Here is a 224,959-nt window from a genome sequence, read left to right as displayed (position 1 = left end):
CAACGATCCCGGGATGGGCGTCATCCGGCATGCGGATGCAGGATACGACCACGCCATCGACACGGCAGCCACCCGCGGCGTCCGCATCCCGATGACCGAGAACTGAAACAGCTCCACCACCTCACCCTGAGTTAGGAATTACATTGACCACGAATGGTTCTCGAACCACCGTTCTGACCAACATCGGAACCCTCGTCACCAATGACCCGACTCTGGGTGAGGGCAAGCTCGGCGTACGACACGACGCGGCAATCGTTTTCGACGACGGCGTTGTTGCTTGGGTCGGTGATTCCGCCGACGCCCCGGCTGCCGATATCGGTCAGGATATCGGCGGTCGGGCCCTGCTCCCCGGTTTCGTGGAGAGTCACTCGCACCTGGTGTTCGGTGGCGAGCGGGCCGAGGAATTCGCAGCTCGCATGGCGGGCGAGAAGTACGCCGCCGGCGGCATTCGCAACACCATCGAAGCGACGCGCTCGGCCACCGACGAACAATTGCAGGCCAATGTTCGACGCCTACTCGACGAATCCCTGCGCTCGGGCAGCACAACCGTCGAATGCAAGACCGGATACGGGCAGAACACCGAGAGCGAACTACGCAGCGCACTGATCGCCGGACAGTTCACCGACGAGGTCACACTGCTGGCCGCCCACGTTCCACCACCCGAATATGCCGGTCGCGTCGATGACTACGTCGCCATGGCGTGCGACGAGATGATCCCTGCCTGTGCGCCACACGCGAAGTGGATCGATGTCTTCTGCGAGCGAGGCGCGTTCAACCGCGAACAGGCACATGCAGTCCTGAGCGCAGGCGTCGCCGCTGGACTGATCCCCCGCGTCCACGGCAATCAACTCGGCGAAGGGCCAGGAGTTCAGCTCGCCGTCGAGATGGGAGCCGCGTCCGTCGATCACGTCACCTACGTCACCGCCGAGGACATCGACGCCCTGGCTCAGAGTTCCACCGTCGCAACACTGTTGCCAGGTGCCGACTTCTCCACCCGCAACAAGTACCCCGACGCCCGCGCACTGCTGGACGCCGGCGTCACAGTAGCTCTCGGCGCCGACTGCAATCCCGGCACCTGCTACACCACCAGCCTCCCGTTCTGCATAGCAATTGCGGTGCGAGACATGCACATGACACCCGCCGAGGCAGTCTGGGCAGCCACTGCAGGAGGCGCCCGGGCGCTGCAGCGCACCGACGTCGGAACCCTTTCTCTCGGAACACGTGCCGACGCCATCGCGCTCGATGCACCGTCGTACCTCCACCTCGCCTACCGCCCGGGCGTCCCCCTGGTGCGCGAGGTCTGGAAAAACGGCGCACTCGCCACAAGCTACTGAAATACTCACCGGGAGGCCGTCGTGGCACATCAGATCGCAGTCGACATCGAACCCAAGCCGTGGACCGGGCGCTCCGACGGCACCACTGCCAAGCATCTGCGGTGGCATCATGCCGTGCAACCGTATTCAGCCGAAACAGCTCCCGGCGACTGTGTTCTGATCGGATTCTCCAGCGACGAAGGAGTCCGCCGCAACAAGGGCCGCCGCGGTGCCGCGGATGGCCCCGACGCTTTGCGAGCCGGGTTGGCTTCCATGGCGCTGGCCGAACCACTGCAGATTCAGGACGCGGGAACCGTTGCCGTGTCGGGTGAAGAACTCGAGGCCGGTCAGGCCGCACTCGGGAACGCCGTCAGCGCTGCGCTTGATTCGGGACACTTCCCCGTGGTTCTCGGGGGAGGACACGAAATCGCCTACGGCACATACCTCGGCGTCGCGGGCTCCGAGTTGCGAACCGCTGGAGCCAAACTCGGAATCCTCAACTTGGATGCGCACTTCGACCTGCGGGGCGATCCGATACCCAGCTCCGGCACACCCTTTCGTCAGATCGCCGAGGACGAAGCCGCGGCAGGCACCTCGCATCAGTACAGCGTGATCGGAATCAGCCAACCGAGCAACACCACGGCACTGTTCGACACGGCTCACCGCCTCGGTGTTCGCTATCTGCTCGACGAAGAATGCGGAGCGATCGGCCGAGGCGTCGTGGATCAGTTCCTCGCAGACTTCCTCGACGACGTCGATCTGGTCTACCTGACCATCGACCTCGATGTCCTGCCTGCAGCTGTGGCGCCGGGCGTCAGCGCACCTGCGGCCTACGGAGTCAGCCTCGAAACCATCCAATACGTATGTGACCGAGTCACGTCCAGCGGAAAACTCGCGGTTCTCGATGTCGCCGAACTGAACCCGAGCCTCGACGTCGACAATCGCACTGCCCGAACGGCTGCTCGTCTGATCCACCGGATAGTCACGAAGCACGTGCCGGTTCAGCGCTAGCCTCGGCGCGCCTCCAGCAGATCTACGGGACTGCCTGAAAACTGATTCCACGAGTTCTGTCCGAGCACTCCAAACTATGTCCTTTGCCACCTCACAAGTGATGCCGCCTTGCAGATTGCCGATGGCGGCGACAACGCCTGTCTCGGGGTACGTGATCGTTCCGCACCCCTCGGATGTGGATGCCGTCGGCAATCGTGAAGTCGAAGTCGACGAATTGCCCGAGCAGTACTCGAAGCCGGGGACACCACCGATCACAGGAGGCCCGACCGTACCGTCGTGAATCGAAAAGCCGATCAACCCTCCGGGGTCGCCATTACCGACTTGCCTTGGATCACCGGTGGTGACGAAGATCGATTGGCCTGACTCAGTCTGAATCGTCCGTGTCGAATGATCGTTGCCGTAAACCGATTCGATCTGAGCGACGGTGGAGCCGTCACCGACGCCGCGGTCGGTCAGCGTTCCCGGCGGTGATTCGATGACGGTGACGCCCTCGCTGGTGAGAATTGCCCGTCCGGTGCCACTAGGCGTCGTGAGCGGAACTACAGCGCAACTCGGAAACTGCATGGGCGTTCCAGCCTGATGCCAGACACAGGCCGGCCACTACAACCGTGGTTGTAGTGGCTGCGCCGTTCCGAACTCGTCCAATGGGTGTGCGCGGTCGGCTTCTCGGCATGTCGGCATCCTTGGTCGGAACGGCTCGCCGCGAGGTCGAGGCATGCCTGACTTCGCGACGTTACCCCGAGCGGGGTCGTATCGATATCGTCTGTTCGACCGACGACAAGGACGCCACCCCGGCCTTCGATCATGGCACCAGGGAGTTCTCCTGCAACCAGTCCTGAGCGATGTCACTCATGTCGTCGAGATCGGCAACGCGCTGGTTCATCTCGATGAGATCTTCGGTGGTCAGCGCCGCCGAAACCCCCGCGAGCACGGATCGGACGTCATCGCGAGCCTTCAACTCGTTGATGATCGGCGTGATGTTCTCCGCGAGGAAGAGGTGCTTCGTATCCTCGAGTGCAACCAAGTTCTCCGAGCGCATCGCAGGATCGGTACTGAAGACATCGGCAACCTGTATCTGCCCGCTCAGAAGCGCATTGAGCGTGAGGGGTCCACCTGCATCGAGTGCCAGGAACTCCCGGAATGTCAGGCCGTATTTGGTCTTCAAGCCGGCGACGCCGTTTTCGCGCGTCTTCCATTCCGGCGGTCCGCCGAGAGTCAACTCGTCGGCATGCTGCACCAGATCCTCGACGGTCTCCAGCGAATACTTTTCCGCCGTCTCCTGTTTGACGGCAAGTACATCCTTGTCCTCTGCGGGCGAGGGCTCGAGAGCCACCAGACCCTTGGGCAATTTCGCATCGATTTCAGCGGATACTTCATCTGAAGCCGTCGCCGTTGTCTTGCTGTCCAGATATTGCAACAAGGCGCCGGAATACTCGGGGATCAGATCGATGGAACCGTCGCGCAGTGCCGGTACATAGAGTTCTCGGCTACCGATGTTCAACTTCTCGGTAACGTCGATACCGTTGGCACGAAGCGCTTCGGCGTAAATGGTCGCAATCAGTTGGCTCTCGGGAAAATCGGCGGAACCGATCACGATGGCGCCCTCAGCGCTACCGCCGCCGTCCGTAGCCAAGGGGTCCTTGCCGATTCCGCAGCTGGACAACGCAACCGCTGTCACGCCGACCAACGCGGCGATCAATACCTTCTTCATGTCGAACGTCCTCAGATCGGTGCGGGCTCAGGCACAGCAGTGCGCTGTGAGGTGGCGGCAGGCTTCTCTGTCTTCTTCTTCCGATCGCGCCTGGTCAGGCCAGGCGAAACGACCCGCGCAGTCAGTGCGCCGATTCCGAGATCGAAAACCAGGGCAATCAGCGATACCAGTACGGCTCCGGCCGCCATCTGGCCGTAGTCGCTCTGAGCTTTTCCGTCGATCAGCAACCGGCCGAGCCCGCCCAACGAAATGTAAGCGGCCACAGTCGCAGTGGAGACGATCTGAAGAACGGCACTTCTGATGCCGGACAACATGAGTGGCAGGGCACATGGAATCTCGACCTCGGTCAAGATCCGCATCGACCGAAATCCCATCCCCCGCGCTGCGTCGACCGCAGCCTGATCGACCGCTCGAACTCCGGCATACGTGTTGGTGAGAATGGGAGGGATCGCGAGAAGCACCAGGACGATGAGGCTGGGGATCAGATACGCGAGTTTGTTCGGGAATGACGGCGCGATGATGAGAACCAGTAGGATCAGCAGACCGATGGTCGGCAGCGCTCGTAGCGAGTTGGCTAGTCCAGCAACAACAACGGAGCCTCGGCCCGTATGTCCGATGTAGAGACCGAGCGGGGTCGCGATAACCGCAGCCACCGCCAGCGCGGCGAATGTGTACATCAAATGCTGAACGAGAAGGGTGGGGATGCCGTCCGGCCCGGTCCAGTGGGATCCGTCGAGAAGGAAGCTGATCATGATGTAGTCACTTTCGGGGTCCACGGCGTCAACAACCGATTCGCCAACATGATGAGGAGATCAAGGATCAACGCCAGCACCAGACACAGAGCGATACCCGCGATGATGGGCGTGTAGAAACGCAACTGAAATCCCTGGGTGAACAAGGAACCTATCTGCGGAATACCCAGGAGTGCGCCCAGTGAGACAAGACTGACGTTCGAGACGACTGCGACGCGCAAACCTGCACAGATCACCGGAACTCCTACTGGCAACTGTACTTTCAACAGCGTCTGATACGGCCGGTAGCCCATCGCCGTCGCTGCCAGAACCGTCTCCGGCGGAACCGAATCGAGCGCGTCGGCCACTACCCGCACGAGCAGAGCAACGGTGTACACGGTGAGCGCCACGATGATGTTCATCGGATCCAGAATCTTGGTACCCAGAATTGGAGGCAGGAGCACGAAGAGCGCGAGCGAAGGGATCGTGTAGAGCAATCCGGCCGTCCCCACCACGTAGGGATGCAACCGACGACTGCGATAGGCGACCCAGCCGATCGGCAACGCGACCACCAAGCCGATCACCAAGGGAATCAACGACAGCAGAACATGCCATCCCACCAAGTCCATGATCCGGTCGGACTGACGTCCGAGCCATTCGAAGTTCATCGGAGTGCCCTCCCCGCGTCAGCCAGATCGGCAGCCTCGATGGCTTCCACTGCAGCATGCGCAGTGACGGTTCCCACCAGGCGTCCGGCGTCGTCCACGACAACGCCCCGCTTGCTCGGCGCTGACAGCGCCGCATCCAGCAGAGCGCGCATCGTCCCGGTGGAATCCGCAAGTGTTCCACTGAGATTCAAGTCATCCGGGCGGATACAATCCGTGAGCGCGTCCGGCCTCACCCATCCGAGCGGCTTGTTCGCGGGATCCACTACCAACAGCCACGTATCGCCGGTGAGTGCGCGGGCCGCCGCAGCGGAATCGCCCAGATGCGCAACGGGTTCTGACACCGTCGGTAGGTCGCCGTCCAATGTCGTGAACCCCAACGATCGGTACCCACGGTCACGTCCGACGAAGTCGGCAACAAATTCGTCGGCAGGTTGAGTCAGCAATTCGAGGGGCGTCGCCGCCTGCGCAAGAATGCCGCCGGTACGCAGAACCACCACTTGATCCCCGAGTTTCAGCGCTTCGTCGATGTCGTGGGTGACGATGATGATCGTTTTTCCGATTTCCTTCTGCAGACGGAGAAACTCGTCTTGCAGCTGGCCGCGAACAACCGGATCAACGGCGCTGAACGGTTCGTCCATCAGCATGAATGACGGATCCGCAGCCAATGCTCGCGCAACACCGACTCGTTGCTGCTGCCCTCCGGAGAGCTGCCACGGATAGCGGTCGGCGAAGTTGGTCGTCAGACCAACCGTTTCGAGCAATTCCATAGCGCGAGTGCGAGATTCCTTTTTACTCGCACCGAGCAATCGAGGCATGGTCGCTATGTTGTCGACGATGGTGCGATGGGGAAAGAGACCCGCGTGCTGGATCACGTACCCGATGCGTCGACGCAGAAGGGCCGGATCCATTCCCGCCGTGGACTCGCCGTCGAGCGAAATCGTGCCTGACGTCGGTTCGATCAGCCTGTTGATCATGCGGAGTGAGGTCGTCTTGCCGCAGCCGGAAGGACCCACCAACGCGGTGATCTTTCCCGTCGGGCATTCCAGATCGAGAGCATCGACGGCAATGGTTCCGTCTGGGTACGCCTTGGTGACCTTGTCGAATTTGATCATCTACGAACTACTTTCGTGTCGACCTGAGTCCGGACGCACCCAGGAGAAATGGTCGAGTTCCGTTCGAGCACACACCTACTTGTGATTCGGTCCACCTGCTTACTGGTCGAGCGGTTGAGAAAGAAAGTTCACGGCGGCACTCAGATCTGCACTGAGTGGCCGGTCTTCGGTCCTCGTGTCCAGCACCAAACGCGCACGCGCGAGGTACGCGCCGAGCTCGGTCGCCGGATCCAGCTCACGCTGTTGTTGCGAGAGTGCGCGAACTGCCGAGATCAGTTCACACGCCAGCACCAATCGAGATTGGGCAAGAATGTCCGCCAATTGAGTTGCAGCTTGGGATGCGAAACTTGCGTGATCCTCGGTGCCGCGCGAAATTACCGTGTGGCCCAACGACCCCGGTGCCGCCGACGAGCGGATCTCGGCAATGGCAGCAGAAGTCGTGTATTCGAGAAGCATGGTTCCGCTGCTGCCGTCGGGACCGTCTGCAAGGAACGCACGAAGGCCGGTGACTGCGGGGTCGGAGAGGTTGGCGAGCCGACATTGCGAGAGCAGGGCAGCACTGGCGACCGCCAACTTCGCCTCGTCGACTGCAAGGGCTATTGGCATTGCGTGGAAATTTCCGTTGTGGAACACCATGTCGTCTTCGACCGACACCAGCGGATTCTCCGAAGACGAATTCATCTCGATACTCAGCGTGTTCTGCAGTCGATGCACCGCTTGCCAGGTGGCACCCAAGATTTGCGGTAGGGCGCGAAACCCGAACGAGTCCTGAACTCTCACGGGTGTGATGTCGTGTGGTGCCAGCAGATCGCGAACCCGCTCTGCGACTTCCGCTTGACCGAAGTGCATTCTTGCCGACTGTACTTGTGCAGCAAACGGTTCGACAGAACTACGCGACGCAAGCACGGAAAGAACACTGACAACCAAGCAGTGCTGAAGCCACCCCGCGACTTCGATACTGGTGTCGCCGGCGATCGCCACCGTCATCGCATTGGTGGAAATGAACGGAAGTGCATCACCGTGGTGCGGAGTCCAACCGATTCCGGTGCGTCCGTCGCGAAGCGGGCTCTCGCCGATCAGCCCCATGGCGATTTCGGAGAACGCACTCAGGTCACCCGTTCCGATCGCACCGCGTGCGTGCACTGTCGGCAGGTTCTGTGAAGCAACAGCAGCAACCAGACCGTCGATGATGTCGGGATGCATACCTGAGCCGCCGTTGAGGATCTGGTTGGTGCGGATGACGATCGCGGCGCGCACCAACCGGTCAGGGAGCCTGGGGCCCGATCCCGTTGCGTGACTTCTCAGAAGCCTCAGATCCTGCTGCACACCGTCGGAGACGGATGTTTCGCGATTCCCGCCTACCCCGGTAGTGCGCCCGTACACCGCTTGACGGGAGGAAACCCGAACCGCGGTCTCCCATGACCGCCGTGTGAGCTCGAGAGCCGCGTCGGCAGGTCGAATCACGGCCGGCTCTCGCGCGATTTCGTTCACCCGGTGAACCGACAACCCTTTCCCGTCGAGCAGGACATTGTCGTCTTCCGTCCGGTCTTCTCCAGGAAGACGTTCAGTCATCAGAACTCCATCGATCGAAGGACTCGGCCACCGCGGGCGTGCATCACATCATCTACGCAATGTGCCTTGGGTCACTTTTACTGAATGTATAGTCCTGTATATACAGCCACCTGTCAATAGGGACACTGCAGCTCACCCGCGTGCACATAACCTTGCGTCACCTCAGTAAGGGTGAGCAACTGGACACGAATCGTCGCTATTCGAGGACCGGTGCCGCCGATGCGCGACGCGCCTCGAGCGCATCGAGGATGAGATCGAGACCGTAGGCGAACTCACTCGTGTGGTCGTAAGCCGGACTCAGACCGTGATCGACGATCATCTCGTGAAGGAAGGGCAACTCTTCAGCCGGAAGGCGCTCGAGGATGTCACTCGCAACTTCTTGGACGTCGACGGGCCCGCTGATCGGCAGATTCGCCTCCTGGAGAACATATCCGCCGATGTAGCTGTCGATCAGCGAGGCTCCGTGGGCGGCCATCGGGAGTGTGAACCCGGCCTTCCGGAGCACTCCGAGCACAGCGTCGAGATGACGCAGGGTCGCCGAGCCAGGGCTGCGTCGCGAATCCAGCAGACCGAGAGCCCAACGGTGCTGCGACAGGACTGTGCGAGCGGAAAAGGCGCGTCCACGGATTGCATCTCGCCAATCCGCACACTCACTGTCGGGCAGGTCGATCGCCTCGAAGACCGCATCGACGAGGCCGTCGAGAATCGCATCTTTGTTGGGCACGTGGTAGTAGAGCGACATCGCCTCGATGCCCAGCTCCTGGGCCACCCGTCGCATCGTGACGGCCTCGACACCACCCGCGTCGGCAACGCGGATCGCACCCTCGATTACGCGAGTCCTGTTCAGCGACTGTCGCGGTTGCCGTGACACACAGACTCCCCTCGGCGGAACGAATACGTTGACAACCTTACATGCGTAAGTCACCCTTACAGGTGTAAGCCAGCCTTACGTTCGTAAGGCGCTCGCGAAGGGAGATCGCAATGCCGATGCCGAGATGGTGGGGACATGTCAACAAGCGAGTGTTCAACCCGCGTGCAATTTCGAGCGGTAAATGGCCGGTACTGACTCACGTCGGACGCACATCCGGCACGACCTACCGGACGCCCCTCGACGCCTATCCGGTCGAGGGTGGCTACGTCTTCATTCTGGTGTACGGATCAGGCTCGGACTGGGTGCAGAACGTCTTGAGAGCGGGAAGCGCTCGACTGTCGGTCGACGAGACGGAGGTGAGCCTCGGCACCCCACGCCTCGTCGCGAAAGACGAAGCATTTCAAGCACTTTCCTCAGACGTGTCCGAGCCTCCGAGGCTGCTCCGCATCACCGAGTACCTTCGGATGGATCTGATTACGGCCTGAGGGTGCCCGTCACGCGAGGACCTCACGCACGGCGGACCTGACTTCCTCCATGCTGCAACCGGATTCGATCAGTTCGGTACCCGTATGCACCAGCGAGTTGATCAACTTGGCGGTGAGCTTCGGGTCCGACACGCCACGGAGGCGAAGGGCCTCGACCAGCGGAAGCACAAGACTGTCGTGCATTTCCATGATCCGCGAATCTCGAAACGTTTGTGGGGTCAGCGTCGCCAGCGCTCCGACTATCGCATGCTCCCCGTCGGCAACCAGTTGGAGGTTTGCCTCGACGTACGCCCATACCGGATCGTCTGCGCCTGCCATCGCCTCGACGATCTTGTCGTTCCAGCGCGGGAACATGTCTTCGACGACGGCACTGAGGAGATCTTCCCGGGACCGGAAGTAGTGGTAGGCACTCGACCTGGCGAGCCCTGCCTTCGCTGCCACCTCACCGAGCCCCGGCGGCCGGTCCGGGGCCTCGGACAGAAGAGCGTGTGCAGCGTCGAGGAGGGCACGGCGCTGAGCAGCACGATGCTCGACCACAGTGGGCGCATCGATCCTCGGCACCGAATCTCCTCCAGTCCCCTCGCGGGCTTACTCGCTCTGACGCAACCGACCGTCAACCATTTCGAGGATGCGGTCGCAGTGCCCGAGCACGTCGTGATCGTGGGTCACCATGATCGTAGCGACGCCTGCCTCGTGAGTTTCGCGCGAGAGCAGTTCGACCACCTCATGGCTGCGTTTGCGGTCGAGAGCAGCCGTCGGCTCGTCGACGAGCAGTAGCGAGGGATTGCTCATCAATGCCCGAGCGATACCGACGCGCTGGCGTTCACCGCCGGAGAGTTGACCGGGTCGACGATCTGCACGGTGACTCATACCGACCGAGTCGAGCAACTCCTCGGGATCGCGACCCGGCCGCCCCGTGAGCTTGGGAATCAGCCGAAGCTGATCGCGCGCCGTCAGCGCTGGAATCAGGTTGCCGGACTGAAAGACGAAGCCGACCTTGTCTCGTCGAAGTTTGGCGAGAGCACGGGCCGGCATCGCCGACACGTCCACGCCGTCGATGACAATCGTTCCACTCGACGGCCGACCGAGTCCGCCGGCCACAGCGAGCAAGCTCGACTTTCCAGCGCCTGACGGTCCGACGATCGCGACAAGTTCGCCGCACGAGACCTCCAGGTTCACGTTGTCGAGGGCGAGCACGGTGGAGTCACCGTCACCGAATCGAAGACTGACAGCGGTCAATACCAATCCGGTTGTGGTCTTTTCGACTGTGGTCATCGGTTTTCTCCCAATGCGGTGAGCGGGTTGACACGGGTAACACGGACGATGGCAACGGCTGCGCCGACCAGCCCGAGTACCGCCAAGAGCACTGCGCCGTTGACGACTGGGCCGGACTCGAGGGCGAACGGCATCCCCCCGCCTTCGAGCCCCGAACCGAGCCCCAAGCCCAGCAACACACCGAGGCCGATGGAACCAAGCAGCACTACCAGTGCCTGCGCCATGCCGTCACGAAGCAGGAAGCCGGTAGAGGCTCCCATCGCGCGCAACACTGCGAGTTCACGACCGCGCTGAACCGTCCAGATACTGAAGAATGCACCGACCACCAGGGCCGAAATCGCGTACAGAAACGCCTTGATCATCGACATAGTCATCATTTCCGCGGAGAACCCTGGTGAGGAGTCGAAAGATTCCTCGAGCGTCTTTGCGGACGTTCCCGCCGCCGCATCGCCCGACACGAGATCCGGTAACGCGCCACCAATGCCCCGAATCGCAACAACACTTGCTTCGGAATAGGCACTGGCATTGGCGGTTTCGCCGATCTTGGCACCGGCGTGAACCTCCTGCCAAGTACGCAGGGGCAGGTAGGCGACGTCGACGTGACCGAAAGTGCGCTTGTCTTCGGTGAATCCGACAACTGTCAGCTCCGTACCGAGTCGATCGAGTATCACGGTGTCACCGATCGCAACACCGTCGTCACGGAAGGTAGAGCTGACGATGATGTCCGTGTCGGCTTGCAGCCCCCTCCCGTCGGCGGAGACGGGCTCGAGGAAGGAGCCAGGTTCGATGCCGAAGAGCGTGAGATCGACAGGCGTGCCACTGCGAGTTTTTGCATTGACGATCATGTTGCCGAAGAGCTCGGCGTCTTGGACATCGGGTTGCATACGCCATGCCTGCGCCTGCTCCTCGGTGACGACCGAGCGCGAAAACGCCGAGTCGGCTTTGGTGTCCGGCGCGAAGGCAAACGCCTGAATCGGCGTCCGCTGCAAAGCGGAGACACCGTCGTTTACCAGGCCGGACGAGAGGCCGGACAGAATCACCATCAGGATCGAGATGAGGGCAACCACGGCACCCATCAAGAGGAATCGATTTCGCGCAAACCACAGTTCACGCAGGGCGAGGAACATTCGGGAAGCTCCAAAGTCGTCGATACGAGTCACGCCGACTTTTATCGACGCCTTGTCGAAATCATATCGACAAGGCGTCGAAAAACTATGTGAGGTGCGTTACTACTTCCCGTAGTAGACACTCGAGGCGCTGAGCGTCGTATCAGCCCCCGACGCCCACCGGTCGATCCCCGACAATCGAGATTCGATCCATCACACGACGAGCCGGGAAGTAGTCACTGGCCGCGTAGTGCTGGCAGGTCCGATTGTCCCAGAAGGCAACAGTATTCGGCTCCCACTTCAAACGGACCTGAAATTCCGGACGATTGACGTGGCGATACAGCATCGTGAGAAGTTCGTTCGATTCTTCTTCTGACACACCCAAGATCCGTTGCGTGAAGGTCATGTTGACGAACAACACCCGCCTGCCACTTTCCGGAATGATCCGAACCACCGGATGCTGCACAGCGGGGAACTTCGGACGCAACATCTCGACCGCATCCACCGGCATCGACCTGCCGAACGAGTTGATCCAATCGTGTTCTGCAACAAGCGGGTCGATACGCTTCTTGATGTCTTCAGGAAGCAGATCGTAGGCAGCTGCAGTATCGGCCCACAAAGTGTCACCACCCACCTCCGGCACCTCGACCGCACGAAGAACTGCTGCGAACGAAGGAAACTCGTGCCACGTAACGTCGTTGTGCCAGTTGTTCTCGACTCCGCCGACCATCGCATCCTTCGCCAGTGTCGTGACATCGACGTCCGTCTGCCCGGGCTGCGTGTACTTGAAGAACGGATGCTGTTCGAGATCGCCCCAACGCTCGGCAAAAGCTCGATGTTCCGCTCGGTCGAGGTCCTGATCGCGGAAGAAGAGGACTTTCCATTCGAGGAGAGCTCGGCGGAGTTCCGCAATCACGGCATCAGACAGACCCCCGCCGAGTCGAATACCGGAGATTTCCGCTCCGATCGTCGGCGCGACCGCCTTGACCGCAAGGTGTTCGTACGGTGCCGGAACTACCGACTCGGGATTCCGGCGAGCAACGAGTGGACCGTACGCAGCAAGCGGGTCGGTGGGGATCGGAAAGATTGTTGCCGCAGGAAAAAGGGTAGCCATCAGGGCACTTCCTCGAAATCGACGATGTCGTAAAGGACAAAAGTCAGATTAAGTCCGCCTCCTTAAAGTGTCAACGGTCACGTTCTCCGGCGCGAATCTTGACCCTGACGCCGCGTCAAGGTTGGAGAATGGTTTTCACAGACGGAATCCGATTCGATCACGGGAGGGCAGGGCGATGATGACCATCGGCGAGCTGGCCAAATTGGCCGGCACCACCGTCAGATCCGTGCGCTACTACCACTCGAACGGCCTTCTCGAAGAACCACAACGCCAACCCAACGGCTACCGCACGTACCGGGCGGTGGACCTGGCACGACTGAGTCGCATCCGCCGCCTGCGCGATCTGGGGATTCCTGTTGCCAAGATCGCCGAACTACTCGACGGCGACGCTCACGACACTCGGTCTGCACTCGATGCCCTCGACAAGGAATTGGCGACGAAGGCCGAACAGATCGCTGTTCAGCGTGCGCACATCGAGTCGCTACGCCGCAATGCCGATCCTGAACTACCCGACGCGTTTTCGGAAGTGCTCGCACAGTACGTCGTTGCCGGTGCGCCGACAGCGTGGATCGACAACGAGCGTGAACTTCTGATCCTCGCACTCACGGTCTCCGGGGGCGATCCCGAGGTCTGCGATTCACTCCTGTCCGCCCATCGCCGGGTATTGGCCGAGCCGAACCGCGAGCAGGCCATCGAATTGATAACTCGCATGTATGCCCTCGCCGACGCACCGGCTGACGCGGACACGATTGCGGCCCTTGCCATTCAGTTCTGCGACTTCACCGAGAGCGTGCTACCCGAACAGGCTGCACCGGAGGACGCTTCCCCCACCCGGCTGGTAGCGGTACTGCGCGAACACCAAGCGGATCGACGAACCGTCACCCAGGAAAGATTCGCGAAGGCTGTGGCCGCGGAGTTCGCCGCCCGTCAATCCCACCTCTGAAAAACCCTGATCAACCCCCACATTCGAAGTGGGGTGACCAACACTGCCCGAAAATGGGCTCAACACAAGGACACGACAATGACTGGATTCACCATGCCCAGATCACGCATGCCTCGACCACGAAGGTGGCTGGCTACCACAATCGCCGCTGCCGCGCTCGCCGTACCTGCATTGGCGGCGTGCTCGGATCCTGCTACTCCGCAGGAAGATCCACAATCGAATCTCAGCGCGTTCTACGAACAGGATCTCGAGTGGGGGCCATGCGCCACAGATACCGGAACGTCGACCGCAAGTGAATGCGCCATGGTCACAGTACCTTTGGACTATTCCGTCCCTGACGGCAAAACGATCGAAGTGGCGATCTCGCGGGTCGCGTCCACCGACCCCGCACAGCGACGCGGGATCCTGCTCACCAACCCTGGTGGGCCGGGTGGCCGAGGACTGGGATTGCCCGAGATTCTGAATGCGGGAATGACACCGGAAGTCGCAGCGGCATACGACGTCATCGGCATGGATACCCGAGGACTCGGCAAGAGCACACCGATCGACTGCGGCGTCGAACAGATGACATGGATGCGGTCGCCGGGCACCACGGACGAGGGATGGAACGAGAGTGTTGCGCTCGCACGCAAGGCCGCTGACACATGCTGGGACAAGTACCCGGACTATCTGCCGCACATCAATACTCAAAACATCGCCCGCGACCTCGACGTGATTCGTGGCGCCCTCGACCAGGAGAAGGCGTCGTACTTCGGGTGGTCGTACGGCACATACCTCGGTGCAACCTATGCTCAAATGTTCCCGGACAGGATCGACCGTGTGGTTCTCGACAGTGCACCGGATCCGAAGAAATACGGATACGAGATGTTCCAGGACATGGGCCCGGCCAACGAGAAAGCGATCGACGGATTCTCGCAGTGGGCAGCAGAACACAACTCCACCTATGCACTCGGATCGACGCCCGCCGAAGTTCGCGCCCTCATCGAGAAGCTGATCTCGGACGCGGCCACCACTCCGATACAGATCGGTGACCATGCCGTCGACGATCACGTCCTTCCATTCCTGATGTACGTCAACGGAACCGGCGACACCGAGAAGGAAAGTGAGGCATTCGCACAGGTATTGGTTCAGTTGCGCGATCTCGCCGCAGGCAAGACCGTCGAGAACATCCATCCCCAGCTGACGGGATTGATGCAGGCATGGTTCCAGACCGAACTGGGAACCGGTCCTGACTATGCCGGGACAATCGCCATCGTCTGCGGAGACGTATCGATGCCGAGCGATCCCCAGTGGTACCGCAACAAGTTGGAGGAGCACCGTGATGATCAGCCGATCTTTGCCGGCACACACAACACGATCATGCCGTGCGCGTTCTGGCGCAGTGAGGCCCCTACGCGGATCGACATCGACAACAACGTTCCGACCTTGCAGATCCAGGCAACCGGTGACACCCGCACGACGTACGACGAAGGCCTCGGCATGCATGAAGCGATGAAAGGCTCACGGCTCGTGACAGTTCCAGGCCGCACTCATGCGGTGTTCCCCGGCTACGCGAATACTTGCGCGAACGCCGCCGTCAACTCGTACCTGCTCGACGGCTCACTGCCGGCCGAAGACGTGGTGTGCGAGTCGTGACCTCAGCCCGTCAGCTCGCTCTTGATCTCGTTCTTGAGAACTTTGCCGACCTTGGAGCGAGGTAGATCGTCCCAGACGATGACTTGCTTCGGAGTCTTCACACTTCCGATGCGAGCCTTCACGAAAGCCATCACCTCGGCGCCGTCGATGTCGGCGCCGAGGTGCGGTTGCACCACTGCCACAACGCGTTCGCCCCACTTGTCGTCCGGCAACCCGATCACTCCGCAGTCCTGAATCCCCGGATACGCCATGAGTGCCTGCTCCACCTCGACCGAATAGACGTTGAAACCGCCGGTGATGATCATGTCCTTCGCACGGTCGACGATGAACAGGAAATTGTCCTCGTCCAGGTACCCGATATCGCCGGTGTGATGCCAGCCGTGGGCTGACGCTTCCGCGGTTGCGTCGGGGTTCTTGTAATAACCCGCCATCACCAACGAACTGCGAATCACCACCTCACCACGCTCGCCATGTCCGAGCAGCGCGCCTTTGTCATCCATGATCCCGACGGTCACCAGCGGCGACGGTCGACCCGCCGACGAAAGTCGTGACGTTGCGACAGTGCCGTCCGAGCCGAAGTGCTCCTTCGGTGACATCGTCGAGATCATCATGGGGGCTTCACTCTGCCCGAACAGCTGAGCCATGACCGGGCCGATCTTGTCGATCGCCTCCGCGAGTCTGGTCGGGGAGATCGGCGCCGCTCCGTACCAGAAGCATTGCAGCGAGCTGAGATCCGTGGCAGACAGGGCCTCGTGCTCGAGCAGCATGTAGATGAGCGTCGGCGGCAGGAAGGTGTGAGTCACCTTGTGCTTCTGAACGTTCGCGAGGAAGTACCCGAGATCGGGCTTCGGCATGATCACCACTTCGCCGCCGAGGGCCATGATCGGGAAGCACAGAACACCGGCGGCGTGAGTCAACGGTGCCAGCGCCAGATACACCGGGCGCCCCTCGAACGGATAACTCATCAAAGTGATTGCGGTCATCGTCTCGATGTTGTGCCCGGTCAACATCACTCCCTTTGGCCGTCCAGTTGTACCACCGGTGCCGACCAGCATGGTGACGTCGTCGGGCGCCGCGGCGTCGAGTTCTTCTTCCCCGAGCCAGATTTCGAGGGACTGTGCCGAGTCCCATTCGCCGTCGATGCAGACGAGCGTCACCAACTGGGGAAGCGCATCCTTGATCTGGTCGACTAGCGGCGCATAGGACTTCTGGAAGAACAGAGCGCGACAATCGAACAAATCCAACAGGTCTCGGTTTTCCGCAGCTTCGTTGCGAGGGTTGATCGGGCACCAGACGCCGCCGGCCCGGCTTATTCCGAATACGCACGAGAACGAGATCGGATCATTGCCGGACAGAATCGCGACCTTTTCGCCCGGCGCGATGCCCGAAGCCGCGAGCGAAGCTGCGAAGCGTCGGCTGAACTGTTGCACCTCGCCGTAGGAGAGAGTGCGCTCCCCCATCGTCAAACACGGTGCGGTGGAACCAAGAGAGGCTCCCTTGTCGAGATAGTCGGTCAAACGCATGGGGAGCCTCCAGGGCGGGGCTCCCGGCGCGCTACACGCCGGGAGCCGTGAACATGATGACGAGGGCGACGAGTTAGGCGTTGATGGTTACTTCCGGCTCCAGAGCCAGCCCGAAACTACGTAGCGCGCCGAGCAGTTCGCGATGGCCGAACGCCTGGCAAGCCGAGGCAAGCCCGGTCCGCTTCGGCGCCTGCTGGAGCAGAGAATGCGCTGCATAGGCGTGCAGGAGGCCCGTCTGCTTGTAGTTACAGTTTCCGTGGATCACGACGTGCGAGCGACCCAGCGGGCCCGACGCGTAGACGGAGTCGAGTGAGGTGTTGATGCGCGGATTCTCACGAGGGGGCATACCGGCCTGAACCGATCCGGCGATCTCGGCCAAGGCGGCTTCCTGCTCGTCGGCGGGCAGGGTCTTGATCTGCTCCTCCACGATCTTCTGCGTCGCGACAACGCCTTCCATCACGGTGCGGTCGAACACTCCGCCCGCAGCCTTGACGTTGGAAACTCGCGGATCGTTCTTGAACCACACCGGGTGGCATGTTCCGCCCCACGGCAATGCAAGCGCAGTTTCGTGCTGGCCGGGAACGACGACGTCGAAAGTCTGGCCGGGCGCCCACTGCACGTACTTGTTCTGCTCGAGGTAGTACCAGTTTGCCTTGAGGATGGTGAAGATCGTCTGAGTGGACGCGTAGGTGGGAAATCCCTTCCACAGCACGAGGATGTCGAGCGTATCGAGCCCCGGCGTTTCCAGTGCGATATTGGCCGCGATCTCACCGGTGGTGTACATCTGCGCGATACCGGGCGAGAGAAGCAGGCCCTTCTCCTGATACTTGTCGCTGAACTTCTCCTGGACGTCGAGTACCCAGTCCTGCTCACCGGTGGTATCCATGTAGTGGCAACCGGCATTCAACGCGGCCTCGACGACGGTGCCGCCGAGCTTGATGAACGGGCCGACCATATTACTGACAACCTGTGCGCCGGTGAACAATTCGGTGAGAGCCTCGACCGTGTGCTCGACCTCGACGACTTCGTGATCGACGGTGTCCAAACCAGGGATCTTGTCGAGGACCTCTTGGATGCGAGCGGCGTCGCGGCCGGCTGCGATGAACGGGATGTTGAACTCGCGCAGGTATTCACACACCAGACGGCCGGTGTACCCGGAGACGCCGTAGACGATGACGGGCTTCTTTTCGGACATGTTCGTGGAACCTTTCGAAGACGTGAGAAGGGTGTACGTACGAATGAAGGGCGAGTTACATGCCCATGCCACCGTCGACCGGTAGGCCGATTCCGGTGATGAATCGCGCGGCGTCGGAGGACAAGAACACAACGGCGTCAGCCATGTCGTTCACTTCACCGAGGCGGCCGAGCGGGGTGAGGCCGATGACGTCTCCGACTGCTGCTTCGGCGCTGGGCCAGAGACCGAGCTTCTCCATGTCCGCCGCGAGTCCGAGACCCATCTCCGTGGCGACAAGACCCGGGTAGATGCAGTTGACGCGGACTCCGTAGCCGAGCTTGCCCGACTCGGCGGCGGCAACTCTGGTGAAGCGATCGACCGCGGACTTGGTCGCGGAGTATCCACTGATCCCGGGAAACGGAATGGTTGCGGCCACTGAAGAGATGTTGATGACGGAACCGCCGGTTCCGGCTACGCCACCCGGACGCATGCTGCGCAGTCCGTGTTTGGTTCCGAGCGCTGTTCCGAGGATGTTGACCTCACACATACGGCGGATGTCGTTCGGATCGAGGTCGACCACCAGCGAGGAAATCTCGATGCCTGCGTTGTTGACGAGGATGTCGAAGCCGCCGAGGGTCTCCGCGGTGGCGGCGACTGCCTCTTCCCAGTTGGCATCGTCGGTGACGTCCAGCTTTACGAAGCCGGTTTTGACTCCGCCCGAACCAACAGCCTCTGCGGTGGCACGACCCTCGTCTTCGAGAACGTCGCCGATCATCACTGACGCCCCCGCCCTCGCCAACGCCTCAGCCATTCCGGCTCCGAGCCCCTTGGCACCACCTGTGACCAGTGCTTTTCGTCCCTCGAGATCAAACACGCTCATTTTCGACTGCCTCCATGACTGAAACGACTCTCGCGATGCCACCGTTCACAGCGACGCTGCCAAGTGGTGTGAGTCACAGAGTATTCAACTTTGGACGAGTGTCAAGAGAAATCTTGACGACTGTCAAGATTTTGTTACACGCTCGTCAAAGACCAGGGGTTACACTGATTCGGACGCGGTGATCGTGCCGCTGTGGAAACCGCAGGGAACAGGACGTGCCATCGTGACCACGACAGTCGAGAAGCCTAGTGAGGCAGGGAAAAAGGCTGCACCTAGCTCACCGGGCCAGCAGTCCGACTCCGCGAAGCGGTCCGACTCCGCCAAGCGGTCCAACGCAGACAAGGTGTCGCGTCGCCAGGTCGACAAATTCTCCGAGCGACGTGATCAACTCGCCGAGGCCGCACTGCAAACCCTGGCCGAATTGGGCTACGCACGCACGAGCCTGCGCGAAATCGCCCAGAATTCGGAGTTCTCCCACGGCGTCCTGCACTACTACTTCAGCGACAAGGTCGATCTCATCACCCACTGCGTGCGCCACTACAAGGCACGCTGCGTCACCCGCTACGACGGCATCGTCGCCACCGCGAAGACACCGGAGGAACTGAAAACCGGTTTCGGCGCACTGCTCGCCGAGACCATGATCGAAGAACCCACGATGCACCGCCTCTGGTACGACCTGCGCGCGCAGTCGATGTTCGAGGAGTCGTTCCGAGCCGACGTCGCCGCGATCGACGAGAGTCTCGAAAACATGATCTGGCGCATCGTTTCTCGCTACGCCGAGCTTCTCGACGTAGAGGCATCGGTCACCTCGGCGGCGATGTACGCAATCTTCGACGGCCTGTTCCAGCAGAGCCTGCTGCGCCATCTGTCCGGCGATCAGACTGCCGCAAACTATCTTTCGGAGAGCGTCCAGCAGATGCTGCCTCTGGTAGTGCCCACTCCCTGATCAGCGAGCAGCGATGCCTTCCGCGACGTACCTGGCTCCGCGATCGAATTCTCCGACCACGTCGTAATCGGCGTCTTGCCGCCAGAAGCGGACCAACGCTCCGTACGTACCACCGATCATCTGTGCGAGAAAGAGCGGCGGGTAGTCCGATCTCACTTCGCCGGCTTCGATACCGGCAGTGACGATCCGCAGAAGTTCCACGTGGAACCGATGATCGTGGGCCGCCCCCGCTCCGGAGGAGGCGAAGTCGCGCTCGAGTTCTGCAGTCACCATGCGCAGATAGCGCGGGTGCATGATCGCTTGCTGCGCAAAGTCCTGAAAAATCCGGGAGATCCGATCAGAAGTCGGCATCGGCGATTCCATGAGCTGATCCACCAGTGCCGCAAGCTGATCGAGATGATCACTGTGCAACGCCTCGAGAACCGAGTCCTTGCCCTGGAAGTAATTGAAGAAGGTGGCTCGCGACACCTCGGCTCGCTCGGCGATGTCGTCGACGGTCGTGCTGGCGAAACCCTGCGCCGAGAACAGAATTCGAGCAGCCGAGAGCAACCTGTCGTTGGTGTCGCGCTTGTTCTGTTCTCGTTTGGAAATCACGTCGACCTGCCCTTCTCCGCCTCAGAACACAGTCTTCGCCACAGTCCGGAATGTGTCCAATGTCCGTCCCGTCAGGTGACGCACCTCCGCCTCCGATAGGTGGACTACAGTCCAATTATGTCGACTGTTTCCACCGAACGCCATGACCGCGTTCTCATCGTCAGGATCGAACGCGAAGAACGCCGTAACGCGATCAACCGTGAGACTGCCGAGGGAATCGAAGCCGCGCTGAATCTTCTCGACGACGACCCTGATCTGTGGGTCGGCATCATCACCGGAACCCCCAATATCTTTTGCGCCGGAACCGATATCCGAGAGCGGGCCGACCTTCGCATGCCTCGCGGCGGTGAGTACGGCGTCATTCGGCGCCGGCGGAACAAGCCCCTGATCGCTGCAGTCGAGGGCTACGCGCTTGGTGGCGGTTTCGAAATCGCACTGGCCTGCGATCTGATCGTCGCCTCTGCCACAGCGCAATTCGGCCTTCCCGAAACCAAACGCGGTCTGGTTGCGACGTCCGGCGCACTCTTTCGGGCTCCTCGCGCGCTTCCGATCAACGTCGCCCGTGAACTCTTGATCACCGGCCGCACACTCGATCCCGAACGGGCAAAGGACCTCGGCGTCGTCAATGCAGTCACTGCCCCTGGTAAGGCACTCGACGAGGCACTGGTGATGGCAGCGGAGATCTGCGAGTCCTCCCCCACCTCCGTGAGTCTGAGTCTGAAGGCCATCGAGGCTCTCTACGCCGACGCCGACGCCGACGGATGGAAGGTCACCGACGACGCCAAGGACGCAGTGTTGCGCTCTCCGGACATCGCCGAAGGACTCGACGCTTTCGCCAATCGTCGGACACCCCGGTGGAGCGGACTGCCACCCGCATGACAGACCACAATCCGAGACAGATTTCCTATACGTCTGGTCGGAAAGGGTATGAACCGGTTACAGTCTCTCCTGTGACGGGAATCGGCGCATACGAGACGGGCACGCTGCTGACGCGGCGGCGCCATGTCGACTTTGCGCATGTCTGTACATCCGGGTGTCCGATCTACTGATCGGACCTACGACGTGAGCGCCGCTCACGTCGATACTCGTATGTACACCCAGATCAGGGGACATTTCTGTCATGACCACCGCCTCCATCTCACACCTGAGTTCCGTCGTAGCAGCCAACGCCGACGCCATCGACAAAGACGCGAGCAAAGCGCACGTCGTCTTCAAGGCTTCCGCCCAGGCGCACGACGCCGTTGCCAGCACCATTTCTCTCGGTAAGTACAGCGTCGAGGTCGACGAGCCGCCGGCCCTCGGCGGCGAGAACACCGCAGCCAATCCTGTCGAGTACTACCTTGCTTCCCTGCTCTCCTGCCAGGTGGTCACCTACCGCGTCTGGGCGGACAAACTCGGTATCGCTCTCGACGACATCTCGGCCAGAGCCGAAGGTGACCTCGACGTTCGTGGATTCTTCGGCTTCGACGACGCCGTCCGTCCGGGATTCTCCGAGGTCCGCGTGGTCGTCACCCTGACCGGCCCCGAAACCCGCGAGCGCTACCTGGAACTGCAGGAAACGGTCGACGCCCACTGCCCCGTACTCGATCTCACCCGCAATCCCGTCCCAGTGCATACAGTCGTCGAAACCGCCTGACCCGCACCAACCCACCTTCACCACGGAGTATGAATTCATGAGCGAGAACACCCCCGTCGATACCGATCCGACCGCCGATTGGTCGTTCGAAACCAAGCAGGTCCACGCCGGACAGGGCCCGGACAGCGCTACCAACGCTCGGGCGCTTCCGATCTACCAGACCACCAGCTACGTCTTCGACAACACCGACCATGCGGCGGCGCTCTTCGGCCTCGCCGAGCCGGGCAACATCTACACCCGCATCATGAACCCGACGCAGGACGCCGTCGAGCAGCGCATCGCCGCCCTCGAAGGCGGAGTCGCGGCTCTGCTGGTTGCGTCCGGTCAGGCCGCCGAATCCTTCGCGATCCTCAACCTCGCCGAGGCCGGGGACCACATCGTCTCAAGCCCTCGCCTGTACGGCGGCACGTACAACCTCTTCCACTACACGCTGCCCAAGCTCGGTATCACCGTCGACTTCGTCGAGGACCCGGACAACCTCGATCACTGGCGTGAGGCAATCCGTCCGAACACCAAGGCGTTCTACGGCGAAACCATCTCCAACCCCAAGAACGACGTGTTCGACATCCCCGGCATCAGCGCAGTCGCCCATGAGCACGGCATCCCACTGATCGTGGACAACACGGTCGCAACTCCGTATCTCATTCAGCCGCTGAAGCACGGCGCCGACATCGTCGTCCACTCCGCCACCAAATACCTCGGCGGACACGGCACCGCGATCGCCGGCGTCATCGTCGACGGTGGCACCTTCGACTGGACCCAGGGACGCCACACCAACTTCACGACCCCCGACCCCAGCTACCACGGCGTCACCTTCGCCGATCTCGGTGCACCCGCCTACGCCCTCAAGGCACGCGTTCAGCTTCTGCGCGACCTCGGCTCGGCCATCGCACCGTTCAACGCCTTCCTCATCTCGCAGGGTATCGAGACACTGAGCCTGCGCATCGAGCGCCACGTGTCCAACGCCCAGAAGGTCGCGGAATTCCTCGAGGGCCGCGCCGAGGTCACGTCGGTCGCGTACGCCGGACTGGAATCCTCGCCCTGGCACGAGCGCGGAAAGCAGCTGGCTCCCAAGGGAACCGGCGCCATCGTCGCGTTCGAGCTCGCCGGTGGAGTCGACGCAGGCAAGAAGTTCGTCAACGCACTGACGTTGCACAGCCACGTCGCCAACATCGGTGACGTTCGCTCACTCGTCATCCACCCCGCGTCGACGACGCACTCGCAGCTCACCCCCGAGGAGCAGCTCGCTTCGGGCGTCACCCCGGGGCTCGTCCGCCTTGCGGTCGGCATCGAAGGGATCGACGACATTCTCGCCGACCTCGAAACCGGTTTGGCCGCAGCAGCTTCCTGATCTATCGCACGAAAAAGCTCGGCCCCGATATGCATTGGGACCGAGCTTTTTCGTTGCGTAAGAGCTAGCTCTTGGGAGTGAACGCGGCCAGCGGTTCACTGTCGGACCAGTCGTGGCCCCAGTAGCTGTCGGCCGTGATTTCCTCAGCGGTGTAGAAGGCTTCGTCGACAAGCATGCCTTCGCAACCGAACTCCAGATCCCATCCACCCGGTGCGCGCACGTAGAACGACACCATCTTGTCGTTCGTGTGGCGACCCAACGTCGAGGAGATCGAGAAGCCGAGCTTGGCAACACGATCGAGAGCCTGACCGACGGCGTCGAGAGTCTCGGCTTCCATCATCAGGTGCACGAGACCGGGCTCGTCAACCGGCGGCGCCGGGCACAACGCCAGGCTGTGGTGGCGCTGGTTGACACCCATGAAGCGAACGCGGCGAGCCGGCGGCGGCGCATCGATACCGCCGAGACGGATGGAACCGCGCGGGAGGAATCCGAGCACCTCGGTGTAGAAGGTGTATGCCTCGTCGAAACGCGTAACCGGAAGCACCACATGGCCGAGGCCCTGATCGCCGGTGACGAAACGGCCGCCGTGCGGGGTGACCAACGGGCTGTGGTCGAGTACCGGTCCGAAGAAGACCTCGACTCGGTTGCCGTTGGGATCGCCGAATGCGATGACCTGCTCGGCATCGCGGTAGCTGGCGTCGACCTCGGAAAGAACCTCGACCTCGACTCCGGCCTTCTCCACTGCTTCACGAACACGCTGGAGCGCGAACTGATCTCGCACTTCCCAGCCCACTGCGAGAGCCTTGTCCGTCTCACCGGGCAGGACGATCAGTCGCGCACGACGCTCGTCCAGGCGCAAGTAGAGGCCGTCGGCTTCCGGGCCACTACCGACCGCGAGGCCGAGTCCGTCGACCACGAGCTCGCGCCAGCGAGCCACGTCCTGCGTTTGGATCCTGAGATACCCCAGGCCCCGAATTTCAGTCATGCCTAACCGTCCTTGCTTCGAAAGTATTTGTGGGACTAGATCATCGAGCGGTGGATACCCTGCGGTTCGCCGCCGAGCTGCGAGAGCGTCGACGCATGGAAGATGGAACCGGGTACATGGATCGCGTGCGCCAAACCGGCATGAGCGTCACGCCAGAACCGCTGCATCGGCGTGTTCAACTGCAAAGCCCCACCACCGGAACGAGCAAAGATCTCGTCCACCGCCCGCACCGCCCGCCACGCCGCAGCAGTCTGCGTACGGCGACCGATCGCACGAAGCTCGAACGAAACTTCCTGCCCCTTCTCCGTCATGTCCCAGAAACGATCCACCGTCTCCAAGATCGCAGCCCGAGAAGCAGCGATCTCGGCCGCAGCCTCACCGATCGCGAACAGCACGTACGGATCTTCCTTGATCGGAACACCACTGACCGTCACACGCTCACGCTGCGCCGCCATGTTGCACGCCAACGCACCTTCGGCGATACCGATCAACGACGAGGTGATCCCCAACGGGAAAATGCACGAGAACGGGAACTTGTACAACGTCTCCGTACGACCCGCTTCCTTCCACGCCGTCCCGTCGTACACCTTTCCGGCGTCGATCGTGCGGTAGGTGGGCAGGAACGCGTCCTTGACGATCAGGTCCTTCGACCCGGTTCCGCGCAGGCCCACGACATTCCAGCTGTCCTGGTCGATGTCGTAATCGGAGCGCGGCAGCAGTACGTGCAGGTGCTTCGGCGGCATCAACGGCTTGCCGGACTCGTCACCGACCATCGCGCCGATCATGATCCAGTCACAGTGATCGGTGCCGGACGAGAACGACCAACGACCGTTGAGGATGTACCCACCCTCGACCGGCCTCGCCACGCCCATCGGCGCATACGGTGACGCCATCCACGTATCGGGATCGGTTCCCCACACCTCTTCCTGAGCCTTGCGGTCGAAGAACGCAAGCTCCCACGGATGAACACCGACGATGCCGCTGACCCAGCCCGTGGCACCGTCCATCGCGCCGATAGCCATTGCCGTCTCGGCGAATTCACGCGGATGCGCCTCGAGGCCTCCGAACTCCTTCGGCTGGAACATCCGGATGACGCCGGAGTCGCGCAAGCGCTTCGCGCTGCCGTCCGTCAAGCGCATCAGCTTGTCGCCCTCGACCCCGTCGGCGCGGATCTCGTCGGCGAACTGTGAGATGTTGTCCAGAACCTGACCCATGATTTTTCCGGCTTTCTGGTTTCGCTACCCGGCGAGTGCCTGGGCAGAATGAAAATCTGTTGGTGAAACGGTGGCAGGTAGCCCACCGAAGTGCAGAAACGCTTCCCGGTGAGTGGGAGCACCCCTGTGCGCCTTTTTGGTAGTGGGGGCTACCAAAAAGGCGCACCGTCCTTACTTGCCTTCTGGACGCGTCAGAAATGCCAGAACGGACGCGACCCAGGCGTCGCGAGCTTCGATCATCGTCCAGTGTCCGCAGTTGGGGAAGATGTGAACTTCGCCGTTGGGGATGTCGCGCATCGGCAGAATCGCCATGTCCACGGGGCTGACGCGGTCGTCGCGTCCCCAGGTCAACAGCGTCGGCGCCTTGATCTTGTTCAGCTGCGCCCAGTACGGCACGGCGGTCGACGCAGCGGCAGCCGCGCCCATGGCGGCCATGGCCTTGCTGCTGTACATACGACGGGCGATCTCGAGCGTCGTCGGCTCGGTGGCCAGGGCCCAACGCTCTTCGATGAGCTGCTCGGTGACGACGGCACGGTCGAAGACCATCGAATGCAACCAGCGGACCAGGGCTTCGCGGGTGGGGTTGTCGGTGAACTCCATGAGGAGTTTGATGCCTTCACCGGGCCCCGGCGAGAAGGTGTTCTTTCCCATGCCGCCGATGGTGACGAGCTTGCTCACCCGGTGCGGCTCGTCGATCGCGACCTTGGTGGCGACGATGCCGCCCATGGAGTTACCGATCATGTGGACCGGGCCGAGGCCGAGGCCGTCGAGGAACATCCCGACCGACGCCTGCGCCATCATCATCGGATGGTCGGGGCCGGGATCGCTGACGCCGAATCCGGGAAACTCGAGAACGTAGCAGTGGAAGTGCTTCGCGAAGTCCGCGAGAACGCCGCGGTAGTTACGCCAACCGGTGACGCCGGGGCCCGATCCGTGCAGCAGCAGGAGCGGCGGGCCGTCGCCGGCTTCGTGGTACCGGAGCACACCGAGATCGGTCTGCAGTTCCTTCAGAGTTCCCTCGTAGCTCAGTTCAGTCGTCATGGTCCGAACGGTGCCATCAGTACCGCTGAGCTGCTATGACTCGTCCCGATCAGCGAGACAAGTCGATCAAAATACGTCAGATCCAGTGGTCGGACGACGCTGCCAGCAGGCGATCCATCGTCTCCGCCGAGAACGTATTGGTCGGAACGGGAGGCGTTTTGCGGCCGCGGCGAGGAGCACCCAGTTCGGGGTACAGCGTCCGTGAGACCTCGCGAGCCGCGTCGACGACCAGCGGAGCAACTCGCTCGAGCTGAGCGGTCCGCATGTCACCACACAACGCGATGCTGCCGACGGGACCCTCGTGTCCGCGAATTGCCGAAGCCACACAAGCGACTCCACGCGCCGACTCCCCGCGTTCGAAGGCCAGTCCCCGACGCTGACGGATGCGGTTCAGTTCCTGGTGGAGCACAGCGACGTCGGTGATCGTGTTCTCGGTACAGCGGGGAAGAGAAGCCCCGAACAGAGCGTCGACGCGCTCAGGGTCGATCCACGCCAGCATCGCCTTGCCACCAGCCGTCGAATGAGCGAGCACTCTGCCGCCGACGCGGGACGGGAGCGCCGCGGCGAATCGTCCGCCGACCTTGTCGAGATAGACGCTCTCGCGTCCGTCGAGCACCGACAGGTGAACGACCATGCCGGTCTGCAGGTGCAGTTCGTGCAGAAGCGGTGCAGCGGCTTCGCGGATCTGGCTGTGGCCGCCGTCGCCACCACCGAGGCCGAGCGCGCGACGCCCGAGGCAGTAGCCGAACGATGCGTGATCGACCCAGTCCAGCTTGACCAGCTGATCGAGAATGCGGTGGACCGTGGAGCGCGGCAACTGAGTACGGCACGCGACCTCTTCCAGCGTCAGCCGCGCGGCGCGGCCGTCGAAGGCGTCGAGAATCAGTGTCATCCGCTCGACCATCGACGGCGGCAGATCCTTCTTGGGTTGCCCACCGGCAGTCTGGACGGTGGACAGTGTGTCGTTCATGTCAACAATGGTCATGGACGCCTCCCGAAAACTGGAATTGATTCTACCGACTATAACCCAGGTCACAGTTTCTGGAAAGTGAATCGATCTTTTCGATCCCGATCAGCGGTAATTCACCTGCCACCGGGCGAGTGGGGACGCTATAAACGCCCGATGCACCTGGGAATCGTCACACCGGTCCTGATTCAGCACCCGAGCACGCGCTCGGAGTGGGAGGCAAGTGCTGACATCGGCGAGATCGCCACAGTGGCCGCCACGGCGGATCGACTCGGTTTCCATCATCTGACCTGCAGTGAACACGTGGCGGTCCCCGAGGAGATTGCCGCCGAGCGCGGCGGAACCTACTGGGATCCGCTCGCCACCCTTGGTTTTCTCGCCGCGCGTACATCAAGAATCCTGCTGGCGACCCAGGTGCTGGTGTTGGGCTACCACCACCCCCTCGAGATCGCCAAGCGTTACGGAACGCTTGATCGCGTCAGCAATGGACGCCTGATACTCGGCCTCGGGGTGGGGACTCTGAAACAAGAATTCGATCTCATAAATGCTCCATTTGCCGACCGAGGAGCGCGCGCTGACGATGCCTTGGCCGCACTTCGGGCATCACTGTCGACGCCGACTCCGGAGTATCACGGCGAGTTCTACGACTACTCCGGATTTGTCGTCGAACCCCACGCCGTCCAGAAACGGGTGCCGCTGTGGATCGGCGGCCGGACCAAGAGATCGCTGCGCCGGGCCACCACACACGGCGACGGGTGGGTGCCGTTCGGGCTGCGATTCTCCGAACTGAAGGAAATGCTCGATGCCACGACGCTCCCCGACGGATTCGACGTGGTGCTTCCCGCCGGTGCGCCGCTCGATCCTCTCGGCAATCGCGAATCCACCCTTCGCGCCTTGACTCGCGTCCGTGACGCCGGGGCGACCATCGCCAGCTGCTCGGTCGGCGCTCGAAGCGTCGAGCACTACTGCGAACAACTCGAAGAACTTCACCGAATCGCCCTCGCCGAGGGCTTTTCTTTCACCACTTCCTGATTCCCCGACAATTCAATGCAAAGGACGTACCGATGACCGACTCGACCGCCCTGATCGAATCCCTGCTCGCCCGAGTGGAATTGCTCGAGGACAAGCTCGCGATCACCGAACTGCTGACCACATACAGCCCTGCCGTCGACAGCGGATCAGCCGACGAGGTCGCGAACCTGTGGCTCGAGGACGGCGTCTACGACGTCGATACCGGTGCGATGCACGGCCGCGGCGAACTGCGCGCGATGGTTCACAGCGCCTCACACCAGAACTGGATCATGAACGGCGCGGCCCACATGATGACACCCGCCCACATCCGCATCGACGGCAACAAGGCCGTCGCGACCTGCCATTCGCAGTTGGTCATCAAAGATCCCGAGAACCCGACGGGATTCAAGGTCCTCCGCATCACCGCAAACCGTTGGGAACTGATCAAGACGGACGGCGAGTGGAAGGTCGAACTGCGTACCAACGCCCTCCTCGACGGCCGACCCGAGGCTCGCGCTCTCCTGGCTGCCGGCGTGACGGCCTAACCGGCCTGTGCGCGGTTAGGGACCCTCTGCGGTCGCTGACCGCGCACAGCTGTTGAAAGTTCGGCTCCCCGAACTCTATAGTTCACTTATTCGAACCAACAGGTCCGAGTACGTGTGACCAGGAGACCGATGAGCACCAGTACGCAAGAGCCGACGACTCCGCGCCGACGACCCACGGGGAGATCCATCGCCCTGCTCGGTCCGGCGTTCGTCGCGGCAATCGCGTACGTCGATCCGGGCAACGTCGCCGCCAACCTCACCGCCGGCGCCAAGTACGGCTACCTCCTCATCTGGGTACTCGTACTCGCCAACGCGATGGCCGTCCTCGTGCAGTATCTGTCCGCGAAACTCGGTCTCGTCTCCGGCAGATCCCTGCCCGAAATGCTGGGTCAGCGCCTGCGTAAGAACAACCGCCGCGCCTTCTGGCTCCAGGCCGAGATGATGGCGATCGCGACCGACGTCGCCGAAGTCATCGGCGGCGCCATCGCACTCAACCTGCTCTTCAACATCCCGCTCTTCCTCGGCGGACTGATCACCGGATGCGTGTCGATGGTCATCCTGACGATCCAAAGTCGGCGCGGACAGCGCACTTTCGAGTTCGTGGTCATGGGATTGCTGGCCATCATCACCATCGGCTTCCTGACCGGGCTCGCCTTCACCGACGTCTCCGGCAGCGAGGCCGTCGCCGGACTGGTCCCCCGCTTCGAAGGAACCGAGACCGTACTGCTCGCCGCCAGCATGCTCGGAGCAACGGTCATGCCCCACGCGATCTACCTTCACTCCGCATTGGCACGTGATCGCCACGGCCACATCAAACCCGGCCCACGGTTGCAGCGACTACTCAAAGTCACCCGTTGGGATGTCGTCGTCGCGTTGATCATCGCCGGTGGCGTGAACATCGGCATGCTGCTTCTGGCCGCTTCGGCGCTGCGCGGAGTACCCGGCACCGACACCATCGACGGTGCGCATGCCGCGATCGAGAATTCGCTCGGCCCGGGCATAGCCGTGGTGTTCGCGATCGGCCTCCTCGCCTCCGGACTCGCGTCAACCTCCGTGGGATGCGCGGCCGGCGCCGAGATCATGCATGGTCTTCTGGCCATTCGCATTCCGGTGATCACACGCCGGATCGTCACGCTCATCCCGGCGCTGATCGTGCTCGGACTCGGCGTCGACCCGACGCTGGCGCTCGTGCTCAGCCAAGTGGTCTTGAGCCTGTGCATCCCCTTCGCGATCATCCCACTGGTGCGAATGACCTCGGACCCCGAACTCATGGGCGACGCTCGCAATGCCCCGCTCACGACCGTCGCGGCGTGGATTGCGGCGGGCTTGATCGTTGCACTCAACGTCGCTCTGCTGGTTCTGACGGTGACAGGCTAGAGCACCGGCGCCACCCAACGCGTCCCTCACAAACGCGCTGGACGGCTCCGGCCGGACTAGGAGACTTGCTCGGCGAGAGTGGCCTTGGCCCAGCGATAGTCGGCCTTTCCGCTGGGAGAACGCCTGATCGACGGAACGTTCATGACGGTGCGCGGCACTTTGTACCGAGCGACCTGCGACGCGCAATGCTCACCGATCTCGGCAGCGTCCGGGACGTCGAAGCCTTCGCGGGTCGTGATGACCGCAGCGACGCGCTCACCGAACTTCGCATCCGGAATTCCCGCGACCAGAGCGTCGAGCACCGCCGGGTGACTCTTGAGCGCCTGCTCGACCTCTTCCGGATACACCTTCTCCCCGCCGGTGTTGATGCACTGAGAACCACGCCCCAGCAGGACGATCGAGCCGTCGGCTTCCACGCGCCCGACGTCGCCGAGCACCGACATCCGCACCCCGTCGATCACCGGGAACGTAGCCGCGGTCTTGACCGGATCATTGAAGTAGCCGACCGGCACGTGACCGCTGCGAGCGATGTAGCCGGTCTCGGGCGATCCCGGCTCCAGCGGCCGCATCCTTTCGTCCACGACGCGGGTCTCGTCGCGAGCGGCGATGCGCATCAGGCCGTCTTCGCCGATCTCCAGATTGCCGTCGACGCCCGACTCCGAGGAGCCGAATCCGTCGCGGATCACCAGGTTCGGAAGCATCGACTTGAGCTGCTCCCGCAGTGAGAGCGAGAACAAGGCTCCACCCGACGAGACCATTCCGACCGTGCTGAGGTCGTAATCTGCTGCGTTTGCTGCCAATTCGTCTGCGAGCGGACGTGCCATCGCGTCTCCGACGACGGTGATGGAGACGGCCTTCTCACTTCCGGCGAGCTGCAGCGTCGTCTTCGCGTCGAACCGCGCCATGAGAATTGCGTTGGCGCCCATGAAGAATCCGGTGAACAGCGAGTATGACGCCGCACCGTGCATCAGAGGCGCGGTACTGAGCATGTTCATCGCGGGGACGTTCGGCACCGCGGCGAACAGAGCCTCGGCGGTCGTGTGCGGCGGACCGAACGGATTTCCGCCGGTGAGCGCCGCGAAGTAGAAGTCTTCATGACGCCACATGACACCCTTGGGCATCCCCGTCGTGCCGCCGGTGTAGATGACAAAGAGGTCGTCGTTGCTGCGGGGCGCGAAGTCACGAGTAGCGGGCTGCTCCGCGGCAGCGTCGGCGTATCCAACGACGTCGACACCTTCGATATCGCGGACCACGGACTTGCCGACGACAACGACGTGTTTGATGCCGGGCGCGGCCGGGAGAACCGTCTCCACGACGGAAACGAACTCCTCGTCCACGATCAGTGCCACCGACTGCGAATCGTTGTACAGATAGGTCAGTTCGGCGTCGACGTAGCGATAGTTGACGTTGATCGGGACCGCACGAATCTTGAGGCAGCCGAGCAAACTCTCGACGAACTCGATGCTGTTGCGCATGTGCAGAGCAACGTGATCGCCGGGCCCGACACCGACGCTCGCCAGGTGGCGGGCGATGCGATTCGAGCCCTCGTCCAGCTCGACGTAGGTGCGACGACGACCATCGCACACGAGCGCCGTGCGGTCCGGAATCAGATCCGAGATGCCCTCGTACAGATCTGCCAAATTCAGTGACACTGCTGGTGCCTTCCTTGATGTCCGGCCCGGTGAATTCGGGGCCGACCGTACTGCGTTTTCGGTGGGAACTATCCGACCCTGGAGCCGACGAATGCGGCCGAGAACTGAGCGGATCGGTGGTGACGCAAACGCGTACGCGGTGGGATCGCCGCGTCGCCCCAAGGTGGCATGCAGCGCTCGTGACCCAGATCACCGCTCCCGCTGAGTGAGACTCCTCCTCAGTCGGCCAAACTTCTGTTCAAAACTAGAACTAATTCTGATTTCGCTCGAATGATTTTTCGGAACCGACTACCGAACTCTCGACTTCAAATTAGAATGAATACTAATTCTGCAAGACGTACCCGACCGCCCGGATCGAAGGAGCACGACATGACGCAATCACTGAGCTTGGAAGGCAAAGTTGCCGCCGTCACCGGCGCCGGCGCCGGCCTGGGTCGCGCCGAAGCACTCGGACTCGCGGCTGCCGGTGCAGCCGTCATCGTCAACGACATGGGTGCAGCGGCCAACGACGTGGTCGACGAGATCAAGGCCGCAGGTGGACAGGCACTCGCCATCACCGGCGACGTCTCCGACTGGTCGCTCGGCGGGCGCATCATCGAAGAGGCTGTCAAGAACTTCGGATCCTTCGACATCCTCGTCAACAATGCAGGCATCCTGCGCGACAAGATGATCTTCAACCTGACCGAATCCGATTGGGACGACGTCATCCGTGTGCACCTCAAGGGCCACGCCGCCACCTCGCACGCAGCCGCAGTCCACTGGCGCGCAGCCAGCAAGGCAGCCGACGCACCGGTCTACGGCCGCATCATCAACACCTCTTCCGAGGCCTTCCTCTTCGGCAGCGCCGGACAGCCCAACTACTCGGCAGCCAAGGCCGGCATCACCGCTCTGACGCTCTCGAGCGCAGCAGGTCTCTCCCGCTACGGCGTCCGCACCAACGCGATCTGCCCCCGCGCGCGCACCGCCATGACGGCAGAAGCCTTCGGCGAGAACAACACCGGCGTCGTCGGCCTCGATCCGCTTGCACCCGAGCGCGTCGCGACCCTGGTCAGCTACCTCGCATCCCCCGATTCCGACGAGATCAACGGACAGGTCTTCGTCGTCTACGGCAAGATGGTGGCGTTGATGGAAGCACCCAAGGTCGAGAACCGTTTCGACGCAGCCGGATCCGCGTTCACCGTCGAAGAGCTCGGTGGCCAGCTCTCGTCTTACTTCTCCGGCCGTGGGCCGTACGAGACCTACGCCGCCTACAGCATCGCCGGCCTCGAAAAGATTGCACTTGCAGTCGACGAGACCGCAACAGTTTGAGCAGCACTTACGAAGAGGAGCGTTTTCATGAGGTTGAACGGCAAGGTAGCGATCGTCACCGGCGGCGCCGGTGGAATCGGTCGCGCTATCACCCGAGTCTTCGCCCGTGAAGGCGCGAAGGTCCTGTTCGTCGATATCAACGACGAGCAGGGCCAGGCCCTCGAACAAGAACTGGCCGGCTCCGGCAAGTTCCTGAACGTCGACCTTGCTGCCGCCGGTTCGGCCGAGCAGATCCGTGACGCCGCACTCGAGGCTTTCGGCAAGCTCGACATCCTGGTGAACAACGCTCACGCGTCCCGTCAGGCTCCGTTGCTCGAAACCACGCAGGACATGTTCGACCTGTCCTTCAACACCGGTTTCTACCCCGTTGTCCACCTCATGCAGGCGTGCCACGACGAACTCGCGAAGACCAAGGGTTCGGTCGTCAACTTCGCATCGGGTTCAGGTTTGGACGGAATGCCCACCCAGACGTCCTACGCTGCGGCCAAGGAAGCTGTGCGAGGCCTGACGCGCGTCGTCGCCAACGAGTGGGCGCCGGAAGGCATTCGGGTCAACGTGGTCTGCCCGTTCGCCGCCACCGAAGGCGTCGTCAAGTGGCAGGAAGCCTTCCCCGAGCGCGCAGCCGCATCGGTTGCCAAGGTGCCTCTCGGACGCATCGGTGATCCCGAAACCGACATCGCTCCCGTCGTGGTGTTCCTGGCGAGCGACGATTCCAAGTACATGACGGGTCAGACGTTGATGGCCGACGGCGGCAGCATCAAACTGCGCTGAGTCGAAGTTCTTCTCGGTGAGCTCAGCTCACCGAGAAGAGCTTGGCGGCGTTGTCGTGCACGACGGCTCGCAGCCATTCGTCTCCGAGATCGAAGCGCGTAACCGCTTGCAAGGCTGTGAGATACGGGTACGGAATGTTCGGGAAGTCGCTACCGAACAGAATCCGGTCCTGCATGTCGACGAGCCGTGATACGTCTACCTTCGGGAAGGCACACTGCTCTTCCGTGAAGTCGGTGAACGCCATGGTCGTATCCAGGCGGACGTTGCCGTAAGCCTCTGCCAGATCGAGGAATTCGCTGTACTCGGGCATCCCCATGTGGGCGACGATCAACGACAGGCGCGGGTACCGTGCGAGCAGCGAAGCAATGCGATCAGGTCCCGTGTACTCCCCCGGCGCCGGTCCCGATCCACAGTGGATCACGATGGGCGTCTCGGAGTCCTCGAGTTGCCCCCAGACCTTGTCGAGCAGAGGGTCGTTCGGGTCGTAGTTTCCGACCTGGATGTGGGACTTGAAGATTCGCGCGCCCGACTCCAATGCCTTGCCGACGTACGACGCCGCCGACTCCTCGGGATAGAACGTGGCCGTGTGCAGGCAATCGGGCGTTTGCGCGGCAAATTCGACGGCCCACTGATTGAGCCACTCGGCCATCGCGTGCTTGTGCGGGTAGATCATCGACGTGAAAGCCCGGACACCGAACTCGCGGAGACGGTGTACCCGCTCCTCCTCGGCAAGTCGGTACGCGATCGGCCATGGTCGACCGATCATCGGTCCCGCCGAATCGAAGTAGCCCCACACCTTGTCCATGACGCTCTTCGGCATGAAATGGGTATGGACGTCGATCACGCCAGGAACACCCAACTCGCGCCAAAAAGCCCGAACCTCGGCGATCTCCTCCGGTCCAGTCGATGGGACCTCTTCGGTACACACGTCTGACACCCCTTTCGTTCGCTCGACCATACCGAGTGCCGTCGCGCTCACCGGGACAGGTCGTTGACGGCCCGCCCGGAGCACCCGAATGTGAACCCATCTTGCCGATCACCGTTGGAGGTTGAATGTCTCAGGCCGAGTCCGAAGTGGGGTCGATCAGTGCCGTCGAGGAACTGCTCGCAATCGAGGAAATCAAGCGTGTGTTCGCCGCGCGCCTACGCTGCATGGACACCAAGCAGTGGCACGTCTACCCAACCCTGCACACCGCAGACGTCGTCAGCGAGACGTGGGGCGGACTCCCGACAGACAAGCAACCCAAGACCGGCGACACCTCGAACCAGGTAGTGGGCATCGACAAACTCACCGCGGCAATTCGGAACATGCTCGACGGCGACATCCCCCTCACCACGGCGCACCACGCACACACTCCCGAAATCGTGCTGACCTCGCCCACCACCGCAACCGGCATCTGGGCGATGGAGGACATGCTGTGGTGGAACGACGGCGAGAAAGAACTGCACCTACACGGCTACGGCCACTACCACGAGAAATACCGCAAAGAAGACGGCAAGTGGCTGATCAGCTACCGAACCCTCACCCGGCTCCGTGTCGACCAGGACCCCGGATTCTTCCGATTCATGAAAGCGCTGTGACGAAGTGACCAACCCGCTGTTCCAACCGCTCCGTATCCGTTCGCTCGAATTGTCCAACCGCATAGTCATGTCGCCGATGACGCGCACGTACTCCATCGAGGGCGTGCCCGGCCGGGACGTCGCCGAGTACTACCGCCGACGAGCTGAGGGCGGCACCGGACTGATCGTCACCGAAGGCGTCGCGATCGATCACGAGACTGCTGTCGACCACGCCAACGTCCCCAACCTCCACACTCCCGCTGCTCAGGCCGGATGGCGGAAGGTAGTCGACGACGTGCACGCTGCGGGCGGCAAGATCGTGCCTCAGCTCTGGCACGTCGGACCTTTGTGGGGCGCGATGACGCAGATGGACCCCTCACTCAAGCCGATGCGCCCCTCTGGCGAATGGGGCCCGCTCGGCGTCACCTCGTACTCCGCTGCCTACGTCGAACGCGCACAGGCGAGCACCGAAGCGATGACCGAGCAGGACATCCAGGACGTCATCGACGCGTACGTCCGTAGCGCGAAGCACGCCGTCGAACTCGGCTTCGACGGCATCGCGATCCACGGCGGTCACGGCTACCTCCTCGATTCCTTCTTCTGGGAGGGCACCAACCAGCGCGACGACGCGTGGGGAGGCGACCTGGAGCGTCGTACCAGGTTCCCGGCCGCCGTCGTCGCCGCGATCCGCGCAGCCATCGGACCGGATCTGCCGATCATCTACCGTTTCTCACAGCACAAGCAGCAGGATTTCACCGCGAAGATCGCGGAAACCCCCGAAGAGTTGGGCGTCATCCTGGGCGCGCTGGTCGACGCCGGAGTCGACGTTCTCGACGCCAGCATCAGGCGTTTCGACGTGCCGGCCTTCGAAGGCAGCGATCTCTCGTTGGCGGGTTGGGCGAAGAAGCTGACCGGCGCCGTCACGATGGCCGTCGGCAGCGTCGGTATCGGAAAGTCGCTGCGGGACAGCCGCATCGAAGGCGTCGCACCTGTAGTCGACAACATCCCACAGCTCGAGGAGCGCATCGGCAGCGGAGAGTTCGATCTGATCGCGATCGGCCGTCTCCATCTCGCCGATCCTGCATTGGCAACTACCCTGCGCGCCGGTGGCCCGCTACCGGCGTTCGATCGAGCGGTGCATGAGGGCAGCTTGATCTAGGGGCTCCGCCCCTGTGCGCCTTTCGGGTAGTTCGCACTACCAAAAAGGCGCACAGGGCCGAAGGCCTTTATGTTCGACCCATGACTACTTTCAACGCCTGGGTCGCCCGCGACAGCGACGGCACCATCGACTTCGCCCCCGAAACCGTCGACGAATCCTTCCTCCCGGCAGGTGAGGTCACCATTCGCGTCGAGTATTCGAGCGTCAACTACAAGGACGCGCTCGCGGTCACGCCGAAAGGCGGGGTGGTTCGCGAGTACCCGATCGTCCCCGGCATCGACGTCGCCGGCGAGGTCATTGCCTCCGAGTCCGACGCATTCGCCCCGGGAGACAAGGTCGTCGCACATGGCTACGAGATCGGGACCGCCCGCAACGGCGGCTACGCCGAGATCGCCCGTTTGCCTGCCGAGTGGGTCGTGAAGCTCGACGGCATTTCCACCGCCGACGCTGCCGCGATCGGCACGGCAGGATTCACCGCAGCCATGAGTGTCCAAGCCATTCTGGCCAGCGGAGTGAAGCCCGCCGACGGTCCCGTCCTGGTGACTGGCGCGAGCGGCGGCGTCGGCACCGTCAGCGTCGACCTTCTGGCAAGCGCAGGCTTCGACGTGGTCGCCTCCAGCGGTAAGCCCGGCGCGGCAGACCTTCTGACGTCACTCGGTGCGTCTTCGGTGATCGGCCGGCTTCCCGAGGATCCCGACGCCAAGCCTCGCCCGCTCGGAAAATCTCAGTGGGCGGCGGCCGTCGACTGCGTCGGTGGAAAGACCCTCGCTCACGTTCTGAGCACGATCAACTACGGCGGTGTTGTGGCCGCCAGCGGATTGACCGGTGGCGCCGCGCTGCCTACGACCGTGCTGCCGTTCATTCTCCGCGGAGTCTCACTGCTGGGCATGGACTCGGTATTGATGCCGATCGAGCCCCGTCGCGCGCTGTGGACCCGGCTGGGCTCAGACTTGGCGCCACGTCATCTGAAGGAGATCACGAACCTCGTTGCCGTCCGCGACGTCGTCTCGGTGATCGATCAGGTCCGCGAAGGCAAGTACACCGGCCGGGCGCTGGTTCAGGTTGCCGACGGGTTCTGAACCGCTCAGAAAAGTGTGAACAAATCTGCCGGTTCTTCGGCCGTCGTGGACTTCTCCTTGTAGGGGGAGTTCACGGCGGTCGGTTCCTTCTTCACCGGGGCAGCAAGCGGCACCGATGCGATGTCCCCCGAGACGATGGCGCGTGCGGCTTCGCCGGCCAGCTTGTCTGCCATTTCGTTGTAGTGGTTGCCGACGTGCCCGCGCACCCAGCGAAATCGCACCGGTCCGACACGATCGGTGATGGCTCGATCGATACTCTGCACCAGTTCGAGGTTCTTGACCGCCCCGCCGCTCGCGGTCTTCCAGCCCTTGCGCTTCCAACTCGGCAGCCATTCCGACGCGCACTTGATGGCGTACTGCGAGTCGGATTCGATGAGCAGAGGATCAGCACCGGGATGGGCGACGACGGCCTCGAAGAGCGCACGCAACTCGGCAATCTGATTGGTACCGGACGCTTCTCCGCCGGACATGCTCGGACCCTCGTGATTGACCCACGCCCAGCCGATAGCCCCACCGGGGTTTCGCAGACAGGATCCGTCGGTGCTCACGATGATCATGGCTCGGACAATACGTTGCGCCACCGACACACGCCTTAACGGAGGATGGACGGTGGCGATACGCTGACCTCGATGACGCCGCTATCTCCGGTCGACGAAGTCACGGTGACTTCTCAGCGACCACTCGATGCCGCGCTGACGCTCAGCCCGCATCAGCGCGGACCCGGCGACCCCGCACATCGACGGTCAGCCGACGGAGCGATCTGGCGAGTTTCCCGCCAACTTTCGGGTCCTGTGACCTACCGCATCACCCAGTCGGATCGCCATACGGTCCGGGTACAGGCCTGGGGTCCCGGCGCCACGGAATTCCTGAACGGCGCCGAAGCGCTGCTCGGTCTCGACGACGAAGCCGAAGATTTTGCCCCCGAACATCCCAAGCTCGCCGAAGCTCATCGACGCTTCCCTCATCTGCGCATCGGCCGCACCGGCCGCGTCATGGAAGCTCTCGTTCCCGCGATCCTCGAGCAACGAGTCCACGGCATCGACGCATTCGCCGCGTGGCGCCGCCTGCTGACCAAGTTCGGGGAGCGCCCACCCGGCCCCGCGCCCGACGGAATGCGGGTTCCACTCACCGCGGACCAATGGCGTCGAATGCCGTCATGGGAATTCCATCGCGCGAACGTCGATCCAGCGAGGTCCAAGACGATCGTTCAGTGCGCTCGCGTCGCCGACCGCCTCGAGCAGGCATCCGCGTTCCCCAGGACCGAGGCGACCAAACGGTTGCGAGCGGTACCCGGCGTCGGGATCTGGACTGCCGCCGAAGTGGCTCAGCGTGCATTCGGCGATTCAGATGCACTCTCGGTCGGCGACTACCACCTCGCTGCCGTCGTCGGGTGGTCACTGCTGGGTGAACCGATCGACGACGCCGAGATGGTGCAGTACCTCGCTCCCCTTCAACCGCATCGATACCGCGCCGTGAGGCTCCTGCAGGTCAGCGGGCAAGCCGTCAAACCCAAGTTCGGTCCGCGAACTGCCGTTGCCGACCACCGTTGGCACTGAGCATCAGGAGTTGGAAAATGTCGACCCGATACGCACACATCGCCTTCTCCCCCGCTGCGGTGGAGCGTCAGCGGTCGACCGGAAGTTTCACCGTGTACGGTTCGAAACTCGATCAGCCCGACGAAGGCCCGATGGAATTCGATTTCCGCGCGCAGGGATTCGTGAAATCCGTGGATTCCTTCTTCATGTCCACGGTGACGCCCGACGGTTGGCCGTACGTCCAACATCGCGGCGGCCCGCGCGGATTCCTGCATGTGTTGGGCCCGAATCGAATCGGATTCGCCGATCTCCCCGGCAATCAGCAATTCGTGACGCTCGGCAATCTGGAAGAGAACAATCGCATCTCGCTGTTCGTCATCGATTACCCGACGCGAACGAGATTGAAGATCTACGGGCGCGCGCAGGTGATCGAAGCGGACGAGGACCCTGCACTACTGCAACAGCTCTTGCAAGTCCCCGGCGGCACCATGACGGCAAAAGCCCAGCGTTCCATCGTCATCGACGTCGAAGCGTTCGACTGGAACTGCAGTCGAAACATCACGCCACGCTTCGACAAGGAGCGCATGGACGAATCCCTCGCTCTGGCACGCCAACCCCTGCAAGCCGAGGTAGATCGGCTTACTGCCGAGGTCGAAGAATTGCGTGCGCGGTTATCGAAAAACGAATGAGACTAGGCGGTTTCAGGGCACTCGGAGTCGGGTAGCCACCAAACACGGCCCGTCGCGCGGAGACGACGGGTCCCGTTGTGCCCGAGGAGGTCCGCACGATCGATCCAGACGGTGGAGTTCTGGTTAACGAACTGCACCGCCACCATTCACGACTGGTTCCACACAGACAGATTGGCCGTCCCCATGAAACTGTCCCGAACTCTCACCATGTCCGTTCTCGTCGTCGCCGCAGTCGGCGCTGGAGCCGGCACCGCGGTCGCAGCGCCCCCGAATGCGGGCTTCGATCCGTCCCAACCCCTACTGACACCGACCGCAGAGTCGAACAGCCAGGCGGCGTTGATGCTCTTCCCCGGTAACGATCCGAAGCAGGCCGCGTTCGACACGATGGCCAACGAGGTCAATATCGGCTGGAACAACGGTGGTCTGCAATCGACCCTGATCGGAGCTAACCTCGGCGTCGGAATCGGCTGCCTGTCGATCTTCCCGAACTTCATCGCCGGCTGCATCGTCGGTGGAGTCATCGGCACGGTTGCCGGAGTCGGCGCAGGAATCACCAACGGAAACCCGAACGCTGCGCCGGCCGTCGAGAAGTTCTTCGCGACTCCTTGAGTAGCGCTCAGCTGTGCGTGTGCCCGGGGGTGGGTGTCTCGTCGTGAAAATGTGTGGCGCCGATCGAATGCAGCAGCTGGTGAACGGTGTCGTCCGCCAGTTGGTATCGCATCGATCGGCCGTCGCGGGTCGCGCTCACCCACCCCTGGCTACGCAGTAGCCGCAGCGCATGTGAGACGGCTGTGCCGCTCATCCCCAGTGCCACGGACAGATCCGTGACGCAGATACCCGGTGCGTGATGAAGGCAGAGCAACAGACGCAGACGGTTGGTGTCGGAGAGAAGCTCGAAGCGACCGGACCAACTGGTGACATCGAGCCCCTCGAGTGCGGCCCTGGCGCGACGAACATCCTCGACGCTCAGCGCGCCACTGGTGTCTGCTGCGCCTGCATTCGTCAACCGACTGCCTCCGTAGAACTTCCGATCCCCCGCCGCAAGTGTACCCAGAAGCGAACCTCGTCAGGCAGACTCCACCACGGCCGCCATACCCTGGCCACCGCCGATACACATGGTCAACAGCGCTTTTCCGCCGCCGCGTCGGCCGAGTTCGTGAAGCGCGGTTGTTGCCATACGCGCGCCCGTCGCTCCCACAGGATGCCCGAGCGAGATGCCGGAACCGTTGACGTTCAGGCGATCGAGGTCCTCGAATCCCCATTCCTTCACGACGCCGAGAACCTGGCACGCAAACGCCTCGTTCAGCTCGACCAGATCGAAATCGGCAAAGCCTGCCCCGGTGCGAGCAAACAGTTTCGAGACGGCGGCAACCGGCCCGAGGCCCATCAGCGCCGGTTCACAACCGGCCGCGGCCCAGCTGTCGAGGAACCCGATGGGTTCCAGCCCCAGCTCGTCCAGACGATCCTCGGCGACCACCAACATCGCTGCCGCAGCGTCATTCTGTTGGCTGGCGTTACCGGCGGTCACGACGCCTCCCTCGGTCACCGCACGCAGCCGTGCCAGGGTTTCGAGTGAGGTATCCGGACGGATCCCCTCGTCAGCACGAAACTGTGTGACGTTCCCTTTTCTATCCGTCTGTTCGACGGCGACGATTTCGGCATCGAATCGGCCGGATTCTCTTGCCAGTGTTGCCTTTCGGTGACTGTCGACGGCGAAGGCGTCCGACTCTTCCCGCGTGATCCCGCAGCGTGTCGCGACGTTCTCGGCCGTTTCGATCATTCCGCTGATCCGACCGAATCGCCACTCGGGTTGCGAGCGCTCGCGGCCACGATCGAGGCGGTCGAACAGTTGCAGCCCACCGGATCTGGTGCCCCACCGCGCCCCGGTGGTGTAGTGCTCGATCCCGCTCATCGATTCGACGCCGCCCGCGAGAACCACGTCGGCCGCACCCGTCTGGACCATCATGGCTGCGGTAACGATGGCCTGCAGACCCGTTCCGCATCGGCGATCCGTCTGGAAGCCGGCTACCGAAATCGGCAACCCGGCCTCGAGCGCCGCCCACCTTCCGATGCACGGTGCCTCCGAATTGGCATACGACTGCCCCATCGCGACGTCGTCGATGCGGGACGGATCGATTCCGCTACGACGCACGGTCTCCTTGACGACGGTGGCAGCCAGACTTTCCGCAGGCACGTCACGAAGTGCCCCTCCGAAACGGCCCACCGCGGTTCTGACCGGCGCGACCAATGCTGCTCGTTTCACAACTGACCTCGAATCTCGTTCTGGAAGAATGGAAAAGGGTTCAGGAGACCAACAGGCGCACGGTATCCGCTACCAGCGCAGGTTTACCCGCTCCTTCGATTTCGATCGTGTACCGCACGACTATCGTCGCGCCCTTCGCGGTGCGCTCGAAGGAAAGAATCTCCGCACCTGCCCGCACCGAAGAACCGACCTTGACCGGTTCGGGGAATCGCACCTTGTTGCTTCCGTAGTTCACGGTCATGGAGATTCCGTCGACACGCATCACCTGAGCGCCGAGCACCGGCAACAACGAGAGAGTCAGATAGCCGTGGGCGATGGTGCCGCCGTACGGACCCTGCGCTGCGCGCTCGGGATCCACGTGAATCCACTGGTGATCCTCGGTGGCGTCGGCGAACTTGTCGATCCGATCCTGTGTGACCGGGAACCACGCACTGTAGCCCAAGTGCTCACCGACAGCCGTCTCTACTTCGTCGATTCCGTTGAAAATTCGCATAGTTCTCTCCTGAAAGGTGTTGAACAGCAAAGAAAAGTGCAGCGCTAATGTGCGCCGCGGCGCAGCGTCAATGTGCGCCGCGGCGCAGCGTGACCCGATACGTGTACTGCTCCGGCAAGAAATAGCTCACCGACAACTCGTTGGCAACGCCCTGCGCGTTGGAGTACAAACGGTCCACCCGCAACATGGCGTGGCCGATTTCGCAATCGACGTCCCTGGCAACGTCCGCCGTGGCCGGGGACACCGTGATCGATTGTGCTGCTTCGACAATCGGACTGTCGATCAGCGGTTCCAGCAAGCCGATCACCGTATTGGCGCTCACCGCACCGGCCGCCATGGCGGGCAGGTCGATGATCTGCCGCGCGATCGCCTCCGGCAGATGCGCCGTCGTCTGCACGAACGGAACTCCCTCGTGTATCCGCCGGAAGACCACGGTGTACACGACGTCGGTGTCGAGCCGAAGCCGACTGGCCGCCTCGATGTCCACGCGCCGTTGCAGCGGTGACACAACTTCCATCGTCGTGTCCCGCGAAAGGTTCATGAGATCTTCGATGGATCCGAGATGACGGAGATAGCGGCCGCTGTTCTCGGTCACGAACGTTCCGCGCCCGGGTACTCGGTACACGATGCCCTCGGCAACCAGATCGTGAAAGGCTCGGCGGACCGTCTGCCGACTCACGCCGTGATGCTGCGCCAGTTCGGATTCGGTGGGCAGTTGAATGCCGTCGCGGTAGGTACCGGCAGAGATCTGCTGACGAAGCTCACGAGAGAGGCGTTGGTACGCCGGCTCCGTCTCTCTTTCCTTACCGCTCATAGCGACATGATCCTACTTGCTCACCGGTCCGTCACAGACCGCCGCGGGCAACCAGCTGCGAAACGATCACGTTGCGCTGAATTTCGTTGGTTCCCTCCCCGACGATCATCAGTGGTGCATCACGGAAATACCGCTCGACGTCGTACTCCGTCGAGTAGCCGTAACCGCCGTGGATGCGGACGGCGGACAAAGCGATTTCCATCGCCACCTCGGAGGCGTACAGCTTGGCCATGCCTGCCTCCATGTCGCACCGCTCGCCGCTGTCGTACATCTGCGCCGCGTGCCACGTCAGCTGCCGTGCGGCCGTCAGCTTCGTTGCCATGTCGGCGAGGTAATTGCCGATCGACTGGTGCTTCCAGATCGGCTGGCCGAAGCTCTCGCGCTGCTGCGCGTAGGCAAGTGAATCCTCGAGTGCGGCCGTGGCGACGCCCAGTGCGCGGCAAGCCACCTGTATACGGCCGGTCTCGAGCCCCTTCATCATCTGCCCGAAACCCTTTCCGGGAGTACCGCCCAGAATGGCCGACTCGGAGATGCGGTAATTGTCGAAGGACAGTTCACAACTCTCGACGCCCTTGTATCCGAGCTTCGGGAGGTCGCGGGAGACGGTCAGCCCTTCGCCGTGCTCGACGAGAACGATCGAGATGCCCGCATGACGAGGGCTTGCGCTTGGATCGGTCTTGCACAGCAAGGCGATCACGCCGGATCGGCGGGCATTGGTGATCCATGTCTTGGCGCCGTTGACGACCAGATCCGTGCCGTCGCTCTTGGCGTTGGTTGTCATGGCCTGCAGATCGGAACCTCCGCCGGGCTCGGTGAGGGCCATCGTTGCCCGGATCTCGCCGGTTGCCATTCGCGGCAGGTACTTCACCTTCTGTTCTTCGGTACCGAACAGCGAGATGAGCTTGGCGACCACAGTGTGCCCGCCCATCGCTCCCGCCAGGGACATCCATCCGCGCGACAGTTCTTGCGTCACCTGCGCATAACAGGGCATGGACACCGGCGATCCGCCGTACTCCTCGGGAATCGCGAGCCCGTAGATCCCGATCTGCTTCATCTGATCGATCCACTTCTCGGGATACTCGTTCGCGTGCTCCACCTCCTGGACCGTGGGCTTGACCTCTCGGTCGACGAACCGGCGCACGGTTTCGATCAGGAATGTCTCTTCGTCGTTGAGCTTGAGCATGAATCCGCCTCGACTTGAAATAAGTTTGTACGGCCATATTTCGATATTGTTCGCGCAATGTCAATACCGCGCCTTGACATCGATACGCAGCAACTGCCAGCATCGAGGCAGTTCGGTGCACATCAACGCCGTTCACGGCAGCTCATCCACTTCACAACTGGCCGTACATTTGATTTCCAGATCGAGGTAATCGACACACTATGGACGAGAACCACTACCGCGCCACCAGACGTCGCGCGTCCCTGGTCGCGCCGGGTTCAGACGAGCGCAAGGCACGCAAAGCACTCTTCTCGAACGCAGACGAGGTGATTCTCGACCTCGAAGATGCCGTCACTTCGGCGAACAAGGACCTGGCGCGAACCCTCGTGAGCACCTTGGTGCACGAGTTCGGTAGGGCGCGCACCATCTCGGTCCGAATCAACGGCCTGACCACACCATGGGCCCGCGACGACCTGATCGCCTGTGGCGCCCTCGGAGAATCGCTGACGAGCGTGATCGTCCCGAAGGTCGAGTCCGCCGACGAACTACTCGAGGCCGAGCACATCCTCTTCACTGCCGGTGGGCACCACACCACCCTGCAAGCCCTGATCGAAACTCCGCTCGGCGTCCAGAATGCCGACTCCATCGCCCGCGCGACTCCTCGTCTCCAAGCCGCGATCATCGGATACGCCGATCTCGGTGCAGCGCTCGGCCGTTCACGCTCGGCACTGCCTGAACACTGGCTTGCCGTCCAGGACAGAATCCTGATCGCCTGCCGCGCAGCCGGCGTCGCAGCCATCGACGGGCCCTTTCTCGGCATCACCGACGACGACGCTTTCCGCCGCGCCGCGCACTGGACCAGCGCTCTCGGGTTCGACGGCAAATGGGTCATCCACCCGGCGCAGATCGACTCGGCCACTACCGCATTCACTCCTTCGGACGACGCCGTCAATGACGCCCGACGGGTACTGACCGCACTCGAAGAAGCCGAAACCCTGGGTTCGGGTGCCGCCCAACTCGACGGCCAGATGCTCGACGAAGCTGTGGCCGTGGCAGCGCGTCGTACGCTTGCCCGAGCCGAAGGAGTCACCGTATGAGCGAGCACTACGTGGGAGGCCCGTACTTCGACGAGCTCACCCATGGTCAGATCTTCGACGAAGCCCCCGCGGTGACGTTGACCAGTGGACTCGCCGCCTCCCATCAGGCGATCCTCGGTGACCGCATGCGCTTGCCTCTCGACGCACACTTGTCGTCGAGCGTCACGGGTTCCGTTGCACCAGTGGCGAATCCAGGACTGGTCACCGACATCGCCATCGGTCAGTCAACCGTGGTCACACACCACGTCAAGGCGAACCTCTTCTACCGTGGACTGCGATTCCACCGTTTCCCGGTACTCGGCGACACCCTGTACACGCGCACCGAGGTTGTCGGTCTACGCGAGAACTCGGCCAAGCCGGGACGCGGCGCCACCGGACTTGCCGCGCTACGGATGACGTCTGCTGATCAGAACGGCAACACGGTCCTCGACTTCTACCGCTGCGCCATGCTCCCCCTGAGCCCCGACCCGATCGAGGCGAGAACTCGCCACGCCGACGACCTCGGGGCGATCGGTCCGTCCGAACCGGCTCCGTACGTATCACCTGACGGTTGGGACCTCGACACGTATCGAGAGCGGGTACCCGGCAGGCACTTCGATTCCGATTTGGTGGGCTCCGTCTTCCACAGCAGCGGCGACGTCGTCTCCAGCGCACCCGAACTTGCCCGGCTGAGCTTGAACATCGCAGCGACGCACCACGACGATCGCGTCGGCGCCCACGGTCGCCTCGTCTACGGCGGCCACACCATCGGGATCGCACTCGCCCAGGCGACTCGCGCTCTGCCCAACGTGGTGACGGTTCTCGGGTGGCACTCGTGCGATCACACCGGACCCGTTCACGAGGGCGATACCCTCACGAGCGAACTGCACGTCGAAAACTCGTCGCCCCTCGAACACGGAACCGCAGTGCAACTGCGTTCGCTCGTGTTCTCCCACAATGCTTCTGCAACACAAACTCCGGTTCTCGACTGGCGTTTCACCGTGTTGATGGCATGAGCACACACTCTTCTATCACGGAGGACCACACATGACTCAGAGCCCAGGCCCGCTGTCCGGGCTTCGCATCGTCGAGGTCTCGAGCTTTGTCGCCGCGCCGCTGTGCGGACTGACGCTCTCCCAACTCGGCGCCGAGGTGATCCGGATCGACCCGATCGGAGGTGCCTCCGATTACAACCGCTGGCCCGTCACAGACAAGGGCGAGAGCATCTACTGGACCGGACTCAACAAAGGCAAACGGTCATTGTCAGTGGACATGCGCGCCGAACGCGGCCAAGAACTGATTCGCCAACTGGTCACGGCGCCGGGACCTGGCGGCGGAATCCTGGTCACCAACGCCGGCGGCCGTAAGTGGATGAGCCACGACTCCCTGGCCCAGTTGCGTAGCGACGTCATCACCCTCGAGATCCTCGGACGCCGCGACGGCAGCCCCGGAGTCGACTACACGGTCAACGCCGCCTTGGGATTTCCACAGATCACCGGCCCCGCCGACTACGCCGGAGTTGTCAACCACGCACTGCCCGCCTGGGACGTCGCATGCGGGCTCTACGCCGCCCTGTCGATCACTGCCGCAGTGCGCCAACGTGACTCGACCGGACATGGATCTCGGATCACGCTCCCACTCGAAGACGTCGCATTGGCCACCGCGGGAACCCTCGGTTACCTCACCGAAGTACAAGTGAACGGTCGCAGTCGCGAGTCCGGCGGAAACGCCGTCTACGGCACGTACGGAATCGATTTCGTCTCCAGCGACAACGATCGGTTCATGATCGTTGCACTCACTACCCGCCATTTCCGCGACCTTGCGTCGGTCACCGGCACCACGGCGGCTGTCGACGCTGTCGAAGCTGCACTCGGAGCCGACTTCTCCACCGAAGCGGATCGCTACCGTCATCGAGAGGTACTCACTGCTCTGTTCTCACATTGGTTCCGGGAACACAGCGGCGCCGAGATCGCTGCAGCGCTGGACACATCGTCGGTTCTGTTCGAGAGGTACCGCAGTTTCGAGGAAGTGGTGAAATCTGGCGAACTGGAGAACAACCCGATGTTCTCCGCACTCGATCAACCTCGAATCGGAAGCTACCTGGCTGCCGCCAATCCTGCCTCGTTCGACGGCGCACACCTGGGTACCGGACCCGCCTCCGAGGTCGGCGGCGATTCGATCGCGGTGCTCGCCGACATCCTCGGAACCAACGCCGATCACGCATCGACGCTGATCGCGGACGGCGTGGTCGGGGTTCCGGCGAACTGACCTACCCGGAAGATGTTTTCGGCCTCGGAACATTTGTTCCGAGGCCGAAAACATGTCGAGAGTGCGTCAGAGACCAAGATCCTTCGCGATGATGGTCTTCATGACTTCACTTGTGCCACCGTAGATTCGTGTGACACGCGTGTCTGCGTAAAGACGCGCGATGGGATACTCGGTGATGTAGCCGTACCCGCCGTGCAATTGGAGGCACTTGTCGATCACTCGACCTGCCGCCTCGGTGCAGAACAGTTTCGCCTTCGCTGCGTCGGGAATCGTCAGAGTGCCGCGGTCATGACATTCGAGTGCGTTGTCGGACACCAGCTGGATGGCATCAACCTCGGTAGCGCATTCGGCCAGAACGAATTTGGTGTTCTGGAAGGCCGCGACCGGCTTGCCGAACACCTTGCGGTCCTTGACGTAGTCGATGGCAAAGCGAAGCGCTGCACTGGCAGTGGCGGCCGCTCCGAACGCGATGGTCAACCGCTCCTGAGCCAGGTTGTGGGTCAGATAGCTGAAGCCGTCGCCCTCTTCTCCGAGTCGGTCCTCGACGGGCACCTTGACGTCGACAAACGAAAGCTCCGCAGTGTCGGAGGTCTTGAGCCCGATCTTGTTGATCTTGCGCCCCACCGAGTATCCGGGCGACGACGTATCGATCACCAGAATCGACAACCCCGTGCGCCGGTTCTCCGCTGTGCTGGGCGCGGTACGGCACACCACCAGGACGCGGTCGGCAAGTACTCCACCGGTGATGAACGTCTTGGAACCATTGACCACGTAGTGCGTACCGTCCTCCGACAGCTTGGCCGTGGTCGCGATGTTCGCCAGATCCGATCCTGTTCCCGGTTCGGTCATCGCAATCGCGAACATCAGATCTCCGGAAGCGAAGCCCGGCAACCAGCGGCTCTTCTGTTCTTCGTTCGCGTACTCGAGCAGGTAGGGCAGGATCAGGTTCGTATGCACCGACTGCGAGCCGAATGACGCCCCGGCGGCAGCAACTTCCTCGGCGACGACGACGTTGAACTTGAGCGACTTCTCGCCGCCTCCGCCGTATTCCTCCGGCACCTGAATTCCGAGTACGCCCAGCTCTCCGAGTCGTCGGTAGAAGTCACGGGGCGGGTGACCGTCCTCTTCCCACTTCTCGTGGACCGGGGTTACTTCCTTCGCGATGAAATCGCGAACGGTTGCCCGGAATGCCTCGTGATCCTCGTTGAACACGGTGCGCTGCATGTATGAACTCCAGTCGGTCAAGGGGACAGGGTGATCCTGATCTCACCTTGCCTCAATGTTCCGCATTCGATCCAACACTCATCGGCTATGCGTCCGATAGGGCGTACCAATATGGCCTGACCTGCGATACATAGGCAACCGCTATCGTTCCGATCATCGACGCGACATTGCTCAAAGTGATCCAGAACACGTTGAATGAGTCAGCCGGCAAACACACCACCATCGATCGCTTCGAGGCCGCGCTTCGAGCACGATCGCATCCGCCCACCAGTCTCGAAGGGACGCCACGTGACCCCCATCGCGCCACAGCGTAACGACGTCCAGCCCGAAGCAACAGCAACGCCAGATTCGTCAGCAGTTCCCGTCTTCGGTACCCGCAAGCGTGCGTGGACGATGACCGGGCTCGTCGTTTTCCTCTACATCGTCAACTACGCGGACAAGGCAGTCCTCGGAATCATCGCTCAGCCCCTCGCTCGTGAGCTCGGACTGAAGTCTTCGCAAATCGGCATGGTCGGCTCGCTCTTCTTCCTGATGTTCTGCATCGGTGGATTCCTCGCCGGACCGCTCAACAAGTACCTGACCCTGCGTTGGGCGCTGTTGATCCTGGCCGCAATCTGGTCCGTGGTCATGCTCCCCCTCGTTCTCGGCGCCAGCCTCGCGATGTTGATCGTCTCGCGCATGCTCCTCGGATTTGCCGAAGGCCCCAGTTCGGCGCTGATGCACACCGCGGCGTACTCGTGGCACCCGCCGGCCAAGCGCGGCCTTCCCGGCGCAATGCTCGCCGGATCCGCCTCTGTCGCAAAGATCGCCCTCGCGCCGGTACTGACCTTCATCGCCGTTCATTACGGCTGGCGCGCAGCGGTTCTCTCGCTCTCCGTTCTCGGTCTCGTGTGGATGGGTTGCTGGCTGGCCGGTTGGTCCGAGGGCCCGTACACGAGCAAGGCCGTCAAGGCGACCAAGACTGCAGATACAGAAGCAACCGAGGCAGCCGGGACAGCCACGAAGGCGGTCACCGAGCCCAACGTTCCGTGGCGCAAGATCCTGCTCTCCCGCACCTTCGTCAGCTGCTGCTTCCTCATCGCGACCATCTACGCGCTGACCACCGTCGTTCTCACCTGGTTGCCGTCGTACTTCGAGGTCGGCCTCGGATACAGTGCGATGCAAGCCGGTTCGATGTTCGCGCTGCCCTCGATCGTCGGTCTCGTCCTCATGATCACCTCCGGTTCCGTCACGGACAAGTTGATCGGCCGCGGCTTCACCTCTCGTACGGTTCGCGTCATCGTTCCCTGTGTCGGCGTTCTGATCTGCGGATCGATTCTCCTGTTCCTACCACAGATCTCCACTCCCATCGTCGCTGTAGCCATGGTCTCGATCGGCTACGGGTTCTCGGCAATCACCTTCCCGCTCATCAACGCTGCGATCTCGGAGCTGTGCCCGCCGCAGCAGACTGCCGGAACGATGGGATTCTTCCTCGCCATCATGTCGATCGGTGGCCTGATTGCTCCTTACGCAACGGGAGTCATCGTGGACAACGCTGCAACCCCGGCCGACGGTTACGCCCAGTCCTTCCAGGCAATCGGCGTCATCGGAGTGATCGCCGCGGTTCTGGTCCTCGTCTTCGCCAATCCCGAGCGCGATCGCAAGCTCATCCGAGGCTGAGTACTCCACGTATAGCCATTCGCTAACAAAGCCATTCACCGAAAGACATTGCCGGGTCGACCCGCTCGTGATCGACTCGAGACACGCCCCGACCGCACAGTCGCAGAACCGGGCACGAACAGCAGGAGAGATACATGCGAGATGCCGTCATCGTCGACGCAGTACGTACACCGATCGGCCGTCGCGGCCGCGCCCTCTCGGAGATCCATCCGGCCGAGTTGTCCGCCCATGTACTGCGTGCGCTCGCTGAACGGACCGGACTCGACGCGGCGACGGTCGACGACGTGATCTGGGGTTGCGTCAGTCAGGTCGGCGAGCAGGCCGGAAGCATCGCCCGCACAGCGGCACTCGCTGCAGGCTGGCCCGACAGCGTTCCCGGCGTCACACTGACCCGGGCCTGCGGATCGAGCCAGCAGGCAGTTTCCTTTGCTGCGGCCACCGTCATCTCCGGTCAGAACGACGTGGTCGTAGCCGGAGGCGTCGAATCGATGTCACGAGTACCGATGGGTACCGCCAGCAAGAACGGTGAGCATTTTCCGGCTTCGGTACTCGAACGCTACGGGGTGGACGGTTTCAGCCAGGGGACCGGCGCCGAGATGATGGCCCGGAAATGGGCACTCACACGAAGAGCTCTGGACGAATACTCCCTCCGCTCACACGAACTCGCGGCCCGTGCCACCGATGAAGGGGCATTCACCGGGCAGATCACTCCGATCGCGGGCTTGTCCCAGGACGAAGGTATTCGGCGAGGCGGAAGTGTGGAGTCGCTCGCGAAGTTGCCCCCGGCCTTCGACACCGACGGTGCCATCCACGCCGGCAACTCTTCTCAGATCTCCGACGGGGCGGGCGCCACACTCGTCACGACCAGCGAGTACGCCCGGGCACGCGGGTGGAAGCCGCTCGTTCGTATTCACACCGCAGTGGTCGCAGCCGACGACCCGGTCATCATGCTCACCGGTCCGATTGCCGCCACCGCAAAGGCATTGGACCGCTCCGGATTGTCCATCGACGACATCGGCGCCTTCGAGATCAACGAGGCATTCGCCCCCGTCCCGCTTGCCTGGCAGGCTGAAACCGGCGCAGCCATCGATCGTGTGAATCCGCTCGGCGGCGCTATCGCGGTCGGCCACCCACTCGGCGGATCAGGTGCGATCTTGATGACTCGCCTGGCACATCACATGCGCGACAACGGAATTCGCTACGGTCTCCAGTCGATGTGCGAGGCCGGCGGCATGGCCAATGCGACCATTCTCGAATTGATCTGACCCGACAACGCTTTCGGGCCGACACGTCATCCAGCAGGAAAGAAGAATTGATCCATGAAACTCGAGGGACTTTCCACCGCGATCACCGGCGGCGCTTCAGGCCTCGGCCTGGCAACCGCTCGACGGCTGCTCGACGCCGGAGCGCAGGTCACGTTGATCGATCTGCCTTCGTCCGACGGTAAGCAGGTGGCGGCCGATCTCGGTGCTGCCGCACAATTCGCCCCGGCCGACGTCACCGACAGCGAACAATTCGCCGAAGCACTCGACGCGGCGCACGAGCGCGGCGGCCTCCGCGGCGTCGTCCACTGCGCGGGCGCCGGGCGTCGTATGCGCATTCTCGACAAGGACGGAAAAGCCGGATCGGTCGAAGATTTCGAGTTCGTCGTCAAGCTGAATCTTGTCGGTTCGTTCAACGCACTCCGTCTCGGCGCCGAGCGGATGGCGGAACTCGACGCCGTGGACGGTGAGCGAGGTGCCATCGTCATGACGGCGTCGGTCGCAGCATTCGAAGGTCAGATCGGTCAGATCAACTACACAGCGTCCAAAGCCGGCATCGTCGGTATGACGGTCACCGCTGCCCGCGATCTCGCCAGCCGCGGAATCCGCGTCAACACCATTGCTCCCGGCATCATGGACACTCCCCTCCTGGCGCGCCTACGCGAAGACGTGCGCACGGCCCTCGAAGCCTCTGTTCCCAATCCCTCACGACTGGGTCGTCCGGACGAGTTCGGCCAGCTCGCCGTCTCGATGCTCGAGAACGGCTACCTCAACGGCGAGACCATCAGACTCGACGGCGCTATCCGAATGGCTCCCCGGTGACGGGCACCAGCGTGATCGCCAATCCACAACTGCGGCACAACATGCAATACCCGGATACCACCATGGCGTACTGGGCGCCCAGCATGGCGGCGCTCTACGGTGACCGCCTCGCCGTCGTGGACGGCGAGCGTACGTGCACCTTCCGCGAACTCGGTCAGCGCAGTGCGCAATTCGCCGGCGCACTGCGGCAAGCCGGGGTGGGCGTCGGCGACGTGGTGTTGATGCACCTCGGGAACTGCGTCGAGTTCCTCCAGGCTTACTACGGATGCCTACAGGCCGGGGCGACAGTCACATTGGTCAACCCACTGCAGCCAGAGCTCGGCCTGCGCAAGCAGATCGAAGAGACGTCCGCCGTTGCTGCAGTGACTCAGAGTTCGCAGCTGCACGTACTGCTCGCGGCCGCTTCAGGAACCTCCGTGCGTACGATCGTGATGGTCCAGGACACCGAGGGCGCGCTCGACACACCGGAGTCGGTCGTCGCATTCGACTCCTTCATCGCCGATCTACCCACCGAATTCACCCCTGCCTCGGTTCGTAGCGACGACATCGCACACATCGCGTTCACCGGCGGAACCACCGGAGTCTCCAAAGGTGTTCGTGTTCTTCACCGCAACGTCGTCGGCAACATCACGCAGATGTGTGGGTGGAGAACCGGTCACGAGTTGGAAGCAGGTCCTGACGGTCTCGTCACGCCTCGACGCATCGACGGCCTCGACGTGCTCGGTCCGACGCCCGGGACCGGGGCGACCATCGTGGTCTCCCCTCTCTTCCACGCACATTCGTTGCTCAACACGTCGTTCCTGTTGATTTCCGGTCTCACCCAGGTGTTCGCCGGTCGGTTCGAACCCGGCCGGATGCTCGAGCTGATCGAAAAGCACGAGGCCACCTATCTCACCGGGTCTCCCGCCATGTGGCACGCACTGTCGGTTCATCCCGACGCTACGGTGCGCAACACCGACAGCGTGTGCGTCGTGTCTTCGGGTGCCGCCCCGATCGACAGTGTCACGCTCGCCGCACTCCGCCGGGCATTTCCCAAAGCGCTCGTCGTCGAAGGGTACGGGCTGACCGAGGCCACCTGTGTGGTCACGGCCGCTCCGCTGATCAACGGCTCGGAATATCGGCAGAGCAGCGTCGGCCTCCCGATCTTCGACACCGAAATCCAGATTCGCGATCAGCTCGACCGGAAGACCGTTCTAGGCGAGAACGAACGCGGCGAACTCTGGGTGCGTGGACCTCAGGTCACCGACGGCTATCTCGGACACCCGGAAACCACCGCAGAACAGTTCGTCGACGGCTGGTTGGATACGGGAGACATCGCGTACCTGGACTCGGACGGATACCTCTTCATCTGTGACCGGGCCAAGGACATGCTCATCTACAAGGGGTACAACGTCTATCCGCGTGAACTCGAAGAGATTCTGGTCTCGCACCCGGCGATCTCGACTGCCGCGGTTGTCGGCCGCGAAGTGGGGAGCAACGGCCAGGAGCCCGTAGCCTTCGTCGTGATGATTCCGGGCGCCGAGTTCGACGCCGAGCAGATCAAGGCGTTCGTCGCCGAGCAGGTGCTGCCGTACAAGAAGATTCGCGAAGTCGTCGAGGTAGAACTCCTTCCGACATCGGCTGCCGGTAAGGTCCTCAAGACCGACCTCCGCTCGAGACTTCTCGAATCCGTCGATCAGAAAGGCGGTTCCAGGTGACAACCTTCGCAGACCTGACGTCGCAACTGCGTGTCCCGGTTCTCGCTTCACCGATGTTCATCATCTCGACCCCTGACCTCGTCATCGCGCAGTGCACCTCTGGCATCATCGGGTCCTTCCCGGCACTGAATGCTCGTCCGCAGTCAGCACTTCGGGATTGGCTCAAACTGATCACCGTGGCTCGTGAGGAACATGATCGTGAGCACCCGGAGAATCCGTCGGCGCCATTTGCCGTCAACCTCATCGTCCACCGGTCCAACAACCGCCTGGAAGAGGATCTGGCGACCATCGCCGAGTTCGAGGTTCCGATCGTCATCACGTCCCTCGGCGCTCGCACCGACATCAACGACGCAGTCCACGCATACGGCGGAATCGTTCTCCATGACGTCATCGACAATCGCTTTGCACGCAAGGCGATCGAGAAGGGCGCCGACGGACTGATCGCGGTAGCTGCCGGGGCCGGTGGTCATGCCGGTAGGCAGTCGCCGTTTGCCCTGATTCGGGAGATTCGTGAGTGGTTCGCCGGTCCACTGCTGTTGTCAGGTGCCATCGCTCATGGTGATTCGATTCTCGCTGCGCTCGCGGCCGGGGCCGATTTGGCATACGTCGGATCAGCTTTCATCGCAACCGAAGAGGCTAACGCGGATCCTGCGTACAAGGAGATGATCGTGGATTCAGGGGCCTCCGACATCGTCTATTCCAACCTGTTCACCGGAGTACACGGAAACTACCTGCGGGGCAGCATCGTTGCCGCCGGCTTGGACCCCGACAACCTGGCCGAATCCGATCCATCCGCAATGAGTTTCGCGACCAACGACACCGATACCAAGGCGTGGCGAGACATCTGGGGCGCCGGACAGGGCATCGGAGCGATCGACGCAGTCCTTCCGACGCATGCAGTAGTAGAACGTCTCGCCGCCGAGTACTCTGCCGCGCGAGAACGTATCTGCCGACTCTAGTGCTGTGACCGGCGTTCGTCGGACAGGTACTCGTGGATCAGGTTCACGAATACCTGTCCCACCGGCGACAACGTCGAGGGGTCGAAGGCGAGACCGTACGCACGCAGAAATCTCGGCTCGCAGGCCCGTTCCACCACCTGACCAGGCATCGATTTCGCCACCGAGCGCTCGACCAACGAACCGCCGAGTCCGGCGATGACCATCGGGAGCCGCGACTCCCGTTGCTCGGTCACCACCGCGAGTTCCGTTCTGGTACCGGCCTTTCGGATCGAGTCTTCGATCGCGTCACCCATCGCTGCCCCGCGAGGAACGAATACCATGGGAATGTCCGGCATTTCCGAAAGGCGTACCGGCCCCTCGGGTAGTTCCGTTCCCGCCGGGTAGACCAGGCGGTATTCCTGCTCCCCCAATTCGACGATTTCGAGCCCTTCGCCCGCCTCGAGCGGCAGATGAGCCACCGCGAATTCGCAGTGGCCGTCCCGGATGAGACTTTCCAGATTGTCCTCACGCTCGAGTTCCGAGAATCTGACTCGTGCTTGCGGATACCGTCGACAGAACTCCGCAATCAGATCGACGATCGTCCCCGAGGTCAGTGCAGGGAAAGCCATGATGTCGAGGCGACCGACGATGGCGCCATCGGATGCCGTCAACTGTTCAGCCGCCGCAGCTACGTCTCGCAAAACCTGTCGACTCGGGCCGACCAGACTGCGACCGGCAGCACTGAGCACCATGCCGCGCCCGATGCGGTGGAACAGCCTCACTCCCAGTTCACGTTCGAGCCCGCGCAACGCTTGTGACACGGTCGGCTGAGCAACGCCGAGAGCCGCTGCGGCGCCGTTGATCCCCTTGTTCTCGACCACTGCGAGGAAGTACTCCATCTGCCGGAACTCCACAGTTCACTCCTCTTCCGTGGACGGAACGGCGGAGGTGGCCATTTCCGCAGCCGTCGCGATGAATGCAGCGGCCGCCGGGGATTGCTCGCCCGAGCGATAGACGATACCGACGTCGCGTGTCAGCGGCGGATCGAAGGAGAAGGCGCAGACGTCTGTCATCTGCTGTTGTGCAACCCTTCTCGGCACTACAGTGGCGCCGATTCCTCGACGCACGAGTTCCCACGTGGTCACAGGGTGGACACAGTCCACGACTACGTTCTCGGCGCCTTCGCTCAGTAGACCCCGGAACTGATTCGATTGATCACCGAGATCGACCACAAGCGGCAAACTGTGCAAGAGCGCTCGCGGAACCGGATCCGCCAACGGCGTTGCAAGTCGGCCGGACAACGACGCATGGGTGGCGAGCACCAACTCCTGAGTGGCAATCGGAGCCGTGACCAAACCTTCGTACCCGATACTCAGATCGGTGACGCCGACCTCGGCCGACCCTCGCCGCAACGCATTGTCGACCCCGGCCGGGCCGTACGTGTCGAGAACACGCACGACGATCTTCGGGAAGTTGGCCCGGAATCGCCGGACCAACTCGACCATCGGATCGATCGAGAACGCCGAGTACGAGACGACGTCGACACGACCGAACTCGAGTTCGCGAACGGCGGTCACTTTCGCCTTCGCGCGCTCGACGTCGGCAAGGATTCTCCTGGCCGCGAGATCGAACGTGCGGCCCGCGTCGGTAAGAACCAACCGCCTGCCCGTCCGGTCGAACAGCGTGGCGCCGAGCCGACGCTCGAGCGTACGAATTGCCTGTGACAGCGAGGGCTGCGAAATGTAGAGAGCCTGAGCGGCCTTCGTTATCCCACCGTGGTCGACAACAGCGACGAAGTAGGTGACGAAGTGCAGATCCACTCATCCATCATACGACCAGCGATCCGTCGCTCAGTCCACCCGAGTTGCCCCTGGTACGGCCCACTCTCCGGTGAAGATCGGCTCCCGCTTTTCCACGAAGGCACGAACCGCGTCGGTGGCATCCGTCGCAAAATTGACCGCTTGCGCCCTCGCCTCGTTGTCCAAGGCCTCCCGCAACGAGAGGGAGGTGTGATGTTCGAGCATGGCGGCAGACTGACTCAGTGCGGCCGGCGGGCCGGCGGCGAGCCGCTGCGCCAGTGTTGACGTGTGTTCGTCCAGCTCGGCCGGTTCGACCAGATAAGTCACCAACCCGAGCTCGTAGGCTTCCTGTGCGTCGATCGTCTCGGCAAGCATCACCAGTCGCTTGGCTTGTTGGAGGCCGACCAGTCTCGGCAGGATCCACGAACCACCGAAGTCGACAGACAACCCCCGTTTGGCAAAGATCTGGCTGAACTTCGCACCCTTGGCCGCCACGACGAAGTCGCAGAGCAACGCCATGTTCCATCCGGCTCCGACGGCAAACCCGTCGACCTTCGCCACCAGAGGTTTGGGAAACTCACTCAGTGCGATTGCCGTTGCGTTGATGACACGCATGCGATCGAGCGGGTGCGACGAGCCACGCTTGTCCAGATCGGAGCCCGCGCAGAAGGTCCCATCCGCGCCGGTCAGGATCACCGAGCGAATCTGCGCGTCCTCTTGAAGTTCGAGGACTGCTTCACGTAGAGCGATCCAGGCGTCGAGATCGAGAGCGTTGCGGCGGTGCGGCCGACAGAGAACAATCGTCGCGACAGCACCGTCTCGTTCGATGCTTACGGCCGCACGCTCGATCGTCTCGGCACTCATGAACCACTCCACACGGGAGAGCGCTTCTCGGCAAATGCCGTGGCGCCCTCCTTGGCATCACGAGAGGTGAAGACCGGATCGATGAATTCGCGTTGCGCGACAAAGGCATCCGGATCGGTGTACTTGGCGGACATTGCCAGTACCTGCTTGGTCGCGCGAACAGCCAGTGGACCGTTAGCCGCTACTCGGGCCGCAAGCTCGCGTGCGACGGTCAGCGCGTGTCCCGGTTCGGCGAGCCGATTGACCAAGCCGTGATGATGCGCCACGGTGGCACTGAGTGGATCCCCCGTGATCGCGATTTCCATGGCCAACTGATACGGAAGAATTTTCGGCAGACGTAGGAGTCCGCCGGCGGCCGCGGCAAGTCCCCGCTTCACTTCGGGCAGGCCGAATTTCGCGTCCGTGGACGCCACGATCAAGTCGGCCGCCAAGGCCAGTTCGCAACCGCCGGCGAGTGCCCAACCTTCGACGGCTGCGATCAGCGGCTTCGACGGCGGTGCCTCGGTCAGACCGGCAAAACCACGACCCGGTAGCGATGGCCGCTCTCCGCGCGCAAATCCCTTCAGATCCATACCGGCGCAGAAGGTTCCACCAGATCCGGTCAGAATGCCGATGGTGAGATCGGCCCGTTCCTCGAACTCGTCGATGGCCGCAGCCAAGGCTTCGGCAAGTTCGAGATTGACCGCGTTCTTGGCCTCGGGACGATTGAGGGTGATGACGGCAACGCCGTCGGCGAAGTCGGTGAGCACGACGCTCATGTTCGGTTCCTACTTCCGTGATGAGATTCTTGAAAGGTCACTGCGCGCGAATGCTCCAGCGCACGGGTGTGCCGCCGGACGGTGTCACGATCTCCCGCTTGGCCAAAACAACAAGATGAGCATGGGTTTCGCGGACTGCCAAGCGAAGTAGTCGCGGCGACATCTGTTCGAACGGGCGAGACCAGGAGATCGTGCGTGAGAGTTCCCAGGCCGTGGATTCAGGCTCATCCTGCACCGCAGCCACGATCTCCGCCAATCGCTCCTCGTGGTGCCCCATCAATTGACGTGCACGATCGGCGATCCCACGGAATCGATATTCATGTGCCGGAAGCACTTCGCACTCGCCCAGTGTTGTCGTCGCCTCGAGCGAGAGAAGATAACGATGAAGTGGGTTCTCGAGTTCACCGGGAATCGTGGAGATGTTCGGGCTGATCCTCGGCAGCATGTGATCGCCGCTGAACAACAAGCCTCTGTCCTCTTCCACGAAACAGAGATGTCCGGGAGTGTGCCCCGGTGTCCATTGGGCGCGGAGATTCCAACCGGGTAGGTCGAGTGAATCCCCTTCTCCCAGAATAATGTCGATGGTTTCGTGCTCGGCGAACCGCACCAGGTCGACCCGAGACGCGTCGAGCACTTCGGCCGGTGCGCCGAGTTCGGACAACTGCAGGTTCCAGCCACTGATGTCGTCGCGGGTCTGTTCGGGCCCGTGGTACCCGAGGAGCGTCGCGTCGGCCACGTGCATCGCAAGCGTTGCGCCGCTGACCTGCCGAAGACGCGGCGCCAGGCCGAAGTGATCGGGATGCAGGTGCGTGATTGCCGCATAGCGCACTTCGGAAACGTGGTATCCGATCGATGCTATGCCGTCGACGAGAGCCTGCCAGGACTGTTCGTGATCCCAACCGACGTCGATGAGGGCAAGTCCGTCGTCGAGCGCGAGTGCGTAGACGAGTACGTAGCGCAAAGGGTTGTCCGGCATGGGAACAGGGATCGACCACAATCCGTCCCGCACCTGTTCGACCGGTGGAAGGACTTTGTTCGCCCATGCCTCACGTTGTGCGACACCGACGTCTTCGGTCACGATCATGATGCTTCTCCGCTCGCGTTCAGCATGGTCCGCAGGCTCGACTTGAGCAGTTTTCCGCTCGCGTTGCGAGGTAGGGAGTCCACGAAATGGATCTGGCGAGGTTTCTTGTACGACGCCAACTTCGCTGTGCTGAAAGCGATCAACTCGTCGACGCTCGGCACGTCGGCACCGTCGACCAGTTTGACCACTGCGGTCACGGATTCACCCCAGCGCTTGTCGGGAACCCCGACCACCGCGACCTCGGCGACCGAGGGGTGCTCGGCCAGAATGGATTCCACCTCGATCGGATAGACGTTCTCTCCGCCGGTGATGATCATGTCCTTGAGTCGATCGGTGACGAACAGATACCCCTCGTCGTCCAGATGGCCGGCGTCCCCCGTTCGGAGGAAACCGTCGTGGGTGAACAATTCGGCGGTCTCACGGTCACGTCGCCAGTATCCGCGAGTGTTGTTTCTACTGCGCGCGACGATCTCACCGGAACTATTGGGCGGCAATTCCTCACCAGTGGTGACGTCTCGAATCGAGATCTCGACGCCGATCATCGGCTTGCCCGCAGAGCGAAGCAACTCCGAACGCGGCCCGCTCACATGATGGTCGTAAGCACGAAGGACGGATACCGAACCCGTCGTCTCGGTCATCCCGTATCGCTGAACGAATTTGCAGTTCAAGACAGTCATCGCGTGGGCGAGGAGCGCCGGAGTGATCGGTGACGCCCCATAGGCGACCACCTCCAGGCTGGTCAGATCGAAACTGTCGAGAGTCGGCAGATCTACCAGCGTCTGAATGACCGCAGGCACCAGAAATGCGTGGGTGACGCGGTGGGTCGCGATGGCATCAGCGACCCGAGCAGGCGCCATGTCTCCGAGCAGCACCAAAGGCACTCCGGCCGACAAGCATGTACTCATCCAGCCGGCACCGGCGATGTGAAAGAGGGGAAGTGCATCGAGTGCGACTGCATTCGAACCGAATTCGTAGACATCGAACCCCTCGGGCTCGTTGTACAGATTCCGGTGCGTGGCCACGACGCCCTTGGGCCGGCCGGTTGTCCCGGACGTGTACAGCTGCAGAACTGCTGCGTCCGGATCGTGCCCGTGTCCGGGGTCGACACCGGTCCCTGATGCCACGAACTCCGCCCAGGTTCGCGAATCCGGCAGGACCCCTGCAGCTCCCACGGTTATGACCTCGATGTCCGGCAACGCTGCGGACATCGCCGCCGCCCCCGCGGCGAACTCGTCATCGACGATCAAGACGTCGAGCTCCGCGTCCTCGGCGATGTCGACGAGTTCGAGTGGGTTGAGCCGCCAGTTCAACGGTATGAACACAGCGCCTGCCTTCGCACATGCGATGAAGGTTTCCGCACCTTCGAGCCCCATACGCAGTAGCGCACCGACACGAGCACCCGTTGTGGTCACTTCTGCCAGCGCACTCGCCAAGGTGCTGGTCTCGCCATCCAGCTCAGCCCAAGTCAGCGTTCGGTCGCCGCACGTGATTGCCGGATCGGACGGCCGTGTCGACGCCGAGTGGCGTATCCGGTTGGGTAGGTGAAGCTCGCTCACATCACGCTCCTGTGTTCCAGGTACTCACCGAGCACGAACCGCGGTCGGTGGTACTGGAACAGTCGACCATCGCTATGGCCTGCGCCACAAAGACGAGAAGGCGCACAGAGCCATAGCTCAGACCTATGTCCGCAGGTCGCAGCAAGTCACCGCCGCCAAGGCTCCGTCATCTGGGAGAATTCGTCAGATGCAGGCACCCGGCATGGACATACGCAGCGCGCAGTATCTCGTCGCGGTCGTCGATCACGGCAGCGTCACTGCCGCCGCGGACGTCCTGCGTATCTCGCAACCGTCCCTCTCGCAGGCCGTGCGCAACCTCGAACGAGCTCTCGGAGCCACACTCTTCGAGCGCACCACTCGCGGTCTGGCTCCCACCACGGTCGGACTGGCAGTTGCCGATTCTGCCCGTACGTTGCTCGCCGACGTTGCTCGGGCCGAGGCCGCGGTGGCTGCGGTAACCGCTTTGCGCGCCGGGGAACTCGCCATAGCAGTTCAGTCCGATCTCGCCATCGACCCTGTTGCAGAGGTCGCCGGACGCCTCCATCTGACGGCACCCGGAATTCGGTTCTCCACGAACGCCTCCGCCAACGCACAGGACGTGCGCGCGCTCGTCAGAGCAGGTACGTGTGAACTCGGGTTTCTCGAGACCCACCCGGGTACCGAAGTCTCCGACGGGCTTCGAGAAATTGCCGTGAGCACCCAGGAAACGGTCTTGTCGATCCCCATTCGCCTGGCCACAGACCTCCCCGATCCGGTTCCGCGCACCGTGGTCGCGCGCCTGCCGATGGTGGTCGAGGCATCCGCAGTTCGGCGCGGGCACTCGATCGACGACGATCTGGAACTCACCGACGTCGTCGTGGAAGTGCCAGATCGCCTTGCTGTCCGGGAAATGGTCGGGCAAGGTGTAGGCGCCGCGCTGCTGCCCAGATCGATCGCCGAACAAGACTCACCGGCATCTGAGGTTCGCTCGCTTTTCCCACCGATCACCCGGCAGACGATCTTGGTCTACCGCGACGGCCCGCTCTCACCGGCCGGGTCTGCGTACATCGAGAACATCTCCCCACGTCACAAGCCCTCCACGAACAGCCTGCCCAACGGCGAGAGCGTCTCCGGATCGAACTCGACGCCGTAATTCAGTGAGATCGGCGGCTCCACCGGAAATATCTCCGCGCCGGACGCGACCGATCTCTCGGCCAACGAACGCTCCATGAATGCCATGCCCAAACCAGCAAAGACGAACGCGCCGACGGTCTCCCGCTGCGCCAACTCCGTCGACATCCGAGTCCGGGCCCCGGCGGCCTGCAGAGACGACTCGATGGCAAGGCGAGCCCGCGAGTGTTTGAGCACACCCACCACGGGGAGATCGGGCAATGCCGTCAATGACACCGGCTCTCCCGCAGCGGGTTTCACACCATTCGGCCAGACGTCAGGATGAACCCCCGACGGCACTGCCAGCCAGTACTCGTTCACCCCCAACACTTTCGTGGACAGCGCCGACATGTCGGGTGGCCAGTAACTGAAGACCACCTCGCACGCGCCGTCTGCCAACACCTGCTCAGACGTTGCACCCTGCGGCAACTCACCGACCCGAACGGTCACAGCAGGCCACCGCTCACGAAAGTCTGCCACGATGCGTGCGATCGGACCTTCGAGACCATGTGCCGCGGAGCAGATGTCGAGCCGGCCACGAGGCTCGTCGGCCGTACCGATCGCGACGTCGAACGCGGCCGCGCTGCTGCGAGTCATCTGCCTCGCCGGCCCTACCAATGCCCGACCTGCTGCCGTCAGCACCAAACCGCGACCGACGCGGTGAAACAGTTCGACTCCGAGTTCACGCTCGAGGCCACGAATACCCTGCGACAGCGACGGCTTGGTGACCGACAGATTCTGCGCAGCCGTCGACAAGGACTCACCACCGGCAACGGCAAGGAAGTACTCGATCTGACGTAGGTCCACTCCATCGACTTTGCCATAAACGCAGCCGGGTATACCGGTACCAAGCACTGCAGGGTGTTCACACACGCTTCATTAATCGGACATTCAGGACACACCTTCTTCTACCCGGCGCCACCTACCGTAATTGGTCCAGACCAATTACGGATAGGTCTGAACCACCGCGTCGAAGACAAGGAATCCTCGTGAGACGTACGACCATCGCGATAGCAGCCGTGACAGCGGCTCTCGCCGTTCCCGGCATCGCCCCCGCCGAATCCCACGCCGAACCCGGCTGGGGCAGTTCGTCCTTCGAATGGGGCAGCTCTTCGGGCGAGAACAACACGCCGCCCGCAGCGCCCGGCGTCAGCGTCCCCGGCGGACGGTACGAGCACCCCGTCGACCTGACCTTCACCGCCGAGCGCGGCGCCACCGTCCGCTACACCGTGGACGGAACGACACCCACCACCGACAGCCAAGCTGCCACGCCGGGACGTCCGCTGCACATCGCACAGGACACCAACGTCACTGTCGCAGCTTTCCGCGGCGATCACGCGAGCGCGGCCGTCTCGTTCGGCTACCTGATCAAGACCTCGGAAAAGCCGCTGGCTCAGGTCGTCGTGATGTCCGACGTCCACGTCGGCGATCACGCGAACAACGACAAGAAGTACGAAAGCTTCTTCGACACAATCGGTTCCATCTTCCCGAAACCCGACGCTATCCTCTCCAACGGGGACATGATCAACGACAACGGAGACGGCAAGGGGCCCGACCACAAGATCGTCGCAGAAATCTTCCAGGCAAACCTCGCCCGAAAGGGCATGAACGACACACAACTCCTGATCTCCAACGGCAATCACGATGCAAGTCTCGCGGCGATCAGAGCCGGATACCCGGCGGAGTGGTTCCCGGATTCCGGTGGCGGATACTACGAATCCGACGTCAATGGTGTCCATCTCTTCACGGTCAACACCGAAACCTACAACAATGATTCAGCGCAACGCAATTGGCTGAAGTCCCGCCTGACCGAAATCACCGCGGAGTCCGGGAACCTGACCAAGCCGATCCTGGTCCAGGGACACCGGCCGGCAAGCAACACAGCCATGGACGGGCAGCAGGCGTCGAACCCTCGATTGACCGAAGACCTGAGTGCCTTCCCTCAGGCAATCTTCTTCTCCGGGCACTCACATCTGAACAACAACGACGACCGGTCGATCCATCAGCGTGACTTCACGTCGGTCAACGACGGCTCGATGTCGTACATCGAAATCGATCACGGCTACCAGATGGTGACCGAGTCCGGTCTCGCGAACCGTTTCGAATCACCCACTGCCCAAGCGCTCTTCGTCGAGGTCTACCAGGACCGCACGGAAATCAACCGAATCAACATGGCGGCAGACAAGCACGACATCTACGCCGGTGGCGCGTGGTCAGCCAACTGGCAGCCGCCGTACTCGAGCGCGGGCACGCTGAGCGGTTCGGGGTGGACGGTCGAACTCGACGGGTCGACCAACCAGCAGATCAAGGACAACTTCCGCTACACCTCGGGCGCACGGAACACGCACGCGCCGGAGTTCACCTCGAGCACTCCGCTCTCGGTGACGACCGGCGAAAACGGTGCGACCGCACTGAGGATCGCGCAGGCCAAGGACGATCAGATGGTGCACCACTACGCCGTCGAGGTCACGGACACAGCCACCGGAGCGAAGGTGGTCTCGTCGAAGGTGCTCTCGGACTTCTACTTCATGCCGCGGCCGAACAGCCTCGACATTCCGATTCCCGATGCCGCAGCGGGCACCGCATACGAAGCCCGCGTCGAAGCCGTTGACGCATACGGCAACCGGTCACCGGTGACAACCCTGGCCTTCACCCGCTGACCCGACACGACTAAGCGGCACCGCGCATATTCGCGGTGCCGCTTCTCGGCTCAGTTGTACGTGCGAAGCAGGCCCTTGCTGATGATCTGCTTCTGGATGTCGCTGGTGCCTTCACCGATCAGAAGGAACGGCGCCTCACGCATCAACCGCTCGATCTCGTATTCCTTGGAATAGCCGTATCCGCCGTGGATACGGAAGCTGTCCTGGGTGACCTCCGAGCAGAATTCACTCGCCAGATACTTCGCCATACCCGCGGCGACATCGTTGCGCTCACCCGAGTCCTTGAGCCTGGCAGCGTTGACCATCATCAGATGTGCCGCTTCGACTTTGGTGCCCATCTCGGCGATCCGGAACGCGATGGCCTGATGCTCGGCGATCGGCTTGCCGAAAGTCTCTCGTTGCTTGGCGTAGGTGACAGCCAGTTCGAAAGCGCGCTGGGCAATTCCGCAGGCACGCGCGGCGACGTTGACCCGGCCGACCTCGACGCCGTCCATCATGTGCCGAAATCCCGAGCCAGGGGTGCCACCGAGAACCTCCTCGGCTCCGATCTCGAAACCGTCGAAGATCATCTCCGTGGTGTCGATTCCCTTGTACCCCATCTTCTCGAGCTTGCCCGGAATGGTCAGGCCCGGGAGTACCTCGCCGAAACCTGCGGGTTTCTCGATCAATATCGTCGTCAGATTGTTGTGCGGCTTCTCCGCGCCCTCGTCCGTCTTGACCAGGACTGCCACCAAGGTCGAGGAACCCCCGTTGGTCAGCCACATCTTCTGGCCGGTGATCACGTAATCGCCGGAGTCCGTCCGCTTCGCCTTGGTCGATATGGCAGCAACATCGGAACCGAGGGCAGGCTCCGACATGGAAAATGCACCGGTGAGTTCCCCGGAAGCCAAACGCGGCAGGTACTTCGCCTTCTGTTCCGGCGTCCCGTGCGCCGAAATCATGTGAGCCACGATGAAATGCGTGTTGATGACACCGGACACGCTCATCCATCCACGGGCCAATTCTTCGACGCACAGCGCGTAGGTGAGCAATGATTCGCCGATACCCCCGTACTCGGGGTCGATGGTCAGTCCGAACAGACCCATGTCCTTCATCTGCTTGACGATGTCGGTCGGGTACGTATCCGAGTGTTCGAGTTCCTGCGCCGCGGGGATGACCACACGATCGACGAACTCGCGTACCGCCCCGACGATATCGGTCTGAGTTTCGGTCAATCCCGCCGTCTGCGCCAAACGAGTCACTGTTCCACCTGTCAGTCGGTACTTCGTGCCCTCCCGGTCGACGAAATTGATTCGACTCCAGGAACTTTCATCCCGCCGCGACGTATGTGCGGCAGAGACGCTGTATCCATTCAATCCCCGAACGGTATATGTGTCAAAGTCGATTTCGCATACGAACCGTATGGCGGAAACTATGTCCGAACAGGTCGTTCCTGCTGTTGACAACCGCGCCACGCGTGCTGGATATTCGAGTGGCCAGGTCGCGACGGGCCCTTCGATCGGCCCGTTCACGCGACGCATTCCCCACCTCTTCTCGAGACAGGCGCATTCCATGCACGACGCAGTCATCTGTGAACCCGTTCGCACCCCGGTGGGCGGATTCGGCGGAGTCTTCAAGGACGTTCCCGTCACCACACTCGCCGGCACTGTTGTGCGTGGCCTCGTCGAACGAACCGGCATTGCGTCCACCGATGTCGACGACGTCATCTTCGGTCAGGGGTACGCCAACGGAGAGGCCGCGGCCATCGGACGAATCGCGGCACTCGACGCCGGTCTCGACGTGTCCGTTCCCGGAATACAACTCGATCGCCGTTGCGGTTCGGGATTGCAGGCGATCATCTACGCCGCGATGCAGGTACAGACCGGGATGAGTGATCTGGTCATCGCCGGCGGCGCCGAGAGCATGAGCGGAACCGAGTTCTACTCCACCGACATGCGTTGGGGCACAAAGCGCCCTTCCGTCGAGTTCCACGACCGATTGGCCAAACCGCGCACGAACTCCGGCGGAGTCAACTTTCCGGTGGAAGGCGGCATGATCGAGACCGCCGAGAACTTGCGCCGGGAGTACTCGATCACCCGCGACGAGCAGGACCGATACGCGGTGCGATCGCACGAACGGGCCGTTCACGCCCAAGACAGTGGGTACTTCGACGACGAGACCATTCCCGTTTCGGTGCCCGGACGCCGTGGTGAGCAGACAGTCGTCACCCAAGACGAGCATCCGCGCCGAGGGATACAACTGTCCGATCTTGCTGCACTGCGCCCCATTCGAGGTCGCGTCGACCCTGAAGCAACAGTCACCGCCGGAAACGCCTGCGGCCAGAACGACGCCGGAGCCGCGGCCATCGTCACCACTGCGGCCAACGCCGAACGGCTGGGCCTGCGGCCGTTCGCGAAACTGGTCAGCTGGGGTGTGGCCGGTGTGGAGCCGAACCGGATGGGCATCGGACCGGTGCCTGCCGTGGCGAAGGCTCTCTCCCGTGTCGATCTGTCGCTGGACGACATCGACCTCATCGAAGTCAACGAGGCCTTCGCCGCCCAGGTTCTCGCGTGCGCCAAAGCCTGGGGATTGAGCGCGCAGGACATCGAAGAACGCTTCAACGTCAACGGTTCCGGAATCTCGCTCGGACATCCTGTCGGCGCTACCGGTGGGCGGATCCTCGCCAATCTGCTGCGCGAACTCGACCGGCGCCAGACACGGTACGGGATCGAGACCATGTGTATCGGTGGCGGACAAGGGATTGCCGCGGTGTTCGAGAACCTGCGACGCTAGAAGCGTTAACCGATCGATCCGTCGCGGCGAAGTTCCGCGATCCGGTCTCCCGTAAGTCCCAACTCGGCCAGCAGAGAATCCGTCTGCTGGCCGAGTGCCGGAACGTCACCCATGCGCATTTCGACATCCGAATACGTCATCGGAGGCAGCACGGCATCGATCGCACCGTTCTCGGTGCCCACGGACCGCCACCTGGCACGCTTCTCCAGCTGCGGATGTTCCAGCAGACCGGCCATGTCGTTGAGTGCCGCGGCCGGAACACCAGCGGCGGCCAGACGCTGATCCAGATCTGTCGTCGAGAACAGACGCGTCAGAGAGCCTACCAATTCGTCCACCTCGCCACGGTTTTCGACGCGCACGATGTTGGTGCGGTAACGCGGATGATCGACCAGATCCTCTCGCTCGAACACGTCCACCATCAGCGCTCGCCATCCACGATCGTTCTGGACGCCGATCAGGATTTCGCCGTCGGCCGTGGGATACGAATCGTAGGGAACGATCGCGGCATGGCCGAGACCGACACGTGGAATCTGCTTGTCCGCATACATTTTCATGTACATCGGATGGCCCAGCCACTCGACGGTGGAATCGAACATCGAGACCTCGACGAGCGCTCCCTTGCCCGTTCGCTCTCTACGGAACAGGGCGCTCAGAATCGAAGTCAGCGCGTACATTCCTGCCGCGATGTCGGAGACCGGGATGCCGGTCTTGGTGGCCGTCTCCGGTGTGCCTGTCACGGAGATCATTCCGGTCTCGGCTTGGACCAACATGTCGTAGGCCTTACGCTCGCGCCGCGGGCCGGCACTGCCGTAGCCGGACATGTCGATCACGATGAGCCGTGGGTATTTATCGCGCAGTTCCTCCGCGCCGAACCCCAGTCTCGCGGCTGCGTCGGGAGCCAGGTTCTGCAGGAACACATCGGCTCGCGCGACCAGATCGAGAAGGATCTGCCGGCCGGGGTCCGACTTCACGTCGACGGCGATCGATTCCTTGGAACGGTTGAGCCACACGAAGTGTGATGCCTGACCGTGAACCGCCTGGTCGTAGTGACGCGCGAAGTCACCCTCGCCGACGCGTTCTATCTTGATCACCCGCGCACCCATGTCCGCGAGATGCCTGGTGGCGAGCGGTGCCGCCACCGCCTGTTCGAGTGCAACTACGGTGATTCCGTCGAGCGGAAGATCCGAGTTCGGCTGTCCCATGTCAGTAGTCACCCCAGAAGTTTTACACCCAGAATTCTCACACTCTGAATTCTTGCACTCGAACAGGACGGATCAGATGTGGCGGCCGCCGGTGATCTCGAGAACCGTGCCGGTCATGTAGCTCGAGAGGTCGCTCGCGAGGAACAGCACAACCGAAGCAACTTCCGAAGGCTCGGCTGCGCGCCCCATCGGAATCTCGGCAAGCTTCTCGTTCCAGATCCGTTCGGGCATCGCCTCGGTCATCGCCGTGCGGACCAGTCCGGGCTGAACGGCGTTGACGCGAACGTTCTTGAACGCGACCTCTTTTGCCGCGGCCTTCGTCAGACCGACGATCCCGGCCTTCGCGGCCGAGTAGTTGGTCTGCCCGAGCATGCCCACCTTGCCGGAGATCGACGAGATGTTCACGATCGCGCCCGTCTCACGCTCGCGCATGCGGGCGGCGGCAGCGCGTGTTCCGTTCCAGGCGCCCTTGAGGTGAACTGCGATCACGTCGTCGAAGTCCTGCTCGGTCATCTTCCGCATCGTGGCGTCGCGCGTCATGCCGGCGTTGTTGACCATGACATCGACTGGACCGAAAGCGCTTTCGGCCAGATCGAGCATGGCCTCGACCTGTCCGGAGTCACGCACGTCGCAGGAAGCGAAACGGGCGACCGACTCTCCACCGAGTTCGGCGACCGCAGCCGTTCCCACGGTTTCGTTGATGTCGCCGAGAACGACGGTCGCGCCTTCCTTGATGAAGGTGCGCGCAATTTCGAGCCCGATGCCCTGGGCTCCGCCGGTCACTACCGCAACCTTGCCGTCCAACAATCCCATGTCCACTCCGTTCGTGAGGTTAAAGCTCGTCTGGAAAATGTGTCAGCGTTGGTTTTGCTTTTTCGCTTGCGCCACGAGCCCACCACCGAGAATCAGACGCTGGATCTCGCTGGTTCCCTCGTACAGGCGCAACAGGCGAACTTCACGGTAGATGCGTTCGACCGGAACACCGCGCATGTACCCGTTGCCCCCGTGGATCTGCACGGCGAGATCTGCGACCTTGCCCACCATCTCGGTGCAGAAAAGCTTTGCCGCCGAAGGCCCGAGACGGCGATCCTCACCGCTGACGTACCGCGCGGCCACCTCGCGCACCATCGCGCGCCCTGCCATCACACCGGCTTGCTGGTCTGCCAGCATCGCTTGAACCAGCTGGAAGTCGCCGATCGCGGTGCCGCCCTGTTCCGTGACCACGGAGAACGCGACAGATTCGTCGAGCGCTCGCTGTGCTGCTCCCACCGAGAGCGCCGCGATATGGACTCGTCCGCGCGCGAGAGACGTCATCGCTGCGCGGTATCCGGTGTCCTGGTCGCCACCGACGAGGGCCGACTCGGGAACTCGGACGTTGTCGAAGGTGACCTCGGAGGTCCAAGCACCTTCTTGACCCATCTTCTTGTCCTTGGGACCGACCGTGACACCTGGCGTGTCAGCCGGAACCAGGAACACTGCAATTCCCGGACCATCGGAATCCGCCGGGCGAGTGCGCGCGAACACCACGAACAGCTGCGCCAGTGGAGCATTGGTGATGAACCGCTTGTTGCCGTCGATCACCCAGTCGGATCCGTCCAGCACTGCCTTGGTCCGAAGGCCGGCCGGGTTGGAGCCCGCGCCCGGTTCGGTGAGAGCAAAGGAAGCCACGACATCACCGGAGGCGATGCGCTCGAGCCACTGAGCCTTCTGCTCGTCGGTACCGAAGCCGACCAGCACCTGTCCGGCAATTCCGTTGTTGGTACCGAACATCGAACGCAGCGCCAGAGACGTGTAGCCGAATTCCATTGCCAGTTCGACGTCTTGGGTGAGGTCGAGTCCGAGCCCACCCCATTCCTGAGGGATCGCGTAACCGAAGAGCCCGATAGCTGCGGCCTTCTTGCGTATGTCCTCAGGAATGGCGTCGGTGTCGGCTATCTCCTGCTCACGCGGAACTACTTCCTTACGGATGAACTCCCGCGCAGTCGCCAAGATATCTGCGAAGTCATCTGCGTCGACCTGCATTCCCACCACTCACCTTGCTGTTTCCGAAGTCCATGCCGTCCCCCGAAGTCAATACCGTGAGGCAATCGGAGTCAAAGACCTGAAAACGAACCGAAGGTAAGGCAGAACCTATAGCAAGCTTCAGACGGTGCGCAGTTCCCGCTTCAGTAGCTTGCCGCTCTGGTTGCGCGGAAGCTCGGCCACGAAACGGACATGCTTGGGCACCTTGAACGGAGCGATTCGCTCCTTGACGTGGGCAATCAACGCCTCGGGCGTCAACGCGCCGTTGCCGTCCTTGAGCACGACGATCGCGGTGACGGCCTCGATCCACTTCTCGTCGGGCGTACCGATCACGGCAACTTCTGCCACGGCGGGGTGCGTGTAGACCGCATCTTCGACCTCGCGTGACGCCACCAGGATGCCGCCGGTGTTGATGACGTCCTTGATCCGGTCGACGACCGTGATGAACCCTTCTTCGTCCCGCACGACCAGATCGCCCGAATGGAACCAGCCGTCACGGAAGGCCTCGGCGGTGGCTTCCGGATTCTCCCAGTAGCCGTTGCACAGCTGCGGTGAGCGGTAGAGAACCTCGCCGGACTCACCGTCGGCAACATCGTTTCCGTCGGCGTCGACGACGCGGGTTTCGACGAAGAACACCGCGCGACCACAGGAAGACGGGCGATCAGCATGCTCGCTGGGCTGGAGAACTGTTGCCAGTGGGCCGATTTCGGACTGGCCGAAGCAGTTGTAGAAACCGATGTCCGGGTAGCGCTCGCGCAGACGATTGAGCACGGTGACCGGCATGATCGAGGCGCCGTACTGCGCCTTCTTCAGCGACGACAGATCGCGGGTCTCGAGGTCCGGATGGTTGGCCAGCGGTACCCACACGGTCGGCGCCAGGAACAGCGATCCGATCTTTTCGGCTTCGACACGGCGCAGGATTTCCGGGATGTCCGGCGCCTGCATCAGACTGACCGTCGCGCCGACGGACAGGTACGGCAGCATGAAGACGTGCATGCCCGCGGAGTGGTACATCGGCATGCAGATCAGCGGGTTGTCGTTCTTGTCGAGGCCGAGCGCGATCACCGAGGACACGTACTCGTGAACCAGTGCACCGTGAGACATCATGGCGCCCTTGGGCTTCGAGGTGGTGCCCGAGGTGTACAGGAGTTGCGCCAGATCGGTCGACGTCGCACGCGGTTCGAAGACCGGCACCTCGCCTGCCTCACCGATCGTGACGACGGACAGTTCCGCGTCCCGCAGTGCGATCACGTGATCGAGATCGAGGTCGGAGCGTACCGAGTCGAGCGTCGGCGCCAATGCCGGATCCACCAACACCGAGCGGGCGCCTGACTGCGCCACGAGGTACCGGAGTTCCTCCCCCTTCAGTGCGTAATTGACCGGAACATGCACCAAACCTGCTCGTGCACAGGCAAGAAATCCGATTGCATAGGCGTCGGAGTTGGTTCCGTATGCCGCGACGCGGTCGCCGTGTTCGAGCCCCAGACCGAGCAAGTAGGCGGCGACCCGCGTCACCGCGTCGTCGAGTTCGCGGTAGGTGCGAGTGCGATCTTCGAATGCGACGGCTACACGGTCGGGGTACTTGGCTGCCGAGCGCCGAAGCACTCCGTCGACAGTGTTGGTGCGTGGATCCAGGCTCATGCGCCTCAGGTTATAGGACGTCCAACTAAACCGGAAGAGCGATCGTTACTTATTGCGCCATTCGGGCTTTCGCTTGTCCACAAAGGCCTGCATACCTTCCTGAGCGTCGCAGGTCACGGCGTTGGTTGCCATAGTTTCCGCCATCGCCTCGTACGCCTGCGCTTGCGGCAGATCGATCTGGCGATAGAACGCCTGCTTACCGATCTTCACCGTCAAGGGGCTGGCCGTCGTGATCTTGGCGGCCAGTTCGCGCACCTCTCGGTCCAGGTCTTCGGGCGCGACGACGAAGTTCACCAGACCCCAGTCCGCAGCGGTGTCGGCGTCGATCGTCTGCCCGGTGAGCAACATCTGCATCGAGCGCTTGCGCCCTACTGCCCTGCTCAGCGCCACCATGGGCGTCGAGCAGAACAGTCCGATCTTGACGCCCGGCGTGCCGAAGACAGCATTCGACGCAGCAACAACCAGATCACACGACGCGGCCAGTTGGCAGCCCGCCGCGATAGCCGGGCCCTGTACTGCGGCAATCACCGGCTGCGGAATCCGCTGTACGGTCTCCATCATCTCGGTACAGCCGTCGAAGATCGCCCGCTCGTCCTCGAGGGTTCTCCCGATCATCTCCGTCAGATCGTGTCCGGCGGAGAACACCGGGCCTTCGGCGCGCACGATCACGACCCGCACGCGCTCGTCTACAGACAATTCGACAAGGGCAGCCGTCACCTCACGCATGGTCTCCGCCGAGAGCGGATTGCGCCGCGCCGGCCGATCGAGCGTCAGGAAACCGAGTCCCACCGATTCCTCGACGGAAATCTTCACTGCAGTGTCTTCTACCTGTGTCTGCGACATGTGTTCTCTCTACCAATCGAATCCGTCCCGGTCAACGAGACGAAAAGGGCATCCACTCGCACCGCGTCGATACGGTCCGGTCAATACTTCGCCACTACGAGGAGTGCCCATGAGCACCGATGCCGCCGTCACCACTGATCTCGAAGAGATTCTGCGCGCTCAGCAGGAAGCAACTCGAGCCGCTGGTCTTCCGTCCGCGCAGACACGACGCGAGCGCATTCAACGCGTCGTCGATCTCCTGGTGGCAAACCACAAGGATCTGACCGAGGCGATCAACGAAGACTTCGGCGGCCGAATCCCGGCCTACTCGGTGATGAATGACGTTCTCGGGTCGATGGTTTCACTCAAGCACGTTCGTGATTCGCTCGAAGAGTGGATGATTCGCTCACCGAGAGCTACCGGAGCGATGCAGGACCAGTTGGGTGCCACGGCGTACGTGTCGTACCAGCCGAAGGGTTCGATCGGCATCATCGGAACCTGGAATGCTCCCCTGTTCACTCTCCTGAGCCCGCTTGCCTGCGCCCTCGGAGCAGGAAATCGCGCCGTTCTCAAACCGTCGGAGATCGTGCCCAATACTGCGGCCGTCCTGGCCGAGGCGGCGCGTCGAACTCTCGACCCCGTGGAGGTCGCGGTGGTGACCGGCGGCCCGGAAGTCGCTGATCGGCTGACGTCGCTGCCTTTCGACCACCTCGTCTTCACCGGCAGCACGACCGTCGGAAAGCTGGTCATGGCCAATGCTGCGAAGAACCTGGTGCCGGTCACCCTCGAACTCGGCGGCAAGTCACCGAGCGTCTTGAGCCGCAGTGCCGATATCAGCTCTGCTGCTTCGCGTTTGGCTATCGCGAAGTCCACCAACGCCGGTCAACTCTGTGTCTCTCCCGATCTGATCTACGTTCCGCGCGAGAACACGGAAGCATTCATCGACGCGTTCACCGACCAGTTCACGGGACTGTTTCCCACGATCGCCGACAACAAAGACATGGTCTCGATAGTCAGCGATCGTCACCTCGCACGCATCGAGGGGTACATCGCGGACGCCGAAGAACGTGGGGCACGAATCATCACCGTTCCCGACGAAGAACTCTCCGCAGACACTCGTCGTCGCCCACTGCGAATCGTGGTCGACCCTCCGACCGACGCGCAGATCATGAAGGAGGAGATCTTCGGGCCGGCCGTCGTCGTCTTGCCGTACGACCAACTCGACAACGTCGTCGCCGACATCAATTCACGACCGAAACCGTTGGCGCTGTACTACTTCGGAACCGATCTGGACGAGAAGGAATCCGTACTCGAACGGACCGTCTCGGGCGGCGTCACCATCAACGACGCGATGTCTCACCCCGGGCTGAGCGACGCACCCTTCGGCGGCGTCGGAGCTTCGGGCATCGGGCACTACCACGGCCGTGAGGGTTTCCTGGAGTTCAGTCACGCGCGAACGGTATTCGAAGCAGCGCAGCATGACCCACGCGGTGAATGGGGAATGCTCCCGCCGTACGGTGAGGGTTTCGAGCAGATGATGTTGGCTCAGGTAACGCCCTAGGGCCTCCGGCCCCGTGCGCCTTTTTGGTAGTTCGCGCTACCGGAAAGGCGCACCGGCAAGGCCGCGACTGAGGAACTCCACCAGCTGACCCGGTTCGGTATCCACCGACTCGATCAGTTGGATCAACTCCTTCTTGTCTTCTACCGCAAGCGGTTCGATGCCACCGAACGTGCGCATCGTGGACCCGGCGGGGAGAACACGAGCACACACGAGTGTGCCTGGCTCGAGGTTCAGCGAGCCCCACTCGTCCGTGACCTTCACCAGATGCCCGTTGCGGACGTCGCTGAGGGTCACCAACTGTCCCGGCTCCGTCGAGGCGACCTTGTACACCGACCGCGGAATCGACAACCACTGATCGGCCAGTTCGCGTTCGTCGGCAGGCAGCAGTTCTCCGCGGCGCTCGACAAAAGCCGCGAAGATGCCGGCGTCGAACAAAGCAGCGTCGACGGCCAAACCACCTTCGACGGCCAGCGTCAGTGCTTCTTCGCTGTTGAACTGCTCGGCACGGATGAGCGCAAGATCGAACACGGCGTCGAAGTACTCCGGCGTGCGCGAGAACAACTGAGCCTTGACGTAGAGCCAGCTGGCCCGGTCGTCGAACGTCACCTCGGACTTACCGAGATGGCAAACCTTGAACTTTCGCCCGGAACCGCACCAGCACTTGTCATTTCGTCCGAGTTCGGGGTGCTCGGCCGGGGCGTAGCGCTGAAGAACCTCGTGCAGAACCTCGGACTCGCCACCCTCGATTCGGCCCAGCAAAGCCAGCGCGCGCGTCACATCGCTTCGATCGGCGGCCAGTAGCGCCAGATCGAAGATCGCGGGAGTCCAGTCGGGATCGAGATCGTGCGCTGATTCGTACGACGCCTCAGCGGCCAGGATCTTGCCGAGACGATCCGAAGCCTTGCCCGCCAGCCAGTGCGCTGCCGGCTTGACACGACGCGACCCTTTCTCGGCGAGAGCAGTTGCAACAGAATGCAATACGGAATCATGATCGTCGAGTTCGGACAACAGCTCCAACGCTACCGCAGCCGCGGGCGGCTCGGCGAGGCCTGCGAAGGCCTGCGGATCCTCCTTGATCTGCTTGCGCGCCCAGTCCGAGACATCCTCGACGCCTTCAGCTTTCGCGGCCATGACCACATCGACGAAGGCGATCACCGACGCGGCTTCTTCGGGGTGCAGATTCTCGCGGACCTCGAGCATGCGGGCCCGGTTCGCCAGGTGGTATGCCTCGAAATCGAATCCATCGACCGCAACGTAGTCACCGTCGCGGACGTAACCTGACGCCTCGAGCATCTCGCCCAGCGGGGCGGTCGGCTGACGGAACAGCGACGGCTCGTCGAGCATCAACTGCCAGACAATGGCATCGAGGGTGTCAGCACCGATGTCGGCAAGGACCGTCGCCAGGTGCTCGCCGAATCCGGGTGCGGGATCCAGTACCTCGGGGATGGTGCAGAGCGTCAGCTCACGGTCAGCGACGAACAATCCGATCAAGTCACCTGCCGAGCACTCGGCAAGGGTGTCGGTGTCGAGTAGAAAGCCTTCGTCGTGTGGGAACTCCGGATCTTCGATCCCACGATCAGCCAACAGGTCGTCGTCTATCCCGCGGTGCACGACGCTGATGCCGTGAATCTCGTCGTCGTCACGATCGAGGAACACCCGCAGCATCATCAGATCGGGGTTCGCGTCGAGAACGCCGGACTTTATTTCGGCTTCGGTGAGCCGATGGGTCAGCACTCGATGCTCGAACAACGTGTCGAGTGCGGCGTACCGCTCCTCACTCAAGTAGCCGAGCAGTGGGTCCTCGACGTACTCTACGAATTCGGCCATGTCGTCGGCTGTACCGTGGCCGGCATCGGCCAACAGGGTGCCCCAGTCCGCCGCTGTCTGCGGGCCGTGCTCACGCAACAACTCCATCGCGGCTTCGGCGATCAAGTCATTGGCATCCATCGGTTCGTTCACCTATCCAACTTTAACGGGGTCGACTCGATACATCGTCACCGGTCATCGGTCGAGTGATCGGCGCCTCCACGCAACTCGCGCACCAGTTCTTCGGCCTCGAGATCTTCGGAAGCGAGAACCTCGAGTACCCTCGCAGCCTGCGATTCCGTTGCCATGACCACAACACCCACCGCAAACGCGCCAGTGGGGGCCGTCAGGACCCGAGCACTGATCACATCACTTGGCTTGCCTTCGACCGAGTGAGCAACCGTGACGGTCTCCTTGGACCCACGATCGAGCAGCACGACGCCGGTGTCGGACGTTTCGATCACCTCGTACACCGACCTCCGGATTCCGAGCCACTGTGCGGCTGTCACAACTTCCGCCTCCGGAAGTAGTTCGCTGCGTCTGGCCAAGAATTCGGCAAAGATTCCACCCTCGAACAGAGCGACGTCCAGTGCCGAGCCGTCGAAGATCGTGGCCGCGATCAGTTCGTCCTCGGAGAGATTTTCGTTTTCGAGATCGTCGAGCCCGGTCACGATGTCGACGAATTCGGAGGCGAACGCAAACAGGCATGCCTTCTTGTACAGCCACCGACCGTCCGCCTTGACGGATTCATCGGCCTTTCCGAGGTGGCAGACCTTGTACTTGCGGCCGGAACCGCACCAACACTTGTCGTTTCGACCGAGTTCCGGGTGATCGGATGGCACGAAGTCCTGCAGTACGGCGTAGAGATTCTCTTCGGTTCCGCCGTCGATCCGCCCGAGCAGTGACAGCGCCCGGGTCGCATCGCCGCGGTCCGACGCGAACTGAGCCAGCTCGAACAAAGCCGGACCCCAACCGGATTCGGCAAGGACCGCTTTCTCGTAGTGCGCCTCCGCTTCGAGGACGCGCCCCAGCCGATCGACGGCCTTACCGGCGAGCCAATGAGCCGCCGCCCTGACCGACCGTGGCCCTCGCTCGGCCAGTTCGGAGGCAAGCGCTTCGAGGATTGCGTCGGTCACCGGGTCCTGATTCCGAAATCCGAGATCGAACACGGCCACTGCAGCACCCGGATCTGCCAGTGAGACAAAAGAGTCCGGAGCAGCGCTCACATGACGGTGGGCCCAGTCCGCGATATCGAAGTCGGCGATGACCGCGTCGGTGTATCCGCGGTCCGCCAGATCGACAAACGCAACGGCAGAGACTGCCTCGTCGTGGGTCAGGTCGTAGGTACTGGCCACCAAGGCTGTCCGAATCTGCAGGTCGTAGGCGTCGAAGTCGAATCCCCGCCGAGCCAGTAGCTCACGCTCGTGCTCGTAACCTGCCACCTCGAAGATCTCACCCAGCGGCGCAACAGGAACCGTGAAGAGTGACGGATCCTCGATCAGGAGTTGCCAGCACACAGAATCCAGGGCCTCGACTCCGTCCTCCTCGAAGAGTTCGCCGAGCGCCGGAGCAAGATCGGGTTCGTCCTCGATCTCGACCAGACGAAACGCAAGTGTTCCGTCTTCGACAGCCAAGCCGACGAGATCACCGTCGGCGCACTCGCCGAGGGTTCCGGCCGGAAGTACCACAACTCGTCGACTCCGGAAGGGAGCAGCTCCGCGTTCGGAGGCTGCTTCTTCCGCCAGGGCCACCCGGATCGCCCCGTCGTCGTCGCCGAATGCCAAGATCGGTTCCAGGTCGGGGCTCGCGTCAAGGATGTCCGACGCAATTTCGACTTCGCTGAGCCGGTGAGTGAACACGAGCCCTTCGAGGACCGTGTCGAGAGCGACGTACTTTCCGTTGGGCAGGTACCCGAGCATCGGTTCGGACAGGTACTCGAGTACATCGGCCAACTCGGTCGCAGTTCCGTACTCCTCGAGATGGGTCGCCCACTCTTCGAGACTCAGCGGGCCTTGCTCGCGCAGAACAGCCAAAGCAGCGGAGGCAATGGAACCGGCAGCGTCGTCGTCGAAATCAGTCACCCGCCAATGGTAGGCGACCTATTGCAGTCCACTGAGCCCCTCGCCCAGCACGGTCGCACCGAGGATCGTCAGGATGACCGTCATCATCACCGCGTTGTTGGCGGTCATCCATGCCTTCGCGGACGCGAGGATCTCGTCGGCACGCTTGCCGGAGAACACCTTCACCAGGATCGGCAACGCGATGCCGACGCTCGCGATGACCGTGAAGATCACCGCGGCAACAATCTGTTGGGCAACGACATTCGTGGCGACCGCGATAGTGGCCGCACCGGATACCGCCAGCGCTGCATTCTTGGGATTGACCGCCGCGGACAAGAACGCCAACCCGAACGCCTTCCGCGGAGTCAACCCGTCGACGCTCTTCATCCACTTCGGAACTGTCGGCTCACTCCCGTTTCGCGGACGCGCGCGCCACTGCTTGTATGCCAAGCCGAACAGGACAAGACCCAACACGATTCGTACGACGCTCGACCACACGGAAGTCTGCGACGACTCCGACTCCGCAAACGAATAGTCCGCGATCACGATGGTCACCGCGACGACTGCCGAGATTCCGAGGACCCACCCGAGTAGAAAAGATGCCGCCCCTCGATGTGCTCCAGCGGTGATCATGACGAGCACGATCACCGCCATGGGCATCGAGACGAAAAGCAGGCCGAGGGCAATCGGAAGAGACAGACCGATCGCAGCTAGCACCGAAAACCTCCAGTTGAATGCACGATCGACGATCGATTCGAGGTCGAAATCACGACGTCGGAGGCAGCATGACCTCGATGAGATGCGGGCCGGGTTCCGCCAGCGCTGCGGCAAACTGTTCGGCCAACTCCTCCGCTGTGTTCGCCCGCGACGCGGGCACTCCCAACCCCTCGGAGATCTTGACGTAGTCCATGTTCGGAGATGACAGATCCAGCATCGACTGTGCGACGACGCCGCCACCTTCTGCGCCGACTCGTTGCAGTTCGCCACGCAGGATGGCGTATGCGCGATTGTTGAGCAGAATCGTCGTGACGTTCAACATCTCTCGCGCCTGCGTCCACAACGCCGTGATGGTGTACATCGCGCTTCCGTCGGCTTCGAGATTGATCACCGGTCGCTCCGGCGCTGCCACAGCGGCGCCCGTCGCCACCGGGATGCCCTGGCCGATGGCACCTCCGGTGAGCGTGAGCACGTCGTGGCGCGGCGCTCCGGCAAGGGCAATCGGGATCGCCCAACCGGAAGTCGCCGCCTCGTCGGAGATGATGGCGTCGCCTGGCAGCAGGGCGCCGATCACGTCGGCCCAATTTCGAACGTCCAGAGGCCCGCTCGGCAGCGCCGGCCGATTCGCTTCCTGCAAAACAGGTTCGACTCCCGGTGCCACGAGTTCGGCCACTGCTTCCAGTGCACCGGCAACATCGTCGCCGACGCTTGCCAGCGTTGTCACCGCAGCACCCTCCGGTGCCAGATCGCTCGGTTTTCCGGGATACGCAAAGAACGAGACCGGCGAAACCGCTCCGGCCAGAACCAGCTGAGTTGTTCCGCGAAGTTGTTCGGTGGCGTGCTCGGCGAAGTATCCCAAGCGCTCGAATGACGGTAGCCCCGCACCTCGTTGAAGCCTGGCTGGAAAAGTCTCGATCAGAATCTGTGCACCGGTCGCGACCGCAATTCGGGAAGCGGCGCGCAGCCCAGCTTCGGAACAGGCTGCGCCGCCCAGCAGTAGCGTGGCGCGCCCCTCGGCATTGAGCGCGCCTACCACCGAGTCGATCTGTGTTGCAGAAACTTCCGCCCGCGGCGGTATGTCCCGAGGACCCGCAAGAACTCCACCTTCGCCCCACGAGACGTCGGCAGGGAGGACAAGTGTGGCAATGCGTCCGGGCGGATTCATCGAGGCGGCAACGGCGTCGGCCGCGTCGCTACCGACGGTCGCGGTGGATTCGGAACGTCGACTCCACCCCTCCAACCATTCGGTCAGCGCATCGATGTTCGATTCGAGAGGAGCGTCGAAACCGTGGTGGTAGTTCGCGTGGTCCCCTACGATGTTCACGATCGGTGTGTGGGCGCGGCGCGCGTTGTGAAGGTTCGCCAGTCCGTTCGCCATACCGGGGCCCAGATGGAGCAGCGTCGCGGCAGGCTTTCCGGCGATCCGTGCGTAGCCGTCCGCGGCACCGGTCACGGCGCCCTCGAACAAGCCGAGTACCGCCCGCATCTGCGGAACGGAATCGAGTGCGGCGACAAAATGCATCTCGGACGTTCCTGGATTGCCGAAGCACACCTCGACGCCCGAGTCGACCAGGCTTTGGATGAGCGACTGTGCACCGTTCATTTCGATCACCTCTTCTTCATGAAAAGCTGCGAATGCTTCCTGCGCTTCATCGTGAGCAACCGAACTCCCGGTGCGTGCTCCTCGATCCGAACAGTCATCCGTACCTCCGTCGTGGCCGAGAGTCTCGATTCAAGCTACTCGGTCGGGAGTTCAGCGTTCGTAGCCCTTGCGCATATCGTCGACGATGCGTGGCCGGTCGAGCGTCGAGGGTTCCAACTCCCGCCTCGGGCGATCGCGAGGAAACACCGAGGCCGACGCCAGCGTCGGCTCGTCGAGGAACCGTAGTTCCGGCACATCAGCGGGCAGACGAAGCTCGGGCGGCGTGGAACCTCTTTGCGCGAGCACATATCCCCAGTCACCGAAGCTCGGCACGAAAACGTGATAGGGCGAGACGCTCAGTCCGACAGCCGATACCGTCGACACCGTTCTCCAGTACGCATCCGGTGTCGAGTACGGGCTGCCGGACTGGACGACCATCAGCCCGCCCGGATTCATCGCGGCAGCGGCAAGTCCGTAGAACTCCATCGAATACAAGCGGCCGAGTGCGGGGGTGTCGGGATCTGGGAGGTCGACGATCACCGCATCGAAACCCGGTTCCGGACGCTCTCGCAGCCACCGAAACGCGTCGTCGAGTACGACGTCCACCCGTGGATCCTCGAGCGCTCCCTCGTTCAGATCACGAAGACGCGTGTTGGCCAACTCGATGACTGCCGGATCGAGTTCCACTTGAACGATCTGCTCGACGCTGTTCATTCGCAGCACTTCCCGTGCAGCGAGGCCGTCACCGCCGCCCAGAATCAGCACGCGCCGGGGGTCGTTCACCAGGGCCGGATACACCAGCGACTCCGTGTACCGATGCTCGTCGACACTGGAGAACTGCAGGTCTCCGTCGAGGAACAGGCGCACGTCGTTCCCCCGCTCGGTGACGACGATTTCCTGGTACACCGATCGCTCGGCGGCCACCACGGGATCGGTGTAGAGCCGCTGCCTCGACGTGGTCTCGATGTCCGACGCTGCGATCAGCAACCATCCGATCAAACTTGCTGCCAACAGCATTGCGACGACGGCGATCGATCGTGCGCGCAGGCTGAGCTGCCACCGAAGGAGTATCAGCGCGACCACTGCCGCAGCCACGAGATTGATCATGCCGGTGAGTGCGGCACCGCGAATCATTCCCGCCCACGGCAACAGTACGAACGGCCACAGCAGACCACCGATCAATGCGCCGAGGTAGTCGGCGGCATTGAGGTTGGCCAGTACCTTTCCGGTGCTCTGTGCGTCGTTGTCGCTGCGACCGGACTGCAAGAGCGTCATCAGCAGAGGCACTTCGGCACCGACGAGGATGCCGATCAGCGCGGTCGCCGCCACCAGAACTGCTGCGCTGGAACCGAAGAACGTGAAGGTCACGTACAGCGTGACGGCACTGAATCCGCCGATCAGCCCGAGCAGTATCTCGACCGTCACGAACGAAACGGCAGCGTGTCCCAGCAGAGGTTTGGCGGCCAGCGCTCCGATACCCAGAGCCGCAACAAATCCCGCGACGATCAACGACGTCTGGGTGATGCCGCCGCCGGTCAGACTCACGCTGAGTGTCAACAGGGCCAGCTCGTAGATCAGGCCACACGCAGCGCACGCCGCAACAGCCGCAAGGAGAAGGACGCGTGCGCGCGGGCCGAGCATCGTCGAACGCTCGTCAACTGTCACATCGGGATCAGCGGCAACCATCAGGTGAGCGCTGCGGCGTTCACCAAACCGATGGACAGCAAGCTCACACCCACAGCCCACGCGGCGCCACACATCTTCGGATCCTGCACCAGCGCAACCAACTTGCCGGGAAGGAATGCGTTCATCAATCGCAGCGCGATCGCTTGCAACACGATCGCGAACAGTCCGTACACCGCGGAGTCGGCGAGTCCCTGAGCAAAGCCGTCCGAACTGGTCAGGATTGCCGTCACCACGATGATCGCCAGCGCAAGATGATTGGAGGCCAACAGAATCGCAGCGTTCGGGTTCTTGTCGACGTAAACCTGGTGGCGGAGATTTCCGGGTGTCATGAGGTCGAGGACCAGGAATCCCGTCGCCAGAACCGCTGCACCGACGACGAAGTAGGCGAGGGTGCCGAGAACGCCCCCGACGAGCAATGCCGGATCCACCGTCCCGATCTCGACGGAAGTGGATGCAAAGATGTTCGTCACGCCGTTCTCCTTCTCATTGAGCATTACCGTCATTTGGCACTACCCGAGCCGCCGCTGCCACTGCTTCCACCCGCCGGGGATCCCGGGTTGAAGCCCGGTCCCAGGTACGCGTATCCGCCGCTGCGATACGTGCCGTCGATGTCCTCTACCTTGATGGTGCTGCCACCGCCCGAAGCCGAACTGACAGTGACGATGTCGTCGTCGTAGCGCAGGTATTCGTTGCCGCCGTCAGCACTTCGCGCCGCTGGTTCGTCCGCGTCGACAATCCGTGAGACGGTCGTGCCCACTGGATCTTTCGACGAGTACAACACGACGTCGCCATCCTGGGACGTCTTGGAATAGTTGTCCGCGATGAAGTCTTTGGCTCCACCACCGCACGCCGACAAGACAATTGCGGCCGCCAGCATCACCGGAGCCAACCACGTCCGCCCCCTCACGGCTGCCACCTGCTGCGTGTCTTCACGATCACTCCTGTCCCCTCCCCCGGGTACAAATGCCAACTCTGCCAACTCCACCCCTGGCGGTCTCGCACGCCATACAAAGCGGTCAAAGCCGTGTCGTCACCGGGAAAGGATCCGCAGATCCAACCGTCCTGGCCGGCGGACTCTTTCAACGACGCAGCTTCCGAGTCGAATTCGACCCGGTCCATCACCAGTGAGGAAGACTCGAACCGGTAGTTTTGCGTGGACTCCACTGCGGGCAGTAGTTCACCGCCGACTGCAAGAGCATCGCACGAAACCTGTTCGGTCAGTTTCTTTCCCGACGCCCAGGCCGTCACCACGTGCGAAGCCCCCAGCACTCCGAGTGTCAGCGTCGCGTCGGAAGTTCCGATCACCAACTCGGCGAGGGTCGGTGGCGCGGGAGCTCCCAGTACCAACCCCAGTGCCGAGGCATCCACGTCGGTCGGCTCCACGTCGAGTAGATACAGGCTCATTCCGGGGGGCCCGAGTGGATGACAGTGAGTTCGCTGCGAGTGACCGCACGTCCCGTGGAAACCTCCCACGACTGTCCGCGCGCCCACTTCTCGAATGCAATCAGGCCGGTCTTGTCGGCGGTCGCATAGTCCGCGTATTCCATCGAGCCGGAAGGGGCCGTACCCGTCGTACCCTCGGCCGTGAACTTCGCCGTTCCACTTTCGATCTTGCGGTGAACCTTGTCGTCGAGAATGACGTCGCCGTTCGGGACCAGGTTGGTTCCTTCTCGACGCATCCAGAGAGTCATCTCCAATTCGCCCTCGTCGTCCTCGACCGTCAACCAACGACGACCGGTCGAACCGTCGAGAAGGTGCTCACGCCAGATGTACCCCTCTTCGTCGAGCGTGATGGTCCCTCGAACAACATGGTCGATACCCGCGTACGTGATGATGTCGCCGACCCCGATCTTGTGGGGGTCGTACACCTCGGGATAGTCGGCGAGCGGGTCGACGCGAGCATTCGGCTTGCCCTGGCGTCCACGCAGGACCACAAACACGACGGCAGCGATCACTACGAGTATCAGGACAACTATCAGCACGTTGGTCAACGGTTTCTCCGAAATCGTCTCGGCAGGGTTGCCGCGGGCCATACCCTACCGATCCGTTCTCAGCCTTTTCGGATGAGACTGCCGGCAATCCGGCCTGTCGCCGACCGGACAGGTCTCCAGCGCCGCGGGCAGATCGAAAGACTGCCCCGGCGCACCTTTGCGTTTACGCTCAGCCCGAGGAACTCCGCGCGAACGAAAGCCGGTCGACTGACGATGAGCAAGAACACGGAGCCGTCTGCCCGCACCGTCATGCACACACCACGATTCTGGTTGACACCATTGATAGTGGTCACCCTCTTGATGTCTGCGCTGGCAGCGTTGTACATGGGCGGAATACTCGACCCCAAGAAACACCTGGACCAGTTCCCGATCGCCCTGGTCAACCAGGACGAGGGCGACACCCTCCCCGGTGGCGACCCCGCCGACCGCAAGAACTTCGGAAACGACATCGTCGCCGGCCTCGAAAGCGGAATCGACCACCAGAAGATCGACCTGCAGCAGATCGGTATCGCCGAAGCCCAATCGCGGTTGAACTCCGGCACGCTGTACGGCGCGATCGTGATTCCCAGTGATTTCACGAAGAGGACGATCATCCTGGCGGAGGCCAGCGTCGTCGCCGGTGACGTAGAGCAACCGATCATCACGATCTACACCAATCCTCGCGCCGGTTCCGTCTCGGCATCGCTGGTCCAGTCGATCGGAACCACAGCCCTCGCCTCGGTCAACAAGAACATGGGCGAGCAACTCACCGCCCTTGTCACCGCGCAGTTGGAAGCGGGAGGCACCGGAGCCCAGATCTCCGGAGCGAGCCGCCTGCTGCTCGAAAACCCGGTGAACGTACTCACGGTTGCCCACGATCCACTTCCCGACGGAACCGGATTCGGTTTGGTGGCATTCTATTTCGCGCTGCTGTTGGTCCTTGCGGGATTCACCGGAGCAACCGTGGTCAATTCCTTGGTGGACGGCATGCTCGGATACGCGCCTACCGAATTCGGTCCACTCTTCGTTCAGAACGACGTTGTGGGTATCAACAGGTTTCGAACGCTGCTCGTCAAATGGGCATTCATGATCGTGTTGTCCGGCATAGTCTCCGCGTTGTTCCAGTGGATCAGTCGCGCCCTCGGAATGCCGGTCACTCACGGGCTTGCATTGTGGGAGTACGGCGCGCTGGTCATCACAGCGGTGGGCATCACGGCGATGTCGGTGATGGCCGCGTTCGGCTCGTTGGGCATGTTGATCAACCTGTTCGTGTTCGTCATTCTCGCGCTGCCCTCGTCCGGTGGCACCATCCCCCTCGAAGCCAGCCCCAGGTTGTATGCCTGGCTGGCGCAATTCGAGCCGATGCACCAGATCTACATGGGCACGCGATCGATCCTGTTCTTCGGCGCACGCGGTGAGGCAGGCCTGCTGCATGCCGTCTGGATGACGTTGGTGGGGCTACTGATCGGCGTCGTACTCGGCATCGTGACCACCCGTTTCTACGACCGCAAGGGCTACGAGCGCACCCATCGTCCCAAGGTGGCGTGACATGGTACCCAGCCGGGATTTGATCGAAACCTGTTGAGCCGATTCAATGTGATTGCGCGTTTCGGGAATCTTCGAGCCCCTTCCGCACGTTGTACAACTATGGCTAATTACAAAACAGTCAATCCCGCGACAGGTGAAACCGTCAGGGAATTCGATACTTTGGATGACGCCGGAGTTGAAGCCGCACTTGCGAACACGCATCGCGGCTACTTGACCTGGCGCAACAGTGCGCCACAGCAGCGTGCGGCAGTCCTGAGCAAGACCGCCGAACTGTACACAGAGCGCGCAGACGAACTGGCCCGAATGATCTCCTTGGAGATGGGTAAGCCGGTCCGCGAGGCCAAGGGCGAAGTACAACTCTCGGCCGCGATCTATCAGTGGTATGCAGACCACGGTCCGGCACTGCTCGAGGAAGAACGACTCGACGTTCCCGGGGCCGAGGAGTCGGTTGTGTACCGGCGACCGATCGGCGCTCTCATCGGCGTCATGCCGTGGAACTTCCCGTACTACCAAGTCGCCCGCTTCGCGGCACCGAATCTGATGCTCGGTAACACGATCATTCTCAAGCACGCATCGAACTGTCCGCAGTCGGCGCTGCTGATGGAAGAGATTCTGCGACAAGCCGGATTGCCGGACGACGCCTACGTCAACGTCTTCGCGACCAACGAGCAGATCGCGGACATGATCGCCGATCCCCGAGTTCAAGGTGTGTCACTGACCGGCAGCGAACGCGCCGGAACCAGCGTCGCCGAAACTGCCGGACGCAATCTCAAGAAGGTCGTCCTCGAACTCGGCGGATCAGACGTGTTCATCGTCCTCGATTCCGACGACATGGATGCCACCGTCAAGTCCGCAACCAAGGCACGTCTGTCCAATGCCGGCCAGGCCTGCAACGCGGCCAAGCGTTTCATCGTCACCGAAGATTTCTACGACGACTTCACCGACAAGTTGGCGACGTCCTTCGAATCCGTCACTGCCGGTGACCCGTTGGACGAATCCACAGTCTTGGGTCCGCTCTCTTCGCAGAGCGCGGCAGACACTCTGATCGAGCAGATCGACGACGCTGTGTCCAAGGGTGCCACGCTGCTGACCGGTGGAAAGAAGATCGACGGCCCGGGCGCCTACGTTCAACCGACATTGCTCGCAGACGTGACACCGGACATGCGGGCCTACAGCGAAGAACTGTTCGGACCTGCCGGAGTCGTCTACAAGGTCAAGTCGGCCAGCGAGGCTGTGGAACTTGCCAATTCGTCGGTCTACGGCCTGAGCGGATCCGTCTGGAGTAGCGATCTCGATTCCGCCCGGTCGGTCGCTGCAGATCTCGACGTGGGAATGGCGTTCGTCAACGAGCACGGAACGACGTTGCCCGGTCTGCCCTTCGGCGGAGTCAAGCGCTCCGGAGTCGGCCGCGAGCTGGGTCCGTGGGGAATGGACGAGTTCGTCAACAAGAAGCTGCTCCGCGTCTCGAAGAAGTAGTTCGACACAGAAGTAGCTCGGCGCAAAGGAAGGCCCTGACCTCGATGGAGGTCGGGGCCTTTCCTCATAACCCACGGACCAGCAAGCGGGTCCGTGGCCTGGTCACTCGCTTGCCGGCGTGGCACCCCCATGAGTGAGGCTCCACCCGAACCTCGTCGCGATGACAGCTGACACCCAGCCCAACAGTGCACCCACCAGTGGAGCAGCGACGGCGGTGTAGATCGCCTCGTTGGAAACACCAACCGACACGGCGGAGTCACCGACGAAGGCGAAATCGGTTCGGGAGGCGAAGGACGCCCACTCGATCAGGCCGGAGACAACAATAATCAGGAACCCCAGCAGGAAGCCGAAGCCGGCCAGCAGAACGTGAAGTGCGCGCATCCGGTCAGTCTGTCTGTAACACCCACCCAGATAAAACCGACCTGCTGGTATGACACTTTCACGTATCGCTCGCACTTCCGTGATCGCCGCCGCCCTCTGCGCGGGCGCAGCCATCTGTTCCGCGACGTCAGCTTCCGCGGACGTAGTCGACGTCACGATCCTTCCGGGTCTCAGCAGCGGACCGACGACGCCGTACGGAGCGGGCTGCACGTATCTGGTGGTTGCCAGGACAGCAGCGTTGAACGAGCCGAACGTCTCGATTGTCGACATGAACCGGGCGTCGACCATGTTCCCGCAGGAACTGATCTGGGACACCGTCAATCCCTACTTCACCTTGCCGGTCGTACTCGGCCACGCCGTCACGCTGTGGACTCCGACTGCACCGGGCGAACACTCTCTGATGGCCTACCAGACGTCCGCGGGCGGGCCGGTCACAACGGTCGATGTCAATCCGGCGACACCGATCGGTCCGGGGTGCGTCGTCGCACCCTGATCCGCTAGCCCTCCAAGAAGTCGACGAGCACCCGGTTGATTTCATCGGCGGGAACCATCGGAATGCTGTGATGCGAAGAAGCTTTCAGCACCTCGACACGCGCTGCGGGAACCCTCTCCCGCACTGACTTCGACACGGTTTCCGCATCATGCACCCGTCCGTCTTGTGCGAGGACCACCAGCAACTCGACATCCAGTGCGCTCAAGGCCTCCTTCGAAGGACGTCGAGGCACTACGAGATCGGGTCGCGGTAGATCCGAAGTGCCCACTTCCACAAGAGACAGCCAGTCGGAGTCGATACTCAACTCACCTGTCTCCCAATCCAACAGTCGCCGTCGGCGCGCTCGCGACGGGGAGAGCAACAGCGGAAGCGCACGCAGAAGGTAGCCCGCCTTCATGCCGGAGAAACTCGAATTAGGATCGAGCAGAACAAGTTTCCCGACACGATTCGGTCGATGCAGCGCAAAGGCCAACGCAATCATTGCGCCATAGGAATGTCCGATCACATCAACGGTGCCGGCCCCGGTGCAATCGACTATCGAGTCCATCCACTCGATCAGATCGTCGACGGACTTCATCGGATCACCATTCGGAACGCTCCGCCCGGCATCGCCCATGGTGTCGACAGCAAAGACACGCCGGGATTTCGACAGCGCCCCAACATTGTCGAACCACACCGTCGAAGTGGCACCTCCCCCGGACAGAAGGATCAACGGCCGCGAGTCTGCATGCCCACAGACGTTCACATGCGTGTTACCGAACCGCCCCGCGAGATCCACACCCAGCGGTTTCTGCGGCCATTTGGTCAGTACAGCGTCGTATGCGCGATTGAAGTCCATCCCCCACCCCCATTTCTCTCGATTATCGAGATAGTAGACAATCAAGAGACAACACACCAGGGCTGGAGGCATCCTTGAGCGTCGGCGATGCAGAAGACGAAGCGATGGCGATCGTCCACTCGCTTCGCGCACTTACCGTCGACTTGAACGTGGCGGTTTCCGGCTTTGCGAACAAGTACAAAATGCACTCCACCGACGTGCGCGCGTTGATCTGCCTTCTCGATGCCGAGCGCTCGGACGCACCGGCGACACCAGGCTGGCTCGGCGCACAGCTGGGTATCAACTCGGCGTCGGTGACCGCGCTCGTCGACCGGATGGTCAAAGCGGGCCACGTAGCTCGGGAGCGAGACTCAGCAGACCGCAGGCGGGTGCTCTTGCAGGTCACACCATCGGCGGTCACTCTGGGCGAGAGCTTCTTCGGCCCCCTCATTTCACGCGCTGCGAGCACCGTCGGGAATTACACCGCCACAGAGCGAGCCACCATCGCGAGTTTCATCGCCGCGATGCGAGCGGACGTGGAGCGGACTCGAGTCGATAGGGAGCCCTCCCTGTGACTCGCATACTTCCCGCGGGAGAACGCGCATTGCTCGTGGACTTCGATTCCGAAGCTGGCGTTCTCGCGTTCACCGAAGCACTGACGCGTAACACCCCGGTCGGGGTCGAAGACTTCCTCCCCGCAGCTCGCACGGTCCTGGTCACGTGCACCCCGGCGGCAGATCTCACGTACGTCCGGAAGCGCTTGAACGATCTCGAGCAGACCGATTCTGCCGCGACCACAGACGAGCATTTCGAGACGGATGCACTCACCATCGCCGTCAGGTACGACGGGCCCGACCTCGACGACGTCGCACAGTCACTTGGTATGAGCCGATCCGAGGTGGTTGCGGCCCACACCGGGGCAATGTGGCGTTGCGCCTTCATCGGATTCGCACCCGGCTTCGCCTACCTGACTTCAGGCGACACTCGGCTCGACGTTCCGCGTCGAACGCAATCACGAACCGCTGTGCCTGCCGGTTCCGTCGCCCTGGCCGCTGGATACAGCGCGGTCTACCCGCGTGCATCACCGGGTGGCTGGCAGATCATCGGGAGCACCGATGCCGTGATGTGGGATCTGAACGCCACACCACCGGCCACCGTTCAGCCCGGCAGACGCGTGCGCTTCGTGAACGAGGAACAACGATGAACGGTCTGGAGATACTCGACACCGGGCCGCTGAGCCTGATCCAGGACCTCGGACGGATAGGTCATCTTCGCTCGGGTGTCGGGGTTTCCGGTGCGGCAGACAGGCGATCTCTCAGGCTTGGCAATCGGCTCGTCGGCAACAACGAGGGCGCAGCCGGTGTCGAGGTCCTCCTGGGTGGGCTGAGTCTTCGGGCGCAGCAACCGACAACGATCGCGTTCACCGGTGCGCCTGCACAGGCCTACCGCGACGGCATTCCGGTCGGGCATTCGAGCGTGATCGATCTGCGGGCTGGGCAGACCGTCCGCCTGGACTACGCACCGAGTGGACTGCGGACGTATCTGACCGTCCGAGGCGGCATTGTGGTTCCCGAGATCCTGGGATCGCGCAGCACCGACACGATGTCCGGGATCGGTCCGGCGCCTCTCGAGCCTGGTGTTTTTCTCCCGATCGGGCCATCGCCGACCACGTTCTCAGCCGTCGACCTCGCACCGGTGCCGCCGATGGCAAACGAGACTCTCGCCATTCGAGTGGTGTTCGGTCCTCGCGCAGATCGATTCACCAACCCCGAAACACTCCTCCAGGGCCGATGGGCGATCTCGACCGACTCGGACCGAATCGGCGCACGCGTCGATCGCGTCGGCGCCGACGAACTACTTCGAAGAACAGACGACACCGAACTGCCCACCGAAGGCGTGGCACTCGGATCGATCCAGGTCCCACCCAGCGGCCAACCTGTCGTGTTCCTCGCCGATCACCCCATCACCGGCGGCTATCCGGTGGTGGGAGTGGTCGCGGACGCAGATATCGACCGACTCGGCCAAGCCCGCCCGGGTCAACACATCCGGTTCGTCAGGGCCTGAGCACGCCGAGCGATAGCGTGTCGGACCCAGCCGTCACACTGATGTCGTGCGAGTTGTCCTGGTCCCCGGTAGTACGACGTCCACGGGAGCTGTGACGGCAACTGTCCTACGGACCGATCCCGCTGGAACGCCGCTCGCCGATCCCGTCGAATACCCCGACCTGATCGCAGCGGTACGCACCATCGAGGAAGCCGAGCACCCGCGGTGGGTGTGGCCGAGTACGGCGACCGTGTACCCACCGCTACTGCGGGCAGGCGTACGGGTTCAACGGTGCCACGACATCTCCCTGACCCGCGCGATACTCGGAATGCGCGCCGGCAAACCGTCACCGCCCGCCGAGGAGTTCGACGACGATCGACTCGGACTCTTCGACACTGCACCCGTTCTCGATCCCCTCGCCGTCGTCACCGAATTCGCCGAGCAGCGCGCAACCATCGGCGCGGACGCTCGACTGGACTTGTTGATCGCAGCAGAATCGGCCGGCGCTCTCAGCGCCGCCGAGATGACGCACACGGGCCTTCCGTTCTCGACGCAGAAGCATCGCGAACTCCTCGAAGAACGGCTGGGGCCGCGGCCGACGGGATACGACCTCCCCGCTCGTATGCAGGAACTTGCCGCACAGATCAGTGAGGTCTTCGGGCGCACCGTCAATCCTTCGTCTTCGGTGGAGATCACCGAGGCGTTCGGGCGTCAGGGCATCGAACTTCCGTCGACGCGCAAGTGGTTTCTGCAGGAGATCGATCATCCGGCTGTGCCGCTACTCCTTCGTCATCGCGAACTCGCCAAGCTGTACAGCACCAACGGTTGGCAGTGGATGGACAGTTGGGTGCGGGGAGATCGATTCCGTCCGATCTACGTTCCTGGTGGTGTCGTGTCCGGCAGGTGGGCGAGTCGAGGCGGCGGGGCCCTCCAGATTCCGAAGACAATGCGCTCGAGCGTCGTCGCCGATCCGGGCCACGTGTTCGTCGTCGCCGACGCCGGTCAGCTCGAGCCCCGAATTCTGGCCGCCATGTCCGGCGACCGCCGCATGATGGCCGCCGCCGGGGACGACGACCTGTACGCACTTGTCGGTGCCGAAGCCTTCGGCGGTGATCGCGCAAAAGCCAAGGTCGCAATCCTCGGAGTCCTGTACGGGGCGACGGCGGGTGAAGCCAAAGCACTGCTCGTCTTGTTGCGGAAGCGATTCCCGGTCGCCGTCGAGTACGTCGAGCAAGCTGCCAAGGCAGGTGAGCGCGGCGAGGTGGTGAAGTCACTGCTCGGCCGGGCCTGTCCCCCACCGTCTCCCGACTTCTACTCCCACGGCGACGCTCACGCCCGCGGTCGTTTCACGCGCAACTTCGTCGTGCAGGCGACTGCGTCCGAGTGGGCGCTGTGCCTCCTGGCCGACCTCAGGCGCCGCCTCGCCGAAGATCCGGACGGCGAGTTGGTCTTCTTCCAGCACGACGAGGTAGTCGTGCATACCCGAAATCCTGAGTCAGGTACCGCCCACGTGCTGGCCGCCGCGGCTTCGGCAACTCGATTGTTGTTCGGCGACACAGTCGTCCGTTTTCCCATGGACGTCGCAGCCCGCGAGACTTACGGCAAAGGCACTTCGTAGCGTCGTCAATTCCACGCCAAGTGGTTCCACCGCGCCCGTATTGCGTGTTCTACTGGAAAATGTTGCTTTGTTGGTGCTGGTCGACTGCGTTCGAGGAGAACCATGACCAAGCTGGACACAACTGACGCAGAACGGAACGAGCGCGGAGCCGTGAAGCGCCTTCGCGTGCCGATCTTCACCGTGATCGCCCTTGCGATCTTCGCCTTCGTCGCAGGCGGATTCGGCGGTTCTTTCCAGGGCAAACTCGCCGAGGTTCAAAAGAACGACAACGCCTCGTACCTCCCGAGTTCCGCCGAATCGACAATCGTCAGCAACCAATCCGCGAACTTCCTCGCAGTCGAGACGATCCCTGGATTTGTTCTGTTCCATCGAGATTCGGCCCTCACCGAGCCGGACAAATCTGCAATCAACTCGGCCTACGGCGCCATTGCCGGCATCTCCGGGGTAGACGCCGACGGTATGCAGCCCACTCAGTACTCCGCCGACGGCACAACTGCGTCGATCTTCGTGCCACTCGTCGCCAAGGACGGAGACACATCCGTGGCAGGCGATGTCCTGGCGACCACCGAGCAGAACGTCATCGACGCAGCAAAACAAGCAGCTGGTGATGTCGAGGTACTCCCAGCCGGGCCAGGTGGGCTACTCGTTGCGTTCATCGACGCCTTTGCCGGTCTGGACGGAGCGCTCCTTGGCGCGGCACTCCTGGTCGTGATCCTCATCCTGCTTGTCGTGTACCGATCGCCGGTGTTGTGGTTCTTCCCGCTGTTCTCCGCGCTCCTCGCCATCGGTTTGTCGTCGATGGTGATCTATTTTCTCGCGAAAGCCGAATTACTCACTCTGACCGGACAATCTCAAGGCATCCTTTTCGTGTTGGTGATCGGTGCCGGTACCGACTACGCCCTACTCTTGATCTCTCGCTATCGCGAAGAATTGCACACGTATCCCAACCGCTTCGACGCGATGATCAAGGCCTGGCGCGAGTCTGCGCCGGCCATCACCGCTTCGGCTGTCACCGTGATTCTCGGTCTGCTTTGCCTGACGTTCTCTCAACTCAACTCCAACAAGAGCCTCGGACCCGTCGCCGCCATCGGGATCGCCTGCACCTATCTGGTGATGATGACGTTCATGCCGGTCGCTCTGGCCGCCACCGGACGGTGGGTCTTCTGGCCGCGCAAGCCCAAGGTCGATCACGCCGCAGACCTTACGACGCACGGGATGTGGGGCAAGATCGCCGAGGCCGTCGGTAGCAAGGACCGCCCACTGTGGATCGGCGCCACAGTGTTGTTGATCATCCTGTTCGCGGCCGGGATCGGCAGTCTCAAAACCGATGGCCTGACATCCACCGAAAGCTTCACCAATCGTCCCGACGCCGTTGTCGGACAAGAACTCTACGACTCGAAGTTCGATCCCGGAGCCGGCGCACCGGCCGTGATCACCGCAAACGCCGACCAGGCCGACGCCGTCATCAAAGCAGCCAGCGGCGTCGAAGGTATCTCGCAGGATCCCGGCGCCGTCTGCACCCAGGTGGACGTCGCGAAGGTCAGCGATTTGATCAAGACCAACCCCGCTGCCGTCGCACAAGCCGCCGCTGCGGGTTGCGCCCCTGCGGCTTTCACCGTTGCACCGATCGACGGCCGAACCATGATCAATGCAACCCTCGCCGACTCCTACGATTCGCCGCAGGCACTCGAAACTGTCAAGCGACTGCGGACTGCCGTCCACGACGTGCCCGGCGCCGACGCGCTCGTCGGGGGCAGCACGGCCACCACCCTTGATGTCCAGGCCGCCTCGGTCCGCGACAGAAACCTGATCATCCCGATCGTGTTGGTGGTGATCTTCCTGGTTCTGGCCGCTTTGCTCCGCGCTCTGCTGATCCCGGTGATTCTCATTGTCACCGTGGTGCTTTCCTTCGCGGCGACCCTCGGTGTGAGCGGATTCTTCTTCACACACGTATTCGGGTTCGCCGGGGCGGATCAATCGTTCCCGCTGTTCGCCTTCGTCTTCCTCGTCGCACTGGGTATCGACTACAACATCTTCCTGATGACCAGAGTCCGGGAGGAGACCGGAGAATTCGGCACCCGTGCAGGTGTACTGCGCGGTCTTGCGGTGACGGGCGGTGTGATCACGTCAGCCGGAATCGTCTTGGCCGCAACGTTTGCCGTACTGGGCATCCTGCCACTGGTCTTCCTCGCCGAGATCGGATTTGCCGTGGCCTTCGGCGTGCTGCTCGATACGATCATCGTGCGCAGCGTCCTGGTGCCGGCACTCTCTCACGACATCGGGAAACGTATTTGGTGGCCGTCCGAACTGGCGCGCGCGAAAGACTGACCGACTACAGAAACGCTTCCTTGGTCCACAGATGAAAGAGCGCGTAGGCTCGCCAGGGTCGCCAGCGCTCGGACAACGCTGCGGCTTCTTTGGCCGTCGAGACCCCCAGCGCACGTTTCAACACCAGATCATCGGGCACGAAGGCGTCGCGATCACCGAGAATTCGAACAGTGAAATAGTCAGCGGTCCACGGTCCGATTCCCGGTAGCGCCAACAACTCTCGCCGAAATTGGACAGGATCCGCATTCCAGGAGAGATCGAGACCGTTCGCTGCCGCAGTTGCCAACGTGTGCACTGTTCTTGCGCGCATTGTGGTCAATCCGACGGCTCTCTGTATGTCCTCCGGCGATTGCGCTGCAACCGCGTCCGGATCAGGGAAGGCAAGAAACTCCCCTTCCACCGGCGCTCCGAATGCGCTGACAAAACGACCACCGAACGTCCTCGCTGCGGCGAGCGAAACCTGTTGCCCCAGAACGGTGAGCACTGCGGTCTCGAAACCGTCCACCGAGCCGAGCACCCGCAATCCTGGACGGGCGGCAACGAGTGGGGCCAACAACTCATCACTACCGAACGCCGCTTCGACAGCAGTGTGATCGGCGTCGAGGTCGAGCCAACGGCGCACGATCACCTCCAGAACTGCGGAATCCGTTACCGGCACATCGGAATCCACGACGACACCGTCGTCGGTCCACGACACCGACACGACAACGGGTCCGGAAGGCAACGGTACGACTCTGGTGTGAACACCGTCGTCGTGACGCTCGAGGCCTGCGACGCAGTGAGCCCGCAGGGCACCGGTGAGCGGTTCGACTGCATAGGGCGCCTGAAAGCGCAGCGTCACTGCGCTCACCGGCCGGCTTCCAGATCCAGCAGAATCGCTTTCAGTTCGGGGCCACCCGCGTACTGCCCGAGGCTGCCGTCGCTGCGCACCACCCGGTGACACGGGACCACCAACGGCAGCGGGTTCTTTGCACATGCGGTCCCTACGGCACGCACCGCACGTGGGCTTCCCGACGCTGCCGCGACCACCGAATAGCTTGCAGTGTGGCCGTATTCGATCTCGGGAAGATGACGCAACACTTCGCGTCGAAACCCTTTCGCGAGTTGGAAATCCAAGCGCAGATCGAATTCTCGACGCGCACCGGCAAAGTACTCGTCCAACTCGCGAGCGACAGTGTCCAGCCTGCGCGGGTAATGAAGCACACGAGGGCTGACGGTGTCCGCCAATCGTTCCAGAACGAGGTCGTGCCCTTCGACGGCAAAGGCAACCCGCACCAGGCCGACATCAGTTGCCGCCAGCAGCAGCTTTCCGACCGGCGAATCGACGGTTCGATATGCCACGTCGATCAATTCGGCTTCGGACGCCTGCGCAGCCAGGCGCGCCCGTAGGCGGATCATGGCGTCGGCGTCAACGGCTGGAAGTGCCTCGAACACATCGTTACTCATGAGTGACTCCCTTCCGCAGCGGTAGCGGACAAGTAGGTTCTTCGTAGGGTGGCGATACCGTCCGCACCCGCGCGTCTGGCGGCTGCCGGCGTGTTGCCGAGGATGTCCGCGATCTCTGCGTACGGCAGCCCACCCAGAAAGTGATAGGCGACCGCCGCACGTTGTTTGAGTGGTAGTTGTTCGAGTGCGTCCCAGAGTTCGTGATCCCACGTGCCCGGCACGCCGATTCGCGTCGGCAACTCCGGAACGTCGTCTGTCGGCACCGCCACGCGGGCACGCACTCGGGTGATGTCGATCGCCTTGCGGTGCGCGATGGTGACCAGCCAGGCTTCGATGTTCGCGTCCGGGTTCAGATCCGGGTATGCCCGCATCGCCGCGATGAACGTCTCGGACCACGCGTCCTCGGCGTCGACGGGCCCGACCACCGCGCGGCAGACACGGAGGACCACTGCACCGTATTCGGTCACGACGTCTTCGAACGGTTTGAGTGTCACGACCGGTAGACGTTCCCGATCACCGAATTGTGAGCCGAGCGCATCAGAAGAGGACATCCGATTCGCCGCCGTGCTCGCGGTCGAGCAGGAACCGCTTACGTTCGAGGCCGCCGGCGAAACCGGTCAGACTTCCGTCGCTACCGACCACGCGATGACAGGGAACGATGATGCTGATCGGATTCTTGCCGTTTGCCGCGGCGGCAGCACGGATCGCAAGCGGGTTACCCAAAGTTTGCGCGAGCTCCATGTAGGTCCAGGTTTCGCCGTACGGGATCGTTCGCAAGGTGTCCCACACCCGCTTCTGGAACTCGGTACCCACGGGCGCCAGCGGCACGGAGAACTCCGTGCGATCACCCTCGAAGTACTCGGTGAGCTGCGATTCGACTTCACCGAAGACCGCCGAGGAACGATCACCGAACGTGGACTCGTCCGGCTTGTGGCGATGCTCCGCCATGTACAGACCGCAGAGGTCGTCACCTGCTGCTACCAGCGTCAACGCTCCGATCGGCGAGTCGATCACAGTGTGCGTACGGATAGCCGTCATGTCTCGATCCTTCCAGGTTGCGCGGTGCGGCAGGCAGCGGGTGAATTGATTGTCCGCGCCGGCACCGACACCTCGAAGACGCCGCGGGCCTCGTGAATGTGAGATTTACCTGTACTTTGACGTCACATCAGGCAGTATCGAGGGATGGCTCTAGTTTTGCCCGGCAGCTCCACCGTCGTCCGCTCCGTCGGCGACGTGGTGCACTGGTCCCTGTCCACGGTCGCTTTTGCGGTCACCCTGCCCACTCGACTCGAGGCGCTCCTCTTCTCGGTCGAGAGGTTGGTGGCGCGCATCAACCAGATCGCCGACAACGCCGACCGCGTCGTCATCGGAGCTGCCGCCGTGACCGTTCGCGCTGAGACACTGGTCGAGGCCGTCGAGCAGACGTCGGACATCGCGGGACAACTCCTCGAGATCTACGAGCCCATCGCCCTACAGCTCGCGCCGCTGGCCGCCAGGTTCGCCGACGACCTTTCCGAGGCAGAGGTCAGCGCCGCGATCAAGCTGATCGACCAACTACCGGAGCTCACCGACCGGGTGGCCGCGGTGTTGCCCATCCTCGGAACCTTGGACTCCGTCTCGCCCGAGATCCACGAACTCCTCGGAGTGGTCAAGGACCTGCGGCAGGCGATCGTCGGGGTGCCTGGCTTTCACTTCTTTCGCAAGCGGGGCGAAGCCAAGCTGGATTGAAATTTCAGGCGGAGTAGCCGTTGGTCCCGGCCCGCGCCATGACGACCTTCGGAACGACCGCTCGAGACGAGAGCTTGAGCAGACCATCCACCAACTCCACGATGTCGTCGACCTTGATCATGGTGTCCGGTGTGATCCGATCGTGTGTCCATGCCGACATGTCGGTGTCGACGTAACCGGGAGCGATGGCCGTCGCACTGACGCCGTTTCCGGATTCCTCGGCGTTGAGTGCCTCGACCATCGAAATCAGCGCAGCTTTGGTGGCTCCGTAGACGGCCAGGCCGCTCTCGGCATACACACCGGCCATCGAGGCGAGAGCGATCACCTTCGCTCCGCCGGCAAGGTCCGCGTCCGCCGCTGTACGCAGGAGCGGCAGCGACGCTTGCAATAGTGCAAACGGTGTTCGGAGATTGACGGCAACGGTCTTGTCGAAACGTCGCATCGGGTAATCCGCTACTCGCCCACTGGTTCCCACTCCGGCGTTGAGGACGAGAGCCCTCATGGAGCCGAATCGCTCATTGTGTGTGGCGACGAGTGCTGCGGCGAAGTTCTCGTCCGCCATGTCGCCGGCCGAGACGACGACGTCCGGCGATCCGGCGCGGGTAAGTTCTTCGGCGACAACGGCGAGCCGCTCGGTATCACGCGCCGTGATGGTCAGCCCGTACCCTTGCGAAGCCAAGCGTGTTGCGATGCCGAGCCCGATTCCCTTGGAGGCGCCGGTGACCAGTGCTGATCGAGTCATTCGAATTTCCCTTGCAGTGCGTTGAGTCCGGCCGAGATCAGTTCCGGCACAGAAGATCCAGCCTTGTCGAATCCCCCGCCGACGGTGGCTCCTGCCCGGAATCGGTGATCGATGCCCTGCGCCACGACGGCGAGTTTGAAGAACCCGAGCGCCATGTAGAAGTTCCAATGCGCCAGTTCACGACCCGAAACGGACGAATACCGTTGCGCCAGATCGACAACGGACGGTAGCGACGGGCTCGTCCACGCAGCAGGCTCACCCAGAACCAGATCCAGCGCGGGATGCCGATAGACGCACATCATCGCGATGTCCGCCAGCGGATCGCCCAGCGTCGACAGTTCCCAGTCCACCACTGCGGCAACCTTGGTGACGTCGTTCGCCGCGAGAATCGTGTTGTCGATCCGGTAGTCGCCGTGCACGATCGACGAGGCTGATTCCGCCGGAATCAATTCCGCGAGGCTCGACGCCAACCTGTCCACGTCGGCCGAGTCCTCGGTCTTGACGCGTGACCATTGACCGGCCCACAACTTCACCTGGCGGGCTACGTAACCGTCGGGTCTGCCGAGTTCGCCGAGACCCACTGCGGTGTAGTCGACGTCGTGCAGTGCAGCGAGAACACGCACCAACTCGTCGGTGCACTGCGTGACCTGCGCTGCCGGAACAGCTTCCAACTCGGTTTTGGTTCGGATCACTTGACCGGTGACGAACTCGACCACCGTGAACGACGCACCCATCACCGAGGCGTCCTCGCACAGCACGACGGTCGGCGCGACCGGCACGGCAGTGTTCTGCAACGCCGAGGTGATTCGGAACTCACGCGCAACGTCATGCGCCGACGGCGTGAGGCCGGCCGTGGGTGGACGACGCAGAATCCACTTCGAGTTGTCGTCGAAGATTCCGTAGGTGAGATTGGATTTGCCGCCTGAAATCAGTTCGGCTCGCAACTCACCGCTCACCTCGACGCCTGCGGCTTGCAGATACTTGTGGAGCGCCGCGAGATCGAGTCCTGGAAAGTCCGTCACTTCGACTCCTCCCGAGCAGCGCGCTTCGCAGCTCCCACAACACGTTTCGCAATTGCCCAGCGATGAACCTCGGACGGGCCGTCGTAGACGCGGAAGGGACGCACTTCGCGGGACAAGCGTGCCAGCGGCAGATCGCCGGACACGCCCATTCCGCCACACATCTGAATGGAGCGGTCCACGATCCGGAAGATCGCCTCGGCAGCGTAGGTCTTGGCGATGGACGTCGCGTTGCTCGCGTGCCCGCCCTGATCGAGTTCGAAGCAGGCCTGCACCAGAAGTGCGCGGCTGGCTGCGATGTCGATCTCGTTGTCGGCGACCATCTTCTGGATCATTCCGAGATCACCGAGTTTCGAGCCGAAGCCTTCTCGTTCGGCAACCCTGGCCACGGCGACGTCGTGGCCGCGGCGCGCTGCACCGAGCCAGCGCATCACGTGCGTCATGCGGGCGGGACCGAGGCGAACCTGCGCGTAGGCGAAACCTTGATCGACCTCACCGAGAACGGCCTCGTCGGGTACGAAGAGATCCTCGAACGTGACCTCGCAGTGCCCACCGATCATGGCCTTGTCGAGGGTGTCGATGTGTCGACCCACTACCAGGCCGGGAGTGTCCGTCGGCGCCAAGAACATGGTCGCTCCGCCGCGCTGCCCGGGCTCGCCGGACGTGCGCGCCATGATGATGAAGAACCCGGCGCCGTCGGCGCCGGTGATGAACCATTTCTTACCGTTGATCTTCCAGCCACCGGGGACTTTTTCGGCGCGGGTGTTCAAAGCCGAGGGATCGGATCCCGCTCCGGGCGCGGGTTCGGTCATGGCGAATGCCGACCGCATGTCCCCGCTTGCGAGCGGCGCGAGGAACTGCTGCTTCTGTGCTTCGTTCGCCACGTGGGCCAGCATGTGAACGTTGCCCTCGTCCGGCGCCGCGATGTTGAGCGCCGTCGGCCCGAATAGCGAGTAGCCGGCTTCCTCGAAGACCGGCGCGCGATCACTCATGTTGAGTCCGTGGCCGCCGTACTCGATCGGTGCATGCGGGGCGAAGACACCGGCTTCTTTTGCTGCCGACTGCATCTCGATGCGGATGGCATCGCCACCCGCTACAGCGATGTCACCGGCGTGTTCGTCTTCGATGGGGAGCACTACGTTGCGCGTGAAGTCGCGCGTCTTCTCGATCAGCGCCACCACCTCGGGCGCGTACGTCAGATCGATTGCCACCAGCCACCTCCGAAAGAACATCCCGACCGAGCGATCGCTCGGTAACAGCACTCTCGCACATGCCGATGCGCCGGGTCAACAATCTTCGAGCATCGCCTCGCCCTGATCGAGCCGGCCGGCAACCACCATGTCGCGGTACAGATCGTCCTTGTCCATGAGCTCGTCATGGTTGCCGATGTTGCGGATCCGACCGTCTTCCATGACCACGATCCAGTCGGCGTCACGCACCGTCGAGAGCCGGTGAGCGATAGTCACCACGGCCCCGGTGCGCGCACGTTCGTTGATCGCGTCGACAATCGCGGCTTCGGTGAGCGTGTCGACCTGGGCAGTGGCTTCGTCGAGCAGAAGCAAAGCACTCGGCCGCAGAACTGCGCGCGCCATCGCGATCCGCTGACGTTGGCCGCCCGACAGCGAGGTGGCCGTCAGAGCGGTGTCGAGTCCGTTGGGCAGGGCCTCGATCGCGTCGTCGAGCCGGAGCAAGCGCAGAACGGCCTGGACTTCTTCGTCCGTCGCATCGGGATGGCTGAAGACGACGTTCTCCCGAATCGTTCCGGGCACCACCGGTGTCTCCTGCTCCACGTACGCGAGACTCTCGCGCACAGCGCGGTGATCGAGCGCGTCGTAACCGACTCCATGCAGGAGAACCTCACCCGATCGAGGTTCGACAAATCGCAGCACGGTCGAGAGCAAGGTCGTCTTTCCTGCACCCGACGGGCCGACGATGGCCATGTGCCCACGCGTCGGAATGACCAGCGAGACATCGCGCAACGCCGGCTGGTTCGATCCGTGGTAGCTCACGGTGACGTCGCGCAACTCGATCAGCGGCGCGGCAGCGTTGGTTTTCGCGACCACGTCCACGACCTCGTCGTACTGCTCGGTGGGCAACGACTGCATCTCGCGAATCCGGATAGCTGCCGCGATTCCCGACTGAACGGAGGTCACGTTCTGCGCAAGCTCCGACACCGGCCCCATCAGGGTGAAGGCGTAGAGCAGAAACGCGATGAGCGTCGAGACTGCCATTTCGCCGTCGGCGACTCGCCAGGCACCGAAGCCGAGGATGGCAATGATCGATCCTTGAATGGCGGTCCACGCGACAGTCCACGCGGTTGCCGACACTCGAACTGCCGTGATCGCATGCTTTTTCGCATCGGACGCATTGTTCGTCACCAGAGCGCCGACGCGATCCTCGGCGAGGGAAACTTTGACCGTCCGGATCGCACGCAAGCCACCCTCGAGTACGCCGCCGAGCTGACCGAGCGATTCCTGGGTTCGCGCTTCGGCTGCGGAAATCCGAGGCATCAGAACGGCAAAGAGTATGGAGGCGAACACGATTGCCACCATGGTGACGCCCAACAACGGCAGATCCAGTACGCCCATCAGAACAATCGTTCCGATGGTCAACGCGGCTGCGTTCAGAATATTCACCGCGGCCGACGACGCAGCCTCCCGCAGCAGCAAGGTGTCAGACGTGACCCGGGTGACCAATTCACCCACGGATCGCGATTGCAGCGAAGGTACGGTCGCCGCCAGGAATCGCTTCACCAGCGACGACCTGGCGTCGAAGACAACCTTCTCGGCGGCGGTTCCGAGAACGATCCACTGAGCACAACCGAGCACGGCACCGACGATCAGAAGGACGACGAGCGTGAGGATAGGTCCTTTCAGCGACGCACCGGTATCGAGGGTGTCGAGAACCCACTTGGTGACCATGGGCGTTGCCAGCGTCGCCGCGGAGCCGCACAGCGCCAGTACCAATCCGAGAAGGAGCGACGGCAGATGCGGTCGAGCGAACTCCGAGAGGACGCGGAGATTGCTCCATTTCGGTGCGGGCTGAGAAGCGTCGGATTCAAGCATGAATTTATGGAACACGAATGTTCCATAAAGGGCAAGAGAAATTCCGATTCGGAAACACTGGATACCGAAACCGGACACGGCTACGCTTCGGATTCGTGACAACGATCCACAGCGCACCAGAACAAAGCGCGACCCGCGAGCGCACACGGAAGGCCATCCTCGATGCTGCCGTTTCGGTGTTCGCATCCAAGCCTGCTGCGACCCTCAGCGAGATCGCTTCGGCCGCAAAGGTCGGCCGGACCACTTTGCACCGCTACTTTCCCGAACGGTCAGACCTGGTCGACGCAGTCGCGGCCGAGGCCACCCGCGCCGTCGGAGAGGCAGCAGCAGCAGCTCGACTCGGCGAGGGTACCGGAGCCGAAGCACTGGTTCGCCTGTGCCATGAATACTTCGAACTGGCCGACCTCTTGACGGTCCTGTTCTTCACTCCCGGTGTGTATCAAGAAGATTCGTTTGCCGAGTCCGCGTCGAACGACGACTCAGTCACCGATGCCATCGAGCGCGGACACTCCGACGGTTCCATCGACCCCGACATGGGTTCGGACTGGGTGCAGAACCTGCTGTGGTCACTGCTCTACACGTCGATGGACTACGTGAACCGCGGTTCCGGGACGCGACTACAAGCCTTGGATCTGACGGTTCGCAGCCTCCGCCGCGGAATCGCCCCCGATCCCGCGGTCTAGGTTGTCGGCTGCTTGAACAGCGGCACGCCGTTTGGTCACGCCTAGTTTGCGGTAGATCGAGCGAATGTGAGTCTTCACAGTGGGATAGGCGATGCCGAGGTGCGCAGCGATCTCGTCTGCAGTCATCGTAGTTCGCAGAAAAGTGAGGATCTCTTTCTCACGTTCCGTCAGGACTCCGGCGAGCTTGGCAGAGAGCTGGCCCCGTTTTTCCAGAATCGTGCGCAGGAGCTCCTGGTGTCTCGACCCCTGTGTTGCGTGCGCGTTCAACAGATCGACGATTACCGGATCGCCGCTCAGAAATGGGGCGAGAATCCGCTCGGGGATTGCTTCCGCCAGCGCACGATCCAACTGCTCGTGCGCCTGCGGTCCACGCCCGGCGACGGAGCTCAGGGCGGCAGACGTGACAAGGGTGCTCACCAGCGCATATCGCGGCAGCGCGGCCGAGGTTGCCAAGCGAAGCGCTTGAGCCGACGGTTCCGGATCCCCCATGACTCGGTAGAGCTCCGCGAGAAGCGCGTGAGCGACCGCAGCACCTGTTCTGGTCAGCGTGGGCATTGCGATGCGGCGAGCTTGCTCGTCCTGTCCTTGAGCGTGGGCGAGCCAGGCCGTGGTGACGCGCCGCAGCGTATCCCAAGGAATGCCGTGCTTGTCCGCAGTGCTCACGCCTCGCAGCAGACGAGCGGCGTTGTGGTACCGGTCTTCCCGGTTCAGAGCGATCAGGCTCATCACCAGGTACAGACGGGCGAGCGCCTCGAAATTGGTTCCGGGGCTGCCCTCCTCGATGATCGAATCGAACTGAGCGATCGCCTCCTCGAAGTCGCCACGCCAGTAGGCGATGCACCCCCGATTCGACTGTGGGAGACCACCTTCGAAGCGTTCCCAATCGGACGCCACCTCTCGCGCAGGAAGGCCGTCGAGGATCTGTTCGGCTTCCGTGAATGCTCCCGCGTGGGTCAGCGCAAAGGCCAAGTTGGACTGTGCAAGACGCAATGTCTCCGTGCGCGACTGCAACTGCGCCTCGTCGCCGGCGGAGCGAAGTAGCGCGATGGCACGAGGAAGGTCACGACGAAGCCTGACCTCGGTCCATCCGAGGAGGAAAAGCGCGGACGGGTAATCGTCCTCGGGCTCGCACTGGGCGAGCGCGTGGCGCGCGCGATCGGCGATGACGGCCTTGGTCGAGGTGTCCGGAGCGAGCAGCAGGTCGGTGAAGCAGACGACAAAATCGTCGGACGCCACCCGCAGACCCTGCCCGCGGAGAAACTCAGCGCCGTACGGATCACCGCTGAGATCGCGGCAGCACGCTCGTATCAGCAGGATGTGCGGATCGTGGGGATCGGGATGAGCAAGGCAGAGCTGCTCGAGTTCCCTGGTGTGAGATTCGAGAATCAAACGAAGCCAGTTTTTCCGCAGGACTCGTCGAGCCTGCTCCGCCTCACCAGAGGCGAGTGCGTCACGCACGGCTTCGATCATGTGTCGAAGATACTCGAGACGTTCGATGTCCGTGGAAATCCGGTCTCATCCGCTTCGGATTAGGCCGCGATCGAAGCCCGCCGATACCGGTGAGAATTGCCGGAATCAACCGAAATGCGTGAGTCAGCGGAATACCGTGTGCGCAGGCCTTACACGAAACGGATAAGACACATGAGCTTCTGGGAAAGCCTCGGCTGGATGCTGTGGGCGACCGTCTTCATCGGATATCTCTTCGCACTGTTCGCGATCATCGCCGACCTGTTCCGCGACCACAAGCTGAACGGCTGGTTGAAGGCCGTTTGGGTGTTCTTCCTGCTCTTCCTACCGATCCTGACCGCCCTCGTCTATCTCGTCGCCCGCGGCGAAGGGATGACGGAACGCAGCAACAAGGCCGCACGCGACGCCGAGAAGGCCGCCGAATCGTATATCCGCGAGGTCGCGGGGAAGAGCCCCAGCGAGGAGATCGCCGCAGCCGCAGCACTGCTCGAAGCCGGAGCGATCAGCGAGGACGAGTTCGCCGCACTCAAGCTGAAGGTCCTCTCGTGAGTGCCGCGCGTTTCGGCCCCGTCGACTTCTACCTTCTCGGCCTGCCTGGGCAGAGCCTCGACCCGGCCGCGCTCTCCGCACTGACCGACCTTACGGATACCGGCCTGGTGCGGCTGCTCGATCTGATCGTCATCTCCAAGTCCGAGGACGATGAACTCACCCTCATCGAAGTCGAGGAGTTGCCGAACGGCTTCGAGATCAACGTCGAGATGCTCGGCGCGTCCGGTCTGCTCGGGCATGAGGACATCACCGAACTCGCGGCAGCCATTCCCACCGGCGCTGCAGCGCTGCTGGTCGCGCTCGAGCTGGTCTATCAGCGCGAACTCGCCGCCCGCACCGCTGCGTCAGGCGCGGTGCTACTGGGTTACGAGCGGATACCCGCACCCGTCGTCAATGCCCTCATGGACACGATCATCCCGAAATTGGAGGTCTGACATGCCGTACATCCCGAGACGAGGCCGCCCCGGACTGCTGGGCCTCGCCGCCCGCACCGCGGTCGTCACCGGTACCGCGACCGCCGTCAGCGACGGTATGGCCACCCGCCGGCAAAGGAGAGCTCAGGCCGACTACGAGCAGGCGCAGTACGAATTCGCCCAGCAGCATGCCGCACTCCCGATGCCCACACCCGCACCCGCGGCCCCGGTCGATCTCGTCGCCGAGTTGCAGAAACTCGGCGACCTCAAATCACAAGGCCTGCTGAGTGACGCCGAGTTCCAAGCCGCGAAAGCACGACTGCTGGGCTGATTCACCCCGACGGGCCATGGATTACCGCGCCCGCTTCCGTACCCCGACACCGATTGGAACCCACTATGTCCACGATCGCCGTCAACGTCCTGAACTTCAATCGGGCAGAGTCCGATCTCATGTTCGCTCGCCTGGCCGCGGGCGTCGGCCTGGGCACGTGGAACCACACTCGTGATCTCGGGTCACTCGACAACCAGCCGATCATCCGCCAGAACCGCGACACTCTGTACAGCAGCGCGATCATCGACGTGCGCGAGAACGTCACCATCACGGTGCCCGATACCGGCGAGCGCTACATCTCCGTGTGGGTGGTCAGTCAAGATCACTTCGGTCCCGTCATCCTGCGCGACCCGGGAGAGCACCTGCTCACGCGTGAATTGGTCGGGACCGACTACGCCGCACTGATCGTGCGCATCCTCGTCGATCCGAACAGCCCCGAAGACGTCGCCGAGGTGAACCGGTTGCAAGACGCCCTCAACATCGACGGCGGCGGAACGGGAGAGTTCCCGTTGCCCGACTACGACGAGCAATCGCAGGCCGAGACCCGCGACGCACTCCTCGCACTCGCGCGTGGCATCACCACGTACGACCATTCATTCGGTACCGCTGCGGAAGTCGATCCGATCAGGCACCTGCTCGGTACCGCATCCGGCTGGGGTGGCCTTCCCGAGTACGAGGCCACCTACGTCAACTTCGACGAACGTCTCCCGGTCGGGGAATACCGTCTCCGCCTGAACGATGTTCCCGTGGATGCGTTCTGGTCGGTCTCGCTGTACAACGCGGCCGGATACTTCGAAGAGAACGCTCTGGGCGTCAACAGCATCAACAGCCTCACGGCCACCCCAGACTCCGACGGCAGCACCACCATTCGCTTCGGGGTCCATCTCGACGGCGTCGCGAACGCACTGCCCATCATGCCCGGGTGGAACTACGTACTGCGCCTGTACCGCCCCCGTCCCTCCGTGCTCGACGGCACCTGGACGGCGCCTCGTCCCGAAGCCCTGCAGCAAAGCGTTCCCCACGCACACACCACTCTCGGGTGACTCGACCTGATCACGGAGGTACAAGCCATGCGTCTGTTATTTCAGCTCATTTCGCAATGTGTTCTCGGCGCGATCGCGCTGATCGTCGTGCATTTTGCTCTTCCCGGGGTCAGCCTGAGCGTGAACGGCTTCTTGGCCGCTATCGGTGTATTCACCCTCGCACACATGATCCTCGGCCCATTCGTGCTCAGCGTGGCACTGCACTACGCGGCTCCGCTCGCGGGTGGTGTCGGCTTGGTCGCCACACTGCTCGCGCTCTGGGTTGCGACCCTGGTCCCCGACGGTATCGAGATCAGCGGCGTCGGGTCCTGGATCCTCGCCCCGATCATCGTGTGGGTGATCACGGCATTGGGCGGGTGGATCTTCATGGCTCTCGTCATCGACAAGTGGATCAAGAGACGCAATGCCGAAAAGCTCGTGCGCAGTGTGCAGAAGGCATGAATGATCAGTTCGGAAACGGAACCCACAAGGAGTCAGCCATGCCAACTCACCCGCTCGATCGCCGCGTTCTCCTGAAGACCGCTCCGAACTTCCGGGACCTCGGTGGCATTCCTGTTGCGGACGGCACCGTCCGCGCGGGCGCGCTCTATCGTTCGGCGACTCTGGCGAAACTCGACGGCGACGACCTTGCCGCGGTCGCCGACTTGGACGTCCGGACGGTATACGACCTGAGGACCGCCGCCGAGCGCGACGGCGCACTCGACAATCTCCCTGACTCGACGCGCACAGTCTGGCTCGACGTACTTGCCGACAATGCCCAAAACGCCGCGGCCACTGGACTACTCATGACGGACCCGGTCGCATACGCCGAGACCATCAGCGATGGACGTGGGATCGCACAGATGGAGGAAGCCAACCGCAACTTCGTCAGCCTGCCGTCCGCTCTCGACGCCTATCGCACGTTCTACCTCGACCTCATCGACGAAAAACGCACCGGGGCAGCACTTTTCCACTGCACCACCGGCAAGGATCGAACCGGGTGGGCCGCGACCTCTTTCCTACTCCTCCTCGGGGCCGACGAAGCCGATGTACGCGCCGACTACCTGGAGACGAACACCGATCTGGCTCCCATGACAGAACCGATCCTCGACTTCGCCGCGAGCAAAGGCGTTGACGCAGAAGTGCTACGACCCCTCCTCGGAGTCCGTGACAGCTATTTCGACGCAGCTCTCGACGAAATGCGCACGCACTTCGGCACCGTCGAGGACTACGCAATCAACGGACTGAAGCTCACCGCAGAGCAACTCACCGCGCTCCGCGAGCGGTTCACATCCCGATCGGCCTTCATCAGCGCGACGTGATCGAAGCTCTCGCCGGGCAGGAATCCGTGCCCTCGTCCTGCTTCTTCGGGCGATTGCCCACCCGGGTGACCACGACGACGGCGACGATGCCCACCGCCAAGCCGAGCGCGGTGAACGGAGTGAAGGATTCTCCGAACATCAGTGCGCCCCAGACCGCGGTGACGGGGGCGATCAAGAACATCAGGGTGTTGACGGACGTAATGCCGATGCGGCGGAGCAACAACCAGTACAGCCCGTAACCACCGAAGGTGGACAACACGATCAACCAGAGCAACGCGATCCAGAATGTGCTGATACTCGGCGGTACGGCAGCATCCGAGACGATCGCCAGAGTTGTGAAAACTATTGCGCTGGTTGAGCAGTGGATGGCCAAAGCCTGCAGTGGCGGTGTGGACGTGGGAGCGCGTTGCTGGACGAAGGTGGATGCAACCAGGCTGAGCATCCCCAGGAACGGAATCGCGTACGCCCACCACGGCGCCGATGCGCCGGCCCCGGCATCGGCTGCCGTGACCATCACGACGCCGCCCATTCCGATCGCCAACCCGATCCACTGCATACGCGGGACTGCGACACCGAGGACCGGACCGAGCAGCGCGGCAGCCACCAGCGGCTGAATACCGTCGATCAGCGCTGTGGTTCCGGTGTTCACCCCGAGATCGACTGCCCAGTACACCGACAACAGGTAGCCACTCTGGGAGAGCATCCCGATCACCACCTGCCTGCCGAGAGCCCGCGGTGTGGGCATCGTGTTCCGGCGCCGGGCGGAGAGCCAGACAATCGGGAGCAGTACCACCGCGAGCGGGAGAAAACGCCACATCAGCAGTGTGGGGACCTCGGCACTGCCGGCGCCGAGTTTGGCCCCGATGAATCCCGAACTCCAGCACGCGACGAACAGGACCGACAAGGTAGCCGTCACGGCAGATCTCGAGGTCACGATCCGAGGTATACCGATCTGTTTACTCATGAGCCCGACTATACAGATCGGTATACTTTTGTCCATGGCAGAGGAATCCACACCCGAATTGACTCCGAAAGCGCGTCGCATTCTGGAGTCTGCGTCGAAGCTGTTCTACGAAAAGGGGATTCATGCCGTAGGCGTGGATACCGTCGCACTGGACGCCGGGGTCACGAAGAAGACTTTGTACGAACGGTTCGGCTCGAAAGACGGTCTCGTCGTGGAATACCTGAGGGCTCGAGATCGGCGGTGGCGAATCTTTCGCGACGAGAAGCTCGCATCAGCCGGAGCTAGCCGCGCCGAACAGTTGAGTGCGGTATTCGACGCTTCCGCCTCCTGGTCCAAGGCGAGCGGAGGCAAGGGGTGCAGCATGATCAACGCGCACGCCGAGTTCAGCGATCACTCACATCCGGTGTTCGCTGTCATCGCCGAACAAAAGCGGGAGATGTCAGACCTTTTCCGGCGCATTCTGGCGACGGACGGACTAGCCGACGAACGTCTCGTCGAGGCAATCATGCTGCTTCACGAAGGTGCCCTCGTCGCAGACGGGATCGGTATCGGCACCGACCCCTTCGGTGCCGGCCGGAACGCAGCGCTCGAATTGCTCAAAAATTCAGACTGATTCGCGCAGTTGCGTCAACAGATCACTCCCCCATCCGCTTCGCCCCCACAGTCACTCCCTCACCCGCTTCGCCCCCACCATCCGACGCGCTATCTCCAGATACCTCTCCACCAACTCGTCCGGAGACAACTCACCGTCCGCTCGGTACCAGACCGCGACGGCGACGCACATCGTCACCACGGCTCGGCTGGCGTCCTCGGGATGGTCGGCTTCGAACACGCCCGAGGCGACGCCGTCGAGGACGATCCGGTCCACCTGCTTCTGCTGTTCGTCGCGCTGGGCGATGTAACCAGCCCGGCTGTCGGGCTCCATGCTGCGGATCTCGGAGGAGGCGACGAACGACTGCTCGCGTCGAAACATGTGGAACCGCAACAGAGATTCGATCACCGCGTCGAAGCGATCAGAGGGATCGTCCCCGGCATCGAGTTCGGCGGCGCGGCTTCGCTCCAACAACTCCGTCATCACAACGGTCGCCAGACCGATCAGCAGAGCCTGCTTGGACGGGTAGTGGTGGTAGAGCCCCGGCACCGACAGCCCGGACCGCGACGCGACGTCACGGATCGAAGTCCCGTGATAGCCCTGCTCGACGAACGCCTCCAACGCCGCAGCGAGCGGTTTCGGTAGTCCCAGGTCTTCGTAATCGCGCCAGGACCCGCGTACCGGAAGCTCGTTCGTCATACCGATACCGTAGATCGCTCTTGCGCCGCCGCCGAACACGTCGGAGCCATTGGTTAGAGTCGGTGTTCACCGAAAGACAGGGACCAGTCATGATCCATGTTCGCCACACCGCGGTTGCTGCCGTGCCGGTTGATGTCGCCTTCGACTACATCGACAACTACCGCAATGTCCCGACGTGGATGTTCGGTGTTTCCGAGTTCACCCCGTTCGGAGAGTTCGATCAGGGACTCGGCGCCACGTTCGACGCGGCCATGCAGATCGGGCCGAGCACGTTGCGCTCCAAACTCGAGGTCACCGAGTGGGAGAAGAATCGGATCATCAAGCTGTCCTCGCTCGGCGGTGTATCCAACTCGTCCACGTGGGAGTTCGCCGCGATCGACGATTCCAAGACCGAGCTTTCCGTCGACTTCGCCTACAAACTGCCCGGCGGCATTGCCGGCAAGGCACTCGGCCGATTGATCGGACCGTTCGTCGAAAACGCTGTCAAGAACAGCGAGGAAACACTGCGCCACAGCCTCGAGGAGCAGTTCGCGGCCCGCGGCGAAGGCTGAAACTACCCGCGGTCGCCTTCGAGTCCCAGCGCGTTGGCCCACACCTGAGTAGCCGTCTTGACGACGTCCTCGAACGGGACGGGGTTGCCGTCGGCGCCAGGTTCCTCGGAGACGAATGAACTGTAGGCAAGACGGCTCACCATCGCCGACAGTGCTCGGGAAGCCAACAGCGGGTCCAACGAGGCGTCTGCCTTGCCAGCTGCTTGCAAGCGTTCGATGGCTCGGGCATTACGAGAAATGAAGGTCTCGGCTCTGTCCCGACGCAGTTTCGCGAAGGCCGGATCGATGTGCGATACCTGCTCGAGCAGACCCATCAGTTTGGCGTTGCGGCGAAAAGCCGTCAGGTAGGCACGGTTGCTCGATTCGAGGACCGCATACGGATTGTCGACGTCGCGGACCCGTCCCATGCCTGGGTGCAGCATGTCTTCCTGCGCGACGTCGAGAACTGCGGCGAAGATCTGCTCTTTGTTGTCGAAGTAGGTGTAGAACGTGCCGGTGGAGCAGTTCGCTTCCTTGGTGATGTCCGTGAGACGGGCGTCGAGATACCCTGCGCGCTCGAACACCGTTCGAGCCGCTGCGACCAGAGAAGCCCTGGTCCGGACGCCGCGGGCAGTCACCGGCAGGTCACGCAGAAGCTCCGTCGCAGCCATGGATGGTGGCGGACGGTCTTCCCAGTTCTCCTGAGGTTCGGCGCGAGAGGTCACCAGCTACTTATACGGCAAAGCCGGCGACATCTCGGCATCGGCGTCAGGTGATGGTGATTCCTCCGTCGACGGCGATGGTCTGACCGGTGACGTATCCGCCGGCCTCGGACGCGAGCCACACCATGGTGGCCGCGAGCTCTTCCGGATCGCCCATGCGGCCGAGGATCAGGCGCGGAGCCATCGCGTCCAAGTAACCGTCGTTGTATTGGTCTGTCATTTCCGACTTGAAGAAGCCGGGCGCGATCGCGTTGACGCGAATGCCCTTGCGCGTTCCCCACTGCTGTGCGAGGTCGCGGGTCAATCCGACGACGCCTGCCTTGCTCGCCGCATAGGCGGCCTGCGGGAGTCCGGCGGTCGTCAATCCGAGAATGCTCGAGATGTTGACGATGGAGCTGCCCGGGAGCATCACGCGGCCGCAGGCCTGCGCTGCCCAGTAGGACCCATTGAGGTTGATGTCGATGACGGCGCGGAACTGGTCCGGGGTCTCGCGGGTCGCCGGAACGGCAGTTCCGACGCCGGCATTGTTGACCAGCACGTCCACGCGGCCGAACTTCTCCATCGCGGCGTCGACCATGTTCTGAGCCTGAGCCGGATCGACGATGTCGGTGGCCACGCACAATGCTTCGCGGCCTGCGTCACGCACGAGCTTGGCCGTGTCTTCGAGCTTGTCGACGCGGCGAGCAGCGAGGACGACGTCCGCGCCGGCCTCTGCTGCGGCTTTCGCGAACGCCACCCCGAGGCCCGACGACGCACCGGTCACGATGACCACTCGATCGGTCAGAGAGAACTTGTCGAGAACAGACATGCGCGGTGATGCTCCTGTGTCGTCGGGTTCGGGAAGTGGCGGTTGCAGTGACGTATCGACTGCAGTTGCGAAATTACAGGCCGAGATCGCGGCCGATGAGTTCCTTCATGATCTCGTTGGATCCGGCCCAGATCTTGGTGACGCGGGCGTCCATCCACGCGCGAGCGGCGCGGTACTCGGTCATGAAGCCGTAGCCACCGTGCAACTGAACGCAGTGATCGAGGACCTCGTTCTGCACCTGCGCGGTCCACCACTTAGCCTTGGCGGCGTCGATGGCGGTCAGCTCGCCGGCAGCGTGTGCCGCGACGCAGTTGTCGACGTAGGCCTGGGTGACCTCGATGCGGGTGACGAGATCCGCGAGAAGGAATTTGTTCCACTGCAGCGAGCCGATCGGCTGACCGAAAGCCTTGCGGTCCTTGGCATATTGCAGCGTCTCTTCGAGGATCGGAGCGGCGTGCGCGATGTTGGACACCGCAGCGCCGACGCGCTCCTGCGGCAGCATTTCCATCATGTGGATGAAGCCGCGGTCGATCTCACCGATGATGTTGGTGGACGGCACGCGAACGTTCTCGAAGAACAGTTCGGCGGTATCGGACTCGTGCTGGCCGACCTTGTCGAGCTTGCGTCCGCGCTCGAAGCCTTCCATGCCGGTCTCGACGGCAAAGAGGGTGATGCCCTTGGACTTCTTCTCGGGACTGGTCCGAGCCGCCACGATCACGAGGTCGGCGTTGTAGCCGTTGGTGATGAAGGTCTTGGAGCCGTTGATGATCCAGTCGTCGCCGTCCTTGACCGCAGTGGTCTTGAGCGAGGCGAGGTCGGATCCACCGGAAGGCTCGGTCATGCCGATGGCCGTCAGCATCTCACCGGTGCAGAACTTGGGCAGCCAACGCTGCTTCTGCTCTTCGGTGGTGAGCTGAACGAGGTAGGGAGCAACGACGTCGGCGTGAATGCCGAAGCTCGAGGCAACAGCTGCACTGGCGCGCGAGAGCTCTTCGGCCAGAACCGCGTTGAAGCGGTAGTCGCCGGCTTCGCTTCCGCCGTACGCCTCCGGAACCTCGAGTCCGAGGAAGCCGTTGCGTCCCGCTTCGAGCCAGATTTCACGATCGATGAAGCGCTGGTCGATCAGCTTCTCTGCGACCGGAAGGATGTTCCGGTTGACGAATTCGCGAGCAGATTCGCGAAATGCCTCGTGATCGGGTCCGTACAGAGTGCGACGCATGACGAGTTGCTTCCTTTCGGCGTGGCAATGCCACACGTAACGATGTTCCTAAGCATTCGCTTAGAATCTAAGCACCTGCTTATAGTGAATCGAGAGCGGGATATTGTCAACATCGAAATCCGTCACACCTGGAGGAAACCGTGAGCGATTCACCTGACGTGGTGATCAGCCCCTCCAAAGCTGCGGCCCGTATCCGCGCGGCAGCCGTGGACGCTTTTGCCTCTGCCGGCTACGGCGGCACCACCACCCGTGACATCGCCGCGCGACTCGACATGAGTCCCGCCGCCATGTACCCGCACTACCGCTCGAAAGAAGAACTGCTTTTCGCGATCAGCTTCGAAGGCCACACCGAAGCGTTGAAGGTGGTCGAGGGCGCCGACCGACCTGGTGAAGAACCGTCCGTTCGTTTGCAGGAACTGATCAGCACCTTCGCCAGTTGGCAGGCCGGGCACCATTCACTCGCTCGCGTCGTCCAGTACGAACTCACTGCCCTCACACCAGAGCACTACCGAACCGTCGTCGCGCTTCGCCGCAGCACGACGCGGGTGGTCCGGGAGGTTGTCGATGCCGGCGTGCAGTCGGGCGATTTCACGATCCCCGATGCCGAAGGCGTCACCCTCGCCTTGATGTCCCTGTGCGTCGACGTGTGCCGCTGGTTCCCGGCCGGCAACTACACGAATCCGGAAGACATCGGAAAACTGTACGGAGACCTGGCATTGAGGATGGTGGGCGCCGCCCGAATCAGGTGACGCCGACCGCAGAAAGGACTCGGCCAGTGGCCAACCGCACCTATCTCTACTCGACCCTTGTTGCCCCGCATGAGAATCCGGCTGCCGCTCGCACCCGTGGACTCAAAGGAATCTCGGAGTGGTCGTACGCGATACCGCTGGTCCCCCGGATCCTTGTGTCCGTGAATCCGCTCCCCCGCCAGTCGATCATCTGGGACGACACCCCCGACCTGATCGCGGTCACCGCGCCCTGTGGTCCTGGTATCGCCCGGCTCGAAGACTTCCTCGGCCGCATCGATCACCCCGAACTCGGCACGATGGCCGGCGATGCGCTGCGTTTCCTGCGCAGCCACACCGAACCCGACCACTACTTCGTCCTCGAGTGCGGCGAGATCTTCGACATGGACGACGAACCGTTCGCCGAACAGGGCACGGCCCTGATGACCGGTCTGGCGGACATCGACGCCGAGATGGAGGCGGCGCTGGCCACACTCGCACCCGCCAAGCCGCGCTTCTGGGAGCGACTGTTCACGCCGACTCAGGAGAGCGTCGAGGAACCGCTACGCGAACTCGGCCTCGGTTACTGGTCCGAGACCCTGTACTTCGATCTCGACGTCCCGCGATAGGCGAACCGAGCATCCATCAGTTTCAGACCAGTTGGTCCGCAAACAGGTACCCTCGGATTTCGTGTCCGACTACGCCACCGATCTGCCAACCTCTGCGTCCACCGTCCTCGGCGGTTGGGGTCGCACAGCCCGAACTACCTCGCATGTCGTTTCGACTCCTGATGTAGAGGCGATCGCAAAGGCCGTCGCCCGCGTCGCAGACGACAACGCGGACAAGCCGTTGCACCTCCGACGTGGAGTCATCGCTCGTGGTCTGGGCCGGTCTTACGGAGACAACGCGCAGAACACCGGCGGCTTGGTCATCGACATGACCGCCTTCCGTCGAATTCACAAGATCGATGCCGAGTCCCGTCTCGTGGAGATGGACGCGGGAGTCTCTCTCGATCAGCTGATGCGCGCGGCGCTACCATTCGGTCTCTGGGTACCGGTACTCCCCGGAACACGCCAGGTAACCATCGGCGGAGCGATCGCCTGCGATATTCACGGCAAGAACCACCACACCGAGGGCAGCTTCGGAAATCATGTCCGCTCGATGGATCTGCTCACTGCTGACGGCAGTATCCGAACACTGGAGCCGCAAGGCCCGACATCCGAACTCTTCTGGGCTACCGTCGGCGGGATCGGACTGACCGGGATCATCCTGCGCGTCACCCTCGAGATGACACCGACCGAAACGGCATACTTCGTCAACGACGGCGCACTGACCGCAGGCCTGGACGAAACCGTCGCTTTTCACAGCGACGGCAGCGAAGCCGACTACACGTATTCGAGCGCCTGGTTCGATGCAGTCAGTGCGCCGCCGAAGCTCGGCCGGGCCTCGATTACGCGTGGTTCGTTGGCGACCGTCGACCAGCTTCCGCTGAAATTGCAGAAGAATCCGTTGAAATTCGATGCACCACAACTGTTCACGACACCGGATGTTTTCCCCAACGGCTTGATGAACAAGCTATCGGCGTCAGCGATCGGCGAGTTCTACTACCGCACTGGTGGCAACTACATCGGGAAGGTGCAGAACCTGACGCAGTTCTACCATCCGCTCGACCTCATCGGTGAGTGGAACCGTGCCTACGGGTCCAAGGGATTCCTGCAATACCAGTTCGTGGTGCCCGTCGACGCGGTGGACGAATTCAAGAGCATCATCCGCGATATCCAGCGTTCGGGACACTACTCAGCTCTCAACGTCTTCAAACTTTTCGGCGAGGGAAACGCAGCGCCACTGAGCTTTCCGATGTCCGGGTGGAACGTCGCCTTCGACTTCCCGATCAAGTCCGGCCTGGGTGAGTTCGTCGCCTCCCTCGACAAACGGGTACTCGAATTCGGCGGTCGCCTCTACACCGCCAAGGACTCTCGGACTACCGCAGCAAGCTTCCACTCGATGTATCCGCGAATCGACGAGTGGATCCAGATACGCAGAAATATCGATCCGACAGGTGTTTTCGTGTCCGACATGGCCCGAAGACTCGAATTGGTCTGAGGCGCCGATCAGTCCGAGATCTCACCCAACCGACGCTCCAGGTAGGCCCGCTCCGGTTCCGTACCAACGAGTTTCAGAGCTTGTCGGTACGCGGATGCCGCTGCGTCGGTGCGCCCCAACCGAGCAAGTAGTTCGGCTCGTGCAAGGTGATACGGATGGTAGTCGGCAAGTTTGGACTCCGCTGCCAGTTCCTCCAGCGCAGTCAGCCCGACTTCCTCGCCGTCGCGCATCGCCAACGCTACTGCCCGATTGACGGCCACGACCGGCGACGGAGTCAGCGTGAGGAGCACTCCGTAGAGAGCGCAGATCTGTGGCCAGTCGGTGCTCTCCACATCTGCGGCCTCGTCGTGCAATGCGGCGATGGCGGCCTGCACCCCGTACGGCCCCGGCGCTCCCCCGGTCAACGCGACCACGACGAGGTCGCTGCCTTCCTCGATCATCGGCTGGTCCCAACACCCGCGATCCTGGTCTTCGAGGAGCACGATCCCGCCGGCGGCGTCGGTACGGGCATCCCGACGCGCGTGGACGAGAAGCATCAATGCAAGCAATCCGGCGATCTCGCGCTCATCGGGAAGCAATGCGCGCAAGATCCTCGCCAGCCTGATCGCCTCCACCGCCAGGTCGACGCGTTGCAGATCCGGACCCGAACTCGCTGCGTACCCCTCGGTGAACACCGAATAGATCACCTGCAGAACACCGGGCAGACGCTCCGGGAGTTCTTCGGCGCTGGGAGTTCGGAAGGGAATCCGAGCCTGACGGATTTTCTTCTTCGCACGCACGATCCGCTGCGCCATGGTCGCCGAAGGCACGAGGAAGGCCCGAGCAACCTCGGGCGTCGTCAACCCTCCGAGGCAACGCAAGGTGAGTGCGATTCGGTCGTCCTCGGCCAGCGCTGGGTGCGAGCAGGTGAAGAACAGCTGCAACCGCTCGTCGGGAAGTTCTCCGTCGACCGTGGGCGGCGCCGGGTCGGCACGATCGGCGTCCACCTGCATCACCGCCAATCGCGCCGCATAGGCCTGATCACGACGAAGCCTGTCGACGGCTTTACGACGCGCCGTGGTCAGCAGCCAGGCGCCCGGTTTAGCCGGCACTCCGTCCACGGGCCAGTGCACCAACGCGGCCTCGACGGCTTCGGAGGTGACTTCCTCGGCCAGATCCAGATCACCGAAGCGGCGGACGAGCGAGGCCAAGAGTCGTCCGCGTTCCTCCCGGAACACTGACTCGATGGAGTTCTCGGCCTGCTCGTCCACGGCGAATCAGTCCCCGAACCCGGCCAGTGGACGCACCTCGACGCTGCCGCCGTCGCGCGCGCCGGGGCACCGCGCGGCCCATGAAAGCGCCGCATCCAGATCGGGAACGTCGATGACGTCGTAGCCGCCGAGGATTTCACGGGTTTCTGCGAAGGGTCCGTCGGTGACGGTCTTTTCTCCGGACTGCGAGACCCGAACCGTCGTCGTAGTCGTCAGGTCGGCGAGGGCATCGCCGGACACCCAGATCCCGGCATCCTTCATTTCCTTGTCGTATTGCTGCCAGTCCTCGAACGTGCACTGGGGTTCGGTGTCTCCGCCGGATGCGGTGTAGATGAGCAACATGTACTTCATGACTGACTCCTTGGTCTGTTGTTTTTCTTGCGGCTTTCTTGCCTTACAACATGACGACGAACGGTTCTCCCCGGAATCGACAGGCGACTCGAAAAAACTTTTGGCGAGTTCGGCCGAGGCGCTGCCGTTAGGCTGAGTGTATGACCGAACGCGACCGGGACGCCGCTGGGAAACCCCTCAATTCGCGGCCCCGTGACGGACTCGGACGTCCACTGCCACGCGACGCAGCGGGCGGTGTCCCGCGCATTCCGGACGATGTACGCCTGCCACCAGACGAGTCGATCACCGAGGCGCAGCGCCTCCTCGACCACGGCATGCCTTTCCACGCACACGAGATTCTCGAAGGAACGTGGAAAAGCGCGCCGCCCGAGGAACGTGACCTGTGGCAGGGACTGGCTCAGTTGGCCGTCGGGCTCACCCATCTGCTTCGGGGCAACAACACCGGCGCCGTCTCACTCCTCGGCCAGGGTCACGACCGCATCAGGCACTACGAGGTCGAGAGTCCGCACGGCCTCGATATCCCCGGTCTACTGACGTGGTCCGAGCACCTGCTCGCCGAAATCGATCGCCCCGGCGATTTCCCCGCCCCTCCGATTCCGAGGTTGAGAATCCCCTGATGCCCATCTTCCCCATGTTTCCGCTCGGCTCCGCTTTGCTACCGGGTGAGGTGTTGCCCCTGAACATCTTCGAACCTCGGTATCGCGCACTGGTCGAGAACGTTCTCGAAGCTGCCGACGGCCCACTGTTCGGAGTAGTGCTCATCGCTCGTGGCCACGAGGTCGGTGGCGGCGAATCACGTCACGACGTCGGCACTCTGGCTCGGATCGAGTCTCATGTCGCCATGGGTGCCGGGCGGTATCAGTTGTATTGCCGGACCGAAGACCGCATCCGGGTCAATCGATGGCTGCCGGACGATCCCTACCCACTTGCCGAGGTCGAATTGTGGCCTGACGAGAACAACGGAACACCAGTCACTGCTTACGAATACGACTCGCTCCTCGAGCGCATCGAGTTCATGTACGGAATGTTGGGAAAGCTCGCACTTCGGGCCGGCGAACAGACTCCGCGAATGCCCGTCCCACCGGATCCCTTGGATCCGCTGGGTTCTCGGCTGTATGCCCTCGCCAGGAGCATTCCGATGGGTGACGCCGATCGCCTGGCGATTTTGACCGCGCCAGGCGCCGACGAACGTATTCGCGCACTCTCGGAGGCAGTCGAGAACACCATCGAGGTCGCGCAGTTCAATCTCCTCTGAGCGCAACTACGCCATCGTCTGACCCATGTCGATGACGATCTTCGTCCCGGTGACCGCGCGGGAGAGGTCCGTCGCGAGGTAGACGACGGCGTTGGAGATGTCCTCGACGGTGGTGCGCGGGACGGACGTGAGCGGCCACTTGTACGAGTTCATGTACTCCGGATGAGTAGTGAGTACCTTACCGACGTTGGGATCGTTGCCCATCTCGGTCTCCACCGCGCCAGGGTGGATGGTGTTGACTCGAATGTCGAAGCTTCCCAATTCCGTTGCAGCAGTGCGAGCCAAACCCACGAGGCCGTGCTTGGCCGCCGAGTAGTGCGCGCAGCCGGGCGCTTCGGCGACGCCGGCAGCACTGCTCACAATCACGATGGAACCACCGTTGCCGGCTTCGATCATTGCAGGAACCGCAGCTGTCATCGTGCGCCAGACACCATTGAGATTGATGTCCACCAGCGTCGACCACTGCTCTTCAGGCATCTCCCAGAAACGGTTCCACGTAGCGATGCCCGCATTGGCAATCACGACGTCGAGGCGACCGAACTTGTCGACGCCCGACGCCACCGCCGCACGCAGTGCCTCGAGGTCACGGACGTCCGCTACAGCGGTGACGATCTCGCGCCCCTCCGCTCGCACGAGACGAGCCGTTTCTTCGAGGTCGGCTTCAGTCGCGGCCGCGTAACCCACGTCTTCGGACACCGACGCGCACACGTCGACAGCGATGACGTCTGCACCTTCCTGCGCGAGTCGAATCGCGTGATTGCGTCCCTGACCCCGCGCTGCACCGGTGATGAAAACGACCTTGCCTGCCAACAGTTGTGTCATGGCCGGGACGTTAGACGCTGATGTGGCCCGCTGCCTCCGAGTTCCCGCTCGACGGGAATCAACCGTCGACGATGACGACGTGAAGATTCCTCGGACCATGGACACCTTCGACGCGCTCGAGTTCGATGTCGGAGGTCGCCGACGGGCCGCTGATCATGGTGGTGGGGCGCTCCGGTGTCAGCTTCGCAATCGCCTCCGGCACTCCCACTTCCACACTGCTGCGATACACGACGCAGATGTGTGTGTCCGGTACCAGTGTCAACGCACGGCGTCCCTGCGATGGACCGGCATCGAGGAAGATCGTGCCGGTTTCGGCACACGATACCTTCGAGCCTGTGACAACGGCGTCGAGATTCTCGAGTTCAGGAGCCGGTACGTCCGGGCTGTCCACCACCAGCGTTCCGTCGAATCCGGCTACCCATGATCGGTCGAGGCCGGCGGGGATCCCCAGAGTGTGTAGTCCGTGCTCTCTCACTATTCCGGCGACGGCCTCGGCGATTTCTGTTGCAGCGCAATGGTGAACGTGCGCCTTGTAGTCCACCAGACGGTCGACGAACAAATCGATGAGTTCCCCGTCGGACATGGTTCTGCCAGTCCGGTAGTTTCGCGGTATCTCGCCTTCGCGGGCGGGCGCCAAGGTGATGGCATCACGAATGCGTCCGAGCACCACGTCACGTGAATTCATCTGTCCGCCTTCCCGTCACGACGAGCCTCGTCCAATGCCGCGCGGCCTTCGTCGGAGTCCCACCAGGATCGGAAGGTCTGCTTGGGCGGTGCGGGAATGTCTCTGGCAGCTGTCCAACCGTTCAATGGAGGTGGCAACGTAGAGATCTTCCCTTTCCTGCCGGCCACGACGCGTCCGAGCCCGGCAGCTTTCTGAGCCAACGTCCACCGGCCCTCGGTCGACATCGCCAGAGAGGCGGCTTTCATCGCCAAAGACTCTGCTGTGACACCGGATTGCTCGACCTTCTGGTGCCGCAATTCGACGAGCAGCGAGGGTATGTCGATCTTGACCGGGCAGGCGTCGAAGCACGCACCGCACAGACTCGAGGCAAAGGGAAGCGTCGAGTTGGGATCGTCTTTGCCATGCATGCCCGCGAGCTGCGGAGTCAGCACCGCGCCGATCGGTCCCGGATAGGTCGATCCGTAGGCGTGACCGCCGGTGCGCTCGTAGACCGGGCACACGTTCAGACACGCCGAGCACCGTATGCAGCTCAGGGCTTCCCTCCCGATCTTGTCGGCAAGCGCGGCAGTCCGACCGTTGTCGAGGAGGACCAGGTGGAACTCCTGTGGACCGTCGTCGGGCGTGACGCCGGTCCACATGGAGGTGTACGGGTTCATCCGCTCCCCCGTCGAGGACCGCGGCAGCAGTTGCAGGAAGACCTCCAGATCCTGATACGTCGGCAGAATCTTCTCGATGCCCATCACGGTGATCAGTGTTTTCGGCAGCGTCAGGCACATTCGCCCGTTGCCCTCCGACTCCACGACGGTCAGAGTGCCCGTGTCCGCGATGCCGAAATTGGCGCCGGAGACGGCGACCGGCGTCGTCATGAACTTGTGGCGCAGAAACTTTCGTGCAGCAGCGGCAAGTTCGGCCGGGTTCTCCCCGAGGTTCGGATCGACATCTGGCATCTCTCGAAGAAATATCTCGCGAATCTCGGACCTGTTGCGATGGATCGCGGGAACCAGGATGTGCGACGGTTTGTCGTGGCCGAGTTGGACGATCAATTCCGCGAGATCGGTCTCGTAGGCGGTGATTCCGTGGGCTTCGAGATGCTCGTTGAGACCGATCTCCTGCGTGGCCATCGACTTGACCTTGATGACCTCGTCGGAGCCGGTGGCTTTGACAAGTTCGGTCACAATGGCGTTGGCCTCGTTGGCATCCGCCGCCCAATGCACCTGCCCACCGCGCGCGATGACTGCAGCTTCGAACTGTTCGAGCAGTTCCGGCAACCGCGCCATGACGTCGGCCTTGATCGCCGAACCCGCATCACGCAGGTCTTCCCAATCGGGAAGCTCTCCAGTCACGTCGATGCGCTTGGCACGGATGGTGTGCGTCGCCTTGCCGATATTGCGTCGCAGTTGCGCGTTGGCCAGCTCGTGATGTGCTGCGACGGGGAATTTCTCAGTACCTCGCAGGAACCCTGCACCCTCGGGCGACCTCGGCGGGAAGCTGGGCAGACCCAGCGTCACAGCGCTCATGCGTGCACCCGGCTTTCCACCGACGCCAGAATCTCCGCGAGGTGAATGGTCTTGGCGCCCATCTGCAGTCGCGACATACCGCCGCCGATGTGCATGAGGCAGGACGAGTCTCCGGCGCTGCAGAATTCGGCGCCGGTGTCCGCAACGTGGCGAATCTTGTCCGCCAGCATGGCCGTCGAAGTCTCCGCATTCTTGATGGCAAACGTGCCGCCGAAGCCACAGCAGGAATCTGCTTCGGGGAGTTCGACCAGATCGATGTCGCGGACGTTGCGCAACAACTGAAGTGGCTTGTCCCCCACCCTCAGCATCCGCAGTGAGTGACAGGTCGGGTGATAGGTGACTCGGTGCGGGAAGTACGCGCCCACATCGGTGACCCCGAGAACGTCCACGAGGAATTCGGAAAGCTCGTACGTCTTTGCCTTCACGGTCTGCACCTGTCCACACAGCGACGCGGTGCCGTAGCGCTCGGCGACGATCTCGTGTTGATGACGGACCGAGCCGACGCACGACCCCGATGGTGCGACAACGGCGTCGATCGACGCATCACCGAAGGTATCGGCGTAGTTCGCGACCAGCGGTAGTGCGCCCGGCTGATAGCCGGTATTGACGTGCATCTGCCCGCAGCAGGTCTGCCCGGACGGAAACACGACGTCGTGCCCGAGACGGGTGAGCAGGAGGGCGGTGGCCTTGACGGCGTCGGGAAACATCGTGTCCCCGATGCAGGTGGCGAACAGCGCTACTCGCATGTGGTTCCCCGCAATCTGTCAGTGTGGTCTGACCACAGTAATACATCCCCGTACAGGCCACCCCATAAACGGCGTCCACCCGGTTATGCTCTTGCCTCATGCCGACCGAGCCGAGCCCGCGAGCGTGGGAACAAGTACTGAGTCACCTCGAACGTCGGCTCGTTTCAGGCGAGGTGTCTCCTGGCCAGCGCCTGCCGGGAGAGAGAATTCTGGCAGCAGAGTTGGGCGTCGGACGGTCATCGGTCCGAGAAGCGTTGCGGGTCATGGAAGCACTCGGCCTCCTGAAGGCGCAGACTGGATCCGGCCCGACGTCCGGCGCGATGATCGTCGCCAAACCGACCGGCGGTATGACCATGCTGATGCGGATGCAGGTTGCAGCACAAGGCTTTCCGGTCTCGGATGTGGTGAAGACACGACTCGTTCTCGAATCCGAGGTGATGCAGTCCCTGGCATCGCGGACCCCGGCACCCGACCTCCGCGCGGCCGTCGAACTGCTCGACTCGATGGAGGACGCAGCTCTCTCGGCCGAGGAATTCTTGCTACTCGACGCACAGTTCCACGTGGCGCTCGCCGACGCGGCGGGCAATCAGGTGATCGCAGCCATGATGACCGGCCTGCGCGAGTCCATCGAGGCCTACGTTCTCGCGGGCGTCCAGATCGACAGCTGGCCGAGCACCTGCAGGCGACTGCGTGACGAACACCGAGGATTGGTGGATGCGGTCAACGCGGGTGACGGCGAACTCGCACGTCAGCGCATAGTCGGCCACATCCGCGGTTACTACTCGGAAAGCGCGCACTCCGGCCGGTGACAGGGGGGTGGTAATTGCGCCTCCAGAAGTCGTGTACTGTTGGTTTCACACCGACGCGGGGTGGAGCAGCTCGGTAGCTCGCTGGGCTCATAACCCAGAGGTCGCAGGTTCAAATCCTGTCCCCGCTACAAAGAAGAGGCCCGTAGGTTGCGAAAGCGACCTACGGGCCTTTTGCTGTGCGCCTTTATTAACCGCCGGGGGTTAATAAAGGCGCACAGCAGTACCTCACACCACCACGTTGTGAAAATCGATCTCTGCGACCAGCATGCCGGAGAACCACCGATCCAGGTCCTCGTCGGTGACGGACTCGGGCATGGCGTCCACCTCGCACGCCAGCACCGCCACCTGAGACACGAACGGCGGAGCGACATGCATGTCCACCCAGTCCTGCAACGCTGGTTCGCGATCTACCTTCACTGCCGCCGCCTCCCGGCACCACGACAGATACAGGGTTTCCGCGGCGTACATGCCCACCAGCGCCGCCGCCCTGCCCTCTTCGCGAGCGAGGGCCAAGGCGTGCGTGGACAGCACGGCCGACTCCTCGACCAGCGCCGCTGCGTCACCCTCGTACGGGAAGCGGGAACGCAACTGCGCGAAATACTCGCGCTGCTCGCCCACCAGGTTCGACATCGACGTCACGTGGTCGAGCGCGTCGTCGAGCGTCGGGGATTCGGCGACCACCAACCCCAACACCTTGACGGCCGTCAGTACGAATGCCTCTTCGATCACGAGGTACCGGCGGAATCCCTCATCACTCAACGTCCCGCCGATGGTGTCCTCGATGAATGGAACCGCCCGCGCGGCAGCGAGATTACTCTGCTGCCGCGCGAGCAGGTCTGAGGAGCGACTCATTCGCCGGCGACCCAACTGATCAAGCCGTCGAACAGGTCGGTGTATCCGGGCCACTGCTCACAGAACTCCGGCGGAGCCCAGTGCGGCGAGCAGTCCGAGGTGAAGACGATCGACCGTCCGGCGCCGTATTCACCGGCAGCGACAAGCGGGTCGCCGTTGATGGTGGCGGGAACCACGGCACCGTCCTTCGCGACGACGCGGTTGTATCCCAGGAGCGCCGGCCAGGAATCGCCGGCACCACCGAGAGCCGGGTGAGCAGCATCGACGACGGTGGGGACGATCCCGGCCGGTGTCTCGACGCGATCGTCCTCGGCCAGCATCGTCACGGGCAGTACCTCGGCGATCGCGGTCTGGCGGAAAGCTGCTCGCGCCTGGAACCCGGAGAACGAGAGGTAACCACCGATCATCATCAGTGAGCCGCCGGCGTTCACCCAGTCACGTAGCGCGACAAGACGATCCTCGCCGGCGCGGAACTGGTCGAACACGCCGGGAGCCAACTGCAGCGAGTTCGCTCCGATGTCGGAGAGAACGACGACGTCGAACTGGGACAACGCTTCTGCTGTACCGGGGAACTGCGTCGGCACCAGGTGTGCGGGCATGTGTGTCACGTCGTGGCCACGTGAGGTGAGCGCATCCCGAAGCGGACCGACTCCCTCGACGTAGGAATGGACACTGAACTCGTCGACGCCCTTGACGTGCGTCGACGTCGTCATCCAGCTCTCGCCGGCGATCAGTACTCGTTTACCCATGACTGCTTCTGTTTCCTTTCGCGGCCTGCTCGAAGAGCGACCTCGGGTTGTCTCGCATCAACGCGGACACTTGCTGGGGATCTACGCCTGCGCGCACCAATCGGGCGGCGAAGGCGAGTGGTACGTAGGAGAATCCGTTTCCGCCGTGCTTTCTGAGCATTGATTTGAGGAAGAGGTCGTGACTGAGCAGGAGCTGTGATGCGTGACCGGAGGTGACCAATCCGGCTACCGCAGTGGCTGTTTCCGCCGGATGCGGCGAAAGACCCTCGCCGGGGAAATCGAACGGCATCCCGATCATGTCGAACTCGAGAAAGACACCGCGGTCGGCGAGCGATCGTTGGTAGTCGGCGTCGTGTCCGGACGGGTCCATGTGGCACAGGACCACTGCTTGCGGATCGACGCCCATCTCGTCGACCACGATGTCGACGACGTGATGTCCGACGCGCTGCCATCCCGGAAGGTGGACGAACAGGGGCACGTCCACCTCGCGCTGGGCGATGCATGCCGCCCGCAACGCTTTCGCCTCGTTCTGAGTGAAGAGCGGGGAGACTCCGATCTCCCCGATCACGCCAGGTGCCAATTCCTTTGCCGGATCGAACTCCTCGACGAGCGAACCTGCCAGATCGTCGACACCGAGTTCGTGGACCTCGACCGGATGGGTCGTCTCGAGGTACCACCCTGAACCCATGATCACTCGCACGTCTGACTTTCGCGAGAACTCCGCCAACTTCTCCGGTGCCCGGCCCAGTCCCGGCGGTGTCAGATCGACGATCGTCCGACCACCGAGGCGGGCGAAGTCCACAAGGTCTTCCACCACGGCCGCTGCGTCGTCGACTCGACAATTGTCGAGACTGTAGTACGGATTGTCGTGAAGAAGCCAGGCATCCTCGGCGCGTACCGGACCGGCCAACCGCTGTGCCACAACCGGATCCGGTGCCTCGGTGTACGCACCGGTGACGTCGTTGTGCAGATGTTCGTGTGGGAGAACCAGTCCGAGTTCCGAGCTGTCCACAGCTCCCGTGACAGTACGAACCTTGCTCATGAGCGTGCAGGCCCCGACGGTGCGGACTGCAGGTGTCGCCACAGCGCGCTCAGTGTATGTCCGCGCATGTTGATCCAGATGGCCAGTAGCAGAACGACACCGGTGATGATCGGCGTCAGGAAAGGGCTCACGCCGAGCAGGGTCAATCCGTTGGCGATTATTCCGGTCAGGACGGCGCCGATGACGGTACCGATCACGGTGCCGCGACCGCCGAAGAGATTGGTGCCACCGAGAACCACCGCGGTGATCACCGTGAGCTCGAATCCCGTTGCGGAGTTGGCCGAACCCGAGCCCAGTCGAGCCGCGATCAGCAGTCCCGCGATACCGGCAGCCAAGCCGGTGAAGACGAGCGTCATCATGAGCACACGACGCGTGTTGACGCCGGACCGTCGCACGGATTCGACGTTGGATCCGATACCGGTGACGTAGCGCCCGAAGCGCATGCGGTTGAGCGCAATTGCTCCGATGACCACGACGACGAGAGCAATCCAGGCGCTGGCGGAGAACCCGAGGAATTCCGAAGTTCCGAGCTTCGCGAAGTAGGTGTCGGCCGGAACCGGAACGGAGAATCCTTCGGTCCGATACAGCGCGATACCGCGAATGACGGACATCGTCGCCAGGGTCACGATGAACGGCGGAATACCCTGATAGGCAGCGAGCCATCCGTTGACCAGGCCCCAGGCCGCACCCATCACCGGGGCGGCGACGAAGACCAGGGACGAATCGACGCCGGCCTGGATAAGCTCGGCACTCATCGCCGCGACGAATGCGACGATCGCACCGACGGACAGGTCGATCTGACCTGCCGTGATCACGAAGGTCATCGCCACCGCGATGATCAGAACCGGAGCGATCTGGGTTGCCAGGTTCGACAGGTTCGTAAATGTCAGGAACGACGACGTGGTCGCCGAGAAGACGGCTGCGACGGCAACTGTCACCGCCAGCATCGCGAGGGTGGGCTTGTTGACGCTGTCCCACAAGGAGGGTTTCGCGGCGAGCTTGCGCTCGATCGGCGCCTGGGTCTTCTCGAGAGTGGTCATGCCGTGGCTCCCTGTGTTGCTGCCGATGTCCGTTGCGGCACCGGAGTTCGAGTGATGAGTCCGACGAGGGACTCGATGTTGAGGTCGCCGATCGGAACGTCGTCGACACTCTGCCCCTCGTACATGACCGTGATTCGGTCACACACGCGGAACAGGTCCTGCAGGCGGTGTGTCACGAGAATGACGCCCACGCCGGCCGCTGCGACGTCCGTGATCAGCTTGAGCACCGACTCGACCTCGGCGACGGCTAGCGCTGCGGTGGGCTCGTCGAGGATCAGTACGTCTGGGCGGAAGGAGACTGCGCGGGCGATCGCGACGGTTTGCCGCTGTCCGCCGGACAGTTGCCCGATCTCCTGGTAGGTCGACTTCACCTTGACATGCAGGTCGGCGAGAATGTGAGCCGCCTTCTCGTGCATGGCATGCCGGTCGAGGAAGGGGCCTTTTCGCGGTTCTCTGCCGAGGAACAGGTTGCTGGCGACGTCCAGCGTGTCGCACAGAGCCAGATCCTGGTAGACGATTCCGATCTTTTTCTGCTGCGCGTCGAGAGGCGTCGAAAAGCGCACTGGTTCACCGTTGACGCGCATTTCGCCGCCGTCGTGCTGAACCGCACCGGCGAGAATCTTCATCAGAGTGGACTTACCGGCGCCGTTGTCGCCGACCACTCCGAGTACTTCACCCTTCGCCAGCCGAAGGTCCACTCCTTGAAGGGACTTCACCGGTCCGTACGACTTGGTGATGCCCGAGAGTTCGATCAGTGGAGGTGCCATGATTACTTCTCCAAGTAGTACATGTAGTCGGCCACGTTCTCCGGGGTCACGATCTGGGTGGGAACCGGGATGTTTGCCGGAGCGCCGCGTCCGCAAGCCAGGTCGATTGCCGAATTCATTGCCTCATGGCCGAATTCGAAGGTGTTCTGCTGGACCACGCCTTTAAGCCAACCGGCTTTGAGTCCGCCTACCGCCTGATCCGAAAGATCCCAACCGACTGCTTCGATGCGATCCTGCGCCTTCTGACTGTTGACCGCCGCCACGAGACCGATCAGTGCCGGCTCACCGGTTGCGTAGACGTACTTCATGTCGCCACCGCCGGTCAGCAGGTTCTCCGCTGCGGTCTGTGCGTTCTCCTGAATGTTACGTCCGTCCACGACGGTGCCGACGGTCATTCCGCGGCCGGTCACGGTCTCCGTGAAGCCCTTCTGCCGCTCCAACTGGACAGTACTGTTGAGCGCGCCGACGATACCGACCGTTCCGGTGTTGTTCGCGACGTCGGCCAAGGTGTTTCCGATCTTGGCACCACCCTCGGCGTTGGCCGTACCGACCTGAGTCGACAGTGCCGGATCGTCGATGGTCGCGTCGACCGCGACGACGGGGATGCCCGCGTTCTTGGCCTTGACCACCGACGGCTTGATTCCGTCCGTGTCGATTGCATCGACGATGATCGCGTCGACTCCGGCGGCGATCAGATTGTCGAAGGCGTTGGCCTGCGCGACGGAATCGTCGTTGCCGCTGATGATCTGCAGGTCGACGCCTGCCTTGTCCGCGACGGTCTTCGCGGCATTGTTGATCTGGTTGAAGTACAGCGCCTGGAGGTTGATGGTCACCAGACCGACCTTGAGCTTGCCGTTCGTCCCGTCACAGCTTTCGGCGACTCGGGTCGGCTGCGGGATGGACGAGCCACCCGATGCGTCCTTCGAGTCACTCGACGAAGCCGAGTCACAAGCGGTGAGCGTGAGCGCGACTGCGGCTCCCAGCGCCAGAGGCAATGCACGTTTCATCATCGAGTCTCCAAAAGGGTGTGAGGGGTCAATGTTGCTGTGAAGCTGTCCAATTCATCTCGGGTGGGGCATCCGCGGGGTCCGGCAGTGGCGCAAGCCAATGCAGCCGATGCCCCGGCGAGTCGTGCGGCGTCCACCGGTGAGCGCCCGGCGTCGACAAAAGCGATGTACGTACCGCCGAAGCAATCACCGGCCCCGACTGCATCGACGACGTCGACCACTACTGCCGGTTCGCTCGTCACCTCGCCGTCCGGTGTGGTCAGTGTCCAACCTCGCGACCCGTCGGTCACCAGCAGGTGTGTGTTGTGCTCGGCGGCCAGAGTCTGCCACTGGTCGAATCCGATCCCGAACTCGCCTTCCCACAGGGCACGCCCTACGACGACGTGGTCGGCCAGAGCGAACGCGCGCAGTGCCGCGGCTTTGTTTTCACAACCGTCCAGATCGATTACCAGACTTACGCTTCCCGGTAATTCATCCGGGAGGAAGACCGCACGGTATCCGTCGAGGAACAGTCGTCCACCGCCGGCAGCGGCCAATCGGGTGACGACAACTCCGATGCGTTCGGCATCGTTCGGGTCGTCCTGGCTGATGATGGAGCGATCGCCGTCCTGCGCGATGAGAACAACTGCCGTCGACAGGAACGCATCTCGCGGCGACCAACTGGTGTCGACGCCATCTGCCTCGAGGGCTTCGAGAAACTCGGTGGACCGCGCGTCCGGGCCCACGGCACCGGCAAAGATCACTTGCGCGCCCATTCTGGCCGCGGATACCGCAGCATTTGCATTCATTCCACCGTCGATCTGACTGATGGCCGTTGCCTGAACGCGCTCACCGAGTACCGGTACGTGTGGGACATGTACCGTCACATCGTTGTTGGCGTATCCACAAAAGACAATCATGGTTACTTTCCTGCGGCCCGGGACAGTTCGCGGACCTTCTCGCCTGCGACCCGTCCCCACCAGCGTCCATTGTCCTTCACCGAGGATGCAACTATCGCGCCGTCGCATTCCTTCATCAGCGCTGCGACATTGGCAGCCGTGATGCCGGAGCCGATGATCACCGGAAGAACGGTGTTGTCTCGGATCACGGAAACCTCGTCGACCGAAGCGGCGTCACCGGTGCGCGAACCCGTCGCGATCAGAACATCTGCGTCGAAGAACTCGGCGTCTTCGGTCTGTTCCGCGACAGTGCGGTCCGCGACAATGGCATGCGCACCGTGTTTGACGTGCACGTCAGCGAAGATCCGGACCGGGTCGGCGCCGATGCGATGGCGGAAGCGTGTCGTCTTGGCGGCCTGACCCTCGATGAAGCCCTCATTGGCAATGTAGGCATTGGCCCACTGATTGACGCGCACAAAACTCGCGCCTGCCGCCCACGCTGCGGCCACTCCGCACTCGCCGGCGTTGGACAGGATGCTGACGCCGACGGCCTTGCCGAACTCGCCGACCACCGCTGCCGTGATGACTCCCATGCTCGCGGCGGTTTCGTATCCGTGTTCGCCGGGCTTGAGGAACGGTATGTCCCAGTGATTTTCGACGATCACACCGTCGAAACCGTTGTCGACATACGCGTGTGCTTCCTCGACGGCGAAGCGAGCAATTTCCGAAACCGGCTGCCCGGTGTAGTGCGGGCTGCCCGGCAGGGCCGGGAGGTGAATGGCCCCGATGAGAGATGGCGTGCCGGTGAACATCTCTGCCAGCGCCGAGGGCTTGGGCGGAAAGACTCCGAGCGGTGATGCGGTCACTTCAGCTACCCCATTCCATGCGCAAGATTTGCGCTGTATGTCCATGCACAAGATCTGCACACGATGTAATCGATTGCCTTGATGAATTAGCAGGTTATGCGATCAACACCGGGTTGTGTCAAGGATTTCACAATTCGAATTTGTAAACGATTGCCTCAATCGCGTTACATGCGGGACACTGGACCGTGCGGTTCGATAACCTCGGACCCGAATCGAGCAGAAAACGGGGGACGCATGCGCAAGGCGACCATTCGCGATGTCGCGGAACTGGCGGGGGTCTCGACTGCCACCGTGTCGCGGGCACTGTCCGGATCCCGCCCTGTCTCGGACGAGCTTGCAGCGACAATCAAACGAGCCGCGGACTCTCTCGGATACTCGGGAAACATCATCGCCAGCTCACTGCGTCGTAATCGGACGGACACTGTCGGAATGGTGGTTCCGAGTATCGCGAACCCCTTCTTCACTTCGCTGGTGGTCAACGTCGAACACGTCCTCGCTCGGCGCGGCTTACAACTGTTCCTGTGCGATTCTCGTTCCGATCCCGACGTGGAAGCGCAGCGGCTCAAGTCGCTCGTCTCCCGGCAAGTGGACGGAATCATCATCAGCCCGTGCCACGGCGAACTGAGTGCCGAAGCCGTCCGAGCCAGCGCGGCAACGCTTCCGGTCGTTCAACTGGACCGGTTTGCAATGGATACCCAGACGGACTGGGTCGGCGTCGACGACGACGCCGCTCAATCCCTGGTGATGGAGCATCTGTCGGAGCGTGGCGCGCAATCAGCCGCCTTCATCAGTTCCGAGCTGACCAATTCGTCAACAGAACTTCGCCGGGCCGGCTTCTTCCGCCACGCGGATCGAATGGGCATCGAAACTCGTGACGAGTGGACACAACTCGGCGAGTACTCGATCGAGTGGGGGCGCACGGCATCCAACATCATCCTGACCGGCAAAACTCGCCCCGACGCCCTGGTCTGCGCCGACGACTTGATCGCACTTGGCGTGTTGCAGACGTGTCACACATTGGGCATCGACGTTCCCGGCGACGTTCTGGTCACCGGTTTCGACAACATCCCATTCTCCGAATTGTGCAACCCGCCGTTGACCACCGTCGGGCAGCCGCAGGAAAGAATCGCGGAAGAAGCTGTGCGACTTCTGGATCAGGCGATGAACAACTCTTCCGAGTCGACAGCCCACATCGCGCTTGCTCCTGAACTGATTGTCCGTCAGTCCACCGTCGGCCAAGCGGCGGCAACCGCACCGTAAGCAGCGATCGCATCGTCCAGTTCGGAAACCTTGACGCTTTCGTTGGCCGCATGCATCAGCGAGGGAGTGCCAGGGCCCCAGATCACGACGGGAGCACCAGGGGCGGCGGCGGCCAGTACCGAAGCGTCGGTGAAGTACGAAACCGGTTCGGTTGCAACAGGGATAGGCAGGGTCGCCAACCACGGGTCCGACGCGTCGGTACGCACACCTCCCAGATGAATCGACGTCTCCACCGAGTCGACTTCTGGTTGGGCTCGCCACCACGCGAGCAGGTCGGCGCCGTCTCCCACCGTGCGGTGATCGATCACCGCACGTGCACTGTCCGGCACGATGTTCGGAGCCGAACCCCCGCCGACCAAGCCGAGGTTCCAGGTTTCGGCACCCAGAAACGCGTCGGACGACAGCGGAAGCTCACGCCGGGCTCGGTCGACGACGTCAAGCAGTTTGAGGACGGCGTTAGTTCCTCGCTGCGGTGTACTCCCGTGCGCGGCTTTTCCTTTGACGGACACTTCGAGCCACAGTGCGCCGCGGTGCCCCAGGTTGATGCGATTGCCGGTCGCCTCGGGAACGATGACAGCCCCGACCTCGAGATTCGCCACGGCGTCGGCCGAACGAACAGCCCCGAGCGATCCGATTTCCTCGTCGCTCGTCAGCAGTAGTGCGACCGGGACTCCACGTTCGAAAGCGTCGACAACCGCGGCAGTAGCGGCAACAAGGCCTGCCTTCATATCCGATGTCCCTCTGCCGAGGAACAATTCGCCGTCGACCTGTGCGGCGTACGGGTCGAACTCCCAGTCGGAGACAGTGCCCACCGGCACCGTGTCCACGTGGCAGGCGAACAGTAGTCTGGCTGCCGAGGGTGCAGCTTCGTTGGTGATCAAGGCCCAGGGATGATTGCCGGTCAGGTCTGACTCCACCTTCGCCTGTGGCGCACGTGAGAGAACCAACGAGACAATCGAATCCATCGCCCGCCGTTGAGGAGCGGCCTCCCCCGAGACCGTGTCGAGAGCTACCAGTTCCGAGAGAAGTCCGAGGGAATCCATGTACCTATTCTTGCACTGCCACGGATTCAGCGCGCTGCCAGCTGGGCGATGACAACGTAATTGTCGTCGGTCGACTCTCCTTCGACGACATCACAATTGGCGAGGATCAGCCGTCCCGGAACCGATTCGCGCAACTCGTGAGCGCCCAGCAGCGAACCTTTGTGCAGCGGCCCGACTGTTTCGACGTCGTACTCGAGTGTGCCGTTCGGTGTACCCAGGAGAATTCGATCGCCCGGCTCCACTACCCGGAGCGCCCGGAACGGTGCTTCGCGAGTGGTGTAGTTGTGGCCGACCACGACAACTGTTTGTGTGGTCGACGTTCCCGGCATTCCGCTTTCACCCCACCACACCGGCAGTTCGTCGACGGGATTCAGTTGCTGCCCACTCTCGCCGCCGCGCATCAGTTTCTCCGAGTGCAACGGACTGCTCAGGTACGTGACCCCGGACGCAGACCTCAACTCGATCCTCTCGGGTTCTGCCGGATCGACGGTCACCGAAGCCGGTGCAGCCGCGATATGCGACTGCACCGGCGAGCGGTCAGGTAGCGATCCCGCATTCTCGCCCGAACATCCGGATGCGAGGAGGGCGAGGATCGCTACCGCCGAGAGGCCGGCGCTACGCAGACGTGTTGCCCGGGCCGTCATGACGCTTGCGACGAACAACCACCGTCGTAGCTGCTGCGGCGGCAGCGCCGACGACTCCGACGCCGATCAATACAGCCGGCAGGTTGGAGTTGCTGCTACCGCTGGTGCTGCTGCTTGCGGTGTCGCCGAGAGCAAGATCGACCGGGGGCAGGCTTCCAGCGAGTGCCGGATCGCCGTCGGCGTCGGTGACGTAGTAGTCGACGACGTCGAAGGCTCCCTTGTTGTTGTAGTAGCCGACCAGCTTGACGCCGGTCTTGTTCACTACAGCGGTGGTCTCGTCGACCTTCGTGACTCCGGAGCCGTCGTCGGTGTGCTCACCGATGATCACCTCACCGCCGACGCCTGTTCCGTTGTCGATCTCCTTCTCGCCCTTTGCCTTGAGCTCGTCGACGATCTTCTGCGCTGCATCCGCTTCGGCCTTTGCGGCGGCTGCGGCGGCCTGAGCTTCCTTGGCCTTTGCTGCTGCGGCGTCGGCCGCCGCCTTCGCGTCTTCGGCGGCCAGGTAGAGATCCTGCGCCTTCTTACTCGCTACTTCGGCAGCTTCGGCCTTCTTGGCGGCTTCGGCAGCCTTTTCGTCGGCGATTGCTCGCTTGTCGGTGGCCGCCTCCCCTGCAGCATCGGCCTCGGCCTGCGCCGTCTCCGCGGCCTTCTGTGCAGCGGCAGCGTCCTTCTGTGCGGAAGCTGCGGTAGCTGCCGCTTCATCTGCGGCCTTACGGGCGGCGGTGGCAGCTTCTACCTCGGTGGCGGCTGCGGACTCGGCTGCCTTGGCGGTGGTTTCGGCGGCGGTGGCCACCTTCTGAGTTTCCTTGACGGTGATCGCGAGCTGCTTGGCATTCCAAGCTGCGGCCAACGCCTGAGCCTTTGCGGCGAGTCCCTTCGCGATGTCCCAGTTCTTGAAGGCTTCCTCGGCTTCCTTGTTCTTGTCCGCAACCAGCTTGGCGTTTGCATCCGCGGCAGCCTTCGCCTCATCGGCCTTGGCCTGCAGCGCATTAGCCTCGGCGCGAGCGCGTGCCGCCTCCTCGGTCTTGGTCCCCGAACCGGCGGCCTTCGCTGCTTCCTCGAGTTCCGCAGCCTTGGCTGCAGCCGCATCAGCTTCTGCCTGAGCTGTTTTTGCTACCTCCTTGGCATCGGCCGCAGCGGACGCCGCAACCTTGGCCGCCTCTTCCGCTTCTTTCGCAGACTGTTCCGCTGCCCCGGCCTCCGCCTTGGCCTGCGTCGATTCGACCGCCGCCTTGGTTGCCTCGACGCTCGCCTGGGTCATTGCCTCGGTCGCCTTCACCGAAGTGTCTGTCGCTGCGGACGAGTCGACCCCTGCCGTCGCGGCTGCTTCGGCGGCCTTCACTGCCGCTTCGGCAGCTGCCTTGGCTTTTGCTTCGGCTTCCGCCAGTGCTGCAGCGTCCGTACCAGCGGTTTCGGCACTGCCCGTGCCCGCGACCCCGGCTTCAACCTTCTCCGGCGTGGTCTCGGTGCTCGTCGCCGCGTCGGCGTCGGTGGTGGCAGCTGCCTCTTCCTCGGCGCAGGTCACCAGCGGATCAGCGCTCGGGGTACACACGGTTTCCGGCTCTGCCGATGCAATTCCCGTGCCGCCCACCGCCAATCCGAGAGCTAGTACGGCACCGGCGGCCGCAGAGCGGACCCTCCGAGAATGGGCGATGGACTTCTCCGACATAGCGCTCAACCTTTCGGCCTTCTTTACGAAGACGGCAATTCCGGCGTGGACAGCCTTTACTTCGTCGGCTGACTTCCAGACGTTACGACCGGTCGGTTCGAAAAATTGAGAGCTGCTGCGCTAACCGCAGGAATCAGGACCGCGGAACGCGCCCCATCAGGTAGAACTCCGGATTGGGCAGCATGCCGGAGAAGCTCGCCATGCGATTGCTGAGCCCGAAGAATGCAGTGATCGCGGCGATGTCCCACGCGTCCTCGTCGCCGAAGCCGTGCACACGGAGGGCGTCGAAGTCGGCGTCGGCGATTTCGTGTGAGGCGGAGTTCACCTTGGTGGCGAAGTCGAGCATCGCGCGCTGACGATCGGAGATCTCTGCGGTGCGATAGTTGACCGCAACCTGGTCGGCAACCAACGGCTTCTTCTCGTAGATACGCAGAATTGCGCCGTGCGCGACAACGCAGTACGTACATTTGTTGGCCGCAGAGATCGTGGTGACGATCATTTCTCGATCACCCTTGGTGAGTTCGGAATCTTCCTTGAGCATGATCGCGTCGTGGTATGCGAAGAATGCCCGGAACTCGGCTGGGCGCCGAGCGAACATCAGGAAGACGTTGGGCACGAACCCCGACTTCTCCTGGATCTCGAGAATCTTGGCGGCGATGTCCTCGGGCACCTCGGTCAATTCAGCCTGCGGAAAACGGGTGCTCACTGTGCCTCCTGGTCAACCATCGATGTTCGATTCAAGATAATGATGATTAACTGAGTTGTCCAGATGCATTTCCTGCCCTACTTTTTCGGGCACGGATAGTCGGGTACGGCCCAAGTGATCTGCGTAGCGTGAAACCCGTGAACAGGAAGACACGATGATCGACGGACTGAACCGCGCGCTCGACTACATCGAAAGCAATCTGAGCGGCGAGATCGAGACAGCCGAGATGGCAAGGCTGGCAACCACCTCGGAGTATCACTTTCGGAGGATGTTCTCGGCCCTGGCCGGCATTCCCGTATCCGAATACATCCGTCGACGTCGACTCACCCTGGCCGGTGCCGAGTTGTCCGTCAGCAGATCAGGAGTGTTGGAGACCGCCGTGAAGTACGGCTACTCGTCCGCGGAGGCCTTCACACGAGCGTTCACCGCATTTCACGGCGTGAGCCCCGGCGCGGTCAAACGCGCTCCCGCCGTTCTCAAATCCCAACAGAAACTTGTCATTCACGTGACACTGGAAGGAGCCACACCGATGGACTACATGCTTGTGGACAAACCTGCCCTGACGGTAGTCGGGTTCAAGACCCGGGTTCCATTGGTTCACGAAGGTCCCAATTCTGCGATCGAAGATTTCACCCGCTCCGTGGACAAGGTTGCGTTGCGAGGGTTGCGCGAGCTCTCCGATCAGGACCCGGCGGGAATCGTCAGTGTCGTCGACAATTTGGCGCATCCCAGAACCGAAGGCACAGAACTGGATTACTACCTGGGAGTGGTCACCGGCAAACCTTCACCCACGGGTTTCGATGCGCTGACGGTCGACGCACACACGTGGGCCGTCTTCACCGCCGACGGGTCGGAAATCGAATCTGTGCAGTATTTGTGGCGAGATATCTACACGGAATGGTTCCCTGCCAACCCTTTTCGCTCCGTACCTGGTCCCGAGATCATGCGTACCGAATACAACGACGATTTCACCGTCGCACGGTTCGAGCTCTGGATTCCGGTCGAGAGCGAGCTGAACGACGTCGGGGCGTAAAACAGCCGCCGGGTCGGATGGAAGTCACGACCCGGCGGCTGAGCCATCAGATGAAACATACTGTCAAAGAATCAGTTTCGCTCCGGTAGCGGCAACCACGTCGTCGACGCTGATGCCCGGCGCCGTCTCCACCAGGCGGAGACCGTCGTCAGTCACGTCGATCACGGCCATGTCGGTGATGATTCGCTGGACGCAGCCCTTACCGGTCAGCGGAAGCGAGCACTCCTCGACGATCTTGTGCTCACCCTTCTTCGAGACGTGCTCCATCATCACGATGACGCGCTTTGCGCCGTGGACCAGATCCATCGCGCCGCCCATGCCTTTGACCATGTGGCCGGGGATCATCCAGTTCGCGAGGTCTCCGGTGGCACTGACCTGCATGGCACCGAGCACGGCAACGTCGACCTGGCCGCCGCGGATCATGCCGAACGACGCTGAGGAGTCGAAGAACGACGCACCGGGGAGAACGGTGATGGTCTCCTTGCCCGCATTGATCAGCTCGGGATCGAGTTCGTCCTCGGTCGGGTACGGCCCCACGCCCAGAACGCCGTTCTCCGAGTGCAATACAACGGTGATATCGGTCGGGAGGTAGTTCGGAACCAGCGTCGGCATACCGATGCCGAGGTTCACGTACTGCCCGTCCTCGAGTTCGCGCGCGACGCGGGCCGCCATCTCTTCGCGAGTGAGTTTGGTGGGTAGTACAGAAGTCATGCTCGTACCGTCCGATTCTCGATGCCGACCGTCACGGGGCCGACGTGGACAACACGCTGAACGTGAATGCCCGGCGTGTGGATCTCGGCGGGGTCGAGCTCACCCGGCTCTACGAGGTGCTCGACCTGCGCAATGGTGATGCGCCCCGACGTTGCTGCAGCCGGATTGAAGTTCTGGGTACTCGCGCGGTAGACGAGGTTGCCATGCCGGTCACCTTTCCAGGCATGGACCAGTGCATAGTCGGCGACGATGCCGCGCTCCATCACGTAGGTGACGCCGTCGAAGTCACGAGTTTCCTTGGGCGGACTGGCAACTGCGATGCCGCCGCTGCCGTCGTAACGCAGTGGCAGGCCGCCGTCGGCGACCTGGGTGCCGACGCCGGCCGGGGTGAAGAACGCGGGGATGCCCGCTCCCCCGGCGCGCATGCGCTCGGCGAGCGTGCCCTGCGGCGTGAGTTCTACTTCCAGCTCACCAGAAAGGTACTGACGCGCGAACTCCTTGTTGGAGCCGACGTACGAGCTGACAGTACGACGGATACGCCCCTTCTCCAGAAGCACTCCGAGCCCGAACCCGTCGGTGCCGCAGTTGTTGCTCACCGTTTCGAGTGATGTCGCGCCCTGCTCGAGGAGCGCATCGATGAGGATTTCCGGCACTCCGACGAGCCCGAAACCTCCGACAGCGATCGTGACGCCGTCCGGCACGTCGGCGACGGCCTCGGCAGCAGTGGGAATGACTTTGTCCATCATGTCGATCACAGTAGCGCGACCCGTACGTATTGTGAACCCCCGTCCGCATAACGAACATTTTTCGCCCCCGGCATTGCCTGGGTCACATCTACGAACTATTCTGTTCGCAGAGCGCAACACATGTACACATTGCGAACAACTTCACGTAACCGAACGACGAGGTTCCCTATGCTGCATCTACCGCCGAGGTACCAGCGGCCGACTGGCGTCAACGCCCCGGCCGATTTCGCGGACTACAAGACGACTTCCCTTCGCCACCCGAAGCAGCCGCTGAAGCTGCTCCCCCAGCGGCTCACGGAGCTCACCGGGCCGGTATTCGGCGAAGATCGCGTCGGCGCCGGCGAAAACGACCTGACCATTGCCAACGGCGGCGAAGCACAGGGACAGCGCATCGTCGTTCACGGCCTCGTACTCGACGGCGACGGAAAACCCGTCCCCCACACACTGCTCGAGGTGTGGCAGGCCAACGCCGGTGGACGCTACCGCCACACCGGCGACAACTGGCCCGCGCCGCTGGATCCGTTCTTCAACGGCCTGGGTCGCTGCGTCACCGACGCGAACGGCCACTACAGCTTCACCACGATCAAGCCGGGCGCCTACCCGTGGATGAACCACGACAACGCCTGGCGACCGGCACACATCCATTTCTCGCTGTTCGGCACGGCATTCACGCAGCGCCTCGTGACGCAGATGTACTTCCCCGACGATCCGATGTTCTTCCAGGACCCGATCTACAACGCGGTACCCGAAGCAGCACGTCACCGCATGGTCAGCGTCTTCGACTACGACGCCACAGTCCCCAACTGGGCTCTCGGGTTCCGCTTCGACATCGTCCTGCGCGGCCGTAACGCCTCCGTATTCGAGAACGAGGAAGACCACGATGACTGATCACACCGCGAAGCCCGCACCCACTTATCCGGTCGTCCCCGGCGACTTCACCACCGCCCCCTTCGGTGTCACGCCCTCTCAGACCGTCGGGCCGTACTGGCACATCGGCCTCCCCTGGACGGACGGCCCCGACGCCGCTCCCGCCGATGCCCCCGGACGAATCACGCTGGCCATCACGGTGATCGACGGCGCCCGTACACCCGTCGCCGACGCGATGATCGAAACATGGCAGGCCGATACGCTCGGACGCTTCAACCATCCGGACGATCCCCGTGGCGCAGTGGAGCTCACTCCGGCTGGTTTTCGCGGATTCGCCCGCAGCGCAGCGGATCCCACGGGCACTGCATTGGTCCACACTGTCAAGCCCGGTGCGCAGCCCACTGAAACGGATGCGGACGAGGCCCCACACGTGAACGTGTCGGTCTTCGCTCGCGGCATGCTCGACCGCCTGGTCACCCGCTTGTACTTCCCCGAAGACGCCGACGCACACGCAACAGATCCGGTGCTGTCCTCACTGAGCGAAACCGAACGCGCGAAGCTGGTTGCAACCAAGGTCGACGGTGGGTACTCCTGGACGGTCTATGTTCAGGACGAGGACGCGAACGGCGTCGAGACGCCCTTCTTCGAGCTGTAAGAGGAGTACACATGCCCACTCGCGGCGCACTGTTCGACCCGGTGTTCGGGGCCACCCGCGTATCGGAGCACCTGTCCGACCAGGCGTGGGTCACCGCGTTGCTCGACGTGGAGGCCGCACTGAGTTGTGCGATGGCCACAGTCGGGTTGGCGGACGGGGAACATTGCGCCGCGGTGGCTGCTGCCGCGGCCGAACTCTCACAACCGGGCGGTCTGGACATCGTGGCGCTCGGCCGCGCGTCGGCCGCCGGCGGAAATCCCGTCATTCCGCTGGTGAAGATGCTGCGCGAAAGGGTCGGACAGGAAGGTGTGCCTGCCTCCGTGGTGCACCCGGGCGCCACCAGTCAGGACATCATGGACTGTGCGCTGATGCTGTTGACGCGACGCGCGGGCGCGGTGGTTCTGGCCGACCTGACCCGCGCCGCCGATTCCGCCGCCCACCTCGCCCGCATCCATCGCTCTACTCCGATGGTCGCGAGAACCCTGGGACAACAAGCACTTCCGACCACCTTCGGGCTACTGGCATCGAGTTGGTTCACCGCACTCGACGCCGCAGCGATTCGCCTCGAGATCGTGCTGTCCACGTTGCCGGTTCAATTCGGCGGAGCCGCAGGAACACTCGCTGCGTTGTATCCCGACGGGCTCAGGATCGCCGACGCGCTGGCCGACGAACTCGGCCTGGCCAGGCAGGTCACTCCCTGGCACACCGACCGCGTGACCATCGCAGAACTCGCGACCACACTCGGTATCGTCGCCGGCGCCGTTTCCAAGCCCGCCACCGACATCACCGTCATGGCGTCCACCGAACTGTCCGAGGTTGCCGAGAGCGCTCCGGGCGGCTCATCGGCCATGCCGCACAAGCAGAATCCGGTTGCCGCGATCACCGCCCGCGCGGCAGCGCGACGTGCTCCCGCGCTGGTGGCCACAGCCCTGTCGAACATGGATCACGAATTCGCTCGCGCCGCAGGCCCCTGGCACGCCGAGTGGGAAACCGTCACCGATCTCCTGCGTCTGGCAGGCGGAGCGGCGCACCAGCTTTCCGTGAGCCTCACCGGCCTGCAAGTACACACCGAGTCGATGGCTCGCAATCTCGACATCACCGGTGGCCTGATTCTCGCCGAGCGTGTCACCAAGGCCCTGTCCGCTCACACTGATCGAGCGCGCGACATCGTCACCGCGGCAGCCACTTCCGGAACCAGATTGGATCGTGATCCCGCCATCGCAGAGCACCTGAGCGAAACCGAGATCGCCGAACTACTCGACCCCGCACACTATCTGGGCCACGCCACCGATCTGGTCGACCGCGCCCTCGCCGAACGCCCCACAGGAGGATCTCGATGAGCGTCGCGCTCAACTTTCAACAGACCGGCAATCTCGATGCCCCGGCAGTGGTTCTCCTGGGTTCACTCGGATCCGATCTGTCCATGTGGCAGCCGCAGATTCACGCGCTGTCGAATCGCTACCGCGTCATCGCCGTCGACCATCGCGGCCACGGCAAGTCACCGGTGCCTGCGGGCCCCTACTCAATTGCCGATCTCGCCGGCGATGTCATCGCTCTCCTCGATTCGCTCGAACTCGAGTCCGTACATCTCGTCGGGCTCTCCCTCGGCGGCGCTGTCAGCCAGTGGATCGCCGCACACCACCCCACTCGCGTCGAGACGTTGACCTTGATGTGCACGTCCTCGCAGTTCGCCCCGGCTCAACCGTGGATCGATCGTGCTCGGGCTGTCCGTGCGGACGGTATTGCATCCATCGCGGCCGCCGTCGTCGGACGCTGGTTCACGCCGGGACTGGCCGAGAACGATCCGGAGCTTGTCGCCCGTCACGTCGCGATGGTCGAAGCCACACCCGACGAGGGCTATGCCGCCTGCTGCGAGGCGCTTTCGACGTGGGACGGCCGCAACGACCTGGCCCGCATCGTCGCTCCGACGCTCCTCGTCGCGGGCGAGCAGGATCCGGCGACGCCTCCGTCGACGTTGGGTGCGATCGCCGACGGCATCGCCGATGCGGTACTGCACGTGGTCGATCCGGGCGCACACCTGGCCAACGTCGAACAAGCCGGGCGCGTCACCAAACTACTTGCAACGCATATTGCCTCGCACACATCTGCGCTCGCCCAACGTAGCGCCGCGGTGTCGGCCGGCATGACCGTGCGACGCCAGGTGCTCGGCGACGCCCACGTCGACCGTTCCATTGCCGGTGCCACCGAGTTCACCGCCCCTTTCCAGGACTTCATCACTCGCACGGCGTGGGGTGACATCTGGTCGCGCCCCGGCCTCGATCACCACACCCGCAGGCTCCTCACTCTCGCGATCCTCACTGCCGTCGGCAACGAACACGAACTCGACATGCACATTCGCGCTGCGCTGCGTGCCGGGATCGATCCCGACGAACTCGTGGAAGTATTTCTCCATACCGCGGTCTATGCGGGTGTGCCGAACAGCAACTTGGCTTTTGCGCTGGGAAAGCAAGCACTCGCGGACCTCTCGGCCGATCCTGAGGAGAACGAGACAACATGAGTGAGAACAGCAGCGAGCAGGCGCCGGGACCGTCCCCGGACTACGTGCAGTCGCTGGCCCGTGGGCTTTCCGTCATCAAGGCTTTCGACGGTGAGCACCCGCGTCGCACCCTCAGCGAGGTTGCCCGGCACACCGATCTCACGCGTGCGACTGCTCGCCGCTTCCTACTCACGCTCGTCGAACTCGAATACGTACGTACTGACGGTTCGGTGTTCTGGTTGACGCCTCGCGTCCTCGAACTCGGCTACAGCTACCTGTCCAGTCTGTCTCTCCCCGAGATTGCCGGGCCGCATCTGGAAGCTTTGTCCGCCAAGGTCCGTGAATCCACGTCCGTGTCGATCCTCGACGGTGACGACGTCGTGTACGTGGCTCGTGTTCCGGTCAGCCGCATCATGACGGTGTCCATCACCATCGGCACGCGCTTTCCCGCGTACGCCACATCCATGGGTCGAGTTCTGCTCGCCGGCTTGCCGGACGACGCACTGGACGCCTACCTCGCCCGAGTGTCCTTCGCCCGCCTGACCGGCAAGACCATCTCCACCGCCGACGGACTGCGTGCCGAACTCGAGAAGATTCGCGCCGACGGGTTCGCGATTGTCGATCAGGAACTCGAAGAGGGTCTGCGCTCGCTCGCCGCACCCATCCGGGACGCGACCGGTGACGTGGTCGCGGCCGTCAACATCTCCACCCAAGCCGCCCGCTACAGCGCCGAAGCTGTTCGCGGTGAACTGGTTCCGGCCGCAGTCGCCACCGCGGACGCCATCTCCGTCGATCTCGGACGTACTCAGTCGTCCAACAATCACTCGGCTGCCACCCGCTGACCGAGCAGACCCAAGGAAGAACCAATGCCTGACGTTGTCATCTGTGAACCGCTCCGTACCCCTGTCGGCCGCTTCGGCGGTGTCTTCCGTGACGTAGCCCCGGAAGATCTCGCCTCGACGCTGATCACCGAACTCGTCACGCGTACCGGCATTTCCGGCGCGGAGATCGACGACGTCATTCTCGGCCAGGCTTCGCCGAACGGTGAGGCTCCGGCGATCGGACGCATCGCGGCGCTCAACGCGGGTCTGGGCATCGATGTTCCCGGCATGCAGGTGGATCGCCGGTGCGGGTCGGGATTACAGGCAGTCATCCAGGCCGTCATGCAGGTTCAGTCCGGTGGCAGTGACCTGGTCCTCGCGGGCGGTGCCGAGTCGATGAGCCAGGCCGAGTTCTACGCAACCGGAATGCGTTGGGGCGTCAAGGGTGAAGGAGTTGCGCTCAGCGATCGTCTCGCGCGGGCCCGCGTCACAGCCGGCGGACGTGACTTCCCGGTTCCCGGCGGAATGATCGAAACGGCAGAGAACCTGCGCGCCGAGTTCTCCATCAGCCGCGAGGATCAAGATGCACTCGCGGTTCAATCCCATCAGCGTGCCGTCGCAGCACAGAAGAACGGCGTCTTCGCCGAAGAAATCGTTCCGGTATCCGTTCCGCAGCGCAAGGGCGAGGCCCTGCTCGTCGACACCGACGAGCATCCACGCGCCGACACCTCGATGGAATCGCTTGCGCGCCTTCGTCCCATGCGCGCAAAGATCGACCCCGACTCCACCGTGACTGCAGGTAATGCCAGCGGTCAGAACGACGGCGCAGCACTGGCGATCGTCACCACCGCCGACAAAGCTCGTACCCTCGGACTGCGACCGCTCGCACGCCTCGCGAGTTGGAGCGTTGCGGGCGTTCCGCCGCGCACCATGGGCATCGGCCCCGTACCGGCGTCGGAGAAGGCACTCGGCCGCCTCGGGCTGTCCCTGGCGGACATGGACGTCATCGAACTCAACGAAGCCTTTGCGGCACAAGCACTTGCAGTCCTGCAGAGTTGGAATCTCGAGGCCGACGACCCACGCATCAACCCCAACGGCTCCGGCATCTCCCTCGGACATCCGGTCGGAGCTACGGGTGGACGAATCCTGGCCACCCTGTTGCGCGAGATGGACCGTCGCGAAGCGCGTTACGGCCTCGAGACGATGTGCATCGGCGGCGGGCAGGGCCTGGCTGCGGTCTTCGAGCGCCTGTCCTGATCAAGCCCCGACGTGCGCGACGCCGGAGTCACCGAGTTCGCCGCGTAGGCCGTCGAGAAAGACACGCAGCAGGTCGGTGAGTTCGGCCTGCTGCTGCTCGGTGAGAATCGACGTCAGTTCGGCTTCACGGCCGAGGACTCGGTCCACCAATTGCTCCACCAGTTCGTGACCGGCGGCAGTGAGGGTCACGAGCACTATTCGTGACCCTTCCGCGGCGGAAGACCTCTCCACCAGACCCGCGTTCTCCGCGCGCGCGAGTCGCTGCGAGATTGCACCGGCCGTGACTCCGGTCTGCTCGGTGATCTGGCGAGTCGTCAACTGATACGGCTCGCCGGATCGCCGCAGGACACTGAGCAGGTCCAGAGTCGCGGTGTCCGCACCGGCCGAGGCGAGTACCCGTCGGCGATCCTCACCGAGCAGCTTGGCGCACATCCACAGCCTGGTGACGATGCCGATGCCCTCTACCGGCGTGCCCGGCCTTTCGCGAAGCCAGGCCAACGCAACCGCGTCCACCGCGTCGTCCGGGTTGTAGTCGCCCACCACTGCACACCTCGTTTAGCTCTAAATGATACGTTCTTCGTATAGGTCTAAACGTAGCTCACGGAGGTAGGCATGACACGCACAGTTCTGGTAACCGGCGGCGGAACAGGGATCGGACGCGCAGCTGCAGCGGCGTTCGCCCGGGACGGAGACACCGTTTTTGTCACCGGCCGACGCACGGAACCACTCGAAAAGACCGCGGAGGAGTTGGGCGATAATGTTCACGCCTTGACGTGTGACAACTCCGACCCGAAAGACCTGAAGCGGCTGCAGGATTCACTTCCGGGAACCATCGACGTCGTGGTGCACTGCGCCGGCGGTAACACGGACTTCGATCGCGAAGCGCCGTCAGATCTGGAATCCCTGGCCGCCGGGTGGCGGGCCAATCTGGACTCCAATCTGATCTCGGCAGTGTTGACCACAGCAGCAGTTCGAGATCGAATCCCCAGTGGCGGTGCCGTCATCACCATCGGATCGATTGCCGCAGACAAGGGAGCTGGAGCGTACGGCGCTGCCAAAGCAGCAGTTGCCACGTGGAATATCGATCTGGCCGCCGAACTGGGCCCAGAAGGCATCACCGCGAACATCGTCTCCCCCGGTTACATCGCCGACACCGAGTTCTTCCGGGACTTTCTGACGGACGAGCGTCGCGCGATGCTGATCGAATCCACCAGCACCAAGCGCGCCGGAACCCCGGACGACATCGCATCAGCCGTCCATTTCTTGGCCTCACCGGGTGCCCGGCAGATCACCGGTCAGGTATTGGCAGTCAACGGCGGCGAGAGAACCAGTCGCTGATCACGCCAGGTGGCGCTCGAAGAACGAGTCGATTCGCTTCCAGGCATCCTGCGCTGCAACAGGATCGGGACCGATTCCGAGAATGCGCTCCAAAGGACGAAGCACCTTGGGTCCGGCCTCCGCGTCGTTGAGGAACGCGTGGCCGGCGGTGGGGTACTCCTTGACGTCGTTCTCGATACCGGCATTGCTGAGCGCCGTCTCCAGCTTCGCTGCAGCACCCCGGAGCGAGAAGTCCTTGCCTCCGAAACTCCCGACGATCGGGCACGCATCCACCACGGCCTCATCGAGTTTGCGTGGAAGCTGACCGTAATTGACCGAGGCAGCGTCGAAATCTCCGGCGCTGACCATCGCGAAGCCGCCGCCCATGCAGAATCCGATGACACCGATCTTTCCGGTGCAGTCCCGGGATTCCACCAGCCAACTGCGAGCGACTTCGATGTCGGTGAACGCCTTGCCGTGTCCTCGAAGCATCGACGTCATGGTGGGCACGAGGCACCGCTTCGCCCCGCCCGCGCTGTAGAGGTCGACAGCAAGCGTCAAGAACCCCGCAGCGGCCAGCCGCTTGGCTTGCCGCTGCATCACCTCCTCGAGCCCGAAGGCCTCGTGAATCATCACTACCCCCGGCCACGGGCCGGGGGTAGTGGGGGTTTCGAGTATCGCTCGCAGCGGTTGTGATCCGCCGACTACTGCGGCGCGGCCCGTCAGATCTATGTCCACCATGTTTCGATGCTAGGCCGACGCAGGGTCCGTACGCTCGGAAGCGAGGTCAGGGGAGTTGTTTTCCCTGGCCCGCCGCAAGCCCGGTCAAGACCTCGGCGAGCTGCGGCAAGGCGTACGGTGCGCTCAGTGGACCGAAATTGTCGACAAAGGCATTCGAGAGCAGAAGTTCGACCGGCGCATAGGCTCGCGCCTTCACCGCGGGGAGGTTCTGGAAAACTGCGAAGTTCTCCAACCTCGTCGTCGCTTCCTGATCAGAAGCGAGGCTGAGCAAAATGTCTGCGGGTGCGAGTACCTCCGCCTGCTCCATCGACAGCGCAGTCATCTGCTCGGCGTTGTATCCGCGATAGTCGAGTCCGAGTTCGCGCAGCAGAACCCCGGGCGCACTGGCATCCCCCTGCACATACAACTGATCGCCGTACATCGAGCCGATCATGATCGTCTTGCCACCCAAGCCGTTCAGGGAAGCTGCGGTGTCGGAGATCAGAGCGTCGGTCCGGGCGATCGCTGCAGCAGCAGCCTCGTCGACAAAAGCGGCCTGCCCGACCGTGGCGACGCCGTCACGCCACGAGGTGGTCCAGTCCAGCGCGATAACCGGCGCGATCTGACTGAGCCTCTCGGCTGCCGGTTCGAGATAAGTCTTCATTCCGATGATGAGGTCCGGCGAGTAGCGCGCGATGATTTCCGGGTTGATTTCGCCTGTGGTGCCGAAGCTTTCGAGGTCGGCTATTCCCGCGGTGCTCTGCCAAGGCAGTGAACCGCGGTCCCACGATCCTGTGTTGCCGTAGGCGACTGGGTGAACGCCGAGCGAGAGCAGGAATTCCAGATCCGTGAAGTCGCTGGCAACAACGATCCTTTCCGGCTTCCCCGAGATCGTGGTGGTGCCGAGCGCATTGACGACTTGGCGTTGCTCACCGGCGTCTGCGGCATCTGACGCCGTCGAACAACCCGCAAGGATGGCGGCCGCTGCCACTGCGCCGACCCCGAAGAACCCACGGCGACTGAGCTGGTCCACAAGTTCAGCGGTAGTCGGTGATTCGCGAATCGTTCCGTACACGTGTGCACTCTCCTTCTCGGCGTCTGCTGCGCGCGCCGAGGGCACAGCGAATGAGAGGTTAGCCCACCCTCAGCTCCCGTGGGGCCCTACGTTGTCGACTTCGAGCGATCCGAGCGCGAGAACACAGCTGGGCAGCTTCTCGCTGGTCTAGCCCCGCAGGCTGGCATGCGAGCCACGAGTCCACGCCGTCGACGGATTGATCAGACAAGTGCTGAAGATCGGTATCCCTCCTCCTTGTCGGCCCCTGACAAACTCGCTTCTGCACGTCGCCCACCGTTCGACTTGCGCGGCATGGGAGGATAGACACATCGAGATCGGGACTTCGATGTGAGGGCCCGGATCGAGTTTGTAGGGAGTATCGGTATGGCACAGGGCATCGTGAAGTGGTTCAACGGCGAAAAGGGCTTTGGTTTCATCGCTCCCGACGACGGAACACCGGACGTGTTCGTTCATTACTCTGAAATCTCGGGCAACGGCTACAAGTCGCTCGACGAGAACCAGCGTGTGGAGTTCGAGGTTGGCCAGGGCCAGAAGGGTCCTCAGGCCACCAATGTGCGCGCTGTCTAATCAGTGACACAAGAAGAGGGCCGCACCCGCAAGGGTGCGGCCCTCTTCTGCATCAGATTCACCCCTGAATCACTGACCCTGAATGGCGGCCAGCGCTCCCACGATGTTGGACTCCGCAACCGATTTCGAGATTCCGAGGTCAGCCAGAACCCCTGATCCGTCTTCGAGTTCGAGCAGTGCCAGCAGGATGTGCTCGGTGCCGATGTAGTTGTGGCCCAGGCGAAGAGCCTCACGGAACGTCAGTTCCAAAACCTTGCGCGCACGAGCGTCGTACGGAATAAGTTCTGGTAGTTCGGAAGTCGGAGCCGGTAGTACACCGGCCACCGCGTCCCGAACGGAGCCAAGCTCCACCCCCTGCGCGACTATCGCCTTCGCAGCCAACCCGGCAGGCTCCTCGACAAGCCCCAGGAGCAGGTGCTCAGGCTGGATCTCTGCGTTGCCGGCAGCGCGGGCTTCGTTCTGCGAGGCCATGACGACGTTCTTCGCCCGGGGAGTGAACCTGTTGAACCCTTCGTTCGGATCCATCGGCTTCTGATCACTCGGCGCCTTGGGAACAAAACGCTTCTGCGCAGCTTGCTTCGAGACACCCATGCTCGCGCCGATCTCCGTCCACGACGCTCCCGACCTGCGCGCCTGGTCGACGAAGTGACCGATCAGGTGATCTGCAACTTCACCGAGATGATCAGCGGCAATCACGGCGTCGGAGAGTTGGTCGAGAGCATCGGTGTGCACCCTCTTGATCGCGTCGATGAGGTCGTCGAGTCGAACCTTGTTGGTCATTTCCACTGGTTTGCTCATGCGTCAACCATAGGTTGACGCAATCGAAAGCGTCAACCCTAGGTTGACGATCGTCTTCGCCGCCCAGTGCTCAGCCGGAAAAGAATTCACGCAGAGCCGGGACAATAGCGTCGTCGGCGACGCCGTGGCCCTGACCGGGGATCTCCAAAGTCTTTGTCCCCGAGACTTTTGCAGCGATTCTCGTCGCCGAGGCAGGTGCCCATTGACCACTGTCACCGCCGTACATGACCAACGTGGGGACGGTAATGGAGGCAAGCCAGTCGAGCGACTGACAGCCGTGATCACACACGGCGACGTCGTAAGGCAAGGTGTGCGCGATGGCGCACATGTCGGGCCAATCGGCACTCCGCTTGATCTCGTCGACCATCTCCGCGGATGCACCGGTCAGATCCAGAAAACGCGTCACAGCACCTTCCCTGTCGCCGCCCGCAATCAATCGCTCCAGGTCACTTTGGGCAGTCTCGTCACGCTGGTCGTCGTCCATGTACGGCGCCTCGTAGACGGCGAGCTTACGCATCGGAACGGCCTGCGCAGCGGCTTCCAAAGCCAGCGCGGCACCCGACGACAATCCGTAAACGAGCGGTGTTTCACCGGTGGCACCGACGACCGCACGCAAGTCCTCCACCTCGGCGTCGATCGAGAACGCGCGACTGTCACCGCTGTCCCCGCGTCCGCGCCTGTCGTACGAATACACCGTGAAGTCCGCCGCCAACTCTGCAGCCAGGGATTCGAACCATCCGCGGTCGCAGAACGCTCCGGCGACCAGGACCACTGCTGGTCCGGCACCGGAGCGTTCGTATGCGATGGTCGTACCGTCGCGGGATTGCACTACCGCTGGGGATTGCTCTGTTTGCACGTCGATCTCCTCAGGTCTGGTCAATGCCTACCTGATTAGACCGCCCGCGCTACCGAAACTCATCGGTCCGGTCGGCAGGGGCTTCAGCTGATCTTGCTGTACAGGGCATCCCAACCCTGTGCCACGTACGAAATCGTGTAGATCGAACCGTAGAACGTGGAGCCACCCAGACTGGTGACGTTGCCCGCCTGCACTGCCGGGAGTCGCTGCCACAGCTTGCTCGCCACCAATGCCTGGTACGCGGCACTGTCCTCGTTCTCGGTGATCATGAAGCCGTCGACGCCGGCCAGCACGTCGAGGCCTTCGAGGCTGACGCCGCCCTCGGGATCGAGCCCCTCCGAGGTGGCGGTTTTGCCACCGATGTCGCCGAGCGTCATGTCGCTGGGCTTGTCGCCCTTCTCGGAGGTACGGATGCTCGTGACGTACAGCGTGTTCGTGTCCGGCATGAACGAGACACTGGCGACGGTCTTGGACGCAATCTTCTCGGCATGACGACTGCGGATGTCGGAAATCAGATTGTCGTAGTCGAGCGTCAATCGATCGAGTGTGGCCGTTCGACCGAGCCAGCCCGACAACCGCGAGAGGTTTGTGCGCCAGTCGTCGGTGAACTCTGTCGTCAGAACCGGTGCGATGGTGGACATCTCGGCCACCGGCCACCACTCGCTCTCGTAGTTCAGGCACACGATCAGGTCGGGCTCGAGCGCCAAGATCTGCTCGCGGTTGGGGATCTCCGACAGGAACGGTACCGACGAATCGATAGGCACCCACGGTGTCGCCTGGGCGTACGTGTAACCGACGAGCGGAAGTTCCAGCGCTACAGCAGGTTCCAGGTCGAGCCGTGAGTCGATCGCGACAACCCGCTTCGGATTGACAGGAATGTCGTACGTTCCGAGAGGTGTCGTCACAGAACGCATTTCGGTTTCACCCGAACTGCTCCCGCTGTCACCGCAGGCCGCCAGGAACGCGCCCAGTCCGGCGATTCCGGCACCGAAGCCGAACTGCCGACGTGTGAGGTCCGAAACGAGGCGGTTGTCGGAGTAGCCCTCGGGAAGCAAGAGCGTGGATTGAGCGGGCATGCGTGTCGAACCTCCAAAAGAAATGATTCATCCACTGTTGCGAGCGGATAAGGATGCCCTAACAGCGTACGCAGGGAGGGTCGTCGCGATCGGCCCAGAAATAGTCGAATCAGGCCAATTCGCACCCCTTACTTGTCGAGTTTGCGCATCTCGACGAAGTAGACCGCACTGAACGCGAGGTAGGTGCCGACGATTCCGAGGACCGAGATGATCAGGACGAGAGCGAGAAACATAGCCATGATGGTCTCCACTGACACGGGTTGTTCACGATGTCGATCGAGAGAAAATGGCTTCGAACTGCGGCGCTGCGACTCGAAGCGGGGCCGAAACTTTCAGTTACACACACCACGCTAGCCCCAGGCGTCTCGAGTTTTGATGAACTCGAGGTGAACTCTCCTACGGCTACGTCACACTTTTCTGTCGGACGGTCAGTTCGGTCCGAGCACCTGTCCGGACCATTCGACCAAAGGCGTCAGTGCGCGCCACGCAGTGCGAACTTCCTTCAATGTCCTGGCGCTGTCCAGCCACGACGGGCTTGGGTAACTACGACCAGCAGTCAGCGACTTGTGACGCAGCAATTCGATCCGCGGGTGATCGACCGTGTATCCGCGAGGCGCCGTCTTGAGCTTGTCGCCGCCGATCGTGAATCCGGCCTTCTCGACGGAGGCCAGGATCTTCTCGAGCTCCGGGCCTCGAACGTCGTCGTCGACAGCCGCACGATAACGCGCGATGGTCTCCGAACTGCTGGCGTAGAAACCACCGGCCACCATCAACCCTGCCGCGTCGATCTGCACGTAGTAGCCACAGCTCTCGGCGAGACCGACGAACGCTCCCTGGTGCGTCTTGTACGGGATCTTGTCCTTCGAGAATCGAACGTCACGATACGGCCGAAAGAGCTTGGCCGTGCCGAATTCGTCCTCCAACGCCGCGGTCAACGACGCCATCGGACGACGAACCACTTCGTCGTACGTCTCCTTGTGCGCTGCCCACCAGGTCTTGCTGTTGTCGGCTTCCAGGTCTTCGTAGAAGTCGAGTGCAGCAACGGGTATGCCAGTGAACGCAGCCATGGCGTAAGCCTAGCTGCCTGTTCGGCTTTGGACCGTCTGCCCTGCACCGATGCCCGGATCGGCCCGAATCCGTAGACTGCATGGAGATGATTTCCGAAATACAAGCATGGGAACTGACCGATACCAACCGAGACTGGTTGATTCACCGACCCGTCGAGATCGCGATCTACGTGGCACTCGCAGTCGTTCTGCGCTTCGCACTGCACCGCGGGATCGATCGAATGTCGAAGCCTCGCAAGTCTCCGAACGCCAAGGTGAACGAGCGCAGATCGCAGCGAGCCCGGACCATCGGTTCGGTACTCAAATCGACGGTGTCCATCGTCATCCTGGTCTGGTGTGTGCTGCAGATTCTCGGCATCCTCGGGATCAACGTCGCGCCGTTCATCGCATCCGCCGGAGTCATCGGCCTTGCCATCGGTTTCGGTGCACAAAACCTGGTGCGTGACTTCCTCTCCGGCATCTTCATGTTGCTCGAGGATCAGTACGGTGTCGGCGACGTCGTCGATCTCGGCGACGCGGTCGGCACCGTCGAAACAGTGGGCCTGCGCGTCACCACGATTCGAGATGTCAACGGCACCTTGTGGTATTGCCGCAACGGCGAAATCCTGCGAGTGGGCAACATGAGTCAGGGTTACGCCACTGCAGTTCTCGATCTCCCGATCGCCCACAATGCGAACGTGCACAAAGCGTGTGAGGTGGCGACGCGAGCTGTCCTCGAGGCGGCAGAGTCCGAACCGATCAGGGCAGACATGATCGACAAGCCGGAGATGCTGGGAGTCAATTCGGTTACTGCCGAGGCAATTACCATTCGAGTGACGGCGCAGGTCAAGCCTGGGCGCCAATGGGCAGTCCAGCGCGCATTTGCACGCTCGGCGCTGACTGCGTTCGAAGAGCAGGGAATCGAGGCACCTTACCTGCCTGTTCTGCGCTGACGGTTGAGACGGAATCGTCTACCCTTTCCATCAATTACGCGAGCCCCCGGCGCGGTCGATACCGCCGGGGGCTCGCTGGTGCCTGAAGCATGATTCAGACGGTGGAGGTCGAGACCTCCCGATCTGCCGATCTGTTGCCAAACGCCTTGTGCAGGAACATCGTCAGAGCAATGGCTACCACGATTCCGATCAGCGGTGGGATTCCCACCTCGAACTCACCGGAAAGCCAAGCGAGGAACGCTGCGACGGCATAGACGGCCAGGTTTCGCCAGTGGACCGGCTGCGGGGTGTATCCCTCGGGAATGCCTCGCCGCCACCGGCACAGGAAGTCAGCGATGATCACGCCGCCCAATGGCGGGATGAACGTTCCGAGCAGGCTCAGATAGTCGACAAGATGGTTGTGCACACCGGTCAGAGCGAGCGCCGTGCCGATCACACACCCACCGATGACGAACGGGGTCTTGCGGGGCTTTCTGAACAATTCGGCGCCGGCCACCCCGAAGGCGTATGCGGTGTCGGCGTTGCTCTTCCAGAGGTTCCCGAACAGCAAGACCAGGCCCCAGCCGACAAGCCCGAGGTTGTAGAGAATCAGCACGAAGTCACCTTCGTGGAACGTGATAGCTCCGATGGCACCGAACAGGATCATCAATCCGTTTCCGAGGAGGAACCCGATAACGCAGGCCCACACCGCTTGTGATCCGGAACGGGCAAACCTGGTCCAGTTGGGCGCTTGCGTTCCCGCCGATACAAACGTGCCGACCACAGTGGTGATTGCGAGCGCGATCGTCATGGTCGTCTGCGGTTGAACCGAGACCAGGCCGGAGAACCCACCGACTTCCTCGAGGGACCGGAATACGACCCAGCAGGCCAACGCCAGGATCAAGGGCGTCGAGACGAGCGAGACCCAATACATTCCGCGGTAGCCGTAGCAGGCGGTGATGCACATCAAGATGCTCGCCGCGATCATCACCGACGCCCGCGCGAGATAGGAATCCCAGCCCAATGCCTGCGCGGTGAGATCGCCGATCGTGCCGATGATGACTCCGTACCAGCCGATCTGGGTACCGCCCAGCAGGATCGAAGCGAGCTTGGACCCGCGAGTGCCGAAACTGTAGCGCGCCATCACAACTGTTGTCAGCCCGGTTCGGGCTCCGACGAACCCCATCATGGCGACGTAGACCCCCAAGATGGCGGATCCGGCGGCGATCACCACCATCAGTTTCCAGAACGAGAACGCGGTACCGAGCGCTGCTCCGGCCAACATCGTCGGTGTGAAGATGGTGAACCCCAGCAACACCACCGCGAGCGAGAAGAACGGCTTACGTGCATGAAGCGGAACCGGAGTGACGGGATAGTCTGGATCGATCGGGTGGCCTGCGCTCTCCGAATCGCCTGCGACCGTGGCAGGTTCGACGGCGCTGCTCATACAACTTCGCCGATGTCTTCGAGCCACAGGCTCGGGCGCTCGGCCAGCATGCGGTCCATCAGTGCCACACACTCCGCGTCGTCGACGACGTCGACCTGAATTCCGCTGCTGCGCAACCATTCCTCCGATGCCTCGAAGGAACGATTTTCGCCGACCACGATTCGAGGGATCTCGTACAGGCGCGCCGTTCCGGCGCACATGAAGCACGGCGACAAAGTCGTGTAGAGGACACACTCGCGATACACCGAGGCCGGCAGTCGTCCGGCGCGCTCGATGCAGTCGGTCTCTCCATGACGGATGGCGCTGTTCATCTGGACCCGACGGTTACGTCCGACTGCGAGAACCTCGCCCCCGTGAATCAGCGCCGCGCCGATCGGCACGCCGCCCTCCTCCCAACCGATCTTCGCCTGTTCGATCGCAAGTCCGAGAAAATACTCATCGGTGTGTGCCGGATGATTCATGTGCGCTCCTGGAGTCTGACCAAAATCGTCGATTGTGGCTCGTGTCACAATCCGACCACGGTGGTAACAGCCCGACAAGGGACAACCTGTCAGTTCGGCAGAACTAGCTCTATGACGAAGTGCCCCCTCGGCGGACGATATAGAAATGCTCCCGACTCTGCGACAAGTTCTTGCGATGCCCTCGTTCAAGGCCGCCGCAATCGAGGTGCTCGCGGGCGACATCGATACCGCGGTGGTCCGCTGGGTCCATTCGTCCGAGGTGTACGAAATGGGTGGGCTGCTGTCCGGAGGTGAGGTCCTTCTGACCACGGGCCTCGGTCTGCACAGGCGATCTCCCGAGCAGCTCACCGCCTACATCGACCAATTGGCGGACGCGGGATGCGTCGCACTCGCGATGGAAGTCGGGCGCTCGTTCCTCACGGCCCCTCCCGAACTCGTCGAAGCTTCGCGCCGACGGGGACTCGCGTTCTTGGCCCTGCACGCAGTAGTGCCCTTCGAGCGGATGGTCGAAGACTTTCACGACCTCATGCTCCGCCGCACTCTCGGTTCGGCGCAAGCGGGCGAGCCTGTCTGGCAGGAACTTCTGAGTCTCGTGGTTGCAGGCCAGGGCATGACTGCGCTGCTCGACAAGGTGTCACGACTCGCGGGGTGCGGCGTCGATCTGCTCGACGCGGATGGCAGAACCGTCGAGCGCAGCACAACCGGCGCAGAGCGATCCGAGACCGAACGCACTATCCACGACGTACGCGGCCCGACGAACTCACTCGGTCGACTTGTCCTGTGCGGGCCGGCAACCACACGCCGAACCGCCGTCGCAAACTGCGCCGCCGTCGCGGTAGCTCTGGAACTCGGCCGTCACGGCGATCTCGGCCCAAGACAGTCACTCGCCCAATCGGTGATCACCGACGTGGTGGGCGGTGTGCTCACATCGCACGGCGACTTGTCCGAGCGACTGACAGCGGCCGGGTGGACGCCGTTGTCGGAGGGGCACCACGTCCTCGTCGCCGCTGTCGACATCGATCGGCAAACCCCGGTTCGAGAGCTCGCTGACCAAGTACGCGACGCCGTGCGGGCCGTGCTCGGCTCCTGTGTCGTCGGGACTGCGGCCAATCACGTCATCGTGCTCGCGCATGGGTGGGCGTCCGCATCCCCCGCTCGAGTGCGGACTGCGTTCACCGAAGCCGACGAGCTGCTACGCCGCGGGCCGGGCGGTTCCGCGGTACGCACGCTCGGAGTGGCGACGCCGGTCGCGGATCTGTCGGGCGTCGGGGCTGCGGTCGCGCAAGCTCGCGAAGTCGTCCAGATCGCGCGGCGCTTCGGCTCCCGGACCGGAGTGATCCTCGCGAGGGACGTCGGCGTCCAACGACTGCTCGCCGCCGGAACGACACCCGCTTCGCTGTCCGTGTTCGTAACCGAGCAACTCGGTTCGCTGATCGCATACGACACAGCACATTCCGCCGACCTCGTCCGAACGCTCGACGCGTACCTCGCACATCGGGGCGGCAAGGCGAGAACCGCGGATTTCCTCGGCATTCGGCGTCAGTCGCTTTATGCACGGCTCACGCGTATCGAGAAGCTGATGGGTGTTTCCCTCGACGATCCGGCACAGGTGGTCTGCCTCGGGCTTGCGCTGACCGCATGGCGCATGCGCACCGGCCTTGATCCACAAGCAGCGTTCGAGCGTCTCCCCGGGTGAGCGACAACCTCTGCGATGATGAACGAATGACCGGAGCAGCGGAGTTGATGATCGAGATCCCTGCCGGCGAGGTGCACCTTCGGGACGACCGCAAAGGTACTTCGTGGACCTCGAAAGTCGAATCCTTCCGCCTCGCAAGCCATCTCACCACCAGGGCGCTGCTTCACGGAGATTCGTCGGACGATTCGAGCAAACCAGCGGTCGACCTTTCATGGAAGGACGCCATCGCAACCTGCAACACACTTTCGGCCGCGGACGGTCTGACACCCGCATATCGAGACGTCGACACCGATTCTCCGCAGTGGGACCGGGGCGCAACTGGCTACCGGCTCGCCACCGAGGCCGAGTGGCAGTACGCATGCAAGGCCGGCACCTCCGGCTACCGCTACGGCGAGATCGACGAGATTGCCTGGTACAGCGACAATTCAGAGGGTAGAGCGCATCCCGTCGGAACCAAGACACCCAACAACTGGGGCCTGTACGACATGATCGGCAATGTCTGGGAATGGTGCTGGGATCTCTACGACCCCGAGGTTTACGGCACGTACCGGATCTTCCGCGGCGGCAGTTGGGCCGAAAGTGAGCGCGGTTGCGGCGCTACCGTAAGGAGGCGAAGCCACCCGACGTTTGCTATCGACGACTTGGGATTTCGCCTAGCTCAGACGATCTGAGGGCAGACGGCCGAGGACTTCGAGCACAGCCTCGATCTCTTCTCGACTGCGAAGCCTAACTATCGGCAACGACGGCACATCGACAAGAACCGTGGCCATTCGCTCCTCGTTGCGTCCGTCGGTTCGCCAGGCCCAGCGCACCACGTGATCCGGATCGAACAGAATGGTATGCAGCGGCGGCTCCATGTTGCGATTCCACAACACCTCTCGCTGCAATCGCCGACGCACGGTTCGTGTGATCACCTGGCGCATCACCGTCCGCCGAGGCAGATCCAACCACAGCATCAGGTCCGCACGCTCGGCCAGAAGTCGACGCACCGCACCGTACTGCCACTCGGTCACCCAGGCCGGCTCGCTGGAAAAGCGTCGTACTTCGGTTTCGAAACTGTCGAGCGGAATCCAGCCGGGCCCGTGGAACAGCGAGTCCAGCTCAGTGTGTTCGATCTCGAGAAGCCGCCCGATTCGACCGGCGAGAGTCGTCTTTCCGGCACCGGAAGTCCCCGCGACAAGGATCTTCTGCGGACGAATCGTCAGCGCGGCGGGGTCTACGAAAGGCACCGATACACCCTAGGGGCCTTACACTTCGCAGTCCACCCATTCGATGTAACCGGTACCGTTGATCGACGCACCGTCGAAGCTTCCCCGGTAGGTGTACGCGCCGACGTATCCCTTGCCGTGACCGTAGCGCCACTCCGAGTCGATCTCCGCCTCGAACTCCACGACCGTCCTACCGTAATCGCGCACCTGCCAACGCAGTACGCGCGGCACACGCATCTCGCGACCCTGTGGGTCGACGTGCAATGCGTCGGCGTACTCGAGCACGTCGAACTCGACGTCGTCGAAGACCTTCGCACTACCGTCGACAGTCCGAATGTAGGCGAGCTTGCACGCCGAAACCCCTGACGCTCGAACATCGGTGAGCAACAACTGATGCCGGTCGTCCAGTTGAACGATCTGGTAGGTGAAAAAGTCGGCCGGGAGCTTCCACGACTCGGGAAGCGCGCGGCGAGTCAACGATTGCGGTGTCATGCACCGCGCGTACTCGACGGTGCACGGAGCCGAAATACTCATCGGTCCATCCGGACTCGCAATTGTTCCGGAGCACTCTGCCAGCAGACTGACGTGGTCGTAGACGGGATTACGCACGAACCACGACGCTTGGTCCGTTGCCACGATCTCGAGATCGACGTCGAATGAGTCGTATCGCCCGGTGACACGGAAGTTCGGATAGCTGTTCTCGATGATCAGGTTGTCACCGAAGGCGATTCGCGAACCATCTTCTTCGAATGCACACTCATCGGCAGCGTCGTACGCCCGGTAGAAGTGATGGCCCGGCGCTGCGGTGGAACTCAGCACGGTTGCGGTGTTTCGCGCGTCTGGTGCAGCGAGATAGTCGTTGTCGAACACCACCGTCCCGGTTGCACCGATCAACGTCATGGTGTTGAGGTAACGGAGAGGCCCTGGCAGCCGGGGAACGAAGATCCCGTAGTGCGTCCACGCGAACTTCCGCGAAGCCAGGTGCGGACGCATCATGTCGGGCCGATCGAACGGGCGTACCGATTCCGCCATTCGCTTGTCGATCAGCGGTAGCGCGGCGTCCAGCAAGGCCCGAACCGCGGGTCGCCACAATCGGCGCGAGCGGGTGGCGGGAACAGGGTCGGAACGATCAACGGTTTGTCCGGTCACGCCCCTAAGTTAATGTAACCAGACGTAACAAACAAGTGTCGAATTTTCCTCGACGACCTCACACCCTGAACACCCGCGCCCTGCGCACGCGGCGAATAGCATGTGAGAATCCGCGTACCGGAACCGGTCGCAGAGAGGGCGCAACAATGCAGCACGAAGAGTCGTCGTTCACCGGAGTGGCCGGCACCAAGATCGTCTACGACGTGTGGACACCGGACCGCGAACCCACCGGGGTTCTCGTCCTGTGCCACGGACTCGGCGAACACGCGAGGCGCTACGACCACGTGGCTGCGCGACTCGGGGAACTCGGGCTCATCGTGTACGCACCCGACCATCGCGGGCACGGACGCTCTGGCGGCAAGCGCGTTCACCTCAAGGAATTCTCCGACTTCACCGACGACGTCCACACGTTGTTCTCGATCGTGACGGCGGCACATCCCGGCAAGGACAAGTTCCTGCTCGGGCACAGCATGGGCGGCGCGATCGCCCTTTCCTACGCCCTCGACCATCAGGCCGATCTCAAAGCCCTCGCCCTGTCCGGACCTGCGGTGATCATCGCAACCGGCACTCCGAAGATCGTGATGCAGTTGGGCAAGATCGTCGGCAAATACCTCCCGGACGTGCCCGTCGAGAACCTGGAAGCTGCTGCCGTATCGCGTGATCAGAAGGTCGTCGACAAGTACAACGCCGACCCGCTGGTTCACCACGGCAAGGTTCCCGCCGGTATCGCGCGCGGCATGATCACCGCCGCGGAAGGCTTCCCGGCGCGCCTGCCCTCGCTCACCATTCCCGTACTGCTTCAACACGGCTCGGACGACCGTTTGACGGACCCGGCCGGCAGCAAGCTCGTCGCAGATCTGGCCGGCTCTTCGGATGTCACCTTGAAGGTGTACGACGGCCTGTACCACGAGATCTTCAACGAGCCTGAGCAGGAAGAAGTTCTGAACGATCTGATCGAGTGGCTGCGTCCGCGGGTCACCGGAGCATAGTCATGTCTACGTGCGGGATCCTGCTGGCGGCCGGGGCCGGATCCCGCATGGGCAAACCCAAAGCGCTCGTCACAAACACCGAGGGTCAGTCTTGGCTCCACCACGGGTTGACGACACTGCAGTCCGCAGGCCTCTCACCGGTCATCGTGGTCCTCGGCGCGCAGGCAGAGGACGCCCTCGAACTACTGCCCACCACCGATGTCATTGTGGTGATATCGGATTGGCAACACGGAATGAGCGCGTCACTGCGCTGCGGACTCGAGGCCGCCATGCGAATCGACGACGCAGATGCGGCAGCGATCTCTCTGGTCGACGTCCCGGACCTCAACGCCGACACCGTGACGCGGATCGTGGGTCACAGCTCCCCATCACGAAACATACTGCGAAGAGCTGTCTTTCACGGCCGTCCCGGCCATCCCGTCCTGATCGGACGCGACCACTGGCCGACGCTTGCAAAGTCACTCACCGGGGACGGCGGCGCCAACACCTACCTACGCGAACACGGGGTCGAGTTGGTGGAGTGCAGCGACCTCAGCAGCGGCGTCGACGTCGACTACCCCGAAGCCTGATCGCACGTCACAATCCTCCCAGGTGGTGGGTGTCCGTATTCGGTGTAAAGATGGCCCGATGAAACGTACCGTCGCCGCCCTGCTCGACATCGAGATCGACGAGGCGACCAACCTGGAGTTCAAGATCGCGGTGACGCGCGCGCCGGGTGTCGAACTGCTGGAAACGATGTCGTTCGTCCATGACGGCAATCCGCTCGAACCCCGCGAGATCACCGCCGAACACGGTACCCGGATTCACCTACTCGACTGTGCCCCAGGCAAACTGATCGTCAGCTACGACGCAACCGTCATCGGCCGCGCAGAACCGGCGTCGGTCAGCGACTACGACGTGTCGAAATATCTGCGCCCCAGCCGGTATGCCGAGGCCGACAAGTTCTTCGGTTTTGTCGCCGGGCAATTCGATCTCGCCACTCCCCCGGCCGAACTCCTCCTCGAAGTCACTCGCTGGGTGAGTACACATTTGAGTTATGTTCCCGGCACCAGTCGCGGCACCGACAGTGCGGTCGACACCTTGCTCGCCGGCGCCGGAGTGTGCCGCGACTACTCGCACCTGACCATCTCACTGCTGCGCGCCGTGGGGATTCCCGCTCGACTGGTGGCCGTCTACGCGCCGGGCTGCGATCCGATGGATTTTCACGCCGTAGTCGAAGCCAATATCGACCACGTCTGGCGCGTGGTCGATGCAACGCAATTGGCGCCGCGCAGCAATCTTGTGCGCATCTCGACCGGCCGAGATGCCGCAGACACAGCCTTCCTCGACAATCACGGCGGTTCGATCACGTTGCACGCCTCGGAAGTTCGCGCAGTCGTCGACGGCGTTCTCGACAACGACGACTACGCAACACTCACATCGATCGGCTGAAAAGCGTCAGGCGCTGATCTGGTTCTGCGAGGCCATCGTTCGCTCGAGGAACTTGACTGTCAGATCGACGATCGCCTTGCCCTCCCGAAGAGCTTTGCCGATCACCGGGAAAGCATGGATCTGCCCACTCCAGATGTGCGTTTCGACGGCTTGTCCTGCCTTGATCAAGTTTTCGGTCATGATCTCGACGTCCGGACGCATCAGTTCGTATTCGGCGGACACCAGGAACGACGGCGGAATCAGACTGGCGTCGGCGTTGATCGGCGACTGCGCACCAGGAATCTCGTCCGGCCCCTCGAGCCACCGGTCCTTGAGCTTTTCCACCTGTGACATCGGTAGGTAGGCATCACGTTTCATGAAATCGGGATCATGGTCCTCGAGGTTCACGTTGAGAAGAGGGGAATATCCCACCACGGCAGCGGGCCGCGTGATTCCGCGCAGTGCGGTAATTTCGGCGACCTTCATGGCCAGGTATCCGCCCGCCGAGTCACCGGCAACCACAATCTTGTTCGGGTCTTCGGCTGTCTCGAGCAACGCGGTGTACGCGGCCATTGCGTCCTTGACGGAGGTGCCGATGGAACCTTCCGGCAGCTGGCGGTAGCGCACGGAGATCACCGGTACTCCGGCCTTCGCAGAAAGCAAACCGCACAGTGCCCGGTGCGTTGCCAGACCGCAGAAGACGAATCCCCCTCCGTGGAAGTAGAGGATCGTGGCGCCGGCCAACTCGCCCTGCGCTTTGCGTGGATGCTGCACCTTCTCGCTGGGCACACCCCCCAGCGTGAAAGGCTCGATATCGAGGTTCTTCGGCTTCGGCAGTTTGTCCGCCATCGCGTCGAGTCGCTCGAGTTGGCGGATACCACGTTCGGTGGTCGGCCAAAGGGTGAACATCGGCTTCACGAACGTCCTGGTCAGGCAGAAGATAACCCGCGCTCGCGGACTCACGTTCCAATGCCATACCGTCGAATCTCGCGTCCGCATAGCGTCCTCCCAGGTCAAGCCGTTTTGTGCATTTGAGTTACACATACTTGTCGGCTGCTGATGTGAACGATAACTGACGCTGCGTCAAAATGACACGACGGGTATGGATCAATTGCTCGAGCGTGTGCAAGTTCTGGTCGCGATCACGGCCAGGAGAGATATGCGCACAGTCCGCGGTGCCCTCCACGCATCATCGCTTCATGATTCCACTCGAACAGCGGCTTCGCGACCTTCGCGGCCAGACCAAGCGCTCCGGACACCGCTACCTGTTGCCGAAATTCGGCTGTGCAACCAGATCCAGCGGGGCGCACCGCCCAGCTACTCCACCCGGTCATTGCGCCGGTGAGACGCACTTTCAGATAGCGGTCAACTGAGTCTTCCACCTCACGTCGCCCAAAGACCAGCAGCGTCAGAGGGACAGCGCTGCGGATGGACATGGAGCCTGAATGCTCGTCGATCGTCCGGACTCGGCGTATCTGAGGCCACCACTGCGAATACCGTTCGGCATCCGCGAGAACCTCGTAGACGCGGTCAGCAGAGGCAGGAAGCGTCCAGACGCTGTGGAAGTCGAAGTCGGTCACGGTTCAGTCCGTCTGCGCAGCAGCAGTCACCCAAGCACCGTAACCCGAACCTCGGGTGCTTACACGCCGGGCTTGCTCAGTATTCGAATGTCTCCACCCGTCGCAGGATCTCCTCTGCGATCTTGGCGGGACTCCCGCCCACGTCGACGACGATGGCCTGTTCGTCCGGGTCGACGGCCTCGAGTGTCGAGATCTGGGAGTCGAGCAGCGAGGCGGGCATGTAGTGATCGAGGCGAGCGGTCAATCGCTGGCCGATCTGATCCCGCGAACCGGCGAGGTGCACGAACACGACGTGCTCACCGCGAAGCACGTCGCGGTAGCTGCGCTTGAGTGCCGAACACGTGACGATGCCCGGCTGACCGGCGTCGGTATGGCTCTTGATCCAGACGGCGATCTTGTCGAGCCAGGGCCAGCGGTCTTCGTCGTTCAACGGATGCCCGGTCGCCATCTTGTCGATGTTCGCCTGCGGATGCAGATCGTCGCCTTCTTGAAGGTCCCAACCCATCGCTCCGGCGAGCATGCCGCCGACCGTCGACTTTCCCGAACCCGAGACACCCATCAGGACGAGCACGGGATACTGCTTCTGCTGTGCCGCTTCGCTGTTCATGTGCTCGCCTACCTAGATGAATGCGCTCAACACGAGCACTCCGGCCAGGCCCGATACCGAGATGATGCATTCCATCACGGTCCAGGTCTTGAGGTTCTGTACCACGCTGACGCCCAGATACTCCTTCACCAACCAGAATCCGGCGTCGTTGACGTGCGAGAGGAAGAGCGAGCCTGCACCGATCGCCAACACCATCAGCGAGACATGTGCGGACGAGAGATCGGCCGCAACCGGAGCGAGGATGCCCGACGCCGTCACCGTTGCCACCGTCGCCGAACCCGTTGCGACGCGGATCAATACCGCTACCAGCCAGGCCAGGAACAGCACGGGGAGGCTGCTGCCCTTGATCGCGTCGGCGATCACTCCGGCGATACCGGTGTCGATCAGGACCTGCTTGAAACCGCCACCGGCGCCGACGATCAACAAGATGCCTGCGATGGGAGGTAGGGAACTCTCGAGTGACTTCGAGATGGCCTTGCGGTCCATTCCGCCACCGCGACCCAACAGCACCATACCGACCAGAACCGCGAGACCCAAAGCCACAACGGGTGTTCCGAGGAAGTCGAGGACGGACTTGGGGAGTGCCTCGGAATCGGGTGCGATCACGTCTGCAAATGCCTTGCCCAGCATGAGAACAACCGGCAGGAGGATCGCTGCGAGAGTAGCCGCGAACGAGGGACGCTGCTTCTTCTCTTCCTCGCCTCGATCTTCGCCTGTGACAAAAAGATCCGGGACCTTCACGTCGACCCACCGCGCGGCGTACTTACTGAAAACCGGTCCGGCGAGAACAACCGTGGGGATCGCGACGAGAACACCGAGAGCGAGGGTGAGGCCGAGGTTGGCGTTCAAAGCCGAGACGGCAACCAGTGGCCCGGGGTGCGGCGGAACCAACCCGTGCATGGCCGAGAGGCCGGCGAGGGTGGGGATCGCGATGCGCATCAGGGACAAGCCGGAACGCCGCGCGACGAGGATGATGACCGGCATCAACAGCACGAGACCGATTTCGAAGAACATCGGCAGACCGATCACTGCGCCGACCAGAGCCATGGTCCACGGAAGCGCCTTGGTGCTGGAACGGCCGACCAGCGTGTCGACCACTCGGTCGGCACCGCCGGAATCGGCGAGGAGTTTGCCGAACATCGCGCCGAAACCGATCAGGATTCCGACGCTTCCCATGGTCGACCCGAAGCCGGTGGCGAACGCCGCGACCGACTCGGCCGATCCGAGGCCGGCCGCCAAACCTACGCCTACCGCGCCGATGGACAGCGCGAGGAAGGGATGCAGGTCGAGCCAGGTGATCAGCGCGATGATGACCGCGACGCCGGCGACTGCAGCGATGATCAATCGTGCGTCGCTACCAGCGGGGACGACCTCGGCCGCCAGCAATGCTGTGGTGTTCATAGGGACTCCCAGTCCGATGAGTGATTGAGGTCACTGTTCCTTAATTAACCTACAATTTCAAGAGCAGACACTAATTTGTAGTATTTATTCGGCTTCCACCGGGCTTACTCCATACGCATGGGACGATCTACGTATGCCTTCTGTCCCGTTTCAGCAGTTACACGACTCGATGCTGGAACAGCTCGGCCAAGACATAGTCGGTGGTGTGCTCGCTCCGGGAACCACGATCTCCGCCGACGAGGTGGCAACGCGATACGACGTGTCGCGAACCGTCATCCGCGAAGTTGTCCGCGTTCTCGAATCCCTCGGACTCGCCTCGGTTCGTCGACGCGTCGGAATCACCATCCTGGGCTCCGGACACTGGAACTCGCTCGACCCCAACGTCATCCGCTGGCAACTGGCCGGTCCTGATCGGTTCGAGCAACTTTCGATCCTCAGTGAACTCCGTTCCGGCATCGAACCTCTGGCTGCGCGACTGGCCGCAACTCGCGCCACACCTGAGCAGTGCGGCGCTCTCACTGCAGCCGTCATCGGCATGTCAGCTACCTCGCGCGCTGCCGATACCGACGCATATCTCGGCCATGATTCCGACTTTCACCGCACACTGCTCGCCGCTTCCGGCAACCCGATGCTGCGGGCGATGTCGCAGATCGTCGTCGAGATACTCGAAGGCCGCACCCGCCACTCGTTGATGCCCCACGAGGCCGACCCCGAAGCGATTCACCTGCACGGAGTGGTCGCATCGGCTATTCAGGCCGGAGACGCCGACGCCGCGGAAGCCGCCATGCGCTCGATCGTCGCGGAATCCGCAGAAGCGGTCGAAACAATGCGCGAAAGCCCCGAACCGCCGCCTCATCTGTAAGTCGAGCCACAGACTCGGCGGAATTGGCCCGCAACTGCTCCGCAAGTGGAACGCTTGGCGCCATGACAGCACTCGCTACCCAGAACAGCGCACTCTGATGGCCCGCCCGGTACGCGTCGTCGTCCTCGGTGCCGGATCGTGGGGAACCACGGTGGCCGGCCTCGCTGCCCGCAACACCCCGACCCTGTTGTGGGCACGCAATTCCGAAGCAGCCGACGAGATCAATTCGCAACGGACCAACTCCAAATACCTTGGTGAGCGCAAACTTCCCAAGGGGCTCAAGGCAACCTCGGATCTGGTCGAAGCCGCCCGCGAAGCGGACGTACTCGTATGCGGGGTGCCTTCGCACGCCGTTCGCTCCACCCTCGCCGAGATCGCCAACGAGGTTCGGGCGTGGGTCCCGGTGTTGTCACTGTCCAAGGGTCTCGAGCCCGGCACCCGGCAGCGCCCCACCGAAGTGATCGCCGAGTGCCTGCCCGGCCATCCCGTCGGACTGCTCGCGGGCCCCAACATCGCCAAGGAGATCGTCGACGGCATGGCCGCGGCATCGGTCGTGGCCACCCAGGACGATCGCGTCGCCGCCGCGCTGCAACCCCTGTTCGCGTCGTCGGTCTTCCGCGTCTACCGCAACACCGACGTGCTCGGCTGCGAACTCGGCGGCATCCTCAAGAACATCGTTGCCATCGCCTCGGGCATGGCCGACGGTCTGGGAGTCGGTGACAACACTCGTGCGATGGTGCTCGCACGCGGTCTCGCCGAGATGACCCGACTCGGTGAGGCGATGGGCGCCAACCCGCGCACCTTTGCCGGCCTCACGGGCGTCGGCGATCTGATTGCCACCTGCATGGCTCCGACTTCTCGGAACCGTCGCGTCGGCGAAGCTCTGGCGCAGGGATTGACCGTCGAGGAGGCGGTCGCCAAGCTCGGCCAGGTTGCCGAGGGCGTGAAGACTGCCCCCACCGTCATGGATCTGGCCCGTGAATACGGTGTCGACATGCCGATTGCCGCGGAGGTCGAGGCCGTCATCGGCGGTCGCCAAAGTGCCAGCGACGCATATCGCGGACTTCAGAAGGTTGCCCCGGGCGGCGAGCACGAAGTGGCGTGAGGAATATCTACAGGTATCTAGCGATTTGGCTAGATACCTGTAGATCGCCCGAGATCACGGAATTGGCGCGTCGACGAAGATGTCGATCGCCAACGGTGACCGACCGCCGTACTGCGAGAAATCCGAGATCCCCGCCTCGCGCAAGATCTCGACGTCGAGCACTGTACGACCGGTATCCGTGCCGGCGGGACGCCCGAGAATCTCGACAGCCGCATCGGCCATGATCTCGGGTGAACGAGAGTGCTCGATACTGTCGTCTCCCCCGAGCAGGTTTCCGACAGCGGCCGTGGCGATCATGGTCTCCGGCCACAGGCAATTACTCGAAATCGGTGCACCTGAATACTCTGCGGCGATGCCCAAGGCCGCCAATGTCATTCCGTATTTGGCCAGCATGTAGCCCGGATGAGCACCCAACCAGTGCGGCGAAAAGTTGAGCGGCGGCGACAGCGTCAACACGTGCGCGTTGGCCGAAACCTGAAGGTACGGAAGGCAGGCGCGGGTGAGCGCGAAGGTGCCACGGACGTTGACCTGCTGCATCAGATCGAATCGCTTCATCGCGAGATCTTCGGTTTTCGAGATGTCGAGGACGCTCGCGTTGTTGACCACGATGTCGATGCCACCGAAGTGCTCTACCGCTGCAGCCACGGCCCGCGCGATGTCGTCGTCGTTCCTCACGTCGCCGACGACCGGAACGGCATGACCCTCGAGCTCGTTCAACTCGTCCACAGCCGTGTGGATAGTTCCGGGCAGCCTGGGATCCGGCGTATCGGTCTTGGCGAGCAACACGATATTTCCGCCGCGGCGCGCTATCGCACGGGCGATGGCAAGTCCGATGCCACGGCTTCCCCCGGACATGATCGCGGTTCGTCCGCGGAAGTTCTTGTCGTCCAAAACGAATCCTTGTCATCGTCGACGGTCTTCGTCGTTGCGGGTGTGGCCGCGGGAAGTCCCGGTACGACCACTCGTCGACTTCCACGATATGAGCGCCTTCATGCGATGACTACGTCCGCAGAGCATCAACAATCGTTGGTCCGTTGTCCTGACGGGACAACGGATCAATCCGGTCAGCCACCCACCGGGCGCAGAATCCACCATCCGCCGAGCACGAGCACCGCGACGTTCACGAGCAGGAACAACCCGACCCAGACGATCGCGGGTATCGGTGAGAGCCTGGCCAATTGGTCTGCGTCCGAGTCCGGTGCCCCGCCTCGTCGCATTCGCTGCCGTTGAAGTTCCACGACGGGGCGCGGTCCTGCAAAAAGCAGGAAGAGCGTCAGGAAGTACGCTGCGGCCACTTGCTGCTCCTGGGTCCCCCACCAGACGAGCCCGAACAACACGGCTCCCACGACTGCAAGTGAGAAGACTCCGTAGAGGTTTCGGATCAGGACCATCATCACCGCGATGACGAATACGCCGATCCACAGCACCGAGACCGCACGCTGCGCGCCCAACAACCCGGCCGCGCCGAGTCCGAGAATCGACGGTCCGACGTACCCCGCGAACGTCATCAGAATGACGCCGAAGCCGGTCGGTTTGCCCGACGAAATCGCGACACCCGACGTATCCGAATGCAGGCGAAGACCTTTCAACCGTCGACCGACCAGGACTGCGACGATCAGATGAGCACCCTCGTGTGCGATGGTGACGACGTTGCGGGCGATCCGCCACAGGTGCGGCTCGAGAACGATGATCACGGCGATCAACGCTGCCAGCTGAACCACCCACGCCGGCGGATTGGGACTGAGCGCCGCCACCCGATCCCACGCGGTTTCGAGCGCGTTCACTCCGCTTGTCCGCGCAGGTATCGGCCGAAGTGCGGGACCGTGAATCCGATGGACCCACGTTCTGCCGAATAGATCAGTCCCTTCTTGATCAGTCCATCGCGTGCCGGCGAAAGGGAAGCCGGCTTGCGCCCCAACTCGACGGCGATCTTCGCGGTTGCGACGGGTCCGTCGTCACCGGCGAGATCGGCCATGGCGCGCATGTACTCACGCTCCGCAGGTGTTGCTCGCTCGTACCGCGATCCGAAGAAACCGACAGCGAGTTCTTCCTCAGCCGTCGGTGCGCCGACGCGCACGTCTTCTGCCGTGATCGGACTCGACGCCGCCACATCCCACGTGGCTTTCCCGTAGGCCTGAACGAAGTACGGGTACCCGTCAGCCGCTTCGTACAGAGCGTCGAGCGCGGATTCGGTGAACTCGACCTCCTCACGCTCGGCAGGCGCAATCAGTGCCTGATCTGCAGCTTCACGCTCGAGGCGGTCGATCCGGTGGTAGCTGAACAGGCGCTCCGAGTAGCTTTTCGACGCCGACAGCACAGCAGGCAGATGCGGAAGCCCCGCCCCGACGACGATCAACGGTGCCGCGTCCTGACTCAACTCGTGGCAGGCCCCGCAGATCGCCGAGACATCCGCGGCACCGAGGTCCTGCATCTCGTCGATGAAGATTGCGATCCCGACGCCGACATCCCTGGCCAGCGACGACGCGTCGAGCAGCAACTCGACCAGGTCGATCTCGATGTCGCCGCTGTCTGCCCGGCCTTTGATCGCGGGTGCGTCGATGCCTGGTTGCCAGCGCTCCCGCATTCCCTTGTCCGCAGTGGCGCGTAGGGCAAACGATTTGAGGACTCCGAGGAACTGCTCGACCCGCTCCGGATCGCGATGGGAGACCGCGATCTCGCGGACCGCCATGTGGAGTGCTGACGAGAGTGGGCGTCGTAAATCCTGGTCGGGCCGCGCCTCGATCTTCCCAGTCCCCCAGCTTCGGGAGATCGCGGCCGAACGCAACTGATTGAGCAGGACGGTCTTTCCGACGCCACGCAATCCGGTGAGTACAACACTTCGTTCCGGGCGGCCACGCGCAATTCGCTCGAGAACGACGTCGAAGGCGTCGATCTGCTTGTCGCGCCCGGCGAGTTCCGGCGGGCGTTGACCGGCACCGGGGGCATACGGATTGCGCACGGGGTCCATGCCCATCGACGGTACAAGCCGAGTAGACGAATATCCCGCTCTCTAGCGCGTGTCCTAGAGAGAACTAGGAACCGCAATATCGGCTCGAACCTTGTCGAACCGGGCTCCGGCGTCGTCGTCTAACCGTCCAGGGTTGACGCTCGGGCGAAGTCCCCGGCCACGTGGGCTCCAATTGCTCCGGCCAGAATGATCGCCGGATGCGTCGCGGCCAGATAGAGCCCCGACACGCCTTCGGCGAAGCCCAGCAGCGGGCGGCCACCACGCGGGATGGGACGGTCAGCGACTACCGCCTCGATCAGTTCCACTTGGTCACCGTCCTCGAGCTGACTGCGGATCGCGTGCAGCGTCGGCCCCGCAAGCTCACGAGCATCTCCGGAGAACCCGACCGGAACATTTTCAGCCGCAATCAGTGTCGTGTCGTCCAATTGCCGGATCTCGAAATCCGGAGAGGAGAGTATTCCGTTCACCAATGGGTAGGGCGTCGAGAATCTGATGAGGCAACACGGGGAGGCGTCGACCTCGACGTCGACTCCCGCCGACGCCGCGAGTCCAGGAATCGCGGTACCCGCAGCGAGCACGGTGGCCGATCCGTAGACGGGACCGTCGGCAGTCATTACTCCGCACACTCTCATGCCCTCCGCGAGCACCCCGAGCGCACTGACATCGGAATACACTGTGGCACCGTACTCTTCGGCACCTCGCAGGAGCGATCGAGCGAACGCAACCGGGTCAACGCCACCGTCATCAGGCGCGTACGCTGCGACCGAGGGGGCCGTCCGCAATCCCGGCTCACGAGCAAGGATTTCCTCTTTACCGATGAGGTCGACGGGATGGCCGAGTGCTCGATGAGCATCTACGAACGCCCGGGTCTCCGCTTCCGTCTCTTCCCAGGTGATCGCGCCTCTGCGGCGCAAACCGATTGGCTCGACGAGTTCGCGCTCCAGGCGGTCGATTTCGACTGCAGCGCCTTGCCGGAACGGATCTGAGTAAGTTTCTGCGGCACTCTTCGAGAGGCCGACCCAGGCAAAGGAGTTGCCGGTCACCCCTCCCGCCACCGAGCCGTGCTCCAGCACGGTGACTCGGAGACCAACGCGCGCCAGGTGATACGCGATCGACGCGCCGACGACGCCGGCACCAATCACCAGGATCGGACTGTCGTTTCGACCATTCGGATGCGTCACCAGTGGACCATATCTGCGAGCCGCAACCTGGATCCACTCAATTTGGATGCGAGGACTTCGGCGGTAAACGGAGGACTAAGCCTCGGCGCACATCGGGACCGATACGGTGTGCTCATGCTCTGGCGTTGGTTCGCAGTCGTGATCGTCATCCTCGCTGTTGCCGGCATTTGGCACGTGACCATCCCCGACCGTCCTGTTGCCGCAATAGTCGACGCCGAGACGCTGGGGTGCGCGACCCCGTATCCGATCGGCCCGCTCCAGACGACATCAACTGCGACAGTTCCAGACGATTTCGTACCCGTCGCCGCCGTCACGTGCGACCCGTTTGTCAGCGACAACGTGGCAGCCGACCGAACCGTCAGCTTCTCTGCTCACCGTTGGGAGGGCGATTTCAGTCGGGCGGTGGAAATGCTGAACCGCTCGTCCGCGCACAAGACTTGGTTCCCCGAAGGCTGCGGTGACAACTACAGCCTGGCTGTCCTGGAGCAATTCTGGTTGGTCGACGATCGAGGCCGAGCAACTCGGCCGGGGTATCCCTCCGATTCGTGTGGACTACCGAAACCCGGTGGCCTGGCCGCCATCAAGGAACTGACACCGGTCGGCAGTACCGAACACCGAATAGCGTTGTCCGACGATCAGATCTACGAACTGTCGCATTGCAGGCCGACCTACCGACCAGCCACGACAGGTACAATGGCGCTGACATCGCTGTCGGCGGGCAGCGTTTTCTGCCGATTCTCCTCCACCGAATTCGTAGGCACATCGTCTACGACGGAAACCTTCGACGGACTTCCACCCGCTCCCGACTGTGACGCGGTGGCCACCGAGGTGGCGTCGACGATCTACGTGGACCGTCCTACGAACGAGGAACGATTACTCACCGTCGAGATCGACGGCTGTCGGCGCGTCATCGCCGACGGATACGCACCGATGCAAGCGTCGGACGAGCTGTTGGTGTCTTTCCGGTAGTGCTGCGCCACAATGCAGTTGATCTCCCGCCCGGATGCGTAGGTCCCGATGTGACCAGTGACAGCCCGCAATCCTGTCAGGCGCCCGGGAACTGAAGGTGCGCTTGGGTCTTTCCCAGAACCGTCTGGCCCTTGTGCGTGACTGTGACATCGATCCGCGTTGTCCGCATCGTGGCGTCGATCCGCGCGATCTTCGCAGTGATGGAGAGATCAGCACCATCGACGGCATCGACTACGACGGGTCGAGTAAAGCGAGTTTCGTACGAGAACACACCACTCGGATCGCCAACCCAGTCGACGATGGCCTTCAAAGCAATTCCGGCAGTGAGCATTCCGTGAGCCAGAACTCCCGGTAGCCCAGCCGCGGTAGCGATTGCGTCGTTGAAATGGATCGGGTTCATGTCGCCGGAGGCACCGGCGTAGCGAACTAGGTCATCACGAGTGAGGACCAGATCAACCTTCGCGACGATGTCACCGAGGACGAGGTTTTCGAAAACCGGCACGACGGGTACGGTCATGCGCCTTCTCCTCGCGCCAGTAGCGTCGAGGTGACCGTTGCTACCAAAGCGTCGGTCACGTCGTGGATCTCGGAAACTGTCGACAGGATCGCACTGCCTGCACGCACTGTCACCCCTGTAATCGTCAGTGTCGTAGACAGGTCATCGCCGGCGACTATCGGACGCTGATGCTCGATCTTCTCGGAAGTATGGACCACACGAGTCGGATCGAGCCCGGTATCCGGCGTGCGCAGCAGTGCCATGATCGCTCGTTGCTGGACAACGGTTGTGAATGTTGTCGGTGCGATGACATCGACGAACCCGGCCTCCCTGGCGACACCGACATCATGGTGCAAGGGATTGCTCGAACGCACCGCCAGAGCGAACTCGCGAATCTTCTCGCGCCCGACAAGGTACGAAGACGAGGGAAACACCCGGCCGGCGAGCGCTGGGTTCACAGGAGACATCCCGGAATACTAACGGCGGCCGACTTCGGGTTGATTCGTGGCCTGAGGTCTCGTCGGCCCGAGAATGCGATCGAGGAGACGCTCAACCAACTGGACCGCCAATTCTGCTGTGGCGTAGCCGGGAAGCATCCCCTGGGCGAGCCCGGCGACAGCCGCCAGAATGAGCTCGGCGTCGAGGTCGGGATCCATTGACGGCGCAACCGCGTCCCGATTGGTCACTCGTTGAAGCTGGCCGGAAATGAGCGCTGTCAACTCTCTTGGCGCAGTGAGGGTTTCCTCGGCGGCAATTCCTTGTCCGGTCAGTGCGGCAGCGTGGAAGGCGCCGAGAACAATCGCTTCCTCCCGACGTTGTCGATCGAGTGGGAGCATGCCAACAAGGAACGCTGAAATAACCTCGCGGGGTGTCGCTTCCGCGCCAAGAACAGACAACTCCTGCATCAAGCGAGCACCCGCATCCTGACGCACAGCTTGATGCGTCGCGAGAAGGAATTCCCGCTTCGTGCCGAAGTAGTACTGCACGAGTCGCACCGAAATCCCGGCCTCGGCAGCAACGGACTGAAATGTCACCGCCGCGAGCCCACCGTCGACAATTACTCGCCGCACCGCGTCGGTGATCTCCCGTTGCCTCACTTCATGGTCGACCAGTCGCGGCATGAGGCTGTCCTTCCCCTTTCGATATAGATGACTTTGACCCGTTAATGATACGCACGTACCGCATTAGTGATACGGTCATACCATCAAAATTGAATGCAGCGAGAGGGAGGCTCATGCCGAAGATCGGACGATTCAAGAACGAAGCATCAAAGCAGGCGTACGAGAGCATCTACCGAGAACTGGAGAGCACCTGGCCGGTTCCGTCGACACAACTCGACGTGCCGACATCGTTCGGAACCACCCATGTCCGTAGGTCGGGGACCGGCACGGAGACGCCGATCGTCCTGGTGCACTCTCTCGGGGCCAACTGTCTGCAATGGCACATCGTCATCGAGGACCTGTGCCGAGACCGAGTCGTGTACGCACTGGACACGATCGGCACACCAGGCCTCAGTGTCCAGACTTCTCCACTGACCGGGGAGTCCGACTTCGCCACCTGGATCAGCGAGGTATTGAACGAACTCGAGGTCGATCGCGTCCACCTGGTCGGCTACTCGCAGGGCGCGTGGCATGCCGTTCTCGTAGCACTTCATTCTCCTGAACGACTGGCGAGTGTGACGCTCATCGAACCGGGTGGAGTCTTCGACAAGCCCTCGTGGCGTGTGCTGCTGAAGATGGTCCGCGCCGGTATGCGCCGCACCGACAAGAATATTCGCAAGCTCAACGATTGGCTGTCCCCCGGGTACGTTCTCGGCGACCTCGAGTTCGCCCTCGCCAAGGAAGCGCTGAACTACCGGCCCGGTATCGGGTGGGCACGAATGCTCAAGGATGCAGAAGTGCAGTCGATTTCGGTTCCCATGCTCGTAATCTCCGGTGCTGAGACGGTGGTCTCCAACCCCGAGCAGGTGGCCGCGAGGTTAGCTGATCTTGTACCTGAAGCCGAAGTGGAGATCTATGCCGGAACCGGCCACGGAATCCTGGGACACATACCCGATCGGGTGATTCCCCGACTCATGAAGTTCGTCCGCAATCATGACGACGCGAAGCGGACGTGATCTCGCGGACCAGCCGCCGACAAGGTGGTGATGAAGCCGGTCAATCAGCTGGCCAAGGCGGTACAACTGACAGAGGAGAACATTCCTCTCCGACCACCGCGGTCAGGTAATGGTGGCCGTTGCCGCCGCCGTTTTGGTCGTGGCGGGAGGTCTGTGGTGGACGAAGACCATCTCCTCGCGCAGATACTCGGTGGCAGTGCTTCCGACCACGAGTCCGATTGACGATCACAGATGCGGACGTACCTGGGCTCGCGGTGACGGCCCGAGGTCGAACCCCCAGCGCCGCCCGAGTATTGGCGACCGACGCCGCCGAAGCTCTCTGTTCGATGTTCGAAGAAGCCAACGCAATGACTTCCGGAGGGTTCACGTTCACCGTCGTTCCACCGGGGAACTGACGGATCTATGGTCAGTAGCGCGGCCGCACCAGGTTTATGCCTGTTCGCGCTCGGCTGCGAGGGCGACCGCCTGTTCGAAAGTATGGACGAGCACTGCACGTCGAGCGACCTTGTGATCCTCGTCCGGTTCGAGTTCGTCAATGTAGCCATCCCACACGCCCAGATATCGATCGCGCCAGTCGATCAGCACTTGCGTGGATGGAAACGTCACACCGACTCGTTTCGTCTGGGCAATATCGGTGAGGATCTCGAGCCACGCCGGCACCATCTCCCCGCCCCATTCATCCGGCTCCAGACTCGAATCGTCTTCGAACTCGGCAGTGATGTCGTCCACGATTCGACCGGTCAGGGCCCCCAACCCATCCGCGACGGTGTCACTGTCAAAGTTTCCCGGACCCCAGACTCCCACAAGCCCTCCCATATCGATTGCGGATAAATTCAGGTCGACAGTCGCGTTCCCGTCGCAGCAGGCCGTGAGCGTGCTCGCAGTTTCAGGTCGGCAATTGCAAATTGGAGAATCTGCCGCCCGCTCAGTCAGAGCTTGCGGTCATTGGCGCCCGCCCAAATCGGACTGTCGACTATCTTCCGAAATTTCGGCGACCCGCCGATTGCTGAAATTTTGAGCATCAACCAGTTCCAGATTCTCACAGTCACCTCCGCGTCGTATTTCACCGTCAACACTAACCGACCGGCAGGACTCTTTTGGCTACCGGTACACCACTGTGCGTCGACCAGTTAGATCAGGCGTGAACTCGAACTGGCGCAACAGATCGCCGGGAACTGAAGGAGCGCTTGGGTCTTTCCCAGAACCGTCTGGCCCTTTGTGCGTGACGGCGATTGGTTCTGGGTGCATCGATCCGGTCGGAAGCACTGCGATGTTTGTCGGCACACGGAATTGCGCTCGGTGGAGATCGAGGATCCATATCCACGAGTGCCGCAGGCAATTCCTGAAGATTCGTAGGGGAATTAGCTGCGCATCGCAACCCCCAACAGCGATTCCGTCGATTGTGTAACAACCAAACGAAGAACAGCCATCGATCTCCGAAAGGAAGACTGATCCGGCGAAACCGCAAGGTAGTGTCACATCTACCCAGCAAAACTCGCCACGATCTCGAGAAGACGGTCGGCTTTGCCAACTGCCACCTCTGACGTTACGACGTTGCTGGGCAGGTGTTTACGGAAAAGGGCTTCGCACACGGGGTACCGATCACTGATGGGACTGATCACCCCTTCTCCGAAAGATGTTGGTAACGAATAGAACCCGGAGCACAGAGGTGCAACGATTGGGCGAGTTGATTCAACGCCCCCGGTGTGCGATCTATCTGTTTGCGCCAATCATCCTCGGCAAAGGCTTAATTCGCCGAACGGGGCCGGGTACTGCAATAGCTCATCGAGTATTCGATCACGCGTCTTACGCTAAGGAAGGACCGAGAACATGACTGAAGTAATTTCGTGGATTGTCCAGAATCCGATTGGTGCCGTCGTCGCGCTTGTTGCCGACATCATAATATTGACGATGTCGTCTGTCGCGGGACACTCGTAACCGAATCCGCCCGTCCTTCACGGTATTCCTAAGTCGGGGAACTACATTCGAAACACAGAGGGCCGCAACCGCAGCGTACTGTCGGCGCTCGTCACTGACCTTTCGTGGCCTCATATGCCCAACTGCGCTGGGTCCGTACTGACGTCCCTCGTGTCGAGTGTCGCACCACCAGTTTCAATCAGTCACGCCATCACTACTCAGGAGGAATCACAATGGGTTCGATCAACGCATTCAACGAATGGGTCAACCAAGCTACGTATGCGGGCGACCCGTTTGCCACCGCCATAGCGATCGTCCAGTTCTTCGCGGTGAGTCTCCTCAACCTGTTCACCGGCGGCCCCATTCTTTAAAGGAGTCCACTCGGTCTCACTTCTGCTCGGCGTCCATCGCAGCCTGTTCTGCGGCTGTAATGCTCCTCGCGAAAGGTGGCCGGGACATCGCTGACGAGCATGATGCGCAGTTCGGCCTCGCGGATGGTCAGTGAACGCAGTTTTGGACGGTCGATCAGGACGAGTCGACATCGGAGCGAATGAACACCGAAGTGCCCAAGCATGTTCGACGCTTGGGCACTGTCGGGCTTGTTACCCGGCAGTCGGGGTGGGCTCGGGGTTTTCCTGGATGTATCGCAGATTGCGAACCCGTACGCTATCGCAATGGACTTGATGGTCTGGATCGTCACGACGCCATTTCTTGCAGCAGCACTGGCGGGCGTGATGCGACGAACGCTGGGGACGAGAGTCGGATGGCCGCGAACCCTTGCGGTCGCGGTGATAGCACTCTCGGTGGGGGTTCCACTGTCGGGATACGTCGCAACACTTGCAGGAATTGCCAGCCAGGACGATCAACTTCTGGTGAGCGTAGGAACAGCGCTCATATTCTTCGGAGTTGTCGCGCTCTGGGTGTTCGCAGCATGCCTGGCCGCATTGGTTTTCCTCGAAGTTGTCCTTCCAACAGGGTCCATCCCCGGACCGCCAGAAGCATTGCAGCGCAGCCGCAAATCGTGGCGACGAACCAAGCGATACGTCCAGATCATGGGCATCGTCGTGCGAGCGGGAGGCGGGCCCGCTCTCCGTGCTGGGCCATCAGCGCCTCAGTTCGGGGACGCGCTGGTGGAAGTAGTCAACCGGTGCGGTGTCACTTTCGTCAAGCTGGGACAGATCCTCGGCACGCGAGACGACCTCATACCACCCGAGTTGGCTCGCACTCTCTCGTCTCTGCAAAGTTCGGCACGACCGGCTGATCCAGTCCGCATTGCGAAGCTACTGGCATCGGAACTCGGCGACGCACCAGAGTCGGTGTTCGCATGGTTCGATGTGGAGCCGTTCGCCGCCGCCTCTGTCGCACAGGTACATTCCGCGCGCACCGTTGAAGGCGTCGACGTTGTGGTGAAGGTTCAACGCCCCGAGGCGAGCGCACAAGTGAGCGTGGATTGCGATATCTTCCTTCGCGTGTCATCCCGCGCGGAGACCCGTTTTCCCTGGGCACGCGATATCGGCGTTCACCGACTCGCCGGGGGCCTCGTCACGTCACTGCTCGAGGAACTCGACTACCGCACCGAAGCAGCGAATACCGGCGCGATTGCTTCCACCATGTCGAACCGCCCGGATATCGTCGTTCCGCATATCTACCCCAACCTCAGTAGCGGACGGGTGCTCGTGATGGAACGTCTTCACGGCACACCGCTCTCCGACGGTGAGTCGGCGCTCACCGGCCTCGACCGCGACACCCGCAGCAGCATCGCCAACGAACTTCTTGCGTCGTTGCTCGACGGGATCTTTGTCCACGGCGTGTTTCACGCGGACCTGCACCCCGGCAACATCATGATCCTCGATGACGGCCGGATCGGGCTCCTCGACTTCGGCGCAGTAGGGGTTCTGGACGGCGAGACACGGATCTTGTTCGCCGTGCTCCTCAACGCTGCCCTCGCAGGTGATCCGGTGGCGACAGTCGACGCGATGCTGATGGCATTCGACGTGCCGCCCGAAGTTGATCGCGGAGCACTACGTCACCAGGTGGGCCGAGAGATCACCCTGCTCAGTGTCCAACCCAATGTTTCCATGGCATCGTTCGCGCGAATGTTCACTGTGCTTCGCGAACACCGAATCGGAGTGCCGGGAGACGTCGCCGCCGCTTTCCGTTCGCTCGCGTCCTTGGAGCGCGCCCTGCGGCTCCTGGATCCGCAGATCGACCTCGTCGCTGCTGTTCGGGCCGAAGTACCCCGACTGTTGACCCATGTCGCCAGCCCGACTGCAGCCGCGCAGGCAATCCTGTCGACGACGGCGGTCACAACCGCGGTGGTCCGGCGCCTGCCTGGTCAGCTCGATCAGATCGCGACCTCGATTGCCTCGGGAAGCTTCACACTTCGCACTCGCTCGGTCGCACACCCCGACGACAGGCGATGGCTACGACGGTCGGCGAACAACGCCCTGGGTATGGCGGCGGGGGTGACCGCGCTGATTGTCGCGGCGATCCTGCTGTTCGTACCTGGCGGACCACAACTCACACCTCAGCTGTCGGGCTATGCACTCGCGAGTGCGGTACTGGGCTTCGTCGGCGTCGTTCTGTGCATGCGGACCGTGTTCCGTTTGTTCACACTCGACAACAGGTAACCGAGAACTGATTTTCATCGCTTGATCTCGATGTCGTCGAAGTCGAGCGCCAGGAGGGTCGGCCGCGAGAGAACGCGACTGCCTGGGCCCCGCGGGAGAACGCGCCGTCGAGTGGGAAAGGTGAGACCGTCGAACTGACGGTGATGGTCACAGTAGAGAGCAGCTTTCGCCCAGCTGCCTACCGGTTCGGCGACGAAGTCGTGACGGCGGATGAGGCCACCGTTGTCGACATAGAAGGTCTGCTGCCGGCAATGGGTGTCGATTTCTGGCGCAAATGTTGCTTGTAGTCGTCGCCATTGCTGCCCGGATTCCTGCCAAGGTTCGGCTTCGGTGACAGTGATGTCGTCGCGGGCGAGCAGCAGCGGTGCGTTCAGATAGTTCCAAAAGGCGTAGCCGGCAAAGTAAGCGGTGTCGAGCGCGTCCCAGTGGAGGTTGCGCCGGACTCCACTCAACCCGAAAAACTCTGGACGTGGGTCGGTTCGACTCCCGAGTTCTTCGCCGTCACGAGTTTCGATCCGCACGACGCCCTTGTCGAACACAGCGCACTCGCCGACACGCGGAAAGTCTTGGAGGACAGTGCGTTGCTCGGCGACTTCAACCTCGACCGTGAACTTCGCCAGCTTGTTGCCGGGGAAGCGCTGAGGCAGCAGACCGCCCAAACGTCCCCGTGCCGTGATCGCTGAAACAGACTGCCAACGTTCGACTCCGCCATGTGCGGTGAGGACTTCATCGAGTAGTTCGGTCATATGTCGACGCTCTCCGTCCCATGACGGAACTGTGGAAATCAGCGATCAGACGGACGCGTAGTTGTAGTTGCGTTCCTCCCGCGGTACCACTGCCACCCCGCGGTGATGATGACAGCGCCGGCAAGGGACCCGAGGATGCCGCTCGGGCGCAATGATAATCCGTCGCCTGCAATCAAACTCACGAGCAATCCGCCGACCAGCGAACCACCGATTCCCGCGATGAACGCGAAGGTCCAGTCCACTCGTGCGGTCGTTTTCCCCAGAATCAGCTGGGCTCCCGCTCCGATGACGATCCCGAACAGGAGTATTCCGATGATGAGCATGAGCTGAGACCCTTTCGTGGAGTGACGACGCAAGGCGCGAACGACTTACTCTGCGCCATCTTTCCGGTATGTCTCTTATGTCGTGGTGAAATCCGTGTGAAAGGTTGTCGCCACCCACTCCACACTGCTAGGACGACGCCAGTGTCGTCGCCCAGCGGTAGTCCGCCTTACCGGCCGGGGTCCTCTTGACTTCATCGACCAGCACGATCGTGCGCGGCACCTTGTAACCGGCCAACGTCTTACGGCAATGTTCCTGAACCGCTTCGAGAGTCAGCTCGTCGGATCCGGGGTAGGTCGCGATCACCGCTGCGACCTGCTGCCCCATGCGCGGGTCGGGCGCGGGGACAACGAGTGCGTCCGATATTGCCGGATGCGCGTGAAGGGCGGCCTCGACCTCTTCGGCGAAGACCTTCTCGCCACCGGTGTTGATGCACTGCGAGCCACGACCCAGGAAGACAATCGTGCCGTCCGCTTCGACCTTGCCCATGTCGCCGAGCACCGAAAGACGGGTGCCGTCAGCGCGGGTCGGGAACGTGCGGGCGGTCTTCTCTTCGTCCTTGTAGTACCCGAGCGGGACGTTTCCGATACGCGCGATGTAGCCCACGTCGTCGGAGCCGGCGGGGATCTCTTCGAGCCGCTCGTCGACCAGGATCATGTTCGGCGAGGGCGGCATTCGCAGATTTCCCGCCTCATCGATGGAGAAGGCGCCGTCATTACCGGACTCCGAGGCTCCGAAGTTGTCCCGCAACAGCAGGTCCGGCTTCACCGCCAGCATGCGGTCTCGAACGCTGGTGGACCAGATCGCACCACCTGACGTGATCGAGAAGAGACTGCTGAAATCGACCTCGTCTTTGCGTCGTTCCATCTCGTCGACCAACGGCAGTCCCATGCCGTCACCGACGATCAGGATCACCTGTACCGAATCCTTCTCGATCGCTTCGACGACCTTCTCCGCAACGAATTCTCGTCGTAGAACCACGCGGGCACCGAGGGTGAGGAAGGTGAACAGCGAATACAACGCTGCGCCGTGCATGAGGGGGGCGGCAATGAGGAACGAGAGTTCCGGAAATTCCTTTGCAGCGCTGGCTATCTCGGCGAGGTCCTGTCGAGCTTCCTCGCCGTACGGATTTCCGCCGGAGAGCGGCTTACGGAAGAAGTCGTCGTGACGCCACATGACACCCTTCGGGTATCCGGTCGTCCCGCCGGTGTAGAGCAGGTACACGTCGTCGCCCGAACGAGAATCGAACTCCCCTACCGGTGACATCTCGCGAGCGTCGTCGAAGGAAACCACCGACACTTCATGCGCTTTCGCGGCAGCGACCAGTTCGGCCTCGACCTCGCCGATCACGATCACCGTCTTCACCTTCGGGCATGCACCGAAAAGGGAAGCAAGGACACGCTGATGCTCGGGGAGTTCCACGACCACTGCGACCGAGTCGGAGTTGGTGAAGATGTACTCCAGCTCGGCGGGCGTGTACCGGTAGTTCACATTGATCGGGACCGCACGGATCTTGATCAACCCGAGGATCGACGTGACATGTTCGACGCTGTTCTTCAGGAACAGGGCTACATGATCGCCGCGCGAGATGCCGGCTTGCGCGAGCAGGTTGGCCGTTCGGTTGGCTTCCGCGTCCAGCTCAGCGTAGGAGAAGTTCTCTCCCTCGTAAGTCAAGGCGACGCGATCAGGCACCGAGCTGGCGACGGTTTCGAATACATCAGCGAGGTTGAACTGCATCGTCTTCCCTTTCAGAGTCTGCGCCGCGATACCGAGGCATACAACCCTGAATCTAGAACACGTTCCATGTCACCCGAGGCAAAACGGAGCGATTAGCTGACCATTACCTGGACCTGACCTTGATCGGCGCAGCGACGGCCGAGCCCGCACCGCCCGACACCCATTCGGCGAGCAAGGTCTGCCACGACCCGCAATGGCAGCGCAGGTAGGTGACCGTCCCCTCGCTGGTCCGATGCCGAGATTCGATCTCCCAGCGGTGGATGCAACTTATCGGCGCGAAATCTGTTTTCTTCATACGACGAGCATGATGTAATGGCATTGTGCATCTCAACCCTTACGGCGAATATGCGGTGACGCTGGCCGCCGACCTGGCCAATCGAAATCCCGAGACCTTGGCCGAACTCGTCGAACGCTGCGTCGATGCAGGCATCATTCTCGATTTCCCCATCGCCGAGAAGGACCTCGACGAGACCCTCGACCTTCTGATCGAGTGGTCGAAAATCGTCGACGTCACGGAGGAGGCAGCCCGCGCCGAGTTGGTGAACGTCATGCTCGAGCAAGCGTCGGCGTATCCGCGCATGACCAACCACGCGAACGACGGCTGGCATCTGCACTACCGCGATCCCCAACAGTCGCTCGCCGAGGTCCTCAAGGCACTCTTCTCGGTAGGCACGGCGCTACACCTCGTCGGCCGCGGCATGCACCGATTAGGTCGATGCACCCTGGACGAGTGCACCAACATCTACGCGGACACCTCCCGCAACGGCAATCAGCGGTACTGCTCCCCCACGTGCGCGAACCGCGACGCGGTGCGGCGTCATCGTGCACGCAAGTGAGTTGCACCTACTACGACGTGGGACCCACTACCTCGAAATCCGAGCCACCTTGGTACTCGAACTGAAAGCTACCGCCGCTGCTTCCCGAGCTGATCCGATTCCACGCGTCGATCAAGTCCTGGACCGTGTTGTATCCCAGATCCTCCAAAGATCCTGAGAGACTTCCGGTTCCCGCGCCCTCGAACCAGCCGCCGACCACAACTGCCTGCGGAATCGCGATAGTGGGGTTGGTCGGATCGAGCAGTCGAACGCACGCTCCCGCAACGGCGTACACCCCGGCCGGCAGATTACCGACGGTCCGCGTGATCGTCTGCCCAGGCGAAACGGCAAACAGATCGAGGATGTTACTGACGGTCGGGTACACCAACACGCCAGGCTGGAGCAGCTTTGCCGGATCGCGAATCACGTCGGGGACATCCCTGGCATTGAGGATCGCCACCGTGCAGTTGATGAAGCTGAACCGCGGGTTCGGGTTGGTGATGGTGAAGGTGATCGCATTGTCCGCTGCGCTCACCGATACCGGAGGCGGAAGAATCGCCGGTGCTGCCGACGCCGTCGCCGGAGTCATGACAACCAGTCCCACGACGGCGGCGGACGCCGCGACAATGCTTCCGAGAGCGCGTTTGAATCCACGACTTCGCATTTCCGAACCTCCAGGCAAGTCGGTCAGATCACCAGATGCCTGAAGAATAGACCGCTCAGTCGGAAAATTGGGGAGACAGGCAGCGAGCTACCCGAAAAGCCCTTCGAGGCTGCCGCTACCGAACAGGTCGCTCAGGCTTCCGGTATTGATGCCGCTGAACGGTCCACCGATGACAACGAGGCTCGGCACGCCAGGAACGGGCTTACCCAACGTCTCGAGATCGAGAAGATCGGAGCAGGCACCGAGCACGGCGTAGGTTCCGTCCGGAACATCGGTCACGGTGTTGGTGACCGTCTGCCCCTTACCGACGGCGAACAGTGAGGACGGGTCGGTGATCTTGGGGTACACCACAAGGTTCGGATCGAGCAGCTTGAGCGGATCATCAAGCACGGCAGCAGAATCCGCGGCGTTGACGACAAACGCCTGGCACAACGGGGCAATGCCCGTGTTGTTGTTCGTGATCGTCAGTGCCAGATCGTTTCCGGTCACCTTGTACGAGACGACCGGCGGGACCACCTCGGCCGACGCAGTTGCAGGATTGACCATCGCGACGCCTGCCGCGGTTGCAGCGGCGACTGCCACGGTTCCCACGACGCGACGTACTCCACTCGTGCCCAGCTTCATCGAGGATCCTTTCGTACTGCGCCTTGAGTTCGGCAACAGTGCGCAGCCTAGAACGGATCTACTGACCGAATTGCGTGAATAGTCCCGGAGGGAGGCCGTGCCCGAAAGATCGGGACAAACGTCCCCTTCTCGAAGAGCTCGCTGTTCGACTCAGTTCCCACTGGAGACGAAGGGCGTTCGCACCGGTCCGCCGACCGAACCGTGCGGTGCTACCAATCCACGCTTTTCGAGGATCGGACGCACGCCCTCACCGAACTGATACGCCTCTTCGAGATGGGGATAGCCCGACAATACGAAGTGATCCAGACCGATCGCCGCGTACTCGGCAATCCGATCAGCCACTTCTTGGTGCGAACCGACCAATGCGGTGCCTGCACCCCCTCGCACCAATCCGACGCCGGTCCACAGGTTCGGCGCAATCTCCAGCGACCTCGCTCCGACGCCCTCCTTGTAAGCCGAACCGCCGCCGTGCAATTCGAGCATCCGACGCTGACCTTCGGAGCCGGATCGCGCAAGACTCGCCTGAGCCTGCTCGACGGTCGCCGGATCGAGCGCACTGAGCAGCCGATCCGCTTCTGCCCATGCCTGTTCCGAGGTGTCCCGGCTGATGACATGCAGACGGATTCCGTAGTCGAGGTGACGACCTTGAACTTCCGCGAGGTCGCGAATCCAGGCGATCTTGGCGGCAACAGCGGACGGCGTCTCACCCCAGGTGAGATACGTATCCGCGTAACGCGATGCGACGGTTCCGGCCGCCGGCGACGATCCACCGAAGAAGATGGGCGGTACCGGGTCCGGAATACGCTGCAGCATAGCCTTTTCCACGTTGACGTACTCGCCGGAGAAATCAACCGGACCGTTACCGGACCACAACTGGCGGATCACGTCTAGGAACTCGCCGCATCGTGCGTACCGTTGGTTCTTGTCGAGGAAGTCACCGAACGTGCGCTGCTCGTGGTCCTCCCCGCCGGTCACGACGTTGAGCAGCAGACGACCGCCCGACTGCCATTGGAAGGTTGCGGCCATCTGGGCGGCCAGCGTCGGGCTGAGCAATCCCGGTCGCAGAGCAACCAGAAACTTGAGCGTCTCGGTGGTCTCGAGCATCATCGCAGTCGTCAGCCATGCGTCTTCGCACCACGCGCCGGTCGGCGTGAGGACGGCCTCGAAGCCGTTCGTCTCGGCGGCCGCGCCGATCTGATTGAGGTATTTCAGCGTCGCCGGACGATCACCGGACATCGAGCTGCCGTGCCCACCCGCCATCAGATTCCGGGAATCACCGTAAGTAGGCAAGAACCAGTGGAAGCGCAGTGACACGGTGATTCCTTTCGTCGACGAACAGGCAGAACTCTTCTGTCATTACAACCACAGTCCACCTCGAAGAACAGGGTTGAAATCACCCTGATCGCTACGGGTGCCCACTTTCGGCTCCGGCGATACCTTCGTGAATTTGCACCGCGACCCGGGGGCTCCGATGACCACGTTTGCCGAAGTCGAGCACAATTCACCGTTCTCGAACGAGACCGACGACGAGCGGCGATCCAGACTGAGAACCGTCGTCGCCGCGAGCCTGCTCGGCACGACGGTCGAGTGGTACGACTTCTTCCTCTATGCGACGGCCGCGAGCCTCGTCTTCAACCAACTGTTCTTCCCCAACCAGAGTTCCTTTGTCGGGACCATGCTTTCTTTTGCGACCTTCGCGGTCGGCTTTCTCGTTCGCCCCATCGGCGGAGTGGTGTTCGGTCACATCGGCGATCGCATCGGGCGCAAGAAAACGCTTGCCCTCACGATGTTCATCATGGGTATCGCGACGGCGCTCATGGGTGTCCTTCCGACCGCAGCTCAAATCGGGGTCGTTGCACCGATTCTGCTTCTGCTGCTTCGTATCCTGCAGGGATTTGCTCTCGGTGGTGAGTGGGCCGGAGCCGTTCTTCTGGCGGTCGAACACAGTCCGGAGAAGAAGCGCGGGCTGTTCGGCAGCATCCCGCAGATCGGACTGGCTCTCGGCTTGGCTTTGGGCACAGGAATGTTCGCACTACTTCAAACGGCCTTCGACGACGAACAGTTTCTCCGTTTCGGCTGGCGCATAGCCTTTGTTCTGAGCTTGGTACTCGTGATCGTGGGGTTGGTGGTCCGTTTGAAGGTCGACGAAACGCCGGCATTTCAGGCGGTTCGCGACCTCGAACGACGCTCGTCCGCCCCGCTCAGGGAAGTCTTTCAAGGAAGAGTCGCGCGAAACACCGTACTGGGCATGCTGTCTCGCTGGGGCGAGGGCGCCGCGTTCAACACCTGGGGTGTCTTTGCAATCACCTACGCAACCAAGACTCTGCATTTCGAGAAGGTTCCGGTACTTCTTGTGGTCACCGTGGCCGCAGTAGTGATGGCGATCTTGCTGCCGTTTTCCGGTTTACTCACTGATCGGTTCGGCCCGCAATGGGTCTACATCGTGGGCATCGCCGCGTACGGACTCGCGATCTTCCCCGCCTTCGCACTGTTCGGTACCGAAAATCTCCTGCTCTTCGGAGTCGCGATGGTCGTGGTCTTCGGAGTGATTCATGCCTTGTTCTACGGCGCCCAGGGAACGCTGTATGCGAGCCTCTACCCCACAGAAATCCGGTACACCGGGTTGTCGGTCGTTTACCAGTTCTCGGGTATCTACGCCTCCGGCGTCACACCTCTGATTCTGACGGCACTGATCGGCGCCAGTGGCGGTTCGCCCTGGCTGGCATGTGGATATCTGGTGGCCACCTCGGCGATCAGCGTCGTCGCCACTGCGGCGATCAGGAAGCGTGATCTGCATCTGTAGCGATCACACCTGAATATTCACTTCTCTTGGACATTTACTAGATATGCATAGAAATACCTGCGAAGAAGAACAGATCGAGATACGCCTACGCATCGGATACATCCGTGTATCGTTTGGGGTCCCACCCTGACGGAGGCGCCGATGACGACTGGAACGGACAACTCGCCGGCCAAGCGTGTCACCAAACGCCGTGGTCAGACCCGGCAGCGCCTGCTCGACGCGGCTGCAGATGTCTTCTCCGAAGCCGGGTTCGGGCACGCCACGGTCGAGCAGATCTGCGAACGCGCCGGATACTCCCGAGGCGCGTTCTACTCCAACTTCGATTCACTCGACGAATTGTTCTTCGCGATGTGGGAGCAGCGATCTGCATCAATGCTCGCAGACCTGAGGTTGGCGACGGAGTCGATCACCGCCGGCAACACCGTCGACATCCATGCCGCTGTCGCCCGGATCGTGGCGGTGGTTCCGGTCGACCCCCAGTGGTACCGGATCAACGCGGAATTCACAGCCCACGCGCTCCGTAACCCGGCACTTCGCAAAGCCCTTGCCGACCGTGAAGACGCGATCCTTCGCACCCTGTTGCCCATTGTGGAGTCCGCACTCAGCGACGTCGGGCGAACAATCGTCGGCGACCCGACGGCGTTGGGACGGGCATTGGTTGCAGTGCACGACGGCACCAGCGTGCAGTGCCTCGTCGATACCGACACCAACGCCGCCTTTGCACTGCGCCGCGATATCTTCACTCGAATTCTGCTGTCCTACAGCGAAATAATCCAGAACAACCAATCGGAAGAGGAGTTGTCGTGAGCGAACAAGCTGACGTCATCGTTGTCGGGGCAGGGCTGGCGGGACTGGTCGCCACCTACGAACTGACGCGCGCGGGCCGCAAAGTCCTTGTCGTGGAACAGGAGAACGCTGCCAACCTCGGCGCGCAGGCATTTTGGTCTCTCGGCGGACTCTTCCTCGTGAACAGCCCCGAACAACGCCGACTCGGCATCAAGGACTCCCTCGAGTTGGCGATGCAGGACTGGATGGGCACAGCGGGATTCGACCGTGAGCGCGAAGATCACTGGCCTCGCCAGTGGGCCAAGGCGTACGTCGAGTTCGCGGCCGGCGACAAGCGTCAGTACCTGCACGATCTGGGGCTTCGCCTGATGCCGAATGTCGGCTGGGCCGAACGTGGCCGCGGAATGGCTCTTGGACACGGCAATTCGGTACCGCGCTTCCACCTCACCTGGGGCACCGGACCTGGCGTCGTCGATGTCTTTCTGACCAAGGTGATTGCTGCCCAGAAACGTGGACTGGTCACGTTCAAGCACCGCCACCAAGTCGATCAACTCGTCGTCACCGATGGTGCGGTCACTGGTGTACGCGGAACCGTCCTCGAACCTTCCAGTGATCTGCGCGGCGTGAAGAGTTCGCGCACCCCCATCGGCGAATTCGAGTTCGCCGCACAGGCCGTCGTGGTCACCTCCGGTGGAATCGGCGGCAACTACGAACTGGTGAAGAAGAACTGGCCCGAGCGACTCGGCAAGGCGCCGAAGCACATGCTGACGGGAGTACCGGCGCACGTCGACGGACGCATGCTCGAAATCACCGAATCCGCGGGCGGAAACATCGTCAACCGCGACCGCATGTGGCACTACACTGAAGGCATCCAGAACTGGAATCCCATCTGGCCCAACCACGGAATCCGAATCATCCCCGGACCGTCCTCGATGTGGTTCGACGCCACCGGCAAGCGTCTGCCGGTCCCCAACTTCCCCGGCTTCGACACGATGGGAACCTTCAAGTACATCCTCGACAGCGGCCACGAGTACACGTGGTTCATCCTCGACCAGAAGATCATCGAGAAGGAGTTCGCACTCTCGGGATCGGAACAGAACCCTGACTTCACCAACCGCGACTTCAAGCTCCTCCTCGAACGAATCAAGAAGGGCGCGCCGGGACCGGTCGAAGCATTCAAGCAGAAGGGCGCCGACTTCGTGGTGCGCAACAACCTTCGTGATCTGGTCGACGGCATGAACGCCCTCACCGACGAACCGCTCCTCGACTACGAGGACATCGAACGCGAGATGATCGCCCGCGACCGCGAAGTCGACAACAAGTACAGCAAGGACTTCCAGGTCACCGCCATCCACGGTGCCCGTAATCTGTTGGCAGACAAGATCGTGCGCGTCGTTGCACCGCACAAGATCCTGGACCCCAAGAACGGCCCACTGATCGCGGTCCGGTTGCACCTACTCACACGCAAGACCCTCGGCGGCTTGGAAACCAACCTGGATTCGCAGGTCATCAAGGCCGACGGCAGTGTCTTCGACGGCCTGTACGCAGCCGGTGAAGTCGCGGGCTTCGGCGGCGGCGGAGTCCACGGTTACAGCGCACTCGAGGGGACCTTCCTCGGCGGCTGCATCTTCTCGGGCCGCGCAGCCGGACGAGCATTGGCGCGCGACCTGTAGCCCCGAAATCAGGCGAGCGAATGCGTGACCAGAATGTGGTGGGCACGCATTCGCCGCGCCTCGTGCACGGATTGATGGTGGTGATGGTGCGTCGGCCCGCGCGCGTGGCGGACCAGATCGTGAACAGTACGGATGACGGTCGGCATTGCGACCCTCCCTCAGGAGATTGTGACTGCTGCTCTTGCCTGTGGAATCACTGTCTGGACACCGCCACTCGCGCCACCTCCTCCGGATCGATGAGGTGTGTATGGTCGTCGTCACCGACATCGATCTGCACGATGTCGATACTTGCGTTGAATGTGGTTGCGCCACTGTAATCGACACTGACAGGCATGCCGTAGTCATCCCCGATGTCGGTGGTCTCGTCCGCGGAGAAGACCATCGGTTGCGTCTGCTCGACGCGCCCTGAGCCCACTTCGCGACCGTCGTGATAGATCGTGACCCCACCGCCTCTCGCGAGACCACCTCCGTCGTAGGTGAACTCAGCTCTGATCTGGTGTGATCCTGCCGGAATGTCAACGTCGGAACCGATGACGAACTCGGTCATGCCCAATAGGTTGTAGACGAATTTGGCGCGGCCTTCCCGCGCGTAAAGTGCCCAGCCGCCAAATCTGCCTCCCTGCGCGATCATCACACCGTTGGCAGTAATGCCATCCGCGACGTCGACTGCTGCTGTGACACTGAATGATCGGTTCTTGATACTCAGCACGCTGTGCTCGCTCAGCCGTTTCATTCCGGGAAACAGAACCTGTCGATTCCCGGACACCAACTGCGGACGCCCCGCGATGTGAGGGTTGAACCTCTCGAATCTTCGGTCGTCGATCGGAAGCACGTTGTACTTGACCGCTTCGATCAACCACAAGCGTTGCAGTGCAGCGAGTTTCTCCGGCAACTCGGCCGCCAAGTCTTTGGACTGCGTCCAATCCTGAGACCCGTCGTAGAGCTCCCACACGTCGTCGTCGAGAGCGGGGAGTGCCTCCGCGAACAGCCACGGAGTGCTGTGCCTGGTGACCGCACTCCAACCCTTGTAATAGATTCCACGGTTGCCGGCCATCTCGAAGTACTGCAGATCGTGACGTTCGGCGACTTCGGCGTCGTCGAAGGTGTAGACCATGCTGGTCCCCTCGATGGGTGATTGCTGGACGCCGTTGACAAAGGTCGGTTCCGGTAGTTTCGCGACTTCGAGGATCGTCGGTGCAACGTCGATGACGTGGGTGAACTGCGACCGCGTCTCCCCCTTGGTCCGAATCCCTGCAGGCCAGTGCACGATCGTCCCGTTGCGAGTGCCACCCCAATGCGACGCAACCTGTTTCGTCCACTGGTACGGGGTACACATTGCCCACGCCCACCCCACGGAATAGTGGTTGTATGCGTCCTTGGTACCGAATTTGTCTTTCACTTCCGCCATGAACTCGGGCGTCTCGATGGCGGCGAGTCCGTTGAAGTTGGCCATCTCGTTGAAAGCGCCGTTGATCGTCCCCTCTGCGGACGCTCCGTTGTCTCCGATGATGTAGTACACGAGGGTGTTGTCGAGAGCTCCGAGTTCTTCGATCGCATCGACAAGCCGGCCGACATGGAAATCGGTGTGTTCGAGAAATCCTGCATAGACTTCCATTTGGCGTTCGAGGACGGGCTTCATCTCCTCACTCATGTCCTCCCACGCCGGAATGGCCTCGGGACGCGGGGTGAGGACCGCATCCGCGGGAACGACTCCCCGCTGCTTCTGCTGCTCGAGAATCGATTCGCGTTGGGCGTCCCAACCTCCTGCGAACCGGCCCTCGTACTTGTCGGCCCACTCCTTCGGAACATGGTGCGGTGCATGTGTGGCGCCGGGTGCAAAGTAGACGAAGAACGGCTTGTCCGGAGCCAAGGACTTCTGCATCCGAACCCAGTCGATCGCGTGATCGGCAAGGTCTTCGGTGAGGTGGTAACCCTCCTCCGGTGTCTTGTCCGGCTCGACAGGCGCGACGCCCTCGTACAGCGCCGGGTAATACTGGTTGTTCTCCCCGCCGATGAATCCGTAGAAATGCTCGAATCCGCCTTCTCCCGTCGGCCACGACGTGAACGGTCCCACCGGGGATGTTTGCCACGGCGGAACCTCGTGACACTTGCCGAACTGAGCCGTCGAGTATCCGTTGAGTTTCAACGTCATCGGCAGTGCGGCTTTGGTATTCGGCCGCAGGCCGGAAAGACCAGGAGCCGAGGTAGCGGTTTCGGTGATCGATCCCATGCCGACCGAATGATGGTTGCGCCCGCTCAGAAGAGCGGCGCGGGTCGGAGCACACAGTGCCGTCGTGTGAAACCGCGTGTACGTGAGCCCATTACTTTGCAATCGCTCAGCAGTCGGTGTGTCCGCTGGTCCGCCAAAGGCACTGCTCGCGCCATATCCCACGTCGTCCAACAGGACCACCAGAACATTGGGTGCGCCGGCCGGCGGTAGTAGCGGAGTGATCGGCGGAAACTCGGTGTCCGGATCCTTCGCGTCGTACGTCACCAGACCAAGAGGTTGTCGATCCGGAATCGGTAGTACAGCGCGGCTCTGGTCTGTCGGATCCGTCATGACGTCTCGCCTTCTGTCTCTCACATGGCTCTTTCAAGCGTTTCAGGATCACGACGACGTCGACATCATCCGTTTCGGGTGAAGGCGCACCATTGCCGCAGCGTGGAGGCTTGAAGTGTGGATCAGCCCGGACGTTTCGCTCCCACCCCGATCGGGCATGCCTTCCTCGTCCCCCGGCGCCGTGTACGTGCCGGCCTGACCCAGATCCTGTGCGTCGTCGTGGGACTGGCTGCCGGACTGGGGATGCCGTACGTCCGGAGCGGCCCGATGATTCCCGCCCGTCAGGTCAGCGAGATGCTCGTTGCCCTCGGACTGGGGCTATTGGGTGTAGTGGCAGTGATCTTCTCGCTGCTGTTCCTCGTCGTCCAATGGGCCGCGACCACCTTCACCCCTCGCTTGTTGTTGTTCCGCGACGACCCCATCGTGTGGCGGACGTTTGCCTTCGCGATAGGCCAGTCGGTTTTCGACATCACGGCGGCGCTCGCCATCAGCAACGAAACAGATGTGTCCGTGGTCGTGCCAAGTCTCGCAGTGCTGGCGCTCTTGGCCACGCTGACGCTGATCAGGCTGCTCCAGCTGCGCGCATTCTCGGCCATCCAGTTGGCTCCTGTACTGACCTCGATCTCGAGTCGTGGCCGAGCAGTCTTCGCCGCCGTGTACCCCACCACTGATCTGGAGTTGCCTCCTCTACCAACACTTCCGGTGATCACGACAATCGAGTGGCATCGACCGCCGGCCGTTCTGCAGCAGATCCTCGTCGAAGATCTGCTGCAGAACGCTCGGAACTGCCGATCCATGGTGGTCCTCCGAGTGTCGCCGGGTAGCACGCTGCGAGACGGATTGCCGCTCGCCGACGTCTACGGCGGACCCATGCCCGCCAACACGATCCTTGACGCCTTGGTCAGTGGGAGTGAGCGGACCTTCACCCAGGACCCCCTACTCGCGATTCGGTTGTTGGCTGACATCGCGCTCAGAGCGCTCTCACCCGCTATCAACGATCCTGCGACGGCCGTGCAGGCTCTGGACGAGATCGAGGACCTCCTCTCTCTGGTGGCCTCCGTACGCGCAGATTCGATCCGGGCCGTCGACGAGCGTGGTGATCTGCGTGTGGTGATTCCACTGCCCGACTTCACGAGCTTCGTCAGAACCGGACTGGACGACGTCATAGCCTCGGCATCGAACTCGCCACTCGTTCTGGGCCGACTTCGCGACCTACTTTCGCACGTCGCCGCCCAATCGGAGTCTCGGAACCACGATATTCTCGCCACGCGCGCTCGCTGGATTGATCAGCTGTCACAAGGCTTCCCGCGACTCGAACCCCCGTTGTGAACCCGTACAGATTTGCGGGCCATCGCGTCAAAGCATCGTCAAGATCAGTCTCAGAGCTACGGGAAATGACGATACTGACTCGGTGAGACATGCAGTGATACTCGGACACCGTGGAGTCATATCGTCGACCATCCGCGCCGGCGGCGAACCTGAGAAGCAAAAGCTCTCCGTCGCAACCGGACTGGCGGGTCTGTCGCTCGACGCGATGGCCTCGGTGTCGTACGGTCCAGAGGCCATCGTGTTGGTGTTGGCCCTCGCAGGCGGCGCGGGGATCGGCTTCACCGTGCCGGTGACGATCGCCATCGCAGTGCTGCTTGCAGTCCTGGTGGCGTCGTACCGCCAAGTGATCGCCGCATTTCCCGAAGGCGGTGGCGCGTACGCCGTCGCAAAGAAGCATCTGAGTCCTCGCGCAAGCCTGACCGCCGCCGCATCGTTGATCGTCGACTACACCCTCAACGTCGCGGTATCGATCGCAGCCGGTGTCGCGGCTCTGACCTCCGCCTTCCCTGCGCTTCTTCCCTACACGGTCTGGATCGCACTGGCGATACTCGGCGGCATCACGGCACTGAATCTGCGGGGCATCGCAGATTCCGCGCGGGTATTCATGTTGCCCACCGTGGTTTTTGTCGTCAGCATCTTCACGGTGATCGGTGCCGGACTACTTCGGGAAAACCCTGCTGCCGCAACGGCTCCCTTCCTCGCCGACAACGCACACACGATCGGCATTCTCCTTCTGCTCAAGGCATTTTCGAGTGGTTGCGCCGCATTGACCGGTGTCGAAGCCATCGCCAACGCGGTACCCAGTTTCAAGAAGCCTCGCGTGCGTAGCGCTCAGCGTGCCGAAGTAGCTCTGGGAATCCTTTTGGGCACCATGTTGATCGGCCTTGCCGTGTTGATCGAGAAGTTCTCACTGGCCCCAGTCCCTGGAACAACGGTCCTGTCGCAACTCACTTCCGCTGCCCTCGGAAATGGTGTGGGCTACTACGTCGTCCAATTCTCCACTGTGATTCTGTTGGCGTTGGCCGCGAACACCTCGTACGGCGGACTTCCGAACCTGATGCGAATCCTCGCCGACGACAACGTGCTCCCGCACCGCTTCAGCCGGAAGTCGACGCGCGACGTCTTCACGTACGGCGTCTTGTCGCTCGGTGGCGTCGGTGCTCTCCTGCTCATCGGATCCGGCGGGAACATGAACACCTTGGTGCCGCTGTTCGCCATCGGTGTGTTCATCGGATTCACGCTCGCGCAGTTCGGCATGGTGCGCCACTGGCTCGCCGAACAGACGCCGGGCTGGAAGTGGCGCCTAGCGCTCAACGGTTTCGGGGCTGCGTTGACTTCGATCGCAGCAGTGGTGACTACCGCCATGAAGTTCACCGAGGGCGCCTGGCTGATCGCTCTCGCGCTCCCTGCGCTCGTCCTCGGCATGGAACGCATCCGCGGTGCGTACACACATATCGGTACGCGGTTAACCGTTCAGGGTGAGAACGATTCTCTGTCTATCGGATACAAACCAGCGGTCCTAGTACCGGTGTCCGAAATTACGTCGCTCTCCACCCGCGCGATGGCCGCGGCAACGGCGATGTCGTCACAGCCCATCGCAATTCGAGTCTGCCTGGCCCACGAATCGACGACGGACTTCACACGCCGATGGCAAGCCCGACACCCGAATTCGCGTTTGATCGTCATCGAGGACACCGAGAATTCCGTGGGGAACACTCTCGCTCGATACGTCCGTACGCACTTCCCCCACCGAGAAACCTTTGTCGTAGTCGCCACCATCGACCCGGCGACCAGATGGCACCGATTCCTCCCGAGCCAACGGACCGATGAGATCGCTCATGCACTGCGCAAACACACCGAGGCCGTGGTGTGCCAGATTCCGGTCCGGATCGATCCGGCTCACCGCGATCCCGCCCTACGCGCGTAAGCAGACGCTCAGAGCGAAGTCCCGAACAACATGCCGAGCAGATACGTCGCGCCGGCAGCGCCGTAGCCGATCGCAAGTTGGCGTAGAGCCCTCTTGAACGGCGGCCCGCCCGAGAGCAACCCGACCACAACGCCCGTCGTCAGCAACGCGATCCCCACGAGAACAGATGCGACGATCAGAGCCGTCATGCCTTCCAGGCCGAACAGGTACGGCAGCACCGGAATGATTGCGCCCGAGGCGAAGAAGCAGAAACTTGCCGCCGCTGCGCCCAACCCGGTTCCGACGGCTTCATGGTCGTCGACAACGTCCGCGGCGCCGAAGGTGCTGTTCGCGAGGACCTCGGCGGCGCGCTGGTCCGCTTCCTCGGCGGACATACCGCGGGCCCGGTAGACCAGGGACAATTCGTTCGCGTCGACGTCGAGCAGGCCGACAGCTTCGCTGGCAGCCGGACCAGGATTGGACGCTTCCAACAACTCTCGCTGCGAGCGGACTGAAACGTACTCGCCGGCTCCCATCGACAGGGCGCCGGCCAGAAGCCCGGCCATGCCGGTGATCAGAACGATCTGATTGGAGACGCCGCTACCGCTGATGCCGAGCACGAGAGCGAGATTGCTGACGAGGCCGTCGTTGGCTCCGAAGACGGCGGCACGAAACGTCCCCGAAAGTCTGTTCCGACCCCGAGTGGCCAAGGCCCGCACCACTTCTTCGTGGATCTTCTCGTCCGCGCCCATCGATGCAGTCGCGTCGGCGTCGTTGGGATACGGGGATCGCGTCTCCGCGCGCTGTGCGAGAGCGAGCACGAAGACGGAGCCGAAGCGCCTGGCCAGAAAGCCCAGTATCCGAGTGCGGATATCGCCGCGAAGTGGTTTGCCGACGTGATCGCCGAGTAGCGCTCGCCAGTGCGCCTCGTGTCGACCCTCCGCGTCGGCCAGTGCGAGAAGGATTTCGCGCTCCTCGCCGCTGCGCCTACTCGCGAGGTCTCGGTAGACGGCGGCCTCGGCTTGTTCGTCGGCGAGGTATCGTCTCCAGCGCTTGACATCTCGCGGGTCTGGATCGGGTCGTGCGGCCGGAACTGTGGACATCGTGTTCCCCTTTCCGGTGAGGCGGTCACGCTTCGAGTACGCGGTCCATCCACGTCGTCAGATCGTTGATGACGTCGTCGCGGTTGGTCTCGTTGAAGATCTCGTGCCTGGCGCCCGGATAGGTGTAATAGGTGACGTCTTCGATCCCCGCCGAGTTGTAGCGTTCGACTGCGACGTCGGTACGGCTCAGTGCGGCGTTGAGAGGATCCGAGGTGCCGACGAAGACCAGGATCGGAAGGTCTTGTCGCACGCCCTCGACGTCGACGAACCTCGGTCCCGCTGCGATAAGTCCACCCATGCCGGCGTCGTCCAGGCTGAAACCGCACAGCGGATCGTTGATGTACAAATCCACCTGCGCTTCGTCACGGCTGAGCCAGTCGTGCGGAGTACGGGCCGGTTCGAATTCGGCGTTGAACTGGGCGAGGACGTCCGGGCCGTCGTTGACGAGGCTCTCGATCAGTTGATCGACCGCGGTGGTCCCCGACAGTGCGACGGCGTCGATCAGGTGCGAATGATCGAGGATGTACTGCTGCGAAGCGAATGAACCGAGGCTGTGGCTGAGCAGTACGACGGGCAGGCCGGGGTGTTTGTCGCGGATGATGCCCGTGAGGGTCACCATGTCTGCCACCAAGCGGTTCCAGCCGTCGTCGCCGATGTTGCCTGGGCCGGCGTGCATGCTCTCACCGTGGCCGCGGTGGTCCGCCGCGTAGACGTGGAAACCGCGAGCATTCAGGGCTTCGGCGACGTGTGCGTAGCGTTTTGCGTGCTCACCCATACCGTGCGCGAGTTGAACAACCCCTCGAGGTTCCTGCTCGGTGGGCCATTCGTGGACATGAATGACCACTCCGTCGCCGCTGGTGAAGGTGAACATGCGCTACTCCCGGTGGTCGCGATCCGGACAGGTCATTTCTCATGCTAGATCCGCAGCGGCAATCCATCCGGGAAGTAGGTCCTGATCACCGGCGAGCCTGATTCGTTTCTGCACATCCGGCCTCGGATTCGGATATACCGGACACGGATGTTCCGGAGCCAGTTGTCGACCAGCTTGAGGAGTACAGAGCGATGAATTCGAACCGCATGCGCAACGTCGGCTTGTTGGCGGCTCCACTTGCTGCTCTCGCCCTTCTCAGCGGTTGCGGCTCGGATGAAACGGGAACGGCCGAGAGTTCACCGGCACCCGCCTCAACCACGACCGCCTCTGCGCCGACGACCCAGACCGGCACCGCTTCACCTTCGACGACCCATACCGATCACACCCAAACCACAACCTCGACGGCACCCAATCCCGAAGGCTGCGCGATCGGGGAACTGAACGTCACCCTCGGCGAGTCGAGTGGCGCCGCCGGTTCTGTGGAGCTTCCGGTGGTCTTCACCAACACGGGCGGCCGCACGTGCACGCTCGACGGTTTCCCCGGCGTCTCGTATGTCACGGGAGCGTCCGGAAGCGAAGTGGGTGCTGCAGCCGGCCGCTCCGGATCCGGTTCACTCGTCTCCCTTGCCCCTGGCTCTGCCGCAACGTCTTTGGTGCGAGCTACGAACGTCGAGAACTACCCGGCAGATCAGTGCGGCCTGACCGACGTTGCGGGACTGAGGGTTTACCCACCCAACAGCTACGACTCGGTCTTCCTCGCCTACCCCACCAAGGGTTGCTCGATGACCGGCGCGAACATCAACCAGCTGACGGTCGCGCCGGTCGCCCGCTGAGTCACGGCTTGAGGCGTCGTAGACCCCAGAGCGCCGGCAGGAGGAACAATCCCGAAAGGAACAGGACGAGTGCAGCTTCCGTGAACTGGAAACGCCAGAACCGATCAGCTGAGTGGTAGCGAACTTCGTAGTGGTCGACGCCGTGTTCCCGCAAACAGATCTCCATCTCTCTGTTCTGCTGCGCTGAGAGCACATCCATGCGGAGGCTGTACTCGGCGCCGGTCTCCTCCGGGCGCTGGTCGTACGGGTCCTCATCGCCTGATCCACCCCACGTGCACTCGTCGTATTTGACGTCGACCCAGTTACCTCGGAGGTCGACATATCCCTGCGCGAGTTCCCAATTGACCGCGGGGATACTGGTATCGCTCGAATAGTAGGAACTGAATCCGGCGACGGGTGACGTTCGGACACTCGGCTCGGCGTAATCGGGTCGTGCAACCAACTGAAATGCTGCCAGGATCGCAACAACACCGACCATCGTGATCGCCATTGCGCCGATCGAACTACGCACCAGCAAAGCCAGTGCTGCTCCGAGCATGAGTGCCATGAATGTGTATGCACCCAAGACCAGTCCGCTGGATTGAAAGAGCGGGTACGACAGGTTCGATATCTCGACGAAAGTCGAACGCCCGGCAACAAATGCATACCGGGAGTTGTCCGGGAGAGATCGAGCCCATTGCAGTGCAAATCCGAGCAATGACGAAGCCACAGAAATCGGCAGGAAGACGATTAACACCCGGGTCCAGAACCAACGAGTCCGACTGACCGATTGAGTAAGCCCCAATACGTGTGTTCCTTGTTCGACATCCCGCGAAAACACGGTGACACCGATCAACACGCCGAGGAACACCGGCAGAGCAGTAGCAACCACTGTCGTCAGTGTGAGAGCAGTCTCTGCCGTGCAGATAGCGGTGATGTCATCGAAGCAACTGAGAGGCGATCCGAAGAGTTGGGCTTGTCCGCCGCTCTTGATGATCGCACCACTCGACAAGACAATGACTGCTAATGCCGCGAGGAATCCCAACGACACAACGAGCGATGTCCGGTGGTGCCGCCACGTAACCCAGATCATGCCGCCACCATCGTTTCTGCGCTCAGGTGCCCGAGCACCACGTCGTCGAGAGTTGCGTCGTCGATCACCCAGCCGGCCCGAGGGCTCGGACGGATTCCCTCCACCACGTGAGAATTCGACCGCACCCCCTTCTCGGTATGAATGACCGCACCGGCGCCGACCACGTCCGAGGGATCGCCGTCCCCGATCAATACGTAATGGGCAGCGATCAATTCATCCAACGGACCGGACAATCTCGCGTTTCCGCCGCCCAGCAGAAGAAGTCGATCCGAGACGTCTGCCAATTCGGAAACGATGTGTGACGACAACAGAACTGTGGTGCCGTACTCGGCAACGTCTTCGAGCAGAGTGGTCGCCACAGACCGCCGCGCCACGGGATCGAGATCTGCCAGAGGCTCGTCGAGTAGAAGCAACTGCGGCCTGCGTCCGAGCGCCAAAGCCAGTGCAACCCTAGTTCGTTGACCTGGTGACAGAGTCTTCGCCTTTGCATCGAGAGAAATCCCAGCGCGCTCCACCAGATCCAGAGCGTACTTCGCATCCCACTCGTCGTTGGTATATGCGCCGAATCGAAGAAGTTCTGCAACAGTGAATTTGGGATACAGCGGCTTGTGCTGAGCGAGGTACGACAGGCCTGGGCAGATGCCGTCCTGATCCGGCGTGCTGCCCAGGACGGAGATCGAACCATGGTCAGGCATCGTCAACCCGACCGCCAAGGACATCAGCGTGGACTTACCGGCGCCGTTCACCCCGACCAGGGCAGTGATGCTTCCTGTTGCGATCTCGAATGTGCAGGCGTCGAGCACCTTCTTCTTGCCGAAGCGCTTGTCCACGTCCTGCATTGTCAGTGCCGATTCTTGCGCAGTCATGAAATCTCCCCCTGCTTTCCGGACGGATCCGTTTCGATGAACGTCTTCTCGAGTTCCAAACTCACCAGTGCTTCGATGTCCGTGCGCTCGAGTCCAGCGGCCACGGCATCTGCCACCCAACGCGCCAACTCGCGCCGTAGCGCAGAGCTTTCCGCCATACCGGGCTTGGCCAGGGACTTGACGACGAACGTGCCCAATCCAGGCCGCGGAGCAACAAGTCCGTCGCGCTCGAGTTCCTTGTAGGCCTTCAGGACTGTGTTCGGGTTGATCGCGAGCGCTCCCACGACGTCCTTGGCTGTGGGCAGCCGATCCCCGACTTGGAGATCACCGAGCCTGAGCGCCTGCTTCACCTGAAGGACCAATTGCACGTAAGTGGGAATGCCGGATCGGCGGTCGATACGGAAGTCGATCATCCGAACCCTTTCACTAGTTCATTAGTGGAATAGATATTTACCCCGCCTTGACCTCCCGGGTCAAGGCAGACGACCCCTGTAAAGTGCAGATGCCCCGGTTCACCGGGGTGCCACGCTGCTCGTGTGAAGTTCGGTGAAACCCCGGCACTGTCGACGCAACTGTGAATTCGCCCGTCACTACTCGAGGCGAACGAGTCAGGTCACCGGCCTCGTGGCGACACGATGGTTCTCGGACGAAGGACCGCTCGTGGCGCTTCGCCTCGCGGCCGCGCTGCTCGCGACCCTTCACCACTAGCGGAGGGGTGGCTGTGAGTACTCGGCCGACACGTAAATTCAGATCTGTACTTGCAGCACTGACGGTGAGCACCGCACTGCTTGCCGGTGCCTGCAGTAGCTCGACGTCCGATGCACCCGCAACCACAGCCGCCTCGGACGGCTCGTTCCCGGTGACTGTTGTTTCCGGTCCCACGGATTCCGGCACGGACATCACCATCGAGTCACGTCCGCAGTCGATCGTGTCACTCAGTCCCAGCGCCACCGAGACCCTGTGGGCCGTCGGCGCGGGCGATCAGGTGAAGGCCGTCGACAATCAGTCCGACTCCCCGGCCGGTATCCCGGTCACCGATCTCTCGGGCTTTCAACCGAACGTCGAAGCCATCCTCGGCTACGCACCGGATCTGGTGATCGCATCGGATGACATGAACGATCTTGTCTCCGGACTGCAAAAGGCGAAGGTGCCGACACTCCTACTACCGGCAGCGACGAGCATCGACGACGTCTACGCCCAGATCGAGCGCGTCGCGAAGGCCACCGGCCACGAGGACAAGGGCACCGAAGTTGTCGACACCATGCGCTCGGACATCGACGCCGCTGTCGCCAGTGTTCCTGCGCGCCAACAGCCGCTGACGTACTTCCACGAACTCGACTCCTCGCTCTACACCGTCACGAGTTCGAGTTTTGTCGGGCAGATCTACTCGCTGTTCGGAATGAAGAGCATCGCCGACGCCGCGGGGCAGGGTGACTATCCGCAGTTGTCCGCCGAATTCGTGGTACAGGCCAATCCCGATCTCATCTTTCTCGCAGACTCCCAATGCTGTGGAGTGACAGCAGAATCCGTCGCTGCTCGACCCGGGTGGAGCGGCATGAAAGCGGTTACCGGCAACCAGATCCATGTGCTCGACGAAGACCTCTCCAGCCGCTGGGGACCTCGTGTCGCCGACCAGGTGAAGGCCGTCGCGGCCATCGTTGCCCAAGTTCCCGCGGCCTGAGCACTCGATGATCAAAGCCGGTATCTCCCAACATCGGACCGCCGTTCTGCTCGGCGCCGCGCTCATTCTGTGCGCTGCCTTGCTGATCGGTGTTCTGGTGGGGCCGGCCGGATTGACGCCTGATCGGACCATTCTCGAACTTCTGGACGGAATACCCGGCATCCACCTCGATTCCGGCCTCACCGCAACACAGCAGGCGATTCTCTGGCAGATCCGGCTTCCGCGAGTAGTCCTGGGCGCGTTGGTCGGAGCAATGTTGGCGGTAGCCGGCGCCGCCTACCAGGGCGTGTTCCGAAATCCCTTGGCGGATCCGTATCTCCTCGGAGTTTCCAGCGGAGCCGGACTGGGCGCAACCCTCGCCATCGTTTCGGGTGGAGCGCTGGGCATGTTCGGAATTCCCATGGCCGCCTTCGTCGGTGGTGTGCTGGCAGTGTTCGCAACTTATTCGCTCGGCCGAAGCATTGGCGGGCCGCAGAACGCGGTGGTCATCATCCTCGCCGGTGTCGCAGTCGCAGCGTTCACGAATGCAGCGCAGACTTTTGTTCAGCAGCGGTTCGACGATTCACTGCGCGAGGTCTATTCCTGGCTACTCGGCGGACTGTCCACCGACGGTTGGTCGGAAGTTCTGGTTGTCCTGACGTACGTTGCGCTGGCCTCAGCCGTCATCCTGGTACACCGGCGTGTACTCGACGTGATGGCCGTCGGTGACGTCGAAGCCGCCAGCCTCGGCGTCGACCCGGCCAGATCACGCCTGGTGCTGGTGCTCGCCGCAACTCTGGGAACGGCCGCGGTCGTGAGTGCAAGTGGACTCATCGGCTTTGTCGGAATCGTTGTTCCCCATGCGGTTCGACTGGTCGTCGGCCCGTCTCATCGGCTGCTTCTCCCCCTGTCACTCATGCTCGGAGCGGCGTTTCTTGTCCTCACCGACGTTGCCGCCCGCACGGTCATGGCACCGGCCGAACTCCCCATCGGAGTTGTAACCGCGATGATCGGCGCTCCGTTCTTCCTTCTGGTTCTGCGCCGCAGCCGGGTCTCGGCATGACCGACAGCGCAGTGCGATGCCGCGACCTCCGAGTCAACCTCGGAGGCAAGGACGTCGTCGACGGCATCGATCTCGATGTGACACCAGGCGATTGGGTTGCCGTGGTCGGGCCGAACGGCGCCGGCAAGACAACCTTGATGCATGCCCTCGCTGGATTGATTCCGTCTACCGGTGAGCTCTCGGTCGGGGGACTGAGTCCTCGCAATTCCAGCCGCAAGGCGATGTCCGCCGTCGTCGCGTTGATGCCTCAGCGTCCGGTAGTACCCGAGGGCTCAACGGTCAAGGAACTGGTTGCGCTCGGCCGTACTCCGTATCTACGACGATTCGGAACCGAAACCGCCACAGATCGTTCGGTGATCACTTCGGTGATCGAAAGGCTCGACCTCACCGAGTTCGCAGATCGACGAGCCACCGAACTTTCCGGCGGCGAATTGCAACGCGTGGTCCTGGCTCGGGCACTGGCTCAAGAGCCGCAGGTACTGCTCCTGGACGAACCCACCAGCGCCCTCGACATCGGTCACCAGCAGCAGGTTCTCGACTTGGTGGAGGAACTGCGTGAAGCCGACAACATCACGGTCATCGCCGCGATGCACGACCTCACTCTCGCGGGTCAGTACGGTCGACGAATCGTGTTGCTGGACAAGGGCAGCGTCGTTGCCGACGGCACTCCCTCATCGGTGCTGGAGGCAGACCTCCTCGGCCGCGTGTACGGCGCTCGGGTCGAAATCCTGGACCGGCCCAGCGGTCCCATAGTTGTTCCGATTCGGCAGGAAGGCACCCGCTGATGGAATTGGTGATGCTCGGCACCGGTGCTGCCGACGGTTGGCCGAACCCGTTCTGTACCTGCCCTTCCTGCCTGGCCGCCCTGTCGAGTGAAACCATCCGCGGGCACACTGCCGCCCTGGTGGACAACAGAATCCTGTTGGACTGTGGACCCGAAGTACCGCGTGCCGCGTCGCGATTCGGTCGCACGCTGGCACACGTCGAACACATCCTGTTGACGCATTCTCATCCCGATCACCTCGGCCCGATGGCATTGCTGTTCCGGTCCTGGGCCTCGCGCACCGAACCACTACAGGTTCTCGGACCACCCGACGCGCTCGATCTCTGCCGAGACTGGGTAGGCCCGGATGACCCGGTGACCTTCACACCGCTCGAGACCGGCCAGTCGATCATGTTGGGCACCTATCGTGTTCGCGCACTCGAAGCCGCGCACGAAGTACCCACCCTTCTCTACGACATGACCGACGCATCCGGAACCCGAATCTTCTGGGCCACCGACACCGGGCCTTTGCCCGAATCAACTGTCGACGCCCTTGCCGACGCGCGTTTCGACGCCGTCTTTCTCGAAGAGACCTTCGGCTACAAAACTGACCACGGCACCGGGCACCATGATCTGCCGAGTTTCGCGGAGACGGTGAGCCGACTACGCAACTGCGACGCGATCACCGATCGAACCGACGTGGTCGCCGTACACCTCGGACACCACAACCCGGTCGAAAACGAACTCGCGGAAGCACTTCGCGTGTCCGGGGCGCGAGCGGTTCCGGATGGAGCTGTGCTCGAGATCGGGGTAGGACAGAGCCATCGAACTCTGGTCACCGGTGGCGCCCGCTCGGGCAAGTCCACTTACGCGGAGGGCCTGCTTGCCGGCTACCGGAACGTCACGTACATCGCCACCGGGGATCCGCAGGACGACGATCCCGACTGGATCGAACGAATTGCGTCGCATCGCGCGCGGAGGCCGCCGACGTGGACGACGGTAGAGACCTCCGAGGTCGCCGAAATTCTCGTGGCCGCAACAACACCGATCCTGATCGACTGCCTCGGCACGTGGCTGACCGCACGTCTGGACCGACATCAGGCGTGGGCGACAGAAGATCTCAGCGACGTCCACGCAGATATCGACCGGTTGGCCGACGCCTGGACCGCCTGTCCGGTTCCGATTGTCGCCGTCACGAACGAAGTGGGAAGCGGCGTCGTCCCGGACACGAAGTCCGGGAGACTGTTCCGCGATCTACTCGGTCTGGTGAACAGCCGCATCGCCAGTGAATCGGAGTCCGTGGTCCTGATGACCGCCGGGCTCCCCCTGAGCCTGCGCGGGTGACGTCAGAGCAATCCGGTGAGCTGACGCGCGCAATCGAGTAGGAAACCGACCAACTCTCGATCCTCGTCCGTCACTCGCCCGCTCGCTCCCTGAACACACAACCCGCCGGCCACCTGGTCTGCGTGATCTCGAACCGGTACTGCGACCGCGGATCGACCCAGGCGACATTCCTGGTTCTCGAATGCAAAACCCTGCAGGCGAACAGACCTCAACTGCTCATACAACGCATCGAAATCACCGAGGGTGAACTCCGTGACCCGGCGAAGTTCCAAACCCGAAAGCAGCCGCTCGTCGTGCGCCAACAGAACCTTCCCCAGCGCATTCGCGTGAAGGTTCTTGGCCAGTGCCGCTATTCCGATGATCTCGTGATCCGGATCCTTGTCGACGAACCTCAAGCGCCCACCAGCGAATGACGCGACGTGCAATCCGAACCTCGTGTGTGTCCGCATGTCCTCGACGCGCTCGTGCAGCGTCGGCGCCGGACCACTCGACGACGCCGCATGCGAGAGCTCGGCAGTCCGACGCCCCAACGCGAACCCTGACAGGTCCGGCACCCGCACGAGAAAGCCCTCCGCCACCAGCAGATTCAGCATCCGGTACGCCGTGGCCGATGGAACGCCTGCAAAAGTGGCGATCTCCTTCGCGGTTGTTCCCGGTCCCAGATGAGCCACCGCCTCGAGCATCCCCAGCGCCTTCTGGACCGCACGCGGTTGTTGTCCACTGAAGTGGGTCTCGTCGCCGATCTGTTTGCCTGATCGTGGACCAGCGGTTGCACGGTCCGCGGTCACCGCCCATGCTCCGGCGAGTCACCCTCGGCGGTCCCACGATCCGGAACGAGTCGCCGTCGCCCGTCACCGTCGATCAGCAGAGTGCCCGCACCGGGCAACAGGTCCGCCGTCTCGACGCTGTCGAAAGCGCCGACCATCAGAAGGCTTTCCGGTCTGGCTCTTCGAAGCAATGAACTCCACACTGTCCCCGACACAGCAACAGCAAGAGCAGCGATCGGCAGTGCCCACATCCCGTGAACCGCACCATCGAGAACGATGTAGACCAGTAGACCAGCACCGGCGGTACTCACGGACAGGGTGCATATCCGGGTCAGCGACGTATGTTCCCCGATTCGGCGCAAGAACTTCCACGAAGCAAAGGCCACCAGCGTGTAAGCGCAGACCAACGCGGTCTCCACCACGCCGTCGAAGGATCCCGAATCGTCGCGAACCGTATCCGAATAGATGAATACGCCTGCCGCACTCACCGCGACGAACGCAAGTACCGCAACGTACGGGGTGCGGAACCGTCTGTGCACGCGAGCGAGCGGCGCAGGCAGTACCCGTTCGATCCCCATCGAGTACAACAACCGCGAACCCGCCTGCGCACAACCGAGAGTGGATGCGAACCAGGAACACGTCATTCCGATCTTGACTGCCAGAACCACTTCCGCGCTGGCCCCGGATGCCGTTCCCTCGAAGTACGCTCCGACGATCGTCGCGCCGTGGCCGGTCATCGCCGCCCAGGCCGCAAAAACGAAGAGGACCCCGCAGATGATCGGCGAAATGAGAACCGTGCGTGTGACGCTGATGAGTGGTCGCTTCGCTTCCGGGCCGAAGAAGGCCGAACTTTCGAAGCCCGCCATGCTGAGCACCGTCAGCATCGCGAGAAACGGAACTGCACTCAGCGACGGATTCGGCAGGGCAACAGCAGTTGTCGTGTCACTGTGCGTCGCCAGCATGACCACGACGATGAGAATCAACGAGCACGCTTCGACGACCAGGATCGCTCGGGTGGCGAACCGGACGCCGCGCACTGCAATCCACGCGACGGCCAGGGCAATCGCCACCGTCGTGATCACCGTCGCGGCAGTTCCTCGCACGTCGGGGCCGACGATGGCGATGGTATCGAGGAGACTCGGAACCGCCTGCGAGAAAACCGAAACCGAGATTCCGAGATACCCGAGTACCAGTGCGGCGCCCGCCGTCAGTGTCGCCCGGATACCGGAGCCTTGGAAGACGAAGCTGTACAACGATCCTGCTGCGGCCAGTCTCCGCGTGAATTGAGTGATGCAGAACGCAACGAGAAACACCGCCGAAGTTGTCGCAGCAATCGCAGCCAACCCGACGTAGCCGGGACTGTAGGTGATCATCCACAGGGCGATGAACACCATTCCCGTTGCCGGAGCGATCGTGGAGAGTGATTGCCCCAACAGGTCGATCGGGGTCAAACGTCCTCGTCCGAGACCACGGAGCGGGGAGAACACGGGCTCACTGTGTTGATCCGCATTCTGCGCTCGCGTGATCGCCGCACGCAGTGCCGCACTCACGGCCATGTGTCACCGTCCGTCGCGTCCAGGCCCGAACCTACGAGCGAATTGTCAGAATTCGGTCAAGTTAGTCCGCTTATGTTTCCGCGCAGTTTCCACGATGGCGCGCACAGAACTTTCAAGTGAGAATCCGACTCTGTTTCCCACCCAGCGTCATGCCGGATCAAGGGCGGCCGACGGTATCCGTCCCCTCCGGCAGCACCTTGACCTGCAAGTTCTCCGATTCTCACACGACAACTGCTCTCTCAGTTGCACCTCGTCCAGGCGTAGCGCGGTCGACGCGGGTTCGCAGCATCGCCCGTACAGGATGTGTCCCACACACCACCGGCACTACCCGAGAGGAACGGAGGAAGCATGGACTTGGTCAGCGCCACCACTTCGGCGATCATCGGATTTGTTCTCCTGCTCGCCGGCATTCCCAAGCTGAACGACCACGACGGGGTCCTTCGTTCGGTGCGCGGATACAAAGTGTTGCCGGTGCGACTCGAAGTACCGCTCGCTCGCATCCTTCCCGTCGCGGAAACCGTCGTAGGCATCCTTCTGGTTCTCGGCGTGGCCCATCGCCTCGCCGCCTTGGTTGCTGCCGTCATGTTCGCGTCGTTCTTCACGGGCCTCACGATCAACCTCCTGCGTGGGCGACGCGATCTGGACTGCGGATGTTTTGCATTCGGAGTCGGCGAGATTCCGCGTATCGGATGGTTCCACGCCGTTCGCGCCGGAACACTCGCGGTGATCGCTGTGGCACTGTCGGTCACCGCCGGACAGGCTGAGATCGGCGTCCAGGTCGTGGCGGCGACCTTCGGATTCTTCCTCGTCCTGGCTGGAGTTGCTCTCGCACAGATTCGTTCGGTGGTCCACCTCGGACGACGCCCAGTCGACGACTATCTGTCGAGCGCCTCCACCCGCCTCCGAACCGCCGAAACCGCGTCCCGGTACGGCTCGTGAACTCACATCCCCACCACTGAAAACTCGAAGGCAGGACTACCACGATGACCACTTTCCTCCTTGTCGCGACAGTGATCCTGGTGATCGCCGTAGCCGTACTGTTCTTGATGGTTCTTGCTCTGGCTCGTGAAATCGGCCGCGTACAAGTACGTCTCGGACCTCTCGGTGCCCGGATGATGGATACCGGCCCCAAGGTCGAACAGGCCGGCCCGTCGTTTGCCGGTCTCATCGATCAGGAAGGACGGACCGTCGGAGTCGGTGGTCACCGCGACAAACCTCAACTCCTGCTGTTCACAGCACCGAGTTGCTCGACGTGCAAGAGCCTTCTTCCCGGCGTAAGGGCAATGGCCCGAGCCGAATCGGATCTCGACGTGATCATCATCTCGGACGGAACACCCGAAGAGCATCGCGAGTTCCTGGCCGGCAGCGGGATCGGTTCCGAGCTCAGTTACATCGACGCTCGAGACGTCGGTATCGCGTACCAAGTGGGCACCACTCCGTACGGCGTGATTCTCGACGAGCACGGCAAGATCCGAGGAAAGGGCCTGTGCAATCACATGGCTCAGGTGGAAAGCCTGCTCAATGCGCTCGAATCCGGCACCCCCTCACTCCAGCACCTTCATGCCCAGGCGAAATCCGGCAGCGCGGCCTGATCTTCCTGCACAGTTCGATCCTCTTCACGAATCAGGAGAAAATCGTTGGACGACAATGAATTCCCGCAGCACAACATGACGGAGAATCGATATCCCGTCGACGAGGCGACAGTTCAGGCCCAGGCCGAATGGATGGCGGGCCAGGGCGGTTCGCTCACCAGTCGAACCGGACGCAAACTCTCCGAACGCGTTTCGCGGCGGTCCATGATCAGCCGGATCGGCAAGTGGACCATGGGTGTGTCAGGAGTGGCACTGATCAGCACACTTCCTGTGACACGTAGTGCCTTCGCCCAAGAGCCCGAGGTTCCTGCGCCGGCACCTGGCCCCGAACCTCTTGTCCCTGTCTACGACGGTAAAGATCCGGCCGAGTGCGAGTACTGGCGCTGGTGCAACATGGACGGAACGTCCTGTGCCGCATGCAACGGCGGCGGTGTCACCACCTGCGCCCCCGGCAGCAAGCCCGGCGCAGAGTTCTGGGTCGGATGCTGCACCAACCCTGATACCGGCAAGACCTATCTGATCGCCTACTACGACTGCTGCGGTGCACCTTCGTGTTCCAACGCATTCTGCGGCGAACCGGACATGCAGGCCGTGATGTACAACCCGGTCTCCGGAAGCTACGACCAGGAAATCATCTGGTGTGTCTCCGACGAGTCTCAGGCATACACCTGCACGATGGCGCCCATCATCGGTGAGGACTGCCAGACTCGACCGGCCGAGCGCCCCAAGGTCGGTGCCGGATCATGAGCAGTTCGCGAACCCGAAAACTGGCGCGCCCCGCCGTTGCCGTCATCCCACTCACCGTCGTACTCGCGCTGGCCGGTTGCAGTTCGTCCGACAACGACGAACCTTCCAGCGCAGGTGATGTCACCTATCCGACAGTTCCGTTTACTGCTCCGGGCGAGGGGATCTCCCTCGGTCACGACGACCAGGAAATCGGCGACACCATTCCCGAGCCGTTGCACGTCGGTTCGATCACCCCGATCGCAGCTGACCGCTTGCTGGGCGTCGAAGGTGGATTCGGCCAACTCGAGCTCAGCGTCAACGTCATCGATCCGAAAACCGGTGTGGCCGAGAGCCGGATCACCGTCGGCCCAGGTATCTGGGATCCGGTCATTCACGGATTCGTCGGGGATTCCGCCGAGGATCCTGCGGTACTCGCTGCCGAGGTGTGGCGCCCCCGAGGTTCCCGCGGCGCAGCAGATTTCACGGTCAGCACTTACTCCGGAAACCTGCTGGAACCAGCCGAGGTCATGCTTCCGGACGTCGCACGCGTACATTCACGTCCCGGCTCGAACGCCGTGACCTCCGACGGTAAGTTCTTCGTCACGTGGGACGACGGTTTGTACGGCATCAGGGTGGTCGACCTCGAGAAGAAGGAAGCGACCGGTGCACTCCAGATAGTCGGCTGCGGTCCGTTCACGTGGATGGTCGATCACGAACTGTACAGCGTCTGCGAGGACACCCGGGAACTGCTGCACGTCACGATCGGTGACGACGGAGTTCCGAAGGAAACCGCCCGAAGCAAGGTCCTACCCGAGGATTTTGTCTCCACCCGCAAGGTCACGTGGGCCTCGGAAGCACAAAAAGCCTTGCTGGTCAGTGAGAACGGCGATGTGTACGTCTTCGACTTCTCCAACGGACTGCCTCAGGAAGGTGTCAAGCCGATCGGAAACGCCGGGCAGGACTCCGGTCGATTCTCGGAGAACGTCATCAACGCCGACGCAACCCGGCTCGCAATCGCGTACACGGACACGGCGATTCATCCGGACTCTGCTCGGGGAGGCTCACTGGTCAAGATCGACTTGTCCGATGCAACGACCTTCGCCCCGGTGAAGAGCTTGACGCTTGCAGACCTCGGCTTGACAGACATCAAGAGCATGACCTTTTCCGTCGACGGCGCCACGTTCTACGTGCTCGGTTCGGGACCTGAGGTCGAAGGCTCCGCTCCGCAGAAGATCGTGGGTTACAACGCGAGCACCGGCGAGCAGGTCAGTTCCGTCGATGTCTCGGGCAACGTCGGGGATGTCAGCGGGTTGATCACACCAGAAGTACTCCGATGAGTCGTCCCGGATCCGGTGTGGTGATGGGCCGGCGCCGCTTCCTGAGTTTGGGAGCACTCGGCGCCGGAGCACTCGGGCTCGGCGCAATGGGGACGATTGCCGGATGCAGTTCCACTGCAGCATCTCCGACGCCGACGACCGATCTCGACTACATCCTGCCCACCGACCCGGAAGTTGCCGCCGCAGAATCGGCGCGAGCCTGGAACGGGACCACCGCTGCGTTTGCCCTTGCCGCCGGATTCTCGACGGTAGATCTTGGCGGACGCCTCGTGGACACGTGGACGTACGGAGGCGCTGCGGTGGCTCCGGAACTTCGCCTGAAGTCCGGTGACCGGGTGAACGTCAGCGTCCAGAACGGCCTCGACGCCGAAACAACACTGCATTGGCACGGAATTCGAATCCGCAACGACATGGATGGCGCGGCACCCACCACGCAGGCTCCCATCGGCGCCGGTTCGAGTTTCGAGTACAACTTCATCGCACCGGATCCGGGAACGTACTGGTACCACTCGCACAGCGGATTACAAGCCGATCGGGGGCTGTTCGGCGCCTTGATCGTCGAGAACCCGAACGACATCACCGGGGCCGACATCGATGCCGTTCTGGTGCTCGACGACTGGCTCGACGGATTGGGTACCACACCGGATTCCGTCCTGATGGCCCTGAACCCGGCAATTTCGGGCGGGCACGGCGGACACGGCGGTGGGGCAACAACTCCGGCGGAACACTCGGAAGCCGACATGTCCGTCGCGCAACAGTTGGTGAGCGGCGGACACGGTTCTTCCGAACCACTCGGCGGGATGACTCAACACATCGCGTATCCACTGCACTTGATCAACGGGCGGCCACCCAACGATCCTGCTGTCGTGACTGCAGCGCCCGGTTCGACCCTGCGACTGCGAATCATCAACGCAGCCGCCGAAACTCCGTACCGGTTTGCTGTGGCCGGTCACGAGATGACAATTGTCGCTACCGATGGCTACGACGTGGAACCAACTCCCGCCGACACCATCATCGTCGGAATGGCGCAGCGCTACGACGTGCTGGTGACGGTGAAGTCGGGAACATGGCCGGTGGTGGCGAAGGTCGAGGGCCGAGATGGTTATGCGTCGACCGTCCTACGCAGCACCGACGCGTTGGCGCTGGCGAACCCGGATGTCGGCGGAAACCTCTCGGAACTGGCCGGCCGACTGGTCACCGAAAGCGAACTCCGGCCCACGGAATCCGCACGGCTCGAGACGAAATCGCCTGATCGCGACTACCGCATCGAGTTGATCCAGGCCGGCGATCGGTACGTCTGGGGAATGGCGGGGGCCGATGCAGGCAAGCTCGTCATGAAACAGGGCGAACGGGTCCGGATCACGATGAAGAACGCGTCCACGATGTGGCACCCCATGCACACCCACGGCCACACGTTTGCGGTACCGGATTACGGCGGACTTCGCCGCGACACCGTCAACGTCCTACCCGGCACCGAGCTTGCCATCGAGTTCGACGCCGACAATCCCGGCGAGTGGATGTTCCACTGCCACAACGCCTACCACTTCGAGGCCGGCATGACGGCAAATCTGCGTTACGTCCGCTGACAAGTCGAAGAATGGAGAGAACACCTCATGAAGAAACTCGTTCCCGCTTTCCTGGCCGCGTGCGCTGCCCTGAGCCTCACCGCCTGCAGTAGTGATGCCGGTGCGTCGTCGGACGAACCTGCAGTCGTGATCGAGGTGAAGAACATGGCGTACACACCGGCATCGGTCACCATCGAGAAGGGACAGACCGTCGAATGGAAGTTCGACGACAGCGGACTCCCCCACGACGTGGTCGGCAACGGTGATCTCGACGGGAAACTGAAGAGCGAGTTGCTCACCGAGGGAACCTTCTCGTACACGTTCGACGACGCCGGAACCTTCACCTACCACTGCACGCCCCACCCGATGATGGTGGGCACCGTGATCGTTCAATAGTGAGGAGGTGGATCGCCGGCTTCGGCCTCGCCGTCGCGGCGACGTGTGTCCCAGCTTGCGGCACAGAAGATCCCGTCCCCGACGTGGTGGTCGAGATCAGCAATGTTCAGTTCAGTCCGATGGACGTCACCGTGGAGCACGGCGGCACCGTCGAGTGGCGCTTCGACGACGGCGGACTCCTGCATCACGTGGAATCACCCGGCCTGTTCGACAGCGGTATCACCGGAGACGGAACGTTCCGGCACACGTTCGAGAGCGTCGGCGTCTACGAATATTCGTGCTCCGTCCACCCGTACATGATCGGAGTCATCACAGTGCTGTGAACTCTGGCTCATCACTTTTCGCTGCGACTTCGGCTCGACACTTTTCCTGAACCACAAACACTTCGGAGGATCTGATGACTACTGTTCTCTCACACGGCCCACTGCAGACCGACGTCCCTGACATCCGGCCGACCCTTCAAGGATCGGTCGGCACCGCGACCCGTGTCAGCCTCGTCGCGGCGGGCGCCGCTGCGGGTGCCGGCCTCGCACTCGTGGCCACGCCATCTGCGACAACAGCTTTGACCACAGCTGTTATCGGCGCCGGACTGGTTACGTCGCTGGCCGCGAACTGGTCGACCTGCGGAATGTCCGTCGCCGGAGTTGTTGCCGCGCCGAAGCAAGTCGATCGGAAGGGATCCTCGACTCCCGTCCGCCGACTCGGCTGGCACGCTCTGGGTTCGGTCACGACGGGAGGCGTCACCGGGGCATTGATCGGCGCTCTCGGTGCGGCGATGTCCGGGTACGTGCCGGTCGGCTGGGCGCTGGGCGTCTGGGCCGTCGTCGCGGTTGCATACGGGCTGCACGAGTTGGGCGCGGTGAGCATGCCGACTCCGATGCGGCGCCAACAGCTTCCGCGCCATCTGCGCCGCACGATGGCGCCCTGGAAGGTCTCGCTGATCTTCGGCGCGATCATCGGTCCGGGATTTCTGATCTTCATCCGCTCGAGTGCGTACTACCTCCTGGCACTCGGCGTCATGGCTTCGGGTTCACCGGCTCTCGGGGCGGCGCTGTTCACAGTCGTATCCCTTGGCCGCTGCATGCCCAGCCTCGCGGCAATCGTGCACACCAAGCGCGGTGGCTCGATGCCGGGATTCCTCTCGATCATGTGCGTCGTGGACCGTCGCGTGCAGAGCGTCACCGGCGCGGCATTGATCGCACTGGGAGCATTCGCCGCCGCAGCACTGATCTGACTCTCGACCGAGCACCCTTCACCTCGAGTGAACACACGCTCCGACTCTCCGGAGCGTGTGTTCACTCGACAGAAACCGTGCGCACTCACCCCCGTCAGGGAATCGACAGCGCCACCTGGACCGAGTCCTCCGACGGCGACGTCACCTTTGCGTCCCGACTCCACAGCATGTCCAGCGCTGCCTTGGGCTTGGCAAGAACCCACTCCCGGGCGGCGTTCTTGATCAGCGTCGGAGTTGCGCACCCGCAATCGCTGTTCACACCGTCTGCGTCGATGCCGACGTCTCGGCACAGCGCCACAGCGCGGGGCACGTGATACCCCTGAGTGACGATCAACGCCCTGGTCACCCCATACGTATGTATGGCCCGGAAGCAGGTGTCATAGGTGTCGAGGCCGTACGGATCCCCCACGATGCGACGCTCATCTATTCCCTGCTCCAACAGGTAGTTCGTCATCGCCGCGATCTCGTCACCCGAGCCGCCGTTCGCGTCGCCGGAGACGAGGACCGCTTTAGCCTTTCCCGCTTCCACCAGTTCGACTGCTGCGTCCAGCCGCCCTTTCAGGAAAGCCATCGGCTTACCGTTCTTGATCTGCGCGCCCAGCACGATCACTACCGGAGCATCGGGAGCATCGGCGGCGTCCGACGTATGGCCGGCCGACGCCACGGAAATCCACACGATCGAGCCTGCGTAGACAACCGCTCCGAGCACCGCAATGCCTGCGACCCAACGAGGCCACCGGCGCTTGCGCGGCGGTTTCACTGGATCTGCAGCGGCTTCGTCCATTCGTCGATCAAACCACACGGTTTCTTCACCGCTTAGGCGCTCGGTCGATCCTCCATCCCTCCGCGCCACTGCGCTCGGCCCACAAATCCGAGTACTTCCCACCTCGCGCGATCAGGTCTTCGTGGGAGCCGACCTCCTCCACCCCACCGTCTTCGAGGTAGACGATGCGATCTGCTCCCTGAATAGTCGACAGGCGATGAGCGATGATCACCACCGTTCGACCACGGGCCAATCGGTGAATTGCCTCGGTGATGGCGACTTCGTTCTCTCCGTCGAGGGCGGAAGTCGCTTCGTCGAGAAGAACAATCGGAGTGTCCTTGAGGAATGCCCGCGCAATCGAGACCCGCTGACGTTCACCGCCGGACAGCAGTGATCCGCCTTCACCTACCCTGGTCTCCTCACCGCTCGGCAAACGGTCGATCACTTCGCCTAGCCTGGAATCCACCACTGCTTGACGGACCTCCGACTCGGTGGCATCCGGTCTCGCCAACCGAACGTTCTCCAGGATGGTTCCGTCGAACAGGTAAACCTGCTGTGAGACAGTCGATATCCGAGACATCAATGCTCTCGTTCCGATGTCGCGAACATCGGCTCCCCCGATGGATACCGCACCTTCGTCGACGTCCCAGAATCTGGAGATCAGCCGAACCAGAGTTGTCTTTCCGGAACCGGAAGGACCGACCAGAGCAGTGACCGAGCAATCCGGGAATTCGAGGCTCACGTTACGAATCACGCGATCCGGGCCGTAGCCGAAGGAGACCGAATCGAACCGAATATCATACGAAGTAGGCTCTTTCGGCACCTCAGGTTCCGCCAGCACCGGTACATCGATCATCTCTCGGACAGATCCGAGCGACACCCGGGCCAGTGAGATACCTTCACCGAATCCTGCGAGCATCTGCATCGGCTCCACGAACCTCACGGCCAACACGAGAACAACGATCACGCTTGCTGTGTCGATGAACCCGGTGGTGACCAGCAGTGCCGCCAGAACCAGGACGGTGAGAAAGGCAACCTGAACGACGATCATGAAGCGCAGCAGATACTTGTCGACCGATCCGATTTCCTGCAGGTGTGCGTCCCGGTTGGACACAAGAGCTTCGTCCAACCGAGTCCAGCCTTCGCCGCTCTTACCGGCCGAACGTAGAACTTGCTGCGCCTGTGCATATTCGACGACGCGCGATGCCAACTCGGATTCGCTCTTGCCGATCGCCTCGTATTCGGGAACAACCGCACGCTGCACGTTGCGGTAAGCCCGAATCCCCAGTGGAACGAAGACGACCATCGCGAGAGACAGTCGCCAGTCCACAAACAACACAGCGATCGCCACTGTCGCTGGAGTCACCGTGACGGTGACGAGTTGCGCGATGATCATTCCCGGGATGCTCATCAAGATAGCCGTGCCCTCGGTGACCAGGTGAGTGAACGCTTCACGGTTTGCCTTGCTGAACCACCCGAGCGGAACCTGCACCAAGTGCTCACCGAGGCGATGCATGATTCCACCGGCAAAACCCTCGATTCCGATGCGGTACGCCCGATTCTCGGCGATCCACCGTACGGCGCCACAGGCCACCGCCACGAGAGCAGCCGTGACAACCCACGGCACTGCGGCGTCGTAATCGCCGCGAACCACCGCTTTCAGGATCGGAATCATCAGTGCAAAGACGACACCCTCGAGTATCCCAGCGAGCGTGAAACCTGCTATCTGACCTCGCATCCCATTGCCGCGCCCGAGGATTTCGTCCAGGTCTCGAATCATTGCAGCGCCTTTCGCGGAGATATGTCTTCGACGAGGGGGTTCTGGAGCGCCCACATCCGCGCGTAGGTTCCGCCGAGCGCCGACAACTGTTCGTGCGTACCCTTTTCCACGATCCGTCCGGCGTCGAGAACGAGTATCTGATCTGCATATCGGACGGTGTGCAGTCGATGAGCGATCACCATCAGGGTGCCGCCGTCCGCACTGATCTCACCCAGTGCGCGTTGAACGGCCGATTCACTGTGGGGATCGGCCTGCGAAGTCGCCTCGTCCAGGATGACGATCGGCGGGTTCTGAAGGATGGCGCGGGCGATCGTCAGGCGTTGCTTCTCCCCACCCGACAGCTCACCGCCCGAACCACCACCGATCTCGGTGTCGTACCCGTCCGGCAGTCGCATGATCACGTCGTGAATCTGCGCCCGCCTCGCCGCTGTCTCCACTTCCAGATCCGTTGCATCCGGTCGACCGAGCCGAATATTCTCGCGCACGCTGTCCCGCAGGAGCACAACATCTTGGAAGACGATGGCCATCGATCTCAAGACTTCGCGACTGGACTGATCTCGTAAATCGCTTCCGCCCAGTCGAATAGACCCGTCCGTGACGTCCCAGAACCGCGGAAGTAGACGCGCCAAAGTGGTCTTTCCGGAGCCGGAGGGGCCAACGATCGCGGTCACGGTGCCCGGTTGCATCTCGAAGGAGATGTTCTCGAGGACGCGCTGCCCAATGGTGTATTCGAAGCCGACGCTGTCGAATTCGACCAAAGTGCTGCGAGCAGGCACTGCATCCTGAGGTTCGGCCAGTTCTGGTTCGCCGAGGATGCTCTCGACGTGAGTCGCTCCCAGTTGGCCTTCGCGGTAGAGGTTGGCCATCGTTCCCATGTGCAGAACCGACGACGGAACACCGATTCCGACGACCAGAAAGGCAACAAGAGCTACCGGGGTAATCCACCCCCCGGACAACATTGCAGTTCCCGTCGCCGTGATGACCACGATGAGTACCGCCGGTGAGAGGAGGATCGACATCGCGACCACCGGCCTTCCCATCCCCGACATCCATCGCACGCACACCGCAACCATCGAATCGACAGCGCTCGAGTAGCGCGCGAATGCGCGACTCCCACTCCCGTACGTCTTGACAACCTCGATACCGTCGCCCAGTTCTACTGTCGCAGAGGTCAATGTCGACATTGCAAGATTCCAGGAGTCGACGTTCGTTCGATAGGCTCTGCGCATCGACGGCGCGGCGAGAGCGAGACACACTCCGATGTAGCCGACCAGGACCAGGCTGAACTTCCAGTCCATCGCCACCAGATAGATCAGGGCCACTATCGGCGACAGGATCGCTGGTACCACGTCGGCGGGAAGGTGAGCGACGAGAAGATGCATCCGCTTCACGTCGTCCGTCATCGCCTGCTTCACTTCACCGGTGCCACCATTTGCAAACCACCCCAGAGGAACTCGGGACAGATGCCGAGCGATACGCGAGCGGATCGAGTATTTGAAATGCGCGTCGGCGGTGTGACAGACGGTCAGTGCTGCGTTGTAGACGACAAAACCGAGAATTGTGCCCGCTGCACCGATTGCGGCCCACATCCAGACCAGGTTCAACGACGAGCCGGTCAGGAGCACCCGCGCGATCTCGACCACCGCAACGTAGGGCAGGAATCGCAACGGCACCGACAGTGCCGACAGACCCGCCCCTAGGAGGAGTTGATTTCTCACCGGCGCGATCATCCTGCCCAAAGCGTCTCGGTCGACGAGTCCAGGCGAGCCTTCCGGGGCTGCGGACTCGTTCACTTTCATTGCCGCACTCACTCTTCGACGATGATCGTGCCGGTCATGTTCGGATGTGGTGTGCACGTGTAGGTGAACGTTCCGGCTTTGTCGAAGGTCTGACTGTAGGTTCCGCTTCCTTGGAGATCGCTCTTGATCCCCAACTCGGCGAACACGACATCGTGCGGCATTCCCTGGTCCTCGAAAATCCACGTGACGGTCTGTCCTGTGTGCACGGTGACGGAGTTCGGTGTGTACGCAAGGTTTTTCACCGAGATCTCGACCGGCGCTTGCTCGGTAGATCCCGCCGAATCGTTGCCGCACGACGTCAGTGTGAACACCGCTGCAACAGCGATCAATGTGGTCAATCCGGTGCGAACTGACATTCTGCTCTCCTCATCGAACGTAGTGGAGGTCGGCAGTCATCCCGGCCTCGAAGTGGTACGCGTTGTGACAGTGAAACATCCACCGTCCTGGATTGTCGGCGTCGAAGTCGATCGCCATTTGTGTACGCGGAAGTACGATCACAGTGTCTCGGCGAAGCCCGCCGTAGGAGGGAACCGAGAAGGTGTGCCCATGGGTATGCATCGGGTGCCACATGTCGGTGTCGTTGTTCATGACGATTCGTATTCGCTCGCCCTGCTTCATTCTCAACCGACCTGCATCGGCGCCCGCCATTCCCCAGACGTATCGATCGCCGGCCTGAATGAGATTTACCGAATACGCACGATCCGGTGCCCTCTGCTCCAGCGCTCCTGACGGGCGAAGCTCCGATTCCAGAACGAGCCGACCGCCGGAACCTGACAGCACTGCAGGCGAAGTCAGGTCGACGACCGCTACCGAATCCGGCGTCCGAAGCAGGCACGCGACGCCACCTGACTTCCCTTCCACCTTCGCGGCGATGGGCCACGAGCCGGACTGCACCGTCACCAATACGTCGTATCGCTGCGCGGGTGCGATCAGAATCTCGTCTCCGGCTGTGTAGGCAACGTCCTGCCCGTCAGCACTGACAACGGTCATCTCGTGCCCGGCGACCGAGAAACGGTACGGAGTCTCCGCCCCGGCATTGATCACCCGCAATCGAAGCCGAGTTCCGGCCGTCGCACTGACGACGAAGGGATCTTCCACAGGCCGTCCGTTGATCAGGTGCAGTGGATACGTGATGTGCGTTGCCATTCCACCGAGCGCCTCGGAATTACCGTGACCGCTGGCGAGAAGTTCTGCGGCAGAATCAATCTCTGCATCATCGACTTCCGGTGGAGCTCCGCCGTGCCCGTGGTGTCCTCCCTGCACGTCCGGTGACAATGCGCGAAGCACTGCATCCGGGGTTGTTCCCAGCCCGTCGAGCCAGTCGTCGATCACGATGACGACGTCCTCGTCGGCTCCGGTCCGGTCGCTCGGGTCCTCGACCACGAGTGCACCGAATAGCCCTCGATCGGCCTGCAATCCTGAATGGGAGTGGTACCAATATGTTCCGTGATCCGGGGCCACGAAGTCGTAGGTGAACTCGGCACCTGGTTGGATTCGTTCCTGGGTGACCGGCGGGACGCCGTCCATGTCGTTGCGGATCGCAATGCCGTGCCAGTGCACCGAGGTCTCCGTCGGAAGGTCGTTCTGCAAAAGAACGTTGAGCCGGTCTCCCTTGGAGATTCGAAGCTCCGGGCCAACTGCTTCCGCACCGTACGACCATGTGTCGACCTCTCTGGCGCCCAGACTCACCCGAGCCGGTGCAGCTGTCAGATTCCGTTCGACTGTGCGCCCGCCATGAAATCTCGCCTGTTCGGCAGAACGAACTTCGTCGTCGAACGGTGAAATCTCAGAACTGGATTCGTTCGCCGAACCACGGCTGCACGCACTCAATGCCACAGAACCCAAAGCCGCAGAACCCACAGCCGCAGAGCCGAGCGTCACCGCTCCCCATCGCAGAGCCAGGCGCCGACTCAACGCACTCGAACTCATGCCGTCAGCGCCGTGAATTCCTGATAGCGCGTCGCGGCAACAGCTTCGGTTCCGGTGCCGGTCAGATTGCCGGCAGCCATGGCATCCATGTCCTCGATCATCCAAAAGGTGGCGAAGGGATGAGTGGCAAGCCACATGTCTCCGTTGACCTTGGCCACTCGGTTCTCCTGCACCGCTGAAAGACTCGAGAATCCGGGAACACCGGCAACCTTGCCGAACTCGTACACGCCCTCGTCGAACACGGCTATGATCCGAGCATCCTGCGCCGGGATCGCCTCGTCGGACAGGGGCGCATACGGCAGTCCTCCAGCCGCATTCGCTCGCTGGGATTCCGGACGCCCGAAGCCGCTCTCCGCCAACAGCAACGACGGCGGCGCCTGCTCGGTGGTGGTGGCAAGGATTCCAGAACTGCTCATCAGCACCGACACGGTGTTCGCTTCACCACCGGACCGAGCAGAGACGTCAGCGATCTTGCCCTCCAAGGCGACGGTCAGCTTGTCGGCAACCGACTGACGATCAAAAGCGCGTCCGAAGAAGGCAAGATTCTCACGCCACGGAGTGGTGACGGCCGGGACCGGCACTGTGGGGACGGTCGATGCGAGGGAGTCGTAGTAGCTCCGATCGCCCATCGACGTGAAGATGACCAGTCCGGGATCCTGGGCGAGGACCTGCTCGATCGGGGGTGCACCGAGCGGCGGCACCGTGACCACCTCGGTACCCGCTGACGCCAAGATGTCCTGGCCGATCTCCGATCCCCACGACGTGAAGACCACGTCAGGGGTGATGCCGACGGCAAGGAGACCGAGTGCGGCGTATTCGTCGAGGGAAACAATTCGCCCGAGGTCGCCTGGAACCGACGTCTCACCGAATTCATGGGACACAACACGCGTTCCCTCGGCAGGTTGCGTCGGTCCCGCCTCACTCGAGCTACAGGCGGCCGCAGTCAGGGCGACGACACTGACCAGCAGCGAAGCACCCAGCCTCGATAGGTAACCGGGTCGCGTTTTCAACTTCATGGTGTCCTTCAGCTTCGAAAAATCGGGGGGTTCGCATAAATCCGAGCACTGCTCGGATTTGGCAAGTAAACCTCACCTAAGTTCATCCGTCAATCGCTTGCGTCGACTACGCACACCGATCCGACGCCGCTAAGCTCGGTCGGACCATGACTGCGCCATCACCTGACAAGAAGTCCGCCGCGACATCAGAGCGCCGCCGGAGTTACAACACCGGGATCACTGCGGACGCAGTGGTGACCGTGGCGTTCGGGCTCAGTCGCGAGCACGGAGTCGAGGGCTGGTCGCTGCGGCAGCTGCTCGGCGAACTCGATACGTCGTTCTCCGTCGTCTATCGACTCGTCGGAGATCGGGACGCACTCTCGGCTGCGGTGGTCGACAGTGCGGTGTCGGCCGTGAACGTGCCATCCGCACAGGAAGATTGGCGTCGATGGCTGACACATCTGCTCTTGCAGATGCGAGAGGCGTTGATCGAGTGTCCAGGCGCGGCGCAGTGGCTGCTGATGAACGGAGTTGCCACCCAGCGCAGCCGGGAACTCATGGAGGCAGGATTGGCATCGCTGATCGACGCCGGGTTCGGGGAAGAAGCCGCTCAGGCTTACACCGTCGCCGTCACCTCGACAATCACACTGATCGCCATGAACGACGCCAGGCGCATTCCCAGCGGACAGCCTTCACCCGATCACAGCGCAATGCTGGAACGACTGAGTAACGACGGACCCTCAGATCCTCGTTCATCGATGGAGACACTGATCGGGAAGTTCGCCGGTCCACCGGATGCTGCGGAAGCAACACGGGCAGAACACTATCGCTACACACTCGACCGTGTCCTCGACGGCCTCGAGGCGCGGCTGTACGCAATCAAGGAGTCACAGAAATGACCCCGGGGTGGGGGGGGGGGGGGGGGGGGGGGGGGGCGCGGGGGGGGGGGGGGGGGGGGCGGGGGGGGGGGCCGTTTAGGAGGGGCTGGCGGGGGCCAGGTGGGTGAGTGGT

Annotated in this window: 231 protein-coding genes and 1 tRNA gene (1 of these 232 cut by a window edge); 102 read left to right on the top strand and 130 right to left on the bottom strand. The window is 62.4% G+C overall.

The annotated features are described in order from the left end of the window. From hutU to ABH939_RS01145, 4 genes are all read left to right on the top strand, one after another. A protein-coding gene (gene hutU / locus ABH939_RS01160) for a urocanate hydratase (protein ID WP_007732742.1) crosses the window boundary here: on the top strand, positions 1 to 106 show its end. Its footprint begins 1,568 nt before the window's first position; 106 of the gene's 1,674 nt are visible here — the last part of the coding sequence; the start codon falls outside the window, past its left edge; the stop codon is at positions 104 to 106. Between the two features lie 37 nt (positions 107 to 143). Then, on the top strand, positions 144 to 1,334 hold the full coding sequence (hutI, locus tag ABH939_RS01155) for an imidazolonepropionase (RefSeq protein WP_054187472.1): 1,191 nt from the start codon (positions 144 to 146) through the stop codon (positions 1,332 to 1,334). Between the two features lie 21 nt (positions 1,335 to 1,355). Then, positions 1,356 to 2,324 carry a formimidoylglutamase gene (hutG, locus tag ABH939_RS01150; RefSeq protein ID WP_065455846.1) on the top strand — a complete coding sequence of 323 codons (969 nt, stop codon included), beginning with the start codon at positions 1,356 to 1,358 and terminating at the stop codon, positions 2,322 to 2,324. 121 nt (positions 2,325 to 2,445) lie between these two features. Beyond that, positions 2,446 to 2,604, top strand: a complete 159-nt coding sequence (locus ABH939_RS01145) for a hypothetical protein (protein ID WP_155277930.1) — start codon at positions 2,446 to 2,448, stop codon at positions 2,602 to 2,604. A gap of 522 nt (positions 2,605 to 3,126) precedes the next feature. Here ABH939_RS01145 and ABH939_RS01140 read toward each other — a convergent pair. The 6 genes from ABH939_RS01140 to ABH939_RS01115 form a co-directional block, all read right to left on the bottom strand. Next, positions 3,127 to 4,035: an ABC transporter substrate-binding protein gene (locus ABH939_RS01140; RefSeq protein WP_030536963.1), complete on the bottom strand. Its 909-nt coding sequence runs from the start codon at positions 4,033 to 4,035 to the stop codon at positions 3,127 to 3,129. A gap of 11 nt (positions 4,036 to 4,046) precedes the next feature. Continuing rightward, positions 4,047 to 4,787: an ABC transporter permease gene (locus ABH939_RS01135; RefSeq protein WP_404649204.1), complete on the bottom strand. Its 741-nt coding sequence runs from the start codon at positions 4,785 to 4,787 to the stop codon at positions 4,047 to 4,049. Continuing rightward, on the bottom strand, positions 4,784 to 5,434 hold the full coding sequence (locus tag ABH939_RS01130; protein WP_003940005.1) for an ABC transporter permease: 651 nt from the start codon (positions 5,432 to 5,434) through the stop codon (positions 4,784 to 4,786). Before ABH939_RS01130 ends, ABH939_RS01135 begins: the two co-directional genes overlap by 4 nt. Further along, entirely contained in the window at positions 5,431 to 6,546 is a 1,116-nt protein-coding gene (locus ABH939_RS01125; protein WP_003940114.1) for an ABC transporter ATP-binding protein, read from the bottom strand. Before ABH939_RS01125 ends, ABH939_RS01130 begins: the two co-directional genes overlap by 4 nt. Positions 6,547 to 6,645: 99 nt before the next feature. Continuing rightward, positions 6,646 to 8,118 carry an aromatic amino acid ammonia-lyase gene (locus ABH939_RS01120; protein ID WP_003940419.1) on the bottom strand — a complete coding sequence of 491 codons (1,473 nt, stop codon included), beginning with the start codon at positions 8,116 to 8,118 and terminating at the stop codon, positions 6,646 to 6,648. 196 nt (positions 8,119 to 8,314) lie between these two features. Continuing rightward, positions 8,315 to 8,989 carry a TetR/AcrR family transcriptional regulator C-terminal domain-containing protein gene (locus ABH939_RS01115; RefSeq protein WP_404649203.1) on the bottom strand — a complete coding sequence of 225 codons (675 nt, stop codon included), beginning with the start codon at positions 8,987 to 8,989 and terminating at the stop codon, positions 8,315 to 8,317. 110 nt (positions 8,990 to 9,099) lie between these two features. Here ABH939_RS01115 and ABH939_RS01110 point away from each other — a divergent pair, with 110 nt between their 5' ends. Beyond that, complete coding sequence (locus ABH939_RS01110; RefSeq protein WP_404649202.1) at positions 9,100 to 9,474, top strand: nitroreductase family deazaflavin-dependent oxidoreductase; 375 nt, start codon at positions 9,100 to 9,102, stop codon at positions 9,472 to 9,474. Between the two features lie 9 nt (positions 9,475 to 9,483). On the opposite strand, the gene ABH939_RS01105 is transcribed toward ABH939_RS01110, so the two are convergent. The 4 genes from ABH939_RS01105 to ABH939_RS01090 form a co-directional block, all read right to left on the bottom strand. Further along, positions 9,484 to 10,035 (bottom strand): TetR/AcrR family transcriptional regulator, encoded by a 552-nt coding sequence (locus ABH939_RS01105; RefSeq protein WP_054781557.1) that lies wholly within the window; start codon positions 10,033 to 10,035, stop codon positions 9,484 to 9,486. 27 nt (positions 10,036 to 10,062) lie between these two features. Further along, a complete protein-coding gene (locus ABH939_RS01100; RefSeq protein WP_003939803.1) occupies positions 10,063 to 10,749 on the bottom strand; it encodes an ABC transporter ATP-binding protein in 687 nt (228 codons plus the stop codon). Continuing rightward, a complete protein-coding gene (locus ABH939_RS01095) occupies positions 10,746 to 11,876 on the bottom strand; it encodes an ABC transporter permease (protein WP_030536958.1) in 1,131 nt (376 codons plus the stop codon). Before ABH939_RS01095 ends, ABH939_RS01100 begins: the two co-directional genes overlap by 4 nt. A gap of 142 nt (positions 11,877 to 12,018) precedes the next feature. Continuing rightward, positions 12,019 to 12,969: a TauD/TfdA family dioxygenase gene (locus ABH939_RS01090; protein WP_052416968.1), complete on the bottom strand. Its 951-nt coding sequence runs from the start codon at positions 12,967 to 12,969 to the stop codon at positions 12,019 to 12,021. A 175-nt stretch (positions 12,970 to 13,144) separates the two neighbouring features. Between ABH939_RS01090 and ABH939_RS01085 the strand changes: the two genes are divergently transcribed. Both ABH939_RS01085 and ABH939_RS01080 read left to right on the top strand, forming a co-directional pair. Continuing rightward, on the top strand, positions 13,145 to 13,912 hold the full coding sequence (locus ABH939_RS01085) for a MerR family transcriptional regulator (RefSeq protein WP_404649201.1): 768 nt from the start codon (positions 13,145 to 13,147) through the stop codon (positions 13,910 to 13,912). Between the two features lie 78 nt (positions 13,913 to 13,990). Continuing rightward, positions 13,991 to 15,547: an alpha/beta hydrolase gene (locus ABH939_RS01080; protein WP_221742416.1), complete on the top strand. Its 1,557-nt coding sequence runs from the start codon at positions 13,991 to 13,993 to the stop codon at positions 15,545 to 15,547. A 2-nt stretch (positions 15,548 to 15,549) separates the two neighbouring features. Here the strand turns inward: ABH939_RS01080 and ABH939_RS01075 are convergent, their stop codons facing one another. The 3 genes from ABH939_RS01075 to ABH939_RS01065 form a co-directional block, all read right to left on the bottom strand. After that, complete coding sequence (locus tag ABH939_RS01075) at positions 15,550 to 17,070, bottom strand: AMP-binding protein (RefSeq protein WP_404649200.1); 1,521 nt, start codon at positions 17,068 to 17,070, stop codon at positions 15,550 to 15,552. A 73-nt stretch (positions 17,071 to 17,143) separates the two neighbouring features. Then, on the bottom strand, positions 17,144 to 18,265 hold the full coding sequence (locus ABH939_RS01070; protein WP_003940189.1) for a DUF5938 domain-containing protein: 1,122 nt from the start codon (positions 18,263 to 18,265) through the stop codon (positions 17,144 to 17,146). A 55-nt stretch (positions 18,266 to 18,320) separates the two neighbouring features. Next, the gene (locus ABH939_RS01065; protein ID WP_404649199.1) at positions 18,321 to 19,124 is read right to left on the bottom strand and encodes an SDR family NAD(P)-dependent oxidoreductase; all 804 of its coding nucleotides are present in this window, start codon (positions 19,122 to 19,124) and stop codon (positions 18,321 to 18,323) included. 343 nt (positions 19,125 to 19,467) lie between these two features. On the opposite strand from ABH939_RS01065, the gene ABH939_RS01060 reads away from it, so the two are divergent. Next, positions 19,468 to 20,070, top strand: coding sequence for a TetR/AcrR family transcriptional regulator (locus ABH939_RS01060; RefSeq protein ID WP_042448650.1), 603 nt, complete (start codon positions 19,468 to 19,470; stop codon positions 20,068 to 20,070). On the opposite strand, the gene ABH939_RS01055 is transcribed toward ABH939_RS01060, so the two are convergent. Further along, positions 20,071 to 20,664: a TetR/AcrR family transcriptional regulator gene (locus ABH939_RS01055; RefSeq protein WP_003940428.1), complete on the bottom strand. Its 594-nt coding sequence runs from the start codon at positions 20,662 to 20,664 to the stop codon at positions 20,071 to 20,073. A 117-nt stretch (positions 20,665 to 20,781) separates the two neighbouring features. On the opposite strand from ABH939_RS01055, the gene ABH939_RS01050 reads away from it, so the two are divergent. From ABH939_RS01050 to ABH939_RS01040, 3 genes are all read left to right on the top strand, one after another. Next, positions 20,782 to 21,543 carry an enoyl-CoA hydratase-related protein gene (locus tag ABH939_RS01050; protein WP_030536952.1) on the top strand — a complete coding sequence of 254 codons (762 nt, stop codon included), beginning with the start codon at positions 20,782 to 20,784 and terminating at the stop codon, positions 21,541 to 21,543. Between the two features lie 241 nt (positions 21,544 to 21,784). Then, positions 21,785 to 22,300 carry an OsmC family protein gene (locus tag ABH939_RS01045; protein WP_007732784.1) on the top strand — a complete coding sequence of 172 codons (516 nt, stop codon included), beginning with the start codon at positions 21,785 to 21,787 and terminating at the stop codon, positions 22,298 to 22,300. Positions 22,301 to 22,337: 37 nt separating this feature from the next. Next, positions 22,338 to 23,651, top strand: coding sequence for a bifunctional o-acetylhomoserine/o-acetylserine sulfhydrylase (locus ABH939_RS01040; RefSeq protein WP_003939848.1), 1,314 nt, complete (start codon positions 22,338 to 22,340; stop codon positions 23,649 to 23,651). Between the two features lie 64 nt (positions 23,652 to 23,715). Here ABH939_RS01040 and bphC read toward each other — a convergent pair whose 3' ends face one another. From bphC to ABH939_RS01020, 4 genes are all read right to left on the bottom strand, one after another. Further along, entirely contained in the window at positions 23,716 to 24,636 is a 921-nt protein-coding gene (bphC, locus tag ABH939_RS01035) for a biphenyl-2,3-diol 1,2-dioxygenase (RefSeq protein WP_404649197.1), read from the bottom strand. A 35-nt stretch (positions 24,637 to 24,671) separates the two neighbouring features. Then, complete coding sequence (locus tag ABH939_RS01030; protein WP_003940250.1) at positions 24,672 to 25,850, bottom strand: acyl-CoA dehydrogenase family protein; 1,179 nt, start codon at positions 25,848 to 25,850, stop codon at positions 24,672 to 24,674. A 171-nt stretch (positions 25,851 to 26,021) separates the two neighbouring features. Further along, positions 26,022 to 26,891, bottom strand: coding sequence for an alpha/beta fold hydrolase (locus tag ABH939_RS01025; protein WP_003940235.1), 870 nt, complete (start codon positions 26,889 to 26,891; stop codon positions 26,022 to 26,024). Between the two features lie 76 nt (positions 26,892 to 26,967). Next, positions 26,968 to 27,876, bottom strand: coding sequence for an IclR family transcriptional regulator (locus tag ABH939_RS01020; protein ID WP_007729442.1), 909 nt, complete (start codon positions 27,874 to 27,876; stop codon positions 26,968 to 26,970). Positions 27,877 to 28,014: 138 nt separating this feature from the next. Here ABH939_RS01020 and ABH939_RS01015 point away from each other — a divergent pair, with 138 nt between their 5' ends. The 3 genes from ABH939_RS01015 to ABH939_RS01005 all read left to right on the top strand — a co-directional run bounded on the left by ABH939_RS01015 (position 28,015) and on the right by ABH939_RS01005 (position 30,791). Next, positions 28,015 to 28,890 (top strand): TIGR03619 family F420-dependent LLM class oxidoreductase, encoded by an 876-nt coding sequence (locus tag ABH939_RS01015; RefSeq protein WP_003940045.1) that lies wholly within the window; start codon positions 28,015 to 28,017, stop codon positions 28,888 to 28,890. 32 nt (positions 28,891 to 28,922) lie between these two features. Next, on the top strand, positions 28,923 to 29,414 hold the full coding sequence (locus tag ABH939_RS01010) for a nuclear transport factor 2 family protein (protein WP_003939809.1): 492 nt from the start codon (positions 28,923 to 28,925) through the stop codon (positions 29,412 to 29,414). 129 nt (positions 29,415 to 29,543) lie between these two features. Then, positions 29,544 to 30,791: an Nramp family divalent metal transporter gene (locus ABH939_RS01005; RefSeq protein WP_064443709.1), complete on the top strand. Its 1,248-nt coding sequence runs from the start codon at positions 29,544 to 29,546 to the stop codon at positions 30,789 to 30,791. A gap of 56 nt (positions 30,792 to 30,847) precedes the next feature. Here the strand turns inward: ABH939_RS01005 and ABH939_RS01000 are convergent, their stop codons facing one another. Beyond that, entirely contained in the window at positions 30,848 to 32,443 is a 1,596-nt protein-coding gene (locus tag ABH939_RS01000; RefSeq protein WP_065351432.1) for an acyl-CoA synthetase, read from the bottom strand. A gap of 369 nt (positions 32,444 to 32,812) precedes the next feature. Between ABH939_RS01000 and ABH939_RS00995 the strand changes: the two genes are divergently transcribed. Then, positions 32,813 to 33,751 (top strand): 3-oxoacyl-ACP reductase, encoded by a 939-nt coding sequence (locus ABH939_RS00995; RefSeq protein WP_007729451.1) that lies wholly within the window; start codon positions 32,813 to 32,815, stop codon positions 33,749 to 33,751. Positions 33,752 to 33,778: 27 nt separating this feature from the next. Continuing rightward, on the top strand, positions 33,779 to 34,522 hold the full coding sequence (locus ABH939_RS00990; RefSeq protein WP_030537180.1) for an SDR family NAD(P)-dependent oxidoreductase: 744 nt from the start codon (positions 33,779 to 33,781) through the stop codon (positions 34,520 to 34,522). A 22-nt stretch (positions 34,523 to 34,544) separates the two neighbouring features. On the opposite strand, the gene ABH939_RS00985 is transcribed toward ABH939_RS00990, so the two are convergent. Further along, the gene (locus ABH939_RS00985) at positions 34,545 to 35,450 is read right to left on the bottom strand and encodes an amidohydrolase family protein (protein WP_190287646.1); all 906 of its coding nucleotides are present in this window, start codon (positions 35,448 to 35,450) and stop codon (positions 34,545 to 34,547) included. A gap of 125 nt (positions 35,451 to 35,575) precedes the next feature. Between ABH939_RS00985 and ABH939_RS00980 the strand changes: the two genes are divergently transcribed. From ABH939_RS00980 to ABH939_RS00970, 3 genes are all read left to right on the top strand, one after another. Continuing rightward, positions 35,576 to 36,103 (top strand): nuclear transport factor 2 family protein, encoded by a 528-nt coding sequence (locus ABH939_RS00980; RefSeq protein ID WP_003939692.1) that lies wholly within the window; start codon positions 35,576 to 35,578, stop codon positions 36,101 to 36,103. 4 nt (positions 36,104 to 36,107) lie between these two features. Then, positions 36,108 to 37,241, top strand: a complete 1,134-nt coding sequence (locus ABH939_RS00975) for a 12-oxophytodienoate reductase (protein WP_050654615.1) — start codon at positions 36,108 to 36,110, stop codon at positions 37,239 to 37,241. 80 nt (positions 37,242 to 37,321) lie between these two features. Continuing rightward, on the top strand, positions 37,322 to 38,320 hold the full coding sequence (locus ABH939_RS00970; protein ID WP_064074261.1) for an MDR family oxidoreductase: 999 nt from the start codon (positions 37,322 to 37,324) through the stop codon (positions 38,318 to 38,320). A 5-nt stretch (positions 38,321 to 38,325) separates the two neighbouring features. Here the strand turns inward: ABH939_RS00970 and ABH939_RS00965 are convergent, their stop codons facing one another. After that, positions 38,326 to 38,877 (bottom strand): ribonuclease H, encoded by a 552-nt coding sequence (locus ABH939_RS00965; protein ID WP_007729467.1) that lies wholly within the window; start codon positions 38,875 to 38,877, stop codon positions 38,326 to 38,328. 45 nt (positions 38,878 to 38,922) lie between these two features. Between ABH939_RS00965 and ABH939_RS00960 the strand changes: the two genes are divergently transcribed. The 3 genes from ABH939_RS00960 (at position 38,923) to ABH939_RS00950 (ending at position 41,153) form a co-directional block, all read left to right on the top strand. Beyond that, entirely contained in the window at positions 38,923 to 39,876 is a 954-nt protein-coding gene (locus ABH939_RS00960) for a DNA-3-methyladenine glycosylase (RefSeq protein WP_125052036.1), read from the top strand. Positions 39,877 to 39,893: 17 nt separating this feature from the next. Then, complete coding sequence (locus ABH939_RS00955) at positions 39,894 to 40,544, top strand: pyridoxamine 5'-phosphate oxidase family protein (RefSeq protein WP_003940212.1); 651 nt, start codon at positions 39,894 to 39,896, stop codon at positions 40,542 to 40,544. 111 nt (positions 40,545 to 40,655) lie between these two features. Next, positions 40,656 to 41,153: a hypothetical protein gene (locus ABH939_RS00950; RefSeq protein WP_003940625.1), complete on the top strand. Its 498-nt coding sequence runs from the start codon at positions 40,656 to 40,658 to the stop codon at positions 41,151 to 41,153. Between the two features lie 7 nt (positions 41,154 to 41,160). Here ABH939_RS00950 and ABH939_RS00945 read toward each other — a convergent pair whose 3' ends face one another. The 5 genes from ABH939_RS00945 to ABH939_RS00925 all read right to left on the bottom strand — a co-directional run bounded on the left by ABH939_RS00945 (position 41,161) and on the right by ABH939_RS00925 (position 45,297). After that, complete coding sequence (locus tag ABH939_RS00945; RefSeq protein WP_003940184.1) at positions 41,161 to 41,550, bottom strand: metalloregulator ArsR/SmtB family transcription factor; 390 nt, start codon at positions 41,548 to 41,550, stop codon at positions 41,161 to 41,163. Between the two features lie 60 nt (positions 41,551 to 41,610). Next, positions 41,611 to 42,807: an acetyl-CoA C-acetyltransferase gene (locus ABH939_RS00940; RefSeq protein ID WP_007729476.1), complete on the bottom strand. Its 1,197-nt coding sequence runs from the start codon at positions 42,805 to 42,807 to the stop codon at positions 41,611 to 41,613. 40 nt (positions 42,808 to 42,847) lie between these two features. After that, positions 42,848 to 43,300, bottom strand: coding sequence for a MaoC family dehydratase (locus ABH939_RS00935; protein WP_003940415.1), 453 nt, complete (start codon positions 43,298 to 43,300; stop codon positions 42,848 to 42,850). A 67-nt stretch (positions 43,301 to 43,367) separates the two neighbouring features. Continuing rightward, positions 43,368 to 44,114, bottom strand: a complete 747-nt coding sequence (locus ABH939_RS00930; RefSeq protein ID WP_003940169.1) for a GntR family transcriptional regulator — start codon at positions 44,112 to 44,114, stop codon at positions 43,368 to 43,370. A gap of 31 nt (positions 44,115 to 44,145) precedes the next feature. After that, positions 44,146 to 45,297, bottom strand: a complete 1,152-nt coding sequence (locus tag ABH939_RS00925; protein WP_003940468.1) for an acyl-CoA dehydrogenase family protein — start codon at positions 45,295 to 45,297, stop codon at positions 44,146 to 44,148. 200 nt (positions 45,298 to 45,497) lie between these two features. On the opposite strand from ABH939_RS00925, the gene ABH939_RS00920 reads away from it, so the two are divergent. Genes ABH939_RS00920 through ABH939_RS00910 form a run of 3 tightly spaced genes read left to right on the top strand, consistent with a single transcriptional unit; the run spans position 45,498 to position 48,620 of the window. Further along, positions 45,498 to 46,373, top strand: coding sequence for a CoA ester lyase (locus ABH939_RS00920; protein ID WP_030537187.1), 876 nt, complete (start codon positions 45,498 to 45,500; stop codon positions 46,371 to 46,373). Continuing rightward, positions 46,370 to 47,368 (top strand): MaoC family dehydratase, encoded by a 999-nt coding sequence (locus tag ABH939_RS00915; protein ID WP_042923986.1) that lies wholly within the window; start codon positions 46,370 to 46,372, stop codon positions 47,366 to 47,368. The genes ABH939_RS00920 and ABH939_RS00915 overlap by 4 nt, the downstream gene beginning before the upstream one ends. Positions 47,369 to 47,399: 31 nt before the next feature. Next, entirely contained in the window at positions 47,400 to 48,620 is a 1,221-nt protein-coding gene (locus tag ABH939_RS00910; protein ID WP_058037638.1) for a CoA transferase, read from the top strand. A 66-nt stretch (positions 48,621 to 48,686) separates the two neighbouring features. On the opposite strand, the gene ABH939_RS00905 is transcribed toward ABH939_RS00910, so the two are convergent. After that, positions 48,687 to 49,844, bottom strand: coding sequence for an acyl-CoA dehydrogenase family protein (locus ABH939_RS00905; protein ID WP_003940617.1), 1,158 nt, complete (start codon positions 49,842 to 49,844; stop codon positions 48,687 to 48,689). Between the two features lie 195 nt (positions 49,845 to 50,039). Here ABH939_RS00905 and ABH939_RS00900 point away from each other — a divergent pair, with 195 nt between their 5' ends. The 5 genes from ABH939_RS00900 to ABH939_RS00880 all read left to right on the top strand — a co-directional run bounded on the left by ABH939_RS00900 (position 50,040) and on the right by ABH939_RS00880 (position 56,243). After that, on the top strand, positions 50,040 to 51,503 hold the full coding sequence (locus tag ABH939_RS00900; RefSeq protein WP_174519483.1) for an MFS transporter: 1,464 nt from the start codon (positions 50,040 to 50,042) through the stop codon (positions 51,501 to 51,503). Between the two features lie 134 nt (positions 51,504 to 51,637). After that, positions 51,638 to 52,768: a thiolase family protein gene (locus ABH939_RS00895; RefSeq protein ID WP_054781713.1), complete on the top strand. Its 1,131-nt coding sequence runs from the start codon at positions 51,638 to 51,640 to the stop codon at positions 52,766 to 52,768. Positions 52,769 to 52,822: 54 nt separating this feature from the next. Next, on the top strand, positions 52,823 to 53,587 hold the full coding sequence (locus tag ABH939_RS00890; RefSeq protein WP_003939944.1) for an SDR family NAD(P)-dependent oxidoreductase: 765 nt from the start codon (positions 52,823 to 52,825) through the stop codon (positions 53,585 to 53,587). Positions 53,588 to 53,628: 41 nt separating this feature from the next. After that, on the top strand, positions 53,629 to 55,284 hold the full coding sequence (locus tag ABH939_RS00885; RefSeq protein ID WP_166503000.1) for a class I adenylate-forming enzyme family protein: 1,656 nt from the start codon (positions 53,629 to 53,631) through the stop codon (positions 55,282 to 55,284). A 53-nt stretch (positions 55,285 to 55,337) separates the two neighbouring features. Continuing rightward, positions 55,338 to 56,243: a nitronate monooxygenase family protein gene (locus tag ABH939_RS00880; protein ID WP_245361854.1), complete on the top strand. Its 906-nt coding sequence runs from the start codon at positions 55,338 to 55,340 to the stop codon at positions 56,241 to 56,243. On the opposite strand, the gene ABH939_RS00875 is transcribed toward ABH939_RS00880, so the two are convergent. The 6 genes from ABH939_RS00875 to ABH939_RS00850 are packed head-to-tail and all read right to left on the bottom strand — an operon-like array spanning position 56,240 to position 62,283. Then, positions 56,240 to 57,136 carry a LysR family transcriptional regulator gene (locus ABH939_RS00875; RefSeq protein WP_003939949.1) on the bottom strand — a complete coding sequence of 299 codons (897 nt, stop codon included), beginning with the start codon at positions 57,134 to 57,136 and terminating at the stop codon, positions 56,240 to 56,242. The two genes, ABH939_RS00880 and ABH939_RS00875, sit on opposite strands and share 4 nt — an antisense overlap. A 3-nt stretch (positions 57,137 to 57,139) precedes the next feature. Continuing rightward, positions 57,140 to 58,042, bottom strand: a complete 903-nt coding sequence (locus ABH939_RS00870) for a LysR family transcriptional regulator (RefSeq protein WP_007729501.1) — start codon at positions 58,040 to 58,042, stop codon at positions 57,140 to 57,142. Between the two features lie 30 nt (positions 58,043 to 58,072). Beyond that, a complete protein-coding gene (locus ABH939_RS00865; RefSeq protein ID WP_075835472.1) occupies positions 58,073 to 58,885 on the bottom strand; it encodes an enoyl-CoA hydratase/isomerase family protein in 813 nt (270 codons plus the stop codon). Continuing rightward, a complete protein-coding gene (locus ABH939_RS00860; protein WP_065351440.1) occupies positions 58,882 to 59,643 on the bottom strand; it encodes a crotonase/enoyl-CoA hydratase family protein in 762 nt (253 codons plus the stop codon). The genes ABH939_RS00865 and ABH939_RS00860 overlap by 4 nt, the downstream gene beginning before the upstream one ends. Before the next feature lie 37 nt (positions 59,644 to 59,680). After that, positions 59,681 to 60,727: an MBL fold metallo-hydrolase gene (locus ABH939_RS00855; RefSeq protein ID WP_064114211.1), complete on the bottom strand. Its 1,047-nt coding sequence runs from the start codon at positions 60,725 to 60,727 to the stop codon at positions 59,681 to 59,683. Beyond that, a complete protein-coding gene (locus tag ABH939_RS00850) occupies positions 60,724 to 62,283 on the bottom strand; it encodes a long-chain-fatty-acid--CoA ligase (protein ID WP_075834441.1) in 1,560 nt (519 codons plus the stop codon). The genes ABH939_RS00855 and ABH939_RS00850 overlap by 4 nt, the downstream gene beginning before the upstream one ends. A gap of 187 nt (positions 62,284 to 62,470) precedes the next feature. On the opposite strand from ABH939_RS00850, the gene ABH939_RS00845 reads away from it, so the two are divergent. Further along, the gene (locus tag ABH939_RS00845; RefSeq protein WP_054188394.1) at positions 62,471 to 63,415 is read left to right on the top strand and encodes a LysR family transcriptional regulator; all 945 of its coding nucleotides are present in this window, start codon (positions 62,471 to 62,473) and stop codon (positions 63,413 to 63,415) included. Here ABH939_RS00845 and ABH939_RS00840 read toward each other — a convergent pair. Continuing rightward, the gene (locus tag ABH939_RS00840; RefSeq protein WP_007729523.1) at positions 63,349 to 64,239 is read right to left on the bottom strand and encodes a LysR family transcriptional regulator; all 891 of its coding nucleotides are present in this window, start codon (positions 64,237 to 64,239) and stop codon (positions 63,349 to 63,351) included. The two genes, ABH939_RS00845 and ABH939_RS00840, sit on opposite strands and share 67 nt — an antisense overlap. Before the next feature lie 182 nt (positions 64,240 to 64,421). Here ABH939_RS00840 and ABH939_RS00835 point away from each other — a divergent pair, with 182 nt between their 5' ends. Further along, positions 64,422 to 66,092 carry a chitobiase/beta-hexosaminidase C-terminal domain-containing protein gene (locus ABH939_RS00835; RefSeq protein WP_007729525.1) on the top strand — a complete coding sequence of 557 codons (1,671 nt, stop codon included), beginning with the start codon at positions 64,422 to 64,424 and terminating at the stop codon, positions 66,090 to 66,092. 50 nt (positions 66,093 to 66,142) lie between these two features. Here the strand turns inward: ABH939_RS00835 and ABH939_RS00830 are convergent, their stop codons facing one another. Next, positions 66,143 to 67,333 carry an acyl-CoA dehydrogenase family protein gene (locus ABH939_RS00830; protein ID WP_007729528.1) on the bottom strand — a complete coding sequence of 397 codons (1,191 nt, stop codon included), beginning with the start codon at positions 67,331 to 67,333 and terminating at the stop codon, positions 66,143 to 66,145. A gap of 310 nt (positions 67,334 to 67,643) precedes the next feature. Between ABH939_RS00830 and ABH939_RS00825 the strand changes: the two genes are divergently transcribed. After that, entirely contained in the window at positions 67,644 to 68,864 is a 1,221-nt protein-coding gene (locus ABH939_RS00825) for an acetyl-CoA C-acetyltransferase (protein WP_404649194.1), read from the top strand. A 5-nt stretch (positions 68,865 to 68,869) separates the two neighbouring features. Here the strand turns inward: ABH939_RS00825 and ABH939_RS00820 are convergent, their stop codons facing one another. The 5 genes from ABH939_RS00820 to ABH939_RS00800 form a co-directional block, all read right to left on the bottom strand. After that, positions 68,870 to 70,066 carry a CaiB/BaiF CoA transferase family protein gene (locus ABH939_RS00820; RefSeq protein WP_404649467.1) on the bottom strand — a complete coding sequence of 399 codons (1,197 nt, stop codon included), beginning with the start codon at positions 70,064 to 70,066 and terminating at the stop codon, positions 68,870 to 68,872. Between the two features lie 72 nt (positions 70,067 to 70,138). Further along, the gene (fabG, locus tag ABH939_RS00815; RefSeq protein WP_003940214.1) at positions 70,139 to 70,879 is read right to left on the bottom strand and encodes a 3-oxoacyl-ACP reductase FabG; all 741 of its coding nucleotides are present in this window, start codon (positions 70,877 to 70,879) and stop codon (positions 70,139 to 70,141) included. Positions 70,880 to 70,921: 42 nt separating this feature from the next. Further along, the gene (locus ABH939_RS00810) at positions 70,922 to 72,088 is read right to left on the bottom strand and encodes an acyl-CoA dehydrogenase family protein (protein ID WP_007729538.1); all 1,167 of its coding nucleotides are present in this window, start codon (positions 72,086 to 72,088) and stop codon (positions 70,922 to 70,924) included. A 120-nt stretch (positions 72,089 to 72,208) separates the two neighbouring features. Continuing rightward, entirely contained in the window at positions 72,209 to 73,729 is a 1,521-nt protein-coding gene (locus ABH939_RS00805) for an acyl-CoA synthetase (protein WP_404649193.1), read from the bottom strand. A 45-nt stretch (positions 73,730 to 73,774) separates the two neighbouring features. Further along, positions 73,775 to 74,572: an enoyl-CoA hydratase gene (locus tag ABH939_RS00800; protein WP_003939812.1), complete on the bottom strand. Its 798-nt coding sequence runs from the start codon at positions 74,570 to 74,572 to the stop codon at positions 73,775 to 73,777. Positions 74,573 to 74,681: 109 nt separating this feature from the next. Between ABH939_RS00800 and ABH939_RS00795 the strand changes: the two genes are divergently transcribed. After that, complete coding sequence (locus tag ABH939_RS00795; protein ID WP_003940108.1) at positions 74,682 to 76,112, top strand: coniferyl aldehyde dehydrogenase; 1,431 nt, start codon at positions 74,682 to 74,684, stop codon at positions 76,110 to 76,112. A gap of 36 nt (positions 76,113 to 76,148) precedes the next feature. Here ABH939_RS00795 and ABH939_RS00790 read toward each other — a convergent pair whose 3' ends face one another. The 9 genes from ABH939_RS00790 to ABH939_RS00750 form a co-directional block, all read right to left on the bottom strand. Then, positions 76,149 to 78,071: an SEC-C metal-binding domain-containing protein gene (locus tag ABH939_RS00790; RefSeq protein WP_404649192.1), complete on the bottom strand. Its 1,923-nt coding sequence runs from the start codon at positions 78,069 to 78,071 to the stop codon at positions 76,149 to 76,151. 35 nt (positions 78,072 to 78,106) lie between these two features. After that, positions 78,107 to 79,999 carry an SEC-C metal-binding domain-containing protein gene (locus ABH939_RS00785; RefSeq protein ID WP_404649191.1) on the bottom strand — a complete coding sequence of 631 codons (1,893 nt, stop codon included), beginning with the start codon at positions 79,997 to 79,999 and terminating at the stop codon, positions 78,107 to 78,109. An 18-nt stretch (positions 80,000 to 80,017) separates the two neighbouring features. Next, complete coding sequence (locus ABH939_RS00780; protein WP_047272160.1) at positions 80,018 to 80,695, bottom strand: GAP family protein; 678 nt, start codon at positions 80,693 to 80,695, stop codon at positions 80,018 to 80,020. Between the two features lie 49 nt (positions 80,696 to 80,744). Next, positions 80,745 to 82,298 carry an acetolactate synthase large subunit gene (locus tag ABH939_RS00775; RefSeq protein ID WP_404649190.1) on the bottom strand — a complete coding sequence of 518 codons (1,554 nt, stop codon included), beginning with the start codon at positions 82,296 to 82,298 and terminating at the stop codon, positions 80,745 to 80,747. Positions 82,299 to 82,448: 150 nt separating this feature from the next. After that, a complete protein-coding gene (locus tag ABH939_RS00770) occupies positions 82,449 to 84,023 on the bottom strand; it encodes a polyamine aminopropyltransferase (RefSeq protein ID WP_064074246.1) in 1,575 nt (524 codons plus the stop codon). Beyond that, positions 84,023 to 84,526, bottom strand: a complete 504-nt coding sequence (locus ABH939_RS00765) for a DUF350 domain-containing protein (protein ID WP_042448576.1) — start codon at positions 84,524 to 84,526, stop codon at positions 84,023 to 84,025. Before ABH939_RS00765 ends, ABH939_RS00770 begins: the two co-directional genes overlap by 1 nt. Further along, entirely contained in the window at positions 84,523 to 84,939 is a 417-nt protein-coding gene (locus ABH939_RS00760) for a DUF4247 domain-containing protein (protein WP_037128670.1), read from the bottom strand. Before ABH939_RS00760 ends, ABH939_RS00765 begins: the two co-directional genes overlap by 4 nt. After that, the gene (locus ABH939_RS00755; RefSeq protein ID WP_404649188.1) at positions 84,927 to 85,427 is read right to left on the bottom strand and encodes a DUF2617 family protein; all 501 of its coding nucleotides are present in this window, start codon (positions 85,425 to 85,427) and stop codon (positions 84,927 to 84,929) included. The genes ABH939_RS00760 and ABH939_RS00755 overlap by 13 nt, the downstream gene beginning before the upstream one ends. After that, entirely contained in the window at positions 85,424 to 86,056 is a 633-nt protein-coding gene (locus ABH939_RS00750; RefSeq protein WP_050654601.1) for a DUF4178 domain-containing protein, read from the bottom strand. The genes ABH939_RS00755 and ABH939_RS00750 overlap by 4 nt, the downstream gene beginning before the upstream one ends. A gap of 171 nt (positions 86,057 to 86,227) precedes the next feature. Here ABH939_RS00750 and ABH939_RS00745 point away from each other — a divergent pair, with 171 nt between their 5' ends. Further along, the gene (locus ABH939_RS00745; RefSeq protein WP_050654600.1) at positions 86,228 to 87,541 is read left to right on the top strand and encodes a YhgE/Pip domain-containing protein; all 1,314 of its coding nucleotides are present in this window, start codon (positions 86,228 to 86,230) and stop codon (positions 87,539 to 87,541) included. Positions 87,542 to 87,640: 99 nt separating this feature from the next. Further along, a complete protein-coding gene (locus tag ABH939_RS00740) occupies positions 87,641 to 89,017 on the top strand; it encodes an NAD-dependent succinate-semialdehyde dehydrogenase (protein WP_030537211.1) in 1,377 nt (458 codons plus the stop codon). Positions 89,018 to 89,119: 102 nt separating this feature from the next. Here ABH939_RS00740 and ABH939_RS00735 read toward each other — a convergent pair whose 3' ends face one another. Beyond that, positions 89,120 to 89,398, bottom strand: a complete 279-nt coding sequence (locus ABH939_RS00735) for a hypothetical protein (protein ID WP_192712193.1) — start codon at positions 89,396 to 89,398, stop codon at positions 89,120 to 89,122. Positions 89,399 to 89,447: 49 nt separating this feature from the next. Between ABH939_RS00735 and ABH939_RS00730 the strand changes: the two genes are divergently transcribed. Beyond that, positions 89,448 to 89,891 (top strand): hypothetical protein, encoded by a 444-nt coding sequence (locus ABH939_RS00730; RefSeq protein WP_064074241.1) that lies wholly within the window; start codon positions 89,448 to 89,450, stop codon positions 89,889 to 89,891. 4 nt (positions 89,892 to 89,895) lie between these two features. Here the strand turns inward: ABH939_RS00730 and ABH939_RS00725 are convergent, their stop codons facing one another. Then, complete coding sequence (locus ABH939_RS00725; RefSeq protein ID WP_058037625.1) at positions 89,896 to 90,729, bottom strand: alpha/beta fold hydrolase; 834 nt, start codon at positions 90,727 to 90,729, stop codon at positions 89,896 to 89,898. A gap of 74 nt (positions 90,730 to 90,803) precedes the next feature. Between ABH939_RS00725 and ABH939_RS00720 the strand changes: the two genes are divergently transcribed. The 5 genes from ABH939_RS00720 to ABH939_RS00700 all read left to right on the top strand — a co-directional run bounded on the left by ABH939_RS00720 (position 90,804) and on the right by ABH939_RS00700 (position 96,697). Continuing rightward, positions 90,804 to 91,283, top strand: coding sequence for a MarR family winged helix-turn-helix transcriptional regulator (locus ABH939_RS00720; protein WP_404649187.1), 480 nt, complete (start codon positions 90,804 to 90,806; stop codon positions 91,281 to 91,283). Beyond that, complete coding sequence (locus ABH939_RS00715) at positions 91,280 to 91,912, top strand: allophanate hydrolase subunit 1 (protein WP_003940006.1); 633 nt, start codon at positions 91,280 to 91,282, stop codon at positions 91,910 to 91,912. The genes ABH939_RS00720 and ABH939_RS00715 overlap by 4 nt, the downstream gene beginning before the upstream one ends. After that, positions 91,909 to 92,772, top strand: coding sequence for a biotin-dependent carboxyltransferase family protein (locus tag ABH939_RS00710; RefSeq protein ID WP_064074238.1), 864 nt, complete (start codon positions 91,909 to 91,911; stop codon positions 92,770 to 92,772). The genes ABH939_RS00715 and ABH939_RS00710 overlap by 4 nt, the downstream gene beginning before the upstream one ends. A gap of 46 nt (positions 92,773 to 92,818) precedes the next feature. Then, the gene (locus tag ABH939_RS00705; protein WP_050654595.1) at positions 92,819 to 94,369 is read left to right on the top strand and encodes a bifunctional 3'-5' exonuclease/DNA polymerase; all 1,551 of its coding nucleotides are present in this window, start codon (positions 92,819 to 92,821) and stop codon (positions 94,367 to 94,369) included. 102 nt (positions 94,370 to 94,471) lie between these two features. Further along, entirely contained in the window at positions 94,472 to 96,697 is a 2,226-nt protein-coding gene (locus ABH939_RS00700) for an MMPL family transporter (RefSeq protein WP_404649185.1), read from the top strand. A gap of 4 nt (positions 96,698 to 96,701) precedes the next feature. On the opposite strand, the gene ABH939_RS00695 is transcribed toward ABH939_RS00700, so the two are convergent. Genes ABH939_RS00695 through ABH939_RS00680 form a run of 4 tightly spaced genes read right to left on the bottom strand, consistent with a single transcriptional unit; the run spans position 96,702 to position 99,181 of the window. Beyond that, on the bottom strand, positions 96,702 to 97,547 hold the full coding sequence (locus ABH939_RS00695) for a DNA-3-methyladenine glycosylase family protein (RefSeq protein WP_404649184.1): 846 nt from the start codon (positions 97,545 to 97,547) through the stop codon (positions 96,702 to 96,704). Beyond that, positions 97,544 to 98,143 carry a methylated-DNA--[protein]-cysteine S-methyltransferase gene (locus tag ABH939_RS00690; RefSeq protein ID WP_007729599.1) on the bottom strand — a complete coding sequence of 200 codons (600 nt, stop codon included), beginning with the start codon at positions 98,141 to 98,143 and terminating at the stop codon, positions 97,544 to 97,546. The genes ABH939_RS00695 and ABH939_RS00690 overlap by 4 nt, the downstream gene beginning before the upstream one ends. Further along, the gene (locus ABH939_RS00685; protein ID WP_080961251.1) at positions 98,140 to 98,694 is read right to left on the bottom strand and encodes an RNA polymerase sigma factor; all 555 of its coding nucleotides are present in this window, start codon (positions 98,692 to 98,694) and stop codon (positions 98,140 to 98,142) included. Before ABH939_RS00685 ends, ABH939_RS00690 begins: the two co-directional genes overlap by 4 nt. Further along, positions 98,681 to 99,181 (bottom strand): methylated-DNA--[protein]-cysteine S-methyltransferase, encoded by a 501-nt coding sequence (locus ABH939_RS00680; protein ID WP_003940613.1) that lies wholly within the window; start codon positions 99,179 to 99,181, stop codon positions 98,681 to 98,683. Before ABH939_RS00680 ends, ABH939_RS00685 begins: the two co-directional genes overlap by 14 nt. Before the next feature lie 144 nt (positions 99,182 to 99,325). Here ABH939_RS00680 and ABH939_RS00675 point away from each other — a divergent pair, with 144 nt between their 5' ends. After that, positions 99,326 to 99,871, top strand: coding sequence for a hypothetical protein (locus tag ABH939_RS00675; protein WP_007729604.1), 546 nt, complete (start codon positions 99,326 to 99,328; stop codon positions 99,869 to 99,871). Positions 99,872 to 99,875: 4 nt separating this feature from the next. On the opposite strand, the gene ABH939_RS00670 is transcribed toward ABH939_RS00675, so the two are convergent. The 4 genes from ABH939_RS00670 to ABH939_RS00655 form a co-directional block, all read right to left on the bottom strand. Further along, positions 99,876 to 100,613, bottom strand: coding sequence for an SDR family oxidoreductase (locus ABH939_RS00670; RefSeq protein ID WP_030537223.1), 738 nt, complete (start codon positions 100,611 to 100,613; stop codon positions 99,876 to 99,878). Next, the gene (locus tag ABH939_RS00665; protein WP_007729609.1) at positions 100,610 to 101,635 is read right to left on the bottom strand and encodes a phosphotransferase family protein; all 1,026 of its coding nucleotides are present in this window, start codon (positions 101,633 to 101,635) and stop codon (positions 100,610 to 100,612) included. Before ABH939_RS00665 ends, ABH939_RS00670 begins: the two co-directional genes overlap by 4 nt. Beyond that, a complete protein-coding gene (locus tag ABH939_RS00660) occupies positions 101,632 to 102,843 on the bottom strand; it encodes an acyl-CoA dehydrogenase family protein (RefSeq protein ID WP_003940162.1) in 1,212 nt (403 codons plus the stop codon). The genes ABH939_RS00665 and ABH939_RS00660 overlap by 4 nt, the downstream gene beginning before the upstream one ends. A gap of 75 nt (positions 102,844 to 102,918) precedes the next feature. Then, positions 102,919 to 104,697 carry an ABC transporter ATP-binding protein gene (locus ABH939_RS00655; RefSeq protein ID WP_007729612.1) on the bottom strand — a complete coding sequence of 593 codons (1,779 nt, stop codon included), beginning with the start codon at positions 104,695 to 104,697 and terminating at the stop codon, positions 102,919 to 102,921. A 95-nt stretch (positions 104,698 to 104,792) separates the two neighbouring features. Here ABH939_RS00655 and ABH939_RS00650 point away from each other — a divergent pair, with 95 nt between their 5' ends. Beyond that, positions 104,793 to 105,380 (top strand): TetR/AcrR family transcriptional regulator, encoded by a 588-nt coding sequence (locus ABH939_RS00650; protein ID WP_030537226.1) that lies wholly within the window; start codon positions 104,793 to 104,795, stop codon positions 105,378 to 105,380. Here the strand turns inward: ABH939_RS00650 and ABH939_RS00645 are convergent. Further along, positions 105,315 to 106,850, bottom strand: a complete 1,536-nt coding sequence (locus ABH939_RS00645; RefSeq protein WP_047272075.1) for a LuxR family transcriptional regulator — start codon at positions 106,848 to 106,850, stop codon at positions 105,315 to 105,317. The two genes, ABH939_RS00650 and ABH939_RS00645, sit on opposite strands and share 66 nt — an antisense overlap. A 171-nt stretch (positions 106,851 to 107,021) precedes the next feature. Between ABH939_RS00645 and ABH939_RS00640 the strand changes: the two genes are divergently transcribed. The 6 genes from ABH939_RS00640 (at position 107,022) to ABH939_RS00615 (ending at position 110,484) form a co-directional block, all read left to right on the top strand. Continuing rightward, on the top strand, positions 107,022 to 107,396 hold the full coding sequence (locus ABH939_RS00640) for a PLDc N-terminal domain-containing protein (RefSeq protein WP_007729621.1): 375 nt from the start codon (positions 107,022 to 107,024) through the stop codon (positions 107,394 to 107,396). Then, positions 107,393 to 107,830, top strand: coding sequence for a DUF6325 family protein (locus tag ABH939_RS00635; protein ID WP_007729624.1), 438 nt, complete (start codon positions 107,393 to 107,395; stop codon positions 107,828 to 107,830). Before ABH939_RS00640 ends, ABH939_RS00635 begins: the two co-directional genes overlap by 4 nt. A gap of 1 nt (position 107,831) precedes the next feature. After that, positions 107,832 to 108,140 (top strand): SHOCT domain-containing protein, encoded by a 309-nt coding sequence (locus tag ABH939_RS00630; protein WP_007729626.1) that lies wholly within the window; start codon positions 107,832 to 107,834, stop codon positions 108,138 to 108,140. Between the two features lie 65 nt (positions 108,141 to 108,205). Further along, complete coding sequence (locus ABH939_RS00625) at positions 108,206 to 109,183, top strand: DUF1214 domain-containing protein (protein WP_054782240.1); 978 nt, start codon at positions 108,206 to 108,208, stop codon at positions 109,181 to 109,183. A gap of 27 nt (positions 109,184 to 109,210) precedes the next feature. Continuing rightward, positions 109,211 to 109,624, top strand: coding sequence for a phage holin family protein (locus tag ABH939_RS00620; protein WP_020970904.1), 414 nt, complete (start codon positions 109,211 to 109,213; stop codon positions 109,622 to 109,624). A 38-nt stretch (positions 109,625 to 109,662) separates the two neighbouring features. Beyond that, positions 109,663 to 110,484 (top strand): tyrosine-protein phosphatase, encoded by an 822-nt coding sequence (locus ABH939_RS00615; RefSeq protein WP_003939715.1) that lies wholly within the window; start codon positions 109,663 to 109,665, stop codon positions 110,482 to 110,484. Here ABH939_RS00615 and ABH939_RS00610 read toward each other — a convergent pair. Then, positions 110,471 to 111,448 (bottom strand): DMT family transporter, encoded by a 978-nt coding sequence (locus tag ABH939_RS00610; RefSeq protein ID WP_404649183.1) that lies wholly within the window; start codon positions 111,446 to 111,448, stop codon positions 110,471 to 110,473. The two genes, ABH939_RS00615 and ABH939_RS00610, sit on opposite strands and share 14 nt — an antisense overlap. A 34-nt stretch (positions 111,449 to 111,482) precedes the next feature. Between ABH939_RS00610 and ABH939_RS00605 the strand changes: the two genes are divergently transcribed. Continuing rightward, the gene (locus ABH939_RS00605; RefSeq protein WP_047272072.1) at positions 111,483 to 112,061 is read left to right on the top strand and encodes a TetR/AcrR family transcriptional regulator; all 579 of its coding nucleotides are present in this window, start codon (positions 111,483 to 111,485) and stop codon (positions 112,059 to 112,061) included. A gap of 51 nt (positions 112,062 to 112,112) precedes the next feature. On the opposite strand, the gene ABH939_RS00600 is transcribed toward ABH939_RS00605, so the two are convergent. Beyond that, positions 112,113 to 112,739, bottom strand: a complete 627-nt coding sequence (locus ABH939_RS00600) for a TetR/AcrR family transcriptional regulator (protein ID WP_099698126.1) — start codon at positions 112,737 to 112,739, stop codon at positions 112,113 to 112,115. Positions 112,740 to 112,828: 89 nt separating this feature from the next. Here ABH939_RS00600 and ABH939_RS00595 point away from each other — a divergent pair, with 89 nt between their 5' ends. After that, positions 112,829 to 113,290 (top strand): SRPBCC family protein, encoded by a 462-nt coding sequence (locus ABH939_RS00595; RefSeq protein ID WP_003940411.1) that lies wholly within the window; start codon positions 112,829 to 112,831, stop codon positions 113,288 to 113,290. 2 nt (positions 113,291 to 113,292) lie between these two features. Here the strand turns inward: ABH939_RS00595 and ABH939_RS00590 are convergent, their stop codons facing one another. The 3 genes from ABH939_RS00590 to ABH939_RS00580 all read right to left on the bottom strand — a co-directional run bounded on the left by ABH939_RS00590 (position 113,293) and on the right by ABH939_RS00580 (position 116,018). Next, the gene (locus tag ABH939_RS00590; protein WP_007730038.1) at positions 113,293 to 113,940 is read right to left on the bottom strand and encodes a TetR/AcrR family transcriptional regulator; all 648 of its coding nucleotides are present in this window, start codon (positions 113,938 to 113,940) and stop codon (positions 113,293 to 113,295) included. Positions 113,941 to 114,037: 97 nt separating this feature from the next. Next, a complete protein-coding gene (locus ABH939_RS00585; protein ID WP_003939707.1) occupies positions 114,038 to 114,799 on the bottom strand; it encodes an SDR family NAD(P)-dependent oxidoreductase in 762 nt (253 codons plus the stop codon). 73 nt (positions 114,800 to 114,872) lie between these two features. Continuing rightward, on the bottom strand, positions 114,873 to 116,018 hold the full coding sequence (locus tag ABH939_RS00580) for an acyl-CoA dehydrogenase family protein (protein WP_007730036.1): 1,146 nt from the start codon (positions 116,016 to 116,018) through the stop codon (positions 114,873 to 114,875). Positions 116,019 to 116,158: 140 nt separating this feature from the next. Between ABH939_RS00580 and ABH939_RS00575 the strand changes: the two genes are divergently transcribed. The 3 genes from ABH939_RS00575 to ABH939_RS00565 all read left to right on the top strand — a co-directional run bounded on the left by ABH939_RS00575 (position 116,159) and on the right by ABH939_RS00565 (position 118,846). Next, entirely contained in the window at positions 116,159 to 116,767 is a 609-nt protein-coding gene (locus ABH939_RS00575; protein WP_030536572.1) for a TetR/AcrR family transcriptional regulator, read from the top strand. A gap of 26 nt (positions 116,768 to 116,793) precedes the next feature. After that, the gene (locus tag ABH939_RS00570) at positions 116,794 to 117,372 is read left to right on the top strand and encodes a hypothetical protein (protein WP_404649182.1); all 579 of its coding nucleotides are present in this window, start codon (positions 116,794 to 116,796) and stop codon (positions 117,370 to 117,372) included. 61 nt (positions 117,373 to 117,433) lie between these two features. Further along, positions 117,434 to 118,846 (top strand): FAD-binding oxidoreductase, encoded by a 1,413-nt coding sequence (locus tag ABH939_RS00565; protein ID WP_007730033.1) that lies wholly within the window; start codon positions 117,434 to 117,436, stop codon positions 118,844 to 118,846. Between the two features lie 8 nt (positions 118,847 to 118,854). Here ABH939_RS00565 and ABH939_RS00560 read toward each other — a convergent pair whose 3' ends face one another. Beyond that, a complete protein-coding gene (locus tag ABH939_RS00560) occupies positions 118,855 to 120,096 on the bottom strand; it encodes an RNA polymerase sigma factor (protein ID WP_404649181.1) in 1,242 nt (413 codons plus the stop codon). A gap of 6 nt (positions 120,097 to 120,102) precedes the next feature. Then, entirely contained in the window at positions 120,103 to 120,447 is a 345-nt protein-coding gene (locus tag ABH939_RS00555) for a YciI family protein (RefSeq protein WP_404649180.1), read from the bottom strand. A gap of 140 nt (positions 120,448 to 120,587) precedes the next feature. Here ABH939_RS00555 and ABH939_RS00550 point away from each other — a divergent pair, with 140 nt between their 5' ends. Next, positions 120,588 to 121,064, top strand: a complete 477-nt coding sequence (locus ABH939_RS00550; RefSeq protein WP_003940372.1) for a DUF309 domain-containing protein — start codon at positions 120,588 to 120,590, stop codon at positions 121,062 to 121,064. Continuing rightward, on the top strand, positions 121,064 to 121,702 hold the full coding sequence (locus ABH939_RS00545) for an LON peptidase substrate-binding domain-containing protein (protein WP_064073901.1): 639 nt from the start codon (positions 121,064 to 121,066) through the stop codon (positions 121,700 to 121,702). The genes ABH939_RS00550 and ABH939_RS00545 overlap by 1 nt, the downstream gene beginning before the upstream one ends. Before the next feature lie 6 nt (positions 121,703 to 121,708). Here the strand turns inward: ABH939_RS00545 and ABH939_RS00540 are convergent, their stop codons facing one another. From ABH939_RS00540 to ABH939_RS00525, 4 genes are read right to left on the bottom strand one after another with little or no spacing between them, the layout of a single operon-like run. Continuing rightward, the gene (locus ABH939_RS00540) at positions 121,709 to 122,524 is read right to left on the bottom strand and encodes a mycofactocin-coupled SDR family oxidoreductase (RefSeq protein ID WP_007730029.1); all 816 of its coding nucleotides are present in this window, start codon (positions 122,522 to 122,524) and stop codon (positions 121,709 to 121,711) included. Between the two features lie 58 nt (positions 122,525 to 122,582). Continuing rightward, positions 122,583 to 123,209 carry a lactate utilization protein C gene (locus ABH939_RS00535; RefSeq protein WP_404649179.1) on the bottom strand — a complete coding sequence of 209 codons (627 nt, stop codon included), beginning with the start codon at positions 123,207 to 123,209 and terminating at the stop codon, positions 122,583 to 122,585. Further along, a complete protein-coding gene (locus ABH939_RS00530) occupies positions 123,206 to 124,726 on the bottom strand; it encodes a LutB/LldF family L-lactate oxidation iron-sulfur protein (protein ID WP_404649178.1) in 1,521 nt (506 codons plus the stop codon). The genes ABH939_RS00535 and ABH939_RS00530 overlap by 4 nt, the downstream gene beginning before the upstream one ends. Continuing rightward, positions 124,723 to 125,472 (bottom strand): (Fe-S)-binding protein, encoded by a 750-nt coding sequence (locus ABH939_RS00525; RefSeq protein ID WP_003940529.1) that lies wholly within the window; start codon positions 125,470 to 125,472, stop codon positions 124,723 to 124,725. The genes ABH939_RS00530 and ABH939_RS00525 overlap by 4 nt, the downstream gene beginning before the upstream one ends. 98 nt (positions 125,473 to 125,570) lie before the next feature. Here ABH939_RS00525 and ABH939_RS00520 point away from each other — a divergent pair, with 98 nt between their 5' ends. After that, positions 125,571 to 126,281, top strand: coding sequence for an FCD domain-containing protein (locus ABH939_RS00520; RefSeq protein WP_204855349.1), 711 nt, complete (start codon positions 125,571 to 125,573; stop codon positions 126,279 to 126,281). Between the two features lie 54 nt (positions 126,282 to 126,335). Then, a tRNA-Met gene (locus ABH939_RS00515) sits at positions 126,336 to 126,409 on the top strand. A 97-nt stretch (positions 126,410 to 126,506) separates the two neighbouring features. On the opposite strand, the gene ABH939_RS00510 is transcribed toward ABH939_RS00515, so the two are convergent. Genes ABH939_RS00510 through ABH939_RS00475 form a run of 8 tightly spaced genes read right to left on the bottom strand, consistent with a single transcriptional unit; the run spans position 126,507 to position 133,482 of the window. After that, the gene (locus ABH939_RS00510; protein ID WP_042446961.1) at positions 126,507 to 127,133 is read right to left on the bottom strand and encodes a TenA family protein; all 627 of its coding nucleotides are present in this window, start codon (positions 127,131 to 127,133) and stop codon (positions 126,507 to 126,509) included. Beyond that, positions 127,130 to 127,882 (bottom strand): glutamine amidotransferase, encoded by a 753-nt coding sequence (locus tag ABH939_RS00505; protein ID WP_003939869.1) that lies wholly within the window; start codon positions 127,880 to 127,882, stop codon positions 127,130 to 127,132. Before ABH939_RS00505 ends, ABH939_RS00510 begins: the two co-directional genes overlap by 4 nt. Continuing rightward, positions 127,875 to 128,966 carry a phosphotriesterase gene (locus ABH939_RS00500; protein ID WP_256082576.1) on the bottom strand — a complete coding sequence of 364 codons (1,092 nt, stop codon included), beginning with the start codon at positions 128,964 to 128,966 and terminating at the stop codon, positions 127,875 to 127,877. The genes ABH939_RS00505 and ABH939_RS00500 overlap by 8 nt, the downstream gene beginning before the upstream one ends. After that, positions 128,921 to 129,964: an ABC transporter permease gene (locus ABH939_RS00495; RefSeq protein WP_007730024.1), complete on the bottom strand. Its 1,044-nt coding sequence runs from the start codon at positions 129,962 to 129,964 to the stop codon at positions 128,921 to 128,923. Before ABH939_RS00495 ends, ABH939_RS00500 begins: the two co-directional genes overlap by 46 nt. Then, positions 129,961 to 130,731: an ATP-binding cassette domain-containing protein gene (locus ABH939_RS00490; RefSeq protein WP_003939830.1), complete on the bottom strand. Its 771-nt coding sequence runs from the start codon at positions 130,729 to 130,731 to the stop codon at positions 129,961 to 129,963. Before ABH939_RS00490 ends, ABH939_RS00495 begins: the two co-directional genes overlap by 4 nt. A 2-nt stretch (positions 130,732 to 130,733) precedes the next feature. Then, entirely contained in the window at positions 130,734 to 131,741 is a 1,008-nt protein-coding gene (locus ABH939_RS00485) for a substrate-binding domain-containing protein (RefSeq protein WP_204855348.1), read from the bottom strand. Next, entirely contained in the window at positions 131,738 to 132,637 is a 900-nt protein-coding gene (locus ABH939_RS00480) for a PfkB family carbohydrate kinase (RefSeq protein WP_003940558.1), read from the bottom strand. Before ABH939_RS00480 ends, ABH939_RS00485 begins: the two co-directional genes overlap by 4 nt. A 2-nt stretch (positions 132,638 to 132,639) precedes the next feature. Then, positions 132,640 to 133,482, bottom strand: coding sequence for a BtpA/SgcQ family protein (locus ABH939_RS00475; RefSeq protein WP_003940276.1), 843 nt, complete (start codon positions 133,480 to 133,482; stop codon positions 132,640 to 132,642). A gap of 234 nt (positions 133,483 to 133,716) precedes the next feature. Here ABH939_RS00475 and ABH939_RS00470 point away from each other — a divergent pair, with 234 nt between their 5' ends. Next, positions 133,717 to 134,742 (top strand): LacI family DNA-binding transcriptional regulator, encoded by a 1,026-nt coding sequence (locus ABH939_RS00470; RefSeq protein ID WP_003939717.1) that lies wholly within the window; start codon positions 133,717 to 133,719, stop codon positions 134,740 to 134,742. On the opposite strand, the gene ABH939_RS00465 is transcribed toward ABH939_RS00470, so the two are convergent. From ABH939_RS00465 to ABH939_RS00450, 4 genes are all read right to left on the bottom strand, one after another. Beyond that, positions 134,703 to 135,785: a M20/M25/M40 family metallo-hydrolase gene (locus ABH939_RS00465; protein ID WP_054828142.1), complete on the bottom strand. Its 1,083-nt coding sequence runs from the start codon at positions 135,783 to 135,785 to the stop codon at positions 134,703 to 134,705. The genes ABH939_RS00470 and ABH939_RS00465 overlap by 40 nt on opposite strands. Before the next feature lie 26 nt (positions 135,786 to 135,811). After that, positions 135,812 to 136,429 (bottom strand): sortase domain-bontaining protein, encoded by a 618-nt coding sequence (locus tag ABH939_RS00460; RefSeq protein WP_046379369.1) that lies wholly within the window; start codon positions 136,427 to 136,429, stop codon positions 135,812 to 135,814. Beyond that, positions 136,401 to 138,098 (bottom strand): hypothetical protein, encoded by a 1,698-nt coding sequence (locus tag ABH939_RS00455; RefSeq protein ID WP_209447992.1) that lies wholly within the window; start codon positions 138,096 to 138,098, stop codon positions 136,401 to 136,403. Before ABH939_RS00455 ends, ABH939_RS00460 begins: the two co-directional genes overlap by 29 nt. 133 nt (positions 138,099 to 138,231) lie before the next feature. After that, complete coding sequence (locus ABH939_RS00450) at positions 138,232 to 138,804, bottom strand: peroxidase-related enzyme (RefSeq protein ID WP_054188422.1); 573 nt, start codon at positions 138,802 to 138,804, stop codon at positions 138,232 to 138,234. Positions 138,805 to 138,958: 154 nt separating this feature from the next. Here ABH939_RS00450 and ABH939_RS00445 point away from each other — a divergent pair, with 154 nt between their 5' ends. Beyond that, positions 138,959 to 139,837 (top strand): AraC family transcriptional regulator, encoded by an 879-nt coding sequence (locus ABH939_RS00445; RefSeq protein WP_054188423.1) that lies wholly within the window; start codon positions 138,959 to 138,961, stop codon positions 139,835 to 139,837. 63 nt (positions 139,838 to 139,900) lie between these two features. Here the strand turns inward: ABH939_RS00445 and ABH939_RS00440 are convergent, their stop codons facing one another. Together ABH939_RS00440 and ABH939_RS00435 are read right to left on the bottom strand one after the other, a co-directional pair. Continuing rightward, positions 139,901 to 140,548, bottom strand: coding sequence for a CoA transferase subunit B (locus ABH939_RS00440; RefSeq protein ID WP_019745502.1), 648 nt, complete (start codon positions 140,546 to 140,548; stop codon positions 139,901 to 139,903). Further along, a complete protein-coding gene (locus tag ABH939_RS00435; protein ID WP_030536554.1) occupies positions 140,545 to 141,291 on the bottom strand; it encodes a CoA transferase subunit A in 747 nt (248 codons plus the stop codon). Before ABH939_RS00435 ends, ABH939_RS00440 begins: the two co-directional genes overlap by 4 nt. A 171-nt stretch (positions 141,292 to 141,462) precedes the next feature. Here ABH939_RS00435 and pcaH point away from each other — a divergent pair, with 171 nt between their 5' ends. From pcaH to ABH939_RS00405, 6 genes are read left to right on the top strand one after another with little or no spacing between them, the layout of a single operon-like run. Next, a complete protein-coding gene (gene pcaH, locus ABH939_RS00430; protein WP_404649175.1) occupies positions 141,463 to 142,182 on the top strand; it encodes a protocatechuate 3,4-dioxygenase subunit beta in 720 nt (239 codons plus the stop codon). Beyond that, entirely contained in the window at positions 142,175 to 142,816 is a 642-nt protein-coding gene (pcaG, locus tag ABH939_RS00425) for a protocatechuate 3,4-dioxygenase subunit alpha (protein ID WP_042446987.1), read from the top strand. Before pcaH ends, pcaG begins: the two co-directional genes overlap by 8 nt. Positions 142,817 to 142,827: 11 nt before the next feature. Then, the gene (gene pcaB, locus ABH939_RS00420; RefSeq protein ID WP_003940620.1) at positions 142,828 to 144,156 is read left to right on the top strand and encodes a 3-carboxy-cis,cis-muconate cycloisomerase; all 1,329 of its coding nucleotides are present in this window, start codon (positions 142,828 to 142,830) and stop codon (positions 144,154 to 144,156) included. Then, a complete protein-coding gene (pcaD, locus tag ABH939_RS00415) occupies positions 144,153 to 145,334 on the top strand; it encodes a 3-oxoadipate enol-lactonase (RefSeq protein WP_209447994.1) in 1,182 nt (393 codons plus the stop codon). The genes pcaB and pcaD overlap by 4 nt, the downstream gene beginning before the upstream one ends. Continuing rightward, positions 145,331 to 146,155: an IclR family transcriptional regulator C-terminal domain-containing protein gene (locus tag ABH939_RS00410; protein ID WP_007730008.1), complete on the top strand. Its 825-nt coding sequence runs from the start codon at positions 145,331 to 145,333 to the stop codon at positions 146,153 to 146,155. Before pcaD ends, ABH939_RS00410 begins: the two co-directional genes overlap by 4 nt. 24 nt (positions 146,156 to 146,179) lie before the next feature. Beyond that, positions 146,180 to 147,391, top strand: coding sequence for an acetyl-CoA C-acetyltransferase (locus ABH939_RS00405; RefSeq protein WP_007730007.1), 1,212 nt, complete (start codon positions 146,180 to 146,182; stop codon positions 147,389 to 147,391). On the opposite strand, the gene ABH939_RS00400 is transcribed toward ABH939_RS00405, so the two are convergent. Beyond that, a complete protein-coding gene (locus ABH939_RS00400; protein ID WP_225320148.1) occupies positions 147,392 to 147,931 on the bottom strand; it encodes a MarR family winged helix-turn-helix transcriptional regulator in 540 nt (179 codons plus the stop codon). 72 nt (positions 147,932 to 148,003) lie between these two features. Between ABH939_RS00400 and ABH939_RS00395 the strand changes: the two genes are divergently transcribed. Then, positions 148,004 to 148,729, top strand: coding sequence for an SDR family NAD(P)-dependent oxidoreductase (locus tag ABH939_RS00395; RefSeq protein ID WP_209447995.1), 726 nt, complete (start codon positions 148,004 to 148,006; stop codon positions 148,727 to 148,729). Here the strand turns inward: ABH939_RS00395 and ABH939_RS00390 are convergent, their stop codons facing one another. Together ABH939_RS00390 and ABH939_RS00385 are read right to left on the bottom strand one after the other, a co-directional pair. Further along, on the bottom strand, positions 148,730 to 149,449 hold the full coding sequence (locus tag ABH939_RS00390; RefSeq protein ID WP_050654570.1) for a dienelactone hydrolase family protein: 720 nt from the start codon (positions 149,447 to 149,449) through the stop codon (positions 148,730 to 148,732). A gap of 46 nt (positions 149,450 to 149,495) precedes the next feature. Beyond that, positions 149,496 to 150,548: an ABC transporter substrate-binding protein gene (locus tag ABH939_RS00385; protein WP_257232906.1), complete on the bottom strand. Its 1,053-nt coding sequence runs from the start codon at positions 150,546 to 150,548 to the stop codon at positions 149,496 to 149,498. A 318-nt stretch (positions 150,549 to 150,866) separates the two neighbouring features. Between ABH939_RS00385 and ABH939_RS00380 the strand changes: the two genes are divergently transcribed. Next, positions 150,867 to 151,070 carry a cold-shock protein gene (locus ABH939_RS00380; protein WP_003939930.1) on the top strand — a complete coding sequence of 68 codons (204 nt, stop codon included), beginning with the start codon at positions 150,867 to 150,869 and terminating at the stop codon, positions 151,068 to 151,070. Between the two features lie 69 nt (positions 151,071 to 151,139). Here ABH939_RS00380 and ABH939_RS00375 read toward each other — a convergent pair whose 3' ends face one another. The 4 genes from ABH939_RS00375 to ABH939_RS00360 all read right to left on the bottom strand — a co-directional run bounded on the left by ABH939_RS00375 (position 151,140) and on the right by ABH939_RS00360 (position 154,867). After that, on the bottom strand, positions 151,140 to 151,868 hold the full coding sequence (locus ABH939_RS00375; RefSeq protein WP_209447996.1) for a Clp protease N-terminal domain-containing protein: 729 nt from the start codon (positions 151,866 to 151,868) through the stop codon (positions 151,140 to 151,142). 70 nt (positions 151,869 to 151,938) lie between these two features. After that, a complete protein-coding gene (locus ABH939_RS00370; protein WP_054826367.1) occupies positions 151,939 to 152,724 on the bottom strand; it encodes an alpha/beta fold hydrolase in 786 nt (261 codons plus the stop codon). An 83-nt stretch (positions 152,725 to 152,807) separates the two neighbouring features. Further along, positions 152,808 to 153,800 carry an ABC transporter substrate-binding protein gene (locus ABH939_RS00365; RefSeq protein ID WP_099698658.1) on the bottom strand — a complete coding sequence of 331 codons (993 nt, stop codon included), beginning with the start codon at positions 153,798 to 153,800 and terminating at the stop codon, positions 152,808 to 152,810. 428 nt (positions 153,801 to 154,228) lie between these two features. Continuing rightward, on the bottom strand, positions 154,229 to 154,867 hold the full coding sequence (locus ABH939_RS00360; RefSeq protein WP_003939783.1) for a DUF2461 domain-containing protein: 639 nt from the start codon (positions 154,865 to 154,867) through the stop codon (positions 154,229 to 154,231). Positions 154,868 to 154,953: 86 nt separating this feature from the next. Here ABH939_RS00360 and ABH939_RS00355 point away from each other — a divergent pair, with 86 nt between their 5' ends. Then, positions 154,954 to 155,799, top strand: coding sequence for a mechanosensitive ion channel family protein (locus tag ABH939_RS00355; RefSeq protein WP_003939801.1), 846 nt, complete (start codon positions 154,954 to 154,956; stop codon positions 155,797 to 155,799). 94 nt (positions 155,800 to 155,893) lie between these two features. Here the strand turns inward: ABH939_RS00355 and codB are convergent, their stop codons facing one another. Together codB and ABH939_RS00345 are read right to left on the bottom strand one after the other, a co-directional pair. After that, entirely contained in the window at positions 155,894 to 157,225 is a 1,332-nt protein-coding gene (gene codB, locus ABH939_RS00350; RefSeq protein WP_050654568.1) for a cytosine permease, read from the bottom strand. Beyond that, positions 157,222 to 157,686 carry a nucleoside deaminase gene (locus ABH939_RS00345; protein WP_209447997.1) on the bottom strand — a complete coding sequence of 155 codons (465 nt, stop codon included), beginning with the start codon at positions 157,684 to 157,686 and terminating at the stop codon, positions 157,222 to 157,224. The genes codB and ABH939_RS00345 overlap by 4 nt, the downstream gene beginning before the upstream one ends. Before the next feature lie 175 nt (positions 157,687 to 157,861). Here ABH939_RS00345 and ABH939_RS00340 point away from each other — a divergent pair, with 175 nt between their 5' ends. Together ABH939_RS00340 and ABH939_RS00335 are read left to right on the top strand one after the other, a co-directional pair. Beyond that, positions 157,862 to 159,382, top strand: coding sequence for a PucR family transcriptional regulator (locus ABH939_RS00340; RefSeq protein WP_256082575.1), 1,521 nt, complete (start codon positions 157,862 to 157,864; stop codon positions 159,380 to 159,382). 26 nt (positions 159,383 to 159,408) lie between these two features. Beyond that, complete coding sequence (locus ABH939_RS00335; RefSeq protein ID WP_063316032.1) at positions 159,409 to 160,053, top strand: SUMF1/EgtB/PvdO family nonheme iron enzyme; 645 nt, start codon at positions 159,409 to 159,411, stop codon at positions 160,051 to 160,053. Here the strand turns inward: ABH939_RS00335 and ABH939_RS00330 are convergent. Beyond that, the gene (locus ABH939_RS00330; protein WP_064073890.1) at positions 160,036 to 160,611 is read right to left on the bottom strand and encodes a hypothetical protein; all 576 of its coding nucleotides are present in this window, start codon (positions 160,609 to 160,611) and stop codon (positions 160,036 to 160,038) included. The genes ABH939_RS00335 and ABH939_RS00330 overlap by 18 nt on opposite strands. 18 nt (positions 160,612 to 160,629) lie before the next feature. After that, a complete protein-coding gene (locus ABH939_RS00325) occupies positions 160,630 to 161,739 on the bottom strand; it encodes a DUF6670 family protein (RefSeq protein WP_404649174.1) in 1,110 nt (369 codons plus the stop codon). 146 nt (positions 161,740 to 161,885) lie between these two features. On the opposite strand from ABH939_RS00325, the gene ABH939_RS00320 reads away from it, so the two are divergent. The 3 genes from ABH939_RS00320 to ABH939_RS00310 are packed head-to-tail and all read left to right on the top strand — an operon-like array spanning position 161,886 to position 164,159. Then, positions 161,886 to 162,728 carry an alpha/beta hydrolase gene (locus ABH939_RS00320; protein ID WP_019745522.1) on the top strand — a complete coding sequence of 281 codons (843 nt, stop codon included), beginning with the start codon at positions 161,886 to 161,888 and terminating at the stop codon, positions 162,726 to 162,728. 2 nt (positions 162,729 to 162,730) lie between these two features. Next, entirely contained in the window at positions 162,731 to 163,297 is a 567-nt protein-coding gene (locus ABH939_RS00315) for an NTP transferase domain-containing protein (protein WP_404649172.1), read from the top strand. Between the two features lie 58 nt (positions 163,298 to 163,355). After that, positions 163,356 to 164,159: a transglutaminase family protein gene (locus tag ABH939_RS00310; protein WP_030536536.1), complete on the top strand. Its 804-nt coding sequence runs from the start codon at positions 163,356 to 163,358 to the stop codon at positions 164,157 to 164,159. Positions 164,160 to 164,165: 6 nt separating this feature from the next. On the opposite strand, the gene ABH939_RS00305 is transcribed toward ABH939_RS00310, so the two are convergent. From ABH939_RS00305 to ABH939_RS00290, 4 genes are all read right to left on the bottom strand, one after another. Then, on the bottom strand, positions 164,166 to 165,137 hold the full coding sequence (locus tag ABH939_RS00305) for an alpha/beta hydrolase (RefSeq protein ID WP_095972066.1): 972 nt from the start codon (positions 165,135 to 165,137) through the stop codon (positions 164,166 to 164,168). Positions 165,138 to 165,280: 143 nt separating this feature from the next. Continuing rightward, positions 165,281 to 165,718: an SRPBCC family protein gene (locus tag ABH939_RS00300; RefSeq protein ID WP_404649171.1), complete on the bottom strand. Its 438-nt coding sequence runs from the start codon at positions 165,716 to 165,718 to the stop codon at positions 165,281 to 165,283. A 76-nt stretch (positions 165,719 to 165,794) separates the two neighbouring features. Beyond that, entirely contained in the window at positions 165,795 to 166,325 is a 531-nt protein-coding gene (locus ABH939_RS00295; protein WP_003940404.1) for a gluconokinase, read from the bottom strand. Positions 166,326 to 166,337: 12 nt separating this feature from the next. Then, entirely contained in the window at positions 166,338 to 167,726 is a 1,389-nt protein-coding gene (locus ABH939_RS00290; RefSeq protein WP_003939838.1) for a GntP family permease, read from the bottom strand. A 133-nt stretch (positions 167,727 to 167,859) separates the two neighbouring features. On the opposite strand from ABH939_RS00290, the gene ABH939_RS00285 reads away from it, so the two are divergent. Further along, positions 167,860 to 168,588, top strand: a complete 729-nt coding sequence (locus ABH939_RS00285) for a FadR/GntR family transcriptional regulator (protein ID WP_039973128.1) — start codon at positions 167,860 to 167,862, stop codon at positions 168,586 to 168,588. A gap of 97 nt (positions 168,589 to 168,685) precedes the next feature. Beyond that, complete coding sequence (locus ABH939_RS00280; protein WP_003940093.1) at positions 168,686 to 169,693, top strand: NAD(P)H-dependent glycerol-3-phosphate dehydrogenase; 1,008 nt, start codon at positions 168,686 to 168,688, stop codon at positions 169,691 to 169,693. A gap of 54 nt (positions 169,694 to 169,747) precedes the next feature. On the opposite strand, the gene ABH939_RS00275 is transcribed toward ABH939_RS00280, so the two are convergent. The 4 genes from ABH939_RS00275 to ABH939_RS00260 all read right to left on the bottom strand — a co-directional run bounded on the left by ABH939_RS00275 (position 169,748) and on the right by ABH939_RS00260 (position 173,842). Then, a complete protein-coding gene (locus ABH939_RS00275) occupies positions 169,748 to 170,584 on the bottom strand; it encodes an NAD(P)-dependent oxidoreductase (RefSeq protein WP_231782589.1) in 837 nt (278 codons plus the stop codon). 173 nt (positions 170,585 to 170,757) lie between these two features. Further along, positions 170,758 to 171,477 (bottom strand): M50 family metallopeptidase, encoded by a 720-nt coding sequence (locus ABH939_RS00270; protein ID WP_003940327.1) that lies wholly within the window; start codon positions 171,475 to 171,477, stop codon positions 170,758 to 170,760. After that, positions 171,474 to 172,661, bottom strand: a complete 1,188-nt coding sequence (locus tag ABH939_RS00265; protein ID WP_042924931.1) for an ATP-binding protein — start codon at positions 172,659 to 172,661, stop codon at positions 171,474 to 171,476. Before ABH939_RS00265 ends, ABH939_RS00270 begins: the two co-directional genes overlap by 4 nt. A gap of 119 nt (positions 172,662 to 172,780) precedes the next feature. Continuing rightward, positions 172,781 to 173,842 (bottom strand): NAD(P)/FAD-dependent oxidoreductase, encoded by a 1,062-nt coding sequence (locus ABH939_RS00260; RefSeq protein WP_404649170.1) that lies wholly within the window; start codon positions 173,840 to 173,842, stop codon positions 172,781 to 172,783. Between the two features lie 114 nt (positions 173,843 to 173,956). On the opposite strand from ABH939_RS00260, the gene ABH939_RS00255 reads away from it, so the two are divergent. After that, positions 173,957 to 174,811, top strand: coding sequence for a hypothetical protein (locus ABH939_RS00255; protein WP_404649169.1), 855 nt, complete (start codon positions 173,957 to 173,959; stop codon positions 174,809 to 174,811). A gap of 76 nt (positions 174,812 to 174,887) precedes the next feature. On the opposite strand, the gene ABH939_RS00250 is transcribed toward ABH939_RS00255, so the two are convergent. Genes ABH939_RS00250 through ABH939_RS00240 form a run of 3 tightly spaced genes read right to left on the bottom strand, consistent with a single transcriptional unit; the run spans position 174,888 to position 176,428 of the window. Further along, complete coding sequence (locus ABH939_RS00250) at positions 174,888 to 175,328, bottom strand: MaoC/PaaZ C-terminal domain-containing protein (RefSeq protein WP_003940034.1); 441 nt, start codon at positions 175,326 to 175,328, stop codon at positions 174,888 to 174,890. Then, positions 175,325 to 175,774 carry a MaoC family dehydratase N-terminal domain-containing protein gene (locus tag ABH939_RS00245; protein ID WP_019745537.1) on the bottom strand — a complete coding sequence of 150 codons (450 nt, stop codon included), beginning with the start codon at positions 175,772 to 175,774 and terminating at the stop codon, positions 175,325 to 175,327. Before ABH939_RS00245 ends, ABH939_RS00250 begins: the two co-directional genes overlap by 4 nt. Positions 175,775 to 175,783: 9 nt before the next feature. Further along, on the bottom strand, positions 175,784 to 176,428 hold the full coding sequence (locus ABH939_RS00240; RefSeq protein WP_003939902.1) for a TetR/AcrR family transcriptional regulator: 645 nt from the start codon (positions 176,426 to 176,428) through the stop codon (positions 175,784 to 175,786). 113 nt (positions 176,429 to 176,541) lie between these two features. On the opposite strand from ABH939_RS00240, the gene ABH939_RS00235 reads away from it, so the two are divergent. Both ABH939_RS00235 and ABH939_RS00230 read left to right on the top strand, forming a co-directional pair. Beyond that, positions 176,542 to 177,423, top strand: coding sequence for an alpha/beta fold hydrolase (locus ABH939_RS00235; protein WP_003940195.1), 882 nt, complete (start codon positions 176,542 to 176,544; stop codon positions 177,421 to 177,423). Positions 177,424 to 177,641: 218 nt separating this feature from the next. Next, a complete protein-coding gene (locus tag ABH939_RS00230) occupies positions 177,642 to 177,818 on the top strand; it encodes a hypothetical protein (RefSeq protein ID WP_003940548.1) in 177 nt (58 codons plus the stop codon). 34 nt (positions 177,819 to 177,852) lie between these two features. Here ABH939_RS00230 and ABH939_RS00225 read toward each other — a convergent pair whose 3' ends face one another. Beyond that, complete coding sequence (locus ABH939_RS00225) at positions 177,853 to 178,152, bottom strand: DUF4259 domain-containing protein (RefSeq protein WP_404649168.1); 300 nt, start codon at positions 178,150 to 178,152, stop codon at positions 177,853 to 177,855. A 1,421-nt stretch (positions 178,153 to 179,573) separates the two neighbouring features. On the opposite strand from ABH939_RS00225, the gene ABH939_RS00220 reads away from it, so the two are divergent. Together ABH939_RS00220 and ABH939_RS00215 are read left to right on the top strand one after the other, a co-directional pair. After that, complete coding sequence (locus ABH939_RS00220) at positions 179,574 to 179,711, top strand: hypothetical protein (protein WP_168421993.1); 138 nt, start codon at positions 179,574 to 179,576, stop codon at positions 179,709 to 179,711. A gap of 303 nt (positions 179,712 to 180,014) precedes the next feature. Beyond that, positions 180,015 to 181,970 (top strand): ABC1 kinase family protein, encoded by a 1,956-nt coding sequence (locus tag ABH939_RS00215; RefSeq protein ID WP_404649167.1) that lies wholly within the window; start codon positions 180,015 to 180,017, stop codon positions 181,968 to 181,970. A 14-nt stretch (positions 181,971 to 181,984) separates the two neighbouring features. Here the strand turns inward: ABH939_RS00215 and ABH939_RS00210 are convergent, their stop codons facing one another. From ABH939_RS00210 to ABH939_RS00195, 4 genes are all read right to left on the bottom strand, one after another. Beyond that, entirely contained in the window at positions 181,985 to 182,716 is a 732-nt protein-coding gene (locus tag ABH939_RS00210; protein WP_039973126.1) for a hypothetical protein, read from the bottom strand. A gap of 38 nt (positions 182,717 to 182,754) precedes the next feature. Continuing rightward, the gene (locus ABH939_RS00205) at positions 182,755 to 183,039 is read right to left on the bottom strand and encodes a hypothetical protein (protein WP_003939785.1); all 285 of its coding nucleotides are present in this window, start codon (positions 183,037 to 183,039) and stop codon (positions 182,755 to 182,757) included. A 127-nt stretch (positions 183,040 to 183,166) separates the two neighbouring features. Beyond that, positions 183,167 to 184,774, bottom strand: coding sequence for an AMP-binding protein (locus tag ABH939_RS00200; RefSeq protein WP_064112360.1), 1,608 nt, complete (start codon positions 184,772 to 184,774; stop codon positions 183,167 to 183,169). A 103-nt stretch (positions 184,775 to 184,877) separates the two neighbouring features. Beyond that, entirely contained in the window at positions 184,878 to 185,069 is a 192-nt protein-coding gene (locus ABH939_RS00195; protein WP_039973125.1) for a hypothetical protein, read from the bottom strand. A 25-nt stretch (positions 185,070 to 185,094) separates the two neighbouring features. On the opposite strand from ABH939_RS00195, the gene ABH939_RS00190 reads away from it, so the two are divergent. Beyond that, positions 185,095 to 185,610 carry a CGNR zinc finger domain-containing protein gene (locus tag ABH939_RS00190; RefSeq protein WP_003940315.1) on the top strand — a complete coding sequence of 172 codons (516 nt, stop codon included), beginning with the start codon at positions 185,095 to 185,097 and terminating at the stop codon, positions 185,608 to 185,610. A 10-nt stretch (positions 185,611 to 185,620) separates the two neighbouring features. Here the strand turns inward: ABH939_RS00190 and ABH939_RS00185 are convergent, their stop codons facing one another. The 3 genes from ABH939_RS00185 to ABH939_RS00175 all read right to left on the bottom strand — a co-directional run bounded on the left by ABH939_RS00185 (position 185,621) and on the right by ABH939_RS00175 (position 188,191). Beyond that, positions 185,621 to 186,253 carry a hypothetical protein gene (locus ABH939_RS00185; protein WP_003940176.1) on the bottom strand — a complete coding sequence of 211 codons (633 nt, stop codon included), beginning with the start codon at positions 186,251 to 186,253 and terminating at the stop codon, positions 185,621 to 185,623. Positions 186,254 to 186,340: 87 nt separating this feature from the next. Then, positions 186,341 to 186,877, bottom strand: a complete 537-nt coding sequence (locus ABH939_RS00180; RefSeq protein ID WP_007729952.1) for a hypothetical protein — start codon at positions 186,875 to 186,877, stop codon at positions 186,341 to 186,343. Positions 186,878 to 187,027: 150 nt separating this feature from the next. Continuing rightward, the gene (locus ABH939_RS00175) at positions 187,028 to 188,191 is read right to left on the bottom strand and encodes an LLM class flavin-dependent oxidoreductase (protein WP_058226639.1); all 1,164 of its coding nucleotides are present in this window, start codon (positions 188,189 to 188,191) and stop codon (positions 187,028 to 187,030) included. A 157-nt stretch (positions 188,192 to 188,348) separates the two neighbouring features. On the opposite strand from ABH939_RS00175, the gene ABH939_RS00170 reads away from it, so the two are divergent. The 3 genes from ABH939_RS00170 to ABH939_RS00160 all read left to right on the top strand — a co-directional run bounded on the left by ABH939_RS00170 (position 188,349) and on the right by ABH939_RS00160 (position 192,139). Next, positions 188,349 to 189,680, top strand: coding sequence for an MFS transporter (locus ABH939_RS00170; protein ID WP_404649166.1), 1,332 nt, complete (start codon positions 188,349 to 188,351; stop codon positions 189,678 to 189,680). A 141-nt stretch (positions 189,681 to 189,821) separates the two neighbouring features. Beyond that, entirely contained in the window at positions 189,822 to 190,487 is a 666-nt protein-coding gene (locus ABH939_RS00165) for a TetR/AcrR family transcriptional regulator (protein ID WP_050654552.1), read from the top strand. Then, positions 190,484 to 192,139, top strand: a complete 1,656-nt coding sequence (locus tag ABH939_RS00160; protein WP_019745556.1) for an FAD-binding dehydrogenase — start codon at positions 190,484 to 190,486, stop codon at positions 192,137 to 192,139. Before ABH939_RS00165 ends, ABH939_RS00160 begins: the two co-directional genes overlap by 4 nt. A gap of 8 nt (positions 192,140 to 192,147) precedes the next feature. Here ABH939_RS00160 and ABH939_RS00155 read toward each other — a convergent pair whose 3' ends face one another. Together ABH939_RS00155 and ABH939_RS00150 are read right to left on the bottom strand one after the other, a co-directional pair. Beyond that, the gene (locus ABH939_RS00155) at positions 192,148 to 192,285 is read right to left on the bottom strand and encodes a hypothetical protein (protein WP_153211511.1); all 138 of its coding nucleotides are present in this window, start codon (positions 192,283 to 192,285) and stop codon (positions 192,148 to 192,150) included. 47 nt (positions 192,286 to 192,332) lie between these two features. Then, entirely contained in the window at positions 192,333 to 194,699 is a 2,367-nt protein-coding gene (locus tag ABH939_RS00150) for an arylsulfatase (RefSeq protein WP_404649165.1), read from the bottom strand. Between the two features lie 117 nt (positions 194,700 to 194,816). Between ABH939_RS00150 and ABH939_RS00145 the strand changes: the two genes are divergently transcribed. Both ABH939_RS00145 and ABH939_RS00140 read left to right on the top strand, forming a co-directional pair. After that, positions 194,817 to 196,028 carry a DUF2254 family protein gene (locus ABH939_RS00145; protein ID WP_322001233.1) on the top strand — a complete coding sequence of 404 codons (1,212 nt, stop codon included), beginning with the start codon at positions 194,817 to 194,819 and terminating at the stop codon, positions 196,026 to 196,028. A gap of 94 nt (positions 196,029 to 196,122) precedes the next feature. Further along, positions 196,123 to 197,955, top strand: coding sequence for an APC family permease (locus ABH939_RS00140; RefSeq protein ID WP_404649465.1), 1,833 nt, complete (start codon positions 196,123 to 196,125; stop codon positions 197,953 to 197,955). An 8-nt stretch (positions 197,956 to 197,963) separates the two neighbouring features. Here the strand turns inward: ABH939_RS00140 and ABH939_RS00135 are convergent, their stop codons facing one another. Both ABH939_RS00135 and ABH939_RS00130 read right to left on the bottom strand, forming a co-directional pair. Further along, positions 197,964 to 199,037 (bottom strand): VIT1/CCC1 family protein, encoded by a 1,074-nt coding sequence (locus ABH939_RS00135; protein ID WP_020909330.1) that lies wholly within the window; start codon positions 199,035 to 199,037, stop codon positions 197,964 to 197,966. Between the two features lie 25 nt (positions 199,038 to 199,062). Then, on the bottom strand, positions 199,063 to 199,908 hold the full coding sequence (locus ABH939_RS00130; RefSeq protein WP_404649164.1) for a lysophospholipase: 846 nt from the start codon (positions 199,906 to 199,908) through the stop codon (positions 199,063 to 199,065). Positions 199,909 to 200,099: 191 nt separating this feature from the next. Here ABH939_RS00130 and ABH939_RS00125 point away from each other — a divergent pair, with 191 nt between their 5' ends. Beyond that, positions 200,100 to 200,741 (top strand): DUF4232 domain-containing protein, encoded by a 642-nt coding sequence (locus tag ABH939_RS00125; RefSeq protein WP_063315626.1) that lies wholly within the window; start codon positions 200,100 to 200,102, stop codon positions 200,739 to 200,741. A 1-nt stretch (position 200,742) separates the two neighbouring features. Here ABH939_RS00125 and ABH939_RS00120 read toward each other — a convergent pair whose 3' ends face one another. The 3 genes from ABH939_RS00120 to ABH939_RS00110 are packed head-to-tail and all read right to left on the bottom strand — an operon-like array spanning position 200,743 to position 203,092. Beyond that, positions 200,743 to 201,813, bottom strand: coding sequence for an ABC transporter permease (locus ABH939_RS00120; protein ID WP_073512585.1), 1,071 nt, complete (start codon positions 201,811 to 201,813; stop codon positions 200,743 to 200,745). After that, a complete protein-coding gene (locus ABH939_RS00115) occupies positions 201,810 to 202,679 on the bottom strand; it encodes an ABC transporter ATP-binding protein (protein ID WP_404649163.1) in 870 nt (289 codons plus the stop codon). Before ABH939_RS00115 ends, ABH939_RS00120 begins: the two co-directional genes overlap by 4 nt. Then, positions 202,676 to 203,092 carry a GntR family transcriptional regulator gene (locus ABH939_RS00110; protein WP_404649162.1) on the bottom strand — a complete coding sequence of 139 codons (417 nt, stop codon included), beginning with the start codon at positions 203,090 to 203,092 and terminating at the stop codon, positions 202,676 to 202,678. The genes ABH939_RS00115 and ABH939_RS00110 overlap by 4 nt, the downstream gene beginning before the upstream one ends. A gap of 308 nt (positions 203,093 to 203,400) precedes the next feature. Here ABH939_RS00110 and ABH939_RS00105 point away from each other — a divergent pair, with 308 nt between their 5' ends. The 4 genes from ABH939_RS00105 to cobU are packed head-to-tail and all read left to right on the top strand — an operon-like array spanning position 203,401 to position 207,509. Then, entirely contained in the window at positions 203,401 to 204,360 is a 960-nt protein-coding gene (locus tag ABH939_RS00105) for an ABC transporter substrate-binding protein (protein ID WP_204855335.1), read from the top strand. Positions 204,361 to 204,367: 7 nt separating this feature from the next. Further along, positions 204,368 to 205,402, top strand: a complete 1,035-nt coding sequence (locus ABH939_RS00100; protein WP_404649161.1) for a FecCD family ABC transporter permease — start codon at positions 204,368 to 204,370, stop codon at positions 205,400 to 205,402. Continuing rightward, positions 205,399 to 206,187 (top strand): ABC transporter ATP-binding protein, encoded by a 789-nt coding sequence (locus ABH939_RS00095; protein ID WP_404649160.1) that lies wholly within the window; start codon positions 205,399 to 205,401, stop codon positions 206,185 to 206,187. The genes ABH939_RS00100 and ABH939_RS00095 overlap by 4 nt, the downstream gene beginning before the upstream one ends. Then, positions 206,187 to 207,509 carry a bifunctional adenosylcobinamide kinase/adenosylcobinamide-phosphate guanylyltransferase gene (gene cobU / locus ABH939_RS00090; protein WP_404649159.1) on the top strand — a complete coding sequence of 441 codons (1,323 nt, stop codon included), beginning with the start codon at positions 206,187 to 206,189 and terminating at the stop codon, positions 207,507 to 207,509. The genes ABH939_RS00095 and cobU overlap by 1 nt, the downstream gene beginning before the upstream one ends. A 2-nt stretch (positions 207,510 to 207,511) precedes the next feature. Here the strand turns inward: cobU and ABH939_RS00085 are convergent, their stop codons facing one another. Then, positions 207,512 to 208,297: an IclR family transcriptional regulator gene (locus ABH939_RS00085; protein WP_020909339.1), complete on the bottom strand. Its 786-nt coding sequence runs from the start codon at positions 208,295 to 208,297 to the stop codon at positions 207,512 to 207,514. Then, complete coding sequence (locus ABH939_RS00080) at positions 208,294 to 209,832, bottom strand: APC family permease (protein ID WP_020909340.1); 1,539 nt, start codon at positions 209,830 to 209,832, stop codon at positions 208,294 to 208,296. The genes ABH939_RS00085 and ABH939_RS00080 overlap by 4 nt, the downstream gene beginning before the upstream one ends. Before the next feature lie 348 nt (positions 209,833 to 210,180). Here ABH939_RS00080 and ABH939_RS00075 point away from each other — a divergent pair, with 348 nt between their 5' ends. From ABH939_RS00075 to ABH939_RS00040, 8 genes are all read left to right on the top strand, one after another. Beyond that, positions 210,181 to 210,771, top strand: a complete 591-nt coding sequence (locus ABH939_RS00075; protein ID WP_404649158.1) for a MauE/DoxX family redox-associated membrane protein — start codon at positions 210,181 to 210,183, stop codon at positions 210,769 to 210,771. A 44-nt stretch (positions 210,772 to 210,815) separates the two neighbouring features. Continuing rightward, positions 210,816 to 211,424, top strand: a complete 609-nt coding sequence (locus ABH939_RS00070) for a redoxin domain-containing protein (protein ID WP_019745575.1) — start codon at positions 210,816 to 210,818, stop codon at positions 211,422 to 211,424. 75 nt (positions 211,425 to 211,499) lie between these two features. After that, a complete protein-coding gene (locus ABH939_RS00065) occupies positions 211,500 to 212,171 on the top strand; it encodes a methylamine dehydrogenase light chain (protein WP_029256402.1) in 672 nt (223 codons plus the stop codon). Continuing rightward, positions 212,168 to 213,487, top strand: coding sequence for a hypothetical protein (locus ABH939_RS00060; protein WP_042447108.1), 1,320 nt, complete (start codon positions 212,168 to 212,170; stop codon positions 213,485 to 213,487). The genes ABH939_RS00065 and ABH939_RS00060 overlap by 4 nt, the downstream gene beginning before the upstream one ends. Further along, positions 213,484 to 215,073 carry a multicopper oxidase family protein gene (locus tag ABH939_RS00055; RefSeq protein ID WP_047271941.1) on the top strand — a complete coding sequence of 530 codons (1,590 nt, stop codon included), beginning with the start codon at positions 213,484 to 213,486 and terminating at the stop codon, positions 215,071 to 215,073. Before ABH939_RS00060 ends, ABH939_RS00055 begins: the two co-directional genes overlap by 4 nt. A 27-nt stretch (positions 215,074 to 215,100) precedes the next feature. After that, positions 215,101 to 215,448: a plastocyanin/azurin family copper-binding protein gene (locus ABH939_RS00050; protein ID WP_003940240.1), complete on the top strand. Its 348-nt coding sequence runs from the start codon at positions 215,101 to 215,103 to the stop codon at positions 215,446 to 215,448. Then, the gene (locus tag ABH939_RS00045) at positions 215,448 to 215,771 is read left to right on the top strand and encodes a cupredoxin domain-containing protein (protein ID WP_080712742.1); all 324 of its coding nucleotides are present in this window, start codon (positions 215,448 to 215,450) and stop codon (positions 215,769 to 215,771) included. The genes ABH939_RS00050 and ABH939_RS00045 overlap by 1 nt, the downstream gene beginning before the upstream one ends. A 74-nt stretch (positions 215,772 to 215,845) precedes the next feature. After that, complete coding sequence (locus ABH939_RS00040) at positions 215,846 to 216,682, top strand: hypothetical protein (RefSeq protein ID WP_063315619.1); 837 nt, start codon at positions 215,846 to 215,848, stop codon at positions 216,680 to 216,682. A 94-nt stretch (positions 216,683 to 216,776) separates the two neighbouring features. On the opposite strand, the gene ABH939_RS00035 is transcribed toward ABH939_RS00040, so the two are convergent. Genes ABH939_RS00035 through ABH939_RS00010 form a run of 6 tightly spaced genes read right to left on the bottom strand, consistent with a single transcriptional unit; the run spans position 216,777 to position 223,969 of the window. Continuing rightward, the gene (locus ABH939_RS00035; protein ID WP_404649157.1) at positions 216,777 to 217,466 is read right to left on the bottom strand and encodes a vancomycin high temperature exclusion protein; all 690 of its coding nucleotides are present in this window, start codon (positions 217,464 to 217,466) and stop codon (positions 216,777 to 216,779) included. 25 nt (positions 217,467 to 217,491) lie between these two features. Then, on the bottom strand, positions 217,492 to 219,225 hold the full coding sequence (locus ABH939_RS00030) for an ABC transporter ATP-binding protein (protein WP_404649156.1): 1,734 nt from the start codon (positions 219,223 to 219,225) through the stop codon (positions 217,492 to 217,494). Beyond that, a complete protein-coding gene (locus tag ABH939_RS00025; protein WP_404649155.1) occupies positions 219,222 to 221,036 on the bottom strand; it encodes an ABC transporter ATP-binding protein in 1,815 nt (604 codons plus the stop codon). Before ABH939_RS00025 ends, ABH939_RS00030 begins: the two co-directional genes overlap by 4 nt. Further along, entirely contained in the window at positions 221,033 to 221,380 is a 348-nt protein-coding gene (locus ABH939_RS00020) for a cupredoxin domain-containing protein (RefSeq protein WP_234551222.1), read from the bottom strand. Before ABH939_RS00020 ends, ABH939_RS00025 begins: the two co-directional genes overlap by 4 nt. 10 nt (positions 221,381 to 221,390) lie before the next feature. Then, positions 221,391 to 222,953, bottom strand: a complete 1,563-nt coding sequence (locus ABH939_RS00015; RefSeq protein ID WP_404649154.1) for a multicopper oxidase family protein — start codon at positions 222,951 to 222,953, stop codon at positions 221,391 to 221,393. Next, on the bottom strand, positions 222,950 to 223,969 hold the full coding sequence (locus ABH939_RS00010) for an ABC transporter substrate-binding protein (protein ID WP_234551220.1): 1,020 nt from the start codon (positions 223,967 to 223,969) through the stop codon (positions 222,950 to 222,952). Before ABH939_RS00010 ends, ABH939_RS00015 begins: the two co-directional genes overlap by 4 nt. A gap of 146 nt (positions 223,970 to 224,115) precedes the next feature. Here ABH939_RS00010 and ABH939_RS00005 point away from each other — a divergent pair, with 146 nt between their 5' ends. Then, on the top strand, positions 224,116 to 224,847 hold the full coding sequence (locus ABH939_RS00005; RefSeq protein ID WP_234551219.1) for a TetR/AcrR family transcriptional regulator: 732 nt from the start codon (positions 224,116 to 224,118) through the stop codon (positions 224,845 to 224,847). The last annotated feature ends 112 nt before the right edge of the window (positions 224,848 to 224,959 follow it).

Source organism: Rhodococcus sp. 27YEA6, from assembly GCF_044908235.1.
In the GTDB taxonomy this organism is placed as follows: domain Bacteria; phylum Actinomycetota; class Actinomycetes; order Mycobacteriales; family Mycobacteriaceae; genus Rhodococcus_F; species Rhodococcus_F qingshengii.
The sequence above is the reverse complement of the archived record's forward strand: the minus strand, read 5'-3'. Positions and strand labels throughout refer to the sequence as shown.

Excerpts from the sequence above, each read along its gene's own strand:
- ABH939_RS00405 (WP_007730007.1), top strand. The coding sequence starts at position 146,180 with ATGCCTGACGTTGTCATCTGTGAACCGCTCCGTACCCCTGTCGGCCGC.
- ABH939_RS00465 (WP_054828142.1), bottom strand. The coding sequence starts at position 135,785 with ATGGATTCCCTCGGACTTCTCTCGGAACTGGTAGCTCTCGACACGGTC.
- ABH939_RS00210 (WP_039973126.1), bottom strand. The coding sequence starts at position 182,716 with ATGACCGAACTACTCGATGAAGTCCTCACCGCACATGGCGGAGTCGAA.
- ABH939_RS00750 (WP_050654601.1), bottom strand. The coding sequence starts at position 86,056 with ATGGCCCGCGGCAACCCTGCCGAGACGATTTCGGAGAAACCGTTGACC.
- ABH939_RS00340 (WP_256082575.1), top strand. The coding sequence starts at position 157,862 with ATGCCCTCGTTCAAGGCCGCCGCAATCGAGGTGCTCGCGGGCGACATC.
- ABH939_RS00640 (WP_007729621.1), top strand. The coding sequence starts at position 107,022 with ATGAGCTTCTGGGAAAGCCTCGGCTGGATGCTGTGGGCGACCGTCTTC.
- ABH939_RS00740 (WP_030537211.1), top strand. The coding sequence starts at position 87,641 with ATGGCTAATTACAAAACAGTCAATCCCGCGACAGGTGAAACCGTCAGG.
- ABH939_RS00525 (WP_003940529.1), bottom strand. The coding sequence starts at position 125,472 with ATGCGAGTAGCGCTGTTCGCCACCTGCATCGGGGACACGATGTTTCCC.
- bphC (WP_404649197.1), bottom strand. The coding sequence starts at position 24,636 with ATGACTGAAATTCGGGGCCTGGGGTATCTCAGGATCCAAACGCAGGAC.
- ABH939_RS00020 (WP_234551222.1), bottom strand. The coding sequence starts at position 221,380 with ATGTCAGTTCGCACCGGATTGACCACATTGATCGCTGTTGCAGCGGTG.
- ABH939_RS00240 (WP_003939902.1), bottom strand. The coding sequence starts at position 176,428 with ATGCCGCGACTGGTCGACCATGAAGTGAGGCAACGGGAGATCACCGAC.
- ABH939_RS00390 (WP_050654570.1), bottom strand. The coding sequence starts at position 149,449 with ATGGTGGACATAGATCTGACGGGCCGCGCCGCAGTAGTCGGCGGATCA.
- ABH939_RS00955 (WP_003940212.1), top strand. The coding sequence starts at position 39,894 with ATGTCGACCCGATACGCACACATCGCCTTCTCCCCCGCTGCGGTGGAG.
- ABH939_RS00820 (WP_404649467.1), bottom strand. The coding sequence starts at position 70,066 with ATGGGACAGCCGAACTCGGATCTTCCGCTCGACGGAATCACCGTAGTT.
- ABH939_RS00100 (WP_404649161.1), top strand. The coding sequence starts at position 204,368 with ATGATCAAAGCCGGTATCTCCCAACATCGGACCGCCGTTCTGCTCGGC.
- ABH939_RS00805 (WP_404649193.1), bottom strand. The coding sequence starts at position 73,729 with ATGAGCCTGGATCCACGCACCAACACTGTCGACGGAGTGCTTCGGCGC.
- ABH939_RS00435 (WP_030536554.1), bottom strand. The coding sequence starts at position 141,291 with ATGGACAAAGTCATTCCCACTGCTGCCGAGGCCGTCGCCGACGTGCCG.
- ABH939_RS00065 (WP_029256402.1), top strand. The coding sequence starts at position 211,500 with ATGACGGAGAATCGATATCCCGTCGACGAGGCGACAGTTCAGGCCCAG.
- ABH939_RS00970 (WP_064074261.1), top strand. The coding sequence starts at position 37,322 with ATGACTACTTTCAACGCCTGGGTCGCCCGCGACAGCGACGGCACCATC.
- ABH939_RS00220 (WP_168421993.1), top strand. The coding sequence starts at position 179,574 with ATGGGTTCGATCAACGCATTCAACGAATGGGTCAACCAAGCTACGTAT.
- ABH939_RS00510 (WP_042446961.1), bottom strand. The coding sequence starts at position 127,133 with ATGAGTCGCTCCTCAGACCTGCTCGCGCGGCAGCAGAGTAATCTCGCT.
- ABH939_RS00200 (WP_064112360.1), bottom strand. The coding sequence starts at position 184,774 with ATGCAGTTCAACCTCGCTGATGTATTCGAAACCGTCGCCAGCTCGGTG.
- pcaB (WP_003940620.1), top strand. The coding sequence starts at position 142,828 with ATGCCCACTCGCGGCGCACTGTTCGACCCGGTGTTCGGGGCCACCCGC.
- ABH939_RS00675 (WP_007729604.1), top strand. The coding sequence starts at position 99,326 with ATGGCTCTAGTTTTGCCCGGCAGCTCCACCGTCGTCCGCTCCGTCGGC.
- ABH939_RS00110 (WP_404649162.1), bottom strand. The coding sequence starts at position 203,092 with ATGATCGACTTCCGTATCGACCGCCGATCCGGCATTCCCACTTACGTG.
- ABH939_RS00040 (WP_063315619.1), top strand. The coding sequence starts at position 215,846 with ATGACTACTGTTCTCTCACACGGCCCACTGCAGACCGACGTCCCTGAC.
- ABH939_RS00440 (WP_019745502.1), bottom strand. The coding sequence starts at position 140,548 with ATGACTTCTGTACTACCCACCAAACTCACTCGCGAAGAGATGGCGGCC.
- ABH939_RS00215 (WP_404649167.1), top strand. The coding sequence starts at position 180,015 with ATGGACTTGATGGTCTGGATCGTCACGACGCCATTTCTTGCAGCAGCA.
- ABH939_RS01020 (WP_007729442.1), bottom strand. The coding sequence starts at position 27,876 with ATGACCATTGTTGACATGAACGACACACTGTCCACCGTCCAGACTGCC.
- ABH939_RS00460 (WP_046379369.1), bottom strand. The coding sequence starts at position 136,429 with ATGACGGCCCGGGCAACACGTCTGCGTAGCGCCGGCCTCTCGGCGGTA.
- ABH939_RS01040 (WP_003939848.1), top strand. The coding sequence starts at position 22,338 with ATGAGCGAGAACACCCCCGTCGATACCGATCCGACCGCCGATTGGTCG.
- cobU (WP_404649159.1), top strand. The coding sequence starts at position 206,187 with ATGGAATTGGTGATGCTCGGCACCGGTGCTGCCGACGGTTGGCCGAAC.
- ABH939_RS01120 (WP_003940419.1), bottom strand. The coding sequence starts at position 8,118 with ATGACTGAACGTCTTCCTGGAGAAGACCGGACGGAAGACGACAATGTC.
- ABH939_RS01025 (WP_003940235.1), bottom strand. The coding sequence starts at position 26,891 with ATGACGACTGAACTGAGCTACGAGGGAACTCTGAAGGAACTGCAGACC.
- ABH939_RS00745 (WP_050654600.1), top strand. The coding sequence starts at position 86,228 with ATGAGCAAGAACACGGAGCCGTCTGCCCGCACCGTCATGCACACACCA.
- ABH939_RS00250 (WP_003940034.1), bottom strand. The coding sequence starts at position 175,328 with ATGACCGTACCCGTCGTGCCGGTTTTCGAAAACCTCGTCCTCGGTGAC.
- ABH939_RS01005 (WP_064443709.1), top strand. The coding sequence starts at position 29,544 with ATGAGCACCAGTACGCAAGAGCCGACGACTCCGCGCCGACGACCCACG.
- ABH939_RS00930 (WP_003940169.1), bottom strand. The coding sequence starts at position 44,114 with ATGAGCGGTAAGGAAAGAGAGACGGAGCCGGCGTACCAACGCCTCTCT.
- ABH939_RS00655 (WP_007729612.1), bottom strand. The coding sequence starts at position 104,697 with ATGCTTGAATCCGACGCTTCTCAGCCCGCACCGAAATGGAGCAATCTC.
- ABH939_RS00310 (WP_030536536.1), top strand. The coding sequence starts at position 163,356 with ATGAAACGTACCGTCGCCGCCCTGCTCGACATCGAGATCGACGAGGCG.
- ABH939_RS00550 (WP_003940372.1), top strand. The coding sequence starts at position 120,588 with ATGACCGAACGCGACCGGGACGCCGCTGGGAAACCCCTCAATTCGCGG.
- ABH939_RS01135 (WP_404649204.1), bottom strand. The coding sequence starts at position 4,787 with ATGATCAGCTTCCTTCTCGACGGATCCCACTGGACCGGGCCGGACGGC.
- ABH939_RS00495 (WP_007730024.1), bottom strand. The coding sequence starts at position 129,964 with ATGACCACTCTCGAGAAGACCCAGGCGCCGATCGAGCGCAAGCTCGCC.
- ABH939_RS00180 (WP_007729952.1), bottom strand. The coding sequence starts at position 186,877 with ATGAAGCTGGGCACGAGTGGAGTACGTCGCGTCGTGGGAACCGTGGCA.
- ABH939_RS00360 (WP_003939783.1), bottom strand. The coding sequence starts at position 154,867 with ATGGCTGCGTTCACTGGCATACCCGTTGCTGCACTCGACTTCTACGAA.
- ABH939_RS00165 (WP_050654552.1), top strand. The coding sequence starts at position 189,822 with ATGACGACTGGAACGGACAACTCGCCGGCCAAGCGTGTCACCAAACGC.
- ABH939_RS00885 (WP_166503000.1), top strand. The coding sequence starts at position 53,629 with ATGCAATACCCGGATACCACCATGGCGTACTGGGCGCCCAGCATGGCG.
- ABH939_RS00595 (WP_003940411.1), top strand. The coding sequence starts at position 112,829 with ATGATCCATGTTCGCCACACCGCGGTTGCTGCCGTGCCGGTTGATGTC.
- ABH939_RS00135 (WP_020909330.1), bottom strand. The coding sequence starts at position 199,037 with ATGTCCACAGTTCCGGCCGCACGACCCGATCCAGACCCGCGAGATGTC.
- ABH939_RS00900 (WP_174519483.1), top strand. The coding sequence starts at position 50,040 with ATGAGTCAGCCGGCAAACACACCACCATCGATCGCTTCGAGGCCGCGC.
- ABH939_RS01125 (WP_003940114.1), bottom strand. The coding sequence starts at position 6,546 with ATGATCAAATTCGACAAGGTCACCAAGGCGTACCCAGACGGAACCATT.
- ABH939_RS00920 (WP_030537187.1), top strand. The coding sequence starts at position 45,498 with ATGGACGAGAACCACTACCGCGCCACCAGACGTCGCGCGTCCCTGGTC.
- ABH939_RS00095 (WP_404649160.1), top strand. The coding sequence starts at position 205,399 with ATGACCGACAGCGCAGTGCGATGCCGCGACCTCCGAGTCAACCTCGGA.
- ABH939_RS00050 (WP_003940240.1), top strand. The coding sequence starts at position 215,101 with ATGAAGAAACTCGTTCCCGCTTTCCTGGCCGCGTGCGCTGCCCTGAGC.
- ABH939_RS00005 (WP_234551219.1), top strand. The coding sequence starts at position 224,116 with ATGACTGCGCCATCACCTGACAAGAAGTCCGCCGCGACATCAGAGCGC.
- ABH939_RS00255 (WP_404649169.1), top strand. The coding sequence starts at position 173,957 with ATGCTCTGGCGTTGGTTCGCAGTCGTGATCGTCATCCTCGCTGTTGCC.
- ABH939_RS01145 (WP_155277930.1), top strand. The coding sequence starts at position 2,446 with ATGGCGGCGACAACGCCTGTCTCGGGGTACGTGATCGTTCCGCACCCC.
- ABH939_RS00725 (WP_058037625.1), bottom strand. The coding sequence starts at position 90,729 with ATGGACTTCAATCGCGCATACGACGCTGTACTGACCAAATGGCCGCAG.
- ABH939_RS00170 (WP_404649166.1), top strand. The coding sequence starts at position 188,349 with ATGACCACGTTTGCCGAAGTCGAGCACAATTCACCGTTCTCGAACGAG.
- ABH939_RS00395 (WP_209447995.1), top strand. The coding sequence starts at position 148,004 with ATGACACGCACAGTTCTGGTAACCGGCGGCGGAACAGGGATCGGACGC.
- ABH939_RS00755 (WP_404649188.1), bottom strand. The coding sequence starts at position 85,427 with ATGAGCCTGTATCTACTCGACGTGGAGCCGACCGACGTGGATGCCTCG.
- ABH939_RS00315 (WP_404649172.1), top strand. The coding sequence starts at position 162,731 with ATGTCTACGTGCGGGATCCTGCTGGCGGCCGGGGCCGGATCCCGCATG.
- ABH939_RS00535 (WP_404649179.1), bottom strand. The coding sequence starts at position 123,209 with ATGAATTCACGTGACGTGGTGCTCGGACGCATTCGTGATGCCATCACC.
- ABH939_RS00965 (WP_007729467.1), bottom strand. The coding sequence starts at position 38,877 with ATGATCATCGTGAGCACCGACGGATCCTGTCTGCGAAACCCCGGTGGG.
- ABH939_RS01130 (WP_003940005.1), bottom strand. The coding sequence starts at position 5,434 with ATGAACTTCGAATGGCTCGGACGTCAGTCCGACCGGATCATGGACTTG.
- ABH939_RS00205 (WP_003939785.1), bottom strand. The coding sequence starts at position 183,039 with ATGCTCATCATCGGAATACTCCTGTTCGGGATCGTCATCGGAGCGGGA.
- ABH939_RS00380 (WP_003939930.1), top strand. The coding sequence starts at position 150,867 with ATGGCACAGGGCATCGTGAAGTGGTTCAACGGCGAAAAGGGCTTTGGT.
- ABH939_RS00365 (WP_099698658.1), bottom strand. The coding sequence starts at position 153,800 with ATGCCCGCTCAATCCACGCTCTTGCTTCCCGAGGGCTACTCCGACAAC.
- ABH939_RS00455 (WP_209447992.1), bottom strand. The coding sequence starts at position 138,098 with ATGTCGGAGAAGTCCATCGCCCATTCTCGGAGGGTCCGCTCTGCGGCC.
- ABH939_RS01050 (WP_030536952.1), top strand. The coding sequence starts at position 20,782 with ATGTCGACTGTTTCCACCGAACGCCATGACCGCGTTCTCATCGTCAGG.
- pcaD (WP_209447994.1), top strand. The coding sequence starts at position 144,153 with ATGAGCGTCGCGCTCAACTTTCAACAGACCGGCAATCTCGATGCCCCG.
- ABH939_RS00185 (WP_003940176.1), bottom strand. The coding sequence starts at position 186,253 with ATGCGAAGTCGTGGATTCAAACGCGCTCTCGGAAGCATTGTCGCGGCG.
- ABH939_RS00035 (WP_404649157.1), bottom strand. The coding sequence starts at position 217,466 with ATGGACGAAGCCGCTGCAGATCCAGTGAAACCGCCGCGCAAGCGCCGG.
- ABH939_RS00645 (WP_047272075.1), bottom strand. The coding sequence starts at position 106,850 with ATGATCGAAGCCGTGCGTGACGCACTCGCCTCTGGTGAGGCGGAGCAG.
- ABH939_RS00245 (WP_019745537.1), bottom strand. The coding sequence starts at position 175,774 with ATGTCTCCTGTGAACCCAGCGCTCGCCGGCCGGGTGTTTCCCTCGTCT.
- ABH939_RS00060 (WP_042447108.1), top strand. The coding sequence starts at position 212,168 with ATGAGCAGTTCGCGAACCCGAAAACTGGCGCGCCCCGCCGTTGCCGTC.
- ABH939_RS00600 (WP_099698126.1), bottom strand. The coding sequence starts at position 112,739 with ATGACGAACGAGCTTCCGGTACGCGGGTCCTGGCGCGATTACGAAGAC.
- ABH939_RS01110 (WP_404649202.1), top strand. The coding sequence starts at position 9,100 with ATGCCGATGCCGAGATGGTGGGGACATGTCAACAAGCGAGTGTTCAAC.
- ABH939_RS01070 (WP_003940189.1), bottom strand. The coding sequence starts at position 18,265 with ATGTCCGAAAAGAAGCCCGTCATCGTCTACGGCGTCTCCGGGTACACC.
- ABH939_RS00605 (WP_047272072.1), top strand. The coding sequence starts at position 111,483 with ATGGCAGAGGAATCCACACCCGAATTGACTCCGAAAGCGCGTCGCATT.
- ABH939_RS00700 (WP_404649185.1), top strand. The coding sequence starts at position 94,472 with ATGACCAAGCTGGACACAACTGACGCAGAACGGAACGAGCGCGGAGCC.
- ABH939_RS00375 (WP_209447996.1), bottom strand. The coding sequence starts at position 151,868 with ATGAGCAAACCAGTGGAAATGACCAACAAGGTTCGACTCGACGACCTC.
- ABH939_RS00540 (WP_007730029.1), bottom strand. The coding sequence starts at position 122,524 with ATGACACAACTGTTGGCAGGCAAGGTCGTTTTCATCACCGGTGCAGCG.
- ABH939_RS00845 (WP_054188394.1), top strand. The coding sequence starts at position 62,471 with ATGCAGGCACCCGGCATGGACATACGCAGCGCGCAGTATCTCGTCGCG.
- ABH939_RS00485 (WP_204855348.1), bottom strand. The coding sequence starts at position 131,741 with ATGATGAAACGTGCATTGCCTCTGGCGCTGGGAGCCGCAGTCGCGCTC.
- ABH939_RS00770 (WP_064074246.1), bottom strand. The coding sequence starts at position 84,023 with ATGGTTGCCGCTGATCCCGATGTGACAGTTGACGAGCGTTCGACGATG.
- ABH939_RS00320 (WP_019745522.1), top strand. The coding sequence starts at position 161,886 with ATGCAGCACGAAGAGTCGTCGTTCACCGGAGTGGCCGGCACCAAGATC.
- ABH939_RS00480 (WP_003940558.1), bottom strand. The coding sequence starts at position 132,637 with ATGATTGTCTTTTGTGGATACGCCAACAACGATGTGACGGTACATGTC.
- ABH939_RS00295 (WP_003940404.1), bottom strand. The coding sequence starts at position 166,325 with ATGAACAGCGAAGCGGCACAGCAGAAGCAGTATCCCGTGCTCGTCCTG.
- ABH939_RS00935 (WP_003940415.1), bottom strand. The coding sequence starts at position 43,300 with ATGCGAATTTTCAACGGAATCGACGAAGTAGAGACGGCTGTCGGTGAG.
- ABH939_RS00235 (WP_003940195.1), top strand. The coding sequence starts at position 176,542 with ATGCCGAAGATCGGACGATTCAAGAACGAAGCATCAAAGCAGGCGTAC.
- ABH939_RS00530 (WP_404649178.1), bottom strand. The coding sequence starts at position 124,726 with ATGAGCGCTGTGACGCTGGGTCTGCCCAGCTTCCCGCCGAGGTCGCCC.
- ABH939_RS00505 (WP_003939869.1), bottom strand. The coding sequence starts at position 127,882 with ATGGGTAAACGAGTACTGATCGCCGGCGAGAGCTGGATGACGACGTCG.
- ABH939_RS00280 (WP_003940093.1), top strand. The coding sequence starts at position 168,686 with ATGGCCCGCCCGGTACGCGTCGTCGTCCTCGGTGCCGGATCGTGGGGA.
- ABH939_RS00030 (WP_404649156.1), bottom strand. The coding sequence starts at position 219,225 with ATGATTCGAGACCTGGACGAAATCCTCGGGCGCGGCAATGGGATGCGA.
- ABH939_RS00585 (WP_003939707.1), bottom strand. The coding sequence starts at position 114,799 with ATGTCTGTTCTCGACAAGTTCTCTCTGACCGATCGAGTGGTCATCGTG.
- ABH939_RS01085 (WP_404649201.1), top strand. The coding sequence starts at position 13,145 with ATGATGACCATCGGCGAGCTGGCCAAATTGGCCGGCACCACCGTCAGA.
- ABH939_RS00610 (WP_404649183.1), bottom strand. The coding sequence starts at position 111,448 with ATGAGTAAACAGATCGGTATACCTCGGATCGTGACCTCGAGATCTGCC.
- ABH939_RS01075 (WP_404649200.1), bottom strand. The coding sequence starts at position 17,070 with ATGCGTTTGACCGACTATCTCGACAAGGGAGCCTCTCTTGGTTCCACC.
- ABH939_RS01090 (WP_052416968.1), bottom strand. The coding sequence starts at position 12,969 with ATGGCTACCCTTTTTCCTGCGGCAACAATCTTTCCGATCCCCACCGAC.
- ABH939_RS00925 (WP_003940468.1), bottom strand. The coding sequence starts at position 45,297 with ATGCTCAAGCTCAACGACGAAGAGACATTCCTGATCGAAACCGTGCGC.
- ABH939_RS01140 (WP_030536963.1), bottom strand. The coding sequence starts at position 4,035 with ATGAAGAAGGTATTGATCGCCGCGTTGGTCGGCGTGACAGCGGTTGCG.
- ABH939_RS01095 (WP_030536958.1), bottom strand. The coding sequence starts at position 11,876 with ATGTTCCTCGCCCTGCGTGAACTGTGGTTTGCGCGAAATCGATTCCTC.
- ABH939_RS00620 (WP_020970904.1), top strand. The coding sequence starts at position 109,211 with ATGCGTCTGTTATTTCAGCTCATTTCGCAATGTGTTCTCGGCGCGATC.
- ABH939_RS00520 (WP_204855349.1), top strand. The coding sequence starts at position 125,571 with ATGCCGACCGAGCCGAGCCCGCGAGCGTGGGAACAAGTACTGAGTCAC.
- ABH939_RS00545 (WP_064073901.1), top strand. The coding sequence starts at position 121,064 with ATGCCCATCTTCCCCATGTTTCCGCTCGGCTCCGCTTTGCTACCGGGT.
- ABH939_RS00355 (WP_003939801.1), top strand. The coding sequence starts at position 154,954 with ATGATTTCCGAAATACAAGCATGGGAACTGACCGATACCAACCGAGAC.
- ABH939_RS00290 (WP_003939838.1), bottom strand. The coding sequence starts at position 167,726 with ATGAACACCACAGCATTGCTGGCGGCCGAGGTCGTCCCCGCTGGTAGC.
- ABH939_RS00910 (WP_058037638.1), top strand. The coding sequence starts at position 47,400 with ATGACTCAGAGCCCAGGCCCGCTGTCCGGGCTTCGCATCGTCGAGGTC.
- ABH939_RS00680 (WP_003940613.1), bottom strand. The coding sequence starts at position 99,181 with ATGACGGCTATCCGTACGCACACTGTGATCGACTCGCCGATCGGAGCG.
- ABH939_RS01030 (WP_003940250.1), bottom strand. The coding sequence starts at position 25,850 with ATGGGTCAGGTTCTGGACAACATCTCACAGTTCGCCGACGAGATCCGC.
- ABH939_RS01080 (WP_221742416.1), top strand. The coding sequence starts at position 13,991 with ATGACTGGATTCACCATGCCCAGATCACGCATGCCTCGACCACGAAGG.
- ABH939_RS00735 (WP_192712193.1), bottom strand. The coding sequence starts at position 89,398 with ATGCGCGCACTTCACGTTCTGCTGGCCGGCTTCGGCTTCCTGCTGGGG.
- ABH939_RS00670 (WP_030537223.1), bottom strand. The coding sequence starts at position 100,613 with ATGACTCGATCAGCACTGGTCACCGGCGCCTCCAAGGGAATCGGGCTC.
- ABH939_RS00825 (WP_404649194.1), top strand. The coding sequence starts at position 67,644 with ATGCACGACGCAGTCATCTGTGAACCCGTTCGCACCCCGGTGGGCGGA.
- ABH939_RS00490 (WP_003939830.1), bottom strand. The coding sequence starts at position 130,731 with ATGGCACCTCCACTGATCGAACTCTCGGGCATCACCAAGTCGTACGGA.
- ABH939_RS00075 (WP_404649158.1), top strand. The coding sequence starts at position 210,181 with ATGGACTTGGTCAGCGCCACCACTTCGGCGATCATCGGATTTGTTCTC.
- ABH939_RS00880 (WP_245361854.1), top strand. The coding sequence starts at position 55,338 with ATGTTCATCATCTCGACCCCTGACCTCGTCATCGCGCAGTGCACCTCT.
- ABH939_RS00305 (WP_095972066.1), bottom strand. The coding sequence starts at position 165,137 with ATGCGGACGCGAGATTCGACGGTATGGCATTGGAACGTGAGTCCGCGA.
- ABH939_RS00765 (WP_042448576.1), bottom strand. The coding sequence starts at position 84,526 with ATGACGGTAATGCTCAATGAGAAGGAGAACGGCGTGACGAACATCTTT.
- ABH939_RS00010 (WP_234551220.1), bottom strand. The coding sequence starts at position 223,969 with ATGAAGTTGAAAACGCGACCCGGTTACCTATCGAGGCTGGGTGCTTCG.
- ABH939_RS00125 (WP_063315626.1), top strand. The coding sequence starts at position 200,100 with ATGAATTCGAACCGCATGCGCAACGTCGGCTTGTTGGCGGCTCCACTT.
- ABH939_RS01045 (WP_007732784.1), top strand. The coding sequence starts at position 21,785 with ATGACCACCGCCTCCATCTCACACCTGAGTTCCGTCGTAGCAGCCAAC.
- ABH939_RS00860 (WP_065351440.1), bottom strand. The coding sequence starts at position 59,643 with ATGAGCGTCGTGCTCACCGACTTCGCCGACGGCGTTGCCGTCATCACC.
- ABH939_RS00070 (WP_019745575.1), top strand. The coding sequence starts at position 210,816 with ATGACCACTTTCCTCCTTGTCGCGACAGTGATCCTGGTGATCGCCGTA.
- ABH939_RS00285 (WP_039973128.1), top strand. The coding sequence starts at position 167,860 with ATGCCTTCTGTCCCGTTTCAGCAGTTACACGACTCGATGCTGGAACAG.
- ABH939_RS00445 (WP_054188423.1), top strand. The coding sequence starts at position 138,959 with ATGATCGACGGACTGAACCGCGCGCTCGACTACATCGAAAGCAATCTG.
- ABH939_RS00895 (WP_054781713.1), top strand. The coding sequence starts at position 51,638 with ATGCGAGATGCCGTCATCGTCGACGCAGTACGTACACCGATCGGCCGT.
- ABH939_RS00150 (WP_404649165.1), bottom strand. The coding sequence starts at position 194,699 with ATGACGGATCCGACAGACCAGAGCCGCGCTGTACTACCGATTCCGGAT.
- ABH939_RS00690 (WP_007729599.1), bottom strand. The coding sequence starts at position 98,143 with ATGAGTAACGATGTGTTCGAGGCACTTCCAGCCGTTGACGCCGACGCC.
- ABH939_RS00265 (WP_042924931.1), bottom strand. The coding sequence starts at position 172,661 with ATGGACCCCGTGCGCAATCCGTATGCCCCCGGTGCCGGTCAACGCCCG.
- ABH939_RS00710 (WP_064074238.1), top strand. The coding sequence starts at position 91,909 with ATGAACGGTCTGGAGATACTCGACACCGGGCCGCTGAGCCTGATCCAG.
- ABH939_RS00345 (WP_209447997.1), bottom strand. The coding sequence starts at position 157,686 with ATGAATCATCCGGCACACACCGATGAGTATTTTCTCGGACTTGCGATC.
- ABH939_RS00590 (WP_007730038.1), bottom strand. The coding sequence starts at position 113,940 with ATGGCTGCGACGGAGCTTCTGCGTGACCTGCCGGTGACTGCCCGCGGC.
- ABH939_RS00905 (WP_003940617.1), bottom strand. The coding sequence starts at position 49,844 with ATGCAGCGCACCGTGTTCAACGAGGATCACGAGGCATTCCGGGCAACC.
- ABH939_RS00055 (WP_047271941.1), top strand. The coding sequence starts at position 213,484 with ATGAGTCGTCCCGGATCCGGTGTGGTGATGGGCCGGCGCCGCTTCCTG.
- codB (WP_050654568.1), bottom strand. The coding sequence starts at position 157,225 with ATGAGCAGCGCCGTCGAACCTGCCACGGTCGCAGGCGATTCGGAGAGC.
- ABH939_RS00855 (WP_064114211.1), bottom strand. The coding sequence starts at position 60,727 with ATGATCGTGACCGAAGACGTCGGTGTCGCACAACGTGAGGCATGGGCG.
- ABH939_RS00990 (WP_030537180.1), top strand. The coding sequence starts at position 33,779 with ATGAGGTTGAACGGCAAGGTAGCGATCGTCACCGGCGGCGCCGGTGGA.
- ABH939_RS00470 (WP_003939717.1), top strand. The coding sequence starts at position 133,717 with ATGCGCAAGGCGACCATTCGCGATGTCGCGGAACTGGCGGGGGTCTCG.
- ABH939_RS00810 (WP_007729538.1), bottom strand. The coding sequence starts at position 72,088 with ATGCAGGTCGACGCAGATGACTTCGCAGATATCTTGGCGACTGCGCGG.
- ABH939_RS00120 (WP_073512585.1), bottom strand. The coding sequence starts at position 201,813 with ATGATCTGGGTTACGTGGCGGCACCACCGGACATCGCTCGTTGTGTCG.
- ABH939_RS00580 (WP_007730036.1), bottom strand. The coding sequence starts at position 116,018 with ATGCGTCGCACTCTGTACGGACCCGATCACGAGGCATTTCGCGAATCT.
- ABH939_RS00410 (WP_007730008.1), top strand. The coding sequence starts at position 145,331 with ATGAGTGAGAACAGCAGCGAGCAGGCGCCGGGACCGTCCCCGGACTAC.
- ABH939_RS01100 (WP_003939803.1), bottom strand. The coding sequence starts at position 10,749 with ATGACCACAGTCGAAAAGACCACAACCGGATTGGTATTGACCGCTGTC.
- ABH939_RS00865 (WP_075835472.1), bottom strand. The coding sequence starts at position 58,885 with ATGAGTGCCGAGACGATCGAGCGTGCGGCCGTAAGCATCGAACGAGAC.
- ABH939_RS00795 (WP_003940108.1), top strand. The coding sequence starts at position 74,682 with ATGAGCACCGATGCCGCCGTCACCACTGATCTCGAAGAGATTCTGCGC.
- ABH939_RS00115 (WP_404649163.1), bottom strand. The coding sequence starts at position 202,679 with ATGACTGCGCAAGAATCGGCACTGACAATGCAGGACGTGGACAAGCGC.
- pcaH (WP_404649175.1), top strand. The coding sequence starts at position 141,463 with ATGCTGCATCTACCGCCGAGGTACCAGCGGCCGACTGGCGTCAACGCC.
- ABH939_RS00015 (WP_404649154.1), bottom strand. The coding sequence starts at position 222,953 with ATGAGTTCGAGTGCGTTGAGTCGGCGCCTGGCTCTGCGATGGGGAGCG.
- ABH939_RS00615 (WP_003939715.1), top strand. The coding sequence starts at position 109,663 with ATGCCAACTCACCCGCTCGATCGCCGCGTTCTCCTGAAGACCGCTCCG.
- ABH939_RS00630 (WP_007729626.1), top strand. The coding sequence starts at position 107,832 with ATGCCGTACATCCCGAGACGAGGCCGCCCCGGACTGCTGGGCCTCGCC.
- ABH939_RS00555 (WP_404649180.1), bottom strand. The coding sequence starts at position 120,447 with ATGAAGTACATGTTGCTCATCTACACCGCATCCGGCGGAGACACCGAA.
- ABH939_RS00730 (WP_064074241.1), top strand. The coding sequence starts at position 89,448 with ATGACACTTTCACGTATCGCTCGCACTTCCGTGATCGCCGCCGCCCTC.
- ABH939_RS00960 (WP_125052036.1), top strand. The coding sequence starts at position 38,923 with ATGGACGGTGGCGATACGCTGACCTCGATGACGCCGCTATCTCCGGTC.
- ABH939_RS00625 (WP_054782240.1), top strand. The coding sequence starts at position 108,206 with ATGTCCACGATCGCCGTCAACGTCCTGAACTTCAATCGGGCAGAGTCC.
- pcaG (WP_042446987.1), top strand. The coding sequence starts at position 142,175 with ATGACTGATCACACCGCGAAGCCCGCACCCACTTATCCGGTCGTCCCC.
- ABH939_RS00800 (WP_003939812.1), bottom strand. The coding sequence starts at position 74,572 with ATGTCGCAGACACAGGTAGAAGACACTGCAGTGAAGATTTCCGTCGAG.
- ABH939_RS00080 (WP_020909340.1), bottom strand. The coding sequence starts at position 209,832 with ATGGCCGTGAGTGCGGCACTGCGTGCGGCGATCACGCGAGCGCAGAAT.
- ABH939_RS01065 (WP_404649199.1), bottom strand. The coding sequence starts at position 19,124 with ATGAGCGTGTTTGATCTCGAGGGACGAAAAGCACTGGTCACAGGTGGT.
- fabG (WP_003940214.1), bottom strand. The coding sequence starts at position 70,879 with ATGGGATTGTTGGACGGCAAGGTTGCGGTAGTGACCGGCGGAGCCCAG.
- ABH939_RS00195 (WP_039973125.1), bottom strand. The coding sequence starts at position 185,069 with ATGAAGAAAACAGATTTCGCGCCGATAAGTTGCATCCACCGCTGGGAG.
- ABH939_RS01010 (WP_003939809.1), top strand. The coding sequence starts at position 28,923 with ATGACCGACTCGACCGCCCTGATCGAATCCCTGCTCGCCCGAGTGGAA.
- ABH939_RS00915 (WP_042923986.1), top strand. The coding sequence starts at position 46,370 with ATGAGCGAGCACTACGTGGGAGGCCCGTACTTCGACGAGCTCACCCAT.
- ABH939_RS00980 (WP_003939692.1), top strand. The coding sequence starts at position 35,576 with ATGTCTCAGGCCGAGTCCGAAGTGGGGTCGATCAGTGCCGTCGAGGAA.
- ABH939_RS00890 (WP_003939944.1), top strand. The coding sequence starts at position 52,823 with ATGAAACTCGAGGGACTTTCCACCGCGATCACCGGCGGCGCTTCAGGC.
- ABH939_RS00685 (WP_080961251.1), bottom strand. The coding sequence starts at position 98,694 with ATGTCCTCTTCTGATGCGCTCGGCTCACAATTCGGTGATCGGGAACGT.
- ABH939_RS00775 (WP_404649190.1), bottom strand. The coding sequence starts at position 82,298 with ATGAACGGTGCACAGTCGCTCATCCAAAGCCTGGTCGACTCGGGCGTC.
- ABH939_RS01015 (WP_003940045.1), top strand. The coding sequence starts at position 28,015 with ATGCACCTGGGAATCGTCACACCGGTCCTGATTCAGCACCCGAGCACG.
- ABH939_RS00130 (WP_404649164.1), bottom strand. The coding sequence starts at position 199,908 with ATGTTCACCTTCACCAGCGGCGACGGAGTGGTCATTCATGTCCACGAA.
- ABH939_RS00155 (WP_153211511.1), bottom strand. The coding sequence starts at position 192,285 with ATGCCGACCGTCATCCGTACTGTTCACGATCTGGTCCGCCACGCGCGC.
- ABH939_RS00335 (WP_063316032.1), top strand. The coding sequence starts at position 159,409 with ATGACCGGAGCAGCGGAGTTGATGATCGAGATCCCTGCCGGCGAGGTG.
- ABH939_RS00995 (WP_007729451.1), top strand. The coding sequence starts at position 32,813 with ATGACGCAATCACTGAGCTTGGAAGGCAAAGTTGCCGCCGTCACCGGC.